The organism is Flavobacterium sp. LHD-85, assembly GCF_030929595.1.
Lineage (GTDB): Bacteria > Bacteroidota > Bacteroidia > Flavobacteriales > Flavobacteriaceae > Flavobacterium.
Genome location: NZ_JAVFVR010000010.1, coordinates 57,672 through 264,519 on the forward strand (window position 1 = coordinate 57,672; position 206,848 = coordinate 264,519).

A 206,848-nucleotide genomic window follows, 5' to 3' on the forward strand; every position below is an offset into this window, starting at 1 on the left:
GCAAAAAAAGAGATATAGAAGAAAGCGTTCTTATAGAACATATTGAAAAAGCAAGAACCAGTTCTGCCAATCAGTCTTTTGATTATAAAAGCTGGTCAGCAGATATGATTGCAGATTATATAACTAAAACTCATCATAGATATGTTACAGAAAAATCCCCTGTAATATTAGAGTATTTAAATAAATTATGCGGTGTTCACGGTGCGATTCATCCTGAGCTTCACGAAATTCATACTATTTTTTCAAAAACGTATTTAGATCTGACGGCTCATATGAAAAGAGAAGAGTTGGTTGTTTTTCCTTTTATTAAAAAAATGAAAGCCGCACACAGTAAAGGTACAGAACTGAAAACACCGCCTTTTTTATCTATCGAAACACCAATATTAACTTTAAAAGATGATCATATCACAGAAGGACAGCGCTTTAAGAGAATTGCAGCTTTAACCAACAATTACACTCCGCCTGTTGACTCATGCAACACTTATAAAGTAGCTTTTCTGATGCTGGAAGAGTTTGACAAGGATTTAAAAAAGCATATTCACTTGGAAAACAACATTCTGTTTCCAAAAGCAATTGAACTTGAAAAAACATTTGAAAAAGTGTCTTAAATAAAATCAAAACCATGGAAAAATATGTAATCAAACGCAACGGAGATTATAAGCCTTTTGAAGCTTATAAGATTCAGGATGCCATTCAGAAAGCCTTTCAAAGTGTCAGTCAGCCTGTAGACAAGAGAATATTTAAAACTGTCCTTTCTGGTCTTGAGGTAAAGTATTCTTGGCCTGTAGAGGAAATTCAAGACATTATAGAAAGAGTGCTTTTTGAGAATGGATATTTCCAAACAATGCGTTCGTTTATAATTTATCGCCATACGAGAAAATTACAGCGAGAACATATTAATGGTTTAAACGATGACACTACTTATATAGACAGTACACAAACTGTTGAAGAATATATCAACCAATCAGATTGGCGAATTAATGCTAATGCAAATATTTCGTACTCAAACGCGGGACTAGTCAGCAATACCGCGGGAAAAGTAATTGCCAATTATTGGTTGGATAAAATATACAATAAAGAAGAAGGTTCTGCTCATAGGAATGGCGACATACACATCCATGATTTGGATTGTCTTACCGGATACTGCGCTGGTTGGAGCTTGCGTGTGCTGTTAAATGAAGGTTTTAACGGCGTGCGCGGCCGTGTCGAGAGCAGACCTCCTTCTCATTTTAGAGAAGCATTGGGGCAAATGGCTAATTTCTTGGGAATTCTGCAAAGCGAATGGGCAGGCGCTCAAGCTTTCAGTTCTTTTGATACGTATTTGGCTCCTTATGTTTTCAAAGACCAACTTTCTTATGAAGAAGTTTTAAAAGGAATTAGAAGTTTTGTTTACAATCTAAATGTGCCTGCACGCTGGGGACAATCGCCTTTTACTAATATTACCTTGGATTGGAATGTACCAGAAGATCTAAAAGAACAGATTCCGACCCGAAATGACGAACATTTATTTTTGAAGGTTACTGACGAAAATCTGATTTCGGAAGCTAAAAATAGAGGCGTTTCAAAATTGATAGATTTAAAATATGCTGACTTTCAAAAAGAAATGAATCTTATCAATAAAGCCTATTACACCATTATGACCGAAGGCGATGCAAACGGACAGCCGTTTACATTCCCTATTCCAACGGTAAACATCACTGAAGATTTTGATTGGAATGGCGAAAATGTGGATTTGCTTTTTGAAAACACAGCTAAAATTGGTTCGTCTTATTTCCAGAATTTTATTGGAAGCCAATATCTGTTGGATGATAATGGAAACCGAATCGAAAATCCAGATGCTTACAAACCAAATGCGGTACGCAGTATGTGCTGCCGTTTACAGCTAGATTTAAGAGAACTGCTAAAACGAGGAAATGGTCTTTTTGGAAGTGCCGAAATGACTGGAAGCATTGGCGTGGTAACCATTAACATGGCGCGCCTCGGATATTTGCATAAAGGAAACATCATTACTTTATTTGAACACTTAGATGAATTGCTTCAAATAGCAAAATCAACTTTAGAAAAGAAAAGAATCTTCATCCAGCAAATGTACGACCGCGGACTTTATCCGTACACACAGCGCTATTTGAAACATTTTAGAAATCATTTTTCTACCATTGGCGTAAACGGAATGAACGAAATGGTTGTGAATTTTTCTGAAGGAAAACAAAACATAACGAATCCCTCAGGAATTCATTTTGCAACAGAAATTTTAGATCATATTCGACTGCGAATGAAAGAATTTCAAGAAGAAACAGGAAATCTTTATAATCTAGAAGCAACTCCGGCAGAAGGAACAACGTATCGTTTTGCAAAAGAAGATAAAAAACGTTTTCCAGAGATTTTACAAGCAGGACAAAACGAGAATATATACTATACAAATAGTTCACAAATTCCGGTCGATCATACCGACGATCCTTTTGAAGCTTTATTGCTTCAAGACGAACTGCAATGCAAATATACTGGCGGTACAGTTTTACATCTTTATATGAGAGAAAAAATTAGCAGTCCAGAAGCCTGTAAAAACTTCGTAAAAAAAGTTTTAACCAATTTTAAACTGCCTTATATAACCGTAACACCAATTTTCAGCATTTGCCCTATTCATGGCTACTTAAATGGAGAACATGAATACTGTCCAAAATGCGACGAAATTTTACTCAATAAAAACAATCAAAAACACTTGGCTTATGAAAACGAAAACGCGTAAAATTCTAGAAGAGAACAAATCCCAAAGAAGCAAATGTTTGGTTTACACACGTGTAATGGGATATCACAGACCTGTAGAAAGTTTTAATATTGGAAAAAAAGGTGAACACCAACAGCGTACACATTTCGAAGAAACCATTATCTATTAAAGGAATATTTAGCCTCACGCCTTTTACTTTATTAGATTATCCGCATAAAACAGCCTGCATTGTGTGGTTTGCGGGCTGTAACATGCGGTGTTTATACTGTTACAATCCAGATATTGTTTTAGGAAAAGGAAAAATAGATTTTGAGTCTGTTCTTACTTTCCTTAAAACCCGAAAAGGACTATTAGATGGCGTAGTATTAAGCGGTGGCGAATGTACTTTGTACAAAAAAATAACTGATTTTATAAAAGAAATCAAAACAATGGGATTTGCGGTGAAAATAGATACCAACGGCTCCAACCCTAAAATATTAAATAGCCTGATTTGTGATCAATTAATTGATTATGTCGCGTTAGATTACAAAAGTCTTCCTCATACCTTTAAAAAACTAACGCAATCAGGCTTATTTTCTGAATTTGAAGAAAGTTTACAACTTTTGATTCAATCGAATATTCCGTTTGAAGTTCGCACCACTTTTCATTCTTCTTTAATTACAGAAAATAATTTTGTGAATATGATAAAATATCTTGAATCTAAGCATTTTGAAGGAAACTATTATGTGCAACACTTTATGAATAATGTGCCAACACTTTCGAAGCTAGACGATTCGAATAAAGAAATGCAACTTAAAAACTTCTCTACTCCAAAAATAAAAGTTATTTTTAGAGATTGACAACTCAAAATGAACACGTTATGACTTTGCATCATTTTGTATTAATACTTCATCTTTTGGCTGCCACAATCTGGGTTGGCGGTCATTTGCTTTTGGCTATTTGTTACCTTCCGACAGCGTTGAAGAAAAAAGATCCGCAGATTATTTTAAACTTCGAAAAGAAGTATGAAAAACTCGGCATGTCTTCTCTCGCTTTACTCATTATAACCGGAATCTGGATGGCATATGATTTTGGTGTCACTGCAGAAACCTGGTTTCATTTTTCTACCGGATTTGAAAAGGTAGTTTCAATAAAACTAATTTTGCTTTTCTGCACTTTCTTTTGTGCGGTTTGTGCACAATTTTTCATTATTCCAAAACTTAAACCTAATAATATCAACAAAATGACTGTCATTATATTAACTGTTACTTCAATTGGTATTGCAATGCTAATTTTGGGGTCGACACTGCGTTATGGCGGAATTTAATTAACTCAACTAACTGATTTTTAATGCAAACGCAATCTCATAAAAAAATGAGATTGCGTTTTAATTTTATAGCCTAATCAATTAAGACATCATACCCACAAGTATTGGCCCAAAAGCAGTCAACAATATATTAGCTAATGCGTAAGGAATAGTGTATCCTAAAACTGGAAATTTACTGCCAGATGCATCTTGAACAGCTTTTAATCCGATTGTTGAGGTACCCGCACCTGTTTGTGCGCCAAGTAAGATGAGAGGGTTTATTTTTAATACATATCTTCCAAAGTACAGTCCGATAATATGCGGAATTAAGGCAACAGCCACACCTGCAAGCAAAATACCAAAACCAGTTTCTTTAAGACCTGAGATAAAACTTGGGCCAGCAGCTAGACCAACAAGTCCGATAAACGCTGCAAGACCAACATTGTCAAATATCCACAAGGCGGGTTCTGGAATTCTGCCAAAAACTGGAGTCCTCGAATGCAACCATCCAAAAATTAGTCCCATAACCAACGCGCCCCCGCTTGTTGTTAATGTTACCGAAACTCCAAATAAAGTTACCGAAAGCAAACCTAAAAGTCCACCAAGGACAATACCCAGACCAACAAAAATAATATCTGTCTCTGGACTTAAACGATCCAGATAACCAATTTCTTTTGCCGCTTCTTCTAGTTTTGCAGGTCTACCTGAAAGATTCAAAATATCACCTCTATTTAAAACCGTCTTCGATTCAAGCGGTATCTCGTGATTTTCTCTGGTTATTTTATTTAGCATTAATCCGTGATAAAAACTGCTTTTTCGAAGAGACTTTACTGTTATCCCATCAATTGCTTTATTGGTGATTGTAACATCTAAATGTGCTAACGGAAAATTCAACAATTCTTCATCCAAAACTTCTGGTCCAATAGAAAAGAGACTGTCCAAGATGATTCCGTGCTGTGCCATAATAACCATTACATCATCTTTATGAATTATAGTATCGGGTTTTGGATCTAGCAATTGATCTTTATGGCGTATCCTCTGAATGACAATGTTTTTGTTAGAAATTAATTTTTCAAAATCACTTATACTGATTCCAATCCATTTCTCATTGGTTATTCTATATGCCCGAATAATCCATCTCTGATAAGCGCTTTTCATTCCTGGACCATATTCAGTTTCGCCTGAAATTGTTTCAGCCAATTTATCGCTTTCTTTAACCAAATCAATTCCAAGCAATTTTGGAGCAATTCCAGTCAGAAAAAAAACAAAAGATGCCGCTCCTACCAAATAAGTTACAGAATAGGCTACCGGAATATTATTGATTAATCTAACTTTTTCTGCTTCAGCAAGATTTAAGTGACTAATTGCATCTGAAGCTGTACCAATTACAGTTGATTCAGAAAACGCCCCAGCTAATAATCCAGCCGCCGTTCCTATATCATAACCTAAAAAAGTTGAAACAGAATATGCTACTAATAGACACGATAAACAAATTACCAAAGTGAGCAATAGTTGAGGAAATGCATTCTTTTTAAATCCTTGAAAAAATTGAGGCCCGACTTTATATCCTGTAGAAAACAGAAAAAAATCGAAGAAAATAGTTTTTACAATACCAGGAATTTTAATGTCCAACTGGCCAATTAGCACTCCAGCAAATAAAGTTCCAAGTACTACACCAATTTTAAATGTACCTATTTTAATGCGTCCGATTAAAAACCCAAGAGCCAAGCATAAAAAAAGTGCCAATTCAGGATGTGCTCTAAGTATAGTTGTAACCATATTACTTTTTTTATATAAATTTAAACAAAAAAAGCAATCAACATACTATATTTCAATTATTTACAAACAATTAATTATAATCACATTATAGTAAACAGAAAAGTAATAGTGATAGAATTAAATCTAAATGGTTAATTTTGATAGTGAGCTAATTTGGAATAAACATAAGATACAAACCATTTCTAGCATGAGAAACTCAAACGATTATTCTACAAAACCTTTGTTACACAGACAGAAATGAACTTTCAAACCATAATACCAGATAAATCTATTTCGCTTTTTGTGAAAAATATTTGGGTATTTGAAAACGAAGGGAACGACACCACAACGAGTTTGCCATTTTTTGCAGATGGTTTTCCTGGTTTAATGTTCCATCAGTCCGAAAATGGATTGACGGTGAAACCGCACGATAAAAAAATGCCAGAAATTTTTGTTTACGGACAAACCATTAATCCAATTGTGCTAGAACTTTCAGGATCTTACTTTATTCTCGTTTTTCAGCTATATCCCTTTGTGCTGCAAACCTTCTTTGGCATTCTTCCACAAAGCATAAATGACAATTGCTATTATTTAGATAATGCAGAAAACAAAATTACGGCGCTTAACCTACAATTGATTTCTTGTAAAACTGTAAACGAAAAAATTGATGTTATTACCAATCTGCTTTTGCATTATTTTGAAACCAAAAAACAAAATCTCGACCTAGAAATACGTCAGGCAATTGCAGAAATTATAGATACAAAAGGACAAGAACCTATTCGGGACATTGCTGAGAAGCAAAAAATCAATCTGCGGACTTTTGAACGAAGATTTTTAAAAGAAACAGGGCTTTCGCCCAAACAGTTCGCAAAAATTATGCAATTTCAAGCTTCACTGGAACAATTATCCATAAAAAATTATACAAAATTGACTGACATAGTTTACGAAAATGGCTTTGCAGACCAATCGCATTTCATTAAAGTATTTAAAGCATTTACAGGCAAAACACCAAAAAAATTCAAAAAATAGCGATACTGTCGTTTTTATTCTATTTTCTAAAAAGTACCTGTTGCAACTTTGTACTATTAACTTAAAAATGATATAAAATGAAAATTATAATTTTTGGAGCAACAGGAACAGTAGGTCAAGAACTCGTAAAACAGGCAATAGCAAAAGGCTACCAAGTTACAGCCTTTGTTCGCAATCCTGAAAAAGTGCAACAAGCAGGCAATACCAATTTAACACTTTACAAAGGAGACGTATTGAATGCCAGCGAAGTAAAAGACGCATTGAAAAATCAAGATGCGGTCTTGTGTGCCCTTGGTGATGGAAGAACAGGAACAATAAGGGCTGCGGGAACCAAAACGATCATTGAAGCAATGGAAAATACTGGAATAAAAAGATTGATTTGCCAAACTACATTAGGAATGGGCGAAAGCTACGCAAACTTAAATTTTGTTTGGAAACATATCATGTTTGGAATGTTGCTAAAAAAAGCTTTTGCAGATCATAAATTACAGGAGCACTATATTTTAAGTAGTGATTTGGATTACTCTATTGTAAGACCAAGTGCTTTCACAGACGGAGATATTACTAACCAATTTAAAATTGGGTTTGACGGAAATCTAAAAGGGCTCAATTTGAAAATTTCCCGAGCAGATGTTGCGAACTTTATGCTACAACAAGTTTTAGCAAAAGAGTATTTGAAAAAAGCGGTTAGCATCTCTAATTAATGGCTATGAAACTGACTGATATCATACTTATTATTACGGCAACTTTTACTGCTTTAATGGCTGGTCTTTTCTTTTCCTACTCTATTTCTGTTATGCTAGGTTTAGGAAAATTGAACGATAAAGAATTTCTTAATGCAATGCAGCACATAAATAAAGAAATTCAAAATCCAATATTTTTCACCTGCTTTTTTGGTGCTTTAATAATGCTTATTATCACCTGTTTTTCACGTTACAATCAAAGCTCATTTATATATTTGATTATGGCAATGTTGATGTATTTATTAGGTGTTTTTCTGGTAACGGTTTTTGTAAACGTTCCCTTAAACAACAAATTAGAAGTTTTCGACATTTCAAGTTCGACAGAAATAATGGCAAAGCAAATGCGAAATGTATTTGAAAAACGTTGGAATTTTTGGAACAACATAAGAACAGTTTCATCAATACTAAGTTTACTATTTGTAATTTTAGCCTGTATTCAAGAAAACAAATAAACAGAACTGCCACTAAAAACAGTAAGACTTTGTAAAAACAAAAAATACGAAAATATTTTCCAAGCATAAAAAAAGCCTGAGACTATATAATCTCAGGCTTTCTTTATTCCATTTACCTCAATGAAACAGAACTCAGCTCAATATCTTAATACATACTATTACTTCAATTTTTATCCTACAAAGGCATCTGGACAAAATTAAAGTTTTAATAGTACCATCATAAATAAAATTATAATCTCTCTATCCTAAAATAAGCAAGCTCCTCCTCGTTTCTTATCAGATTGCTTAATCGTTTAAATCCTACTTTCTGCAACACATTTTGCGATCCACTGTTCGCAAGATCAGTTATGGCTACAACTTCATTTGTCTTTGTATTTTCAAAACTATAATCAGTTAAAGCTCTACATACTTCTGTAGCAATACCTTTTCCCCAGTATTCCCTACTAAGCACATATCCTATCTCTATCTGATCTGTATTGTGCACAAAAGTACGGGCAACACACATTCCTATAAAACCATTATCCACAGGGTCAAATATCGCCCATCGGCTCAGATTTTTATTTTTATAATTTTCTAGGAGTTCGCTAAACATTTCGACATATCTATCAGGTGAAGTATCGGGAAGATATTGCGTTACTTGATTATCTTTAAAAAGATCTAAGAATGTCTGTTTTTCCTCAGGCAAAAATTCGCGGATAATTATTTTGGGGCTTTGATAGATAATATGCATTTGGTACTATTAATATAAATGAATTAAAATCTGTCTTCTAAAATTAGTAACAGAATTTTCGTTTTGTAAATATATCGAAATTTTCCAACCACAAAAAAGCATTCGCTGGTGCGAAATTTAAGTCTAATGAAAAAATTACTTACAATTTTTCAAGAACAATTGTTTTCCCTCGGCTTGACCAAGTACAGAAATTTCTAGCCATACTTTACAAGCATTCTCTTTATCTCCAGCTTCAAAATATATGGCTGCTTTATTATATAAAGCGTCTATATTTTTGGAATTAAATTTGTATGATTCTGAAAAATATGCAATAGATTCTAAATATTTTTTCTCTTCATAAGCAATTAATCCTTTATTAAAGTAATCCGATGATTTTCTTATATCTTCCATTTTCACCCCATAAATTCTTTCAAATTCTGTTAAATCCGTAGTGAAAAATATTACCGAAATTCCCCAAAATGTTTTTGTAATTTCACTTTTTAGAACAAACGGAATTTCTATTGATTCATAATCTTTAAAATCTTTTAAATTCCATTTGTCAAAAGAACCATCAATCACCTTTTTTACCAATCTTATCCTTGATGAATCCTTCTGTGTTGAAAATATAATTTCTGTCTTTATCCTTTTCTTATCAGGATAAATCTTCAAGTTTCCAACTAGCTCAAAATTTGAATAATTATTTTTAAAAGCTTTGTTTAAATCTATTTCAATTGTACCATTTGTTTTTGGTGCGAATAATTTTGAAGCAACTATACTTTTCTCATTTTTATTCTCTTCTTTGAATTTTGAAATTATTACTTCTTGTCTAACAAAATAGGATCTTTTAAGTTTATCATCTGCTAGTCCATCAATTTTCTCACATAATACTAAAGAATCTTTCGTTACTTTTTCAATTACAAATCCAGAATATTGGGATGTTTTCATAAAATTTTTAATAAATTTAAAATCCAAACAGCTCTCATTTACTTTATGAACTGGATTGGAATTGATACATAATTTTCCTTGACTGATCCTAAATTCCATGTAACCTGAATCTTCTGTAAATCCGTCAGATAGATCACTACCATCTTTCATTTCTCCTTTATACTTTATCCAGTACCCTTCTATTGCTGAAAGATGAATTTGTCCATAATTTATATTAAAAAAAAGAAAGCTTAATACAAGGAAAAGTTTTTTCATTTAAATTTTATAGATAGTTTTTCTAAAGGATAAACATACTAAATTAATTGTTCAACTAAATTGATGCATAACAAATATGTTACACCAACCATTCACTAACCAATTTCCTATACGTCTCTCCTATTGGCAAAGCATTACCGCTTTTCATTACAATCTGATTTCCATCAATGACCTTAATTTTATCTTTTGGAATAATATACGAACGGTGAATTCTAATAAACTGATTCGGAAGCTTCTCCAAAATATCTTTCATATTTTCTAAAGCCATGATTTTTTCATCATTGGTATGAATGCGAATATAATCTCTTAATCCTTCGATATATAAAATATCATTTAAAGCAATTTTATAGTGCTTTCGGTCAGCTTTTACAAATAGATAATCGTTATCTGCTTTTTCAGCAACCTGAAAAGTTTCCTGCCAGCGAATAAACTTTTCTACACTTTGATAAAAACGGTTAAATGTAATAGGCTTTAATAAATAATCAATCACATGAAACTGAAAAGCTTCAAGCGCATACTGCGGATAAGCCGACGTAATGATAAAATTATATTTCTGATTGAACATCTGCATCAATTCGATTCCTGTTAATTGAGGCATCTGGATATCAATAAAAATCAAATCAACCGATTCTGTATTTAAAACTTCAATTGCTTTAAAAACATCACTGTCTGCATACAGAACATTTAACCGTGAAATTTTAGAAGCATAATCGGCAATAAGTTTTACCGCAAAAGGTTCGTCATCTAGAATAATGCAGTTTATTTTTTTATTCATTTTAAATCTATTTCAAGTTCGGCTGTAAAATGGTTTTCTTCTTTTGTTATTTTAAATTGCTGTTTTTCTGGATAATGAATCTGCAAACGCTTTTGTAAATTATCCTGTCCAATTCCGCCCAAACTATCTTTTTTCTGCGTTCCGATTTTATTCTTCACTTTAAAAATCAATTTTTCAGAGGTGACTTTCAACTGAATTTCTATAGGCTCTGAATCTGAAACTTCTCCATGTTTTAAAGCATTTTCTACCAAAGGCGACAAAATGTATGGCGGAATTTCTTCGAACTCATTTTTAATTTCAAGATTAAAATCAACTCTAACATTGTCCTGATGTCTCAATTGTTCGAGTTCAATATACGCTTTTATATAATCAACTTCGTCTGAAAGTTTGATCTTTTCTTTCTGCGATTCGTAAGTTGTAAAACGCATAATCTGACTCAATTTATCAATTGCTACCAACGACTTATCTGATTGAAAATAAACCATTGAGTAAATATTATTTAAAGTATTAAATACAAAGTGTGGATTGATCTGCGCTTTCAAGAATTTGATCTCCGTATTCTTATTTTCTTCTAGAATAAGCTTATTGTATTCCAAAAGTCGAATCGAATAAATCACAAACCAAAGAAAGGAACTCAAAATAATACTCATACTGCTATACTGAAGATTATCAAGCATATAATTGATAAAATCAGTTGTAGTATAATTTACGCGATCAAATAAAATTTTGGTTATAACCTGCTCAATTATCCATCTTAAAAAAGTAAAAACCAAATAAGAAATAAAAGCTCCTGCTAAAAGTTTTTTCCAACTAAAAGATTTGAAAACTTGTTTCATTACAATCAGATAATGAAAATAAAAAGTAAGTATAAAAACGATAAAATAAGTCCAAATGAATAAATCGGGAACAAAAAAAGATTTTGTCCCTATCGGATTTTTTACGAAAGTAAAATATGAAATTAAAAGCCAATAAATAATATGAATTAGACATTCGAGCCTTTTGGTAATGGTTCCTTTATACATTCGGTATATTTTTAAAACAAAGATATACATTCAGTAAAAAGCATTTTAACGGGTTTGCAGATTAATTGAAGGGGTTTGTCGATAAAAGTGGTTTTTAGTTTTTAATTCGAACAGTTTTGCTCCGTAATTAAATTCAAAACCATGAACAGAATCATTTTAGTATCAGTCTTATTTCTATTTCAAATTAACGTATTCGCGCAACAATTTTCAGTAAAAGGAAAAATCATCAATCAGAATAAAACACCGCTGGAATTTGCAACGGCATCTTTATTAAAAGGAGACAAAACTTTATACCTACAAGCTTCAACTGATAGTTTAGGTAACTTTATTTTAAATCCTGAAAAAGGGAATTATAGATTAATTATAGAACAATTTGGAACCGAATTCAGTACCAAAGAAATAATCGTAAATCAAGATCTTGATTTAGGAATAATCGAGGTGAAAGAAATGGTGCAATTAGACGGAGTAACGATAAAATCAAGAAAAAAACTGGTAGAACAAAAAGTAGATCGATTGGTTTTTAATGTCGAAAATTCTGTTGTTGCAACTGGCGGAACAGCTTTGGACGCTTTAAAATCGACACCCACAGTTAGAGTTCAAAACGAAACAATTTCAATTGTTGGAAAGGGAGAAGTTTTGGTTATGATTGATGATCGTTTGAATAAAATGACACAAGAAGATTTGGTTGCATTTCTAAGATCAATTCCTGCTGATAATATTAAAAGCATTGAAGTAATTACAACGCCTCCGGCAAAATATGAGGCAGAAGGAAATAGCGGTTTAATCAATATTAAATTGAAAACTGCTAAAGCAAATTCTTGGACTGCGAATCTTGGAAGCACTTATGTGCAAAGAAGCTATGCAAGCGGAAACATAAACGGATTATTTATCTACAATTATAATAAATTGTCGCTTCAGGCTTCCATTAATAAAGGAACAGATCAATTTCGAACGACTTCTGATAACCGAATTTATTATCCAAATGAACTTTGGAAACAAGATATTGCAACTAAATCGAAAACCCATTTACTGAGCCTTGGTTTTGGTGCCGATTATAAACTGAATGAAAAATGGACTTCTGGAATAAAATATTTAGGAAGTTTTAATGATAGAAATTCAGCAAACAATCCGTTGACGACTCGTTATGCAATTTCTGGCGAGATCAATTCTTATATTTTGTCTGATGTAAATACGCAGAACAAACCTCAAATGAATTCTATAAATTGGAATAATGCTTTTACATTAAATAATGAAGGCAAAAACATAACAGTCGATTTAGATTATTTCAACTATCAAAAAGACGATTCTCGTGTGTTTTCGGGAAATGAAATGGACAATCGAAAAGAAAACATTTCTGGAACTTATTTCGCAGCAATCAATTCTAACTTAAACCAATTGAAAAATTATTCGGCAAAAATTGATGTTTCTCTTCCTTATTCTTGGGCGAATATTAGCTTTGGCGGAAAAGGATTTTATACGAATACTAAAAATAATCTAACAGTTTTTGACAACGAAACTGGAACTCCAATTCTGAACGCCAATTATTCTAATATATTCACCTACAAAGAATACAACGAGGCAATCTATTTTTCTGCAAACAAAAAATTAAGCGAAAAATGGGAAACGCAAATAGGTTTAAGAACCGAAGCTACACAAACAGAAGGCTATTCTGAAAATCTAAATCAAAACAATAAAAACAATTATATTAAATTGTTTCCGACGTTTTATGTAACGTATAATGCAAATGATAACAATTCATATTCTTTAAACTACAGCCGAAGAATCCGCAGACCCGATTTTGAATATTTAAATCCATTTGTTATAAGAACTAGTCCGTTCTATTATTCTGAAGGAAATCCGTTTTTGAAGCCTTCTATAATTGACAATTTTGAGTTTTCTTATATCAGAAATCAGAAATGGGTAAATACTATTTATTTCTCACAAGTATCTGATTTCGGACAAGAATTAGCGATTATCAATCCTGAAACCAATATCACGAAAAGTACACCAATCAATTATGCAGATACTTATCAAATTGGACTTTCGACGTATTACAATTTCAATAAATATGCTTGGTGGAACAGCTTTATGGGATTCAATTTAAACTATCAAAATGTAAAATCGAAAACCAATTTAATTGCGTCTGTAGATGGTTATAACGGTTATATTTACAGCAATAACGATTTTACAGTAAATCAATCTAAAACTCTTTTTATGGGTTTAAATTATGGTTTGCAATTGCCTGGACGCTATCAGGTTTTCAATATTTCGACTTTGAATATTTTGGATGTTTCGGTGAAATTTCTAGCTTTAAAAAAGAATCTTTCTATTACTTTAACTGGCGAAGATGTATTGAATGCACAAAAACCTTTAATTTCTTATTATTCAAACGGAATTAAAAATACTATGAAAAACTATGGCGATTCAAGAGCTTTTAGAATTGCTTTGAGTTATAAATTCGGAAACCAAAATGTGAAATCTAAGGATAGAAACTTTGGAAATGAAGAGGAAAGAAATAGAGCGAATTAAGAAATAAAAAAAGCTTTACAATTACGATTGTAGAGCTTTCATATCTATCATCCAGGTTATTCCATCATCTTCATGAAACATCGGACAAAGAATTATTTTTTTCTCTCCTTTCTCATTAATAAGGTACCAATCTGTAGTATCAATTAAATCAAGAAATTCTCTTTCTTCTATTTCAGCCATCTTATCATTAGCCTCCTCATCTCCTTCTTCAATAAGAATACTAACTTGTATAGAATGTTTAATAAAATCTGCAAGATGTTTATTTTCAGGAATCTCAGCTAAATAATCAAACTTATAAGTAATTATTCCAAAATCTCTCATATCGAAATAGGTTTTAACAATAGACCCTATATTAAGATCTCTCCAGTACAGTTCGAATTTTTTCATTTCTTAGCTTTAGATTGTAGAATTACTTCAAACAAATATAGAGAAATGACTTCCTAATTTATAATGCGTTTCAAAACATTTCGGTATGCTAAACTAAAAAAATCAATTAAAATTTGCATATATGACCAATCGGTCATATATTTGCATCGTTAAATACAATCTATCATGACAAAAGGTGAAGAAACCAGACAATTTATTATAGAAAAAGCTGCTCCTATTTTTAATACAAAAGGAATTGCAGCTACTTCTATGAGCGATATTATGGAGGCAACTAAATTGTCTAAAGGAAGTATGTATGTGCATTTTGAAAATAAAGATGTTTTGGCCTGCGCTGCTGTAGATCATAATATGAAAATATTAAGCTCAAAATTGGAAACGGCGCTTAGAGAAGAAAAAAATGCCAAAGATCAGCTTTTTGCTTATATCGAGTTTTTCAGCAATCCGATCAATCCACCAGTAATTGGCGGATGTCCTTTGTTAAACTTTGGAACAGAAGCCGATGATACGAATCCAGTTGTAAAAGAAAAAGTAAACACTGCCATCAAACGAGGACAGACACTTTTGACTTCGATTATAGAAAAAGGAATCGCAGACAAAGAATTTACTCCGGACTGGAATGCATCAGAATTTGCTACAGCACTTTTTGCTATGCTTGAAGGCGGACATTTAATGTCGCGAGTTTCTGGCAATAACGATAACATGAAAACAATAGAAAAAACGCTTAAAAAAATTATATCTGAAAAATTGATATAATTTTTTTTATCATAAAAATGACCGATTGGTCATAAATAAATTTTTAATTAATTATAAAAAACAAATACCATGTCAAAAACAATTTTAATTACAGGAGCTTCAAAAGGATTTGGAAGAGCTTGGACAGAAGCTTTTTTAGCTAAAGGATACAACGTAGCTGCAACAGCTAGAAATCTAGAAACATTAAACGATCTAAAAGAAAAGTATGCAAATAGCATTTTACCGTTAAAACTAGATGTAAACAATCGTGAAGAATCTCTCGAAGTAGTTCAGAAAGTAAAACAGCATTTTGGAGCAATTGATGTTTTGATCAACAATGCCGGTTATGCTCTTACAGGTGCAGTTGAGGAAGCTAGCGAAAAAGAAGCGAGAGAACAGTTTGAAACCAATTTCTTCGGGACATTATGGTTAACACAAGCCGTTCTGCCAATTATGAGAGAACAAAAAAGCGGTCATATTATTCAAGTTTCTTCGATTTTAGGATTGGCAACTTTACCAACAGAAATGGGACTTTACAGCGCTTCTAAATTTGCCGTTGAAGGTTTGAGTGAAACATTAGCATCTGAAGTAAAACAGTTTGGAATCAACGTTACTCTATTGGAACCAAACGGATATGAATCTAATATCTGGCATACAGGAATTAGTAGTGAAAGTATTCCTGCCTATGATAACATCAAAAAAGCTCTTGCAGAGAGAGAAAATGTATTTGGAAAAGTTGAAGCAACTGCTCCAATAGTGGTGAAATTAGTAGAAAATGAAAATCCGCCTTTACGATTGTTATTAGGAAAAGTGGCGTTTCCATTTGTTAAACAAAGCTACGATCAAAGATTAGAAAGCTGGGAAAAATGGAACGATGTTTCGGTTGAAGCGCATGGTTAATTAATTGGTGCTTTAACAAAAAAGATAATTTCAAAACAAAGTTATCATTCCGTAGAAATGTTTGGTTGGTAGAAAAAAATCAACAGTCATATTGACGTTCCGTAGGAACGTTTGATATACGCCAACATAAAAAATGATAAAAACCAAACGTTCCTACGGAACGTAAAACTAATGACAAAATCATCTGTTTCTACCAACGAAATGTTCCTACGGAACACGGCAATATATATCCAAAAACAAAAAGCGCAAATATAATTTTGCGCTTTTTACATTTTACATAAAATGTTTTTTATGCTTTAACTTTTTTCTTCTTAGACTTCTTCCCTTTCTTCCACCAAATTATAAATCCAGTAATAGGCAAAGAAGCGCCAATCAAACTTACCAAACTCCAGATTATTTTTCCTGTAAAACCAAAGAAAACTCCTGTATGCAGATCGTGATTACTTGCTTCATAAACATCTGCAGCGTTATTGTCTTTGTACAATTTGGTTCTTAGCATCTGCCCTGTTTTTCTATCAAAGAAAAGCGTATTTTGATTTCTTGCCCAATCATTTGGATATGTCATTCTTAAACGAAGTTCACCCGTTTTTCTGACAGAAAATGAAACCGAAGTTGCGCCAGGATATTTTGCATTTGCACTTTCGTAGATATTGTTATAACGAACAGGAATGGTAGTCGAATCTATTTTGGCATTAGAAACTACTTCGTCGCCTTTTCTAAGTTTGCTTCTTGTTACCAAACTAACTCCTTTTTTAACCGCATCGTATTTAAAGTACGTTCCCGAAAAAGCAATTAAAAGCAGAAAAATAGAAGCATAAAACCCTAAAACCTGATGCAGATCAAAATTGATTCTTTTAATCGAGCCGCTCCATTTTATCTTTAAAGATTGCTTAAGCTGACGTCTCTGTTTTGGAAACCACAAAATTAATCCTGTTATCAGCATAACGATAAAAATCACAACCGACCAGCCTTGTATAAATTCTCCAACTTCTCCCAATAACAAAGTTCGGTGTATTTCCAGAACTGTATTCAACCAATCTGCTCCTTGCTGATTAATTAAAGTCCCATCGTACGGATTAAAATAATACGTCTTTTTCTTTTTAGTCGAAATTTGAACTGTGGCATTAGGTTCTGTTTTGTCAATTTTTAAAGCCGTAATTTTCTGCTTAGGTTCAATGCGTTCATAATTTTCAATTATCGTTTTTAAACCTATAAATGGTTTTTCCTGAACCGGAACATGCAGATATTCTTTGTTGGCAAAATCACGTATTTCTTCTTCAAAAACATAAAGGAACCCCGTGATGCTCACTATAAAAACAATGAGGCCCGATGCTAAACCGAGCCACAAATGTATTTGTCTGATAGTATTTTTAAAACCTTTGGTCATAATTTGCTATAAAATCCAAATGTAGAAATATCATTTTAAATGACGAATTGTATTCTTAGAATTTAAACGTAATATTTCCTGTAACTCTTGTTGGATTCTGAGCCGCTAAACGATATGACCAGTATTTCTCATTCGTTAGATTATCAACTTTTAAGCCTAATCTGAATTTTGGTCTGTCGTAAAATACAGAAGCATCCAGAACAGTATAAGAAGGAATCGTGAATTTAAATGTTGAAGTATTCGTTTGATAGTACTCACTTCCATAAATTCCTCCAAAACCAAATCCAAGACCAGAAGCCGTACCTTCAGTCAATCTATAACTTGCCCAAAGATTGGCTGTTGTTGGCGAACCAGCAGTTGTAGGTCTCAAACCATTAATGCTCGGATTTGCTTTTGTGTATTCACTATCATTATACGTATAACCCGCCACAATATTTAAACCTTTAATCGGATTGGCAATCAATTCTGCCTCAAAACCTTTACTCAATTGCGTTCCGTCTTGAATCTGGAAGTTTACGTGGTCTGGATCATCACGCGTTACATTGGTTACTTTTATATCATAATAACTGAAAGTCGCACTGATTTTATTAAAGTCAAGTTTAACTCCACCTTCTAACTGATTTGCCTGATTAGGTTTGAAAGTATTTCCGTAAAAATCAGATCCACCAACATTATTGAAGCCGTTCATGTAGTTTCCGAAAACTGAAACTTTATCTTTAACCACTTGATAAACTGCTCCAAATCTAGGAGAAAATGCCGTCTGATTGTAATTTCCTGCAATAGAATCACGGCTTGGGTAATATACCCCTTTATTAATATAACGGTCGGCTCTAACACCTCCCATAACCAATAATCTATCGGTAACATTCAACACATCAGAAACATAAGCACTATATGTTCTTTCGTTGTTTGACACCATATTAGTGTAAGTTGCATTTACAAATAAAGGCTCAATTTTGTTTATCGTAAAATTATTATAAGCGTCGCCAGGTTTTCTAAAATTAAGTGCTGGCATGTTCACTATTGCATCGTTACGCGTGGCACGAAGGCTGTAAAAATCTAATCCTGCCACTACTCTATTACGCAATTTTCCTATTTTAAAATCTCCGTTAAAATTTTGCTGAATATCAGTTCCATAATAAGGATAATCCTGATTGGTAACTTGCTGTCTCAATGTTTCATTGCTTAACATTGTCAAAGCCACAACATATCCTTCAGATGAAGATCTTGTTCGCGAAACAATAGTTTGAGAAGTCCATTGGTCTGAAATTTTATATTTCAACTGTGCAAAAATATTATACTGCTGACCTGTGTAGTTTACGGTATTATTAGCAAAAGAAAGATTGTACGGAATTCCTAATTCTTCTATACTGTGAGCCGTAGCATCAGCTTTTGTGTAAGGCGTTAATCGTGTTGGCGAAGTTGCTTTTGAAGCGCTAAACTCAGCGTCAATTAATAAAGTCAATCTCTCATTTACTTCATAAGAAAAACTTGGCGCAATAAAAAAGCTTTTATTAAAACCTGCATCCTGAAAACTTCTTTCGCTATGCAATGCCGTGTTGATTCTGAAAAGAGCTGTTTTATCTTCGTTAAGTGGTGTGTTAATGTCTGCTGTTAGACGATTCAAATCCCAATCACCCGCCGAAAAAGAAACTTCTCCTTTAAAGAAATTAAATGGCTTTTTGGTTACTCTGTTAAACAATCCTCCGAAAGAAGAAATAGTACTTCCAAACAAAGTTGCCGATGGTCCTTTAATTACCTCAATGCGCTCTAAATTTGACGGATCAATTGAGTTATACGTAAAACTTCCAACACCGTTTCTAACCAATTGTGGCGTAGCAAAACCTCTAGAAATATTGGTTGTTCTTCCTTGATTTCTTACTTCGGCAATACCAGCTCCTGGAACGTTTTTAAAAGCGCTGTTATAATCTGTAATAACTTGCTCTTTCATTAACTCCTTACTTACAATAGTATAAACCTGCGGATTTTCCATGTTTTTCAGTTTCATTTTAGAAACCTCTTCACTTTCTTTTCTCGCAAATCGGTTTCCTCCAGAACTTACAATTACTTCTTCTAATTTTTGCGAAGTATAAGCCAGTTCAAAATCAAGTGTCACTTCTGTGTTGTTCTGATCAACAATAACTGACGTTGGAGAAGATTCGTAACCGTTTAATTTTATTTCAACCAAATAAGTTCCGAAAGGAATATTTTTTAATTGATAAGTACCATCAGAATCGGTTACGGTAGATTTGTTTAATTCTGAAATTCTAACGGTTGCACCTTGTAAATAATTTCCGTCTTTAACAACAGCCTTACCTGAAATTGTACCAACAGTTGATTGAGAAAAAGCCGTTTCTGAACATAAAAAAAGAATCAAAAAGGCTGTAAACACTTGACATAAAATATTGTCTTTAAGTGTTTTGAAAATTGTTTTCATATAAAATCTGTATTTTATCCTTATTTAGACTGGTTACAAATATATAAACGAGAACTGACTTCTTAGCAAAAGATTAAAAATTTCTTAAAAAATAATTAAAAAACCTTAAACTAAAATTTCTGGTAAAGACTCAATACCGGAAACAAAAGAGAATTGCTTCCATAATTCTCTGGAATGTGATATTAAAAAATGAGTTTCTGTTTGCTTTTATAGGTTAATTTTCAGTTATTTATAAGTTAATCAATACATTTCATACAAAAAGCAGGTTGCACAAGCCGTTATTCTTTTTTATTTTTATGAAATGAGATGAAACTCTAATCATCCGATTTAATGTTTTGAAAACAAGAAAAAATTAAAATGAGCAACGACAAAAAACTAAAAGCTGTCGCTTTCGGAGAAGTACTTTGGGATATTTTCGGTAATGAAAAAAAAATTGGCGGAGCACCTTTAAATGTAGCGCTTCGCATGAAAGCCCTGGGCGTTGATTCTAATATGATCAGCTGTGTAGGAAATGATCCTGACGGAGAAGCAATCATTAATGAAGTCAATAAATTAGGATTAGACACCAATACAATTCTAAAATCTGATCATTTCCCTACAGGATTGGTCAACGTTACGTTAGACGAAAGTAAATCCGCTACTTATGAAATTCTTTATCCTTCTGCTTGGGACAAAATTATTCTTAACGAAGAAGCGAGAGAATTAGTAGTAAGTTCAGATGTCTTAATCTACGGAAGCTTGGTTTGTAGAGATGAAGTTTCTAGAAATGCTTTGGAAGAATTACTCAACACGCACACTTACAAAGTTTTTGATGTCAATCTTAGAAAACCACATTACGATTACGAAATTCTAAAACACTTAATGCAATCCGCCAATTTTATCAAATTTAATGATGATGAATTAACTGAAATCAGCGCTGCTTTAAATTCTCCTTATAATACTTTAGAAGAAAACATGAATTTCATTTGTTCTTTAACCAACGCTACAGCAATTTGTGTCACAAGAGGAAAAGATGGTGCTTTACTATTATGGGATAAACATCTTTATGAAAATGAAGGCTATACCGTAAAAGTTGAAGATACTGTTGGCGCTGGAGATTCTTTCTTAGGTGCGTTGGTGACTTCACTTTTAAACGGAAAAGAACCACAAGCTGCTCTAAACTTTGCCTGCGCAACTGGAGCTTTGGTCGCTGGATCGGCTGGCGGAAATCCTAAAATTTCAATATTTGATATTGAGAATTTAATTAATAAAAATTAAAATGCATATTCGAATAAAATTTCGTTCAGAAACCCGACAGGTTTTAAAAACCTGTCGGGTTTTGCTATAAAATATGGAATATTGATCCTTATGAATTGCCTCCAGCTTTAGCTTGAGGTTAAAATTTCCCCTATAAAAAGGCTTTAGCTAAACAATACTTTTAAGCTAAAGCCATCAATAATATTCAATAAGACCTCCCGCTAAAGCTGAAGGCAATTGAAAAAAACTTTGCTTAAAAACAATCTTTTTATAGTTAAAACATCAAAATCATTCTTCAAACATGGGAACTATGTAAATTTAAAATGTAATTATTTCTTCTTAATCAATATAGGCGCAGTAACTTGTGAATTCAAATAATTTAAGGAAGAATGATGAAAAAACTACGAATTTCTCTTATCAATATTCACGGACTTTTGAAAGGTTCAGGTTTAGAAATAGGACGAGATGCCGACAACGGAGGCCAGACCAAATACATATACGAATTAGCCGAATTTTTATCGCAGCATGAAGATGTAGAACACGTTCATCTTTTTACCAGATTAATAGACGATTCCGCTCTTTCGCCAGAATACGCGGTACCTGTCGAAATTATTAATGATAAATTGGATATAAGGCGAATTCCGTTTCTGGGAAAAAAGTACAAAGCCAAAGAACAGCTTTGGGAAGGTCTTGATCTTTTTGTAAATGGTGCGATGCAGCACATTAAACAGCATAATATTTTTCCCGATTGGATACATTCCCATTATGCAGATGCCGGTTATGCGGCAGCCGAATTATCAGCTGTTTTAAATATTCCTTTTGCCCACACTGGACATTCTTTAGGATTTTATAAAAAGAAAAAACTAATAGAAAGCGGAGAAACAGAAGAAGAACTTGAGAAAAAATTCAAGTTTAAAACCAGAATTTATGCTGAAGAGCGAACCTTAGAACTCGCAGAATTTATAGTCACCTCGACCGAACAGGAAATTGAAACCTACAAAGCCTACAAAAACTTCGAACTAGGAAAATACCACGCCATTTCTCCCGGAATTGATACCCGAAAATTTGTTCCTTATTATTATCAGGAAAATGATTCTGAGAAAAACATGGAAGAAATACAACGAAAATATTGGGTTCAGGAAAGCATATCGAAATTCCTAACCAATCCGCACAAGCCTATTATTCTAGCACTTTCAAGACCTGACCGCCATAAAAACTTGAACACTTTAATCGAAGTTTACGGAAAAGACAAAGAACTGCAAAGCATTGCCAACTTGGTCATTTTTGCGGGTATTCGAAAAGACATTGCCAAAATGCCCGAATCTGAAAAGAACGTTTTAACCGATTTGCTTCTTTTAATGGACAAATATGATTTGTACGGAAAAATGGCAATTCCGAAAAAGCATGATGTAGAAAATGAAGTTTCTATTATTTATCGTTATGCGGCTGAAAAGAGAGGTGTTTTTGTGAATTTAGCTTTGCATGAGAATTTCGGTTTGACTGTAATAGAATCGGCAAGTTCAGGGCTTCCTGTTGTGGTGACTAAAAACGGTGGGCCTTCAGAAATTATTCCCGTCTGTCAAAACGGAGAATTAGTCAATCCGCAAGAAGAAAGCCAAATTAAAAAGGCACTTCGAAATATTTTAACCGATGAAAATCAATGGAAATATTATTCTAATAATGGCGCGATCAATATTCAGAAACACTATAGCTGGATTAGCCACGTAAACCATTATGTCGAACTGGTTAAAGAAAACCTTTCCCTTTCATCTGGAGCTGGAATCAAAAAACAGCATTATCCCAATATCAATATTAGCCGATTAAAAAGAAAAATCGATCATTTATTGGTTTCTGACATTGACGGAACATTGATTGAACCAAAACTAGCAAATCCGAGTTTGAAAGAACTCAAAACACATTTGATCAATCGTACCGATAAAATGGCATTTGCAATGGCTTCAGGACGCAATTTAGCTTTAGTAAAAAAAGTAATTGATGAAGAAGAATTTCCCCTACCCGACTTTATCATTTGCTCTGTCGGAACCGAAATTTATTACACCAACGGCAAAGACTATATTCTGGATAAAGGGTGGGCAAAATTCCTTTCTGGAAGGTGGAAAAGAGACGAAATTGTTAATAAACTCAAAGCCATCAAATGGATCAAACTGCAGGAAGAAGAAGCACAGAATCCGTATAAAATCTCTTATTACTATGAAAAAGAACAATACAATCATGATGAATTAATTGCGGTTTTAGGAACAGGCTGGTATAAAGTGAATATTATTCCGAGTCACGGTCAGTTTTTAGACTTTATTCCGAAAAGAGCTTCTAAAGGAAATGCGATTAAATTTTTATGCCGAAAATGGTCAATTCCGTTAAGCAATGTAATTGCTGCAGGAGATTCAGGAAATGATGTCGATATGTTTAGAGGCCCTGTTAAAGGAATTATTGTTGGAAACCGAAGCGCAGAACTGGCAGATTACGAAACAACGAAAAGTATTTATGTAGCCAAAGCTTCGGCTTCAGAAGGAATTTTGGAAGGTTTGAAATATTATAAAGTCATTAAATAAAAAGCTTTGAGCATAAAAAAAAATTAAACACATAGAAACATAGTTTTTTATTTCTTGGAAAAGATAATTGAAAGAAACTAGTTTCTAACACATAGCTCATGTCTGCTTTGTCAAAGTTCAAAACACTTTGACAAAGTTTGACACTCACAAAACTATGTTTGTTAATGCAAGTGAAACGCTTTTTTTTCTCAAACAAAAGCTATGTTTCTATGTGTTTAAAAAAATAAAAAATATACTAACAGTTTAAAATAAGTAATAAAATGTATTCAGGTTCAGGATTTAGCAATTGGGAAATTGGAGATGTTGATGTATTTATAGATGAAAAAGGAATTCATCATTTATTTCATTTAATTATTCCCAATCACGATTATATTGCGCATGCAGTATCAAAAGACGGTCTTTCGTGGAAACGCGTAAAAAATGCCTTATTTGTTGGCGATCCAGGAGAATGGGACGATGATATGTTATGGACAATGCACATTAGCAAAAAATCGGATGGCGACGGTTATGAAATGTATTATACTGGATTAAAACGTCAGGATAAAGGAATTGAACAAAAAGTAGGACGAGCAGTTTCTGCCGATTTACTCAATTGGAAAAAAGAAAATCTATATGGACTTCCTTTTAAAAGTGAAGCACCGCATTATGAAGGTCCAAACAACAATCCGCGACAATGGATTAGTTTTCGAGATCCTTTTAAATACCAATACAAAGGCGAAGATTATCTTTTAATCTGCGCCCGAAGCGCCTCTGGACCAACATACCGCAGAGGCTGTATTGGTGTTGCTAAAAGAGAAAAAGAAGGTTATGTGCTGCAAAAACCGCTTCACATTCCGTATGTTTATGATGATGTAGAATGTCCGTGTGTATTTGAAATTAAAGGAACACATTATCTTTTAGGATCGATAAGAGAAGATATTAAAATCCGTTACTGGTCTTCGCCAGAATTTAGAGGAGAATATTCTGCATTTCATAATAATGTACTCATGCCCCAAGGAAACTATGCTGCCAGAGTGATTAAAGATGGAAAACATTTCTTGGTTTACAATTTCTATTTCGCAGACGGAAACGTTAATACACATCGTGTGATTCCACCACCAAAAGAACTCGACGTCGATAAAAGCGGACGGCTTTTATTAAAAAGTTATTATTATTGGCAGAAACTCTATCAGAAAACAATTCTTCAAAAAGATTTGCCTCTACCCTTGCCGATTCTAGGAAATCCAACAGCAGAATTTGTTTTAGAAAACGAAAATAAATGGCGATTTGGATGCCGAAGCGGTTATGAAATCTACGGTTTCGAAAAACCTTCTAACGATTTTGTCTGGGAAGGAACATTGTCTGTTGAAGGAATGGGAAAAACAGGTTTTGTGATCGAATGTGATAAAGAAGGAACGGGATATTATATTTCGATTGACTTCATGAATGGTTTCGTGCAGTTTAGAGCCTGGGGATTTAATGAAAAGGATGTCAAGAATAATTTTATTTTTGAAAACATCCAAACCAATCAGTTTGAAATTAGCGAGGAAAAACAGATTTCCTTTAAGATTATCCGTTATGGAAATTACTACGAGCTTTCGATTAACGATATTGTAAAACTGACTTTACTAGATTTCAAATACAATGAAGGAAAAATCGGGATTTACGTTTGTTCTGCTGTAATTTCAATTAGTGATTCTAAAATTCACGTTATTCCAGAACCTGAAAATGAATATGCAGCTTCAGATCCTGAAAAATATGATAATGAATTACAGCCAAATTCTTTAATTTAATAAACTATTCAGCTAAAATTAAACACATAGAAATATAGAATTTCTTACGCTAAAAAGGCGTTTCACTTGTTTCAATTCGCATAGCGACTATGTGTGGAGAAACGAGTTTCTCTTTTACTTTCTTTATTAATAATTTAAAATCTATGTTTCTATGTGTTAAAAAAATATATACATCGAGTTAACACAGCTGTTTTTATTTTGAAAGATTAAACTTAAATTGGCATTTCAAACTCATAATTTTAAAAAATGCCACAAAATCCGTCGTCAGAAGATGTAAAAAGAATTTTCGAAAAGTATTTTACTGCCGATATGAATATCTGGAAAGGCTTTTCGGAGAAAATTAAAGTCCGTGAATTTGAGAAGTCAGAAATTATAAAAGATTATCATGGTGTGGAGAAATACCTTAATATCATCATTAAAGGATCGGCAGGATTATTTGTTTGGGACGGCAAAAGAGACATTTGCATTAATTTATTGTATGAAAATAGTTTTATAAGCGATTATATGTCTTTCTTAAATCAGCAGCCATCGGTTATTAAAACTGAAGCTTTAGAAGATATAGTGCTTTGGTCTATTTCTCATCAAGATTTGAATGAATTATATCAAAGATCGGAAACAGGCTTGCGAATTGGAAAAGCCATTTCTGAAATGCTTTATGTACGCAAACAACAAGAACAAATTAATCTTTTGACACTTTCTCCTCAAGAACGTTATTTGAAACTTATAGAAGGCCGTCCGGAAATTTTTCAGAGAACGCCTTTAAAAATCATCGCTTCTTATCTCGGATTAACAGCAGAAAGTCTAAGCCGAATTCGAAAAAGAGTTATGGAAAAATGATTTCTTACCCAAAGTCAATTTTATTTTAATTTATGCGCCATAAGTTTGCTTCACTAAACCAAACAAATTTAAAACGATGAAAAATAAAATCAACTTTGGAGCCATTATAGTTTTTTACGTAGTCGCAGTAATCTGCAGATATGCAGCTGTAAAAACCAATTTATTATCTGTAATAGAAAATCCGTATTTAGTGATTTTACTGCGCGGTGCTGGTCCTGCTTTAGGAGCTTTGGCTGCAATAAAAATATTCTCACTTCATAATCCAATGTCTTTAAAAGGAATATACAAAAATGCAATTGTTCCATTTGCTGTTTATTGGATTCTTCCCGCTATTTTAATCGCCGGAGTTTATTACGCTACAATTGGTAAATTCCCTATTTTATTAATGTTTACAGTTCTGGCTTACGGACTTTTGGAAGAAATTGGATGGCGAGGTTTTTTACAGGAACAGCTAAAATCACTTCCTAAATTTACCTCTATAGTAATTATTTCAGTTCTTTGGTTTGCTTGGCATTTAAACTTAGAAATGACTCCAAGCAACATGATTTTTCTCGGAATTATTTTCTTCGGAACTTGGGGAATTGGAAAAGTATATACTTCTACAGGTTCATTATTAGCAGTTGCAGGAGTGCATTCGCTAAACAATTTCTTCCGCGATGGCTTGCATCAGACGGAACTAACTTTAATCGCGATTTTACTATTAATATGGGTTGGTTTTATTATTCTTTACAACAAAAAATTTAAAACTGTTGCAAATCCAGCTTAACCAATAAGTTTTAAATAGTTTATATAAAACAGCATAAGTCTTAACTGATTTATGCTGTTTTATTTTTTAAACACATAGAAACATGGTTTTAGATTGTGCATAAAGGCGTTTCACTTGCATTAATACATATAGCTGTACGACTTGAATCTAAGTGTTAGAAGCTAGTTTCTATATGTTAAAATTAAATATTCTCTATCTTAATTTAATCGTTCTGTCGTTTCCATTCTTAAACAATGCTCGCTTCCTAAATAAAGCGGATTCCCATGTTTCTCTGACCAAAATCCGTCTAAAACATCTTTTGTGATGCATCTGTAAACTGCAACTCCCTTGTAAATTTTATGGTCATCTCCTTTATAACTAAAATTGATTACTAAAATATTATCCTTGAAGAAACCTGTACCTTTTTGTTTTGAACTATTGATAACCCAATCTGCTTTTATTCGGTTGTTTTTATCCAAAGTTAGAGTCAAAACACCTTTGTATGTTATTTCATTGCTTTCGTCCTGATTGCTTCCCGAAACCGAAAAAGTGCCTACTAGATCTTGTATTGTCATTTATAAATGCTGCTATTTTTTGGCAAAAGTAAAAATTATCTTTTAAATCGATTTTGTCCTGTTTTTTAAAGCCAAAAGTCATTTTAACTTTTTAAAAGAAAGGTTGAAATTTTGTTAATTTCTTATCAAATTAAGTAAGGTTCGTGTAAGATTTATGACTAAATTGGTAGTATGAGAACAAATCCTGATGTACTTATTATTGGAGGCGGTCTTGCTGGTTTAGCAAGCGCTTTACACCTATCCAAAAAAGGATTAAAGGTTGTTCTTATCGAAAAAAATACGTTTCCAAAACATAAAGTCTGTGGCGAATATATTTCAAATGAAATTCTACCATATTTATTATGGCTTGATGTAGATGTTGCCAAACTCCACCCCACCAATATTTCAAATTTTGAATTTACAGCACAAAACGGAAAAACAGCTAAAACAAAACTTCCGTTAGGCGGTTTCGGAATCAGCCGTTATGAATTGGATTATTTTCTATTTCAAAAAGCAGTAGAAAAAGGCTGTACAATTCTAACAGAAACGGTTACACACATTTCTTTTCAAAATGACATTTTTACGGTAAACACTTCTGGACAGATTTTTACTGCAAAAATAGTTCTGGGCGCTTATGGCAAAAGATCAAATATAGATCAGATTTTGTCAAGAGATTTTATTTCTAAGAAATCGCCGTGGCTAGCCGTAAAAGGACATTATAATGGAAATTTTGACGAAAGTCTTGTTGCTTTGTACAACTTTCAAGGCGGTTATTGCGGAGTTTCAAAAGTCGAAAATGACGTTATAAATATTTGCTATTTAGCCGATTTTGAAACTTTTAAAAAATATAAAAACATTGAAGAGTATCAGAAATCAGTGCTTTATAAAAACAAAAAACTGAAAGCTATTTTTGAAAACAGCACTTCCTTATTTGAAAAACCTTTAACCATAAGCCAGATTTCATTCGATAAAAAAGAGCCTGTAGAAAACCATATTTTAATGATTGGCGATACTGCTGGATTAATTCACCCAATGTGTGGCAACGGTATGGCAATGGCCATTCATAGCGCCAAAATTGCTTCAGAATTGGTATTGGATTTTTATTTGGGTAAGATAGAATCAAGAAGCGAATTGGAGAAAAAGTACATTCAGGAATGGAAAAAGCATTTTAGCAAAAGATTATTCTTTGGACGAATATTAGCCAAAGCGCTGACATACAAAAATTTCACACATGCAGTGACCACTATTGCAGCTTCGATTCCGTCATTACTTTCCTTTATTGTAAAACAAACGCATGGCCGTCCGATAACAGTTGAATAAATGAGCGTAAACACTAAATATAGAACAGAAGAAATTGAAATCATGGACGATTTTTCGCTAGAAGGCGAAGAATTGATTGGTGCTTTAGATCAAATTGCTTCTATTAATCAATTGCTTGGCGGTAATAAACTGACGCTTCATGGCATAGAAGAACTTTTAAAAAAGACTGATATTTCAAAAACAATAATAATCGCAGACATAGGTTGCGGAAATGGCGATATGTTGAGAATGCTTGCGAAATATGGACAAAAGCGCAATCTCAATTTTAAACTAATTGGTATTGATGCCAATGCATTTACAATTAGTTATGCCGAAACATTGTCTAAAGATATTCCGAACATTGAATATCTCTGCATGGATATTTTTAGCGAAGAATTTAGCCAACTAAAATATGACATCGTTTTATGCACACTTACACTGCATCATTTTTCAACAAACCAAATTGCAGAAGTAATGGATGTTCTAAATAAAAATGCTTCAATAGGTATTGTAGTAAACGATCTGCATCGCAGCAAAGTTGCTTACAGATTATTTGAACTGATTGGCTTTGTTTTCAACCTCAATAACATGTCGCGCAATGATGGATTAATTTCTATTTTAAAAGGATTCAAAAAGAACGAACTGGAGCATTTATCCAAAAAATTAAATTTAAAAAACTATTCCATAAACTGGAAATGGGCTTTTCGCTACCAGTGGATAATTACTAAAATATGAGTGTCAAAATAATCACAGCTGTCAAACAGCTTCCGCAATATTCCAGAACAACAGAAGAAATTCTTCCACTTGTCGATGTATGGCTTGAAGGTCAGGAAGAACGTTTTGTCAAAAAAGTAAAAAAGATATTTGAAGGAGCTTCTGTAGACAAACGCTATTCTATCATGGAACCTTCGGAGGTTTTTACCGCTACTTCATTTGAAGAAAAAAATGATATTTATAGCCGTGAAATGATTATTCTAGGGCATCAGGTTTTAGAAAAAGCATTAGAAAAAACGGGCTGGGATCCGCAGAGTTTAGATTATATTATTACGGTAAGCTGTACCGGAATTATGATTCCTTCGCTTGACGCTTATCTGATTAATAAAATGAAATTAAGACAAGATATTGTTCGTCTTCCTGTAACCGAAATGGGCTGTGCGGCTGGAATATCTGGAATTATTTATGCAAAGAATTTCCTGAAATCAAATCCGGGTAAACGTGCTGCAGTAATTGCAGTAGAGTCGCCAACAGCAACTTTTCAGCTGAATGATTTCTCAATGCCCAATATTGTCAGCGCTGCTATTTTTGGAGATGGCGCTGCGTGCTGTTTGTTATCATCAAAAGAGGAAGATTCGGGTCCTGAAATTCTAGATGAACAAATGTATCATTTTTATGATGCCGAACATATGATGGGCTTCAAACTCACTAACGGCGGACTGCAAATGGTTCTCGACATTGAAGTTCCAGACACGATTGCTTCTCATTTTGAAGATATTATTCATCCTTTTTTAAAGCAGAATAATCTAGAAATAAAAGATATTGACCACATGATATTTCATCCGGGTGGAAAAAAAATTGTTACAACTGTTGAATCGCTTTTCGCTGGATTGGAAAAAAATATTGATGATACCAAAGAAATCCTCAGAGAATATGGCAATATGTCGAGCGCAACGGTTTTGTATGTTTTAGAAAACATTATGAACCGAAATCCGAAAAAAGGAGAAAAAGGTTTAATGCTAAGTTTTGGCCCAGGATTTTCGGCACAAAGAGTTTTATTGCAATGGTAATTTGAAAGCTTATGGAATTAACTAATATTATAAAACAGCTACCGTACAGCGAACCTTTTTTGTTTGTTGATGAATTGCTTCATGCTGATGAAAACGGTGTGACAGGAACATATACATTTCGAGAGAATCTTGACTTTTACAGAGGACATTTTAAAAACAACCCTGTAACTCCTGGCGTAATTCTAACTGAAACGATGGCTCAAATTGGAATGGTTTGTTTGGGAATATTCCTTTTAGGAAATGAACTAGGCGAAAATACAGTAATCGCTTTTACTTCTGCTGATATAGAGTTTTTAAAACCGGTTTATCCAAATGAAAAAGTAACGGTGACATCGGAGAAATTGTTCTTTCGTTTTGGAAAATTAAAATGCAATGCAGTAATGAAAAACGAAGCTGGACAAGAAGTTTGTAGAGGCGTTCTGGCTGGAATGATAACAAAAAGATTATGAAAAAGCGAGTGGTTATAACTGGTCTTGGAGTGGCTGCACCAAATGGTGTTGGAATTCCAGCGTTTACTCATGCACTGCAAAACGGCATTTCGGGTATTCGGCATGATGCACAGCTCGAAGAATTGCAGTTTTCTTGTCAGATTGCAGGTCAGCCTCAAATCTCTGACGAATTGAAAGCGCAATATTTTACAGAACTCGAACTTCGCGGGCTCAATAGTACAGGGATTTTATATGGCATTATTGCGGGTATGGAAGCATGGAATAATGCTGGATTGCCAATAAATGAAAATCCAGATTGGGACAGCGGAGCTATTTTTGGAGCTGGAACTTCTGGAATTGATAAATTTCGCGAAAGCATTTATAAAATTGATGAACTGCAAGTCCGAAAATTGGGAAGCACTGTTGTCGCACAAACCATGAACAGCGGTGTGAGCGCCTATCTTGGGGGTAAAATCGGATTGGGAAATCAGGTTACCACCAATTCTTCGGCTTGTACAACAGGCGCTGAGGCTATTTTAATGGCTTACGACCGAATACAATCTGGACAAGCAAAACGAATATTGGCGGGAAGCACCTCGGACAGTGGCCCCTATATTTGGGGAGGATTTGATGCGTTGCGTGTCTGCTCATCCAAATTTAATGACAAACCCGAAGAAGGTTCAAGACCTATGAGCGCTTCGGCAGCAGGATTTGTGCCCGGAAGCGGTGCAGGTGCTTTTGTTATAGAAGACTTGGAAACTGCTTTGGAACGTAATGCTACTATTTATGCCGAAATATTAGGCGGAAATGTCAATTCTGGCGGACAAAGAGACGGCGGAACTATGACGGCTCCCAACAGTACAGCTGTACAAAGATGCATTAAAACAGCTATCCAAAATGCAGGAATCAATCCAAATGAAATTGATGCCATAAATGGACATTTGACGGCTACAACCAAAGACAGTCTTGAAATTGAAAACTGGACAAAAGCATTGGGTCGAAACGGTGCTGATTTTCCATATATTAATTCTTTAAAAAGCCTTACGGGGCATTGCTTAAGCGCTTCTGGAAGTGTTGAAAGTATTGCTGCAGTATTACAGCTTCATGAAGATTTTTTATTTGGAAATCTAAACTGTTCTGACCTTCATCCTGAAATTGCTGCATTAATTGATCCTTCAAAAGTGCTTTTCAAAACTATTAAAACGAATCCTAAAATAATTGCAAAAGCCAGTTTTGGTTTTGGCGATGTAAATGCATGTATTTTATTTAAAAAATTTAAAAACTAAAATGGACAGAACTGAACTTATCGAAAAATTAAAAGTGATTATAAAGCCTTTTGCAACTAACACAGAAGCATTTGACAATCTAACAGAAGAAACTGATTTTATTAAGGATCTTAATATAAACTCAGCCAATCTGGTTGATATCGTTTTGGACATTGAAGAAAATTTCGATATTGTTATCGACAACTCCGACATGGAACGCATGCTTGACGTAAAGACCGCAGTTGAAATTATTGAAACCAAACTTGCCGAAAAATGATTGGCAATGATGTTATAGATCTTGTGCAGTCACGCATAGAAAGCCGTTGGCAGCGCACAGGTTTTATAGACAAATTGTTTACAATAGAGGAGCAAAGGTTTATCAACGATTATGATAAACCTGAAACAATGGTATGGCTTTTATGGAGCATGAAAGAAGCGGCCTATAAAATTTATAATCGTCAGACCAAAATACGGGAATTCAGCCCGAAAAAGCTTTGTTGCTTTTTAGATTCTATAAACTCTCATTTAATATCAGGTAAAGTAATTTGCAATGAAAATGTGTATTATACTCAAAGTACATTTTCATTAGAAAACATTCATACAATTGCTGTAGATAATTTAGAAAACATCAAAAATATAATTGAAGTTGAAAACAAAGAAATTATAAAAGACGAAAATGGAATTCCCTATTTAAAAATTAACAATATGCTTCAAGATGTCTCAATCAGTCATCATGGAAGGTTTGAAAAATGGGTCACTCTCAGAAAATGATTTTATAGGTTCAATATGCCATTTTTGCTCCGCTTTTTTGTTTATTAACAGATTTAAAAAAGAATCAATCACTAAGAAAATTCTTTATATTTGGATTAAAATATTCTGCATTCTATTTTTTTAGCAATCTAAAATCTATGAAGATACTTTTTACTAAACTGGTATTGCTTTTATTATTCTTAACCTTATTTTCTTGCGAAAATAAGAAACCTAAACCAGTGATAAAACCTCCATATCAAGCAGGTGTAATTTTATCTTTTGATGATGCTTATGTTGACGAATGGTCTGAAGCAGATCGAGCATTGCGAAAGTATTCTTGGAAAGGCACTTTTAATGTCTGCCGAATAGATTCTATTGGAGCTCCAGAAATTAAAACATTGTTAGAAATGCAAAAATATGGTCATGAGATAGCTGGACATGGTTATCATCATTACAATGCGGTTAAGTTTACCAAGCAGTTTAGCGTCAAAGAATACTTAAAACAAGAAATAGATCCTATGATTGTTTCTATGAAGAAAAAGGGATTCAACGTTACTTCTTTTGCATATCCTTACGGTGAAAGATCAGATTCTCTGGATCAAGCTTTATCGCCTTTATTCAAAATTATAAGAGGACGAGCATTTGGAGGCGAAATTCCAGAGAAACAAGACAGTTATTTTGATAATTCTAAAATTGTATTTGCTTTTGATATTGATAATAGCCATATCCATTTTAGTATTCCCTATTTGCTTGAATTATTAGATTATGCTAAAAAGAACAATAAAATTCTAATTCTATGCGGTCATAAACCTGTTAAGGATATAACTGAAAATTATCAAACCAAAATAGAAACGTTAGAATTTATCTGCAAATACATGAAACTGAACGATCTTAAATTTTATCGCCTTTCAGATTTAGATAATCTGCTTCCTCCTCAGCTTTAATCCATAAAATATAAAATATAAATAATGAAGATACATCTTGTCTTTATGCTCGCTGCCGTAATGGTTTGTCAAGCTCAAGTAAAAAATCCTGTAATCAAAGCTTCTTCAAAAATCTGCTATATAAAAGAAGACAACGAAGAAAAAACAAAATGGTATTTAGATCCAAAAGCTAAACTAGATTTGTATGTTACCAACAAAAGTCCAAAAGAGAAAATCATTGCCTTTTATACTAATAAAGATTCTATCTCAATAAAATTAAAACCTGGAAAAAAGTTTGATTTTACAGTGCTCTTAAATAATACTGATAGCTGTTTTACACGCGTTGAATGTCCGTCTTTAAAAAACTTTTCGAAACTCAAACCTGAAATGCACGATACAATTCCATTTGTGCTTTCAGATTATAACAATATCATTTTTAAAGTAAAGATGGACGATAAAGAAACTCTAGACCTAAAATTTGATTCGGGAACTAGTGATTTTCTTTTAACAAATGAAATACTCAATCAGCTAAAATTAAACAGTTTAAAAGGGCATAGTTTTAAACTTGGAAATCAAATATGGAACGATCAAGAGATTTTTCCTGTAGAATTATCGGGACAAGGAACTGTGGGCCGTTTTGGATGGAATTTATTTGATGGAACAATAGTAGAAATCGATTATGATAAAAAACTTTTTATAATTCATTCTAAATTATCAAAACGAAACAAAGAGTACACGAAACTTGATATGGAATTTGTTCGTACTCTATTTTGTGTTCAAGGACAGCTTCAAATAAACAATACAGCTTATAAAGGGCGTTTTCTTTTTGATAATGGCTATCAGCGTACTGCAATGCTAGATCAGCAAATCATGCAGGAACAGCAATATCCGAAGGAAAGTTTACCTGTTATCAAAAAAGTAATTTTAAAAAATGGTCAAGGAGAAGAAATCCCTGTGCTGACGGTAAAAAACGAAAAATTCTATTTAGGAAATTTATGTTTGAATGATGTGCCTGTACAATTGCTAGCAACAGGCAATCCAGCCCAATTCAAAACCCATATTCTTGGCAACGAAGTTTTAAAAAGATTTAATACGATATTGGATTTTCAGGAAAACAAAGTTTACTTAAAACCAAATTCATTATGGAATGAACCTTACACCGAAGGATCATAAAAAATAATTGGTACAGAAAAACTAAAAGGATCCAATTTAAACCGACACTTTAAATTGGATTCTTTTTTTGTATTTTTAATCATTCATAAGTTTTTCTATTACTGATTTAAAATGCTAAAAGAAAAAACAATCCGAATTTTATTCTTGGTAATCTGTATTATCTCTTCTCTTCCGATTTGCTACGGACAGTATAAGATTTCGGGTTATATTGATGCAGAACAAAAAAACAAAACCGTCTATTTGAGTCTGCTGAAATATGATGAAGAAACTATGATTACCGAAAATCAGATTCTTTTTTCTACTCAGACAAATAATGATGGATATTTTGAATTTAAAGGACAGCTATTATCAGAAAAAGATAAACTTTACCGCATACATTCCAATATTAATACAATAAAAGGGTTGCAATTGGTAAGTGATAACGAGAAGAGCAATTATTACAATTTTATATTTTCTAATCGAGATACGATCTACTTTCAAAAATCTGGAAACAATTGGTTTAGCGAATCAAAAAACAGTAATTCAGCAGATATAGAATGGCGAAAATTAAAATCTTTTGAAGAGCAGTTAGAGAAAAATAATGCTCAAATAAAAAACAAAGAAGCACAACAGCAAGCTGTAAATGATTTTGCCGAAAAAGTAAAATCCTATAGCGAGAAAAGCATTAAACATTCTCTGCTGAAGCTTTTAGCTTTTTCAGATATCAAAAAAAATGACTTTAATATAAAAACTGACTTTGAGAAAGATGAAGCGTTTTACGATGGTGTTTCTAATTCGCTGAAAAGCTACTACGGTGAAACGTCTTATTACCTCCAGTATCAAGATGAAATTTCAAAAATTTCAAATGTTATATTACAGCAAAAATATGCATTTCAGAAAAAGCTGAATTATGCTTTAGTTATATTAGTTTTCATTTTGATTCTTGTTTCTGTTTTTCAATTTAGAAAATTAAAGGCTCTTAAACCTCAAAAAATAATACAAGAAATCTCAAACCTGACCTTGACCAATCAGGAAGAGAAAATCACCAAACTGATTTTAGAAGACAAATCGAACAAAGAAATTGCTAATGAGCTTTTTATTTCGCTGAGTACAGTAAAAACCCATATTCGAAATCTTTATGCTAAGTTGGATGTCACAAACCGTCATGAATTGGTTGCTAAATTGAAAAATCATCCTTGGGATTAGTCCCAATCTCAGCCTCTTCGTAACTAATTTTCCAAATTCAGCGATCTAATTTTGTTTCCGAAATCTTAAATCAATCGGAAATGGAAAAGAATCTTCTATTGTTAATCTTCTTTACAATCTTGCAATTTGCTTCAGCGCAAGAAACAGAAAAGGCTGCTAAAAACAGACAAAATATTCAAGAAAAGCTATTGGAAGCAAAAGTACTTTTAGAAAACGACAACGGAAAACTTTGGGGAAAGCCAATCTGGAACGACAGCATTATCGTAATAGACTTTGACAATTCAATCTATAGTTTGGTAAAATTACCGAATAGCAAAACGGATAATGGCGTTTTATATTCTAAAATCATGGAACCTAATTCGCTAGTTTTTGTTAATACCACTCAGAAATATGACGGGAAAGAATATGCTACAGTTCTCAATAATTATCTGGACGATAAAGGTGCCACTATCATTCATGAATTATTTCATTTACTTCAAATGAAATCCAGAAAATTTAATGGAAATCCGATTGAATATCTCGATAAAACCAACGCCCGTATTTTATTGCGATTAGAATATCAGGCATTAAAAAATGCTTTAAAAGCTGTTATCGAAAAGAAGAAAACTGAAGAGATTAAAAACTATTTGAAAGACGCTATTCTTTTTCGTAAAGAAAGACAAAAGCAATATGCAAAATATCTTAATGATGAACTTGAAATAGAAACCTTAGAAGGTTTAGCTAATTACACAGGTTTTGTCTTGTCTTCTTATGATAACAAATACGAAAAGGCGATAGAAGAAATTAACCAACGAGAAGAAGCGAAAACCTACACGAGGCCTTTTCCTTATGCTACTGGTCCAGCCTACGGATTGCTATTTGATTATTTAAATATCGCTTGGAGAAAAAGTTTAGATAATACTTATAATTTTACTGATATTTATGAAGTTATGATATTAAAATCAAAATTAACTATCACTAAAAAGCAACTACAATTAGCCAAATCCAGAAATAATTTTATCGAAATAAACAAACAAGAAATTGCTCGGGAAGAAGAACAAAAAAAGCTAATTTCTTATTACACTAAATTGCTAATCAATAAACCAATCCTAAAAGTCGCACTTACCGATATTGACCATTACGGACGCACTTTTAATATGAATGGAACGCTAACTTTAAATGATAAAGGAATCGTGTATTCTAGTATTAAAGGGCGTGATAAATCGGGAAATAACTTTGGAAATTTTGCCACAATCGAAGGGAAAAATCAATTGGGAAAAGCTGGTATTTTAAGTTATGATAAAGATGGCAAAACTTATTTTGTTTTTCCAATACCGTCTAAAATTGAAGGTCAAAAAATTACAAGCGAATTTTACGAAATAGAACTAAATCCTGATTGGAAAATTGTAAAACAAAATGACGGAAATATGGAAATTGTAAAAGAATCTAAAAGTTAATGTACAACTTCTTCAAAAACCAAAATAGATTATGTCAACGGATATTCTTTCTGCCCGAAATATTGTTTATCTGTAAAACCCCAGCGGGGTGAAATATTTATAGAAATACAATAAGGTAAATAAAAAAGCTCCCTAGGAGCGACATATTTTTCTGCAACCTAAAATATGTCGCTCCTATGGAGCTTTATACTGTAAACATTTATCTTTTTCTATAAATATTTCGCTTCTCCGAAGCTTACCAAAAAGAGCTATCTTTTTGAGACTACCTATCTTTTACAATAAAGTTTCCTGATCGTCAGGATTAAAACTGCCTTCGTCAGGATATTTTATACTTCCTTTTAATTCTTCTACACGTTTTGGATCAAACTTAGGTAGCTGTAATTCACCATTCTTTTTCCAATTTTTAACAGTTTTAGCAACTGCTTCCGCTTTTTCATTAGAAACCGGAGTATCCCTAGTCATATAAAGTGTCTGTGAAGGATAAGCCAAAGAAGTTCCGCTACTTTCGATAATGTCAAGCATTCGCAGTAAAAGATCTTCTTGAACCTCTTGTGACGTTTCAAAATTTATGGCTTCTATATAAGCGGTAATCTCAACTTTTAATGCATCGGCAGTAATACCTGTAAAACGAACTATTGGTGGAGTATTTATAACCGAAGGATGCGCAAGCAGCAAAGATTTTAATTCCACTAAAAGATAACGCATCTGATCTGGAGTTGTTTCCATTCTAAAACCAAAAATCGGATTGAATATAAAACGGTCGCGATGTGCATAATTTTCTATTTTACTAGCCGATAGCTGACCATTCGGAATTGTTACAATTGTACGGGCTGGTGTGCGAAGTGTGGTAGAGCGCATTCCGATTGCTTCTACGGTTCCTTTTATATCATCAACTCGACAATAATCTCCAACACGCAATGGCTGATCTGCAATAAGACTTACACTTCCCACAAAATTTTCTATCGTTTTTTGCGCTCCAAGAGCCAAGGCAATCCCCCCAATTCCCAGTGCGGCAAGTCCTGCAGTAACATCAACACCAATAATTCCCAATAATGCAATGATTCCAATAACAACAATCGCGGCTTTCATTGTGCGACTCAAAAACAAAACCGCAGATACTGCAGAAGCACGTCCTCGATTGTTCATTCTGCTTCGAGTATACATACTCACAAAATCGGTCATTCTCCAAAGCAGGATCAAAAAAGCTACAATTCCGATCGTGATTATGATTATGCTAAATCGCTGACGAACTATTATTGAAATTCCCATTCGCTGCGTAAAAGCCACGAATAAAATCACCGTTAGATACATCTGAACTGGCAACGTAAAAGCATCTATAATTGCAGTTCCTTTTTCAGTATCTGCTTTCTTCCACACTTTTTGAATTAGAAAAATGAGTACAAAAATAAGAAGCCTAGACAATAAATAAGTAACAACTGCCATTACCACCACTACTCCCCAGTGGCCAATTGGAACATTTCCTAATTTTCTATCTTTTAGAAATTTAGGCAATACCCTATCTAAAAAAGTTTTTTCTCCGCTAATATCTGCTCCACGAATTGCTTCTACTGTTTCTGCCGAAAAAAGCCATAATGCCGGTTCGCTGTCATCGGATTGATTCTCTAAATAAAGCTGTATGTCTATTTTATCTGTCGATATATTTCCAACCAAATCTATACCAGTTGTCAGATTATCATCTAAGCGTCCTAATTCTTTATTACTTAAAATAGAAGATGGCGAAAAATTACCTCCCTGATCCAAAAGTTTCTGAAAAGTCTTTGCTATTTCTATTCTTTCGGCTGTTTTACGATAGGAACGTTTGCTCAGAACAAGGTACTGACTGGCACGCAGATAATTCTGATCGCCTAGTGCTTTGATGAATCCGTTGACTGTTCCTTGAGGCGTTCTTCTTCCTAGCGAATCATCTGGAATCTTAACTGGCTCTTCTGTTGTCTTTGCAGCACCTAAAAGCTGTGCTTCGGCTGTATTGGTGTTGACTAGAAAAGTCAAACTCAACAAGAAAAAAAACAATATCCGTTTTGTACCTGAAACCATACTCTATCTGCTTTAGTAATGACTATTAAAAATACTAAATATTGAAGAAAAACAGCAAGGTTTCCGTAAGAAAAAACAGAATCTTACCATTCTTTAAATTTCTTCACAAAAACCTTTATTAGATTTCTCAAGAGCAATTCTTGAACTTGTAACAAACTCAATCAATCCCAATGCATTTAGTTCTTTGGTTAAAACCTCAATTTCATTGTCTGTTCCCGTAGCTTGCAATATCGTATACTCTTTGTGAATTTCTGAAATTTTAAGATCATTTTCCCTAAGCATTAATTCCATATCCATAAATAGAGCAGTCGGAATTTTAAATAAAGCGGTTTGTCTAAAAACAATCTCTTCATTCAAATGATAATAACATTTATAAACCTCAATAATTTTCTCTATCTGTGCCGCTAAATTTACGACAGTATCTAAAGTTTCATTTACTACAATCGTGTGTCGGTACATTTTATCTATCTCGCAAATAGACATATTAAGACTTAAAACGACTATCTGTTTTCTTATAAACATAGAGCTTAGTCTAGTGATTAATCTTAATTGATCTTCTGAATAAATGGTAAGAGTAAATTCGTTTTTCATTGTTTGATTTTTATTTGTGCTTCTTTTAAATAGGTTGCTGAGAAATAAAAAGGCCTTTCACATTTGACTGAGAAAGGCTTTTATGCATAGACAATAGAATCCTGACTCGTCATGTGATACGAATAATGATAATTGAAATAATAATGCTATTTTGAATTGATTTTTTCATAATTGGTCTAAACAAAAAAACCTCCCGTAAAAGGGAGGTTTTCTAAATTGTATATTTTACTTATTTATATAACACCCCTTCACTATTATCGAATGATAATTGTGATAATAATTAAAGCGATGTTAATACTATTTTTCATTTGCATAATTTGATGTCGCAAATATAAAGCTATTTTTTAATCTGTTACTATATATTTTTAAGGTATTAAAACAGCTCTTCCTTTTATTTTTCCTTGTCTCATTCTTTCATAAACTTCGTTGGCATCATCAAGTTTATGTTTTTCAATTTCGATATGGATTTTCTTTTGTCTTGCCAAACCAACCACTTCCATCAATTCTGTTCTTGACCCCCAATACGGATTGGTCATGCTCACCCCAAAAGGTAATCCATTCATGCTATATTGATAATGTCCTCCACCAAGACCAACAATAGTAAGATCTCCATCAAGGCTCACTACTTTTGTTCCTAAATCTATTGTAGAAGTTGATCCAACAAAATCTAGAACTACTTTTGCTTTTTTGATTCCTGTAATTTTCTGAATTTGTTCTGCAACATCGGCATCTTTAGAATTAATTGCATAAGCTGCTCCCAATTCTTTTGCAAAAGCCAATTTATCTTCTGTCACATCGCAGGCAATAATTTCTGCTCCGCTTATTTCTCTTAATATCTGTAGCGCCACATGTCCTAGTCCGCCAACCCCAATTACTACAACATATTCGTCAGCCATTAATTTAGGAAGCGAACGTTTAATCGCAGAATATGGTGTAAGGGCAGCATCTGTCAATGGAGCTGCAATAACAGGATCTAAGTCAAATATAGGAACTAAAAGCCTAGAAGATGGCACCAGCATATATTCGGACATTCCGCCGTCTAATCCTAACCCACCGCCATATGCTTGTTCAGATTGATGATCACAATAATTTTCTTTTGACTGCTGGCAAGGTTTGCAATGTCCGCATCCCCAAGGACCGTATACAAGAACTGCGTCTCCTTTTTTATAACCTTCTACATTTTCTCCTATTTCTTCGATCCATCCAGCATTTTCATGTCCTAATGTAAAAACGGTTCCTACTACGGTGCCCTCGTCTATAATATGCAGATCTGAGTGGCAGACACCTGCGCCGCCAATCTTTAATAACACTTCATCACCTTTAGGAACAGGCTTTTCTATATCATTAACTACACGGACATCTTTGTGTCCAAAAAAACGTACTGCTTTCATAAAATAAACTTTTAGATTACTATTCTACTAATTTACAACTTGTATCTTTTATAAGTTTTAACACACAAGTTAAGTTTATCCTAATTTATTGCTAAAACAGGCTTTTCTTTTAGAAAACGGTTATGATTTGGAGCAAGCAAAAAATAAAAAAATATGATTTATTGATATAAAAAAAGAGAACCGAAGCTCTCTTTTACATTTATATTTTGTGGACTTATTATTTAATAATAAACAGATAATAAAATTTTAGAATTTGTACTTTCTATATATTTTGAAAGTCTACCTAAAAATTCTTGATTAACCATTGGACAGCCATGGCTGTTGATGATATAGTACTCTTTTTCATCAGATGGAACCTCTTTGTAAGAATGCAATACAATGGCACGTTTCATAGCGTTATTATTCGATTGGTCTAATCCAGCAAGTCTAAAAGCTTTTCCGAATATGCCTTTGTATGGTTTCTCTACCGAATATCTGCCTAGTGAAGTGCAGTTAGATTCTGGAGCATTACTAAACTGTAAAATATCTCCTTTTATCCCGGTTTCAGAACCTTTTCCATGTGCTACTAAACCCTGATCAAGAATTTGATTATTTTCTAGATCATAAACAAAAAAACGATTTCTTCCTGATTTAATTTTCATATCTACAAGAAAAGCAATTTTGTTGCTGTACTTGTGATTTGACGCAGTAAAAGCCTTAATCTCATTTACATGCTCGGTGAGTCTTGCAAATTCGACTTCGTCTAAAATTTCATCTTCGTCTCTCATACTTAATGAGGTAAACGAACTTAAGGAAAAAAGCAGTGCCAATAAAAATACTCTCATATCCGGCAAATGTTAAGTTAATAGTTATGACTTGGGGTCATTGATAATTTTATGTTGCAAAATTATACACAAATGTTATACAATTCCCATATCATAAGTTAAAGATATTATAAATATCTGAAAACAGCAATATTATCTGTTAATATTCGATTAAAATACCTGATTTAATGTTGAAATGCTACATCTAGTGTTAATATTATCCGTTTTTGGCTACGGACTTTTTTTGCCTCATCAATAAATCAAAAAAATAATTTCTGCCAAGTGAAACTTCACTTGACAAAAATTATTAGAAACATAAACGCAATTAGTACTATAATATTTTATCTGTTGCTTTTTTTTTAATTAAGCCACTTTTTTAATGTATCCATAATCAATTTCTGGTCTTCCGCAGAAAAATGTTTGACTCTAGTAGAATGGCTTCCTTGCGGAAGTACCATTTTTAGAGCATCAACGCTAGGTTTAGGCGTTGGAGAACATGAGAACCAAGTGTCGTAACCTCCATAGATATACAAAATTTTATCTCCTTTATTCTCAACATATTTACGCACTTTCTTAATGTATTTTGGATTATATTTTATCACAACATCTTTAGGCGCAAATCGCGCGTTAGAACTGCTTTTTACAATAGTTAACAAATCGGCAACCGGTTCAAGATCAAAACCATAATACCCTAACTCGCTTAAATGCTGATAATAAGAAGGCAGATAGACAAATGACATTTTATCATTGTAAGTTCCTACTCCAACAATTTTATTCAAATAATCGAAAAGCTCTTTTGCAGAGGCGTTTACTGGCGGAATTTCATCGCATTTTCCTCCCCATTGCCAAAACGAAAAAGGAAATTCTAAAACAGCATATTCCAACGCTTCCGCGAAAGGAACTTCTGTAAATTGCATCTTTTTCTCAGCTGAATATTCTTTAAAAACCTCTAAAACAGCTTCTCTATTTTGTAAAACAGCTCTTTGAAAAGCCGTTATTTTGGCTCTGCATTCTTCCGTTCCAACTGTTCTGGTGTGAGTTATAGTTCTTGGATCTTCGCAAGTATTAATTAGCGGCGCAACATAAGGCATTGCCACATCAACATCATTTGGATAAATTGATTTATAAATTAAGGATGTTTCTCCTCCTTTGCTGATTCCTGTTGAAATCCATTTTCCTGAGTATATTTTTTTCAGTTTAGTTACAATGTTATGATAATCTTCAATAGCCTGATCATTCGTCAGGTATTCCCATTGAATCTGATTTGGTCTTGATTTTCCGTAAAAACGATATTCAACAGCAACCTGATTGGCTTGTAACAAACTGCTCACTTCACTCTTAATATTCTCGGTATTATAGCCGTGAGTTTCAATTACAGTTGGTCTGTCATAACCTAAATGCGAAAGATAAATATAATGCTGAAAAGTCCCTTTTTCTGGGTGTTTATGATCCAGAGGTTCATCTAAAATAAGCTGGTACGATTCGGTATAGTTTTCTAAATTATCAATTCGCGTTATGATAGCTTTTGGGAATAATTCAGTCAGTTTTTGCTGTAGATTTGCTGAAGATTCCTGTGCAGAAACTGCAAAAATGTTTAGGAAAAGAAAGAACAGCGTAATAATAAAGGATTTTCGATTCATTTTTAATCTTGTTATTTTAAAATTTTAAAAGTAAGTGCAATATCCAGCAGAAACTGATATTATATTACCCTTAAAATGTAATATTTTATCTAGTTTACATTAACATAGGACAAAATAAAAATAATCCTTTAATTTTATTGAAAAATTGAACTTTGCGTAAGTTTAGTAAATCATTAAACATTAAATAATAACTTAAAAAATAAAAAAATGGCAATTGGAGTTGGCGGATCAACTATAGATATTGAACTAGAAAAAATACAAAACATGACGCTTGGTGTTATACCAATCGGACTTCCTGAGTATAAACAGCGCATAAAAAAAGCGGTTACTTTAATGAAAGAACAAAATTGCAAAGCGCTTTATGTTAATGCCGGAACTAATCTGTATTATTTTACTGGAACAAAATGGAATCCGTCTGAGCGTATGGTTGGCGCCCTAATTTTTGAAGATGAAACAGTTGAATATATTGTTCCAAAATTTGAAGAAGGAACTTTTAAAACTTTCATGAAAATTGAAGGAAACCTAAATTTCTGGGAAGAACACGAGAGTCCTTCTGAATTATTTGGCAATATTCTAAAAAGTAAAAATATCACTGATGGCAATATTGCCTTGGATGAATCGGCTGCTTTTTTTCTAATTGATGCAATCTCAAAAGCGAATTCAAGCTTTAGTTTTGTAAATGCTCAACCGATAACAGCAGGTTGCAGAATGCATAAGTCAGCAAATGAAATTGCTATTATTCAAAAAGCGAAAGATATTACTATGGTGGTTCAAAAAGCAGCTGCCAGTATATTATATCCAGGAATTCCGGTAAGTTCAGTTGTAGATTTCATTCATAAAGCACATATTAAGGCTGGTATTGCATCTGGTTCTTATTTCTGCATTGTTCTTTTCGGAGAAGATTCGCAATATCCGCATGGAGTTACTGCTCCTCAAAGTTTAGTTGATAATGATGTAGTTTTGATTGATACAGGATGTCGTTTAGAGGGCTATTTGTCTGATATCACTAGAACTTATGTATACGGAACTCCAAATGACGAGCATAGAAAAATATGGAATCTTGAAAAAGCCACTCAAAAAGCAGCTTTTGATGCTGCTCAAATTGGAGCAACATGTGGTTCTGTAGATGATGCCGCTCGTAAAGTTTTGGCACAAGCAGGTTTAAGCGGAGATTACGAAATTCCAGGATTGCCACACCGAGTGGGTCATGGTACAGGTTTAGACATTCACGAATATCCTTATTTAGTACGAGGCAATCAAACCATTTTAAAAGAAGGAATGGTAGTTAGCAATGAGCCTATGATCTGTATGCCGGGACAATTTGGTATTCGTCACGAAGATCATTTTTATATGACGGCTGAAGGTCCAAAATGGTTTACAGAACCAATGCAGAGTATTGATAATCCGTTTGGATTATAAGCATAAAATAATTTTGATTCAATATTTTCAAAAGAGCTATCTATTTAAGATGGCTCTTTTTTTATTAGATATATGTCGCCCCTCTGGAGCTTTTGATCTTTGGAAATTGTATTTTCTCTATAAATATTTTGCTTCTCCGAAGATTTTGAACATCTGGTGATTCTCTTTGTGTTCCAATGGTTGAAACCATTGGTTATGTTTAAATTTAAATTTGATTTTTATTAAATATCCACTCCAATAAAGTTTTTTCTAATATTTTAAATGCTTCGGAGAAGCAAAATATTTATAGAAAAAATACAATTTCCAAAGATAAAAAAGCCCCAGCGGGGCGAAATATTAAATTATTAATAAACAGAAAAAAATAGGGCTATCTCAAAAAGACAGCCCTTTTCATTTTTAACTAAATTAACTTATTACTCAACCAATAATTTTTTCTTTTCTACAAACTTACCATCTGTAGCCACAACAATATAAACTCCTTTATTTAAATATTTAAGAGAATAAACACTTGTATTATGAACCACATCTACCAAATGGCCTGTGCTGTTGTAAATTGATACTTTAACTTTATTGATATCAATATTTTCAAAAGTAAAGTTTACAATATCTGAAGCTGGGTTTGGATACATTGTAAATGCTTTTGCCGTATTTGTATTTATGCCTGGCAAACCAGCACTTCCAGATTGTAGATCAATTGTATGAGAAGCACTCCAATCACTAAAAGCTTCACCATTTTTTGCTTTCACTCTAAATTCATATACCGTTTGAGTTCCTTGTTTCGGAATCCATAAATAATATGTTGTAGAAGTTCCTGCAGATGTCCATCCAGAAGAAGTATTCAATTGCACTTCATAAGATGCCGCATCTGCTGATGTTGCCCAAGAAGCATAAAATCCTGATGAATATACACCTGCATTTCCAAGATTAGCTGGAATTGTTAAAGTTGCTGGATTTGGCGGAACAGAAGCTCCTGCTTGAACCGTGTAATCTTCTATTTCACCATCTCCTAGATTTCCGCAAGTTGAAGACGGATTGGCATTATACTTCATCACAACTCTCATTCTAGTTGTTCCTGTAAATGTTGCAGGCGTAAAACTTGTCGTTACGGCACCATTAGATGAAATATTATTAATTACTTTCTCTGATGCTTCAAACTGATTGTTTTTATTGTAGTCAATCCATACTCCCCAATATTCTGTGTAGGCAGAACCACTGAAACCTGGAGTTAAAGTAACGCTTGTATTTGCATTCGGATTCAAAGTAATCACTTTTGAAGTATAATCTGCATAACCGTTTGTTTCTTTTCCTGATGCATTTACAAAACTTCCTACTGCCACAGAACTTATATATTCATAACCGTTTGTTCCTTGCGCACTGCACAATGGAGCAGCAGGAATTGTCACAGTAGCCACATTTGAATAAGCAGAATAATCAGCACCTGATTTTGCTCTAGCTCTATATTTATAAGTGCTGTCGGCAATTAAACCTGTATTGGTATAAGTAGCTACAGTACTAGCTAGTGTCGCAATTTCAGCATAAACATCATCTGAACCCGCTCTTTCAATAATTACATTTGTAGCATTTGTACCATTATTAGTCCAGTTAAGAACTGCTTCTAAATTGGTTACAGCAGCCGTCAAATTTGTTGGAGCCAATACCGTATTTGTTGTTTGTACTCCTGCTAAAATTGGCTCATTTGGTTTGGTGTTATAAGCATAATCCAACACAGTATACCCTACTCCGCCAGCTTCAACTTTTACATGCATCCATCCGTAGCAAACACGCCCTCTGCTTGTATATTCAAAACCAACATATCCAGTTTTATTATCCCAATTTGTATAAGTAGCTGTTCTCAAATCTAATTGATTCGGATATGCTCCAGGTGCAGCAAAATTACTAGAAGCTCCAATAGAAGTACCTTGTGATAAGAATGATATATTTCTTGTTCCCGCTTCAGAAACCAGTCTTTTTCCGTAAGTTTCTATTTTTAAAGCTGCGGCCGCATATTGCCATGCTCCATACTCCGTATTGTCTCCAATACCCATATCAAAATACTGCCAAGTCGATGCTGCATTAGCTGTATAATCTGGATTGTTTACATAAAACACCCCGTAAGGCGCATCAAATTTTAAATTGATTGTTTTAGTAGCGGTATCCAAAGTCGCTATTCCGCCTGTAATTGCAGCATCTTTAAACGTAACTGTAATAACAGCATCGTTTGTTGTATTGTGTGCAGTTGCTTTTCCTGTAAAAGAAAGTACAGTTTTAGAATTGCTTTCAAGAGTTAAAACTGCAGTTAAACCAGCTGGTACACCTGTAATTGTATAGTCGGTTCCTGCTGTAAAAGTGCCAGTGCTTTTTGTAAATGTGCCATTATTGGTACTCAAAGCAATTGTCGCCGTTGAAGTTACACTTCCATCATTTACTTCAGCTTCATACAATGTTTCTGGTGATAAAGTTGTTGCCGTTTTATCGGTCATTCCTGTGTAAATTGGAGTGTTCGGTTTTGTATTATAAGCATACTCCAAAATTGTATAACCGTCACCATCGGCGTTTACTTTTACTTTAAACCATCCATAACAGGTAAGACCATCCATTAAATAATCAAATCCTACGTAACCTGTTTTTCCATCCCAAGCTGTGTAACTCGCTGTTCTTAAATCTAACTGATTTGGATATGCACCTGGAGCTGTCATATTGCTTGTTGGCCCAACTGCTGTGTTTGCATTCAATAATGAAATATTTCTAGTACCCGTTTCGCAAACTAACCTCTTCGCGTAAGTTTCAATTTTTAAAGCATTTGCCGCATAACGCCAGCCTCCAAATGCACGATCGTCTCCTTTTGCGATTTCAAAATACTTCCATGTCAATGCTGATGAAACCGTTACATCTGGCATATCTACAAAGAAGGTTCCGTATGGATCTGAAAATTTAAAATTAAAGTATAAAGAAGTACAAGATAAATCAGTTGTTCCTCCTGTAAAAGCGGCTGGTAAAAAACTAATTCCGCCTGATGCATTGTTGCTTAATGAATGATTTGTTGCTTTTCCTGTTAATGTAACCGTAATTTGATTGTTAGAATTTACAGTAAGCACAGGAGTAATTCCTGCTGGAAAAGTATGAGTAAAATGAGTTCCTGCTGCCAAAGTTCCAGAAGAAACCGCAAAAGTTTTGGTTCCGTTTAGTTTGATTATTGATGAAGTATCAAAAGAACCGTCATTTATAATAGCTTCTTTAAATGCTACAGCCGATGCAGTAAGCGTGCTTCCTGTAGCATTAACACCTGTATCAATTAAGTTTTGTGCCTGCCAAAGCGATTTTCTCGCAGGATGTTCCAAAGCGGCTAACATTCTGTCAATCTGACCTTGTGTATACATTTTGTAACAGCCTTGCGCTCCATTATATCCCATGTAGTTTTCGAAATTTACTTTATCTCCACTACAGTTTGTTCCTGGAGTACAGCCTAAAGTATGCTTTGCGTCTTCTGCTGGAGTATCAGCAACTTCATCAGTTCCTGTACATCCACCTTCAAAAGTATGAATCAGATTTAGAAAGTGACCAAATTCGTGAGTAAGCGTTGCTGAGAATTCTTTACTATAGGAGTTATCATATAAATAAGCTCCGTTGAAAACAACACGAGCAGTATTGTTTGTCGTCATATCTGAACTTGGATACCAAGCAACTCCTGAATTATTTGTAGCGCCGTCATTATACAAATCGTTCTGAATATAGACATTCATGTATTTAGTATTATCCCAAGCGTCGGCAGCGATCTGGTCATCGTAGCCTCCACCGTTTCCATAGCCATTTTTCGTTGGATGAAAAATAACTCCCGTAGTACAACCGCCGTTAGGATCTTTTTTGGCGAGTTTAAATTCAATATTGAGCGTTCCGCGTCGAGCTTGAAAAAAAGATTCAACTGTTTGATAATCTGCATTACGCCCATTAAAATCATCATTAAGCTGAGCCAAATGATTAACAATCTTTTCGTACGTCACTGTTTTTCCGCCTTGTACATCTCCATAAATATGAAATACTACTGGAATTGTGTAACTAGTAACTGCAGCCGTTTTTGCTGTGGAAGATTTACGCTGTGCTGCAAAATTTTTACTGAAAACATCAAAGTTCTTTTTCTCTTGAAGTGCATGAGGGTTATTCCGGTACACTTTTTCATTTTCTTCGCTTGTCCGACAAGGCAAACCTTGTGCGCTAACTTTCATTATACTGAAAAGCAGAAAGCAGATTAGTAATTTTAATTTCATTTGTTTAGGTTTTTAATTAGTAATTGATCAAAGTTACCGCGGAAGCTTCTATCTTTCTGATAGTATTTTATTCAGAAATAATACATAATTATCATATTTTTAACCTTAAAAAAACATATAATTAAAAAATAATCAAAATAAAATATCAAAAACAAATCCATTCAATTTAACTAAAAAAACATCTGCCATCCCTTACAAATACTATAAAACAAAAAAAACCAGCACTTAAAAGTGCTGGTCTCAAAAACAAATTAAACTAACTCAAAATTAAAATTTGTCCCAAAAAATCTTCGTTGTCATTAAATCTCCGCCAATTGCTGTTGAAGCAGCTTCATAATTAGCTGTATTCAGCGTTTTATCAGATGTGGAATAAATATTTCTAACAGGAACTTTACCATCAGCTTCTTGAACCGCTGTTGGAGGCGCCATCAAAATTGGATAATCTAATCTTCTGTATTCTGTCCATGCTTCAAAACCACGATTGTAGTACGCGATCCAAAGCTGGTACGCAATTTTTTGTTTATCGGTTCCTACTGCAGTAGCAAAAGCAACATCAGGGCGTGCTAAGTAAGTCTGAATATCTGCGTTTGCAACTCCCCAAAATTTCATGCTTGCTTCTATTCCTTTTGTATAATACGCAGCCGCGTCGGCACCAACATTAAAACCTCGGCTTGCCGCTTCTGCCAATAAAAAGCAAGTTTCGGTATAATCGAATATAACTCCTGGATTTGTTTTTTCTCTCAATCTTTCGCCAGTACTTGTATAATTGGCGTAAGTAACCTGTTGTGCGTAAGGCGCTCCTTTATATTCACCATTTATTTTTGATTCCGGATCGAAGAAAAAATCGCGTCTCGGATCTTCTTTTCCGTTTAACTCATTAACAAAAATTTCCGCAATGTTGATTTGATTCTCACTTACTAAACTATTGTATAGCGGATTCATATCTACATTTGAAGAAAAATACTGAAACAATGCCGTATCTGCTTCTTTATTCATAACTCCTGAATTAAAAGCACTTTCTACCATAGCTTTTGCTTTCACAGCATCAACATCTGCAAGATGCAATCCCATTTTCAGTTTTACGCTATTGGCTAAAGTTTTCCATTTTGCCACATTTCCATGAAAAATTAAATCAGCATTTCCAAAACTTCCATTTTCATCATTCAAAGCTGCAATGGCAACATCTAGACGAGCAGCCAAATCAAAATAGATGGTTTTAGCATCATCATATTTAGGAAGCGGGAATTTTTTAATATCCAAAGCTTCAGAATAGGCTACATTCCCAAATAAATCAACTAGAGTTTGATAAGCCATTATAATCTGAACTTCTAAAATAGCAAGCTGATTTTTCTTCACAGCTTCCTCAACAGGCCCTAGTACTTTTGTATTTTGAATCTCTTTTTGTGCATTAGTCAAATCTTGCAATACATCTCTGTACAATGTTACAGCATGTGAACTTCCTAAGTTTCTTTTTGCTTGATTATAATTGGCCTCATCTGTATAAGTTGCCGTTGACCAATGCTGTGCATAGGCTCTGAAATTATTTGAATTTACTGAAGCATTTGTTAGAAAGTAAGCATAATTCACCTGCGCATTGGTCATCAATGCGCTTGGTAGGGCAGTTTCATAAGCTTTTTCATTTTTGTTCATGTCATCTAAGTTATCACATGACACCACTGCACATAAAACAGCTCCTGCAAAAAATATTGTTTTTATAATTCTCATGTCTTTATTTTTTTAGAATTGAACTTTCATGGTAAAACTGTACTCTTTTGTTGTTGGCAATACTCCAGTTTGAAAGCCCTGTAAATTACCCGAAGACGCTCCTGCTTCAGGATCTGCATAAGGCAGGTTTTTATGAATAATCCATAAATTGCTTCCGTTTACCGCAAAGACCATGTTGCTGATAAACGTGTTTTCTATAAATCTTTTTGGCAGTTTATAGCTCAATCCAACTTCACGCAGTTTTACATATGATGCATCATAAACATATTCCTGCTGAGGCATAGCATTGTAAAAAAAGTATCCGTCTGTTCCAGTTACACTTGCTGTTACATCATTTGGTGTACCATCTTGTTTTACACCATCTAACAATATTCCACCACCATCTGCAACTGGCTCACGCTGAGGAACTCCATTGTGATTTTTACTCACTGTACTTTCGTAAATTCCTGTCGCATGTCCGTATTGCTGATCTAGAGAATACACATCTCCGCCTTTTTTAACATCAATCAAGAAATTGAAAGAAATGTTTTTATATGTCAAAACGTTATTAAATCCACCAATCCAATCTGGAGCTACGTTACCAATTACAGTTCCTGCGGTTTGCAAGTATCTTCCGTTTGAACGAATTACTTTTTCTCCGTTTAAATAAGTATATCCCGAACCCACTAACTGCCCTACTGGCTTACCTACTTCTGCCACATAATTTACTCCTTGGAATGATCCTAATGAAATCTGACTTGCTCCTCCTAAAGAGATTACTTCATTTTTATTGGTTGACCAGTTCACTGTAGCTTGCCATGAAAAATCTTTTGTTTTTATTGGAGTTGCATTTACAGTTACCTCAAATCCTTTGTTCTGAACATCTCCAGCATTGATCCATGCTCTTGTATATCCCGTCTGTGTTGGAGTTTCTATAGAAAGAATCTGATTTGTTGTATTGGTTTTGTAGTAAGAGAAATCAACTCCCAATCTGTTTTTGAAAAACTTAAGTTCAAGACCAGCCTCTACTCCTTTTGTCAACTCACTTTTCAAATCAGAATTACTTTTATCATTGTCCGTAGAAAAGCGAACTCCACCAGGTCCAAAGTTGAAATTTTTAGGATAAAGTGTAGACGTTACCGCAAATGGCGCATCGTTTCCTGTTTCAGCATAATTAAGACGCAGTTTTCCAAATGACAGCCAATCAGCTTTTATATGATTGCTAAAAATATAAGTCCCCGTAATTGATGGATACGAATAGGTATTATTATCTTTTGGCAAAGTAGATGATTGATCTACTCTATAAGTTCCTTCAAGGAAATAGGTGTCAAGAAAATTAAAACTCGCCATTCCGTAAACACTATTTGTACCTAGAGTTATTTGTTGTTCTTCCGGGCTTGTAATGCCATCAATTGAATTAGTCAAAGCATAAATTCCCGGAACAACCAATCCTCCATTTGTTAATGCATAAATAGAATTGTTAACCGAACGTCTTGAGTTTCCTCCCAACATACCATTAAAACTGATTCCATCAGTAATAGCCGTTTTAAAATTCAACACTAAATCCAAATTGATTTCACGGAAGTTTTTATCAAATCTAGAATATTGACCAAGACCATTTGGCGTTCTTTTAGAACCCACAGCAATACGTTCTTCCTGTAATTGATGATAAAAATCTACAGCACCACGCCCCATAATGTCAAACCAATTGGTAACTTCTGTTTTCACCACTACATTACCAAAGAAACGATCTCTTTTTAATGAGTTGTAATTATTATAGCGCTGGAAATATGGGTTATCATGAAACTGTACTCTTAAATCGGTTGGACCGTACACATTCCAAGTGGTATTTTTACCTGTTAATTCGTAAGCATCTTTTAAATCTTGAAAATCGGCATTAGTTGTATACCATTGTCTAACACTGCTTAAATAGTTATTTCCACCATCTCCATAACCTGTTTCATTCATTCCAATGGCATCAGATGTCAAATAGTTTGCCGATGTAGAAATTCTTGTTTTTGGTGTAACTTTATAACTTCCAGAAAAGTTGAAATTATCTTTTCTGTTATTGCTATTAGGAAGGATTGCTTGCTGCTGATTGTAATTGGTATAACCAAATCTAAAATCTCCCTGATCATTTGCAGCTGAAAAAGAGATGCTATTAATATACGTTAAACTGTTTTGATAAAAACTGTTAGGATCATTTTTTACAGCTGTATATGGAGTTGCCTTACCGTAAGTTGGCAATTCTGGATAAAACGAATTCCAGTTATAAACTAACAATGAAGGATCAAATTTTGGCCCCCAAGCCGCATCGTCAGTAGCTGTATAAGGATGAACTCCACTTCCTAAATCAACTGTACCATAAAAATCACCATATCCTCCGCCGTATTGTTTTTGATACTCTGGCAAAGTCTTTTTGTCTACTACTCCAATATTAACTCCTGAACTAAAATCAAATCCTAATCCGCCTTTAGTTTTGCTTCCTTTTTTTAGCGTCACGATAATAACCCCGTTTGAAGCTCTTGATCCGTACAATGCTGTAGCCGCCGCGCCTTTTAAAACGTTCATGGTTTCAATATCGTCCGGATTAATATCAGAAGCGGCATTTCCGTAATCGTAACCGCCTTTGTTTCCTCCAGATTTTTGATCTGCTGTATTGGTATTGTCATTATTCAATATAATTCCATCAACAACCCATAATGCCTGATTATTTCCCGTTAACGAACTAGTACCACGAATTACAACATTGGTAGAACCTCCAATATTATTATTTCTTCTAATTTCTACACCGGCAATTTTTCCTGAAATATTATTCGAAACGTTACCTGTATTTATCTTTGTAAGCTGATCTCCATTTATTTCTTGTGTTGCATAACCAAGAGATTTTTTCTCTCTTTTAAGTCCCAATGCTGTAACTACGATTTCTTGCAATTGTGTAGATCCTGCGGTCATTTTTACGTTTATGCTGTTGCCGCGTGCTGGAATTTCTTTAGTCTGCATTCCAATAAAGCTAAACACAAGAACCGCATTTGCATCAGCTTTTATTGAATATTTCCCATCAAAATCAGTCTGAGAACCTGTTTGAGTTCCTTTTACCAGTATCCCAACACCTGGCAACGGAACCCCATTCTCATCTGAAACAATTCCTGACACCACCCGATCTTGGGCAAAAGTCAGTTTAGTCAACAGTACAAAAAAGAGCACTGCAATTTTTCTAAAATTAATCTTCAATTTCATAAAATGGTTTTATAATTAATGTGGCAAATATTTTGCTTTTTAGATAATTTTTCTGATAATATATTACCGAAAAACCTGCTTATATTACCCTATAAATGTCAATTTCGCAATTACACATTTACTATATTACCATTTAGAAAAAAAATTAAAAATCAAACACTTAACTTAAAACCAAAAGAAATGAATACATAAAAAAAGGAGAACTTCAATTAGATGAAATTCTCCTTTTTTTTATAATATGTAGTTTTTTTATTTTGCTCCTGGCGGGCAATTTTTTTCAATAAATCTGATAAAAGTATCTGTCAGATGTTTTTCTGTTCCTTCTCCTTCATCAATGCTATGAGAACGATTTGGGTAAATCATTAAATCAAACATTTTATCGTATTTGATCAATTCATTAATTAAAACTTCTGCATTTTTATAATGCACGTTATCATCGCCCGTTCCGTGAATATACAGCAAATTTCCTTTCAGATTTTTAGCATGCGTTACAGGAGAAGCTTTAATATAAGCTGCCTGATTTTCGTCTGGCAATCCCATATAGCGTTCTGTATAAATATTATCATAGAAATGCTGATCTGTTACTGCTGCAATTGCAATTCCTGTTTTATAGATTTCTGGATACTGAAACATTAAGTTTAAAGTTACAGCTCCACCTCCGCTCCAGCCATGAATTGCTACACGGTCAGAATCGATGAAGTTCCACTTTAAAACTTCTTTGGCTGCCATTGCCTGGTCGCGCGTATTGATGATTCCGATATTTTTATATATTGATTTTCTCCATTGTGTCCCTTTCATTACCGGAGTTCCTCTATTATCCATGGCAATTCCGATATAGCCTTTTGGAATCAATTCAGCGATAAAACCATTAAAATATGGTCTGTCATTGGCCACTGAAGCCATTGGCTCTCCGTAAACAAAAAAGAAAACTGGATATTTTTTTGAAGGATCAAAGTCCAATGGTTTTGCCATTACACCATCAATCTCTACTCCATCTTCTGTTTTTACTTTAAACTTCTCCATCGAATAATTTCGTCTTGGAGCTGCAAAAACGTCTGCTTCTTTTGGATAAATCTTTTGATGACCAGACAAAGCAATCAACCTCTGATTATTATCTCTAGAAATACTAGAATTGGTATGTCTTGCATAAGCTGCATCTGTAGAAAAAACATATCTATTTGTGCCGTCAAAAATTGCTGGAGTTATTCTTTTTGTCTTTTTCGAACTTAAATTTGTTTCATACAAATAACGCTGAGTAGCATCGTCTGGACTTGCAATAAAATATATTGTTTTTGTTTTTTCATTATAGGCTTTAAAATAAGCATCAAAATTAGTTTTGGTGATTAGCTCTTTTGATTTTCCGTCAAGGCTTATTTTATAAACATGCATCCATCCGTCTGCGTCAGAACTCCATAAAAAGGCTTTTCCGTTGTCTACAAACTGGCAAGGAAAAACATCATATTCACCAGCAGAAGTATCAAACACGTCAATCCATGCTTTTGATTCTTCTTTATAAATCACTCTTGCCGCACCCGATTTCGCATTGCAATCGTACATCGTAACCTGATTCTGGTTTCGATTTAACTGAACCACCATGATAGACTCATTGCTAAGCCATTTCATTCGAACCAAATAATTATTATCCGGTTCACCAGGAATATTTAACCAATTGGTTTGAAGAGAATCAATATTTACTACTCCAATTTTTACAGAAGAAGGTTTATCTCCTGCTTTTGGATATTCTACTGGAATAATTGTCGGATACAACGAATCTGTATTATTGATCATGAAATGGAATTTGGTAGAAGTTGCATCTACTCTCCAAAAAGCAATGCTCTTTCCGTCTGCACTCCATCTAAATCCATCACGCGCAGCCAGTTCTTCTTCATAAACCCAATCAAAAGTTCCATTAATAATTTTATCTGTTCCGTCAGTTGTTAGAGGCGTAATTTTTCCAGAATTCAGATTTTCAACATAAATATTGTGTTTTGAAACATAGGCAACATTTTCATTATCGCTCGAAAATTTTGCAAACATTAAAGATGATGCATCTAAGTTTTTACCTAATTGTTTTCCCTTTCCTGTAGCCAAATCAAAATACCAATAATCGCCTCTGGTATTGTCTCTCCATACTTTCTTAGAATTTGTATAGACTAATACTTTTGTTTTTGAATCGTTCCAAACCAATTGTTCGATTTCGCCTGTAAATCCAGCAGTTGCTAATTGCGCTTTTGATAAAATAGTGTTTTGTTTGTCCAGTTTATCGACATCATAAACGACTACATTATTGTCTTGATTCACCCAAAAAGAATGAGAATTTGGTAACCAATTTAGATTGTTAATATCGATCTTCTGTGCGAAAACAGAGGTGCATATAAACAGTACCAACAACAAATATTTTCTCATCTTATCCTTTTTTATTTTTAATTAAATTTTCAATTTCGCCGATTTCAATAGGCAAGGCTTCACTCAGATTGATATTTCCATTTTCTGTTATCAAATAATCATTTTCCAAACGGCATCCTATTCCTTCTTCTCTAATGTAAATTCCAGGTTCGCAAGTAAGCACCATTCCCATTTCAAAAGGTCTTGAATACAAACCAACATCGTGAACATCAAGTCCTAAATGATGCGCAGTTCCATGCATGAAATATTTCTTGTAAGCTGGTTTTTCTAAATCTTGCGCTTTAATTTCTTCTTCTGTAATCAACCCTAACTTTACCAATTCAGCTTCAATTAACTTTGCCATTTGAAGTTCATAATCTTTTGATAAAACTCCAGGTTTTAGCAATTTTGAACCTTCTTTTAGACAATGCAAAACAGATTCATAAACCTCTTTTTGCCTCGGACTGAAAGTTCCGTTAACCGGAATACATCTTGTGGTATCTGAATTATAGTTGGCATAACAGCTTCCAAAATCTAGCAAAACCATTTCATTCTCTCTGCAAATATCATCATTGGTATTATAATGCAATGAGCATGCATTTACGCCAGATGCAACAATTGATCTAAATGCTTGTCTCGTTCCACCGTTTTTTACGGTGGCATAAAGCAATTCAGCTTCTAATTCGTATTCTTTTATATTCGGACGTATTGCGCCTAAAATTCTATGAAAACCTTCAACACTAAGCGCTGTTGCTTTTTTGATTAAATCAACCTCTTCGTTTGATTTAATTGGACGCAACTCACGCGTTATTTTTGCAGCACGTTCGTATTGATGCAATGGATATTTTTCTTTGCACCATTTAATCATTCGGTCTTGTCTGGTTTCTATTTCAGAAGTTACCCTTTTGATATGCTCATTGTGACCTAAATAGATAATGTCAGCTTCAAAAGCAAAAAGCTGTAAAGTCTTTTCAAATTCATGAAGCCATTTGATATTCTGGATTCCGGAAATAGCTGTTGCTTGTTCTTTAGTCAAAAAATTACCATCCCAAAGAAGTGTATGTTCATTTGCTTCTTTTACAAAAAGTATGGCCTTATTTTCTTCTTTAAACGCATCTGGAAAAAGCACCAAAATGCTCTCATCTTGATCTATTCCTGACAGATAAAACAAATCATTGTTTTGCGCAAACCCCATAACATCATCAGCGTTATTAGGCATTACGTCATTTGAAGTTAAAATAGCCAAACTGTTTGGCTTCATTTTTTCAGTAAATCTTTTTCGGTTTTCTATAAACAAAGAAACCGGAATCGCATTGTATCTCATATTTTATATTTGGAATCTGTCAATAGCTACAGAAGTCGGTTTGCCAGAAATAATTTCTGTTATGATTTTTCCTGTTGCCGGTGCGAGACTTAATCCCATCATGGCATGTCCTGTTGCTAAGGTCAAATTTACAACTTTTTTGTCTCTGGCAATAATGGGCATTCCAGATGGCGTACAGGGTCTAAACCCAAACCAAGTGTCTTCTGTTTTTGGCATTTCCACTTTCATATCTGGGTAGAAATCATTAATGCTGCTTATAATTCCTTGAAGCCTGTTTGCATTTATTTTATTGTCTTTGGCGTGTGTTATTTCCATAGTTCCTCCAAATCTAATATCATTTGCCATTGGAGTTACGGCCACTTTTCCTTCGCATAAAATAGATGGAATACTTGGTTTTTGGGATTTATCTTTTAAAGTAAAACTGTATCCTTTTCCTGGTAAAATAGAAATTGAGATATTTAATTTTTTAGCCAAAAAAGGACTCCAAGATCCTGATGCCAAAACCACTTCGTCAGTTCTAAAAAGCCCTTTATCGGTAACAATTTTTTCAATTTTATTTCCTTCTAAAATAAAATCTTTAACGCTGGTTTGTGAGTGGATTTCGACTTTTAAACGAGATAATTCCTCTTTGATAAAAGCCATAAATTTTTGCGGATACAAATGAGCATCACTTTTATAATGAACTCCTCCAATTACATTGGTATTGGTTCCTTTTTCTAAAAGTGCCACTTCAGATTTTGAGAGATAATCTACTTCAAGCCCTAGACGTTCTGCTTCTTTTCCTTCGTGATGCATTTCTTCTCCTACTTTATCACTTTTATAAAGCATTAAAAGCCCTTTTTCTTCATAAAAGAAAGAATTATTCTCTTTCGCAAAATCCTGATATAATTCTTTACTTAATAAAGATAGGTCACGTAAAGCAGGCATCGCATTTTCTACATGACGTAAATTGGCATGTTTATAAAACTGCATTCCCCAGTTTATTAAATCTTTGCTTAAACGAGGTTTTACATAAAATGGACTACGGCTGTCAAACATCCATTTTATTCCTTGAGCAATCATACCCGGCTGTGCCAGCGGAATAATGTGCGATGGTACAATCATACCTGCGTTTCCATACGAACAGCCATTGTTCATATCAGATTCATCAAATACGCTCACCTCGTAACCTTCCTTTGCAAGATAATAGGCAGAACATAAGCCAATAATTCCACCGCCAATAACAGCAACTTTTTTCATAAATTTTAATTCGTTAAGAGTTCTTTGAACTACTAATTATATTTTAAACCTGTTGGATTAGATTATATGTTTCATTAAGTTAAAAATCAATTGCCTTGGTCTTTGCTTAGCAATAGTTTTCTTGCATCGATTTTTAAACATAGCCCGTGGTTGAAACCACGGGTATGCAATCAAAAAACAATCTATAGGAACCCATGTTTGAAACCACGGGCTATATCTAAATACTATTTATCCTAAGCTCAAATCTGAAATCAAAAATCTCTTAACGTAAGACATTGATCTTTAGATAGTGATAATTAAAATTATAAAAGATGGTTTTAGCTTAAACAACAACCATGTTAATTTGGCTAAAGCCCATCTTATTTACAATTTCTAAAATCCCTTAGTTAAAACTAGGGACTATTTAAAAAACAATAATTTAATTTAACCAACAGCTTAATTATATTATAACCTGATTTTTAAATAACCTGAAATCCAAATGCATATGGATCGTCGCTTTCATCAATTATAATATTATTGTATCCGTACACTTTTGCCCAACCTTGAATACTTGGAACAATAGCTGGAATATCTCCAATAGAAGTTTCTTCTACCACCTTTCCAATAAACTTACTTCCAATATAACTTTCGTGAATAAACTCTTCTCCTTTTTTCAATTTCCCTTTAGCGTGCAATTGTGCCATTCTAGCCGATGTTCCAGTTCCGCATGGCGAACGATCGATTGCTTTATCGCCATAGAAAACGGCATTTCTGCCAGATGATGTTGAGTCAATAGGTGATCCTGTCCATAACATATGCGATACATCTCGAATTGTATCATTCTCTGGGTGGATGAAATAATCTGGATATTTTTCGTTAATTTTTTTACGCACTTCCTGACTATACTGAACAATTTTACTTGCTGTAAAATCTTGAACACCCGAAAAATTCTTTTGCGGATCGACAATGGCATAGTAATTTCCTCCGTAAGCCACATCAAAAACAATTTCGCCCAATTCTGGACAATCAATAGTAAGTCCTTCTGCAGCTAGATACGATTTTACGTTGGTCAGACGTACCCAATCTACTTTTTTGCCTGTTTGTTGATATTCAATGTGCACTAAACCTGCAGGCGCTTCCATTTTGATGATTCCAGGAACTTTTGGAGTAACCAAACCTTCTTCGACAGCAATTGTGATAGTTCCAATTGTTCCGTGTCCGCACATTGGAAGACAGCCGGAAGTTTCAATAAACAGAATTCCAAAATCATTATCAGGATTATTTGGCGGATACAAAATGCTTCCGCTCATCATATCGTGCCCTCTTGGTTCAAACATTAATCCTTTACGAATCCAGTCATACTCTTTTAAGAAATGCTGCCGTTTTTCGCTCATCGAATTGCCTTGTAGATTTGGTCCGCCACCGGCAACAACCCTAACTGGATTCCCGCACGTATGAGCATCTACGCAAAAAAAAGTTTTCTTTACCATTTTATATTTGAGATAGTGTTAGTTTATTATTTACTGTACGAACAATTTGCAGCGGATTCTCGTTTTGTAATTCAGCTGGCAGCAAATGATCTGGCCAATTCTGAAAACTTACTGGGCGCACCCATCTATACACTGCATCTATACCAACTGCTGTGTAACGCGAATCTGAAGATGCAGGGTAAGGTCCTCCGTGAAGCATAGAAGCACAAACTTCTACACCTGTAGGAACACCATTATAGATCAAACGACCTACGCGATTCTGCAAAGCACCAATTATCCCTTTATGAGATTCAATTTCGTTCTCCTCACTTATGATTGTTCCTGTCAGCTGTCCTTCAAGCTTAGAAATTACCTCTATTAATTCAGCTTCATTTTCACATTCAATTAAAATAGAAAATGGTCCAAAAACTTCATTGTGCAATACTGCATTTTTTAAAAATTCTTTTCCATCAACTTTTAAGACAGTTGAAGCACCGTGATTTGGTGTTGTCTCTCCTTTAAATTGCGCTATTCTTGAAACTCCATTCTGCTCTTCTATTTTTGCAATTCCGTTATTAAAATCCGCATAAATAGAAGGATGAAGCATACAGCCTGGCTGAATTTTTTCGATTGCCTGATCCAACTTTTCAGTAAAATCATTTAATTCTTCTCCTTTCAAAGCAAGCAATAACCCTGGATTAGTGCAAAATTGCCCTGCTCCTAAAGTAATAGAACCTGCATAAGCCGTTGCCCATTTTTGGCTATTTTTTTTCAAAGCATTAGGCAATAATACCACTGGATTAATACTTCCCATTTCGGCAAATACCGGAATTGGTTCTGGGCGCTGTGCAGCTAAATCACACAAAGCGCGGCCGCCATTAATGCTTCCTGTAAAACCTACTCCTTTTACTAATGGATGTTTTACCAAACTTGTTCCAAGCGTTCTTCCATCACCGATAAGGTTAGAAAAAACACCTTCTGGCATATTGCTTTTCTGAGCCGCTTTTATGATTGCCGAAGCGACCATTTCGCCCGTTCCAATATGCATCGAGTGGCTTTTTACAATAACTGGACAACCCGAAGCCAAAGCTGAAGCTGTATCTCCTCCGCTTGTAGAGAATGCAAAAGGAAAGTTACTTGATCCAAAAACCACAATTGGTCCTAGAGGCACTAACATTTTGCGTAAATCTTCTTTTGGCGCAGGCTGTCTGTCAATTATTGCAGTATCTATTGTTGCTTGCACCCAGCTTCCTTCTGTAAGCATATCGGCAAAAGCTTTCAACTGGCCGATTGTTCTTCCGCGTTCTCCTTCTGCTCTACCTCTCGGATAACCCGATTCGGTGCAATATTGAACTAAAAGATCATCTCCTAATGCTAAAATTTCATCAGCAATAGCGTTTAAAAATTTAGCTTTTTCAATACCAGAATAATTTTTATAACTCGCAAATGCTTGATTGGCTAGCGCAACCGCTTCTTCAATTTCATCTTGAGTTGCCTCTGTAAAAACCCATGGATTTTCTGTATTCAATAGCGGATTAAACGTTTTTAGTATTTTTGTACCGCCTGCTTTTAGCTGGCTTCCTATATAATTTTTTCCTGTAATCATGTTTTCTTCTTATAAATGAATTAAGAGCAATTTTAGTTTTCAACCACTGTTTTAATCTCAAGTTTCAGTCGCAGCCCCAGTAAACGCAGTAACCGAAAACCCTGACTGTAAATGGAAACTGAAAAACTGAGACTGCGACTGAAAGCTGAGAACCGAGGCTGAAAACTAAAAAAGCAAAGCCAATCTTTTAAATATGCGATTATAAATTTTTATAATCTGGCAAAGTTGGTCTTGTGCGTAATCCTTCAGCAATAATCGCTAAAACTCTTTCTCTTTCTGCTCCTTGCAATGGCAATCTTGGCGCACGAACATATTCTGAACCAATTCCTGTTGCAACCTCTGCTAATTTGATATTCTGAACCAAAAATGCATTAATATCCAATTCTAATAAAGGCAAGAACCATCTGTAGATTTTCAACGCCTCATCAAATCTTCCTGCTTTGGCCAATTTGTAAATTGCCACTGTTTCTTCAGGGAAAGCACAAACCAATCCAGAAACCCATCCATCAGAGCCCATAAATAAACTTTCTAATGCTAATGTGTCTACTCCTGATAATATTTTTAAACGATCTCCAAAACGGTTGATCATTCTAGTAACGTTAGAGATATCTCTAGTTGATTCTTTTACTGCTTGAATGTTATCGTATTTTAATAATTCTTCAAACATATCTAAAGTAACTTCAATTTTATAATCAACTGGATTGTTGTAAACCATAATAGGAAGAGAAGTGTTCTTTGCTACTTCACTATAGAAAGTAACCGTTTCAAAATCAGATGCTTTATAACGCATTGGAGGAAGCATCATTAATCCTTTTGCTCCATCTTGTTCAGCTTTATTAGCAGCCAAAATTGCATTTTTTGTAGATTGCTCTGCAATATTCATAATTACAGGCACTTTATTTTCTGTTAGCGAAACGGTATGTTTTACTAATTCTCTTTTTTCTTCTTCTAAAAGCGTACTAGCTTCACCTAAAGTGCCTCCTAGAATAATTCCTGACACTCCGGCATTTAATTGTGCCTTCATATTAACTTCAAACATATTGAAGTCTAATTTGTCATCTGCAGTAAATTTTGTAGTTACTGCGGGCATAACGCCATTCCATTGAATACTCATAATTTTAATTTTTTATTAAGGCCAAAATTATCTAGAAACAACAGAGCGCACCCTTTAAAAATTACCACAAAATGATACTATATTACCCTCTATAGTGGTAAAATCTAAAAAACAGAACATTATAGCATCATTTTTTTATTCAAATACAATATATTTGATTATAACTAACTAACCACTATATGAAAGTTTTCCCATTCAAAATTCCAAAATCCGGAGAAGATCCCCTTATATATCAAGAAGATATCGAAGTATCATTTTATGATAAATTGCATCAGCATGAAGAAATTCAAATTAGTTTTATAGAAAAAGGAGAAGGTGCCGTTTTTGCCGGTGACACTATTTCGCAATATCGTGAAGGTGATATACTGGTAATTGGAAGCAATTTGCCACATGTTTTTAGAAGCGACGTTCAGGAAAATGTAATTTCTGTAATGCGCACTTTGTTCTTTACATTCAATTCGTTCGGAAAAGATTTTTTTGAACTCCCTACTTTTAGAAATATCCATCCTACTCTAGAAAGCAGTAAAAACGGTTTCATAATTCATAATGCACCGAAAAAAGTTATCAAATATTTTAAAAAACTGAAAAAAGCAGATAGTTATACCCGTTTTATATTATTTCTAGATATTATGAAATGGCTCTCAACATCTGAAACCACTCCGCTTTCTAATTATTTATATCAAAAGAAAATAACAGACAACGAAGGAAAAAGAATGCAGATTGTGTTTGAATATGTAATGACCAATTTCCATAAAAATATCACGCTTGATGAAATTGCTTCGATTGCCAGTATGACCAAAAATGCCTTTTGCCGGTATTTTAAAGTACGGACCAACAAGTCTTTTTTTCAATTTCTAATTGAAGTACGAATTGAGAGAGCGGCAAAATTATTATCTAATAATGAAGAACTCTCTGTTTTGGAAATTGCCGAATTATGCGGTTTCAATAATATTTCCAATTTTAACCGAAAATTTAAGGAATTAAAACAGCTTTCGCCTTTACAATATAGAAAACTGAATTTATAGATTGTATGATTTCACGCAGATTTGAGCAGATTAAATTAGATTTTTTTTAATGAAATCAGCAATGCGTTTAATATATGGTGGATGTACTTTGTGTTGACGCACTACGGTGCGTCTCTACAGATTAAACTTTCTCTTATATCATAAAAAGGCTTTGATTTCATTAGAAATCAAAGCCTTTTTTGTTATTTACGAAAAATAATCATTCTTACTTGACTTCACCTTTTTCAGGCTGTAAGTCCTCTAGAATTGGAGTTTCAGTCGATTTCACACTTGTTTGAAGCTTGTCATTTTTTTGTTCAAAAATTACAATTTCGTTGCTTCCCTCGTTCAGCCAGCATCCTGGCACATATAAGGTTTGCTGTGGCCCAACACTCCAGTAACGTCCAATATTGATTCCGTTAATAAATACAATTCCTTTACCCCAATCACGCATATCTAGGAAAGTATCACCTTTTTTAGCCAAATTAAAAGTTCCCTGATAAAGAGTAGGCTGCCCCGCTTTTGCATTGTTTTTAGCCTCAGCAAGATTTGGCATTTTATCCATTGGCAAAGGATACATATTCCAGTCACCAGTTATGGTTTGCCCGTTGATGATTACAGGCGAAATTATACCTTTTGTACTATTGATGATTTTTGCTCCGTAATTAATACGCCCCATGTTTTCAACGATAATGTCTAAAGTTGCATTAAAAGGAACGTCAATCGTACATTCATAGTTTTTGTAATAACTATTCAACTCAGCAACTTTTTGTCCATTAACATAAACAATAGCATAATCACGAAGTCCCTTTAGCTCTAATTTCCCATTAATAGGCTGTTTGAATTTTTTGCTGTACCAAACATAACCGTGCCCTTGATTCAATTCTTCAAAAGTCATCGGTTTTTCATTGTTTACCGGTTTAATTTTATTCTTCAACGATTCTAAAGCAACTGTTTTCGTTAATTTGATTTCTGGTATTGCAATGACATTAATTTTTGCGGGAACATTAGGTGTATTTGCTGTTTTTAATAAATCACGAAGAGCATTATACTTTTCGGTTGCCCAGCCAGCCTCGCTAATTGGAGCGTCATAATCATAGGAAGTTAAATCAGGTTGAATATCATGATTTCCGTCATAATTTGCACCAGAAGTAAATCCGAAATTTGTTCCTCCATGAACCATATAATAGTTAAAAGAAACGCCAGCATCAAGATATTTTTTAGTTTGTTTTGCCACTTCTTCTGCACTTACTTTTGGAAAAGGTTCTGCCCAATGATCCAGCCAGCCCGGATAAAACTCAGCTACCATATAAGGCCCTTTTCCTCCATTAAATTTGTTTACTACTTCTTTTAACTTCGTAACATCGTCCTCTCCGTTAGCGGTTGGCAAAGCCCCTGGAAGTGCACCTTCAGCAAATAACCAGCTTCCGTCTGATGTAAAGAATGGTACATTAAACCCAACATCTTTTAATTGTTGAAAAACCGCAGCGCTGTATTTTTTATGTTCTTCTATCGAAATATCTTTGCGTTGTGCAACATACGAACCAAATTCGTTTTCGCCCTGAACCATGATAATTGGCCCACCATTGGTTACCAGTAAATTTTTCACCTGTCCATAAAGTGCTGTAAAATATGCTTTTGTCGCTGCCAAATACTGTTTGTTATTTCCTCTAATTACCATGTCTGGCACTTTCTGCAAAAACCAAGGATAGCCACCAAACTCCCATTCGGCACACACATACGGACCAGGGCGTAATATTACATAAAGCCCTTCTTCCTGAGCGATCTTGATATACTCAGCTACGTTTCTATTTTCGGTTTTAAAGTCCCATACTCCGGGAGCGGTTTCATGATAATTCCAAAAAACATACGTTGCAACGGCATTTAATCCCATGGCTTTCATCATTTGCAAGCGATGGCGCCAATATTCTTTTGGAATTCTAGCGTAATGCATCTCGCCACTATGAATTTGAATAGGCTTGCCGTCTAATACAAAATTGCTGTCTTTAATAGCAAATGTATGTTTTGTTTGCGCATTTGCTTTTCCGACCAGCAAAAGGAAAACAGATAAAATAAAAAGACTTTTTTTCATTTGATGATATTTAGATTATTATATTTTTTTCTTAGAAATAACACTGTTGTATTTCAATTTTCTCTTATTATTCATAAGGTCTACTTTGGTTCATTTTCGTACTTATGGAACCTCTATAAAAATTTCTCATTTACATTGGAACACCGTATAATTCAATGTCTTTGATTGCTGTTTTACTATTCTCAGGCTGCACATCCAAAATAATTACTCTCACATATTTTATGTTTTCATACTTAAAGAATAAAGGCTTGTAATCCTGACCAGAAACTTTTATTTCCTTAAATACATCAGTCCATTTTGTGCCATCTTCTGAGACTTCTAGAGAATAGGTATACCAATCGCTATCTTTTCCCCAAACAATTTTACTTCCTTGCAGCATCATTTTCTTTGCAAGATCAATTTGCATTACAACTGGTAAATCCTTTTTTGAAGACGACCACAATGTCGACGGATTTGCGTCTAAAATATTCTCCAATCCTTTGTTATCGATTTTAGTTGAAAAACTTACTTGATTTGCAACAAGTTTTATAACTGGAGGCAATGCTTCTGATTTTGTTTTATTTGAAAATGACTGCTCACTACTGGTTTCTTTCTCTTCGTCCCACTTTGCATGATCACCGTCTGGAACATATTCTCCTTGGTATTGAACCGTTCTAATAACTGTTTTGGCTGATTTAAGCCCTTGACTGGAAGCCGATATTACAATATCTCCAGCCTGATTGGTTGTTCGGATTATTCCGTATCCGATTCCGCCTTCTGTTTGTTGTGAAGCTATTTTAACGCGTGGAATATTTGCACCAATCAATCTTCCGTTTCCTAAAACTTCTACATTAACTTGATACGTTTCTAATGCATTTTTATTACTGAGAACAGTTCCGTTTTTATCACAAACTTTAATATAAAAAGGAACCATATCAGAGCCATCGGCGATTGGATTAATTCCACGATCTGCGACTTCTATTTCGAGATGATCGGCTTCACCCGGAGTTTTAATAGCATGAGAACAAACTACCTTTCCATTGATTATCCCTTCTGCCTTTAATTCACCAGTTTGATAATCATTTGTCCTAAACTTAAAATACGGGCTTCCGCCTTTGGCTGCTACAAAAGGAGCTGTTTTGGCATTCTCCTTTCTTGTCATTTCACCGACAAATACATCATTTCGATATAATCGAACCTTATCACAATTAGAAAAAACAGTAATAACCGAATCCAGATCTGGGCGATTATTGTAACTGGCGACATATACCATTGGTCCGTAAACAGGATTACGAGCATCCTGCATGGCTTTAAGCTGATAGTATCCAAATTTTTCGTAACGGTCTATATCTACCACTCCGCTAAAAGCCGTGATGCTATCGGTTCCTCTTGTGTAATCGTTGTAACTCCACAAGAAGTAACCTCCTATTCTTTTATTGGCATCAAGTCTTGCATGATCCCAGTAGGCGCCTTCTTCTTCGAGCATACTTCCGTTAAGTGCATTTTGCCTTAAATAGCACTGTGCTAAAAGTCCTTTTTCGGTATAAATCCGCGAAGCTCTAAGTCCATTTTCTTTTTCAGGATCTGCCATCCAAGTGTCTCCCCATTCACGAGTAAGTGAAGGCATTGTAAGCATAGGATCTGTACCATCTTCGTTAATTACTTTGTAACTTACATCATAGAATTTTCTCCCTTTAGCAAAGAAATCATCAGAAGTAAACATTTGATCGTTTGGCATTTCCTGATGCGCAATCTTCACTATTTCTTTTGCCCAATAATCTGGTGTAGGTGATTCGTTAAGAGAAGTTTCCCATAAAAATACCGAAGGCCTATTACGGTCTCTTCTGATCATTTCCCTAACATTTTGATGGGTACGAGCTATAAAAACAGAATCTTTATTAAAAAACTGCCAGCTCGGCTCACATTCAATAACCAGCAAACCAATCTCGTCACAAGCATCTAAAAAAGCTGGAGATTGAGGATAATGAGACGCTCTTACAGCATTAAACCCTCCTTTTTTGATTTGTAAAGCATCGCGGTACTGCATCGAATTTGATGAAGCATCTCCAATATTCTGGTAACTTTGATGGCGGTTTGCACCACGCAGATAGAGCTTTTTGCCATTGATATAAAAACCGTCTGCTTCTCCTGTCGGTGATTTAAATGAAATAGTACGGACTCCTATTTTTGTTGTCTTCACATCTATAAGCTCTTTTCCCTCATAAATTTCAGAAACGACTTGATATAAATAAGGATGATCTGGATGCCATAATTTTGGCTTTAAAACAGTAAAATTTTGCAAAAAGTCTTTTTCTCCAAAAAAAGATGCTGTAGTGCTCCCCTTTGCCACTTCGATTCCTTCTTTGTTCCTTATACTTGTTTTTAAAAGAACTGGTTTATTTTCTTTGGTCTGATTGACAACATGCGTTTTTATGGTTACTTCTGCTTTATCATTACTCACTTTTGGGTACGTAATAAAAAGCCCTCCTCCTGCAATTTTATTTGCTTCGAGCGGATCTGAGACATACAGTTTGTTTGTTACAACAAGAGTTACATTACGATAAATTCCGCCATAATAATAAAAATCCAATCCAGATTGTGGTTTTCCTGGAGGTGTCAATGGATCATTTTCACTAGAAACTCTAACGGCCAAAACGTTGTTATTATCATACTTAACCTTATTGGTTATATCGATCACAAAACCAAGGTAACCACCATAATGCGTTGTAAGTTTTTCTCCATTCAAAAACACTTCACAATTCATTTGAACACCTTCAAAGCTTAAGGTGATTCTTTTGTTTTGATTCTGTTTATCCAATTTAAAATAACGGCGATACCAGCCAATACCTTGATAAATGGCATTGCCTCCATTGTGCTTCTTTTCAAGACGCATGGTATGCGGAATACTGATCGAAGCCCAGTCTTTGTCCTGATAATTTACTGTTTCTGCTCCTTTGGCATCACCTGTAAAAAAAGCCCAGTTGGTATTTAAATTTAAAGTATTCCGAGGATTCTTAGCAGATACCGCTATTCTTTTTGATGCTGACTTCTGAGCAAATGCTCCTAAATTACTCTGCAAAAAAAAGAGGCATAATAGAACCAAATATTGATTGATTTTGAACATAATCATTTTAATTTTTAGGACTAAACAATCGTCAGCTTATAAACCTTTAAACAGTTCTTTGCTGATATAAATGTTATACTCTTTTATTTGTCCGTTTGGAGAATTTTGACGTGGAAGAAATTTCATTCCGCCAACGCTTTTAATGTTTCCTAAATCAATTACAATCTGATGAGGGAAGCTGTCTTCTGTTTCTGAATATTGAGTATGCCAATACGTGGTACTTTGCAAATCAAACACATTATCTGCCTTTCCATCTTCGCTTTCTATTTCTTCGCTGTCAGCATAAACCACTTTCCATTTGGCACGCGGAATTTCTTTTCCATTTTCGTCAAAAAGATATAACTCGGCTAAACAAGCATAAGGGCTTTTTTCCTGATATCCACTTAAAGCTTCAAAACATACATAACGTCCATTTACACTTTTAAACTTTGCTTCCTGCCATTCAATCGAAGGTTTAGCTTTACCAGTAAATGCAGGCACCTGATTTTGCAACTGCAATTTTTGATTCTCTTTTTTGTGCTTTGTTCTTACTAAAGAAGGCGCTAAAGCATCAAGTATAGGAAGTTCCATTCCTGATAGTATATTTTTTAAAGGCCCCATATAGTCTAAAACAACCACCTCGTTATTTCCTTTTTTAAGCCAAGGTCCTGGAACATACATAGATTGTGTAGGTCCAATATTCCAAAATCTGCCTAAACAATGCCCGTTTATCCAAACCAAACCTTTACCCCAAGTAGATACATTTAGAAATGTGTCCCCTGTTTCATCTACTACGAAGTTTCCTTTATGAAAGGCTGGCATTGTTGTATTTCCTGTTTCGAATTTTAAATGGTCAGGAGTTTTGTTATTGTTTAAGACAATTGGAAAAACTTTCCAGTTATACAAATCAATATTTTTTGAATCAATATCGGTTAAAAATACTTTTTCAGTAATACCTTTTCTATCATGTAATGCCCCGCCATAATTTACTCTGCCCGTTGCTTCAACCAAAATATCCAAAACGGCTCCTTTTCTTGTGGCAGGTATTTGACAGCTGTTTTCTTCTTTTCTTCGGTCAAGACTTGCTATTTTTTTTCCATCAATAAAAATCCATGCATAATCATGTATTTCTTTTATGTTTAAAGTAGCTGCTTTTCCTCCCTTCAATGTTGTTCGGTACAAAATACTTCCGAATCCCTGATTGTATTCTTCCATGTTCTGCGGAATTCTATCTTCAATAAAATCAGGCAGATTAGAAAATAAAGGGGCTATTTTTGTCGTCGCAAATTCTGGTATTTTGATGACTTTATTTCTCGCAGGAACTTCTGGCAATGTTTCTCCTTCCTGCAAATAACCTGCAAACAGTTTACGCAAGGCATAAAACTTCTCTGTATCCCATCCTGCTTCACTTATTGGAGCGTCATAATCATAGCTTGAAGTCTGAGGCAAATAAGGTGGACTGTTAGCGCCTGTCCACATTCCAAATGTAGTACCGCCATGTGCCATATATATGCTGAAAGACGCTTTATGGTCTAACATATATTTTATTTCTTTTGCTACATTGTCAACAGAACCCGTATGATGCTTAGTTCCCCAAGAGTCAAACCAACCGGGATAATATTCTCCGCACATTAAAGGACCTTTAGGACGAATTTCTCTTAATGATTTAAAAGCCGATTCAGGATTTCCTCCAAAGTTTACTACACTAAAAATATCCTCTCTCACATCATTTTTTAACTGTGAAGGCCCATCACAAGTAAAAAGCGGAACAGTAAAACCTGCCTCTTTCAAATAATCTCTTATTTTACCCAAATATTCTTTATCTGTTCCATAAGAACCATATTCGTTCTCTACCTGAGTCATTATAATATTGCCTCCGTTATTGATTTGATATGGAGCCAAAACGCGTCCGACCTCTTTTAAATAAATGCGACAGCGCTCCAAATAATAAGGATCTTGCGTACGAAGTTTAATGTCTTTCTTTTTAAGAAGCCACCACGGAAAACCACCAAAATCCCATTCTGCACAAGCATAAGGGCCTGGACGTAAAATAACGTACAATCCCTCTTGTTGTGCCAGTTTGCAAAATTCAGCAGCATCAGCCATTCCTGTCCAGTTAAATTTTCCTGGTTCTGGCTCATGCATATTCCAAAACAAATAGGCGCAAACCGTATTTAATCCCATCGCTTTTGCCATTTTTAAACGATGCACCCAATATTCTTTAGGAATTCTTGCAAAATGCATTTCACCGCATCTTACAACATATGGCTTTCCGTTAAGCATGAAATCATTTTCTCCTATTTCGAAATTGGCTGTCTGATTTACTGATAATTGACTTGCTGTTTTGTTTTGTGATGAAGCTGTTCCTACAATAAACAGCAAGGTTAAAAGTGCAATTGTGTTTTTCATTATTACATTTTTTAGACAGATCAATAATTGATTTTACCTTTTTTATGATTAAAGAACTGGTTATAATACTAAACCCCTTTCTACTAATCAATATTCTCTTACTTCCATTCCTTTTATCTCTGCACCATTTATGGTTTGGCGAAGCTGAATGCTGATGACATTTTTTTCGTTCTTTCCAAAACGAAGCCAGCATTCCGGCAAATAGAATTCGCGTTGCGGACCCGCCTCCCAATGTCTGCCAATATTATGTCCGTTCAAATACATATAGCCATTACCTGAAGCATTAATTAAAAGTTTCCATGTTTTTTCAGCATCAGCATTTTCGTTGAGTTCAAATTCTGCACGATACCACGTAACTAAATTGGTTGGATCTGCTTTAACTGGAGCTCCGTTTCCTTTCTTCAAGAGTTCTGTTGTGGTATCAAGATTATTTTTTTTCCATTTAGAAGTTTTCAATTCTGGTTTGGTAAATCCTGCTGTAATACCCCCTAAATCTTTAGCAATTTCCCATTTCAGTTCGAAGTTTATTTTAGCCGTAGAATCCGATAAACCTGCACGTCTTATACCTGCCAATTCTTCCATTGGCATATAACCATGTGCATGTCCTAAGTTTTCATAAACTACTATAATTTCGTTGTTTCCTTCTTTCAATAATCCAGACACGTCAAACTGATTATCAAACACCTCTGATCCAATACGGATAAAACAATCACGGGTTGGCCAAGATTGCGCATCGGCTTTATCCGGAGCTATTCTTTTGGCCATTTGCCCATTTACCTCCGCATTAACAATGTCACGGGTAAACATATTGAACAATAGCTTATTCTGACTAATCGCCTGTTCTCTTGTAAGTGTAATGCTTGTTTTATAATAGCTGTATCTAAAATCATTTACTCCGTTTTCTGAAAGCGAAGTTGCTGCTTTCAAAGGCTCCCATACCGCACTTTCTTTCGGATCATCTTTCTTAAATACTTTTGAAATACGAATGCTTTTCTGAGCTAAATTCTTTTTTTCAATAGTATTATTCTTTGGCCACCACTCGCCTTTCAAAGGATTTTTTCCGGGCGGAATTACCAATACTTTTGCATCAAGATCAGCTAGTTTGAAATCGACATTCAAGGCAGGAATATTTACAATTTCTTTTGAATTTGCTCCTGTCGTTTCAATTAAGACTTTCTCGCCATTCTGATTAATGTTATAAATTGGCTCGCTGCTTCTATTGATTTTTCCTGGAATAAGAGTTACTTTTCCTGATATCGGATTTTTATCATCTGTATTATGCAGGAAGACAAATTTTGTTCCATCGGCAGCCATACGCACTCCACCAAAAAGGTTTTTCGGAGCTGGTTTCCCATCTATACTCAAATCACATGGTCCGCCTTCAGATTGCATTAATTTTGTACCATATATTTTTAAGAAATCTCCAATTTCTTTTGCAACATAATATTTCGCACTTAGATCCCCATTTTCTCTAATGGGTGCATTATAATCGTATGAAGTTGTCATGCCACGGGCTCCCCATCCTTCAAAATGGGTTCCTCCAAAAAACATATAAGCATTTATTCCAGAAGCTCCACCTAATAAACTCATTAGATTGATTGCTTTGTAATGACGCGCATCTGAATAATTATCTTCGCTCAATCTTCCATTAACCAAAGAAAACCATCCACCCTGAAGTTCAGTTACAAATCCTGGTGCATTAGGCTGTTTATTTCTCAGGTCTGCCATTCTAATAGCACAACCCGGAGCTTCATTAAGACCTACGTAATAATTATCGCAATCAAAAACTTGAGAAAGTTCGGCATCTTTACTGTTGCGACATTCATTGGTCAGACAAGTGAACATCGGTACATCAATTCCGTTTTCTTTAACTGATTTGTAAAGTCCTTTTAAAAGAACTTCTTTGTTTGAGGATTCATCAGCATCGTATTCGTTTTCGATCTGTAACAGAATAATGCCTTTTTCTCCTTTTGCTTTACGCGAAATTTGTTCGTTTTCTAATGCTTTGCATACGGCACTATACCAATGCTGTGACCACTTTATATGTTCGGGATCGGCACTGCGAAGCCAAAAAGTTTCTTTTCCCGGACTGTATTTTGCCAGCCATTGCGGATAACCGCCTCCTGACCACTCAGCACAAATAAAAGGCCCCGGACGAACAATGGTATAGAAACCAAACTCTTCGTGCGCCATTTTTAACCAAGCCAGTAAATCTGTAAAATCAAGTTTAGAATAATCGTTAATATTGTCTGGCATTTCACGTTCATGCCAGTTCCAGGGCACATAAGTCTCGACAGTATTAAAACCAGCTTCTTTGATTTTTTTAAACCGATCTCTCCAAAGTTCTTTTGGGCAACGGAAATAATGGAATGCGGCACTATAGGTAAAAAATTCTTTTCCTTCAATATACATTCCTTTTCCATCATAACGAACACGATCAGGATGTGCAAATTTCTTCGGAATCACTGATGCTTCTTCTTTTTTGAATGCATTTTCATTATTGAAATGAAACCAGTTAAAATCGGCAAATCCATCCACGCCAGCGGTTGTGGTACTAAAATTAAACAAAGCAAAACGATTGGCTGTCCAGTCTAAACCAAGTCCCATTTTTAAAGTATTCCCGATAGGCTGAAATTTTTTGCCATCGGTACTGTATTCAAAAGTTGCGATATAGCTCTCATGCGTTACATTGGCTTTAAGCCAAACGGTATTTCCTGTAAATTTTACTGATGTTATGATAGTATCATTATTAACCATCACCAGATTTTTTTCTTTTCCTTTTTGTTGTACAGCTACATACGCATAAGGAACCTGAAAAATACCAAAACCAGCGGTATTTCCATCCTTTAAACCCTTCACATTCATTTCTACAGTTCCCGTTGAAAATGGTCCTTGAACTCTTTGGGTCAAAGTATTTTGGGCTTCGTAAAGTCTACTGGCTTTCAACGCCTTTAATCGCATATAACCTTTATGCTCTTTAAGTGACCATTTTTTATCATTGGGATTGTGATTCCACTGCCATTGTAATCCTAGATTTGAATTGTTGAATTCATCAGATGTAGCAGGAACTTTGATCGTAGATGTTTCATTGACAATAGGCTTTTTATGTGTTTCCACTCCTTTGCCGTTAACACCTAACATTGGCCATCCATCAACCCAGGTCACAGGTTCTAAATTTGGCGTACGGCCAATTGGCCCACGATCCTGCATAATGATAAACCACCATGATCCGTCTATTAACTGCACCATTCCGCCCTGATGCAAACCGTTTCCAGGATAAGTATGATCATCGTTAATGACTACTTTAGATTCATAAGGCCCATAAATATTATCAGATCTCAAACAAACTTGTCGGCCTTTTGTACCTCCTGTAGAACCCAAGATGTAATACTTTCCATTTACTTTATACACATGCGATCCTTCGAGATAAGGATACTCTCGATTATCGTAAATTTCTTTTTGAGGAGTTTTAACAGATAAAGCATCGGCATTTAGTTCTGTTATATACAATTTTTGCTGTCCATGCGCCACATATACTTTTCCGTTATCATCAAAAAACAAACCTGGGTCATATAAGTATTCTGGAAAAATAGTTCTAGTCCAGGAACCATTGATGTTTTTTGCTGTACATATCGAAAAATTCCCTTTTTCTTTATCCCAGTTTGGCGTACAAAACCCGACATAAAACAATCCGTTATGATGACGAATTGTCGCTGCCCATGAACCTCTCAGGTATCGGTCTCCACCTTGTAGATTGTAGCGTTGATCTTCATTGTATTTATCTACTGCATAACCTGCCATTTCCCAATTGACCAAATCTTTCGACTTCAGAATTGGACATCCGGGCACATAATGCATACTGGTAGAAACAAAATAAAATTCATCCCCAACACGAATCAAATCAGGATCGGGCCAATCACCCCACAGCAATGGGTTTTTAAAAGTCCCGTCGCCATTATCGGGTGTCCATATTGGCAATGTTGTTTGTGCTGTAAGTATTGTTGTTTTTGCAGAAAAAACGAAAAGCAACAACAGAAATACTTTTTTCATAAATGCATTTTATTAAAATTATCTATCTGATAGTTCGCCATAGCATCAACAATTCTACAATAGAACTTTTCTGCTTTTGATTTTTTAGTTCCTCTACTTTTAACAATTAAAATGTACGAGGCACAACTGCTCCGAGAAACCATAACGGCAAACTATAAAAATTAAAAAGAGGAGCCGGAGCTCCTCTCTCTCTATTTAATTCAAAACTAAAAACAAAAAAACAAAAACCTACAAAACACTAGTATCCAGCATTTTGTTTCAAATTTTTATTGATATCTATTTCATTCTGCTTAATTGGCAGAACATAATGTTTAGGATTGGTAAAAACACGTGTTGTAACCTCTTTAACGGTATTAGGTATTAATGTTAAATTACCATTTGAATGATCTACAGATCCTTCCAAAATTCCTTTTACTACGCCTGGCATCACATCTTGTGCAATTTTCCAGCGTCTTGTGTCAATAAATCTTAATCCTTCAAAAGCTAATTCTACTCTTCGCTCTCTACGGATTAACTCACGCATTTTTGACTGGTTATTATACACCGTTTTGTCCACATTAGGCATTCCAGCTCTGGTTCTAACTTTATTGATGGCATCATATACAGACTCATCAAGCTGATTCAACTCAATTTTAGCCTCAGCATAAGTCAGTAAAACCTCTGCATATCTAATAACCATTATGGCTCCACCAACATTGTCAATATCAGTACCGTAATCTGTTCCTCTATAATCGTCTAGATTAGAAATGTATTTTTTAAGATTATACCCAGTTTGCGATGTATTATCCATTACTAAATTGTAATCGTCATCACCCTGATACGGATCAAAGTAAGATCCCATATAGAAAGATCCTGGTCTAATGATACTCATGTCTAAACGTGGATCTCTTTTTTTGTAAGGTTGCAATGGATCATAGGTCGCATCTTCTTCTATTGTTTTTCCATTAATCGTTTCATAGGTATCAACAAGTGATTGCGTTGGTGCATAAGAACTCCATCCTCCTTGTGATTTAGGCGCATATACTATTGGATACCATTCAGAATTAAGATCTTTTAAAGACTGGCAATTAAGCAATGTTTCCTGATTATCATGATTCATTGGTCTAAAAAGCTCCTCGAAATTTGGAAATAAACTATATGTAAAAGGAGCTGACATTAATAATGCAGAAGTTGTGGCCGCTCCAGCATAATCACCTTGAATAAGCTGAATTCTTGCCTTTAATCCCAGTGTAGCTCCTTTGGTAATACGTCCTATATCTGCACCTGAATAATTAACTGGAAGAAAAGGTGCAATTGCATCCAGTTCTGACATAATAAATGCCACAACCTCTGCTTTTGGAGTTCTAGCAATTGTGTTTGACTCAGCAGGAGTTAATGCAGTTGTTACCAAAGGCACATCTCCATAATAATTTGTCATTTTATAGTATTGATAAGCTCTCAAAAAACGAACTTCAGATTTCATTCTGTTTTTTAATTCTTCGTTCAAAGAAGATGCAGGTGTTTTATCAACATTACTAAGAAACCAGTTGCATCGCTGAATGGTTTTATAGCTCCAATAATTAGGAAACCACTCATCTCCTGGAGTCACTAATCCAGAAGCCATTGGTTCATATCCGTCCCAGCCAAATTGATCAAAACCATTATCTGTAAAACAGTCGTCGCCAATAATAGCAGATCCAGTTTCCCAGCCAGCATAGCATCCGTTTAAAGCTGCTGTAGCATCTGCTTTTGAAGACCATAATGAAGCATCACTATAAGCATCTTTTGGAGTTCTTTCCAAAAATTCGTCCTGACAACCACCTAAACTTAAGATAGCAGCAAAAAATATAAAAAGAAGTATTTTCTTCATAACGTATTGTTTAAAAAGTCTTTAATTAAAAATTGATACTAAGTCCAATCGAGTTTGTTACAACCTGTGGATAGCTATAAATACTAGCGTTCGAACCTACTTCTGGATCTATCCAGGAATAAAAATCGGTAAACGTTAGAATATTCTGTCCGCTGTAATAAATCTTAGCATTTGCAATTCCAAGCTTTTTATTCAGACTTTCTGGAAAATTAAAAGCAACCATTAAAGATTTCAAACGTAGATAAGAAGCGTCTTTTACCCAAAAAGATGATGGTGTGCTTTCTGGATCATTTTGCTTGTACGAAGTCCAAAGTCTAGGGAAAGAAGCATCTGGATTGTCAACCGTCCAGCTGTCTAAAAATGCTGTTGTAGGTTTAGAACTTGATCCTCCAATTTGTCCAATCATAGTTGATACGTTTGCTTTTACACCAGCTGCTCCCTGAAAAAATGCTGTGACTTCAAACGCTTTGTAAGTTGCACCAATATTAAAACCGTATGTAGTTTTAGGAAAATAAGTCCCAAGATAGGTTCTGTCTGAGGCATCAATTTTACCATCCTTATTAATATCTTCGTATTTCAAATCTCCAGGAGCTGTATTTGCATTTTGTTTAGCATGATTAGCAACTTCTTCACTTGTTCTGAAGATTCCCTCGCATTTATAACCATATAATGAATTGATTGGGTATCCAACTTGCTGAAATGTTATACTTCCAGAACCAATTATTGGCCCTACTCCTTTTAAATCAGTAATTTCATTGTTGATGTATGTAAGGTTTGCCCCAACATCAAGTTTAACATCATTGATTTTTGTACTGTATCTTCCTGAAAATTCCCATCCTTTATTAGATACTGAACCTGCATTTACAATCGGAGCCTTTAAACCATATACTTCTCCAACTGGTAAAGTCATTAAGATATCATCTGTATCTTTAGTAAAATAATCAACTGTAAATGACAAACTGTTGTTTAGTACCGAAATATCTAGTCCAAAATCAGTAGCTGTAGTAGTTTCCCATTTAGCGTCGCTATTGGCACCACTATTAGGAGCAATACCAGGAGCCAAAGACTGATTGAAAGAGTAATCTTCTCCAGATTCAACAGTTGCATACGTTGGATAAGTAGTAGCTACACCATCAACCGTTGTTTGCTGATTTCCAAGCTTACCCCATGATGCTCTGAACTTTAATGAATTAATAACATCTTTCACCGGCTCAAAAAATTGCTCATTTGAAATATTCCAACCTGCTGAGAAAGAAGGAAATGACGCCCATCTATTGTCTCCTTTAAAACGGGAGGAACCATCGTATCTGTAATTTGCTTCAAACAAATAGCGATCATTATAATTGTAATTAAATCTTCCAAAATAGCCTTGTAAAGCCCAATCATTAGAATAACCTTCAGATTTCTGTCCTGTTGATGGTCCAGCGTTTATTTCTGTAAGTTCATTATTTAAAAAATCTTGTCGGTAAGCCGAAACATACTCATAAAGACTATATTCTTTAGTAGCACCACCTAGAAATGTCAAATGATGATTTTCTCCCAAGTCTAACTTATAGTCCAATAAAGCCTGTAAATTGTAATACGTGTTTTTATCCCAAACTTGGTACAATTGGTTAGGCCCTTGAGTTTTTGTTGCTGCACCAGTTGTCTGACTAAAATACTCGATTTTTTCCATGAACTGTTTTCTTTGGCTTGAAGTGCCTCGATATTGTACCGCTGGTCTGAAATGCAAATTTTTTACAAGTTCCCAATCGGCGCCAATATTTGCTGTAAGCGTATTTGCTATTGTTTTATTTTCGGAACCTGAATCTAGCCAAGCCATAGGATTTCCATCTCCAACATAACCATACTGGCCATTTGGATACTGATTAACCACTGTATTAGAGATGCGGTTAAGAAGCTTTAACATAGAACTAAAGCCAGGCGCATAAGAACTTATCGGCTCTTGCGTAGGCATATATTGATAGGCAATATTACCATTTATACTTAACTTATCACTAACTTTTGAATTGATGTTGAATCTGCTTGAAAATTTTTGATTTCTCAAACCATCCACATTACCATTCTGATCAAAATATCCTAGAGAAAAAGAATATTGTGAGTTACCATCACCGCCACTTACTCTAAGATAATGGTTGCTTTGCAGAGCTGCACGCTTGTAGAATAATTTCAGCCAATCAGTATTAGGATAATTATATGGATCGCTCCCGTCTTTTAATTTCTGAATTTTATCTGCGCTCCACGGCAAATTGTCTGCAGAAGTTCCTTCATTCAACTTTGCCTGATTAAACATTTCTGCTTGTTGCCAAGCAGGTAAATAACTTGGCAATGGACCTAAATGCTGAATTCCAGTATTGGATTCAAAATGCACCTGAACTCCTCCTTTTTTTCCTTTTTTAGTAGTAACCAAAATTACTCCGTTTGCTGCTCTTGAACCGTAAATGGCCGAAGAAGCCGCATCTTTTAAAACAGTTACATTTTCAACATCTGAAGGATTCACCTCACTCATTGACGCTATTACCCCATCAACTACAACTAAAGGATTACTATTGTTTAAAGTACCAATACCGCGTATTTTAATAGACGCACCATCTTTTCCCGGCTGACCATTGGTTGTAGTAACGGTTACTCCAGACATTGTTCCCTGAAGTCCTGTTGTTAAACTTGTAATAGGACGATCTTCAAGTGCTTTTTGGGTTACAGAAGCCTGTGCTCCCGTAAGGGTCTTTTTCTTTTGGGTTCCGTAAGCAACCTGTACTAGAACTTCTTCTAATTTTTGTTTTTGTGGAGTTAGAGTAACAGATAAAAACTCACCTGAAGCTTTTACCTCTCTGGTTTCCATACCAACATAGGAAATAACCAAAATACTATTGGATGACTGAACTGTAATAGAAAAGCTTCCATCTACATCAGTTTGCACAGAAGCTGTTCCGTCTTTCTCTTTAACATTAGCTCCAGGAATAGGCATGCCTGCATCATCAAGCACTTTTCCTTTTATTTGCTTTTGCATTATTACCGAATTAGGACTCTTTGCTTTCTCTGCATTAAGCGCAAAAGAAATTGTTTTTCCTTCAATAATCCATGTAATAGACTGATTTGCGAACGTCTGCTGTAATACTCTCTCTATTGGAGCGTTGACTACGTTTAAAGAAATTGGTTTAAGGTTCTTCAGAATCTCAACGTCATAGAAAAAAACATAATTCGTTTGATTTTTTATAACTGATAATACTTTTTTAACCGCGACATTCTTTCCAGAAAAAGTAACAGTCTGCGATGATACTGATGCCGACACTTGTAAAGTCATAGCAATAACCAGTATGGAGGTTAATTTCATAACTTTCCGGGTTTTTGATGAAAGCCAATGATTCTTTGGCTTTGGTTTTGGTAATAATTTCATACTTTCGTAATGGTTTTGGTTAATATTAAATTCTCCTTGCTTGGTTTGTTTATTTATTTCTCCATAACTGTTCCTTACATTCAGGAACAAGCCAGCAAATGCTACCAACATTAGCTGGCTTTTTTTATGAATCGTAAATAAATATTTTTAAAAAAGGATTTAGTCCTTTTATTTAATCTGGCATCACTCTCAAAATTTTACCTTCAATTTTAAAATGAACTTTATTTTTTTCTAAAATTCGCAGTACTTGCGACAAATTAAGATCTCTTTGAATTTCTCCTTCAAATGATCTTGAAGGCACACCTTTCTCATAAACTACTTCCACATCATACCAACGGCTCAATTGGCGCAAAACCTTTTGAAGATTTGCATTTTCAAAATAAAACAAACCGTTTTTCCACCCCATTACTTCATCTGTGTTTATATTTTCATTTACAGCAATTACCCCCGATTTAAGTTTTTGTGCCTGCTGTCCCGGTTTTAAAAGTATCTTTTTAGTGTTCTGAGTAATTAACACACTTCCTTCTAAAAGAGTTGTGTTTACGGTTGCCTCATCTTCGTAAGCGTTTACATTAAAATGAGTTCCTAATACATTTACTTGCATATCGTTAACCAAAACCCTAAATGGTTTTCTTTTATCTTTGGCTACTTCAAAATAGACTTCTCCAGTTATTTTTACTTTTCGCTCATTTGCAGCAAATGAAGTTGGAAAAGTAATTGATGATGAAGCATTAAGCCATACTTTTGTGCCATCTGATAATTGCAGATGATACTGGTGTGCCCTTGGCGTCGTCATTGTGTTGTAAACCACTTGCGCATTGTCATCTGCATTATATACAAGTCCGCCATTCTTTTTTGAAACTGTTGTATGGCTTTGATTTGCTAACAATCCGTTGCCAACACTGTCCAGTACTATTTTAGAACCATTGGAAAGCGTAAGTATTGCACCTGTTTTTCCTGGAGCCTTATCTTCGATCTTTTTTGATGCCAATTGTAAAGACTGTTTATTCTTATTTTGAATAAAAAAATGTATTCCATATCCAACGAAAATCAAAAGACTAGCCGCAACTGCAATTTTTCGCCAATTGAATAAACTGAAAACAGATGATTCTGAATCTTCTTCTTCCGGAGAGACATTCATTTTCTTTCTTAGCTCACTTACAAATTTATCAGTTGCTGCAGGGCTTACTGGCGGAACTTCAATAGAATCATAATTTTCTCGAAGAATGGCATCAAATTCCTCTGAATATTCAGGATTGTCAAGCATAGCAAGTAAAGCTGCTTTTCCTTCAGATGAAATTTCACCTGAGACAAACTGCTCCATGAGTACTTTAAATTGTTCTTTTTGATACATAAATACAGGTTTTTTGAAATGCCAAAACATGCCTTCAATTATAAAGACGAGGTTTGGTTGTTAAAGTGGCAATGAAAAATGAAAAAATTATGAAAAAAAATACGTGGTAAACAAAATTAACATCAATACATCGATATTATATTGTTGATGAAGATGGTTTCTAAGGAAGTTTAATGACTGTAATAAATGCCAGCGCACAGTTCTGGTTGCAATACCAAGTTCCTTACTAATATAGTCTGTATCTCTACCTTCCATTCGGCTTAACAAGAAAACAGAGCGTCTCGGTTCTTGCAAAAGTGCAGCGCCTTCGTTTATAATTTCAACCAATTCTTTGAACTCATACTGTTCATCAGGCTTAAAAAATAACTCTTGCAATTTTTCTCCTTTAAGAGAATCTGTTTCAACTAGTTTTTTTCGAATATGAGTAATAATCAGATTTCGGCTTATGATAAAAAGATAATTATCAAAGCTGTTCACTTCGGCTAATTTTTCGCGTTTATTCCAAATTTGCAGAAAGACATCTTGAGTTAATTCCTCAGCAACTGGATATGATTTCACAAAACTGAGCGCATGCTGCAATACTTTTTGCCAATATTTTTCGACAAGTTCTGTATACATCAATTCGTTTCCAGCTGCTACTTTCGATAAAATAGCAGATTCATTTAGTAAAATCAATTGTGAGTGAATTTTCGCCACTGGGTAATTACTTTTTATAAAATACACAAACTCTAAAACAGTATTTGGACAACTGTTTTTTTAAACATTTTAGCCTTCTAATAGTAGTTGTGTTTTTCTGCTTTAAAACAGCATAGTCACAATCTACCAAATTCAATTATTAACAATCAATCTCTTTATAGAAAATTATAATTCAATTTTATCTATATAAAATTTAAAATTTGATAAATATTATTATCATTTAGCGCCAAATGTATATATTAAGTTTTAATAAAAAAAAGAAAAACACAAAAAATGTGCTCGAACACATTTTTTCTTCTATCACAAACAAAAAAGCAAACTGATTTGAAAATTGCCGAATTGTCTTAATCATTTTAAATCTGCCTGAAAAATCTTAACGTAAAAATATTTCACGCAGATCTAGCAGATTTGTGCCGATTAAACTAGATTTTTAATAAATGAAATTTCGTTCCAATTTTCCGTAGAGACGCACTGCAGTGCGTCTAACGTATTGTGGATATACGTTGCGTACACGCACTGCAGTGCGTCTCTACAGATTAAAAATAAATCTGTCTACATCTGCCAAAATCACTTTAAATCTGCGTGAAAAATCTATACACAAAAATATTTCACGCAGATCTAGCAGATTTGAGCCGATTAAACTAGATTTTTAATAAATGAGATTTCGTTCCAATTTTCCGTAGAGACGCATTGTGGATATACGTTGAGTAGACTCACGGCGGTGCGTCTCTACAGATTAAAAATAAATCTGCATACATCTGCCAAAATCATTTTAAATCTGCGTGAAAAAATCTATACACAAAAATATTTCACGCAGATCTAGCAGATTTGAGCCGATTAAACTAGATTTTTAATAAATGAGATTTCGTTCCAATTTCCCGTAGAGACGCACTGCAGTGCGTCTAACGTATTGCGGATATACGTTGTGTAGACGCACTGCGGTGCGTCTCTACAGATTAAAAATAAATCTGTCTACATCTGCCAAAATCATTTTAAATCTGCGTGAAAAATCTAGACGTAAAAATATTTCACGCAGATCTAGCATATTGAGCAGATTAAATTAGATTTTTAATAAATGAAATTTCGTTCCAATTTTCCGTAGAGACGCACTGCAGTGCGTCTCTACAGATTAAAAATAAATCTGTCTACATCTGCCAGAATCATTTTAAATCTGCGTGAAAAATCTAGACGTAAAAATATTTCACGCAGATCTAGCAGATTTGAGCCGATTAAACTAGATTTTTAATAAATGAGATTTCGTTCCAATTTTCCGTAGAGACGCACTGCAGTACGTCTAACGTATTGTGGATATACGTTGCGTAGACGCACTGCGGTGCGTCTCTACAGATTAAAAATAAATCTGTATACATCTGCCAAAATCATTTTAAATCTGCGTGAAAAATCTAGACGTAAAAATATTTCACGCAGATCTAGCATATTGAGCAGATTAAATTAGATTTTTAATAAATGAAATTTCGTTCCAATTTTCCGTAGAGACGCACTGCAGTGCGTCTAACGTATTGTGGATATACGTTGCGTAGACGCACTGCGGTGCGTCTCTACAGATTAAAAATAAATCTGTCTACATCTGCCAAAATCATTTTAAATCTGCGTGAAAAAATCTATACACAAAAATATTTCGCGCAGATCTAGCAGATTTGAGCCGATTAAACTAGATTTTTAATAAATGAAATTTCGTTCCAATTTTCCGTAGAGACGCACTGCAGTGCGTCTCTACAGATTAAAAATAAATCTGTATACATCTGCCAAAATCATTTTAAATCTACGTGAAAAATCTATAAGTAACATATTTCACACAGATTTAGCAGATTAAATTAGATTTAAAAAAAAATCAGCTGTTTAATCTCGTTATCTTAAACGAGATCAAACAGCTGATTTACTTTAGAAAAAATGTTTTTTAATTGCCAGACACTGCTGTGATTTCAAGCACAACGCTTGATTCTACTTTTGAAGAAGAAACTCTTAAACCTACATTCATCAAATATTCTCCTGTAAAAGATTCTCCAGATTCTTCAAGCGTTTTTTTTGCTTCAGGCATTAAATTAATTTCTTCAACTTTATAGGTTTTATTGGCATCTAAACCTTGAAAACGAACCAAATTATACTGTGGGTCATAAAGAGGATGAAGCGTATACGAAAATAAAACTGCTTTGTCTTTTGATTCATCAACATACATTAATACGGCGCGGGTATCCTCGTAAGGAGAAACAATTCGATACATATCGCCATGCCAGATTACAGAACTTAATCTTTTATAATTTGCAACTGCATCCTGAGTATATTTTAGTTCTTTTTCTTTCAGTTCTTTTATATTAATGTCAAAACCTAATTTACCCATCATGGCAACATCTGTTTTGAATTTAATAGATTGATTCCCCCACGATGTCACGTGATTGCAAATCGAAAAAGCTGGAAAAAACTGCGAGAAGCCCCACTGAATAAATACTCTATTATAAGGATCTGTATTATCACTTGCCCAAAATTCTGTGAAATATTTTAAAAATGCATAATCTGTTCTTCCGCCGCCGCCTGCACAAAGCATCATTGGTAAATGTGGATATTTTGTTTTAATTCTTTCTAAAACTTTATATAAACCTCTCGTATATTCAATAAATAAATGCGATTGCTGGTTTTTTAAATAAGTAGAATACGCGTTGGTCATCATACGATTACAATCCCATTTAAAGAAAGCTACGCCGCCGTTTGTCTGCATAATATCGTCTACCGTTTTAAACACAAAATCCTGCACTTTAGGATTGGATAAATCTAAAACCAATTGCGTGCGATAGTAGCTTTCTGCTCTATTTGGCAATTTTAAAACCCAATCTGGGTGCTTTTCATACAATTCGCTTTTCGGGTTTACCATTTCAGGCTCAATCCAAATTCCGAATTTAACTCCTGTTTTCTCTGCCTGCTGCATTAAAAATCCTAAGCCATTTGGCAATTTTGTTTTGGTTGCCTCCCAATCTCCCAAACCAGATTTATCGCCACTTCTTGGGTACTTATTTCCAAACCATCCGTCGTCCAATAAAAACATATCAACACCTAATGTTTTAGAATCTTCAAACATTTCTGTCAATTTCTTTTCGTCGAAATTAAAAAAAGTAGTTTCCCAATTGTTCAATAAAGTTAAACGAGATTTATCACCATCTTTTACGCCATAGTTTTTTGCCCAAGAATGTAAATTCCTACTGGCCTGCCCTTTTCCTTTGTTTGAAAAAGTGTAAATGAAAGATGGCGTAGTAAAAACTTCTCCTGGCTGAAGGCTGTATTCTGAAGCAAACGGATTAATTCCAGAACTGATTCTCAGTGATTTTTTATTATCCAATTCAAAAGTAAACTTAAAATTTCCCGACCAGGCAATAGTTCCTGCCACAAGCTCTCCAGTGTTCTCTTTTGCTTTGTCATTCAATGCCAAAAAGAAGACCGGCGTCTGGTACATGTTAGTTCTTACACCCAATTTAGAATCAATTACTTTGGCGCCGCTGGTTAACTCGCTTTCCTGCATTCTAACCTCTTTTGCCCAATCGCCATGAAACTGAGTCAGCCAATATTTATCTGCATCAAAATGAAGCATAGAAGAAGCATAGTTGTACAACGTAACAGGTTTCTTCTCGCGATGCACAATCTCTGTCCATTGTTCTATTACATTTTCTTTATAAAAAGATTTATAATGAAGCGTAACTTCTACAGGATAAACTGGATCTTTCATTTTTATGCTAGTTTCAGTTGTATTGCCATCTATTTTTGTTGTCTGATGACTTACATAAACCAGCTCCAAAGCGGGATTCCCATCATTGTGTGTCATTCGGATAGCCGATTCAAATAAATTATCAGTTCCGTAAGTTGGATACGCTTGATGTCTTAAATTAAGCAACGGATTTCCGTCGTTTATAACAAATGTTCTTTCTTTTTCTTTAGAAAGCGCATTATAGGCCGAAACTTCCAATTTTGTCCCTAAATACGATTGGTAAAGCAATCCGTTTTTTGCCACTTTTAAGATTAATGCCGTATTCTCGGTTTCAATAGCAATGGGATCATTTTGTGCATTAGTCTTCCAAAAGAGAGTCGTCAGAACTAATAGAAATAGTACTTTTTTCATAAAATTTTAATTAACAATAGTGAATGTTCGTTATTGAAGATTCTAAAAAAAAGTCAATACCAATCTTTTCAGATTAGAGTTGTATTTCTTTTGAAACTCCGCTTCTCACATTTATCAATCAAACCAAGAGAAAAATATCATTTGCATAATTAAGCAAGTCAATTGCTTATATCACGCAATTCATAACAACAATAGTTTTTGAGCTCTTATAAACTATTCTTCTTATGACTAAAGGAAATTCAAAAGTAGGAAAAATATAATTGAATCCTAATTCTACACACTTGTTTCTTTTTTCGCGATTGTAAAAAAGGTGATTCTAAAAATAGACTTTTGATAATTTTTACATCACTATTTCAGTATTCTGATATTTTATTATCTAATAAATGCTTTAAAACGTAAAATCGGAACAAACATAAACAAGTTTACTCTTACATATTAGCTTAAAAACACTGACTGGTATGGTTAATAGAAGAAAAACGTTTCAAGAATCAAAAATTATTTAGCAAAAAAAAATCTGATACTATATTATCCACTTTTAAAAATCAAAATGCATGATTCTGGAATTTAAAGTCTAAATCAATTTCAAAGAAAAATGACCTATGAATATAAAATTTGAATAAAATCTTCTTTAAAAAGCCAAGAAAAACCTTATTTATTAACTATACTTCGTCAAATTTGAGTTTTATGCATATATTATCCTGTTTATTTTACATATTACTGTAAATACTACGGGTTTTTTAAACATATCATAAAAAACTGGTAGGTACTGGTATGTGTTGGTTTAGAAACATTTATACATTTGGATTTCACATTTATCTCTTTTTTCATGAACAATTTGCAAGAGCTCAAGGCATTTTGTTTCTCCAAATGAAAAAGATAAAAAACGGACCACAAGAGAATAAATTACTAACTAACAAAAACCAACAACAAAACATGATTCTATTAACCAAACAAAAACCAACAAAAGATTGGCTTTCTTCTGAAACATGGAAGATTACCAAACTAACATCGGGAGCCTTACTGGCGCTTACTTTACAAACTTCTTTTGCTGCAGAGTTAGGAGAAAATAAAATCTCCAACAAACTGACTACTAATCTGGCTCTGACAAATAGCAAAAACACATCATTTGCTGTAGAAAAACTAATAAAAGGAAAAGTAACGGGTACACAAGGCGAACCGCTTCCTGGTGTAAACATTCTGGTAAAAGGAACAAAAATTACAACTGTAACAGACTTTGACGGTAATTTTACTATCGAAGTTCCAGACTCCAACAGTATTCTTGTATTTTCTTACACCGGATTTTTAACAAAAGAAGTTCATGCAGACGATGCTGTGAGCATTCAACTTGAAGAGCAAAACCAAACCTTAAACGAAGTTGTTGTCGTAGGGTACGGAACGCAGAAAAAAGCTTCTACAACGGGAGCAATTGCTTCGATTAAAGGAGGTGTTTTGACTCAAAATGCATCTGCAAACGTATCTAACGGAATTGCCGGACGTATGTCTGGAGTAATCGCCAGTAACCGCTCTGGAAGACCAGGTGACGATAGCTCAAGCCTTTTGATTAGAGGATTCAACTCCTTTGGTGGAGGAACAAGTCCGCTTGTAGTTGTTGACGGTATTCCTGACCGTGACTTAAACAGGATTAATCCAGATGATATCGAATCTGTAACCGTTCTAAAAGATGCATCGGCGGCTATTTATGGGGTTCGTTCTGCAAATGGAGTAATTCTGGTGACCACTAAAAGAGGTAAAATCGGTGCTCCGACAATCAAAATTGACGGATCTTATGGCGTTCAGCAATTGACACGAATGAGCGAAAGAGTTAATTCTTGGGAATACATGACGTATTACAATGAACTTAATGCTCATAAGGGAACTACGCTTCCTTACACTCAGGCAGAAATTGATAAATACAAAGCCGGAAACGATCCTAACTATACCAGTACAGACTGGATGAAACAGGTCTATAGAAAAGATGCGCCACAAGCCAACCTTTCGCTTTCTGTAAATGGAGGTAATGAACAAGTAAAATATTTCTTTTCTGGCCAATATTTAAATCAGGAAAGTAATCTTAGACACAGTGACGAGAGATACAGACAGTTCAATTTGAGATCGAATATTGATGTTAACATCACTTCAAACTTTAAGGTAAACTTAGATATTGCTACTCGTAAAGAAGACAGAAACTATCCAGCAGTAAGCATTGGAAGCATTATGCACGAAACAGTTAGCATGTATCCTTTTATTCCTGCTTATTGGAAAAATGGCTCCCCATCATCGGGTATCACAAATGGTAGAAACCCAATCTTAATGTCTTCACCAGCGGCAGGTTATGATAAAGTGGTAAACTTAATTGTAAATCCAAAAATCGGATTTGAGCTGAAATTGCCAAGAATAACAGAAGGATTATCACTTAGCGGTTATGCTGCATTTGACTATAATGTGCGCAGTGAAAAAAAATTCACAAAACCTTGGGATGCTTATTCTTACGACAAAACAAACGACAGCTATAATAACGTAAAAAACAGCACTAGTATAACAAGTGTAATGCAAGAAGAACGAATTGCCAATCAAAATACGTATTTCGCAAAATTAGCCTACGATCGTAAATTCAACAAACACGCGGTAAATGCTTTTGTAGGATATGAGCAGACTACAATGGACAAAACGCAAACGTATGCTTATAGAAGAGATTTATTGAGCGATCAATTGGATCAGATTTTTACAGGAAGTACAAAAGGGCAAAACGCTACCGGTGGTGCTTATCAGGATGGTCGTGAAAGTTTCCTTGGAAGAGTCGCTTACAATTTTGATGATAAATATTTTGCAGAAGTTACTGCTCGTTACAACGGATCATTCAATTTCCCTTCTTCAACTCGTTGGGGTATGTTCCCTGCCATTAGTGCTGGTTGGAAAATATCTGAAGAACCTTTCTTCAAAAACAATATTAAAGGATTTGATTTACTAAAAATAAGAGCTTCTTGGGGAAGAATGGGTAACGACGATTTAAGAGAAACTATTAATGGAGTGGATTATCTTAACCAATATCTTTTCTTAACGAGATATCAGCTAACGACCGATCAACAGCTTTACAGCTACTTTGGATCAGACTTTACATTAAACAACAGTATTTACCTTTCTTCTACTCCGAATCCAAATATTACTTGGGAAATTCAAGACTCTAAAAACATTGGTTTTGATTTTGGATTCTTCGGAAATAAATTAACAGCAACATTTGATTATTTCAGCAATAAAAGATCTGACATCTTAGCAGCAAGAAATGCGTCTGTGCCTTTGTACACAGGACTATCGCTTCCAAAAGAGAATATTGGAAAGACTGTAAACAGAGGAACTGATTGGTCTGTAAATTATGCTGATCGTATCAATAGTTTTAAATATAGTGTTGGTTTTAATTTTACTTATGCACAAAGTGAAGTATTGTTTCGCGATGAAGCGGCAAACATTCCTGCTTGGCAAAAATCAACCGGAAGAGCTATCGATTCTTGGTTAGTATACCAAACAAACGGAATTTACCGCACTCAGGCAGAAGTTGATAGTTCGCCTCATTTTGAAGGAGCAAAACCGGGTGATCTTTGGGTAAAAGATACGGACAATGACGGAAACATTACTTCTAATGACAAAGTAAGAATTCCAGAATCTGCAACGCCAAAAATTGCTTACGGTATTCCTATGAGAGCAGAATACAAAGGTTTTTCTATCGACATGCTTTGGACTGGTCAGGCAAAAGCAAAACAAGTAATCTTGCCGCAAGCGCAAGGCGCTATTGTAGCACCTCCAAGATGGTTATACGATGACAGATACACAGCAGATAATCCAAATTCTAAATACCCTGTTGCCTTCAATGATTCTGATCCAAGAAACAATATTGAAGCGGACTTTTGGCTAAAAGATGCCTCTTTCTTTAGACTAAAATCTTTAGAGGTTTCGTATACATTACCTGAAAAAGTACTGTCTAGATTCGGAATTCTAAATACAAGATTTTATGCGGGAGGAACAAATTTGTTCTCTATCGACCACATGAAACAGTACAATTTAGATCCTGAAACAAACAATAAAACAGGTGTAATTTATCCACAAACCCGTATTTACAGAATCGGTGTAAGCATTGAATTATAACAAGGTAAAAGATCAAGACATGAAAAATTATAAAATCAATAAACTAATAAATATAAAAAAGAAAGCACTTATTGTGGCTTCTCTTTTTATTGCTGTTGCTGCTGTAACATCCTGTAGCGAAGATCCTCTAGATAAAGTTCCTTTGGATTCTTATACCGATGAAAACGTGTGGAATGACTTAAAACTTACAGAAGCTTTCGCTAATAATCTTTATACGGTATTGCCAAGCACTCAGCACAACTGGAACGATAGAACAAACCGAAGCTGGATCTTATCTACGGCCTGTGATGAAGCCTTTAATAATTTTAACGATTATGATGTGTGGAATCTTAATTCTGGAGCCATTACTCCAGACAACGCAGGAGATTTCAATACTTGGAAGCCTGCTTATGCCACAATCCAAAACTGTAATATCTTTTTATCCCGAATTGACAACGTGCCTGGAGACGACGCTTGGAGAAACAGATTAAAAGGCGAAGTGCTTTTCTTAAGAGCTTATGCTTATTTCAAATTAATTAGCGATTACGGTGGAGTTCCTCTTGTTACTAAGCCTTTTGAGTTAAATAGCGATTTTAAAGTAGACCGCAGTTCTTACGATCAATGTGTTGATTTTATTGTTGGAGAATTAGACAAAGCTGCCGAATTGCTTCCTTTAACACCTAAAGATCTCGGAAGAGTTACAAAAGGTGCTGCACTTGCAATAAAATCTAGAACATTGCTTTATGCTGCAAGTCCGCAATGGAATCCTTCTAATGATTTGACAAAATGGAAAAAAGCATCAGACGCTGCAAAAGCGGTTATGGATTTAAATATGTATTCGCTTTATGATAAAAAATACGAAGATCTTTTTACTACCAACAATTCTGAAGTTATCTTCTCTCGTTTATCAAGTAAAGACCCGCAATGGAGCGCTTTCAACGGTGTAGAAATGTTTAACTCTCCAAGCGGTTTTCACGGATGGGCAAATTTTGCGCCAAGCCAAAGCCATATTGATGCTTACGGAACTGCTGACGGAAAAGACATTACAGACCCAACATCTGGCTATGATCCTCAAAAACCTTATGTAAATAGAGATCCTCGTTTTTACAAAAATATCGTGTATGACGGACGTGCTTACGGAAAACCTGAATTCTTCCAAGATCGTTACGATGCAGGAAGTTCAAACAAAGCCGAGTTCTACGAAGGTGGTTTAGATTCTCCACAAGGATGGGATACTTGGAACGCTAGTAAAACTCGTTATACTTTCCGTAAATATTGCGATACAACATACAATTATAACAATGAAACGCAGACTAATAAAGCTTGGATTATTTCTCGTTTAGGAGAAATCTATTTGAACTATGCTGAATCAGAATTTAAACTGGGACATGAAGGAACTGCGATTCAATATCTAAATTTATTAAGACAGCGTGCAGGAATTACAAATCCTTTGACAGGTTTAACTGGAACAGCTTTAGAGAATAAAATTCGCAACGAAAGACAAGTTGAATTATGTCTTGAAGGATTCCGTTACTATGATGTACGCCGTTGGAAAATAGCCGAAGAAACTGAAAATAAACCTTTAATGGGTGTAATTATTACCAAAAATAATGATGGTTCAAAAACTTACACCTATTCGAAAGTTCAAGAAAGGATTTTTAAACCACAGCATTATCTGCTCCCTATTCCGAGAGATGAAATAAACAGAACAGGTTTACCCCAAAACCCTGGTTATAACTAATTATAACCAATTAAGCAAACCCATCTAGGGGGATGGGTTTGCTTTTAAAATGTATCTAGACCAAAATCCAAATCGAAAATAGCTTTATGAAAAATCACTTTTTAGTTTTACTGGCCAATTGCTGTTTCTTTTTGAATGCCTTTAGTCAAGAAAGCGTTACCTTCAAATCTTCAGATGCTGCACTTCAGCTTGCTTTTGAGCGTGCCAAAAGTATGGCATTGATTTATAAAGGAGATTCAAATGATCCTGTTGGACCATGGTATGAAGCGGCTCTGCCTTCACGATCTGCATTTTGTATGCGAGATGTATCGCATCAAAGCATTGGTGCAGAAATCCTTGGACTAAGTAAGGAAAATAAAAATATGCTTTCGCTATTTGCTAAAAATATTTCAGAAAGTAAAGATTGGTGCTCTTTTTGGGAAATCAATAAATATGGAAAACCAGCTCCCGAAGATTACAAAAACGACAAAGAATTCTGGTACAATCTTAATAGCAATTTTGATGTCATATTTGCCTGCTGGAGATTGTATTTATGGACTGGCGATGAAGGTTATATCAAAAATCCCGAGTTTGAGAATTTCTTCGAAAAATCATCAACAGCATATATCGAACGATGGGTTTTACAAGCTGATTCTCTACTGACAAGACCAGAATTTGTAAACTCTCCTGCTCCATTCAATATAAAAGACGATTTTCATAAATGTCGCGGACTGGCTTCTTATTCTGAAGGTATTCCAGGTCTAAAAATGGGAGTCGATCTTGTTGCTGCAATTTATCGTGGTCTGCTTACCTATTCTTCTATTTTAAAAGAAAAAGGGCAATTTGAACAATCAGCTTTCTTTGAGAAGAAAGCAGTACAATACCAAGAGCAGATAGAACAAATCTGGTGGGATCAAAATGCATCGGCCTATAATGTAATTTATACCGCAGATGGCAAATTCAGCAAAGATTTTGGCGAACTATTTTTATTGTGGTTTGACGCTTTGAAGGATGCAGACAGAACCGAAAAAACAATTAAGCATATTCTTTCTGCAAAAAGCAATGTAGAAAATGCCTCTTATCTTCCTTTTCTATTATATAAATATGGCTATGAAGATAAAGCATACGAATACATTTTACACTTAACAGCCCCTGAAACCAAAAGAAGAGAATATCCAGAAGTTTCATATGGCGTAATTGAAGGCATCGTACACGGTTATATGGGAATAGAACCAGATGCATCAAAAAAAACAATAACAACAGTAAATCGAGGAAAAAAAGATAGCATTTCTGAGGTCGACAATTTACCCGTGTTGCATACAACACTAGCTGTACAACACAAAAACCAAACAACAACACTACACAACAAAGGCGAAAATTTTATAGAATGGAAAGCTATGTTTACTGGAAATTACAATTCTATTTTTATAAATGATAAAAAAGCTGCCGTAATTCATGAAAAGGACAACAAGGGAAATCCCTACACTGCTATTACAATTCGTGTGAATCCTGGACAAAAAATAACGGCAGCCTCTCGCTAAAACAACTCGTCCAATGTACTACTAATACAATGGACACAATTTAAAATTAAAACACTATGAAGATATCTTCTAGAAAAAAACTTAAACCCATTTTATTTGTCCTTACTGCTTTATGCTTTATTGCAAATACAGCATTTTCGCAAGAAAATCAACGTTGGCAAATTAATACCAACGGTTCGATTTCTTGGCAAATAAACAGTACAATTCCGCATGATGATCATATCGAAATGAGCGGTAAAAGAATCTCTTGCGTTCTGAGATATGGTGTCGCGGCAGATGGTTCATTTCATGCTACACGCAGTTTAGTTTGGCCAATGCTGAGAACTATTCCGAATAATACCCATGCGAGTTTAACGCGTCAGTTTGCGCAGGATGCTTTTGATCTTGTTACTGTAAATTACAAACCGATTTCAGCAGAAAAAACAGTTTCATTGACTCTTAACGGAACATTATTGGTTAAAAGCAAGACAGACAAACTTGAACTTACAAGACAATTTTTTCCTTCTACAGCTTTATCCGTTTATAATGAAATCTATACCATTAAAAACAGTTCTGATAAAAATTGTATTGTAGAAATTCCAAAATCGAATGCGGTATACACTACAGATCCAGCAAAAGGAACTGAAGGCAGTTACACGATACATGCCGATCTTATTAATAACGGAAGTTTTAATCTGAAACCAAATGAAACGGTTAGCTTTTCTGTTATCTATTCAGGCGTTAAAGCAAACGAAACAGTTCCTACTGTAAATGCTGAAGAAGAAAAAACTAAACGCCTAGAATTGATTAGCGAAATATGGAGCAAATTGACTTTGGAAACACCAGATCAGGTTTTAAATACCGAATTCGCTTTCGCGAAAATCAGAGCGACAGAAAGTATTTTTGAAACCAAAGGAGGTCCAATGCACGGTCCTGGTGGAGAATCGTATTACGCTGCCATTTGGGCAAACGATCAGGCGGAATATATTGGTCCCTTTTTTCCTTACTTAGGATATGAATACGGAAATCAGGCTTCATTAAATGCTTATCTCCAGTTTGCCAAATTTATGAACAAAGATTACAAACCTATTCCGAGTTCTATAGTTGCTGAAGGAACTGATATTTGGGCAGGCGCAGGAGATCGCGGAGATGGCGCTATGATTGCTTACGGAGCTGCTCGTTACGCGCTCTCGAGAGGAAATACAGACGAAGCAAAACAATTGTGGCCATTAATTGAATGGTGCTTAGAATATTGCCGCAGAAAAATAAATGCTGACGGCGTAGTGGCTTCTGATTCTGATGAGCTAGAAGGACGCCTTCCTGCAGGAAAAGCCAATTTAAATACTTCTTCTTTATATTATGATGCATTAAATTCTGCTGTTTACCTAGGCAAAGTTTTAGGAAAAAATGACGCACAGTTGAAAGCATATAAAGCCGAAGCTGAAAAATTAAGAACGGCTATTGAAAAGTATTTTGGAGCTAAAGTTGAAGGCTTTGAAACCTACAAATATTATAAAGAAAATGATGTTTTAAGAGCTTGGATCTGTACGCCGCTAACAATGGGCATTTACGATCGAAAAGACGGAACTATTGATGCTTTATTTTCTCCTAGATTATGGACTAAAGATGGTCTTGCCAGTGTTGCTGGAGATAAAATATTCTGGGATCGTTCTACTTTGTATGCTTTAAGAGGAGTTCTTGCTGCTGGCGAAACAGATAAAGCGCTTGATTTCTTGCATTACTATTCTAACCGACGTTTACTGGGTGATCACGTTCCTTATCCTGTAGAAGCGTATCCAGAAGGCGATCAACGTCATCTTTCGGCTGAAAGCGGTTTGTATTGCCGAATTTTTACAGAAGGGTTATTTGGTATTCGTCCTACAGGCTTACACAGTTTCGATTTTACGCCAAGACTTCCTAAATCTTGGTCAACTATGAAGCTAAAGCGCATTCATGCTTTTGAACGTGATTTTGATATTACAGTTGAAAGAGCTGGCAAAAATCTAAAGTTAAAAATAACTGATGGTAAAAAACTTTTAATCAATAAGGTCATAAAAGATGGCAATACGATAAATATTAAGTTATAATTTTTTTTTTGAATTATTGTTTTTGAAACAAGCCTCCGAAATATGCCTTGGAGGTTTGTTTGTTTTTTTTTCGAGTAGTTTTTTTTCGCAGATTTAAACCAATAGGATCTGCTAAATCTTCTAAATCTGCGAGAGAAAAAAATATAAATAAAATGCCTTCCGCAGATCTTGCAGATTAAGCAGATTATTTTATACATACAGTATATCTGTAGAGACGCACCGCAGTGCGTCTACGCTCAGTATATCAGCAATAGGAAAATCTTTGAGGACAAACATGCGTGAGACGCACTGCAGTGCGCCTCTACAGGGTATTAGGACGATAATACAACCCATTTTTATTTCAAAGCCTTATATAATATCTCAACAGGATGCAATGCTTTTCGCCCAGTTCCATCAGCAATTTGATGTCTACAGCTCGTTCCTGATGCAGAAATTAAAGTAACTGTTTCTTCTTTTCTAATTGTCGGAAATAAAACCAATTCTCCAATTTTCATAGAAATATCATAATGTTCTTTTTCATAACCAAACGAACCTGCCATACCACAACACCCACTTGGAATATTTAAAACAGTATAATTCTTTGGCAATGAAAGTATCTTCTTAAGCGGCACTAAAGACGATAAACTTTTTTGAAAACAATGGCCATGCATACGTACTCTTTCTGTCTGTTCTGTAAAACTATCCGATGTAATGCGTCCAGTTTCTAATTCTTGAGCAAGAAATTCTTCTATCAAGAAAGTTCTTTTCGCTGCTATTTTCGCTTTTGCTTTCAAATCCCCACGACATAAATCGGGGTATTCATCACGAAATGAAAGTATTGCCGAAGGTTCAATTCCGATTAAAATGCCATCATTTGGAATTTCAGTTTCAAAATCCCTAATATTCTGTTCAGCAATTTCTCGCGCTTCTTTCAACATTCCTTTTGAGAGATACGTTCTTCCGCTTATTCCAATTTCCGGAACCAGAACTTTATAGCCTAATTTATTTAAAAGTTTGACAGCCGTCTGTCCTATTTCGACATCATAATAATTCAGAAACTCGTCATTATACAAATACACCTTTCCGTTTGCAAAATTTCCTGTTTGACTATAGTTTTTTATCCATTTTTCAAAAGTAATTTTATGCATTAAAGGCAATTGTCTTTCTACCGCAAAACCAGTGCTTTTCTTAATCCAATTTCCGAGAATTCCTTTTGTAGACACATTATATAGCCACGGAACTGAAGCAAACAACTGGTTCACCTTTGGCGTATTTCCGATCAATTTAGATCGAAATTTTACTCCATTTTTATCATGGTACTGCTGTAATGTTTCGGCTTTCAGTTTTGCCATATCTACGTTTGAAGGGCATTCTGACTTACAGCCTTTACAGCTTAAACATAAATCTAAAACCTCCAACAGATTTTCATCATCAAACCTATTTGCTTTTGCTGAATTCGTAATGGTTTCTCTCAGCATATTGGCACGCGCTCGAGTGGTATGTTTTTCATCTCGAGTTGCCATATAACTTGGACACATTGTACCGCCACTTTTCTCTGTTTTTCTACAATCGCCAGATCCGTTGCACATTTCTGCTGCGCGAAGGATTCCGTTATGTTCCGAAAAATCAAAATAAGTTTCAGGCATTGGTGTCTCCTGCCCTGCTGTATATCGCAGACTTGTATCCATAGGAGGCGTATTCACGATTTTCCCCGGATTAAAAACACCCCACGGATCCCAAGCTTTTTTTATTTGAACAAATAATTCATAAATTTCATCTCCCAACATTAGCGGAATAAACTCTCCGCGAAGCCTTCCATCGCCATGTTCTCCACTCAACGAACCTTTGTATTTTTTAACCAAATGGGCAATATCGGTTGCAATAGTTCTAAAAAGTGCAGTTCCTTCTTTGGTTTTTAAATCTATAATCGGACGAAGATGCAATTCACCCGTAGCTGCATGTGCATAATGCACACAGTTTAGATTTCTCTCTTTTAAGATTGCATTAAAATCTTCAATAAAATCAGGCAAATCATTTACATCGACCGCTGTGTCTTCAATTACGGCAACTGCTTTGGCATCACCCGGAATATTAGACAATAATCCCAATCCTGCTTTTCTTAATGCCCAGACTTTATTGGTGTCTTCGCCATAAACAATCGGGAAATGATATCCAAGATTTTTAGAACGCATCAAAGCTTCCATTTCTCTGGCAATGCTGTCAATTTCTTCTTGTGAATCTCTTAAAAATTCGACTGCCAAAATAGCCTGCGGATCGCCTTTCACAAAAAAACGATTCTTGCTTTGTTCTATATTTTCTTTGGTGCATTCCAGAATATAATGGTCAATCAGCTCCACACTATCTGGATTAAATTTCAATGCTTCAATGTTGGCTTTTAAAGATTCGTGAATGCTTTCAAAATGAACGCAAACCAAAGCAGAATAGGGTTTTAAAGCATCAACCAGATTTAATTTTATAGCTGTAGAAAAAAATAGTGTTCCTTCAGATCCTGCAATTAGTTTACAGAAATTGAACTTTTCATCAGCATCATTAAACGGACTGCTGTCTGCCAGTAAATCTAGCGCATATCCTGTATTTCTTCTCGGAATTGATTTCTTAGGAAAATTGGCTTCAAATAAATTTCGGTTATATTCAGACGATAATATCTCTTTAGCTTGCAGATAAATTGCTTGTTCCAGTTCGCTTACAACATTAATTCCGTTACATTTATCTTCAAATTCGGCATTAGTCAAAGAACCAAAAACAACTTCATTTCCATCTGCCAGAAAACCTTTTATTTCGAGTACATGTTCGCGGGTTGATCCATAAACAACAGATCTTGCTCCACAGGCATTATTTCCTACCATTCCGCCAATCATACAGCGATTGCTGGTAGAAGTTTCTGGTCCAAAAAAAAGTTTATATGGTTTTAAATGAAGATTCAGTTCATCACGAATAACTCCTGGTTCTACCCAAACTGATTTTTCTTCCTGATTTACCGAAATAATTTTGGTAAACTCTTGCGAAATATCAACCACAATTCCGTTTCCAACCACTTGTCCAGCCAGCGAAGTTCCAGCGGCACGAGGAATTATACTGCTATTGTTTTCTTTTGCAAAAGCAATAATTTTCTGGATATCTTCTTTCGATTTCGGAACAGCTACTGCCAAAGGCATTTCTTTGTAAGCACTTGCATCTGTTGCGTAAAGCAGACGCATGGTATGATCGTAAAATAATTTGCCCTCTAATTCCTTTTCTAAACCTGCAAGTTTAGCAGAAATCTTTGGAAGGATATTATTATTCATTTTTAATTATTATTTAATAGTGTTTTAACACATAGAAACATAGATTTTATCTTTAAAAAAGGTAATAAAAAAGAAACTCGTTTCTTAACACATAGCTATGTGCATTCATGTTAAGTGAAACGTCTTTCTCACAAAATAAAAATCTATGTTTCTATGTGTTAAAAAAAATCTATAATTCGCTTAATGCAATGTCTAATAACTCAACCATTTCATCAGCATTTTGTTTATTAAATGGCATTGGCGGTTTTATTTTTAAAACATTATGGAGAGGCCCATCAGTACTTAATAGATAACCTTTGGCTTTCAGTTTTTCGACTACAATATCTATTTCAGGAATAGCTGGTTCCATGGTAGTTCTATCTTTTACCATTTCTGCTCCAATAAATAATCCATGTCCTCGAACATCACTGATAATAGGATATTTAGCCATTAGACCTTTTAGTCCGTTCATCAAATAATTTCCAGTTTCTAGAGCATGCTGTTGCATTTCTTCCTCCTGAATTACCTCTAAAACAGCCAATCCTGTAGCCATAGAAACAGGATTACCGCCAAAAGTATTGAAGTATTCCAAGCCATTATTAAAAGCTTCTGCAATCTCTTCGGTTACAATTACAGCTGCAAGCGGATGCCCGTTTCCAATTGGTTTTCCTAAGACAACAATATCTGGCACTACATTTTGCAATTCGAAGCCCCAGAAATGATCTCCAATTCTTCCAAAACCAACCTGAACTTCATCTGCAATACAAACTCCTCCTGCTGCACGAACGTAGTCGTAAACTGTTTTTAAATAATTTTCTGGCAACGGAATCTGACCTCCAACTCCCAATAAAGTTTCACAGATGAAAACTGCTGGCGCTTTATCTTCTTTCTTTAAGTTTTCGATAATTCGCTGTACATCTTCAGCATATTTTTCTCCTGCTGCTGCATCTCCATATTTATAAGGACCACGATACAAATCTGGATTAATAGCTTTATGTATCCACGGCATTTGGCCAGAACCTCCTTTGCTGTCAAATTTATACGGACTCATTTCCATTGCTACGGTCGAAGTTCCGTGATAAGCATGATCCAATACAATAATATCTTTCTGTTTGGTAAAATGACGGCTCATACGAATAGCCAAATCATTGGCCTCGCTTCCAGAGTTTACAAAATAGCAAACACTTAGTTTTTCGGGTAAAGTTGCTGTTAGTTTTTCTGCATAATCGGTTATGGCATCATTTAAATATCTTGTATTTGTATTTAAAGTCGCTATTTGATGCTGCATTTTTCTTACTACAACTGGATGGCAATGTCCAACATGCGAAGGATTATTTACACAATCAACAAAAGTTCTTCCTTTGTCATCGTATAAATATTGCAAAGCTCCTTTTACGATTTTAAGTTTGTCTTTGTAGCCAATGCTTAAATTTCTTCCTATTTTTTGTTTTCTAACTTCAAGAAGCTCTGAGTAATCATTAGTATTGATTACTCCGTCAAAACCGCATGCTTTTCTAAATGCATCTTGTGCTTTTATAGGGTTTATTTTTATCAGTTTGTACAACAAATCCCAAGCTGGTTTTTCGGTTACAAAATGATGTTCGTTGTTACTATCAAGCGATGCGTTATAAGCAGATTGTGTCACACTGATGCAAAGTCTTCCTGCAATGAGATAATACAATAGATCTAATTCCTGTTCTGTAAGCGCATACGAATTATGATATCCTTCAACAATTTTTGCTGCTACAGCCAACGGATCTTCTACATCAAGCATCGCATACACACAGGCAATAGCCAAATTGTTGATTAAAGCCGTATATACCATGTCGCCAAAATCAATCAAACCGCTAATACGATTGTCTTTTACCAAAACATTATAATCGTTGGCGTCATTATGAATATAGGCATGTCTTAGTCGGTGCAATTTTGGCAATACTTCGGTATCAAACTGCAATAAAAAATAACCCGCTATACGTCTTCTTTCGTGATTTAGAATATACTTTAGGTTATCTCCTGCTTCACTCGCACGGCTAATATCCCAAGTATAATTGCGATGCATTGCTGGATGAGAAAAATTCTCAAGCTCAGCGTCCATATTGCCTAAAAATGAACCTAAACTGTAATGCAGTTCGCTATTCTTATTTTTTTCGTCTACCCAAAAAATGCCTTCTAAAAAGTTTAGAATTCTAATATAATAGATTTGAGAATCTGTTACAATCTGAGTCAGTTCTTCTCCTTTTCTATTCAGGCAGAAATGCTGAAAACAATCAGAAATATCACTTTTGGCAAGATGTCTCATGATGGCAGCCTGCGCTTCTAAAAATGGAAAGGAATGGCTCTCATTTGATACTTTTAGAATGTACTTTTCATTTTTATCATCAGATAAAAGAAAATTCAATTCATCATATCCATTTAATGCCTTTACGGTTACATTTAATCCGTAATGTTCTTTTACTAAATCCTGAATAACTGTTTCTGAAAAAGTCATTGTATTCAATTAAATTGTTTTTTCTTTTTTTTTTAGCCACGAATTACACGAATTTGCACTAATTTCTTTTCGCTTTCCTGCAAGGTCTTTTTTCAGACCTTGTAGGTATTTTAAAGGATTCTACGATATTTTCGCGTCATACTTAAATACCTACAAGGTTTTAAAAACCTTGCAGGAAGATTTGCTATTCGTGGCAAACTTTTATCTCCAAATAACAGCTTGAGCTGGTTCTAATGGATTTTTTCCCACTAATATTTTACTTCCTGCAGGAATTGGCAGATTTACCGTTTCATTGGTATAATTTACACCAACATAAAAACCATCGCGCCATTCTACATAAACGCCTTTTGGCAAATCTTGAATAACAACTTTTGCACGTTCATAAACGGTTCTTACTATTTGTCTTTCCAGATTTCCATCTTTACTTTCAGCACCGATATAGGTAACTGTTCCTTTTCCAAGTTTTCTGGTAATCGCAGCCGCTTTGCCTTTGTAAAACTGATCTGCATACGAAGCCAAAACTTCAGTTCCTTGTTTCGGATTTAAAACATCTGCCCAAACGTTCCATTTATAGGTATTATTTCCTGCAGTTATTGTTCCGTTTACATCTTCAACCAGCATATCAAAAAACTCAACGTCTGCTCCGATTAAAGGTACGATTGGTCCGCTCCAGTTAGCTTCGAAGAAATGACCATTTTTATCTTTCTGTCCTGTACGGCACGAAAGAATTAAATTTCCGCCGTTTTCAACATATTTCGTCCATTTGTCTACCAGTTTCTGGTCAACCAATTGATACGCTGGCGCAACGATAAATGGATAAGCAGAAAAATCGCTTTCTTCTGTAATAAAATCCATTGGTGCACCAGTTGATTTTACTGCTGAAGTATACGTATTTCTATGTCTCCAAGTACTCCAAAATTCAGTTTGTTTTTGGTTTTCTAAATCCCATAGATTCTCGTGGCTCCATAAAAATCCTGTTTTTCTCTTCGCTATTTCTTGCGGAATAACTGCTTTTGGGTTGTATTCTTTACGAAGCAATTTCATGTCTTCAATAGATTGTACAAACTCTTTTCCTCCCGTGGTTAAAGTTACTCCGTCTGTACCCACAATTCCATCATGATACATCTCGCTGCTTCCAAGCGGATGTCTGTATCTGTACGTACAAGTAAAAGAACAGCCACCGCCAAAAGCCTGAGAAATCCACATGTGAACTGTTCCTGGTAATAACTGCGGATTTATGCTTGCCCAGTTTACTTGTCCCGGCTGCATTTCCATTACTCCCGTAATGCCATTTATAGATCTGTAATAATCATTGGCTTCCGAAATTTTGTTTGGATGTCCCATTCTGAAATTTTGTCCCCCTAATTGATTTCTTCCGCTTACAGGATACATGGTATAGGTTGCAAAATCCATTTTATCAGTTCTTCTTGGATCTGCGCCGTAAACCACATTGGTGTAATTTGTCGTAATCCATTGTTTTGGATCGATATGCTTTCTGAGTATTTCAGCTTGTAAATTCAAATATTCTGCTTGAGAATCTGCTGTGTATCGTTTAAAATCTAAAATAGCATGCGGACTCAATTTATCTTCAAAGTAAATCTCTGCATTTGGAATCGCAATCTGTTCAAAATTATTGTATCTAATGCTCCAGAAACTAGCCACCCACTCCGCATTTAATTTTTCGATTGTTCCATATTTTACTTTAAGCCATTTCTGAAATCCTTTTTGTGCTGATGGACTAAAATCGTCTGGCGCTCCTGGTTCGTTATCAACCTGCCAGCCAATAACGTTTTTATTATTGCCGTATCTTTTTCCAAGTTCAGTAACAATTTTAGCAACAAATTCTCTGTATTTTTCATTAGACACAGACTGGTTGGCTCTGTTACCGTGTTCTCTTCTTCGTCCGCTTGCATCTACCAGATAGATTTCAGGATACTTTTCTCCCATCCACGCTGGTGGAGTTGGCGTTGGCGTACACATGATTACTTTCAAACCTTGTTTTTCGGCAATTGCCAGTGCGTCATCCAGCCATTTAAAATCATACTTTCCTTCTTCAGGTTCCATAAAAGTCCACGCGAATTCAGCAAAGTGCGTAAACTCAAAACCTAATTTTTTAATATTTTTTAAATCGCGCTCCCATTGTTCTCTTGGCCATTGCTCTGGATAATAATATACTCCAATCTGCATTAAATCTGGTTTGGAGAAAAATCGCTGCGGATCTTTATTCTCTGTAGTTGTACTTTTCTTGCTTTGGGCAAAAACAGGCATTGAATGGCAGCCTGCAATAAGCAATCCTGCCGTTATTATTCTTGTGAAAGATATATTGTGGTTAAACATAGTTAGTTATTGTTTTTTATTAAGTTAAATTAAACACAAAGAGACATAGTTTTCATTTCTAAAAAAGATAGATGAAAGAAACTAGTTTCTAACACATAGCTATGTTTACTTTGGAAAAGTGAAACGTCTTTTAACGTTCCTATTACAATTCTACCGATCTATGTTCCTATGTGTTTAAATCAAGGCTTTTTTCTATTTATCCTCTAAAAGTAGCATTAAATAATGTGAAGCCGACCAGCTGAAGTTAAATGCTTCTAATCCTTTTCCGGTTACGGGCTGATAGTTTTCTCTTATGGTAGTACCTTTATCCAAAGCACCTTCTGCATTATGCATCAGTTTATGCGCCAGTTCATTTGCTTCTTTTGCATACCCGTATTTTTCTAATCCGTTGATGCCAAAATAACTTTGGTCAAGCCAAATAGGTCCTCTCCAATATCCGCCTTCTGGTTTAAACTTTGGATGATTGGCAGCCAATGTTGGCAAAGGAACAAAAGTGTTCAGACTAGCTGGATCAATCATATTGTTTTTTGCTGATTTAGCTTGTTCTGCAGTAGCTACTTCTGCCCAAATCGGACAATATCCTTCGCATCCCATTGCTTTTATCAATGTCTTGCCGTCAATTGTCGTGTCATAAAACCAGCCTGTCGCTTCATCCCAAAATTGCTTTTGAATTTTCACTTTTAATGCATCACTTTCGTCTTTCCATTTTTTTGCTTCATCAGTTAATTTTAAAACAGTTGCCATTTTATTTAGAAAGTTTTTCTCAGCAAATAAAAATGAATTTAAATCAACGCTTTCCTGATCTAACGAATACGCTTTCTCTCCATTTTTAAGGATTTTACTATCATCAAAACGTACGGCATTGTCCATCCCGCTTTCCCATTTTGCTGCAATCACAGTTCCATCAGTTGAGCCAAATTCGCATAATCCGTCTTGGTCGTGATCTCGTTCTTTGTACCACCAGTTATGATATAATTTAAGCTTTGGGTAAAACTCTTTTATGAAATTGACATCTTTCGTTTTTTCATAAATCTTCCAAATTGCCCAAGCTGCAAGCGGTGCTTTTGTATTTCTATAATTGTTTTCTTCAAGAAGATTATTTCTGTAAATGCAATCCGGAATAAAACCATTTGGATCCTGATAATCGAACAAAGCGCGCATTTGATTTTTAGCTAATTCGGTATCATAATTAGCCACTGCAACAGCATGTTTCCAACTGTCCCAAGCCCAAAAACCGTGAAACCACTCATAATTATAACTCGGAAAAAGACCTCCATGTTTTAATCCTTCCGCTGCGATTCTTGTATTGTTTTGTAAAGTAAGAACCAATTTTGCAGTAAAATCTGAATAGATCTGGTCTTTGTAAATGTCTTTCTTTTTGGCAATTAATTGTGCCAATTGATTCTCTTTTTCTTTTTGTGTGTTGTTTAACAGTGTAGTAAATACCATTTTTTGTATTGTTTCATTTTCTGTTTTCCAAGAATATTGTGGAAAAATAAAACTCTGAGAAACTATAATTTCTTTGGTTTCGTTTGGTTTTAAAACCAGTTTTTCTGTCTGTGCTCTGTATCCTTGTTTGGTAATTTCAAATTCAGGATTCGATTTTAGAAACTGAATATATCCTACAGCAGTGCTTTTTGTAGAAACAATTTTTAAAGTGTTTTTCTCATTAGACAATTGTAAATCATCTAAAAAAAGAGACGCATTATAAGAAGGAAAAATAGTGATTGATTTTGTGCTTTTGTTTGTAATACTTGTTTTTTGCAAAGCCGAATGGCCTGATAAAAACACCAATTGCTGTTTTACTTCTAATTTGTCATTTTTAAACTGCTGTTCTAAATTGCTGTTGAAACTGTTTTGAGCAACCAATGAACTTTTCCAGTTGATTACTTCCTGTTTGTTTTCATCTTTTAGTTCAAGCGAAACAAATGATGGACTTAACCAAACTCCATTTTGTTCCGTCATCAAAAAAGGTCCTGAAAATCCTGCTTGAACATTTGAACCTTCTAAAAATCCAAATGCAAACCAAGCTCCTTTATCAGAGAACGCCAATGGTTTTCTGTCGGTTGCGTTTGCCGGATTTCCTTTATAATTGATGCTGTTTTTAGCAGATTCTAAGTTTGGAAAGCTTTTTTGAGACCAACCTGATTGTATTAGAAAGAGGGATGAAAGAATAAAAAGTATTTTCTTTTTGCTCATGTTGTGTCGTTTTTTGTGTTGTGTTGTTATATAGCTATAGGTCAGCCCATTTTACTGAGAAGACCAATATATTTAGATAAAAAGAATAGCCAAGAAATATAGGCTATTCTTTTTAAATATTTAAATCATTTTGAGAATTAATTCGTTTGTAATTCAGTCAATGGAATTGGATAAAAGTTATTCTTAGCAGCATCAAAACCAGTACGTCCAACAGCATCAAGCGCTTCTTTGGTTTTACCCCAACGGCGCAAATCGTAAAAACGGAAATTTTCAAGAGGAAACTCTAAAATTCTTTCGTGCTCAATTTGTGCTTTTACCTGATCTGCAGTTGTCCCAGTCATTGCCGGCATATCTGCTCTAGCACGAACTTTGTTGATGTACGGAATAGCTTCTCCAGGTCGACCTAATTCATTTAAAGCTTCAGCTTGCATTAGCAATACATTTGAATAACGCATTAAAGGAATATTGATTGCTGTAAATTCCTGATCCATTTTTTCCTGTGTGCTTGGAATAAATTTGCGATATACTGGTTTGTCTGTATCTCCAAATTTATCGTCGTATGTTGTTCCTAATACTAATGGATTGTCAGCATCATTAAAGTAAGGATCTTTGAAGAAAATTGTACTGTAAAGACGTGAATCATAGTTTCCTGTGGTTGCAATTTTTCCTTCTTTCTTAAACTCATTTACCAACATTGCACTCGGAAGAATTTCATCCCATCCGCCAAGTTCAGCAGCTGCCATCCAGTAATGAAGTGCATTACGATAAAAAGCGCCATTTGCTGTAGTTTCTGAGAATTGAAGTTCGAAGATAGATTCTCTAGTGTTTTTGGTAGTTCCGTCAAACATAGAAACATAATCTTTAACCAAGTCGTATCCTTGCACTTTATTAAACGCTGTAAGTGCTTCGTTTAAATAGGTTTGTTTTTGAGCTGTTTCTTCATAAGCTCTTGTCAAATACGCAAATCCTAAATAACTATTGGCAGCACCGCTAGTTGCACGTCCTGTTTTATCTGAAGATTGTTTTGCAGGCAAAATGTCAGCTACAGCTTTAAATTCGCTAATAATAAAATCCCAAACTTCTGCACGGCTTGACAATGGAATGTTTAGATCGCTTTCTTTTGTAACATATTTATTTCTAATGAAAATTTGATTCCAGTTCAGTATCAATTTCATGTGATAATAAGCACGCAAAAAACGAGCTTCTGCTTCAATTTGCTTACGATCTTCATCGGTGATTTTTGCAGCTGGCACTTGTGGCAGTTTATCAATAACTTGGTTGGCATTACTAATTCCTCTGTAGTTAATTCTCCAATAAGTAGTAAACTGGCTATTTCCGTTTGTATAAGTAAATGTAGAAAGTTCTACCCAATTTTGATAGTTTAGGGCATCACTTCCTAATTCGTTTATATCTTCACGATAAGCCTCTACAGGCCATTTTACTTCGGCAAAAGCCCATTCATCTACAGCGCATTCTAATTGGGAATAAGTCGCTGCCAAAGCAGATTCGGCATCAGCTTTACTTCTCCAAAAATTCTCTGATGTAAGTTCATCAGGAGATTGTTGATCCAAATAGTCATCACAGCTAGCTAGAGTGAATAAACCAATAGAGGATAATATTAAAAATATCTTTTTCATGATAATGTCTTATTAAATAGAATTAAAATATAAACTGAACACCCGAAACAAATGATCTCGTAAATGGATAAACAAAGCGGTCAACGCCTGTATCAATTACTTTGCTTCTTGAGAATTCAGGATCGATACCCGAATAATTTGTAATGGTAAACAAGTTTTCGGCACTTACATAAAATCTAATTTTATCGATTTTTGCTTTACCTAACATACTACTCGGAATAGTATATCCAAATTGCAATTGGCGCATTCTAATAAAATCTCCGCTTTCAAGAAAACGATCTGATTCACGGCTGTTTCCGTTAGGGTCTTGCAATACCGCACGCGGTATGTTACTGTGATTTTCTGGTGTCCATGAATTTAATGTTGAAGCCAGCATATTGGTACCAGAATTCATAGATTCGTAAAAATATCTATTCCCGTTATATAATTTATTACCCCATCCGCTTCCAATCAAAGTAGAAAAGTCAAACCCTTTGTAGCTTGCTCCCAAACTTAAATTCACTTCAAGCTTTGGCAATCCAGTTCCTGCATAAGCTTTATCATTTTCATCAATAGCACCGTCTCCGTTTAAGTCTTTAAAGCGAATATCTCCTGGTTGAGCATTTGGCTGCAGTAAAACACCATCTTTGTTATGTGCAGCAACTTCTTCTGCTGATTGGAAAATACCGTCTGTTTTGTATAAATAGAACCCGCTAATTGGACTACCTACACGAGCTTGAGTTGGAAAATGTTCGTCTCCAAACTTTAATCCTTCTCCATAAATAGTTTGTCCGTCATTTGCTAGTTCCTCTACTCTATTTTTAAGTGTAGTTAGGTTCAACCCAGCATTGTATTTGAATTCATTAATGTTATCGCTATAATTCACTTCAAATTCAAATCCGCTGTTGCTGATTTTTCCAACATTCAATACAGGATCATCAATTCCGGCAGAAGGAGCCAGTTTTTTTGTAATCAATAAATTGTCTGTTACATTATGATAGTAGTTCATCGAACCACTAATTTTTCCTTTTAAAAGCGTATAATCTATACCAATATTTTTAGAATCTGTAGTTTCCCATTGCAGATTTCTATTCTCTAAGGCAGTTGCAATACTTCCTGGCCAAGGATTGCTCCCTATTCCTTGCACATATCCATTTCCTAACGAATTGCCAGTTTTAATCAAAGTGTTGGCAGAGTAATATCCTAAAGCGGCTTCGTTACCCAATTGCCCCCAACTTGCACGCAATTTTAAAGTAGAAAGAATCATATCTTTCGGAAAGAAATCTTCTTGCTCAATTTTCCATCCTAAAGCAATAGATGGGAATGTTCCCCAACGGCTGTCTTGTCCAAACTTAGATGAACCATCTTTTCTAACTGTCACTTGCAGTAAGTAACGATCATTATAAGAATAGTTTAACCTGCTGAAGAAAGAAACTCTGTTGTATTTAAATTTTGAACCATCTGCAGAGTAAGTTCCTCCTTTTCCTGCTCCAATTGTTTCAAAACCTGGATCAAGGAATCCTGATGGACGGTCAATTGAAACTAGTTGTCCGTTTTCTACAGTATAATCTGTTGTTTTACCTTCAGCGCTAACTTGATTCCAGTTTGATGCCTGACTATTGAAAGTATTACCAAGCATTAACCCAAATACATGTTTCCCGAAAGTTTTATCTATTGTAATAATATTATCCAATATATCTTCGGTCCAAGTAGTTCTCAATTCTGTCTGCATTGGATAAAGATGTACTTCTTTTGGATTTGCAATGTATGGCGGAAAATGAGCCGTTTGCTGGTTATTTTTTACACGGTAAGAATAAGCCAATTTATATTTTAACCATGGTGCAATATTTGCTGTTGCCGCAATATTTGCTGTCAAATCTTGACCGACATCGTTACTTTTTCTAAAATGTTCTTCAGCAACAGGATTTGTTCCTGCTGGCAAACCATTTTTATCTGCCAATCCGTAGCCATATTCCTGCGTTTCATCATAAACAGGAACTAGGGGAGCCATTGTGTAAACTTCTTTTAACTGAAAATTAGGCAATGCATTTTGTGATCCTATATAGGCCATTTTTCCGTCGAAATCAAAAATAGATTTTTTGAAACTAACTCTAGCACTAGCTGTTTGCTGCCCAAAGTCATTATCAATTACAATACCTTTTTGTTTTACGTAATTACCATATAAAGCAAACTTAAAATCACCTTGCCTTCCCTGAATTCCTAAACCATAATTTTGAGTAAATCCAGAACGGAACACTTCGTCTTGCCAATCTGTATTGACAGTAGATGGCTCTGTTATGTATGCAGGAAGCGGTTTTGGAGAAGTTGCATATTTATTGTATTCGTCATACATTCTTTTATGAACAGTACGATATCCGTCAGCATCTAACATATCTAATGTTTTTGATGGATTTGTAACACTTAAAAAAGAACTAAAATCTACTTTTACACCTTCTTTCTTACCATTTTTAGTAGTTACAATAATAACACCATTTGCCGCAACAGAGCCGTAAATTGCAGCCGCTGCACCATCTTTAAGAACCTCCATCGATTCTATATTTGTTGGGTTTATGGTATTAATAGATCCCTGAAAACCGTCAATGATATATAGTGGTTCTGTTGCTCCAAAGGTATTTACTCCACGTATTTTTACACTTACAGATGCACCAGCAACACCACCGCTTTTTTGCACGTTAACCCCTGCAACCAAACCTTGAAGCGCTTCAGCTGGGTTTGTTGTCGCTCTGGTTTCGAGACTTTCTTTTTTAACAGTAGAAATGGCTCCCGTTACGTTGCTTTTTTTCTGCGAACCGTAACCAATAATAACCACTTCATTCAGTTTATTGGTTTCTTCTTCCATGGCCACGTTAAGCTGCGTACGATTATTTATCTGTTCGCTTTTTGCAGTAAATCCCATGTAAGAAAAAACGATAACTGGATTTGTCAAATCTGACGGATATTCTAAAGTATAATTTCCGTCGAAATCTGTTGATGCATTAAACTTTGAATCTTTGATAGAAACACTTACGCCTGGCAGCGGATTATTTTTATCATCGGTAACTTTTCCTGAAACATTTTTTTGGGTCTGCGCAAAAATCATGCTTGGCAACCACAGGCATAACAGTAAAGGAATAAAACTTATCCTCCTAACTAGTCTTGTTTTCATTTTAGGTTTGGTTTTTGTTAATAATTAGTATTCTTCTTTTAGTTTTGATTTTAGTTTTTTTTGATTTATAAATACATAATTGGTCTGATGATGTGCAAAACATCACCAGACAAAATGTGGTATTAATTGTTGGGTAGACTTTTTAAATCAAGCTTTAAATTTCTTTAGCTTATAAGTCAAATTTTATTCCTTGCGCTAATGGCAAATTTGTAGTATAGTTGATCGTATTGGTTTGTCTTCTCATGTAAATTTTCCAGGCATCCGATCCAGATTCTCGTCCGCCACCGGTTTCTTTTTCTCCACCAAAAGCACCTCCAATTTCGGCACCAGAAGTTCCAATGTTTACATTTGCAATTCCGCAGTCAGAGCCTGTAACTGATAAAAATAGTTCAGCCTCCCTTAAATTATTTGTCATAATTGCAGAAGACAGTCCTTGCGCTACATTATTCTGCATTTCGATAGCATTTTCAACCGTTCCTGAATATTTTAAAAGATACAAAACAGGTGCAAAAGTTTCATGCTGCACTATTTCAAAAGAATTGTGAGCCTCTGCAATTGCAGGTTTTACATAACAGCCACTTTCATATCCATCACCTGAAAGTACACCGCCATCAACCAAAATTTTGCCTCCTTGCTCTACAACTTTTTTTAAAGCATCATTATACAATTCAACTGCCTGCTTGTCTATAAGAGGGCCAACATGATTATTTTCATCTAGTGGGTTCCCGATCCGCAATTGTTTATATGCTGCAACCAAAGCATCTTTTACTTTGTCATAAATACTTTCGTGAATAATCAAGCGTCGTGTAGAAGTGCATCTTTGTCCGGCAGTACCAACTGCGCCAAAAACAGCGCCTATGATTGTCATTTTCAAATCTGCATCTGGCGTTACAATAATTGCATTATTGCCTCCTAGTTCTAACAATGATTTCCCTAAACGTCCTGCAACTACCTGCGCAACTATTTTACCCATTCGAGTAGAACCAGTAGCAGAAATTAAAGGAATACGTTTATCATTGGTTAACAATTCTCCTATTTTGTAATCACCGTTAATTAAACAAGAAATTCCTTCAGGCAAATTATTCTCTTTTATCACTTCGGCCATTATATTTTGACATGCCACTGCACAAAGAGGTGTTTTTTCAGATGGTTTCCAAACGCAAACATCTCCACAAATCCATGCCAAAGCTGCGTTCCAAGCCCAAACCGCTACCGGAAAATTAAATGCCGAAATAATGCCAACAATTCCCAAAGGATGATACTGCTCGTACATACGGTGCCCAGGTCTTTCAGAATGCATCGTTAATCCATGCAACTGACGTGAAAGTCCAACAGCAAAATCACAGATATCGATCATTTCCTGAACCTCACCGTAACCTTCTTGCAATGATTTACCCATTTCGTACGAAACCAGTTTTCCTAATGCTTTCTTGTTTTTACGTAATTTTTCTCCAAACTGGCGTACAATTTCGCCACGCTGTGGAGCAGGCATCAATCTGAATTCTCTAAAAGCAGCATGAGCTGAAGCCATCACTTTTTCATAATCTGCTTCTGTTGCGGTTTTTACTTTACCAATTTGCTTCCCATCAACAGGAGAATAGCTTTCTAAAATTTCTCCGCTAGAAAAATTATTCTGTCCAGTAGAAGTTCCGTCATTGATTTCCTTTATATTTAATTCTTTTAAAGCTTCTTGTATTGTAAATTCTAATTCTTCAATTACCATCATGAATTTTTTAATCTTGTTTATGTCAAGGCGTATTTTTGGTTAAAACTGACTTCCTATAAAGTCTTTTGCAACTTTACATCCGTGCTTTCAAAAATCTTATCTGCCGATGATGCTACAAAACCTTGGTATAATTCGCCATTTGCCATTGGATAACGAAGAGCAAATTCATAATAACAAGATGGCACTTTTAGTGTTCCTTCTTTAAATTCTAAATTATACAAATCTGCTAATGTGCTAGACTGTTCTAATAATTGTTCTGGATTTCCTTTAATTTTCCCGCCAGATGCATTAAGTTCCCATCCGTTAGCTTCCAAAAAGTTATTTAATTCTTCTAATGTCTGAAAGCCTTTTAAAGCATTCGTATTTATAGTGAAATGATTTGCTCTAAAACCATAAACGTACATCCATGCCGCATATTCAGATTCTTCTAGCAAAGATTTGTAAACGGCTTGTGAATTTCCGTTCCAAATTGCTCCGTTCAAAACCAAGTTTGGATCATTGAATGCGTTCTGATCACAGTTGTCTAAAAGTTGCTTAACTGTTGTCTGCAATTGGTCAGAACATTTTTCCAATTCCAATTCAGAAATAAAAATTCTTGGGGCATCTTTATCAAGAGCATTTTCATAATGCTTTGCATATAATTTTTTACTTTCAAAATTATATTCCCCTTTTGCCTGATAACCAACATTTAAAAAAGCTTTTTCTAATACATCGATATTGACACGTTTATCATTAAAAGTACGAATTGCAATATGGTCATTTTTTATTTCTTCGCCTTTTTCCTCTAGTAGTTCATGTATTTTTAAAGCAGATGGGGTAATATCTATATATTGCTCCCAAAGTTTTGTAAGTAGTTGATTTTTATCCATCTTTAAGTTTGTTAAAATAGTGTTAGTATGACACAAACATATACATAAAGATGTTATTATAACAGTTATTAGATTCGATTATTAATAATTAGACATTTTCAACAGATTTTTATGTAATTTTGACACTTAAAAAACTAGTTTTACAATTAGAATTGTCAAAATTATAGAATACATAAATCAACATTGTTAATGGCAAAGCTTAATAAGAACGAAAATACTGATTATTTGGACCGAGAAATCATCCAGAAACTCAGTGAAAATGGAAGAATCGCATTTTCTGATTTGGCTAAAGAATTAAATATTTCTAATTCGCTGGTGCATCTAAGAGTTAAAAAATTGCAAGAGGCAGGAGTAATTAATAGTTTTTCTGTAAAACTAAATCCAAAAGAACTTGGCTTTGAAACTATTACCTATACAGGAATTGTTACTAAAGAGGCTCATTTTTCGTACTCAATCGCAGAAAAACTAAAGGAAATACCAGAAGTAATAGAATGTCATTGGGTTTCTGGAAAGTATGCTTTGTTTATAAAAATAGTAGCCGCAAATAATGAAGAGCTTCGTAAAATTTTATACGAACAAGTGCATCAGATTGAAGGCGTAGGAAGCACCGATTCATTTTTCTCTTTTGGTTCTGCTTTTGAGAAAAATCTTCCTATTTAAAATATTTGATATTCCAACCGGTCTACCCAAAATATAAAAAGTGGTACATTTTGATGATACAGTAAAATGATACATTTGAACCAAAATCATTAAAGCATATCAAAATAAATGAACACTCAAATTAGACACGACTGGAAAAAAGAAGAAATTCAAGCAATCTACGATCAGCCACTTTTAGAATTGGTTTATCAGGCTGCTACTGTACATAGAGAGTTTCATAAACCTTCAGAAATACAGGTTAGCACATTACTTTCTATAAAAACAGGTGGCTGTCCAGAAGATTGTTCTTACTGCGGACAAGCAGCACGTTATCATACCGATATCAAAGTGCAAGCGCTTCTTCCGACAGAAAAAGTACTAGAACATGCGCAAAAAGCAAAAGACGGTGGTTCTTCTCGTTTTTGTATGGCTGCCGCTTGGCGCGAAGTTCGAGATAACAAAGATTTTGATCGTGTTATTGAAATGGTAAAAGGCGTAAATGATCTTGGTTTGGAAGTATGCTGCACATTGGGAATGCTTACAGAAGAGCAAGCCATTCGTCTTCAGGAAGCAGGTTTGTATGCTTATAACCACAATTTGGATACTTCTGAAAGCTATTATGATGAAATAATCAGCACACGTAAATTTGATCAACGTCTTGACACTATCAATAACGTCAGAAAAGCTGGAATCACGGTTTGTTCGGGCGGAATTATTGGTCTTGGAGAATCTAATGCAGATAGAGTTTCTATGCTGTTAACCTTAGCAACAATGCCTGTTCATCCTGAATCTGTTCCTGTAAATGCCTTGGCAAGAGTAAAAGGAACGCCTTTAGAAAACAATCCGAAAGTGCCTATTTGGGATATGGTTCGAATGATAGCTACAGCGCGTATTGTTATGCCTGCTTCTATTGTTCGTTTAAGTGCGGGACGCATTGAAATGACCGAAGAAGAACAAGCTTGGTGTTTTATGGCTGGTGCCAATTCTATTTTTACAGGAGAACGCGAAACTTTATTAGTAACACCAAACCCTGGGTTATCTGAAGACATGCAAATGTTTCAAAATCTTGGACTTAAACCTTTGGTAAAAGAAAACAAAAGTGCTTGTTCGATAGTCTAAAACAAATTTTTATCACCCTTTATAGCCCGTAAAACTGTACAATTTTGAAAGCTTTCAAAATTGTACAGTTTTTTTTGATAAAGAACTTTTCTTTTGCTGCGCAAATGTCTCTGATTTTGCGCCACCTCATCTTCATCTTAAAAAACGTAAACTTCTAAAAAGTCTCCGACTTTAAAACTAAGTCTAATGCAAGTTATATAATTTTATTGATTCCTATGTTTTAAGAAGTAATCGTAAAAAGTCGGAGACTTTTATAACGTTTACAATTACTATAACAAAAAAAATTGCGCAAAGTCAGAGACATTTGCGCAGCTTTTCATAAGGAACTCTTCGGAGAGCGGGTTAGAATTTCAAAATCTCATATCGCTAACTTTGAAACACTACCCACTACCAACATTCACCATCTGATACATTAGCTACCATCTCTAATTTTAACTACAACCTAGTTTTTATTTTTTAACCCAAAAAAATCAGGAAATATAATTAGAAGAAATATATAAGTAATTATTAAAAAAGCGCTGATTAAAAAATAATTTAATCCTAAATTTTCCCTGCCTTTTTTATATAACTCTAAAAGGATTTGATGTTTATTGTTAAAAACTAAGATGAAATAATTTGTTAGAAAAAAGAATAAAAAACCACAAACTATACTTAAATATCTATTTTTCAAATAGAATTCATGAAAAATATTAATATCAACATTGAACAATGTTATTAATATGAAACAAATTAAAAAATAATTTAAAACATTAATGGCTGTTAATACAATTAGAGACAGTATAATTGAAATATAACCTTCATTATTTTGTGCTTTACTTATTTTCATAAATAAGCTAATCCAAATTTTATAATACATTCTTAATCATTTTATTTTTTTATTTTTTTTTTTAATCTTGTGACATAGAATATAATCCCCCGCTCCGCAAAGTGTTCTTCACTAGCGCTGCGCAAATGTCTCCGACTTTGCGCTTTTTTATGCAACAGTCCATTAAACCGTTCACTTCTAAAAGTCTCCGACTTTATTCAAAAGTACTAATAAAGATTATCACGAAAAACAGATTTTAAATTCAAAACATCTACAATTGGGTTATCTGCTTTTTCTATATTTAACAATCCTTGATCATTAATATAATTGCTTGCACTAGAATAAATATATTCTGATGCACGATTCACATAACCTGCTCTTACAGGATTTAAATGTATATAATCCAGTTTAGACCACATAAATTTATTGCTGTAAATTTCTTCCGCGTGATTTCCGTACTGCCAAAATTGATAAACTTTGTTTCTAGTATGTTTTTCTGCAGCAAGTTTAAATCTTTCCAGCATCCACTCTCTTCTGCTTTCTGGACTATTTTGTATTTTGTCTAGGATAGTTTTTGCTGTAAACTTTTTAAAATCTCTTATTAAATCCGAAAGCTTTCCGTCTTCCGACTGCACAATCATATGAACGTGATTACTCATTATGACATAACCATACAAAATCATTCCTTTGTTTTTAATGCAGTAATCTAAACATTCAATTATAACATCCCTATAACTCTGACGTGTAAAAACATCAATCCAGTCTACAATTGTCGGTGTGATAAAATGCGGCAGTTTTTGATCTCTAATTACATAACCTTCTTTCATTTTTTTCTTTTCGGACAAAAATATAGGATTTAACTTATTATTTAATATAAAGTAAAAAGAAAAAAATCAGGAGACTTTTAGCGGGTTTTTGTTTTTTTAGAAATAAAAAAATTGCGCAAAGTCAGAGACATTTGCGCAGCTTTTCATAAGGAACTCTTCAGAGAGCTGGGGGGACATTTGCGCAGCTTTTCATAAGGAACTCTTCGGAGAGCGGGGGGTTTTTATTTTGATTAATAATTTTAAAGTACTTTTTATAGTTAAAGCTATATTTATTTCATACTCGTTACCATTGTCTATATTTCAATATTAAAAAATATTCCAAGTAAAATAGACAGAATAAAATATAATATAAAAATTAAGACTACCAGTGATGCAGTTTTTTCTTTAGAAATTTTATAATTAAATTTCTTAAAAAGAAATACAAGCACTACATACAATAATATTAAGACTAATACTTCAATTAAATAAGGATAAATATATTCTTTTAAAAATTCCATAATTATTTTTTTAATTTTAAAACAAACTTTTAATTGACTTCCACAGACCTTGCCAACTTGTAGGTCCAACACTGTATCTTGAACCTCCAGCTTGACCCGCTGGAGTTTTCATCTCTTTCATCATTGCGCCATTTTGAATATGTTGAACTCCATAAATTATCGCATATTGATTATTTTTCCCAATAGTGTTTTTTAATGCATCACCTGCCACACCTGTCAATCCTCCAATACTTGTATAAGACCCTAATACACCAACAGCATCTTTTTGCTTACTACTTAAACTACCAAAAATAGAATTTAGTCCTGCAAAATTACCTAAAATAGATGTACCTGCCTTAGTTGCTTTTGTTGTATAATCAGCTGTTTTATTAATCTTATCAACATTATATATACCATCACTTGATTTATTATAATTTGACACAGCGTTAGTCCATTGACCTAATGCAGAAGACGCATCTCCTGATTTAGCATCTCTTGTAGTTGCTTTTCCTGCATTTACAGAAACATTTCCATCACCGTCTTTACTAATACTTCCCGAAGATTGTGTTACCGTAGATCCTTTTGAAACATTCCCATCAGCATCGACAGTGTTCGTAATTGACGATGTAGAATAACTCACATTAACACTACCATCATCACCATAAGTAGTGGTTGTATTCGTAGTTGTCTGTGTTATATGAGTTACGTTACTTTTATCTACATATGAAGATATAACGGAAACTTTATCTTTGATTGGATCTCTTGTGTCTGCACCATCTGGGTCAGTCCAAAAAACAGGGTTATTGTCAAAGGCTGTATATGGAGATTGACTATGATGACTAACAGGATCAACCTGTAACATTCTACCCAATGTAGGGTCATATTGTCTTAAGCCAAAATCGTATACCCCAAGCCCCAGCTCATCTTGGAGCTCCTTGTCTTGAAACTTATACTTATTCACTGTCGGCAGATAATCATTATATCCTTTGTGCTTCAATCCAAAAGGATAATAATTATTCTCTTCAATAATTTCAAGAACCTGCGTTGTCGGGTTTTTAGCGTAGCTTACTCGAACGTTTCCTAAATGGTCTTTGTACTGGAAAACATACGAAAGCGCTCCTGCCGTATTCTTTACATATCCTTCTGCCGTTGGGAAAAACTCCAGAACATTGTCTTTGTACTGGTAACCACCTAAATAATTAGTTACAGCAGTAACAGTGCCTTCGTTAACTTGTTTTTCTAGTTTTTGTCCAGACGCATTGTAAAAGTATTCAATACTTCCCGTTGTTCCAAATGTTATTTTCTTTGGCAGGTTTAAATGATTGTAAGTGATGCTGGTAATATTTTTGTTTTTATCGGTAATCATATTTCCGTTATCATCATAACTGTAATCATCACCAGTTTTACTTACATCATTAAATCCGCTGCTGTTATTAGAATTATCTTCAACTTTAGACAATTGGTTTGAATTTGTTGGATAAGTATAAAACAAATCGTCTATATCAAGATTACCCACTTGAGGGTCATAATCTCCTTTACGGCTTAGCGTCTTAATATTTCCGTTTTTGTCGTAAGACAGATTCTCGTCATAGGCACTTGTAGTCAAACCGTTCTTTTCATAAACGGCATTTGTAAGGCGGTTTAAATTATCATATTTATAGCCGTAGGCTCTTTCGTTTAAGTCTGAAGCCGTTTTCCAAAATGTTTCTGAGATGTTTCCATTATAAAGCGCTTTTACATCTGAAATATCAGTCTGTGTGGTTTCATAATTGATCTTGAAAGCAAATAAATCTACTGGATCTGTATCCTGCTGCAGATTGCCTGTTTTATTAATCTCTTTGAGCCAGCCTCTAATATTATACTGGTAATCTACTTTCTGAAGCGGGTTTCCAACGCTATTCCCAGTTTTCTTACTTACAAGCTGTCCTAAAGCATCGTAGGTATTGTCAGCCAGTAGTTCTACTGTTCCGCCGTTTACTTGATGTGTATGAGTTAATAGTCGATCCTGAGACGAATACGTAAACTCCTCTCTTACCACAATCTCTGGATTGCCAGAAGTTCTCTTGTGTTTTGTTACTGTATAGAGTGTTTTTCCAGTAAAATCTAGCTTGCTTTCACTAGAAGTGTAGCCTCCCAGATAATTCTGAAGATACTGTTTTACCGGTTTTGCCTTATCATCATAAAATATTGTACTAGTTTCACCTGCTGTTGAAGAGGCTGTAGTCACAGCTCTTATCCAGCTTCCAGAAGCCATACCTTTTACATTTTCTAAAATAGGTTGCCCTTCTACTGAAGTCGGAAGCGCTTGTGCGTTTGGAAATGCATAATCGTCATAATAATTAACTGTTAAAAGCTTAAAGCTTGTCGGTGCTATAACATTGCTATAATATGCTTCGATTCCGTCAATTGTTCCTGAAGTCTGCTTTGTTTCAAATAAAACCGTCGCTACATTTTGTGCATCCTGCAGAGATTTTCGTGTCGCTGCATTTGAAGTCTGGCTGCTCCATCCTGTATATACTGGCCTATTAAAAGCATCATATTTTGTTATAATCCATCCTAAGGCACTCTCATCTTTAAAAGGAGAATATGCAGGTCCGGTAGCAACTGGCCTGTCTAATTTGTCATAAACGATAAACTCCCATTGCTTGCCTGGAAGTTTTTTCTCTACCAGACGATTTTTACTGTCGTATTTGTATTGGTAGCACAAGCCGTTTAAAACATTGAAATCTATAGTGCCTTCTACTTTTGGAGGAATTACATACGTTAGGTTTCCGTAAACATCATATACATAGTAAGTATCGTGCTTGTCTCCTGCGTTGTAGGTTCGCTTTAATACAATCTGCCCTTCTTTATTTTTAAACTCAACGGTAGAACCCGCCCCCTCAGCAGGACTGGCCGATGTGTTTTCATCATAGGTAATATTTTTAAACAATTGGTTCTCTTGGTAATAATGTCCTTCATCTAAAAGAGAAATATCATAGAGCCCAGATCCAGCAGCCCAAGTAGTTGAAGCTTTATACAGTTTTACTTCGTTTTCTGTATTGCTCTGATATTCCATTTTTATTTCATGACCGTTGCCCATTGCCCATGAGTTTCCTGGGCTCGCCTGTTTTAAGACTCTATTTAGCGGAGAAGGTTCCAGTTCTTTGTTTGAATACGGATTGGAAGTATTATCATATTTCTCTGTATTATAAAAAGTACCAGTATTATCCTTCGCATTAGTTTCAAATGCCATATTTGTTGAAGATGCCTCATATGGCAGATAATCCTCAACCTGTCTGCCAAGTCCATCATAGCCAATATGAGTGATAATATCTTTCCCAAATGAAGATTGTCTGTTGGCAATTTTTTGAACAGGTCTTCCTAACCCATCAAAATAAGTTATACTGGTTTGAGCCTGCTGTAAAGATGGAGATTCTATCGCAGTTAAAGTTCGTTCTTTATAAGTTTTATTAATAATATAATTATAATCTGATGGTGCCACTATATTAGAGCAGTCAGGGCTGCTACCAGAAATTTGAGGACAATTATCTGTACCGTTTCGCACATAATTACCACTTGGCGCTGAGCATTGTTGAATAAAATTAGAGGGATCTCCTAAACCATCTGAATCATTGTCAGCATACCATTTTGTGTTAGGGTTTAAGCTTGCATCTGCATCATTACAATCACTGCCGTCAGTTACATATCCTGCAGGCTTAACACTATAATAAACACTTACTGAAGCATTTCCAAAAGAGTCACCATCTGCATCCTGATAGAAAGTCTGCGGAGCTATATTAGTTATGTTTCCAGTCGAATCATTAAAATCGGCATTATTATTTACATAACCTGAAGGTTTAACACTGTAATAGACACTAACATTTGGATTACCGAATCCATCGCCATCTGCATCCTGATAAAAATATTGTGGAGCTATATTAGTTATGTTTCCAGTCGAATCATTAAAATCGGCATTATTATTTACATAACCTGAAGGTTTAACACTGTAATAGACACTAACATTTGGATTACCAAACCCATCACCATCTGCATCTTGATAAAAATATTGTGGAGCAATATTGGTTATGTTTATGGTACTGTCATCATAATCGTCAGCCTGTCTGACATAACCATTAGGCTGTGAACAGGCGTTTACTGTAACTCCTGCATTTCCATAACCGTCTCCATCCGCATCTCTATACCATACAGTATTGGGATTTACAGACACATCACTATCATTACAATCGGAATTATTAGACACATAGTTTTCCGGCTTGTAGCTATAATAAACAGAAATAGCTGGATTACCGTAACCATCACCGTCTAAATCTTGATAAAAGTATTGTGGTGCAACATTGACAATATTTGGTGTGCTGTCATCAAAATCACCAGCCTGTCTAATATAACCGTTTGGCTGAGTACAGCTCGCAGTTGTAATTCCGCCATTTCCATATCCATCAGCATCATTATCTCGATACCAGACAGTATCCGGATTTACAGATACATCATTATCATTACAATCAAATCTATTGGCTATATTATAAACATATCCTCCAGGCTGCAAACAAGATGTTACCGTAGCGTTATAATTTCCATATCCATCTCCGTCAGCATCGCGATACCATACACGATTTGGATTAATCTCTGCGTACATGTCATTACAATCCAAATTATTAGTTACATATCCCGCTGGCATGTAACTGTAATAAATGGCAACGCCTGGATCACCATATCCATCTCCATCAGCATCACGATAAAAATATTGCGGCAGAATATTGGTAATATTTGGATTAGAATCGTCAAAATCCGATGTATTAAGTACATAACCTGTAGGAGCATAACAACTTATTGTAGTCAACGCAGCAATTCCATATCCATCACCATCGGCATCACGATACCAAATTGTGTTAGGATTGATATCATCACGGTAATCATTACAATCCAAATTATTAGTAACATAACCCGCTGGACTTACACTATAATACACTGTCGTCGCTGGATCACCATAACCGTCATGATCTTTATCCTGAGAATAGTATTGTGGCTGAATATTGGTAATATTGCCTGTACTATCGTCATAATCTGCAAAATTAAGAACATAACCAGGAGGGCCAACACATTTTTGTATACTAATCAAGTCATTACCATAACCATCGCCATCTGCATCCTGATACCACCTAGTGTTTGGATTAATCCATCCTGCAGAATCGTTACAATCTGAGCTATTGCCTACATAACCAGAAGGCATGTAACTATAATACACTGCAGCTGATGGATTGCCAAAACTGTCTCCATCGGCATCCTGATAAAAATATTGCGGTGCAACATTAGTGATATTGCCTGTAGAATCATTATAATCAGATGCATTCCGAACATAACCGGTTGGTTGGACACATTGGGTTAGTATTACATTAGCATCTCCATACCCGTCAAAATCTGCATCTCTGTACCATATTGTATTAGGGTTGATAGTTGCATCATTATCATTACAGTCCGTATTATTTGTAATGTAATATATGCTCGGTCTTACACTATACAGACGTCCCTGAGTACTACCAAATGAATCGCGGTCCTGATCGAGATAATACATAACTGGAGGGATATTCGTGATATAAGCATCATTATCGTTCAAATCAGAATTATTAGCCACATAGCCTTCTGGCTGGTTAACACTTTTAATAGGCTGGTATTCTAGTCCCTTTTCACCGTATCCATCTCCATCAAAATCCATATACCAATATGTTGCAATCCCTCCTCCTCCAGATCCTGCCATAGTAGTCATGCCAGATTTTGCATCTTGTCCAAAGCAAAAGTTTACGAGCACAAATAAAATAGTAGAAAATATTATTTTTTTCATGAATATTTATTTTTTGTAATTATATATATTCTCGGAAAGTAAATTACCATCCTTATCTTTAACAAATTTTAGTCTCATCTCATCATCATATTCATAATATGAAGTCATCCCTTTTACGTCAGTAATACTTGTTACACCAATTAAAGGATCATAAGTATAGGTTGATACAAAAGCATTTGGCAATGAAACTTTAAGGTCATTCAGATCTTTTCTTAATAATTGTTCTTTACAATTCTCTGACCTGCAGTTATCATTATCTGCATCCGAACGTGCTTGAAGGTTGGCTATAGTTTGTGGAGAAATAGCTGAATATGCAATATTTTCAATCTTTGCAATTGGTTGTGTTTTATTATATCCCCAAATAATAGATACTGGAGCTCCTCCGTCTGGAGTGTATTGCAAAACATTACCTTTTTCATCATAAAGGTCATATATGACCTTTATGTCAAGATTTAAATCTATTTCTGATGAACCTTTATTAGCATAAACAGTTTTGGGAAGAAGTAAATTATTTGTAGAAACACTCTTATCATAATTTGTCAATTGCTCAGTTATTTTAGTACCGCCTTTAAGCACTTGTGTATTCAAAGGAATTCCAATCATGTTGGCTGCCTTCAATTCATTTATAAAAGGTCTGCCTGAGACTTGGGCATCTTGTGCATAAAAATATTTGGTTTCCATAGTTTCTCCAATTGAATTTGTTGTCGTTTGAGAAGAAAGCTGAAGATGCAGAGGATTATTATAATTGAAATTTGTTATACTAACAACCTTTCCTGTCAAATTGTTTGATGAATTATAAAAATAACTGGTTTTTTCAGATGCCTTTTGGTAGTACCATAAGAGAGGTACACTAAATCCAACGGGTTCAATACTTTGTAAAACCTCTATACCTCCATCAAGAAAGTAAGGGCAAAGTGGGGTAAAAGGGTCTGAAGGGTTTTCACGAATATTTGTTGTTGAATTGCGAAACATCTTAAAACCAACATAAAAAGAAGTATTAGAAGCATCTTCAAAATATGTGTTTTTTTCTTCTTCAACTATATAATTAGCTATTCCAATTGTTTTGTATACTTTTTTTGAGAGAACCTTTCCTCTTTTCCATGTTGTAGAAATTTGCACCGCAGGACTGCCCAGAGGAATTTCATCTCCTCCTATAGTAAATTCATATTGCGTATAACCATTATTGCTTTGGTTTTTGGTGTCAATCTGTTTTTCTTTTACATATCTATAAACAACAGAATTACCTTCTATGCCAAACCTTGAATTTGAAGATATACTATAGGTACGCTGATAATTTAGTCCCGGTGCGCATAGTGCCCCTTCAACCTCACATGTATAGTAATTATAATTACTAAAACTCTTTGTTGAAAATGTAGAGGTCATTTCATTGATAAGTTTCCCACTAGTGTGAGTTGCATTTGTTAGGTCGGAATAATCATATTCTTTTTTTAAGATTAACGAATTATCGCTATCATAATTTTCAATATTTTTAATTCTTAATCCTGCACCTAAAACATTTTTAGGAGTAAGATCTTTGTTTACATATTTAAGCTGTAGATTATTAATACTGTAGTACTGTCCATACACTTCAACTTCAATTGTGCCAGAATTTGGCAAGAAAAGCGATTCATTATATGCCTGCCCTACCAATCTTCCTGAATCATAAACTATATTTGACCCCGAAATTACTCTCACTCTTGCATAATGATATTTGAGTAAAGTAGGATTATCGCCTTGTGGCTTAACTAGCGTAAATGTCAGAAGCGCCGAAGCATCAACTGCTGTATAAGGAATCGAAACATAATTAACGCAATCTGCTGGATCTGTATTCAGACAGATTGTGCCATCATCAGGACCTGGCCCTTCTTTTACCGGTACTGTACCTCCTGTACCTTGTATTACACTGCTATTTACAATTACAGGAACATATTGGTTTAAAACATCAGGTCCATAAAATTGATTGTTCTCATAATTAAATCTGGTCCAGCCTTTTGTGCGATAGTGTATTTCTTTTAAAATTCCTGCTTGTATATACAATGTGCTAACAGAACGATCTGCTTTACCCACTTCAGTTGGATAAGGTGCAGAAAGATAGTGTTTTGGAATTAGGTCCTGATTATTAGTCAATCCGTTATTATAACCATAATAATCCTGTCCTTTTGATATTTTGCTAGGTACTGAAACGGTCGAATAAACAAATTCCGATTCATTACTTCCAAATAGATTCAATACACGATCCAGTTTTAATCTTTTATCATTGTATGTACTGCCTCCCGCGTTGAAATAAGAATATTCAAATGTATATCCTTTTAAATTTTCAAATCCTTCAGGTGTCATCTGCTGAATTTCAATTTTACTTAAATAGCTATTTGCATCTCCATTAAATAGATCTTGTCTGCCAAGATTCTTTGTAAACAAAATTCTGGATTTGCCCTCATTAAAACTGATTTCTTTTATTTTTTTTAAGAATGTTTCCGTATTGCTCTTTTCGTCAACTACTGCACCTATCTGGCTTGTATTAATTGGAGTAGTACATGTCGAACCATACGTAGTTTTATTTGTTATGTCAACTTTTTGAGAAAAACTTTTATCATTTAAAACACCATCGCTTTGATAAACAAAACTTATTTTATTATTTGACGGTGTTTTAATTTCATCAACATACCAAGCGCTAATGTAGTAATCGCTATGAGTCATAGCTCTTACAGAGTTTTCAGTTGTATTAAGAGTGTAAATATTACCCTGCTTATCCGTTATTTTAAACTTTAAATTTGATCTATCTGGTCCAACAAGCTCTACTTTAAAAGCATCAGGCGGAACTGTAACAACCTCATTATTTACAAAATTCTTAATGTAAAAACTTCCATTTACAGTTGGTGATGAAAAAACATACATATCCTTAACCCTTGACTTATCAAGGTCTGGAGAAATCGAAGCAATTGCTTCATGCTTATAAGGATGAAGTTTAAAATAATTAATAATACCGTCATCATCTGGGATTTCGTCAACATAGGCATTATTCTCATCAATATCATCTCTTGGACTCAATACTACCTGTGCACCAACATTTAGATTCCAACCTAGACCAACCCAAGTAGATTCTTGAGTAACTTTTATTCCAGAAGCATGATAATCCAAACTAATTGGCATTTTAAAATCTCTCGTATCAATAGTGTATAAGGGGATGGAAATGCCTGGAACACCAGTAGACATATCAACGGGATATTCACCATATTTTAAAAAGGCTGCCGCTTCTGGAGATTTTGGAACGAAATCTGGAGTTGGAGAACTATTTTCAGTTTGTGCATTGAGTTTTAAAGAGAAAATAATCAGTAGCATGAAATATGATGCTAAATTAAGTCTTTCTGCTTTTTTGTTAGGTTTTAAATGCTTCATTTTTATTTACCCGTTATTCTTTTAATTACTTTAACCGATTCGGTTTTAACATCAGTTTTAATAACAATAATGTAGACCCCTTCTGCATACCTGCTTAAGTCTACTGGAACTGTTCTACTTGAGATTGCAAAACTCTGCAATGTGCGTCCTAAGATATCAACCACACTTGCTGTTCCTTGTTTATAATCATAGCCGATAATGACATTTGTATATGTTGACACCGGATTAGGAATAGCTTCTATACTTGCTTTGATTTTTTCTACTTTTGCTTTATCCTTTAACTTAACAACCCAAAAATCATTAGATCCAATATTAGAATTTTTATCTTTTGAAGAACCTGAATTTGAAGTCCCAGCCATAAGGTATCCGCCGTCTCTGGTTTCAATCAGTTTACGAAGGATGTCTTCGCCACCGCTTCCGACGCTTTTATTCCATACTTCATCACCTTCTCCACTGATTTTTAAAGCTATGTAATCGTTTATGCCGTCTTTTTCTTTGGCAACCATTCCGACTGCTTTCGATACTAAACTCCCTCCTCCCGATTTAGGACGTGAGTTGCGTGCATGTCCTCCAATTAAGTAAGTGTTATCATCATTTTCAACTAATGAGGTTAAAATATCAACTTTACCAAAATCAAAAGTCTTACTCCATACTACTCCTCCTTCTTTATCCAATTTAAGAACCCAGTAATCTGTTCCATTGGCAACAATTCCACCTTCCGTTGTCAATGCATTTGAGCTATTTGAGTTTCCCCCAAGAATATATCCTTCATCTTTGGTCTGATGAATTACATAAGGTTGGTCATCACCATCTCCGCCATAAGTTTTCTGCCACTGAATTACTCCTGTATCATTTATTTTCAAAACCCAATAATCGCCAACACCTTTATTTGTTTCTGTTTTATCACCCGAAACAGGAGAATTAGAATATCCTGCAAGAATATAACCATCATCCAAAGTCTGTTCCATACTTCTTAAAACATCAGAATATTGGCCTCCATAAGTTTTTTGCCATTGTAAAACACCTTCCTTGTCTAATTTGACAACCCAGTAATCCATGCTTCCTCTGCACTTTTCAGATTTAGAATATATATCTACCGCAAAAGAGGTTTCGTCTAGTTTTGAAGTTGAAATCGAATTTGGGCTTGAACTTGAAGATCCTCCAAGAATGTAACCGCCGTCTCTTGTCTGAAAAGCACATAGCAATTCATCCTGGCTATTTCCACCTATAGTTCGCTGCCATTGTTCGTTTCCTGCTGCATTTAGTTTTACGACCCAGAAATCTGCAAGGCCTTTACAGTGGTCTTTTTTCTGAAAGCCCTTTGAAGAACTAGAAGTTCCGGCAAGAATAAATCCTCCGTCTCTAGTGTTTTTAATGCTTTGAAGAAAATCAAAGCCAGAGCCTCCAATACTTTTTTGCCAATCCAACTCTCCATTTTCTTTCATCTTCCAGACCCAAAAATCTAAGTCTCCATGATTATCATCATCCTTATTGCCAGTTTTATTTGAAAGCGAACTTCCAGCTAAAATGAAACCATAATCAGCTGTTGGTTGAGCATCAAAAAGATAATCAGCATGTGTGCCTCCATATGACTTTTCCCAAAGAATATCTTGAGAATAAGCAATAAAAGGCAATGAAAAAAGTAGCAGTAGGTAAAGTATCCGCATATGCATTTTTTTTATAAATTTGAGGTTGTTACTATAATGCGGGCGAAAATAATTCAATAAAATAACTTTTTATTACGTCTTTCCGTAAAGATTTAACCTTTGTTTAATTTTTAACAGTTTAACAATAGTAAAAAAAACTCTTTCTTTATATCTATCAGTTACAAATACAAATATAAAGCATTGAAATACAATATCTTAAACAAAACAAAGAGATAGATAGTTTCATAAAAATTTATACAAAAAAAATATAAATTCTTCAACATTTTTTCTAGTTTTAAATTGAAAGATGAAATTGCAATTCTATTTCAAATCTTTATTGGTAATTTTACGAAGAAGAAAGAAAGAAAGAAAGAAAGAAAGAAAGAAAGAAGCCAAAAACATGTATAAAAAAGCCCTTCAACCATTAATAGATAATTCTACAGTAATTCTAATTATGGGTACTATGGCGGGTGAACAATCTATTGCCAAGCAAGAATATTATGCAAACCGAGGAAACCTTTTCTGGAAAATTCTGTTTGCTATTTTTGAAGAAGAATTTAGCACTTCTTATGAAGATCGGAAAGCACTGGTCAAAAAATATAACATTGGTCTTTGGAATGTTTTACAAAGCTGTAAAAGAGAAGGAAGCAGCGATGCTTCTATTACGGAAGAAACAATAAACGATTTTGAAAGTCTGCATGAACAGTTTCCAAATATCAAATATGTCTTTTTTGAAAGCAAAGCCGCAGCAAAATATTTTCAGAAACATACTTTGCCACAAGAAGGAATAACATATATGACTCTTCCCTCTACAAGCGGACTAAATGCGGGTTTATCAACGGCAGAAAAAAAGATGCAATGGAAAGCCGTATCACAAATAGCACTTTCAAAAAAAATACAAAAGTAATTATCTATTTCTCATAATGTAAAAAAGTATTTCTTCTTCTAATTCTCTCGACAGATTTTCAAATTTCATTCTGCGTCGGAAATTTTTTTCACTTCTACCTTTATAAAGTTCTGTTTTAGCTGTACTTATACAATACGCATCACAAATAACTTTAAATTTTTCGTCGAGTATGTACAATTCTTTCATCGAGTCAAAGTATGCTGCAAACTTCACATTATACAATTCGTCAGGAATAGCGGCCATAGGTTTAGGTGTATTTAAATTAATACTATAATTTACCTTAAAGGTTCATAATACAAATACTTAATTTTAAGCACTTAGAGTTTCAATTCGATCTTATCTCTACACATATCAAAAGACGGTGTCGATAAGGTTATTTAAAATTAAAATGAAAAACTTTAATCTTTTTGTTTGAACCACTTGAAATGGTTTCAGTTTATAATCTGAAACCAGAAATTATAAAATGAACCCTGAGCCGTTAAAATGAAACATGCCTAATTTTAGATGTTTTTACATCATATATGCAAATCTGTACCTCATCATTGTTGGTTAGCATTTTGCAGTAAGCAGCACATTGCTATCCGATAATAAATAAGGAGATGTTTTAACCTTATTTACAAACTTGCATTATAATTCAGATATGTCAACAATGCTTCAACTGATTTTTGAAAGCCCTTTTTATGATTTTTTTGAAACTTTAAGTCTTAAAATTGTTAATTAACACAATAAATATAAAAACACGTAATACTACTTATAGTAATATTCCTATATATTAAATAAATTTACATCCCTTTTAATTACAAGCCACAATCATCAAAATATCTTTAATTCTGTTTTTAATGATGGTGCCAAAAATGAGTTTGTTAATTGATTAAAATTCTATCGAATGCCAAAAACAGTTTTATAAGAAGAAAAAATGTTATTATTTATTTTTCATTTCATATGTGCTACTAGAAAATAGTACTGCATACAAAAGCAATAAACTACCCCAAAAATGCTCGAAAAAAAATCTATAGTAATTGGATGTGACGATATCGCCATACTGACTATGATATTAAGTGCAATATCAATAGTGTCGGATTATACATTTTCGACAGTTTCAGTTTCACGAGGAGTCGATTTAAAAAACACCATAAACTCTTTAAATCCCGATCTGGTGATTTTAGGATTCAAACAAAACAAGCTTGTTTTAAACGATACTAATTTCAGTTCTGATAAAAGAGATATTCCAATCTTATATCTGACTCAAAATTATGAATGCGAATCTTTATGCTGGTCAAAACAAAACATTGTTTTCACTTATCCCTATAATCAGATTCAGAATACCGATTTTTTAATCTATAGAATACGCTCTATTTTTCTCTTGAAAAAAACAGAATCACAAAATATGCCTGTCTCATCATTTGCTGAAGCGGCAATTCAGAAAAATGATTCTGATAAACTGAGCCATTATGTAATGGAATTGGATCAAAAGGTTGAAGTTCTCTTAAAAATAAAAGAACGTATTTCTTATCTCTACCCCAATGTTGATGACGCAACGAGAATTGAACTAATGTCTATTGTAAATTCTATTAAAACCGTTGCAAACGATAATAAACTTTGGGATGATTTTAAAATCTATTTTGAACAGTCAAATCCAAATTTTCTTCTGGCTCTTGCCAAAAAACATCCTTCTTTAAGTTCTAGAGATTTAAAATACTGCTGCTACATTAAAATGAATATGAGTAACAATGATATTACCAATCTTCTTGGCATCAATCAAGATAGTGTTCGAACTCATAAATATCGTTTAAAAAAGAAACTTACGCTTAAAAAAGAAGATGATATCATTTCATACTTAAGAACGGTTTCTTAAAATATCTTTCTTCATTTTCCCTTTCAAAAATTTGTATGCTTTCTTTTACCTCAGCATTACAAAAAACAATCTCATACTTTCATTTTTCTTTTCCATTCTCTTTTTTATTTCTGCAAATCTTATACTTATTCTGAAAATATTTCGACAACTATAACCATAATTTTTAGGGCTTTAAACAGCCATCTGCAACAAAGTATAGACAAAAAAAACTTTGTCTACATTTTGTCTATAAAAAACAGACAATCTCTTCTGGTTTTGTCTACAAAAAGTGCATTGCAAATTTTTCGTACAAATCTAATTCTCAGCTACTTTTACAAGTACCAATAGCTAATTTTCTAGTTATGGCACTTCATTAATTCAAAGAGTTAAATGCAATGATCAATCAGGCACTTCAATTTACGAATAAATTACTGGGACAGTTTTTAAAAAACCGTTTTGGTCTGACCGAAGACAAAACCGTCTTGAATTATCTCATTGAACCAAGCGGAACTTTGCCAAAAGCAAATCAGAACAAAGTGGTTTTGTCTCTTATAAATATTGAAAAAGAAACCAATCAGCCGTTTTATATTAGAAACCAGAAGTTAGAAAGCGGTAATTATTCGAATTTTAATCCAACGGAAAGATATAATATAGACTTGCTCATAAGCAGCAATTTTGAGGATTACACCGAATCTTTAAAATTTTTGGATGCCATAATTGTCTTCTTTCAGATCAACAATTATATAGATGCTTCATCCTCCTCTTCTATTCCAGATGGTTTGAGCAGATTAGAATTCGAATACGAAAAGATCTCTTACCATCAGATGCATAGTTTGTGGACGGCAATGGCCGCAAAATATCAGCCTTCGATTATCTATAAAATGAAACTGATAAAAGTTCAGGCGCACGAAACTATGGAAATCATACCGTCTGTAAAAAACACCAGTAATAACATTGTCAAATGATACAGAGTAATTACATAAAGATTTTTAGCATTGCCGCCTATCATACTTTTTTTGATAACGGCAAATGCAATTGTCTCCACTTTATACCGAATCATAAGACTGACAAAACATTAAAAAAATTCGGATTCAGAATGAATTCCGCTTCAAACGGATTCGATTTATATTCTAACACAAAAGCTTCGCTATCAGAATTATTAGATTATATTTCCAAAACTTCACAGCAAGATTATTTTGAGTTTGATATCAAATGCAGTAATCCAAATTTTATTCTCTTTACCACATTACCAATCAATTGGATTGGGGCTATTACATATTCGAGTCAAGATCCTAAAAACTTAAACAATAACGGTAAAATACTATTGAACCAAACTTTAGAAAACAAACCGGTTTCTTCTCATTTTGGCCATTTAAAAATTTATTTCGAAGATATACTAACCGCCAATTCTCCACTTTTTGAAATAAACTTTACTGCAAGAGCCACGCAATGGCAATATTATTTTATCAATAAAAATGCTGTACAGCTCAATAATCCTTCAATTACCAAAAAAGAAAACATACAATTTGACGGCCCTCAAAATGTGACGATTCAAACTGGAGAATCGGCATTATTGTTTACTTCCAATAAAACCTATATCACGCTTAGCGAAAAACCTAAATACAAATTTAATTTGGTAAGCAGTTCAGCATCTGCAAATCAGAATAATACAAAGCCCAAAGTAATTATAAAAGGACTTCCGTGTCCAGATGTGTCCCGAGTAGGAATTATCGAAAATAGCGACCAAAATGAAGTCGCATCACCAATGTATATCTATTTATAAAAAACTATTAAAAATGAACACTAAAAACTAAAATCAATGAATTTATCTACCATTCAAACTCCTGGTGTTTACATTCAAGAATTAAATGCTTTTCCTAATTCAGTTGTTGGAGTTGCTACGGCTATACCAGCATTTATAGGGTACACACCACAGGCCGCATACGAAGGAAAATCGTATACGAATGTGCCAGTAAAAATCACATCTTTTGCTGATTTTCAGGCTTTTTTCTGTTTGCCGGATCCACCTGCGCCAGCAAGTCCATCTAAGCAATACAGTCCTGAATACTATCTGGTCGCAGAAAAGAGTCAGCCCCTAAAGGGAGACTACATGCTAATTGCGGGAACGTATTATTCAATTGTTCCAGATCCTAACACGGTTTATTATTTATACAATAGCGTAAGGCTGTTCTATGAAAATGGCGGTGGAGATGCTTATATTGTTTCTGTTGGTTCTTATGGCCCTCAATCGCAAAAAGCAGGAACTCCTGGCATTCCGGTTGTAAATCCAAATGTACAGCTGAATGATTTGACAAAAGGTCTTTCTCTATTGTTAAATGAGCAGGAACCAACCATGTACATTTGTCCCGAAGCTACTTTGTTAAGCGTAGAAAACAATGGAACTCTAATGCAGTCCATGCTTCTTCAAGCTACACAAATGCAAACTGCAATGTGCTTGTTTGACATTATTGGCGGTGACGCTCCAGATCCTATTTTGTATACGGAGGATATTACCAATTTTAGAATGAATACAGGTTCTATGGGGTTAAACTACGGAATGGCGTATTATCCTTTTGTAGGAACTACCATAATGCAAACTTCTGACATTGATTATACTAATTTGTTTGGAGGAGATTTGAAACAGCTAGAAGCAGTTCTTAATCCGCCAAGTGCTCCTAACCCAGCCGCTGCATCAATTATTGCCAATATTCAAAGTCCATCAAGCACTTTGACTGTAACACAAAATCATAATGCATTGCTTATTGCCAGTCAAACTTACTCTCTGATGATTAAGCATATTTTGGCCGATGCCAATATTCTTCCGCCAAGTGGAGGTATGGCAGGAGTTATTACGACTGTAGATAATGCTGTTGGTCCATGGGAAGCTCCTGCAAACACTTCTTTTGTTGGCGTATCATCATTACCCATTTCTCTTTCTGAAAGCCAGCAAGCCAATTTAAACGTTGATGCCGTTTCTGGTAAATCGATTAACGCCATTAGAACATTTAATGGTCTAGGCATTTTAATCTGGGGATCAAGAACGCTAGACGGAAACAGCCAAGATTGGAGATATATTCCGGTGAGAAGAACCATGATCTTCTTAGAGCAATCTTGTAAACTGGCAGCTCAGGCTTATGTATTCCAGCCTAATGATAAAAACACTTGGGAAGCTGTAATCTCTATGATCAGCAGTTTTCTTAGTTCGATCTGGAAACAAGGAGGTTTACAGGGAGCTAGTGCTTCTGAAGCCTTTTCTGTAGCCTGCGGATTAGGTTCGACAATGACTGCAGATGACCTATTAAATGGTTTTATGAATGTAACTGTAAAAGTCGCGGTAGTTCACCCTGCCGAATTTATCGTTCTGACATTTCAACAGCAAATGGCGACTTCTAGTTAACAGAATAAAGACTCTTATAAATCACGCAATTTTTAATTTAAAAATAAAATATTATGCCAACAGATGACGGAAGCGTACAAGGCGCAACGTGGCCCATGCCAAAGTTTAGATTCGAAGTAGATCTTGGAACAGAATTGACAAAAGTAGCTTTTCAGGAAGTTACAGGAATGGATGTCGAAAATCAAATTATAGAATATCGCAAAAGTAACAGTCCTCTTTTTTCTGTAGAAAAAATGCCTGGCATTACCAAATATGGAAACGTAACGATGAAACGTGGAATTTTTGTAAACGATAATACTTTTTGGGATTGGCATCAGCAAGTCGTAATGAATACGATTAAAAGAAGAACGGTTCTTATAAAGTTATTAGACGAAAAAGGTGGTGTTACCATGCAATGGACTTTAAACAATGCGTGGCCAACCAAAATTACCAGCACCGATTTAAAATCTGACGGTAACGAGGTTGCAGTAGATACTATAGAAATTGCACACGAACAACTGATCATTAAAAATGGCGGTAAGTAATGATTATCCTGTAAGCTTTTATTTTACACTCTCTTTTGCGGGTGTAGATGCGGCTTTCAAAGAGGTATCAGGAATTTCTAAAGAACTAAGCGTAGAAGAAATTGTTTGCGGAGGCGAAAATAGATTTAAATATCGCCTCCCAACCATTTCTAACAGTCAGAACTTAGTGCTTAAAAGAGCTATGGTACCTGCAGGATCTCAGTTGGTTAATTGGTGCGCCAACTGCATCGATCAAGGATTATCAAACCCAATACAGCCCAAAAATGTGATCTTGAAATTGCTCAATGCCTCTGGTGTGGTTTGCATGCAATGGACTTTTAACAATGCTTATCCAGTAAAATATTCTGTTTCTGACTTAAACTCTCAGGAAAGCAACATTGCAATAGAATCTATTGAACTGGCTTACACCTATTTTGACATTTCTAAGGATACCAAATTTAATAAACTTTTTACGTAGACCCTTATGCCAATCGAAATTAGAGAACTCATTATCAAAACGGAAATAGTAACAACGAATGCAAAAAATTCGGCTCTGACTAAAGAAAGAGAATTATCCATTTTAAGAAAACAGCTGCTGGAAGAATGTAAAAGATTAATTGCAGAGAAAAATCAGGAGAATAGTTATAAACGGTAAGCTACAGATTTAAGGATTAAAAACAATAAATCTGCGAAATCTGCTTAAATCCATTTTAAAATCTGCGTGAAATAATTAGCCACAAACTAAGATGATTTAAAAAAATCCGCGGAATCTACGGAATCTGCGAAAGAAACTATTTCACGGACAAACTTCATAGGTTAAAAAAATTAAACTTAAAATAATAAACAAATGGCAAGTTTAGAATTAATGAAAATTACGGGATATACAGACGAAGAATTTCAAAACAAATTCTCCGGAAACCCGTATGCCTTCATGATTAATCCTGACAATATCAAAATACAGAAAAGCATCGAATATAACGAGCAGCAAGCACCCGCAACAAGTTCGGCTTCGCAAAAGTACAAAAGCACGCCAAGCGACAAACTGAGTTTTGAAATGGTGATAGACTGTACCGGAATAATAGATGCCAAACGTACTGATATGGCCAAAGAAATAACAGCATTAGAAACGATTATTTACACCTATAATGGTAAAATACACCGTCCTAATTTTGTAAAAGTACAATGGGGACAGAACATCACATTCAACGGAGTTCTCGATTCTATTGATATTTCTTATACGCTGTTTAAACCAGACGGAAGTCCGCTGAGAGCTAAGCTATCGTTGTCCTTCAGCCGTTACATTTCTCCAAAAACAGTAACTAGAACAGATGCTCCAGAATCTCCGGATCTTACCCACATTGTAAGCGTTTCTGAAGGAATGTCTTTACCGCAGCTGTGCCAGAAAGTATGGAACGATGATTCATATTACATACAGGTTGCAGAGTATAACAAGCTTAACAAATTCAGAAACCTAAATGGTATCGACAAATTGATTTTCCCTCCTATAAACCCTTCAAATTAATGAGTGCTTCAACTGAAATAAAAAGTGGCGGAATCGCAACATTTGTCGTAAAAGTCAACGGTTCACCCATAGCCGACGAACTAAGTGTGCTTTCTGTTCATATAGAAAAAAAGGTAAACCGAATTGCTTCCGCAAAAATTACCATTCTAGACGGAGAACCCAATACAGGTCAGTTTGACGCCAGTTCTTCTGCTATTTTTGTTCCAGGTGTAGCAGTCAGCATTGAAGCAGGATACGATAACACCAATACGGTTATTTTCTCTGGTTTAATTATGAGCCAGACCATTCGCGTTGATAATCTTGTCGGATCGGCTCTAGAAGTTGAATGTCGCGACAATGCTATAAAAATGATTGTAGGCAGAAAAAGCCTTACTTACTCCAAACAAAAAGACAGTGATATTATGTCGTCCCTTATAGGAAACTATTCGGGATTAAGTGCAGATGTTACGGCTACAAGCACAACTTGGCCAGAACAAGTGCAATATTATGTTACAGATTGGGACTATCTTTTGGCTCTTGCTGAAGCAAATGGACTAATAGTAACGACTTTAAACGGAAAAATTTCTGTATTTCCTCCTGATAAAACTACCTCACCGGTACTTACGGTAACATATGGCGATACGCTTCTTGAATTTAATGCAAAACTAAATGCCCTTACGCAGTTAGGAAATGTAGCTGCAAATAGTTGGGATTTTAAAACCCAAGCCGTTGTAACAGGAAATGCAGCGCCAAATGTGAGCGGATCAGGAAACTTAACCACAAAAAAACTATCCGAGGTTGTTGGGCTTTCTACCTATCAATTGCAGACTTCTGCTCCGTTAGAAAATGCAGATTTAACCAATTGGTCAAAAGCACAGGTTATTAAAAGTGAATATTCTAAAATAATGGGAGAAGCCAAATTTCAAGGCACAAATTTAGTCGATCCCGGAAAATATATGACCTTCGCTGGTCTTGGAGATCGTTTTAATGGCGATTATTTAATTGCAGGAGTTGTACACGATTTGTCGCAAGGAAACTGGATTTCTGAAGTCTCGCTTGGACTTTCTCCTTTTTGGTTTACCGAAGAACCAGATGTTATGGCACCGCCAGCTTCTGGTCTTGTTCCTGGAGCAAAAGGACTCTTTAACGCAACTGTAAAACAGATGTACGAAGATCCCGATTCTCAATATAGAGTTTTAGTCGATGTTCCGTTGTTGGATCCTAAAGGCGAAGGAATCTGGGCACGAATTACCAATTTTTATTCGACAAGCGGAGCCGGAGCTTTCTTTATGCCCGAAGTTGGAGACGAAGTCATTTTAGGTTTTATAAATGAAGATCCACGTTATCCCATAATTCTTGGAAGCGTCTATAGCAGCACCAGCATAAAACCTTTTGCGGGATTAGATCCAAACCAGAAAAATTCAGTAAAAGCCATTGTTTCCAAATCTGGAATCTCAGTGCAATTTGATGATGAAAACAAAGTATGGACTGTTGCTACACCCAATAAAAATACCATCATCATAAGCGATAAAGACAAGAAAATTACGATTCAGGACGAAAATAACAACAGTATTATAATGTCTAGCAGCGGTATTGATTTATCAAGTCAGAAAGATATCAATATCTCAGCAAATCAAAACGTAACCATCAAAGGAAATCAAGGTGTCAATATACAGTCAAGTGGCGGAGACGTTGCTCTAAAAGGCCTTAACATCAAAGAAAATGCAGATATGCAATACACCGCTCAAGGCGGACAAATGGCGCAAGTGTCTGGAGGAATGCAATTGACATTGAAAGGTGCGATGGTTATGATAAACTAATTATGAGTTATGAGTTATGAATTGCGAATAGTTAATCATTTACAATTTAAACTTTGACAAAGCTATACAGCATCGATTAAACAAATAAACAATTAACCGATTAAACAAAAAAAACTATGCCACCAGCAGCAAGACTTACAGACTTTCACCAATGTCCAATGGTTACTCCAGGAGTACCGCCAGTCCCTCATGTGGGCGGACCTATTGTAGGAGCCGGAGCGCCAACTGTTATAATAGGAGGATTACCAGCAGCCAAAGTTGGCGATACGCTAGTTTGTGTAGGGCCTCCAGATTCTATTATAAAAGGATCTGCGACAGTTATGATTTGCGGTATGCCAGCTGCAAGAATAGGAGATACAACCGCTCATGGAGGTTCAATTATGCTTGGAGCATTTAATGTGATGATCGGTGGATAATATAGCTCATAATGACACTGCCTTTTTAGGTTCGGGATGGGCGTTTCCTGTGTCTTTCTCTGCAGATAATTATATGTTGAATTTATCTGCCAATGAAACCAATATTAACGAATCTATCAATGTTATTCTAAACACTCACAAAGGTGAACGCACTCTTGAATCTGAATTTGGTTCAGGAATACAGCAGTTTATGTTTAGAAAAATTGACAGTACGCTTAAAGGCGAAATTATCGAAGCTATCAAGTTTGCCTTATTGCGTTACGAACCAAGAATATTGGTGCAGGATGTAAAAGTCGCATCAACCGATATTGCAAACGGAACAATAGAAATATTGATTAGTTACATCTATTCCAAAACCAATACAAGACACAACTATGTGTTCCCATTTTATGTAAAAGAAGGAACAAACTTAGACAAGAAAAAATGATTCTAATTGATCAAAATAGCGCTATAAATTCTCTCAACGAAGCACTCGTTCCGAATCCGTATTTAGTAGACGGAAGAACCGAGCAAGACTGGCTGCACTTTTTGGCAGAATTTAGCAAATTGATCAATTTCTATAATGACAGCAATACCATTCATGGCAACTGGAGTCCGTTTTTGCTAAAAGATCCCGTTTTCCTGATGGCTTCGATTTCAAAAACAAACTATAAAAAACTACATGCTGATTATAAAAATAGCTGTACCGAAATTCAAAGATTAGTCCAAAAAGAAAACGGCGGCATTCCGCATTCAAATGCTTTAAACAATCTTTTTGACCGCATTACAGCCATCTATAAAATTATAGAGCGCTGGACACATTATATGCTAAGAAATAACGAAATCTACGATCTTAAGACTTACATTTTACAAGAAGTAAAAACAAAATTAAGTGTTGATTTTTGGGCGATTCAATCTTTTAGAGAATATTTATGCAAATTATCTGTAGATGGTTTGTCTATTGCCTCAGCGCCTTTGCAAAATTTTAATTCTTTTGACAAAAGCGTCTGGTTCATCAATAAAGATAAAACTCCCTTTTGGCAGGTTTTCGGATTTGAAACAGAACATTACGTTTTACAGGAAACAAGTTCAATAACAGCATTCAGTCTGGATATTCTAACCAAAATTGGCGATAAACTATTTCAGTTTTTAGAAACCATAATTCATCATTCGGCAAAAGAATTCAAGAAATTAAACCTTAAAAAAGGGCATTTTCCAGACACTGTTCTATTGCGCTCTTTTGTAAATATTTTAAAAGTGCAGCAAGATCGTATGAATGGCCTTTCTGAGAAACATCTTGATTTTTATTATAAAGATATTCTAAAACAAACTAGACTCCCTGCAGTTGCCGATCACACCTTTTTGTGTGCCACACTCACAAAGCCAACAGCTGTTTTTACTTTACCAGCTGGAACTTTGTTTAATGCGGGCGTCGATGCGCAAAAGAATCCTATTCTGTTTTCTTCACAAAAAAATGTAAACCTAAATCCTGCTGCAATTGCAAGCGTGCACAAACTTTCTTATCAAGATAAAAATAATGCCTCTTATAATTTGCAGACTGTTGTTAAACCAACCGAAATTCAATTAGATGCAGAAAACAAAGCCATCAGTTGGGAAACTTTTGGTTCAGATGATCTTTCTCTAAATCCTTCTCTAATCGGAATTGGATTTGCTTCGCCAATGTTATTATTGCGCGAAGGGGAAAGAACTATAAACCTGACATTGGAATTTGATTCTTCCATAGATTTAAAAATCCTGCAAGAAGCCAATTACTTTTTGAGCACACAAAAAGAATGGCTAAAATTGGATTTGGCTTCCACAGATTTTACAGCAGACGCTACAAAACAAAATACTGTTTTTACCATAAAGATAAATCTTGACCCAACTGTGGCTGCGATCGAACCTTTTTTAGTTAATCCTGACGGACTAAAAAGCGATTGGCCGATGATGAAGATTTTGTTTCAGAATGTTCCAAATCCGCAGGAGCCTCCTAAAATTACTTCGATAACTATTGCTTTAAAAGTAACAGGTATTAAAACCTTTCAATTATATAATGATTTTGGGGAATTAAATACTAAAAACCCCTTCACTCCTTTTGGGCCAATTCCGTTAGTAAATGCCAATTTTATTATCGGAAACAATGAAATATTGAGTAAACCTCTAGACAGTTTTATTGTAGAAATAGATTGGGATAAAAGACCAGCCAATTTTGAATTGTATTACAAACAATACAATGATTATCTAAATCCACCGAATAAAGATGATAAATCAACGCTTCTAAAAAAAATTAAAATGTTACATCCAACAAAGCCATCTACTCTAATTCTACCCGAATTTAGAAATGCTAGCTTTATGGTATGCTTTGATATCATGCAAGACAAATCATGGGACGGTCTTAAAATGACAAAGATAGAAAGCAGTGACGTTGATAAGGTTTTCATTCCAATCAATGAAGTTCCACAATCCGTTTATTTATTCGATTCTGAACCTGAAGATGCTAATTATAATGTTTTAAGCACATCTAGCAGCTGTTACCTATATTGCAAACCAAGTGCTAGTTTGAGTACCATCGCGACACCAACAGCTGCTAAAATCTTGAAACCCGATCCAAACATTCAAAAAGAAGGTTTAAAGTTTACTGAAGAAAGTTCATCGGGATTTATAAAAATGACTTTATCAAGTCCAGAATACGGTTTTGGTTCAGAATTGTATGCCAATGTTGTGGCTAGTATTGCTCTACAAAACGGCAATAAACTTGCAATGGCAAAAGACAAGGAAGTAAAAGATTTTATTGCTGCCGCCAATGTACCATTTGCGCCAAAAATACAAACCTTTTCTGCCATTTATAATGCTAGCGTAACCTATAAACTTGATGGCACAGCTGGCGATTATCCGTTGCAGTATTTTATTTATGCTCCTTTTTCAAACTATACTGTATTTGATAGTGCTACAGCAGATAAAACCGAAACCAATTTATTCAGTACAGAAATCATTGGGAGTTCTGAGAATGATGCTGTAAAAGGCTTTCCGCTTTATCCTTCTTTTAATTATAACGGCGCCTTATTTATCGAACTAGATAATCTGATTTGCGATAGTACTTTGAACTTCTATTTTGAATTGGCTAGAAATTCGACTGCGCTTACCAATCAGAATAGCATTTCGTATTACTATTTAAGCGATTCTGGTTGGAAAAACATTCAGCCATTGTCTGATCAAACCAGCCAGTTTAGATGTTCTGGAATTATAGAAATTCCTATTCCGGCAGATTGCAATAATAACAATACCATAATGCCCGGAAACAAAAACTGGATTTCTATCGCCGCTATTGGAAATCTTGCTTCGTTTTCTAAAACCACTTTTATGCAAACCAATGGATTTAGCGTGCAAAGAACAGGAACTTCATTTTTGACCGATACACAAAGTCCGCAAATTGATGCAAACGTGATCACTAAACCAGAAATCAAGATTCCGGAAATAGGCACAATCCTTCAGCCTTTTGCTTCATTTGGAGGAAAAGCTGCTGAAGACAAAACCAATAGAAACAAAAGAGTAAGCAATAGCATTAAAACCAAAAACAGAGCCAGTACACAAACCGATTATTATACACTGATTGCCGAAAAATTTGATACTGTATACTATTCAAAAGTAGTTACTAAAAAAAGTGACAATAGCACAAATGTTTATTTAGTAAAAAAAATAGCGTCAGATAACGATTCCAACGCTTTTATTCCTTTGGTAACAAATGCACTCGAAATTCAGGTAAAACAATATTTAAGCGCCAATTCGTCGCCATTTATAAACCTGAACGTTTCCAATTTTAATCTAGAATATGTCACCATTAATATTTCAATTATAGTCGATCCAAACTATCAAAAGACATTGGTTAACAAAAATGTAAATCTCGCATTAAAGAAATATTTATCGCCGTGGATTTCCAATTGCCCTTCTGAAATAGAAATTGGCAAACCGCTTATTGATGCCAAAGTGAGCACATTTGTTCAAAATATTCAGGGAGTTCTTACTGTCGAAAATGTTTCCTTTTCAAGCTATTACATCAATCCCATTACAGGAGCGCAAACAGCTTTAAAAAGCGAAAAAAAAACTTTAATGCCTTACGGGCAGGCAACCCTTTTAGTTTCTGCCCCTAATCATAACATTTCATATCTGACATAATGGATACCAATAATCAAATAACAAAAACACAGCTTCCGCCGCATCAGGATTTTAATTTCCTGAAAGACGAAGCTATTGATTATATCCAAAATCATATTGGCACCGAATGGACCAACTTTAATCCAAGCGATCCCGGAATGACGATACTGGATCAGGTTTGTTATGCCCTTACAGAATTAGGTTATTGTACCGATTTTTCTATTCCCGATATTTTGACCGATTCTACAGGAAAAATGGAAATGGAAAATCAGTTTTACCTTCCGTATAAAATCTTGACAACTTCGCCTTATACCATTGATGATTACATAAAATATATCATTGATGGTATCGAAGAAGTTTACAATGCCGAAATAGTGACTTACAATGATAATCTTCTGCCCTTTAGCAGAGTTTATCAAGTATATCTGTATATAAATCCTGATATTACCGATAGCATTCAACGCGATACTATTTGTAAATCAACATTTTATTACCTTAATCAAAGCCGAAATATTAGTGAGCTTTTTAATATGCCAATTGAGCTTCAGCCACAGAATTGCTTGATTGGCGGAAAAATTGAAATTGAAAAAGATGCAGACGAACAAGCTGTTTTATTAGAACTGCAAGGCAAACTTCGCACTTATATTTTTCCAAAAATAGCTCAGGTAAATTACGATACTCTAGAAGAAAACGGATATAATGCTGCAGAAATATATGATGGTCCTTATCTTAAAAATGGCTGGATTCTAAATGAATCTATATTAGATAAAAAAGATACTCTCAAAACTATTGAATTAATTCCTGTAATTGAGTCTGTAGCTGGCATTATTTCAGTTTCAGGACTTCAGCTTTATCAGAATAATAATCAAGTTCAAACATTGCAATCAACTCTGAACCAAATAATATTTATAGATATTTTGGCTTCTTACGGAGAAAAAAAACTACAGCTAATCTGCAACGGAAAAGAAGTGCAAACAGATGCTTTAAGTCCATTGCAAATTAATCTCACCAAATATCAGGAAACAGCGATAAGTTTGAATAACAAACCTGCTATAAAATTGCCTAAAAGCAGTTTCAGAGACATTAACAGCTATTATTCAATCCAAAATACATTTCCACAGCAATATGGCATTGGCGACGATAAAATTGAAGATGATTCTGCACCTATACAAGTGGCACAATCACGTCAGCTAAAAGGCTATTTAACCTTATTTGATCAGGTTCTAGCCAATCAGTTTTCGCAATTGGCCAATGTTTCAAAACTATTTTCTTTTACCAATTCTGTATGCGGTTCGCCTTCAGACCAAGATGCTTTTTATGCGCTAAAAGATAAGTACGAGAAAAAACATTTAGAATATCCTGTTCCGTACAAAATGTTTTCTCCAAGCTATTTTTATCAATCGCTATACAATGTTCCCCATATCAAGCCTTTATTAAAAAACAATAATGTCTTTGAATACACTTATGGCGAAGAAAATAAAAAAGAACTGAAAGAAAAAAGCTGGCTAGAATATCAGCAGGATCCTTACAATGCTTACATCTTTGGAATGATGAAAATCATGGAGGAAGAAGATGTCAATTTTGAACGAAGAAATTCAATACTAGATCATCTGCTTGCCAGACATGGCGAATCGCCTAAAGTTATCGATGCCCTAATTGATGGAACGATATATACGGGAAATAAGAAAAAAGATCAGATCATTTTGAAGAGCTTGTATCTGCAAAACCTCGATTTATTAACCTATAACAGAATAAAAGCCTACAATTTTCTGACTGCTTCAAAAATAGCCCAGAGTAATAATCTCACTATTAAAAATGATCATTACGATCGCATAAATGAAAACATGTCAGATTTTATTTTTAAATCAGAACATCTTAATAAAAAAGAAAAATTAAGCAAAACTGATTGCAGCAATTTTTCGGGTTTTGAGTTAAAACTGAATTTACTTTTCGGTTTAAAAAATATATACAACAATTTTATTACGACTCAATTTGACACTTCCCAGAGTTCTATTGAAGACCAATTGAACGCCAATAAAACAATACAAAAAGTATATTGGTTTAAAGAAAACAGAAAAGGAAGCATCTTTATTGAAACCTCTATTCTGCTAAGTCAACTGAAATATAATTTCGAAATAATAAAGCAAAGTGATAGTTTAAGTTATAATATTCAAAATATTAATTTTCAATCAATAAGTAACATAAATTACATTTTAAATAATGCCGATCAAACTGTTTTGGATGCTCAGTTTCAAAGTGGTTATTTAGAATTTGCTACCGAGAAATATCTTTTGGTTTCTGGCGATTCGCAAACGGTAACGACTCCAGATTATACAAAAAGTAAATTATCCGATTACGCATTTCGTATTACAGTTTCTTCTGGAAACGGAATCATTACAATCAATGACGAACTTTTTAAGAAAAATGCAATCTTACTATTTCCTGATTTTATTCCAGAATTACAAACTCCAGAATTCAAAAAACGCTTAAAACTATTTCTTTCGATATGCCTTCCGACAAGCATAAAATGCGAATGCCTGTTTGTAAGTGTTCAAGAACTAGAAACTCTGATTCCTAGTTACAGTAATTGGCATGACAGCTTGCGTTTTAAGAACACTCAAGATTTATTGAATAAACAGGAAAATAATTTAGAAACGGCAAATCCTGAGATTTCTTCAGTGAATTTGATCAATAGTTTAACCTCAATTTTAGGAACGAAAAATGGAAGAAATAAATAGCCATATTGTATCGAGTCTAAAGTGGGACACAACTTTTGACCAGAAAAAAGAAAGTTACAGACTTCAGGAACGTTTGAGTGTCTGGAGCAAAATTAATTTGCCTAGAGAAGTCGCGACTATTTTTAATGAATTATGCCCGCAGGAACAAAGCTGGAGAATTGAGTCATTGGTACTTGATCTTGGTACTTGCGATTATGGCGATCTCGAATTTGATCTGAGCCGAAAAATACGCAATTTATTACGAGAGAAAATTGCCGAATTAATTCTGTATCAAAACAGTCAAAAACAAAACGGAATTGCGGTTTACAATAAAGAAAAATCAATTCTGGAAAATTTGATGGTCTTTTTATTAGAAGGATATCTCCCATGGAATTACCAAAACAAACAAGGTTCTGTAAACCAAATTATGGCAGAATTGCTTCAAAATAATCTAAGTGATGTTATTGCGATTATCAAGGAAACTGGAATGACGCACGAAGAGGTTAGAAAACGAATTGCTTGGCAGTTTGACGATAAGAATATAACCAAAATAATAGCAGCGCTTGAACCAAATAATAGTAGTTCTATTATTGAGTTTAGCTCAATAATGGTCAATATTCAAGTTAAAGAAACCATTATCCAGACTAGCACAATAAGTTTCAAAAAGAATCTTTGGTTCTTTATTCTTAACTTTTTATTGCTGGAACGCGGCACTCTGTTTAATAAGCTCGCTTTCATGAAAAGCAGTATTCTGCAAATGGCAAATCATTATAATATTGCTTACGCAGAACTTATTGTCCTAATCGAAAACACGATTGTAAAACTCTCTGATAAAACTTCTCAGAACAACAATTTTATTGCTTGTCTAAAAATACTGACTCAGGAATACGAAACTCAAAAAATTGAAAATCATTTACCTGATTTTAAGATAAATTACTGGAATTTACTTGAACAATTACTTAAATATAAAAACAGTCGAAAATTTAAAACCGAAAAAGACAATCTCAACGAGTTGATTGTAGCATTGAGCACTGAAAACAAGACAAAATTTAATGCGCTCATTCAGCCTATTTTTAAAGACGAAAACCTGCTTGCTTCTCTACTTCAGGATTTAAACGAAGCTTCAATAAAAGTGCTTTTTTCAAGATTGGACTCTACTCCATCTCTCCTTCAAATGGAATCGATACTATATTTGAATAAGCTGAGCCAGACTTTTAAACTCAAAACAAACAGTAAGGCTTTGTGGAAAATTGGAATGCTTTTTCTAATCAAAAATAAAAATGTTGACAATCGTGCGTTTCTGCTTTTCTGCATTAAAGAATTAGGCAGAAAAAACAATCTGAGCCACGAACATTTATTGGCGATGTTTACCAATGCTAAAATTCCTGCGACGGTTAAAAACAATAATTCAGCAACAATTTACACTAATCTCAATGCGATTTACTGCAAAGAAATAAATCGAAATAACTCTAATTATCCAGCCGTTCATTTTAAAAATCTGGTTGCGAAACTAGAACTAGAACTGCAAAAAAACAGCGCCAAAAGTGTCTTTTTCATTGATTTGCAAAGATCGCTAACGAGAACCATTTTGCTGCATCCGAAAATGGCTTTTGAGGTAATGCTTTCGTACGGAAATAAAGAAGTTTTAAAGAAAATACTTTCGCTGGTTCTTAACCGAGAAATACTGCAGTTATTGGTAAAAACTGCTAATTATAAAAAAACAAAGTTGGTACAAACCATTCAGGTTGTCTATGAAATCCTGAACGAAAAGGATAAATATGATTTCCCTGAAGAATTAATGACTGATAATTTATTGTTACTCGGAATGCAGGAAATATTGTTTCATCCCGAACATAACTCTTCTTTGTTTCTGGAAACTATTATTGTGGAGTTATCCAAGAAAGTAACCGATACAAGACGCAACGATTATTTTCAGTTTATAGCAAAACTGATTCAGTCCAAACGAATCAAATCTTTTGGAGTTGCTATCAAAAAGACATTTTTAAACCAATTAAAAAATACAAGTTCAATTGATCCTGTTGCGTTTGCATTATTAATTCAGAACACGTCACAGCAAGATCAACAGGAATTGGCTCAATTGCTAACAGTCAATTTTAATGATTCGGGATTTGTATTACTGCGAAAACAAGACAGAAAAGAAAGCGAAAATCTATTGCATTATTTCCTGACTAATGCGGTTGCTATAAAAAAGAACTGGATTCAGAAAACAACGGCTGTTATTAGCAATAGCATAAAATCGGTTTCAAAAAATAAAATTACTTGGGAATTAAACGAGCTTTTTTGGAACGTAATTTTAAAATATTCAGCTTATAAAGGCAATGAAATCTTATTTGAAAAACTGCTTCAGAAAGAGCTGAAATCGTACTTGAAAAGGACTATTTCAAAAGAAAAAATACAGCTGCAAAACGAAACAAAAACTTTCGAATCTACAAATTCTGCTGCAGAATTAGAACATTTTTTTGAAAGCGAAATGATTTCTGATTATGCAGTTTCTAACGGAATTTCAGAGTCTGTTAATTCAGACCTACTTTTTGAAATTCAGGAATTATCAGAAAAAGAAAAATACAGATTGATTTTTAATATAATTATCGAACGCCAGATTCCTTCTGTTTTCGGCATTTCTAAAAGCATAGAAATCAAAGATATTCTGAATGTCTTTATGGTAAAAGAGCCTCAGATTTTCTTCAGGGTTATGAAAAAAGAATTTATTCCCGAGGCGCAAATGGATTGGCTTTGCCGTACTATCAGCTTTCATAATTTGTGCAATGCCGTAAGCCAATTGGATAAAAACAGAGAATCATATTTGAGAATTCTAGAAAAATTCAATCATGTATTGGGAGCTGTAACCATCAAAGGTTTGGCTTCAAAAGAAATGCAGCATCTCTTGCTTCGAAAACTTTTAAAGGCTGTTGTCAATGATAATTGGAGGCTTATTGCAATTGATAAAATATGGAATGAATTGATCTGGGAAGTAGTGACAAAAAAAGGAATTTCTAAGAAAAACTTTCTAGCAGACATGGAAAAATATATCTATCAGTTTCCGCCTGCTTTACAGCTTGGTTTCAAAGAAATTCTAAGAACAGAAAAACAAACTGCACCAATTTTAAAACAAACCGAAATACTATCGAAAATGGAACTAATTAAAATTAAAGAAAAACCAAAAACTAGCCTCAAGCAAGGCGTTGCGGTTAGAAACGCAGGAATTGTGCTCTTAAACGATTATATCGCAATGCTGTTTGCCCGATTGAATCTAACCTCTGAAAATAAATTTATAAGCAACGAACATCAGGTTAGAGCCGTGCAGTATTTGCAGTACGTCATTACGGGAATGCAGGAAACCGAAGAGGTTTATCTGCCTTTGAATAAAGTTTTGTGCGGTCTGCCATTGACAGACACTGTACCTGATTTCATAGAAATATCTGATCAGGAAAAACAATTAATAAACGGTTTAATACAAGCAGCAATTTCGTACTGGCCAGATATAGGAGATTGCTCTATAGATGGTTTTCGGGGAAACTGGCTTGTTCGTGACGGAATTCTGGTAGAACTGGAAGACAAATGGGAACTTACAGTAGACAAAAGAGCTTATGATATATTGATTAATAGATCTCCTTTTGCCTTTTCGATTATAAAATACCATTGGATGGACAAGCCTTTGCATGTCATTTGGCCTTATTAAGAAAATATTGTCCTTAAATTCTTAAACACATAGAAACATAGATTTTATACATAAAAAAGAGTACAAAAGGAAACAAGTTTCTTAAACATAGTTCTAGCTATGTGCATTTAAATAAGTGAAACGCCTTTTTAAGAGAGTAAAACCTATGTTTCTATGTGTTAAAGAATAAAAAACCATTGAATACGATCTTGAAATATAAATTAATCAACTAAAAAAACTATTATGAACAGTTACAATGAAAATCTGCATTCTAGTGTATTGTCATCATTAGAAAGTCAGGCGATGACCAAAAAACAATTGAGTTCACAATTGAGCAATTCAATGTTTACTCTTTATTATGCCGAAGGAGCTGAAATTGTTGCGCAGGAAAAACTAGATGCAACAACCAAAATGTACCAAGAACAGCAACATATAAACAATGTAGTTGTTAAGAATAAGAACATGGCAGACAACTTGTTATTATCTGCAAATCAGCAGAAAACGTATGTAACACAAGCCGTTACCAATATGGCGGTTTGTGCATCTAACATTCAGATTGCGTCAAATTCTATTGTGCGTTTGGCAAGTGATATCGGAAGCATTTATAGCATTATCAATGCCGCAGATTATGGAACTCAAATATACCAGCAGGCTCTTGAGGCTTATAATCTGATTAACAAAACAGCTTATATTGCCGAGCAGAATTCGCAATATGCCATGGAAGCTACTGCATCTATTTCTGAAGTTTCAACCTCAACAGTTGCCGACGGTGCGAAATTAACCAATACTTCTGTCAACAATTTACTGCAAGTGACAACTGCAGATTTGACAGCTACAACTGCAGTATTAACGGTAGATAACGATACCAAAGCCAAAGCAAGTATTGCTACAAGAGCTGCTGAAGGCGCTATAAAATGCAGCGAAGTAGAATATGATGCTTCTAAAAAAGCATATGACTACAACAATGCATTATTCAACCAAAGTTTGGCTGTAGAAGTGCCAAAACAGTTTGATCCTACAGCAGGTACTTTTAGCGTTTCATTTGATGCTTATAGAAGTCCTTTTTCGCCAGAAGACAGAGATCCAGGAACGCAAAACAAAGGGTTGGCAAATCCTGTTTTAAGCTATAATATCATTATGGTAAAAGACAGCAGGAAATCTTTTTTTAGCGCTTCTACAGCAGAACTATTAGTGGGCAGTTCATCTCAATCCAAAAGCATTCCTGCTTCTCAGAATCCAGATGCTAAAGGAAAGTATAAATCGACTATCGCTTATAAAGAAGTTAGAGATTCTGATAATGATCCGCTAGTGCTTGGCGAAAATTATGTTGCTTTTCTTTTAATCATCTTTACAGAAAACTACAAAAAAGAAATCAATACGTTTGATGAATATCTGTCTGCACCTTCTGAGACGTTTGCGCTAACTTATACTTTAAAAAACGCTAAGAATATTACTAATTCTGGAAATGCTTCTGAAGATTTGTCTGGAATCATTTTTACTGTTGATAAAGAAGAAGTCTTAAAATCAAATGAAATTGATTATAGATGTTTCTTTTTGCCTTATCCTGATGACATCGCTACAAATGAAGATCTGAAAAACCTTGAATATGATATTGATACACAGGAGTTAGAAGAAGAAATTAAAGTTGTAGACGCAGAAATCAAATTTCTTGAAGAAGAGATTGTTACACTAAACAATTCTGCAGGTCAAACAGAAGGAGCTAAAAAAGACAAAGAAACAGATCAAGACAAACAAAAAAATCTTAGTTTAAAAAGTGCTTTGGCTGACGCTAAAGAGAAACTACGCATTGCAAAAAGTCAATTAACTGATTTGAATGCTAAACTGAAAAACGTTAAAGACAATTCTCCTAAACCGGTTAAAAACAGCAAAGCTTTCTTCTTCAATTTAAATTTAGCAGAAAACATTCCAGCTGGCAACTTTACGAGTGCTAGTCACCACAAAGCAGCTTCTGGCCAAGAATTTAGCGTACATATTGGCAGTACAACTACCGATAATTTTGGAAACCCGCTGGTTGAAGAAAAAAGTTATATTCCTGTTGTCTTGTCGTTTTACAATGGCAGTGAAAATTCTAAAGCGAAATACACCAACAGTCTTTCAGATTGGCAAAACACAACGCCAATATCTTACTCTACAAAAAAGAATTCGAAATCATCAACTCTTTAACACCTCAACTATATGGAAACTATATTATCAACACGTCCTAATTTGCAGAGATACGGAATTACAGAAAAGAAAAAAGCCGAACTAGATTTTATTAAAAATCAAGTGGTTGATGCGACTGCAATTGTTCAGCAGCAGCAAACCATTGTAAACTCGCTGAATGAGAAAGCAACCAAATATCAAGGCTATTTATTGGTTTCAGAAAGCAATCGTTCTCATGCTTTAAGCAATAAAAACTTATTAGATCAGGTTGTTCAAAATGCTCAAGGTTTAGCTCTTAATTCAGAAGATGCCTTTTCAAAAACGTCAACTGCAACTCAGGATTCAAAAAGAGTGAGCGTTTGGATAAGCGATTTGATTAGTAAATTGATTTATTCTGTAGAAATAATCAATAAACTGTCTAATCTTGTTATTCGTAAAAAAGCCCTTAATCCGCTAATTTCTGATGATTTAATTACCAGAATTAATACTGCTGGCACAGACGCCAACAATGCGGTTGCTCTGACACTCGTAGCTTTAAAATCTACATTGGCTGCAGAAGCTTCTGTTCTTGAATCTGAAGAAGCAATCACTCTAGAATCGAAACAAGCAAGTAAATTGTATTTTACCTTAACAGGTCAGAAATCTTTAAATCAGCCAGTACCAGTACCAAATGATTCAGATTTTTCGATTAGAGGATTAATATACCATGCTTATAAAAATGCTCAGGTTGCTTACGAAAAAGCCAATACGGCAAATGACGAAACAGGAAGACAATTAAGCATTGCAACTGCCAATTTAAGCAAAGCGCAAATCAAGCTTCAATCACTTCAATCTAGTTTAGCCGCAGCCACTGCAGCCGCTTATGCTTCTTAAGACAAATTAAAATGTCCACTGTCTGCATATGCATTCAGTGGACTTTAATCCTAATTTTTTAAGGTTATGGATCATACTAATAAGAATTTCTACAGACAGTTTTATCTAAAAACAGGAGGATTTTTGCCAACAAAACCGTTGAATAAAAGTCTTTTCCCTGGTGATTATTTCCAGATTAAAAATGGCGAAATCATTCTTCTGGGAAACATTTATCGCAATGGCATTATATCACATCACGATGCTGATATTAGCAGTGTAATTGCCTTAAATGATGCCAATTGGAATTTTAGCGATGGCATTTCAAAACCTTATTCTGGACGCTCGCTCGCACATGGTTCTATTGAAGGCGATTTTGAATTCAGCAAGCTGATTTTGGCTTTTGCCCATAAAGGAAGCTTCATTTTTAAAGCCGAAGAGCCCGAATCTGTAAAAATTAATAATTGGAACGAAATCCAGCATCAGCTCATTATAAAATTAACGCAGACCTTATATTCCTTCAGAGAACTCTACGTAGTAACCGAAAGTGCTACGGCCAAAAACACTACTCTGGCCACAGCTGGCGAACCAAATGCAGAACTGGAACTGGCTTGTGAAGCAGAAAACTTTGGTTTGACAGATATATTTGGACATCATAAAACCAAAACAATCCAGTCAAAAGATATTGAATATTACCATAGAGAAACCAAAAGAAAGCCCGCTTATTTTAAAGCTAAAAAATTAGTCGTTCAAGACGAAAAACTATCCTATTTCATTAGTGATTTTATCACCAGAGAAAACAATACAAGCGCTTGGACAGATTCTTTTTTTGATTCGAATTTTCATAATGATATTGATTATAACACTCAGATGCTTATGCAAAACGCACAGGGGTTTTATCTGGATATGTTACAATCCAATGAGTTAAATCCTAATACAGCTTTATTATACTTTAAATGGGCTGATGCTAATCTGGACGATGTAGAAAAACTATTTGGGGCTTATGGAAACTAATTCCAATATCATGGTTTTGTATAATGAAATGGATTGGCTGCAGAAGGTAATCGATCAGGTTATCTGCAGTTATCTGCTTCAAGAAGGCCATGAAAACCGATGGCAGGATATTCCGTTGCCCGAAGCTGATGACGATACCGAAGACAGTATTTACTACAAAAAAATAGCTGAATGGAACTTGAATCTTTACGAACGGCTATGTCTAGCTTTAATTCTAGCGCCACAAATTAAACCTGAAATTCTTGATATTTTCTTTAGCAAAAATGCTATGTACGATCGTGGTTTTACTGAATTTGGAGGTGTTGTCAATAAAAATCACAGCGGTTTTTTACCGACAGGTCAAACGCTCTCTTTTTTGATTACGGCTGTCAATCCTGAATTAAGAATTGAATTGCTTCATATTCTAAACACATCAAATATTCTTGCCAAAGAACAGGTTATGGTTCTAGAAAGTACCGAATCTAATGTTCCTATTCTGAATCAGATTCTATCGATTAACGAGCGCTGGCTAAACTTTTTCATAACGGGCACTCTGCCAAAACTTGAACATAGCGTTTCGTTTCCAGCTCAGCAAATTTCGACCAATTTAAACTGGGACGATTTGGTTCTCGAAGAACATGTTATGAATCAGGTCATGGAGATTAATGCTTGGCTTAATCATGGTGAAACCCTTATGAAAGAATGGGGTCTTGAAAATAAAATAAAACCCGGATATCGAACCCTTTTTTATGGACCTCCCGGAACTGGAAAAACGCTTACAGCAACATTGTTGGGAAAAAGCACCAATCGAGAAGTCTATAGGGTTGATCTTTCTATGATTGTTTCAAAATATATCGGAGAAACAGAAAAAAATCTGTCTAAAATATTTGATGTTGCGCAACACAAAGATTGGATTTTATTTTTTGATGAAGCCGATGCGCTTTTCGGAAAAAGAACCAATGCTTCTTCTTCAAACGATCGGCACGCTAATCAGCAAACGGGATATTTACTGCAAAGAATTGAAGATTTCCCAGGAGTGGTTATTCTCGCATCCAATTTAAAAGAAAATATGGATGAAGCTTTCTCAAGAAGGTTTCAATCGATGATTCATTTTACAATGCCAACTGCCGAAGAAAGAATGCTATTGTGGGAGAAAGCTTTTTCAGGAAAATGTCAGCTAGATCCTAATATTGATATCGAAAATATTGCCGAAAATTATGAATTGGCTGGCGGTGCCATTATCAACATTTTGAGGTTTTGCGCTTTGGTTGCCATTCAGAAGAATGAAACTATAGTGAGTAAACAAGATTTATTGGAAGGCATTAGACGTGAATTTAAAAAAGAGAACAAAACACTCATGGTTACTCAAATGAATTGACGCATTATGAAAAAGAACGAAAACATAAAAAAAGTTGCCGTTGCTGCGCCTCAATTGCATCGCCTTAAAGTGACGCTTAAAATTGGAAACTGGAAAAAATATTTCGATTCCAATTATGTTAATACCATCATTGCAATGGCTTTGAATGATTTCGACGACAAGATCTTTTTTTTCATAAACGGATATCTTATTACGAGCCAAAATCTTTATTTGGTTGTACAAACTACTGAAAAAAGTGTAGATGAAATGGTGAGTAAAATTGAGACTAAGATTATTCATTTACTAAAAAACAATCCTCAAAAACTAAAAGAAAACCGTGGTGAAATTTCTTTTATTGCTGATGAAGAGAGTCTTTTTTATGCTGCGCGTAAACCTTTATTTAAAATATATCCTTTAGAAAATGATCATCTGATAAAACTCATTACAGGAAGAAAAGTAAAACTCCCCTATTTTGATAAAAACCTTGAGAATTTAAAAACTATGGTTCACAATCATCCTTTTTGTTCGGCGATCCATTATTTAGGTGGCATTGGTCCTGTAAAAGTCACATCGTATAAAGATCAAATAGACTCGGAAGAATAAGCAGTTATATAATTCAAAAAAAAAGAAGAAAATGACGCAACAACACAAAAAGATATCCGAAAATATAACCTCTATTGCTGCGGCGAATGCTACTCACAACAGTAACACGACTCAGTTAAAAGATAATCGGGAATACTCTGTCGTACAGAAAAAACTGCAAGAGAACACATTATCAGATAAGAGGGTTACACAGTTAAATGGAAAAAAGAATCAAAAGAAAAGAAAAAGACAAGATTCAGAAAGTGACGACGATGGTAGTGGCGATTATGTTCCGCCACAAGCTAAAAAACAAAAAAGATTTCATATACCAAATGACACAAGAGATCATGTTATAGAGAATACTGCCCATCAACGTGCCAATGTAAATAGCAATTTTGACGCAATTTATACCTGTCCTGGCTGCAGACGTCCACTCGCCTTTACAAGAAAGGGAAGCCATAAGTTGGAGCTAACCAAATTTGCTTATACAAGTAAAGGAGGAAATAAACACGAGCAACGTGCTTTAACATTAGATCACTATCCTACTTGGGCACAACGTGAACGTGATTTGAAATCTAAAGGTGCAAGTGATGCAGAATTAAAAGAAGACCACAATGATCCGGATCGTTTAAGAGCTTTTTGCAAAGTATGCAATGAAAGCCATAAATATGAGAAAAAGAAAAAAGTCGATTATGATAGTGAGGATGACGAATCTGGATACCACACACCAGATGACGAACCTGAAAATAAAGGTTTTTATAAAGATTTTCGCTACGATCCTGATCCGGGTACTGGTGGCGCAGGTATAACAACTTAGAAAATGATACAGCAATACAAAAAAATACTAGAAGATAAAACGCTTGAAACTGCTTCAAAAACAAGCAGCAGTTCCAATGCTATACAGTTAAAAAATAATCGGGAATATTCTGTTGTACAACAAAAACTTGCTGAAAATTCAACAGCAATCACCTCTTCATTTACTCCTATTCAAAGAAAAACAAACAACACTGGTCTGCCCGATAATCTAAAATCTGGAATAGAAAATCTTTCCGGTCATTCTATGGATGATGTGAAAGTGCATTATAACTCAGATAAACCTGCGCAGCTCAATGCGCATGCTTATGCCCAAGGAACAGATATTCACATCGCCTCGGGGCAAGAAAAACATTTACCTCACGAAGCTTGGCACGTAGTACAGCAGAAGCAAGGACGAGTAAAACCTACTTTACAGATGAAAGGCAAAGTGAATGTCAACGATGATAAAGGTTTGGAAAAGGAAGCTGATGTTATGGGATCAAAAGCGCTTCAAAAATCAAATATTAATACTAAAACGACTAACCTGAAAAGTAAATTAACTCCTACTGTTTCATCTGTTGTTCAACCTGTTTGGGATAATGATATAGCAGATGATGAGTTAAAAAGATCAAAAAACCTTCCAGCTTCTCAAATCGTTCCAGAAAATATTCGATTGCAAGATGAAGCACAAAACTTGGATCAAGGTCAAAGTATGCGTGAATCTCAAAAATTTAGTGCAACTGGATATGAATTTGAATTCGCACAATTATCACCGGAGGCTAAAGAAACTGAGTTTGGAAAAAAATCTCACATGCATCTTGCTACTGGCCCAAAATTTCCTCTGTATCCTGGAATTCCATTTATGGTTGAAACCGATATGGGAGCTGTTATTGAATTAGCCATGCCTCCTTTGTTGATTCCACGTAATCCTAAATCAAAACAAATCAATAAACAATGGGTAACCACAGTAATGCTTAAACTTGAAAGAGGGCTAAAAGCACTAGCGCGTAATAGTGCTCAAGACTTGAAATCAATTCTAAAATCTGTTCAAACTTTTTTTGGATTAAGACAAGCTTTTGTTATCAATCAAGATGTTGAAGTAACTAGACTTGGAGCACGAAAAGCTAAATATGGACATATGCAAAAAAACAGCCGTATAAAAGGCAAATACACAACCGCTCAAGCAAATATTGTGACCACACTAGAAGAAGCTATAAAAATGGCTTATAATAAGGAAGATCTTCCTGCTGAAATAGCAGAAGTTAAAACCCTACTTGATGCTAAACTTAAAGCCATTGACGGCGAAGATCCAAAAAACTATGGAATTTTTGTAGCTCAAAAATTAAGCGAAATTCCATATATGTTTATGGATACACTACATGCAAAATCACTAACGGAACAGGCTTCTGACGAAGAAAACAAGCCTACTTTTGATTTATTAAAACAACTTGCCGGTCACGATACAAACAAATTAGAAAAAAATAAAATACACATACGAAACGAAGGAGATGGTCCCGATGTTACAAGGTACACCGCTCGATCGGTTGTTAGTAGAGTAAAAGGTCGCGGTTTTGGGTGGATCAAATCAACGTTAGGCCAACAAGTTAAATTATTTTCACCTAAATTGATAGAAGCCACAGATCAGTTATTGTCAGACAAAGATCCATTACTTGCTGCTCTACAAAAAACAACGGCATACAATGCAATTGAAAAATACTCAAACCTTGAAGGAGGAGAAAACCTAATTACCGAATTTAAAGAATTTGTGAAATCAGCTGTAGCTAATATGAGAAATTTATTATCAAAGAAAACTAGCCCTGAAGACGAACAAGTCATAAAAAACAATACAAGAGAACAGATCGCAAATCCTGATGAACGTCATTTAATATCATCCGCTAGACCAGATACTGTAATTTATCTTAATGACCAAGGTGCTGCCTATCAACAAAACGAAGCAAATGATGCTGTACTAGTAGAGATTCGTCATGCATCAAAAGCATTTAAAATAAAATATAGTGATCGCACTACCAATAAAGCATCCAAAAAAGACCTACATATTGCAACCCGTGCTAAAAAAGAATTAGAACATTACAACGACAAAAACTGGAAAAAAGCCTATAAGGAAGCTAACCCTCAAACAAATACTAACAAACGGATTAATATTGAAAAGGAAATTTTTGAACTGTTAAGCAATAGACATATAAACGCAGCATATCAAAACGTTATACACAAATTAAAAATTAGCGAACCTAAAACAGATATTTTTTGGAAAAAATGGTTCGAAAAAACTAATCTCTCTTGGGAAAGTGAAGAAAGTGAAGAACCTGTTAAAGACTTAAGACAGGATTGGTATAATAAATCTAAACGTAGCCGTACTGGAAAACAAAAAGCACAAAATAGAAAAGAGAGAAAAAAGTTAAGAGAGAAAAGAATAACTGATCGTGGCAATAAACCAAAAAAGGAAAGCTCTGCTAAATTAATGAAGTCATACAAAAATGGGGAATATTAATTCGAATACATAATATGATTTTTAATATATCTTATAGCTAAAGCAAAGAGCTAGTAATAAAAAACTAAAAAATGGTATTGAATGGTTTAGATGAAATTAAACAGAAAAATTCTAATTATTAAAAGAGTTAGTGAACAAATCTTAATTACAAATTTTCTAAATATTAACCTTTAAAAACTACAAAAATGAGCGACATTTCTAGAATTCCAAATGCTTCGGCATTATTTCCTATGCGAGGAAGTGCTTATGTACCAGCGCCATCAGATGATGCGTTAAATCCTCCGGAAAAGTATTTTGACACCGATTTTACCAATTCTACCTTTCCTCTTCTATGGGGAAAAGAAAATGGCGGTCGTGGCGATCTTTCTAATTTTGCCAATGATCTTAGAGTGAATTTTTTACATCTATACGATTGGAATATACCTCCATTTCCTGGTCAGGAACCAGGGCCATATAAGAGATCGCATATGTCTTTTTTAAATGAATGTGCAGCCAATAACATTAAGGTTTTTGTCCCTATTTCTAATTATTTTTTGAAAAAATTAAACAAGGGAGAAGAAGATGTGATTCCTGATATTAAAGCAATGGTAACTGAAATTTATGATGCTGGAACTACTCCTCATCAAGCTGCAGGAATATGGGGAATTGGAAATGAATTTGATCTGGCAGGAGAATTTTCTGTTACTGATGTTGCCAAGATGATTCAGATTCTTGTCAATATTGAAACCAGTATGGGAATCCCTGCATCAAATTTACTGCCAATTACCTCGCCAGTTTCATTTGCAGACCCGACAAATAAAGATATACCTGGAATTATTGCTATCCAAAATCTTCGTGCTGCGCTTCAAGCCATAGGCTTAGAGAATGTTTGGAACACCCGATTCATTGCCTCTACAAATCCACAGAATATTGGTGCTTACATTAAGAACTATATAGATAATACATTTCCATCCTATTTTCCTAATACTCCTTTTTTCTTCGCAGAAATGGGCACTCCTATTAAACAGGATCCAGGCTGGCCTGTAAAAACAGAACAAAATCAGGCAGAATGGGTTCTTTCTCAAATACAAAATTCACATCCGCGAGGCAACTTTTTAGGCGCTTGTGTATTTCAATTTCTGAATCAAACGACCCTTAAAGAAGGATCTGAGTCTACTTTTGGAATGACAAAACCCTCGGGTTCTTTTACAACTGGCACTATTCCAAATAACTATACACCTAGCGGTGGAAAATCTTATAGAGTAGATAATTTAACACACAAACCAATGTATCAGAGTGTAAAAACGGGGTTTTCGGCGTTTTAAAATATTATTAAAATGTTACAATTTAGAATAAATCAGTGAGCAGTTTTCAACTTAATAAGGCAAAACTGCTCAACGATTTAAAACTTCAATACAGTGTTTCACGCATGCTTAATCAATTTCAGTAATAAAGTTTTTTTGCTTGACCAAAAAAATTGATTTATCTACATACAGTTTGTACTTTTGCCCCATGAGCAATAATTTTACAAATGAATACTTTGGTATAGGAATACAAAATGGTAAAACACCAGAAAACTTAGGTGTTTTGTGGCGATCGGCTCAAAACTTAGGCGCTACTTTTATATTTACCATAGGAAACCGATATGCCAAGCAAGCCTGTGATACACACGATGCAGTAAAAGCAATTCCGTATTTTCATTACGATACTTTTGAAGCTTTTTTTGAAAATTTACCAAAAGGAGCAAGATTAGTTGGTGTCGAATTATCTGAAAAAGCTGCTGATCTCGAAACCTTCGAACACCCAAGACGCTGTATTTACATATTGGGTGCAGAAGATCATGGATTATCTAAAAAAGTAATGGAAAAATGCCATCACTTGGTAAAATTTAAATCAGAAAAAAGTTTGAATGTAGCTGTGGCAGGAACTATTGTTATGTATGACAGAAATTTGTCTAAACCACGTTCGTAAAATAAAAGGTTTAAAATATTGAAAGGCTTACAAATAAAATATCCATTTTAAACGCTATGCCATTTATCATTGCGATATTTAAATTTGATTATTTTTAAAATAATAAACTAAACCTTATTAGTACATTTTTTTAAGTAAAAGCGACCCAGACACAAAACTGTTGTTGCCAGAACATACTCCTGAAGCTTTAATAGTTATTCGTTTTCCTTCACCTAGAAATGAACTAGAAGTTGCAAAATTAACAGGCCTTCCACTGCTATCTTTAACAATATTTCCATCAATAGCCACTTCTATAAAATTTTGCTTGCATCCGAGAGATTCAGAATTTACTGAAAACTGAAATTCTTGAGCTACTTTTAAATCAGCAACTAAAAATTCTTTATTGAGCTCGGGCTTCGCTGCCCATGTAGATGTAATGGCTTCGACGGCTGGACTCTGAATGATTTCCCATACTCCAACCGATACCATACTTACACCGTTTTGTCTTAATTCAACCCGTTTACCTTCTACAACAACTCCTCCACCCTCCATAAATTTTCTTGGCAGTTCAATTCCATCAACTATTATAGTATAGTCATCAAATAAATTATCAGCACTCAATGTTCCGTTGATTATTCTATAAATACGGTTAGAAGCTGTGGAATTACATAAAATTGTCGTCTTATTTGGATTTACCGTACTCCATACTCCTTTGTAAAGATTTATGGGTGTTGAACTCTGAGCACAAAGATTAATTGTATAAAACAAAATCAGCAAAAAGATATTTTTTTTCATTTAAACAAATTTTGATTGAAGTATAAATCAGTTAAAAGGAAATCCTGCAGTAAGAACAATAGAAGTTCTTTCCCATCTGTCTTTTTCAGAATTACGATTATTTGACCAATCTTTGGTTTGAACTTGCAATCCTACAATAGCTTCTATAGGAGCTCCTTTTGCTGTAACATATAAACCTAAAGCTGGGTTAAAAGAGGGTTTGTAATTTTCATCAAAGGCATAAGTCATATGTAAATTTGAAAAAAATCTTTTACTGATAATATATTTTCCAAAATCAAAATTTAATCTTGCAAACATCTGATTTCTCTCTATTTCATCTGTAAGATAAACTGTAGATGTCTCTGAAACCGTTCGAATTGAAGTGCCACTAGTTATAGTTTGCTCGCTTGTTATGATTTCCATTTCATCAAGAATATCTGTATTATCTTTTAAACCAAAAGACCCTGAAATTCCAGCTGTAAATGCACCTAAAAAATTAAATATCGTATTTTCATATTTAACATTTTGGAGATTCAATCCATAATTGAGTCGGAACCCCAAATTTGTCTGCTCATAAATTTGATCATCAAATGGTTTGGATGCGTCAAATATATTGTTTCTTGAATACAGACCTTCAAAACCTAAAAAGTGGTATACGAAATTAACATCTTTAACATCGTCTCTTCCTCCATAATCGGTCGCATCAAATATTAAATTCCCTCCTAATTTACCGCTAAATTGAAACTCACCACCTTTAAATAAATTAGAAGTACCCTCTTTTGCGTTAGCAGACAAGGTTATGGTCCAATATTTTCCTTTTTGGACATTTGTAAATTCTTTTGGACTAAAAGAAAAACCTATCGACTCCTTTTCTGCATTTATTAATAATGTATTGGCTGTAAAGATTTGAAAAGATGTTTCTCCTTCTCCATCTTGAATTACGCTAAACTGAGCATGTCCATAAAACGTAATTAATAAATTCACGATAACAAATAGTTGTTTTTTCATAGTAAAAATGTTAGTCGATATTTTTCAAAGGTTTAGTTCTTATAGAAACATTTCGTTTTGTATCTCCTGTTTCACCTTCCCATTTGAGAAAAGCTTTTTCTCCATCTAGAGTAATAATTTTTAACTCAGCTTCCCATTCAGTTCCTGTTACTCCAAAAACTTTTAAGGTGTATTCGAACGGATTTTCAATTAGCAGTTCAAATTCATCATTTTCCCATTCTTTTCTTTTTGAATCAGATTTCAAGATAATTGTAGATTCCTCCTGCTCTGGATAGAAAAAAACATTTGCAAGAGTTCCTTTAGAGATTAACTTAAAGTGAAATTTTACTTTTTTCATTTTTATGGTTTTTAGGTTAGTTATTAAGGGTTTAATATTATTTTTTTTCTTCTGAAGTTATTACCCCAGTTTTAATATCTGTCGTAATATGAGTATTTATTTGGGCAGACCCTTCTTCTATATTACTAGTATCATTATCACTTGCTCTTAACATTCTTATGAAATATAATCTTGTCCATAAGTATCCGAATAGAAAACCTAAACATGCGTAATAGAGAATAATTAAAACAATTAAGGCATCATTATCAAGCTTTGTGCTCATTCTGATGAATATGGCTGTCTTTTTAAGAAGAGGGATGATTTCATGAAGTTGAGTAAGTCCAAGTCCAAGAATTATTTTAGTTAGCCAATCACTAACTTGAAGCAAATTATCATTACCAATATAACGTGATTTTGATTTTTCAGATTCAGCAATTATCGCAGGTCTTGGAATACCAAAAAGAAAACCAATCATACTTGTAAAAGCAAAAGCAGCACCCGCAATAAAAAGTAATGTAGAACATATTGAAAATACTTGCGCTCCTCTTCCTTTAGCTAACCCATTGGAACAACCTCCACAAACAAATAATATAATACCAGCAATCCCGATAATGACTAAAAAAATAATAAATCTAAACGCTTTATTTTCTTTTTCATCTTCTAAATTTTGCTTCCGTGAATTTGTTCTGCTATTACTTTTTAAAAGTTCCCACATATATTTCTAATTTTTAAAAACAGTTTGTTTTTTATAATAAAAGAATAGTTTACGATTAAAACCTTCCCCTTGTTCTACAGCTATTCTTATACTTCTTTTATTCTTTATCTTATTTATTGCTGCGCAAATAGTAGGAACGAATAACTCACCAGGCACTATTTTAACCATCTCTGACAACCATTGACCACTATTAGAAACCAAATTGTTGCTTGTTGGCAAATTTTCTTTCTGAGACTTATCTGCTAGAAAATGTTTTATGTCATTATGTTTCTCCTCAGGAAATGAAGCATCTCCCGTATAAAAAATCCAATATTCATTTTTGACAGGCTCTACCAGAATAGCCGAATCTGGATTATGAATAACCTTGTTTAAAATAAATCCTACCTTAACAGGGTCTGAAGTGAATATCGCTGAAGTATATTCACTCAATAAATTTGAAGCTGTTTCTTTCATATTCTAAGTGTTAGTTATTAAATCTTACCATTTTTTATAAGAAGAGTTCTTAATTTGGACAAGCACATTGCTGCTCTTTACCAAAAAAAGAACAAATACTGAAACTAATAGGCTGACTTGCCGTCACATAAAAACAACCAAATAATTGCCAGCCTCCAGGCTTTAAAGTAAAAGGAACATGATCATAAACTGTATGCCCTTCATAAAGCCAGCTTTTCGTTACGCAACCAGAAATTTCTTTGGAAGAATGTGTATTTGTGAGCCTATAATAACTATATCCCTGTACCACACATGAAAATTGATCTGCGAAATAATTATCCGCACGTAGAAAATTTGTAGAAGAATCAGATATTAGATCAGCCTTGATCTTTATAAGTTTTAATGCCGTGTTGCCTTTTGAATCAATTGTACCTTTATCAAAAAACTCTCTTGCTTTAGTTTTTTCATTTAATTGAACTCTGGCGCTTGAATCAACTTCGTTTTTATAAAGATGTTCCTGCTCTTCCGTTTTTTCGATGCCATGTTTTTCGTCTTTCTGATTACACCCAAAAAAAAGAATAATCAGCATTGCTGTAGTAATCTTCAATTTCATATTATGTTAGTTTAGTTATTTAGTTCTTTTGCTAAACAAGCTCAAAGAATTACATAGCTAAAGTACATTGGGAACGAAGTATGGTCTCGGGGAGATTTCCGGTCAGGAAGGGGGAAAATTCCTGTTTTTGAATTATAGCGAAATTAGCTGTAGACGAACCGCTTCTAAAGCCATACCAACACGGCTTTTCACATTTAATTTAACAAAGATAGCTTCGCGGTAGCCATCAATTGTTTTTTCTGACAGGCACATTTTTGAAGCAATTTCTTTATAAGTCATATCGCTGCAGGCATGATGCAAGAATAACTGTTCGTTTGTTGTTAATTTTAATTCTTTTTCATCATGGCACAGTAATCGTCTCAGATTCTTATTAACAGTATCACTATTATAATAACCATTGCTATTGATTTCTGTTAATGCTTTATCCAATTCGTTTGGATGAATGTCTTTCAAAAGGTACGAACAGCATCCAGCCTTTATCATTTTTATAATCGTGCGGTCATCATCTTTCATAGAAAGGGCGACTAGTTTTACATCTGGGTATTTTTTTGATAATAAAAGCGCCGTTTCCTCTCCATTCATAACAGGCATATTTACATCAATAAGTATAATGTGAGGAAATTGCAATGTGACTTCTAGCTGATTGAAGAGATCTTTCCCGTTCAATGCTTCCATAATCACTTTTTTTCCAGAAAACCCATCAATGAGTGTTGCTAATGATCTCAAAAAAAGTTGCTGATCATCTGCAAGCGCAATAAAGATATTCTGGTTATGAGTTTCCATTGATTTTATATTATCAATTTTAATATTGTTCCTTGTCCTGAATTTTCAATCGATAGATGTCCGCCAAGCAAATTCATTCGGTCACGCATACTAGTAATACCTTGCCCATTGTGCTCATTTTTATATGAAATCCCGACACCATTATCCTGTATTATCATGCTAAATTGATTTGAATAATCTACTGAAATCATTATTGATGTAGCACTTGCATGTTTTAGAATATTATTCAAACCTTCTTTGGCTATCCTATACAAGGTAAAAGCTGTTTTAGGTTCAAGGCTTGAATTACCAGTAACATTAAGTGATATAGAATGTGTTCCTATATTTTTAATTAAAGTGAGATCATCATTCAATGCATTTTCAAGATTGAAGCTATGAAGATTTTCACTATAAAGATGATTTGAAATATTACGGAGATCAACAATAGCTTTTGTTACAAGCTCAACTGTTTCATTAAGTTTTCCGCCAGACTCATCTTTTATCTTTTCAAGTAAATGAAGATTAAGTTTAATGATCGACAATGTTTGACCGACTCCATCATGAATTTCTTGCGAAATTTCATGAAAGGCATTCTTGCGTTTTTCTTCGGCAAGAAGAATACTGTTTTCTGCCAGTTTTTTAAATGCAGAATTCTTTCCTGTTTCAAATACATATGACACAAAAAACACAATTAGAATTAATCCAACTAAACAATTTATAGCTAGTGAATTTTTCCAACTTAAATCATAATGTAATGGAAACGAATAACCTAATTTGTCTGAAATTCCAAAATATAATGCAATAACTGTATTAATCAAAAGCCAAATTACTCCTGTTTTTCTTCCATTCATTAACAAGGCAACTACTGGTGATGTTGCGAGCCAAGGCAAAACTGGAGAGATTAGTCCGCCAGAAAAATAAATGGAAATAAAAACGGCTGATACCCCTATAAAGACATAAAAGTTGATAATAAATAAAAGTGGTAAATTCTTTTTTACAGCAAAAAGTAATAACAAATGCAGTATTGCAGCAGTAATTAAACTAAGCGTTCCTTCGTTCATTTTAATAGTTACCGTAATGAATGCATAATCAAGGTCAAACAAAAAGGTAATCAAGATTATGTTTACTACAAGCTTATACTTAAGTAGTACTTCCGGCAATTCTTGCTTCTCTAAGGGAATAAAATATAATGTTAGTTTTTTTAGCATCTCTATTTATTTTTTAAACAAATAAATAATATAGTTTAGCAATTTTACCCACCATATTTCATGAGACTTCCAGGATAATCCTTTTTTATACCTTCTTTTATCGAGGTATTTTGAAAAAAGCAACCATTTAGGTTCATGAATATCCCATATTTCACAATACTTAGCTTTACTTCCGCTAACATCTATAATATTGTTTGTAGCTCTGCGTGCGGCCTCATTAGCTCCTTCCATAGTAGCCAAATCAGTAAATGATCTAACATAATCTGAAGCCAAGAAAAGATTAGAAATTGAGGTACGAGAATCATTGCGTATTGACCAAGTATTAATTTCGTTAACCAGCAATGGTTCTTCATTTTCATGCACTGAATTCTTGCCATATGGGGCCGGCATATTCATAATAGTATTAGATTTTCTCTTTTCACTATTAAAAAGATCTTCACTAAATATTATTGAATCATCAATAAAAGCCATAAACATGTTTTCATCTGCTAGTATAACCTCTGGCGTATTAAAAGAGATTTTAAGCTGATGCCAAACTTCGAGAATCACTTCCCATCTTGTACAATTATGTGCAGGTTTATCAACTAGGACTCCTTTTCTTTCCCAATTACTTACATCTACAGATATTATTCCTTTAACATAGCCATCACCATAATCAGAAAGATTCACATTCCAAAATTGTGCTTGTGAGATTGCCGTTAACGACCAAGGACTATCTGATAAAATTATATGTCCATCCACAATTTTCACATCCTCTCTTAAATAAAACTGTATTCCGTTCATCCAAACAACAGATTTTTTAAGTGTATCGGTAAATTTTAAATTTGGATCTAATTCTAATAAATGTTGCCTATTCAAAATTGGCGCCGCTCTTTCAACTGGGACTGCACATATAAAATAGTCTGCTTCATGAGTGGATACCAAACCATCTTTTTTGATTTTAACAGACGTTATTTTTCTTTCTTTAACCTCAAAATCTACTGCTTCACAAGCAAAGTTAAAATCAACATTTTTTAATTTTAAGTAATCTAGCCAAGGTGTAAGCCATTTCTCGTTTGTTGGGCCCGACAAAATCCTATCGGTATGCCTTGTTGGATCAACCATGTTGAACATTAATTGCACTAAAATATCTCCATTGGTTTTAGTGTTGCAGGTTTCAGCTTTTGCTGCAACTAAAGTTCTAGTAAGGCCGTCTACAAATACAGTTCTGTAAGCTTCGCTATGTACTGCTGCTTCGGTAAATTCCCACCATCCTGTACGTTCATATTCATTAAATCGTCTATCCTTACAGCTTGTCAGTAACTGCCATAATTTTAGAACTATTAAGTTTTTTTCTTCCTTGCTTAATCCGGTATCAAAAATTTTGATTTTTTCAAGTAAATCTTTAAGTCCTTTGATAGAACGTGGTAGATGGCTTGGCAAAACAATAGGAATCGTATTCGCTCTTGCCATCATCATATTTGGACAGTCAACTAAATTATCTGCAACACACTTTTCGTTTAAATCTCCCTTAAAAGGTATGCGCTTCATTGTATCAATGATATGCTTATAAAAACCAGGAAAAAAACGAAAACCATGTTCGCCTGGTAATTCTTTACTTGGAGATGTTGCTGTTCCCTTTATCGGAATACTTCTGGCTTTTCCACCACATAGTGTTTCTTGGCGCTCAAATACAGTTACTTTAAATCCGCGCTCAACAAGTTCATGAGCGGCACTCATTCCTGCAACTCCACCGCCAATAATAATTACGTGTTTTTCATTTTCGTTCATTTGGGGCGTTTTCTATGATTTTAGGCATGAATCACCAAAAATCATTATTCAAGTAAATGTATTTCAATAAAATAAGATACAGCCACGTAAAAACACCTGATTATAATGCCTCAAATGATTCAAAAGAACTAGCAAGAACTTTTTACACAATACTGTAACTCTAAGAACAGCACCTTCTAAACTTCATTGCCAATAAAACATCTTATTCTTATTTTTTTAATACTTTTTTTACATAAAATATTTTTTACCGCTAAAAAAGTCATTAAAATACATTCTCAGGACATTATTGCACCCAAAAACGTATTTTATTTCTCCTTCCAAAAATCATTATTAGTCAATTTTGCACACGAAATTACTGAAGACCTCCACATAAAACAATGTCATAAGTAATTTCCAAAACTAACTATTCAATTAACCAAATTACCAACCGAAATGACAAATTTTAACAGGATTAAAATGGGTCCTAACGGTGTGTCTGGATTTAGTTTGAAAACAAAATTGATGCTATTCTGTGTCTTGTTTTCATTATCCCAAATCCACGGATACGCTCTTAGTTCCAAAGGCGTGGCAAAATCGCAAAATGTACAACAGCAAAAAAGCATTACCGGACAGGTCAATGATGAAAATGGTATGCCGCTCCCAGGTGTGACCATTTTGGAAAAAGGAAGTAAAAATGCTGCCTTAACAGATTTTGATGGAAAATTTTCTTTAAAAGTAGAAAATGAAAACGCCGTATTGGTATTCTCTTTTATGGGTTATACCAATACTGAACTTTCCGTAAAAGGAAAAACTACCGTAAATGTAAAAATGCAAAGAGCAACAGCTTCGTTAGAAGAAGTCGTGGTTGTTGGATACGGTAAAATGAAGAAAAAGGATTTAACAGGAGCAATTGCTCAGGTTTCTCCTGATAGATTAGTAAATCAAAATCCGCAGACCGTTCAGGATATCTTAAGGGGTACTCCTGGTGTACGAGTAGGTTATGATCCTTCTGCAAAAGGAGGCGGGAAAATACAAATTCGCGGGCAGACTTCAGTCTATACGGCCAGTACAAATAAGGATGAAAAAAGTGGGCCTCACAATGCACCGCTTATTATTCTTGACGGAATGCAATTTTATGGTGAGCTTTCAGAAATTAACCCTGACGATATTGCACAACTTGACATTTTAAAAGATGCTTCGGCCTCATCTGTTTACGGTTCGAGAGCGGCTGCAGGAGTTATTCTTATCTCAACCAAAAAGGGTAAAACAGGCAAACCTATGGTAAGTTTTACCACAAACACAACCATTAGCAACAAGAGCGCTTATCGTAGTGTGTATTCTCCAGAAGGATATTTAAAATACCGCGAAGATTGGGAAACTGCTCAAACTTATGGCGTTAACCCTGCTACAGGAAATTATGAAGCCTTTATAGCAGGAACAGTAGCAAATGGCAGACCTGGCTATTTTTCAAATCCAAACGATTTGGCTAAATGGGGCATTACAGAAGCGCAATGGCTAGCGTATCAGCCTGCTGCTCAAACAACAGGAAAAAGCAGTAAAGAAGTATGGGGAAATCGTTTAGGATTAAATTTCGATCCTTCGCTGATGGCAAATTTCCTAGCCAACAAAACACATGACTGGAGTAACAGCTCGTTTAGAACAGGAATTAATCATGATAATAATTTGAGCATTTCTGGAGCTAGCGATAGAGTAAATTATTATATGTCTTTTGGCTATTTAACTTCAGAGGGAGCAATTGTAGGAAATGATTATAAATCTGCTCGTTCTAACATGAAAGTTGATGCAAAAGTTACAGATTGGCTTGACCTTGGACTAAACGTTAATTTCCAAGATCGATCAGACGGAGATGTTACTCCTTCTTTAGACACGCGTTCTGGGTTTAATAATATGATGAGAACCAGTCCGTTTGGAACTTTTATAGATGCAAATGGAAACTATGAAAGACAGCCGATGGGGAAAAATGTTTCTGGACAGAATTATAACTATTACTACGAGCGCCAATTTATTGAAAAAGAGACAGGATATACCACATTGAATACTATTTTCAATGCTAAAGTAAGTCTGCCAGCAGGCATTACTTATACATTTAATATTGCTCCTCGTTACCAATTTTTTCACGACCGTTATTTCAGATCTACTCAGAATCCAAACTGGCCTGCAGCTACTACAGGGGTAAACAGAAATAATTCGACAAGATTTGATTATAACTTGAATAACACCATAACTTGGGATTATACAATTGCTCAAAAACATCACATTATTGCCACTTTTGTTCAGGAAGCGGAAGAACGCCGTTATTGGTCAGATGAGACAGATGCATATAATATTCAGCCTTCAGATGCTTTAGGATTTCACTATGTGAATACGGCAACAATGGCAAATAGTGCTATTAGATCAAACGACACGCATGAAACAGCTGATGCATTAATGGCTAGACTTTTCTACTCGTTTGATAATCGTTATATGCTTACAGCTACTATACGCCGTGACGGGTACTCTGCATTTGGAGCTTCAAATCCTTATGCTGTTTTCCCATCCTTTGGAGTTGCATGGAACTTTAAAAATGAGAAATGGTTTAATTGGGAAGCGATGAGCACCGGTAAACTACGTTTGTCTTGGGGGCAAAATGGAAATAGAACTCTTGTAGATCCGTACGTTTCTTTAGCAAACTTGGTAAATACAGGAACAATGGGGTATCTAGACGCGTCAGGAAAAGCGCTTGAAATAAAATATTTATCTCTTGATCGTATGGCAAATCCTAATTTGGAATGGGAAAAAACAACATCAACAAACATTGGTCTTGATTTAGGTTTCTTGCATGATCGTATTACTGCTACTATTGACGCCTACAAATCATCTACCCATGACATGATTATGAGCCAATCTTTACCTGGTTTTACAGGGTTTTCAACAATTGCCACTAACCTTGGGGAGGTGCAAAATCAAGGTATAGAATTAAGCCTTAACACTCTTAACATGAAAAGGCCAAATTTTGAATGGCGCACTTCATTCGGAATCTCTTATAACGAGAATAAGATTGTGTCATTGTATGGCAATATGGTAGATATTAAGGATGCAAGCGGTAATGTTGTTGGAAAAAAAGAAGGAGATGACTCAGCTAATGGATGGTTTATAGGAAGACCAATTACTCAAATCTGGGATTATAAAGTAACCGGAATTTGGCAGAAAGAGGAATGGAAAGAGGCTCAAAAATACGGACAGCGTCCTGGAGATCCAAAAGTAGCGAACAGCTATACAGCAGATGATGTAGATGCAGTAGATGCAGATGGAAATCCTTATAAAAAAGCCGTTTATAATGAAAAAGACAAACAGTTTTTAGGAAATTCAAATCCTCCAGTGCAATGGATGCTACGTAACGATTTCAAAATTTATAAAAATTGGGATTTAGGCATTAGTATGTATGCAAATATGGGAGGCAAATCTCTTGATTCCAATTATATGAACACCTTCAACGATTCTAGTTTGTATAAATTCAACTTTAATCCATATCTGAATCCGTATTGGACACTTGACAACCCAACAAATGAATGGGCACGTCTTGATGCAAAGGGACCTGCAGGAACTCCAGTTGCACCAGGAAGATTGTATGATAGAAGTTTTATTCGTCTAGACAATATCTCGTTAGCTTATACCCTTCCTAGAGATCTTATGGATAAAGTGCATATTAAAAGTATAAAAATCTACGCTTCAGTTCAGAATGTTGCAACATGGGCTGCTTCTAAAGAATGGAAATATTATGGAGATCCAGAAACAGGCGGACTGGCTACGAGACAGTTTAATTTAGGTTTTAATTTCCAACTTTAAAATTACTCAACAATGAAAAAATATATAAAAAATAGCATTTCAAGACTAGTGCCTTTTGTAGCATTGGCAATGCTTTCTAGTTCTTGTTCAAAAGATTTTCTCGAAGCAGATCCGCTTTCATTTTACGAACCCGAAACTACGTTTTCTACAGAAGCAGGATTACAAGCAACTTTAGCACTTTGTGATAAACAATTGCGCAATAACTATATTCACTTTGGCTATTCTGGTGTTAGCGTGCCAATTGGTACAGAGTATCTTTTCTCTGATATGGCACAATATGGAAAAACAGATACAGGAAGTAATATCGCTGATTATGCCAACACTATTGTTCCTACTGGAGATTATAGAAGAGATGCAGGTGGAGAACATATTTATCTTGGATTTCTTTGGACTGAAGCCTATACAGGTATTAAGAATGCAAATACTGTGTTAACCTATATTGACAAAATAACAACTTTATCAGAAGAAGTTAAACGTAAATATATCGGGCAAGCTTATTTTCATCGAGCATACCGTTATCTTAACTTAGTATACCAATTTGGAGACATTCCTTTGATTACTAAAATTTTAGAAGTTCCTAAACAGAGTTATTATTCTACTAAAAAAGAAGCCATCATCGAAATGATTACGGCCGATATGGAGAAAGCTGTTGAATGGGTGCCAGAACAAGCCAAAATTGGATATATTGGAATGATTAGTAAAGGCGCTTGCCGTCAATTACTGATTAAATGTTATTTAGCATCTGGCAAATTTGCTGAAGCTGAAGCGCAAGCCAATATTCTGATTAATCAATCTGGTTATGCTTTGGTACAAGGAAATTTAGGAATTTTTGATCCAGGAGGAAATCCAACTGCATGGCCAATTACAAGAAATGTAATCTGGGATTTGCACAGACCAGAAAACAAAGTCATTGGTTCTAATACTGAGGCTATCTTGGTAGCGCCAAATGGAGGCGCACAATCCTTTTTAGCATTTTCATCTATGAGAATTTTTGGTCCAAACTGGAACGATGCCAACTTAATTACTCCTGACGGTAAAACAGCAGCGCCTCGTTTCCCATTGACTGATAAAACAAATTATAATGCAAAGTATGATTATCAAAGAGCGATCGGGCGCGGTATTGGTACAATCAGTGGTTCTTATTATTCACAGCATCCTATGTGGGTGGTAAATGGTGTTGAGGATAAAGTAGATCTTAGACATAACAGTACTGTTGGTAACTGGGTGAACATGGAAAATTTGAAATATGCTTCTGGTGCTGGCGGAAGTGCAACATGGGCTGGTCAAAATTTCAGAATGAAAGATGCAGCGGGTAAATTGTTAGCACAAGATTCTATTCGTGACTGGTTTGATTTCCCTCACTACAAAATCTTTTATCATGATGTTGTGGCTGAAGCCAATCCAGCAGCAAATGACTTTCAAGGTGCTACTGCAGGAGCAAGCGCACATATGTATATTTATCGTTTAGCAGAAACTTATTTATTGCGTGCTGAAGCTCGTTTTTATCAAGGCAATGTTTCTGGAGCAGCTCAAGATGTGAATGTAGTAAGAACACGAGCAAAAGCTTCACAAATGTATACCGCAGTGACTATAGGTGATATTTGTGCAGAGAGAGGTAGAGAACTTTACATGGAAGAATGGAGAAACGTAGAATTGAAACGTATTTCGCACTGTCTGGCTCTAAGCGGAAAAGCAGATGAATGGGGAAATACCTATAATAAAGACACTTGGGATAAACAATCAGGAAAAGATGCAACTGGCGGGAGTTACTGGTGGCAACGTATTGTTCATTATACATTGTACAACAAATATCCAGCTGGTATTTCTCTTAAACCAGGTGTAAAGTTTTATTCTATGGACAAACGCAATAATTACTGGCCAATTCCTTATAGACTTGCAATAGAACCTAATATTAAAGGTCAGCTAAGTCAGAATTTTGGCTATGATGGTTATGACGCAGGAGTAAAAGTTTGGGATAAATGGCAAGATGCTGTTGATGATGAAAGTAAAATTTAAATTTTCATTTAAATACATCTTAAAAACAAAAAACCGAGTTAAAGTGTATTTAACTCGGTTTTTTTTATGGAATCTAAAATAAAATCATTCCCTTAAATTTATTTGTCGATAATTGACGCGAGCTTAGAAAAATTAAGAAAGAGCGAAAGTAAAACTTCCGCTCTTTCTTTCAACTAACTTAAACTAAACTTACTATAAAAGAGATTAATAGCCAGGATTCTGATAAGCCGCTTTTTCTTCGGGCGTCATTTGCATACCATCAAGCTGGCTTGTCGGTATTGGGCGTAGATAATTCTCAGGCGTAATTGTTCTTGTAAAGACTTTAACACTATGGTCTTTCCAATCATTTGGATTAGTGGCTCCTGCAATTGAAAATGAATTTCCATATTCAGTCCATTTTTGTGTGCGCACTAGATCATACCATCTGTAACCTTCTCCAAAATATTCTCTGGAACGTTCAGCCAAAATATAATCAATATCTATAACTAAAGGAGTTGCTGCCGTCATTGCCGCACTGTTGTCCTGCGTTTTCGCTTTGTTTCCATTATTATCAAAAGTCCACTTTCCAGCACGAGCACGAATCACATTAATTAAATCTCGCGCTGTTTTTCCTCCTTGCACAGATGCTCCTTTAACAGCAGCTTCAGCAGCCACAAAATAGAGCTCTGAGAATTTGGCTATTGGAAAAGGGCGTGTGCTACTTCCGTTAGGAGACCCTAAACCTGTTCCGTTATCTGTACGGTAAGGACCTAATTTCCAGTTTCCAGGATAACATATTCTAGAAATTACCCTTGGTTCAATTACAAAATCTGCTCTTCCTGGCAAAACTCCTGCCCCAATCGAACTATTAAACACCGAATTCGAATAATCAATTCCTGGAGTATCATCATTTAAAAACGTCAGAACTGCGTCTCCATTTGCTATAGGAAGATAATTTGCATTGTATAATACTGGAGAGGTAATTCCTGCTTTTGCCCAGTTGCCACGGTAAACTGTGGTAAAGGTGCCATCATAACGCGAATCATTTGTTTTATCGGCAAATGTCTTTTTAAATACTTCTATAGGTGGCGCTAACATAGTCCAAGGTCTTCCTAAATGCTGTTCTGCCTCACGTTGCACAGAACTTACAGATGCCCAGTTACTCTTGCTTGAAGAACTTCGTACCCCAGTATAGTTAAACTGACCGAACCATCCGGCAAAATAATCGGTGCTAAAACCTCCTCCACTATAGCTAAGATCACCACCGTTGTAAAGAGAACTTGTCTCAGTGTGATCTGCATATAAGAGCATCTCTTTATTACGGTCATTTTTACCTACGCTTACTTCATAAAAAGAAGGAAGCAATCCAAAAGGCCCTGGATTATTAATTGCTTCTACTGCAACATCATAAGCTTGCTGATAATACCAAGCAGCGTCATGTCCGTCTAAATCTTTACGGTCGCTTAGCGGGTAAGTCGGAATATTATTTGGGTTTTCAAGCCACCACGCAAATGTCAAGTAAGCTTTTGCAAGATAAAAGCGTGCTGCCGTTTTAGTAAGACCTCCTGTTACACGCCCCGAAACAGGCAAATCTTCAACTGCCTTTTTTAAATCTGGAAATATCGCTTTACTATAAACTTCAGGAACTGTATTACGCACAGAAGTTCTTACTGTAGAAGAATTAAACCTTAATTCTCCCGCCCCTAAATCCAAAGGCACACCGCCAAAAGTCTGTACCAATAAGAAATAATCAAAAGCTCTAAAAAATCTCGCTTCAGCAATCAATGCAGGAGAAATGGTTCCAATTTTAGAAGCATTTTCAATTACACCGCTTGCTGTGTTGATATTTGGAAAAGTATTTCCCCATACAATACCCGTATTACTAGTTTGAGCGTTAATAACTCCAACGCCAGAAAAATCAAGATTCTTAACATTTCCATCTGAATTCTGCCCCCAAGTTGACTCATCAGTTGCGATCTGTCCTGTATTTAAAAAATAACCACTTCCGTACATGTATCTTAAATGTCCATACATAGAAGTTATTCCTCCCATTACGCCTTCCTGAGTAGAAAAATAGTCTGGGGTAAAAATAGCCCTCGGATTTTCTTCTAAAATATTATCGGAACATCCTGCCAGAAAAATTGAAGCAAGTGCCGTTATAATGCATTTTTTTACTTTAATATGTTTCATTTCTGTCTGTTTAAAAAATTATATTAAGTCCCAAAATCAGATTGCGCGACTGAGGTGTATTATACCCTACCGTTAATAAACGGCTTAAATTTCCTGAATAGGCAACTGCCATATTTGATGCGTCATTTGCATAAGAGTTAGTCTCAGGATCCAGTCCAGATACTTTGTGATATGGAGAATAAATAACCCATGGATTCTGAATCGTACAATATAGTTTCAGCTTTTCCATACCTGCACTTTTAATCCACTGCTTATTCAAACTGTATCCAAGAGTAATGGTTTTTAGCTTCACAAATGAACCATCAAAATAGCCCGAAGTCGAACCATACTTAGGATTGTTACTTTCTGTAGGCCCTCCTGGTTTTGGAAATTGGGCATCTGTATTCTCTGGCGTCCAGTAATCCACATCAATTTGTCCGCGACGACCATCATTAATATTTAAATATCCATTAGAACCATAAAGCGTACTATTTAAAATACCTCCGCTTTGGAAAAGACCAACTAGGCTAATATCAAAATTTTTATAGGCTACTCTAGTGTTAAAACCACCTTGAAAATCAGGATCGGCATTTAAAACTTGTCTGTCTTGTGCCCCAATCAATCTTGTAGGAGTTCCATTAGCATTATAATCTCCAGTATAGGCAACCCTTATCATACCCGCTTGGCCTGCAGGACCTTCGTATTGTTTTGCTTCAGCATCAGTTTGCCATATTCCAACTTTTTTATAATCATATATAACATTAAGAGGCTTTCCAACAAACCACCAGTTATTCTGATCTTCTGTCATGCCTGAAGCCAGAGATACCAGTTTGTTTTTATTGCTGTAGATATTAACACCTGCATCCCAAGTCCATCCATTATAATTATCCAGAATTACACCATTAAGGCTAAGTTCCCAACCTTTGTTTTCAGTTGATCCCACATTTCCGACATACGAACTAACTCCTGAAGTTACAGGAAGATTAACACTCAATAGAAGATCTTTTGTATCAGTTGTATAATATTCAGCTGTTCCTGATAAGCGATTATTAAAAAGAGAAAAATCCAATCCAACGTTAGTCGTTATAGAATATTCCCATCCTAAATTAGGATTTGGAAGAGTCGAAACATAATACCCTGTTGCATTGCTTGCTCCAAAATTATAAGGTCTTGTGCTTAAATATCCTAAAGTTGCATAAGGGGCTACCGACTGATTTGAGGTCTGTCCGTATCCTCCTCTAAGTTTTAATGAATTTACCCACTTTACATTCTTCATAAAAGACTCTTTGCTAATATTCCATCCTGCAGAAAATGCTGGATAAGTATGCCACTGATTAGAAGGTGCAAGACGAGATGATGCATCTGAACGTACTGTAGCACTGATCATGTATCGATCTGCATAAGAATACATTACACGACCCATATAAGAAATCAAACCGCTTTGAGTATAGGCTTGATTGCCATTGTTTATTGTAATATCATCATTATCTCCTGTTGAGGTTTGTCCCAAATTAAAATACTGGAAACTATCTCCTGCGATATTTCTTCTCGAAATTAAAGAACTATTATAAGTATCCTGTGCTGATGAATACATCGCTAAAGCATTAATCTTATGCTTTTCAGCAAATGTACGATCATAGGTAAGCAGTGTTTCAACGGTCCAGCTTGTAGACTGCGAATTTCCTATTGAAGCCACATTTGGATTATCCGGATTAGCATTAAAAACCCCAATACCGGTATAAGTGCCTGAATTACTTGTTCTATAATTTCCTCCTAAATTAACACGAGCTTTTAATCCGTCAACTGCTGGTATCTTAAGTTCGCCATAAATCGAATTATAAGAACCAAAAGCCTTATTGGTATCTGCCCATTTATCGCCCAGATTTCTCATGCTTTCTCTTGTATATACCCAGTTTTCGTCTTGAGGCATTTTTACTGTTCTTTTTAGCGATCCATCTTCATTATAAGGATTTGCAATAGGCGACATGCTTAAAACTCCATACATACCCAAGCTAGCACCATCAGTTATACTGTAATTATTATTAGAAGAAAAACCTATTTTGAAAATACCAATTTCTTGATCCAAAGCCGCACGAATAGAATATCTATTGTACTCAGATCCTGGAATTACAGCCTGATCTTTATAATAATTAACGCCAACATTATAATTTCCATTTTCTGTACCTCCTGTAACTGCAATATCATGATTGGTCACGATTCCGGTTCTGTAAAACAGATCTTGCCAGTCGGTATTTACATCATCGGCTTCATCGATTCCGTTAACCAGATTCTTTCCTGCCAGCTTACGGAATTCAACATATTTTGGCCCTTCCATCATTGGATATTTTACAGCAGTCTTATATCCAGTGTAAGTACTATAAGCAATCGAAGTTCGCTGTCCTTTACTTCCTCTGTTACTTGTTACCAAAATAACCCCATTTGCACCTCGAGATCCATAAATTGCTGTCGCTGATGCATCTTTTAAAATATCGACACTTTTAATATCTTCAGGGCTTATATCTGCTAGCGTACCCGAAAACGGAATACCGTCAAGCACTACCAAAGGATCATTGCCAGCAGTTAGCGATCGCGTTCCGCGAATACGAATCTGCATAGCAGCACCCGGTTTGGTAGAAGTCTGTGTGATCTGCACACCAGGAAGACGTCCTTGCATAGACTGAGTAATATTGGCAGAAGGAACTTCTCGTATTTCGCTTCCCTTAATTGAAGCAACAGATCCTGTTACAGCTTCTTTACGCTGGGCTCCATACCCAATCACCACTACTTCTTTTAAATTATTAGAATCTTCCTCTAGCTTTACATTAATTTTTTTCTGTCCATTAACTCCTACTTCACGGCTTGTAAAACCTAAAAAGCTAAAAACAAGCACTCCATTAGAAGGCACATCAATAGAATAAGTACCATCAAAACCGGTACTAACACCAGTCTTTGTTCCTTTTACATTTACGTTCGCACCAGGAATTGGTCCTTTATCATCTGAGACTGTTCCGGTGACCGTTGTCTGTGCATTCGACTGAATCGAAAAGACAAACATTAAGATCAAAAAACCAAAGCAATTGAGAAGCTTTGATTGACTTGCAACAAAAAAGTTAGTCATAAAAATTGATTTAAATTAAAATATGGTTATGGTTTAGTTAGCATATCAAACCTATTATCTAAACAAAAAATAAATAAGTTTAGAAACAAATATATATCTTTTTTATAAAAAACAATCGGTTGTGTAATTATTTTTTTATTTATTACTCAAAAAACGAACACAAAAAAAACATTATACATATTTAAAGTCTGAATTATATAGAAATAAATCAATTTACAGCTGCGGAATCTTTTGCAAAACGAGCAAAGATTGTTGTAGAATTATAGAAAAAGTAAAAAAGCAGGTACTCTACTTAGAGGATCTAAAACTAACAATAAACACAAAAAATGCAGAAAAAATAAGCTATAAGCTTGAATATACTACAATTACATTTAAAATCTCAAAAAAAAAGATTCTATAAAAGCAATCTAAAAACAATCGGTTGCCTCATTATCGTAATTTAAAAATATTTTTGTGTTACAAGATAATGACTCAGCAGAAAATCGAAATGTGAATACCGTACAGCAAATGTTTTAAAATCTTAAATATCCATGAAAACAGGTATTGTATCTTGTGTGCTACAATTGTAAATTTGTTTTTACAACATAAAAGACAAATTAATGATTGCAAGATATTCGGCTCATCTGTTAGAAAGAATTATTTACAGGATACAAGCTACAGATAACATTTGTCGTTTAAAATTGAATCTATGATCCTTGCAACCTTCCTTATCCAAACCCAATTAATCTAAAAAAAGAAGAAAGAAAAATGCCTACTATGTAAAACTTCACATCAACAAATGTTAAATATTAAGTAAACTCCCGTAAACTCTAATCATTTTGCTTATATTTGTAATAGGTGATTCAAGAAACAAACTTTAAAATGTCTTATGGTGGCTGATGAAATTCTTCAGATATCATTCAAAAAAGTAAAATTTTAATCCTCGTTTCAGAAGCCTAAAAAAAATGTAATACCAAATAGCCCCAAGACTATGAAAAAAATTACTCTAATGATCTGCCTGTTGTTTGCCGCAAGCGTAAACGCACAACAAGAAAAAGGAATTATCGGATATGCGAACTGGCTAGACAACTGGACAGAATTTAAACCGCAAAAAGCTGATTCTAAAGAAGCTAACCAAATACTTGCAGGAAATATTACCGAGAACACAAAACTGATGAAAAAAAACGTGTACATTCTGCAAGGAAATGTATATGTAACTAATAATGCCGTTCTGACTATTGATCCAGGTACGGTAATCATCGGAGATGCCGCAAGCAAAGGAACCCTTATTATTTCTAGAGGAGCCAAAATCATTGCAGAAGGTCAAGAAACCGATCCTATTATATTTACTTCAAATGCCAGCATGAAAAAAGCAGGTGACTGGGGAGGATTGGTAATCCTTGGTGATGCACCTATAAACAAATTTGGTGGTGCAGGCTCATACAATATGGATCTAGACCCTAGCCTTACTGTATACGGAGGAAACAATGTAGCAAGCAGTTCGGGTGTTTTAAAATTTGTAAGAATCGAATTTGCTGGCCGAAAAGTAAAAGGAGCAGATAGTTTTAACGGACTTACTGTTGCAGGTGCCGGAAACAAAACCGTATTGGAAAACATTATGGTGAGCTACTCTGGTGGCGATTCTTTTGCCTTTTATGGCGGAGATATTAATGCTTCTCAGTTGGTTTCGTATAAATCAATTAATGACGATTTTAAAATCACACAAGGAGCACAATGCCGTTTGTTCAATTCATTAGCCGTTAGATCATCGTACTTATCCAGTAACAAAGACGGTTCAAGATGCTTAGAAGTAAAAGCTTATGAAAAGAAAGGTGAAACAGACTTTACTAGAAAATCTACTTTTGTTTCGGCTTCTAATCTTACCATGTTGAATGATAGCGAAAATATTAAAGCTGATATACAAGCAGGATTAGTAAAAGAAGCAATTTATGTGGCTGACAATACCTCTTTAGAATTAAAAAGAAGTGTTGTTTCAGGATTTAATCCAGCCGTTTTATTAGATAGCCAGACTGCAATAAATTCAGACAACTTAAAGAAAATCAAATTTGAAGAAATGTTTTTTAACCAATGCACCGGTAACATTTTTACAGAAAACAACAAAGACAACTCTGATTTAGAAAACTGGTACGGTAACAGCATTTTCTCAAATGTATATTCACAAACTGACAATAAAGAAACTTTTGTGGACATCTACAATACTAGAAGACCTGACTACAGATTACAGCTAGGAAAAATTACAGCATCAAGCGGCAAGTAATTTTTTTTATATCGCAAACAAAAAAGGAAACATCTCAAAAGCTGTTTCCTTTTTTTGTACACTTTTCTTTCTAAAAGCATATATCACAATAAAAAAAGCTTGAGAAACATCTCAAGCTTTTTTTAAGTTATTTATCTCGCAATCATTATTTGCTGAAATCGTAGCTAAGAGAAGCACCAAGTCCAAATTGAAATGTTGACGCATAATCAGTAACTGCCACTGGCCCCCAATAGTAATCCCAGTAATAATCATATCCAACAGCTGCCGACATTGACTGAAGATAAGCATGAAGATTGATTGATAAAGGCGAATTGGTCTTTACCTTTACACCACCTTTAATTTCCCATGCAAAGTAAGTTCCGTTACCACTTTTTGGAGTTTCAAGAATAGCAACCCCTAAACCTGCACCTAGAAACGGAAGCGCCTTTTGAGAGCTTGATCCGAAATAATACGTATAATCTGCTAATATGTAATTAATAGCACCTTTGTCGTCTCCTGCATTAACTTGAGTTCCAGGAGGAATAGGGTTACCATTATTTGGTATAGTAGTCTTTGTATATAACGGCATACTTGTATCTAGTCTATTGTATTTTAATTCTATAGAAGCATTGTCCATTATAAAATATTCCAAACCTAGACCGTACTCAAAACCGTCTTCTACTTTTCCGTAAGAAGAATCAAAATCTACCCTGTCTGAAAAGGTATATCCTCCGTATAAATTAAGCAAAAATGATTGAGCACTTTGTGCCGACATCGCCAGCGAAAAGAAAAAAACGACAACTAATAAATGATACTTTTTCATAATTTTTAATTTTAATTTACAATTAATGATTTTTTTGCATGGTGGCTACAGTTGGGAGTTTATTTGACGTAGCACTTGTTTAACTTTTATGATTAGTTTAACTGTCTCAAAGTTATCTCACAAAAACATCTTACCATAAAAAAACAAGATCAATCATGTTGCAAATTATAAAATGAAACCATTTTATCGAGTAGTCTCTTTAGTTTAACCCTATACAATCTTAAGAACGTCTTATAGCTATATCATAAGATTCAGCTCTTATAACAACACATTTAGACAAATTCAAAACATTTATAGTAAAAACTGAAACACGGTTTTCGTAGTCCCATTTAATTTCGCTTTAAAGATATTCACCCAAACCGAATATCAATAAACCGATTACACTATGAAGAAAACCTTTAACCTATTTCTGGCATTTACATTTACCGCATTAAGTTCTTCTGCAAAACCTATTCAAGAAGATCCATCGCCACTTTGGTTTACAAAAACGACCGAAGTAATTCATTTTCAATTAAACAAAGCCGCACAAACTTACCAACCAGGGAAAAATCCGCGATCTGTTAATCCAGACGGAACTGTTCGTCTTGCAGGAATAACCGACTGGACAACGGGTTTCTTTCCTGGAAGTCTTTGGTACGGATATGAACTTACAGGTGACAAAACAATGGCAGAAGAAGCTAAGAAATTTACCCTTGCCTTAGACTCCATCAGAAACATCAAGAACACACACGACGTAGGTTTTATGCTGTATTGCTCTTACGGAAATGCCTATAGAATTACAGGAGACAAAACATATCTACCTGCTTTGGCTGATGGAGCTGCAAATCTTTATGCACGTTTTAGCCCAGTAGTAGGCACTATCCGTTCTTGGGATTTTCCTTGGTTGCATTATCCCGTGATTATAGACAATATGATGAATTTGGAGTATTTATATTGGAGCGCCAATCAGTTCGACAAACCTGAATATGCAAAAGCAGCCAATACACATGCTTTAACTACTATTAAAAATCATTTTAGAAAAGATTACAGCTCTTATCATTTAGTAGATTACGACCCAAAAATGGGTAAGGTCTTACACAAAGGAACTCATCAGGGTGTTACGCATGAATCTTCATGGGCTCGCGGACAAGCTTGGGGATTGTATGGTTATACGATGTGTTACGCAAATAGCAAAAATCCTAAGTTTTTGCAACAAGCAGAAAACATTGCATCATTTATTATGAATCATCCAAGAATGCCAAAAGACAAAGTCCCTGTTTGGGATTTTGATGTGCATAATGCTTTAGACACGGCAGAACTTGCGCCCCGCGATGCTTCGGCTGCTGCTGTTATTGCTTCTGCCCTTTTAGATTTAAGCACTCAGGTAAAAGATGGAAAAAAATATATTGACTATGCCGAAGAAATACTAAAATCTTTATCATCTGATGCTTATCTGGCTAAACCTGGAGAGAATCATTTCTTTTTATTAAAACATAGCGTGGGCGCTTTTCTGTATAACTCAGAAATTGATACACCGCTAGATTACGCCGATTATTATTATTTGGAAGCATTGAAGAGATATGCTGCAATTAAAAAAATTGAAATCTAAATTAGATGAAAATGCGTCTTTTTATAAAAACTTTCGTCTTCCTCTTTATTTTACTTTTAATGCAAAAAACTTTTGCACAAGAAGTTAAGATAACCAAATCTAGCTTTAATGCTATAAACCTTGATTATAAAGGACTTGAAAAAGTAAAAAAACTGGTTTCTTCATCCAAATATGAAGAAGCAGCAAACCGACTATTAGATTATTATCGAAATCGCACCGATGTTCAGCATTTGAATTTTAATGCAGCTGATTTAGAAAAATTAAAAGGAAAAAAGGTTAACAACAACACCTTAGAACTTGCCAATAATATTCTAATACACAAATTTAAACCGCATAAAGGCTATCCAGCTTATAATTACGGACAAGATATTAATTGGCAATATCGTCCTGTACAAGATCAATTACTGTCTACTTTTTTACACAGAACTGCTTTCTGGGAATCATTAGGTATTGTTTATAATAGTTCTGGAGATGAAAAATATGCTAAAGAATGGGTTCTCGAAGTACGAGATTGGATTAAAAAAAACAAACAAGGCACCTATTCTGACGAAAAAGATTTTGCATGGAAAGCTTTTGTGGTGTCTTTCAGGCTTAATCATTGGTCTTCGTATTTCAATATGTTTTTGAATTCGCAAAACTTCACTCCTGCTTTTTTAATGGAATTTTTAAATTCTTATAATGAACAGGCAGAATATATATCCAATAATTATACAGATGTTGGAAACCATAGATTGTACGAAGCCCTGCATATGATGTACGCAGGAAGCTTTTTCCCTGAAATGAAGAGTGCTGCTGCTTGGCGCAAAAGCGGAATTACAGTTTTAAATGAAGAAATTCAAAAACAAATATTACCTGACGGAGTTCAATTTGAACTTTCTCCTTCCTATCATATCGGAACCATTAAAATATTTTTAGATGCTTTACAGATTGCTCAATTAAACGGAATAGAAACTGAATTTCCTGAAAGCTATAGTAATCTAGTCGAAAAAATGGTGCTTGCTGTGGGCAAATATTCGTTTCCAGATTATACTTTTCCGTTGTATGGAAACTCTTTTTTAACAACGAAAAGTGCTATGCTAAAGAATTATCAGATCTGGGAGAAAGCTTTTCCAAAAAATGAAATTATTAAGTATTATGCATCAAACTTTAAATTAGGGAAAAAGCCTGACTATTTATCAAGCAGTCTTCCATATGCTGGTTTTTATGCTTTTAGAAATGGCTTGGATACCACTGCAACTGTAATGCAGATTAAAGCTGGACCTCCAGCTGAGTTTCATTCTCATCCTGACAATGGCAATTTTGCTCTTTGGGTAAAAGGTCGAAATTTCACTCCGGATTCAGGTAGTTTTGTTTATGCAAATGTAGGCAATCAAGAAAATTCTAAAAGAGATTGGTATAGATCTACCAAAGCACACCAAACTTTAACACTTGATAATCAAAACATAACAAACGATGCTAAACTATTAGAATGGCAACCTGATGGAAACACTCAGATTTTGTCTTACAGTAATCCGAGTTATACAGATTTAAACCATGAAAGAACTTTTCTTTTTATCGATAACACTTTCTTTCTAATAATTGATCGAGCAATTGGAGCCGCAACTGGCAATCTAGGAATTCATTATAATTTTAAAGAAGATAGCAAAGCTTCAAGTAATTCCTCAGACAATAGCATTACAACTCATTATGAAGATGGAAATAATTTATTGATACAAGTAGTTAATAAAGGAAAAATTGCTTTAAAAGATGAATCTAGTTTTGTTTCGTATGAATATCAAAAAGAAACACCTAGACCTGCTTTTGCTTTTGAAAAAATAAAAAACAATCAGCAGACACAAGGCTTTATTACCTTATTACTTCCATTCGATGGTCAAAAAGCTCCAACAGTAAAAATTACAGAAAACCCCGAGCATAATATTTCTCAGGGAAAAATTGATCTAAATATTACTATCAATGGAAAAAAAAGGCATATAAAGAAAAACCTTGTTCATTAGATCTAATCTGACGAAAAAATCAATCAAAACTATAGTTTTATTTGAGCTTTTTCCAAAATTAAAAACAATACAAAGCTATCTTTGATATGATAATATCAACTGGATAGCTTTTTAATTATAACAACAAATTATCTAACTCACTTAATTAAAAACCTAAATGAAGAATTTAAAGAAAACAGCCATCTTGTGCTTTCTCGTTCTGTCTTGGTTCTTGGGCAATGCACAAGAAAAACCAATAAAAAAAGAAAGCTTTGACATTATCAATCTAAACTACAAAGGCTTAGAAAAGGTAAACAGTCTTTTTAACACTGCCAAATACGATGAAGCAGCACGAGAACTGCTAACGTATTATCGCAACAGAAAAACCGTTAAACATCCTGATTTTAATGCGGGAGACGAAAATAGATTTCGAGGAAAAGAAATTGGTAAGGCAAATCAGGAAAAAGCAGATAATGCTCTGGAACATAAATTTCAACCTCAAAAAGGGTATGGCTTTTATGATTACGGAAAAGATATTAACTGGGAATACTGGCCTGTAAAAGACAATGAAGTCCGCTGGCAATTGCACCGCGTTACATGGTGGCTGCCAATGGGAATGGCGTATCGCAGTTCTGGAGATGAAAAATATGCTAAAGAATGGATTTCACAGTTTCGCGATTGGGAGAAAAAGAATTACTTAGGAAGTTCTAAAGAAAATGATTCTTTTGCATGGCGTCCATTGGAGGTGTCAGATCGTGTGCAAAGTCTGCCTCCTACATTCAATTTATTTGTAAATTCTCCGAACTTCACTCCTGCTTTTTTAATGGAATTTTTAAATTCTTATAACAAACAAGCCGCTTATATTCCGGAACATTATAGCAAAGAAGGCAATCATTTGCTGTTTGAAGCACAACGTATTTTGGGAGCGGGAGCATTTTTTCCTGAACTGAAGCAAGCTGATTCATGGCGCAAAAGCGGTATCGAAATCCTAAACCGCGAAATAAAACTGCAAGTGCTTCCAGATGGCATACAATGGGAACTTTCTCCTATTTATCATGTTGCGTGCATCGATATTTTTCTGAAAGCTTATAATTCGGCTAAAATGGCTGGCGTAGAAAAAGAATTTCCAGATACTTATTCGAAAACCATCGAAAAAATGATTTTAGCTTCGGCAAGTATGATGTTTCCTAATTACAACAATCCGATGTTTGGTGATTCTTGGCTGGTTGAAAAAGAAAGCCGATTAAAACAGTATAAAAGCTGGTCTAAAGTGTTTCCCGAAAATGCACAAATCAAATATTTTGCAACCGACGGCGCAGAAGGAAAAAGTCCTGATTATTTATCGAATGCCTTACCAAACGGCGGATTCTATACTTTTAGAAACGGATGGAACGACCAATCGACTGTAATGATTGTAAAAGCGGGACCTCCAGCAGAATTTCATGCTCAACCAGATAACGGAACTTTTGAACTTTGGATTAAGGGAAGAAATTTTACACCAGACACAGGCTGCTACATTTATAGCGGAGACGAAGAAGTTACCAAAAAGAGAAACTGGTTTCGTCAGACTAAAGTCCACAGCACTTTGACAATAGACGATCAGAATATGGTGATTACCAAAGCAGAACAAAACAAGTGGCAGACAGCCAAAAACCTAGATATTTTAACGTATACCAATCCAAGTTATACCGACTTGAATCATCAGCGCAGTATTTTGTTTATTGATAATAAATACTTCCTAATAATCGATAAAGCGATAGGAAAAGCAACTGGTAAATTGGGCGTTCACTTTCAGTTAAAAGAAGATAGCAAACCGGTTTTTGATAAAGCAAACAACAAAGTGTATACAGCTTATGAAGACGGAAACAATCTTTTAATTCAATCTTTAAATGCAGATAAACTTGCTTTAAATGAAGAAACTGGAAAAGTTTCTTATGCTTACGCGAAAGAAGTTTCTAGACCTGCATTTGTTTTTGAAAAAACGAAAAATGATGTAAAAACAGAATCATTTATAAGTATTGTTTATCCTTTTGCAGACAAAGCTCCAGATATTAAAATCCAGCCTAACAAAGACAATGATTTTGAGAAAGGAATCATTAGTCTAAACATTGTAATTGATGGCAAAAAAAGTGAGATTAAAACTCGACTTAACTAAACATTACAATTGCTCTTCTAAAAAACGTCTAAAATTAATTTTAGACGTTTTTTTTATAACCATTCCGTAGGAATGTCTGGTCGGTAGAATTAAAAATGAATCATAGTTATACGTTCCGTAGGAACGTTTGATTAATCACCAGACATTTTTATTACCAAAAAAAGGTGTCCCTACAGGACACTGTACTCAACGCCATTTTTTTTTCTACCAACCAGATATTCCTGCGGAATATTAAATATCCTTATGAATATAGAATTTGTTTTTTATACCCCTCAAATCTTTATAAAAACATTTTTTCTACTCTTTGTCATTTTACTATTTTCAATTAATAAGGTTAATCTGAAACTCTTCTTTCTAAACAAATCTTCGAGTCGAATTTGAATTTGTAAAGATAATTTTACGTAACATTTTACTTCATTTCGCTTAACTTATAATTTTTACGCAAACGATTTAGAGATTACTCGTAATTACTAGCTTTGCATCAAAAATTAATTTAGCAAAACATCACCAAATTCAAATTAAACCCTGATTTTTAAGGACTTTAAACAACGTATTAATCAAATTCAATAGCATTTTGGACGCATTCAAAACTGTCATGGAAGCCCGATTTCTATATTTGTTTCAATTAAAAATCAAAAAACATGACTAATCCAAAAAAAATGACCAGGCTTTTACAAAATTTATATTTATTGCCTAAACGTAAAATTCCCCTGCCCCTTTTCGCAAGTTAATTTATTGTTATAATTTTCTCCACAGCGTCAATCCAAAAAATACAATGTGGTGAATTAGTAAACAAGATCAAAACCAACTTAAATAATATCAACAGGAATTCTACTTACTATCTAATTCCTCTTTAAAGAAAAATTATGAAAAGGATTATATTTTTATTCTTACTGCTAACCACCTGTAAGATGATGTATGGGCAAAACAAAATTACCGTAACTGGTAAAGTAACCGATGCCCAAAATCTGCCAATGCCTGGAGCAACAGTTTCTGAAAAAGGGACTCAAAATGCTACTGTAACTTCAATGGATGGAGATTATCAAATTAAAGTAAAACCAAATGCAGTACTTGTGTTTTCTTTTATCGGAACAAAATCTAAAGAAGAGCATGTTAAAAACAGAACAGAGATTAATACCAAACTAATTGATGATACTAACAATCTTGATGAAGTTGTGGTTGTTGGATATGGAACAAAGACAAGAAAAGATCTTACCGGAGCTATTTCTTCTGTAAAAGGTCAGGAATTGGCCAAAGTTCCTGTACAGAACGTAGCCCAGGCATTGCAAGGTCGTATTGCGGGTATGCAGGTAACCATGTCTGACGGAACCCCAGGTGCTGAGCCTTCGTTAAAAATTAGAGGAGGAACTTCTATTACCCAAAGCAACGAACCTTTGTATGTTGTTGACGGAGTAGCTCAAACGGGCGGATTAGGCTTTTTAGATCCAATGGACATCGAATCTATCGATGTTTTAAAAGATGCCGCGTCGACTTCTATTTATGGCGCGCAAGGCGCAAACGGAGTTGTATTGGTAACAACTAAAAAAGCAAAAGGCGGGAAACTTACTATAAGCTACGATACTTATGGCGGTATAAAAACGATTGCCAAAGAACTTCAGGTAATGAATCCTTACGACTACACTAAACTAATATACGAATCTGCGACAGATGATGCGAGAATGCAGAAATTTGTAGGCGCTTATGGAACTTATGATGAGTTAGAAGGTTTGTATAAAAACAGAAAGGGAATTAACTGGCAAGATGAAGTTTTTGGAAATGCTGTTGTAAATCAGTACCATAAAATCAGTATTAGCGGAGGCGAAAACGATACTAGATACAATGCATTTTATTCTGTAAATGATGACGAAGGAATTATGCTTGGAACGGGTTCTGTAAAAAACATTGTGAAATTAAACGTGATTAACAATATCAGTAAAAAATTCTCTGTAAATGCGATTGTAAACTATTCAAATCAAAAAATCACTGGACTTTCTACTTCAGAAGGCGGAAATGCGAGATTGAGCATGCTGCAGAATTTATTGCAATACAGACCAACAATTGGAAAAACAGGATCTGACGAAGATTTAAAAACTTTATTGGTAGATCCTTTAGACAATCAGGATTCGCCAACATTCCAAAGTCCACTTATTACAATTGACAGTCAAAAAAGAGAAGCTATAAATAGGTCAATCAATATGAGTTTACAATTGCAATATAATATTACACCAAACTTAGTTTACCGCGGATTAATCAGTTATACTGACAACAGCAATAAAAGCAAGTATTTTAATGATTCCAAAGGTATTCAAGCTATTAGAGCTGGTGGCGCTAATGGTGGCGTAACGCATAATATTGGAACTCGTTTAAACTACAACAACGTTTTAACGTACAGCAATATTTTTAACAAAAAACATAAATTTGATGCTACTCTTGGACAAGAATACATCTACAATTATACGGAAGGCGTTACTGCAACCGCATCTGCTTTCCCTAATGTAAACTTAAGTTGGGATAAATTACAGCTTGGAACCATTGCCGGAATCCCGACAACTTTTGCAGAAGATGATAAATTGCTTTCTTTCTTCGGAAAAGCCAATTATGCCTTTAAAAACAGGTACTTATTCGCAGCTAGTTTAAGAGCCGATGGATCTTCAAAATTTGGAACTGAAAACCAATGGGGATATTTCCCTTCTACTTCAGTTGCTTGGAGAGTTATTGAAGAGAATTTCATGCAAAAACTTCCTGTGTTTTCAGACTTAAAACTTCGTTTAAGCTATGGTGAAGCAGGAAATAACAGAATTGCAAATTATGCTGCTTTAGGAATTTTTAACTCTGGTTCTTATCCGTTAAACAACCTAACTAATATTACTGCTTTTCAAAACAACCTTCCTAATCCGTTCTTAAAATGGGAAGCTACCAAATCGACTAATATTGGTCTTGACTTAGGTTTTTTCAAACAAAGAATTTCTTTAACGACTGAACTGTATGAGAATAAATCAAAAGATCTTCTTTACAACACTCGTGTTCCTGCAAGTTCTGGTTTCAAAAAGCAATTTCAAAATATTGGAGCAACTTCCAACCGTGGTTTAGAATTTACGCTTAATACGATAAATATTAAAAACGATAATTTTATCTGGAATACCACTTTCAATATTGCTTTTAATAAAACAAAAGTGTTGGCATTAAGTGAAGGCGAAACTTCATTAATTACAAACAGTTACACAGACAAAAACGACTATATTCTGAAAGTCGGACAGCCAGTTGGAACCATGTACGGATATGTAAATGATGGTTTGTATCAAGTAAGCGATTTTGATTATAACCCAACTACAAAAGTGTATACTTTAAAATCGGGCGTTGCAAGCGATAATATTGTTGTACAGCCAGGGTTTATCAAATTTAAAGACATAAATGGTCCTGACGGAAAACCTGATGGCGTAATAAACGATTTGGACAGAACGATTATTGGAAATGCAAATCCAAAATATACTGGTGGTCTTAACAATACGTTCAGCTACAAAGGAATTGATTTGAGTGTTTTCCTTGATTTTACAGTGGGTAACGATATTTACAATGCTAACGTTTTAAACAACTCTAGGCTTAACCTAGACAACTTAAACACTTTTGCAATCTACGCTGATCGATGGACTACGATTAATGACGCTGGACAGCGCGTTACCGATCCTGATGAATTAACAGCTTTAAACGTGGGCAAAAAGTATCCAGCTTTTAATGGTAATGCTACTGGACGTTTGTATAGCGATATTATCGAAGATGGTTCTTTCTTAAGAATTAATAACATCAGTTTAGGTTATACATTGCCTAAAGACTGGCTGAAAAAATCTAAAATCTCAAATTTAAGAATCTATTTTACGGCTTATAACTTATATGTATTTACCAAATATTCTGGTTATGATCCTGAGGTAAATGTTCTTAACAATGCCATTACCAGAGGAGTAGATTTTAGTGCTTATCCTAGAAGTAAATCCTTTGTTACAGGATTAAATATTTCATTATAATTTAAAGTTTAAAAGATGAAACACAACATATTTTCACGCAAAGCAATGGTTATAGCAGGTGTAGCCTGTCTCCTATTGCCTCTTAATTCCTGTGACAAAGATTTAGACGTTACGCCTTATTCTTACTTTACCACAGCCAACTTTTTTTCTGATGTAAACGAAGCCAATATGGCAACGTTGGGAGTTTACGAAGCGATGTCATCAATGGACAGTTACGGATGGAACATTTCGTTAATTTTTGATGCTGATACCGATATTGAACAAATGTCGGGAATTGGTGCCGACGACTGGCGAACCATTGCACATTATCAGGGCATTTCTCAAACCAATACTTTCTATTTGGCTTGGAGTAAATTGTACGAAGGAATTGACAGAGCTAATGTGGTTATAGAAAGGATTCCGCAAATGGAATTGTATACCAACGGAACAGAAACTCAAAAACAGCAATTAAACCGTTTTCTTGGCGAAGCTAAATTCCTTCGCGGATTTTACTATTCAGAATTGGTACGTTTATGGGGAGATGTACCATTTAAAACAAAAAGTTCACAATCGGGAGATAAACTAAGCGGTGCCTTAGTTGATCGCCAGGAAATATACACACAGGTTATAAAAGACATGCAGGAAGCTGCTTTGCTTCTGCCAGAACAGATGCCAACAGACGAACGCATCAATAAATGGGGCGCAAAATCTATGCTGGCAAGAGTGGCTTTATTTGCTGGAGGATATTCATTAGGCGCAGACGGAATTATAAAGCGACCTACAAACTATAAAGATTATTATAAAATTGCGCAGAAGGAAATCAATGATGTAATGGCGCAAAATCCATACAAATTGAATCCCTCTTATTCTAAAGTATTTAAAAACCAATGCCAGCATGTTTTAGAACCAACCGAAAATATTTTCCAAGTCGCCTTCTATAATCCATCAGGAAATATAGGAAATGCTTCATGGATTAGTAATTTTAATGGTCCAACAACGGCAAGCGGCGTATATCCGTCAAATATTGCTAGATGTTTGGTTCCGAAACCTTTTTACAACAGTTATAACGTCGCAGACCAAAGAAGAGATTTCTCAATTGCCACTTATCAGATTAATAATCTGGGGAATAAAATTCCGCTTTTGACTACCAATCAGGACGAAAGATGGACCGTTTCAAAATGGAACAGAGAATTTATGACCAATACAACTGCAGAAAGAGTCTACACACACATCAATTGGGTAATTATGCGTTATTCTGATCTGCTTTTAATGCGTGCAGAAGTAGAAAATGAATTAAACGAAGGTCCAAATGCACTTGCCTACGAAGCTATAAACCAAGTTCGAAAAAGAGCTTTTGGAGGTGATATACAAGGAAGCCAAATTGCAATTGATTTAAAAACAAAAGGAACTGGATATACAAATGCTGCAAATGTTGTAATTCAAATTACTGGAGGCGGTGGTACAGATGCTGCTGCAGCAGTAATTAACCTTGCCAGCGGAGGCGTAAATACTATTGGAATGCTTCGCTCTGGAGATGGCTACACTTCTGTTCCAACAGTAACCATAACCAGTACAGACGGAAAAGGTTCTGGAGCAACAGCAACAGCAAGATTGCTAACTAAACCGACAACAGCACAAATAAACCTACCGGCAGGACTCGATAAAACAGCCTTTTTGAAAGCCTTACAGCAAGAAAGAGCTTGGGAACTTTCTTTTGAAGGAATGCGCAGAGCCGATTTGATCAGATGGGGAATTTTAGCAGATAAACTGGCTGAAACAAGTGCAGCAGTAAAACAAATACGTCCAACCTACTTTTATCCTTCTATTACCAATTTTGTTACTGGAAAACACGAATTATATCCTTTTCCACAAAATGAAACGGATGTCAATAAAAGTATCACACGCCAAAATCCGAAATACTAAGTGCTTACTATCTATTTTAGAAACCATTCATGTTTAATGTTAGTGCAGAACTTCGGTTCTGCATTAACTGTTATTTGAGAAAGCAGATTTTAGACTAAAAACCGTTGTTTTTAACGAAATCTAATAGCATTTTGAACAAATTCAAAACGATGAATAAACAATGATTGGTATTTTCGTTTTTAGATTCAAAGCATAAAATAAAAGAATCCACTAGTAAAATAGAGATGAAATTTCAAAAAAACATATTCGTTTTGTGCCTTCTAGGAATTTTAAATATTCCATTACTAAACCATGCACAAAATGCTAGCCGCCCGAACATTTTAATCATTATGACCGATCAGCAAACCGCTGATGCAATGAGCAATGCAGGAAACTCAAACCTGCATACGCCTGCGATGGATAAACTGGCTCAAAATGGAGTTCGTTTTACCAAAGCCTATTGTGCACAACCCTTGTGTTCGCCATCACGTTCTGCCATTATGAGCGGTAAAATGCCTTATGAGACTGGTTTTATTGGAAATGCACCAGAAAAAGACGGACAATGGCCAGATGATTTATTAATGATGGGGAAAATTTTCCAAAACGGAGGATATAAAACAGGTTATGTTGGAAAATGGCATCTTCCCGTTCCTACTTCCAAAAAAAGTCAGCATGGTTTTGAATATATAGAAAATACCAATTTTCAGGATTACAACGATGCTGCAACGCCTTCTTTCTGTGCAAGATTTATTAAAGAAAATAAAAACACGCCTTTTTTACTTGTAGCCTCTTTTTTAAATCCGCATGACATTTGCGAATGGGCACGCGGAGAAGATCTTAAAATGGATGTTTTAGAAAATGCTCCATCTCCAGACCAATGTCCACCACTTCCTGCCAATTGGAAAATTCCAGAATACGAACCCAAAATAGTACGCGAACAGCAAAAAGTAAGCTTTAGAACTTATCCATCAGTAAACTGGACACCAGATCAATGGCGTCAATATCGTTGGGCATACAATAGACTGATTGAAAAAGTAGACAATTATATCGAAATGGTTTTGGCTTCGCTAAAAAAATACGGCATCGAAAAAAATACAATCATTGTCTTTACTGCTGATCATGGTGACGGTTATGCAGGACACAGCTGGAATCAGAAACAGATTTTATACGAAGAATCGGCTAAAATTCCGTTTATTATTTCAAAAATTAGAGAATGGAAACCAAGTACAGACGAAATGTTGGTTTGCAACGGAACAGACATTATTCCAACAATCTGTGGCTTTACTGGAGTTTCAAAACCTTCTTATTTAAAAGGAATCGATTTAAGCAAAAAAATAGCAAATCCAGATTTAATACTTCGCGATACTCTAGTTATAGAAACCGATTTTGCCGATAACGAAGAACTTTTAGGAATTAGCGGACGTGCCGTAATTACTCAAAATTACAAATACATTGTTTACAATAAAGGCGATCTAAAAGAACAACTATTCAATCTAACCACAGATCCAGGCGAAATTACAAATCTAGCCGTAAACAAAACGTATGAAAAAGAACTGCTTAATATGCGCCGTTATCTAAAAGAATGGTGTAAAAAGAATGGCGATTCGTTTCAGTCTGGACTATAAATCATTCAACACCAAACAAATGATCAATAAAAAAACATATATCGTAGCGTTACTTTTGGCAACCTTCCCTGTTTTCAGTCAGAAACAGCAGGCTGTCATAAAGTTAACCGCCGAAAAACTTCACTCGAGAGTACGCGAATGGCCTTATCCAGTTAATGGTATTACAGTTCCAACAAATGCTCCTGCCCTTCTTTGGCCGGGAACAAACGGAAAAGAAATGGTGAAACCCATGGAAAGTGGCAGTGAAGTTAAAGAAGATCCAAACATTGGCAACGTACGATATAAAGTTATGCTTGCCAGCGATAAAAATTTTACCAAAAATGTAATTGCTAGCGCCGAACAGCGTTGGGCAGTTTATCCTTTGCATCAGGCGCTACAAGCCGGAAAATGGTATTGGAAATATGCTTATGCCCTAAAAAACAGCAATCAATGGACATGGTCTCCCACTTACGATTTTGTAATTGATGCCAAATATGCAAACGAAAAAGTTTCTCCGCCAGTAAGTGAAGTTTTAAAACGAAATGAAGGTGCACATCCGCTTTTATGGAATATGCATACCATTGGTGAGGATTTTTACAAAAACAATCTTGATAATCCTGAAGCTAAAAAGTTCATCGCTTTCGCGGAAAAGTTAATGCTGGCTCCTCTTCCAACTGAGAAACCACAGCGCGTTATTGATACAACGGGAAAAAATCCTTTAGAGAAAAAGATTATTATCGAACGAATGTACCATGGTTTTGGCGATGCTGTTGGAACTCCTGTTCGCAATTTATGCATTGCCTATCAGCTTACTAAAGACGAGCGTTTTATTTTGGATGCGAAACGCAGAGCTATAAACATTGCCAACATGAATCCTGACGGACTAGCAACAGGCGATGACTTTACAGGCGGTGCCGTACTCGAAGCTTTAGGATGGTTTTATGATGCAGGTTATGAATTCTTATCTCCACAGGAAAAAGAACTTTTTAAAAACATCATTAAACTTAGAGCCAAAAGAGTTTACGATCATTTGCCAAATCGTTTTGAATTGCACGTTAGCGACAATCACGTTTGGCAGATTACCATGCGAAACCTTGCAATTGCAACAGTTGCGGTTATAAATGATGTGCCTGAAGCAAAAGAATGGCTTACGTATTTGTATGAAGTTTGGTCGGCGCGTTTCCCGGTTTTAGGCACTACAGATGGTGGCTGGCACGAAGGAAACGGCTATTTTAGAGTCAACTTTAAATCGATTATTTATCTGTCTCAAATGTTTGGCGATTTTAGCGGAGTCGATTATTTTAAACTGCCTTGGATGCAGAATCTGCCTTACTATATGCTTTATACACATCCTAACAAATCGGCAAGTACTGCTATTGGTGACATGTGGGAGAATATTCCGTACATTACAAAAGGCGAAGCTTGGTTTGCAGATGCGCTTACTTATAAAATTGACAATCTGTATTTGAACTGGTACGTTGACGGTATAAAAAGAGATTATTCGAAGTATTATCATGGTACAGACGACTATCTTCTTTTCCGCCTTTTAAATTATAAACCAAACCGAAATTTACCTGCTTCCTCGCCTTCTGTTTTACTAAAAACACGCAAATTTGGAGATGTCGGTGTTGTCGCGATGCACGAAGATTTAGCTAATGCCGATAAAACGTTAAGCAGTTATTTGTTCAGCAGTCCGTTTGGTTCTTCTGGGCATGGGCATGCTTCGCAAAATGCTTTTACCATCAATTATAAAGGAAAAGTAATCTTTGGAGGAACGGGTTATTATAGTAATTTCAGTGACAAACACAATCTTCTCGATTATCGATCAACAAAAGCATACAATACCATTTTAGCCGACAGTTTAAATCAAAAAATTGGTGAAGAAGGTTACGGATGGATTCCGAGAGCGATTGCTGGAAAACGCATTCAGTATGCTCTAGGAGATGCCAGCAATGCGTATGGCGAAATTAAAAGTGAATTTTGGCTGAATAGATTTGAACAAATCAAAGTAGTTCCGAGCAAAGAAAACGGTTACGGAGAATCTGGCGTAACATTGTACAGAAGACATATGCTACAATTAGAAGGCGGATATATTGTTTTATATGATGAATTGGAAGCGAAAACTCCAGTAAAATGGACAACTCAGTTTCATTGTCCTTATTACACAATTGAAAGCCAGAATTCCGAAAATTCAAATCAACAGCAATTTGCAGTTAAAACCGATTTAGGAAGTGTTACGGCTAATGTTTATGCTGAAAGTCCGTTAAAAATGGCTGTGCATAATCAGTTTTTCGAAGCTGCTGTAAACTGGAATAAAGTAACCAATGATGAAGGTGAAATTAAAGAGTTTAAAGATCAATGGCACGCAGGGATTACCTCTCAGCCAAAACAAAAATTTAGATTCTTAACTATCATCCAAATTAGAGGTGGGAAAACAGAAGTCATTAAAACACTATCCAACAAAGATGGATTTACAGCTTTACAAGTTGGAGAATGGAATATCAAAGCGCAATTAAACGGAGAAAAACCTGCGGCATTGCAAGTTTCAGCAAACGCAGTAAAATCGATGTTTAGTTATGGAAATCTGCCTATTCAATTTGAAGGAAAAAAGTATACGCCAAACATCGATGGAAGTTCTTTGTTGCTTGAAATTGATCATGCTAAAGTAATCCGACAAGAGACGATAGATGAATTGCCAGATGTGGCTAAATATGACAAAAATTAAAAAATGGTAAGACGCCTTCTTTTTCTTTAATTTAGAGCAATTGTTTCACTCTCCTGCAAGGTTTTTAAAACCTTGTAGGTATTTTAAGAAATCGAAAAGAAGCATCAAAAAAGAAAAAATTATAGCACTAGTAATACCTACAAGGTTTTAAAAACCTTGCAGGAAAAAACAAGAATCATTTTAATAAACATGAGAAAAAAGATTGCCATAACAGTTCTTTTGTTCATCGTATTTTTTATAATAAAAGTTCACGGACAAGTGCAAGACCGCTATTTCCGAACCATTTCGGTTGATAAAGGCTTGTCGCAAAGTTCTGTTTTTGCCATTCAACAGGATACCTTGGGTTTTATCTGGATTGGAACGCAAGACGGATTAAATCGTTATGATAGTAAAGGTTTTAAAGTGTATCGCCCAATAAAAGACGTTAAAAACAGTCTGCAATCGTATTACATTCGAAGTTTGTTTACCGATCATAAAGGACAATTATGGGTTGGCGGGAATCAGGGCATTAGTGTTTACAATTACAATACGGATAGTTTTATCAATTATCCGCTTCCGCGAAATATTGGCGAATGGTACATTTCTGCTATTACAGAAGATAGTCAGCATAGAATCTGGGTTTCTTCTATTGCAGGAGATGTTTTTGTGCTTTCTCCAAATGAAAAGAATTTTGTTCCGATAAAGTTTAATGCTTCTTCGCATGAAATCAAAAAAATCGCATACATCGGCATTTGGCAAAAACAGATTTTATTAGGAACAGATGTTGGTCTTTTTCAACTGAATTCACAATCTCACCAGCTTTCAAAAATAAATCTGACTTCAAAAAAACCTTATATCAATGATGTTTTTATTGAGGGTAAAAAATTATGGGTGGCTACAGAAGGCGAAGGTGTAATTGAATATAATGCTCAAAACAAAACCCTTACTTCTCTACTTCATCATGCAGGAAACAATAGCATTGCCGATAATAACATTAGATGCATTAACAAAGACACCGAAGGAAATTTATGGTTTGGAACGTTTAAAGGTTTGAGCATTTATAACCTTAAAAACAACGCATTCAGCAATTATTCACACCAAATTTCACAGCCTTATACGATCAGCCAGAATTCGGTTCGCTGTATTTTTAGAGATAAACAAAACGGAATCTGGTTAGGAACTTATTATGGTGGTTTGAACTATTATCATAAAAACGATATCAAGTTTAATCTTTTAAGCCAAAATTCAGGAAAACCATCTTTAAACGATGAAGTTATTGGCGTTATCAAACAAGATGCTAAAGGCAATTTCTGGATTGGCAGCAACGATAAAGGACTGAATTACTGGAACAAAAATGGCAATACCATCAGTTATTATTCTAATAGCGAAAACAATCCGAACAGTTTAAGTTCGAACAATATTAAAGCCATTGAATTTGACAATAACGGAAATGTTTTAGTGGGAACGCATAACGGCGGATTGAATATTTTGAATCCGAATACAGGTTTGGTGCAGCGCTTTCGCCACGACGAAAACAATCCGAACAGTATTGCGGGCAATTTGGTTTATAGTTTACTGAAAGATTCTAAAGGCAGAATTTGGGTCGGAACACGATCAGGATTGGATCAGTTTCATCCCGAAACCAAAACATTTACCCATATTCATTTGGATAAAGCAGGAAAAAGACCCGTTTCTGACGATATTACTTTTCTTTTTGAAGACAGCAAAAAACGAATCTGGATTGGCACCACAAACGGTGTAACACTTTTTTATCCTGAAACACAATTATTTGGCACTATTGGCCACGGAAAATTAAGCGATGACATTGTAAACTGCATTACCGAAGATGAAAAACACCGAATCTGGATTGGAACGCGAGAAGGTTTACGATTGTATGATGAAACGCAGGAATCTTTCATCAGTTTTAAAGCAAGAAAAGATTTCTTTAAAGAAACGATTTACGGCATAATTCCAGACGATAATAACTTATGGATTTCTACCAACACGGGATTAATCAAGTTCAATCCAGACAAAGGTTCTGTGCAGACTTTTGACGAAAGTGACGGTTTACAGAATAAGCAATTTAACGATTATGCATTCTGCAAAGCAACGGATGGAATGCTGCTTTTTGGAGGTATAAAAGGCATTTCGTATTTCTATCCGTCGATGATCAAACAGAGTCCGCTTCCTTTAAAACTAAGTTTTACGACTTTAGAAGTTTTAAATAAAACGGTTGCCGTAGACGACGAAACCGATATTTTGGAACAGCATATTGATCAAGTTAAAGAATTGGAAATTGGACCAGAATACAAGCAATTCAGCATCTTTTTTAATACGTTCAATTACATTTCTTCCAACAGAACTTACTATTTCTATAAACTCGAAGGTGTAGATAAAGACTGGCAAAGAACAGACGAATTGAAGGTAAGCTACAGCAATTTATCTGCGGGAAAATACAATTTTCAGATAAAAGCTGTTGGTCCAAATGGTGAAATGAGTGCTGTTAGAAGTTTGCAAATTGTAATACTTCCGCCTTGGTACAAAACAATCTGGTTTTCTTTGTTACTTCTTGCTATTATTGGTACAGCGGTATATATTGGCTTTAAAATCATTAAAGAAAGAATTCAAGCCGAGCAGCAGTTAAAACTGGAAAGAATTGAGAAGGAAAGAGTGAGCTATATCAACCAGATTAAAATGGACTTTTTTACAAATGTTTCTCACGAACTCAGAACGCCTTTAACGTTGATTTTAGCTCCTTTGGAAGAATTATTAAAAATGCCTTTTGCTGATAAAATCACCAAAAAGAAACACGAACTTATGTTTATTAATGCCAAAAGGCTTTACAATTTAGTCGATCAGCTTTTTGAGTTTAGAAAAACAGAAATGGGAACGCGTCCTTTAAAAGTGGGTAAAAGCGACATTGTTCGTTTTACACAGGAAATTTTCGAATCGTTTAAACCGCTTTCAGAAAAAAACAACATTCATTATACTTTCCACTCAGCCGAACCGCAGCTTGTGTTTCTTTTTGATAAAGATGCAATGGAGAAAATTTTGTTCAATCTTTTGTCTAATGCTTTTAAATACACCAAAGAAGGACAAAGTATTCATGTGGAATTATTGAAAAAAAATGATTCGGTACAAATAAAAGTCGCTGACACGGGAGTCGGAATTAGTGCGGAGAATTTATCTAAAGTCTTTGATCGTTTTTATCAAGTAAACAACCGAGAAATGAATTTGGGCTCTGGTGTTGGTCTGGCTTTTACAAAACGTTTGGTCGAATTGCATCATGGTGAAATTAGCGCCGAAAGTGCCGAAGAGCAAGGAAGCACTTTTACAGTTGCCATTCCTATTTTGGATCAGGTTTACAAAAACGATCAGCAAATAGAAGAATCATTATACGATTTGTCTATTGTTACTGATAATGAACTGAATAATGAAAATGAGATTGAGGAAGAAAATGAAATAATAGACAGCAACCAGCCTATTAAATTACTGATTGTAGATGATAACAAGGAAATTCTCGATTATCTGCAGGATTATTTTAGCAAAACTTACGATGTAACGGTGGCACATAACGGACAAATGGCATTAGATTTATTAGAAGTCAATCCTTTCGATTTAATTATTAGCGATGTAATGATGCCCGAATTGGATGGGCTTCATTTTTGCAAACGTGTAAAACAAAACATTAATACATCGCATATTCCGTTGATGCTTTTAACAGCGCGAAATGAAACCAGCCAGCAGATAAAAGGTCTTGAAATGGGTGCTGATGATTATATTACAAAACCATTTTCTACTCCATTATTAGCTGCAAAAATCACCAATTTATTACGTTCCCGTAAACGATTAAAAGAATATTATTCTGTTGGAAAAGAAATGGTTCCCGAGAATATTGCATTCAATACTTTAGATGAAGAATTTTTAAAAGAAGCAATTAGAATTGTCGAAGATCATTTGGCAGATTCTGAATTTACTGTAGATCATTTCAGCCGTGAAATCGGAATGAGCCGTTCGAATCTTTATATCAAATTAAAAGCAATTACAGGCGAATCGGCAATGGATTTTATAAAAAGAATCCGTTTTAAAAAAGCTGTTGAATTAATGCAGAGTAAACGATATACAATTGCTCAAATAACCTACATGTGCGGTTTTAATTCGCCCTCTTATTTCTCGACTGCTTTTAAACAGCATTATGGCTGTATGCCAAGCGAATATTTGGCACGATTAGAAAATACAAAAGAATAACATACAACAACACAACGAAACCTTAATGCAAACATTTCATCAATTGATCCTAAGAACCTAAAAACGGTTTAAGCCAACTTTCTAAAACTCGAAAAATTATATCCGAAAAAGCACTTTTACAAGTCGGACAGCCCAATCTATGCCTTAACTGAACTTATTCATTCAAAAAATCTTCAAAATAAATCTCATGAAATTTTTACACTTTATCTTACTGTTTTGTGCATTACCTTCTGCACTTATAGCTCAAAACAAGACTGGCATTACCATTACAAACAATTCTGCCCTAGACAGAAAAGAAACGGTTACAGCCATAAGATGGAAAGATATTCTTGTCTCCTATCCGCAGATTGATACTGCCGATTTTGTGGTTATTAACAGTAAAACGCAAAAACAGATTCCGTTTCAATTGGAACACAAAGGACAATCTGCAATTCAGAATTTACTAGTTCAAATAGATCTTAAAGCGAAAAGTTCGCTACAGCTTTTCATTCAGAAAGGAAAACCTGAAAAATTTACACCAAAAACTTTTGCTCGATTTGTGCCTGAAAGATTGGACGATTTTGCTTGGGAAAATGATAAAATCGCTTTTCGTGCTTACGGGAAAGCTCTGGAAAAAACAGAAGGCGATGCTTACGGTTTTGATGTTTGGGTAAAAAATACTTCTAAACTGGTTCTTAATGACCGTTACAAACGCAACGATTATCATATCGATCATGGTGATGGACTTGATTACTATCATGTTGGGCATACTTTAGGCGCAGGAAATATGGCTCCTTTTGTAAAAGATACGATTCGTTATTCTGGAAATTATCATCAATGGAAAATATTGGATAATGGGCCGCTTCGCACGACTTTTCAATTGATTTATGACAGCTGGAATGCTGGCGGAATAAAAGTGAAGGCTACAAAAACCATTTCTATAGATGCTGGTTCACAGCTTAATAAAATTGAAAACAATTACACTTTTGACGATAAAAACCCTTTGCCTGTTGTGGTTGGGATTATAAGACGTGATAAGCAAGGTATAATGGACTTAAATGAACAACAGGGAATTATGAGTTATTGGGAACCCACTTTTGAAAAAGAAGGAACTACCGCTGTCGGTGCAATATTGAGCACTCCTGCCCAAAAAATGTGGGTAGATAAAGAACAGCTGCTAGCCCTAACTTCGGTAAGAAATAACGAACCTATTGTTTATTATTCAGGCGCTGCTTGGGACAAAGCGGGGCAAATAACCAATTCTAAACAATGGCAGGATTATTTGGATCATTTCAATCAGGAACTTCAAAATCCTTTGATTGTGAATGTGAAAGAAGCATCAAAAACAAAAAAATAATTAAGAATACTATTAACCAAAAAACAAAAAAATGTCAATTAACTTATTTGATTTAACAGGGAAAACAGCGCTAATTACAGGAGGAGTTCACGGATTAGGAATGGCAATGGCTAAAGGTCTTGGACATGCAGGTGCAAAAATTGTAGTAAATGATCATTCTTCGCAAGAGGCTGTAGACAGCGCAATTGCAGAATATAAAGCGGAAGGAATTGATGCTTATGGCTATTTATTTGATGTAACCGACGAAAATGCCGTAATTGCCGCAATCAGCAAAATTGAGGCTGAAGTTGGGCCTATCGATATTTTGATCAATAATGCCGGAATTATTAAAAGAACTCCAATTATCGAAATGGAAGTTGCGGATTTTGAAGCGGTAATAAAAGTAGATTTAACGGGTCCTTTTATTGTTTCTAAAAATGTGGTTAAAGGAATGATCAATCGCGGTGGCGGAAAAATCATTAATATGTGTTCTATGATGAGCGAACTAGGAAGAGATTCTGTAAGTGCGTATGCATCGGCAAAAGGTGGCTTGAAAATGCTGACTAAAAACATGGCTACAGAATGGGCTAAATTCAACATTCAGACTAATGGAATTGGTCCTGGTTATTTTGCAACAAGCCAAACAGCGCCAATTCGAGTAAATGGTCACCCTTTTAATGAATTTATTATGGGAAGAACTCCTGCTGGACGTTGGGGAAATCCAGAAGATTTGCAAGGAGCTGCTATATTTTTAAGTTCAAAAGCCAGTGATTTTGTAAACGGTCACGTAGTTTATGTAGATGGCGGAATTCTAGCTACAATTGGAAAACCATCAAACGAATAATACTTCTATAACTAGCGCATTAATCTCTTCAAATTAATGCGCTATCTTCTAATAGCAATTTGCTGAATTCTAAAATAAGCTCTAGAGTCTTCTTTTTACAACTATAAATGCTTCTGATTCTATTAAAAGCTCATCAATAGGCATTAATTTCATTAAAACATCTAAATTAGCTTTAAGAAACTAATATAAAACTTCTAAAACTAAAATCACTATAGTTATTATTATGGCGTTTCCCGCCACGGCGGGCCGTGCTGTCCGCTGTATCTTTTGCGGGCAGGGCGATAGGGGAAAAAAGAAGTTCTGCATATCCCGCAAAAGGATGCCGCTCCCATCACTAACGCATCAGCCAATAAGAAGGCATCAGGGCTATAGCATCGCAGAAGCCTTCCGGATATTCAAAATTCCCAAAAACAAAAAACCCCGTTTCGTTAGAAACGGGGTTTTCAAAAGAAAGGCGACGACATACTCTCCCACAATAATGCAGTACCATCTGCGCAGGCGGGCTTAACTTCT

Annotated in this window: 129 protein-coding genes (1 of these 129 running past the window's edge); 72 read left to right on the forward strand and 57 right to left on the reverse strand. The window is 34.8% G+C overall.

Annotated elements, in window-relative coordinates; genetic code table 11:
- The 5 genes in view from ric to RB618_RS16745 are tightly spaced (at most 20 nt apart) and all read left to right on the forward strand, a layout consistent with a single transcriptional unit that may run on beyond the window.
- Nucleotides 1–608, forward strand: partial view of an iron-sulfur cluster repair di-iron protein gene (gene ric, locus RB618_RS16725; protein ID WP_308069779.1) — the 3' portion only. Its footprint begins 124 nt before the window's first position; the window shows 608 of its 732 coding nt (coding positions 125–732); its start codon lies beyond the left edge, outside the window; it ends in the stop codon at nt 606–608.
- A gap of 14 nt (nt 609–622) precedes the next feature.
- Nucleotides 623–2,746: a ribonucleoside triphosphate reductase gene (locus RB618_RS16730; protein ID WP_308069780.1), complete on the forward strand. Its 2,124-nt coding sequence runs from the start codon at nt 623–625 to the stop codon at nt 2,744–2,746.
- Entirely contained in the window at nt 2,727–2,894 is a 168-nt protein-coding gene (gene nrdD / locus RB618_RS16735; protein WP_198858071.1) for an anaerobic ribonucleoside-triphosphate reductase, read from the forward strand. Before RB618_RS16730 ends, nrdD begins: the two co-directional genes overlap by 20 nt.
- Nucleotides 2,848–3,564, forward strand: a complete 717-nt coding sequence (locus RB618_RS16740) for an anaerobic ribonucleoside-triphosphate reductase activating protein (RefSeq protein WP_308069781.1) — start codon at nt 2,848–2,850, stop codon at nt 3,562–3,564. Before nrdD ends, RB618_RS16740 begins: the two co-directional genes overlap by 47 nt.
- 20 nt (nt 3,565–3,584) lie before the next feature.
- Nucleotides 3,585–4,031, forward strand: coding sequence for a CopD family protein (locus RB618_RS16745; RefSeq protein ID WP_308069782.1), 447 nt, complete (start codon nt 3,585–3,587; stop codon nt 4,029–4,031).
- A gap of 81 nt (nt 4,032–4,112) precedes the next feature.
- Here RB618_RS16745 and aspT read toward each other — a convergent pair whose 3' ends face one another.
- The gene (gene aspT / locus RB618_RS16750) at nt 4,113–5,789 is read right to left on the reverse strand and encodes an aspartate-alanine antiporter (RefSeq protein WP_308069783.1); all 1,677 of its coding nucleotides are present in this window, start codon (nt 5,787–5,789) and stop codon (nt 4,113–4,115) included.
- 237 nt (nt 5,790–6,026) lie between these two features.
- Here aspT and RB618_RS16755 point away from each other — a divergent pair, with 237 nt between their 5' ends.
- From RB618_RS16755 to RB618_RS16765, 3 genes are all read left to right on the forward strand, one after another.
- Nucleotides 6,027–6,797 (forward strand): AraC family transcriptional regulator, encoded by a 771-nt coding sequence (locus RB618_RS16755; protein WP_308069784.1) that lies wholly within the window; start codon nt 6,027–6,029, stop codon nt 6,795–6,797.
- Between the two features lie 77 nt (nt 6,798–6,874).
- Complete coding sequence (locus RB618_RS16760; protein WP_308069785.1) at nt 6,875–7,501, forward strand: SDR family oxidoreductase; 627 nt, start codon at nt 6,875–6,877, stop codon at nt 7,499–7,501.
- 5 nt (nt 7,502–7,506) lie between these two features.
- Nucleotides 7,507–7,992, forward strand: a complete 486-nt coding sequence (locus RB618_RS16765) for an anthrone oxygenase family protein (RefSeq protein ID WP_308069786.1) — start codon at nt 7,507–7,509, stop codon at nt 7,990–7,992.
- Nucleotides 7,993–8,221: 229 nt separating this feature from the next.
- On the opposite strand, the gene RB618_RS16770 is transcribed toward RB618_RS16765, so the two are convergent.
- The 4 genes from RB618_RS16770 to RB618_RS16785 form a co-directional block, all read right to left on the reverse strand.
- Nucleotides 8,222–8,722: a GNAT family N-acetyltransferase gene (locus RB618_RS16770; protein WP_308069787.1), complete on the reverse strand. Its 501-nt coding sequence runs from the start codon at nt 8,720–8,722 to the stop codon at nt 8,222–8,224.
- Between the two features lie 135 nt (nt 8,723–8,857).
- Complete coding sequence (locus RB618_RS16775) at nt 8,858–9,901, reverse strand: hypothetical protein (RefSeq protein ID WP_308069788.1); 1,044 nt, start codon at nt 9,899–9,901, stop codon at nt 8,858–8,860.
- 79 nt (nt 9,902–9,980) lie between these two features.
- Nucleotides 9,981–10,676 (reverse strand): LytTR family DNA-binding domain-containing protein, encoded by a 696-nt coding sequence (locus tag RB618_RS16780; protein ID WP_308069789.1) that lies wholly within the window; start codon nt 10,674–10,676, stop codon nt 9,981–9,983.
- On the reverse strand, nt 10,673–11,698 hold the full coding sequence (locus RB618_RS16785; protein ID WP_308069790.1) for a histidine kinase: 1,026 nt from the start codon (nt 11,696–11,698) through the stop codon (nt 10,673–10,675). The genes RB618_RS16780 and RB618_RS16785 overlap by 4 nt, the downstream gene beginning before the upstream one ends.
- 141 nt (nt 11,699–11,839) lie before the next feature.
- Here RB618_RS16785 and RB618_RS16790 point away from each other — a divergent pair, with 141 nt between their 5' ends.
- Nucleotides 11,840–14,227, forward strand: a complete 2,388-nt coding sequence (locus RB618_RS16790; RefSeq protein WP_308069791.1) for an outer membrane beta-barrel family protein — start codon at nt 11,840–11,842, stop codon at nt 14,225–14,227.
- Nucleotides 14,228–14,248: 21 nt separating this feature from the next.
- Here the strand turns inward: RB618_RS16790 and RB618_RS16795 are convergent, their stop codons facing one another.
- Complete coding sequence (locus tag RB618_RS16795) at nt 14,249–14,614, reverse strand: hypothetical protein (protein WP_308069792.1); 366 nt, start codon at nt 14,612–14,614, stop codon at nt 14,249–14,251.
- 165 nt (nt 14,615–14,779) lie between these two features.
- Between RB618_RS16795 and RB618_RS16800 the strand changes: the two genes are divergently transcribed.
- Together RB618_RS16800 and RB618_RS16805 are read left to right on the forward strand one after the other, a co-directional pair.
- Nucleotides 14,780–15,367, forward strand: a complete 588-nt coding sequence (locus RB618_RS16800; protein WP_308069793.1) for a TetR/AcrR family transcriptional regulator — start codon at nt 14,780–14,782, stop codon at nt 15,365–15,367.
- Nucleotides 15,368–15,436: 69 nt separating this feature from the next.
- Nucleotides 15,437–16,246: an SDR family NAD(P)-dependent oxidoreductase gene (locus RB618_RS16805; protein WP_308069794.1), complete on the forward strand. Its 810-nt coding sequence runs from the start codon at nt 15,437–15,439 to the stop codon at nt 16,244–16,246.
- 289 nt (nt 16,247–16,535) lie between these two features.
- On the opposite strand, the gene RB618_RS16810 is transcribed toward RB618_RS16805, so the two are convergent.
- Both RB618_RS16810 and RB618_RS16815 read right to left on the reverse strand, forming a co-directional pair.
- On the reverse strand, nt 16,536–17,633 hold the full coding sequence (locus RB618_RS16810) for a PepSY-associated TM helix domain-containing protein (protein WP_308069795.1): 1,098 nt from the start codon (nt 17,631–17,633) through the stop codon (nt 16,536–16,538).
- A gap of 55 nt (nt 17,634–17,688) precedes the next feature.
- On the reverse strand, nt 17,689–20,070 hold the full coding sequence (locus tag RB618_RS16815; protein WP_308069796.1) for a TonB-dependent receptor: 2,382 nt from the start codon (nt 20,068–20,070) through the stop codon (nt 17,689–17,691).
- Between the two features lie 357 nt (nt 20,071–20,427).
- On the opposite strand from RB618_RS16815, the gene RB618_RS16820 reads away from it, so the two are divergent.
- The 5 genes from RB618_RS16820 to RB618_RS16840 all read left to right on the forward strand — a co-directional run bounded on the left by RB618_RS16820 (nt 20,428) and on the right by RB618_RS16840 (nt 27,251).
- Nucleotides 20,428–21,327, forward strand: a complete 900-nt coding sequence (locus tag RB618_RS16820; protein ID WP_308069797.1) for a carbohydrate kinase — start codon at nt 20,428–20,430, stop codon at nt 21,325–21,327.
- Between the two features lie 368 nt (nt 21,328–21,695).
- The gene (locus tag RB618_RS16825; RefSeq protein ID WP_308069798.1) at nt 21,696–23,876 is read left to right on the forward strand and encodes an HAD-IIB family hydrolase; all 2,181 of its coding nucleotides are present in this window, start codon (nt 21,696–21,698) and stop codon (nt 23,874–23,876) included.
- 260 nt (nt 23,877–24,136) lie between these two features.
- On the forward strand, nt 24,137–25,648 hold the full coding sequence (locus RB618_RS16830; protein WP_308069799.1) for a glycosyl hydrolase family 32: 1,512 nt from the start codon (nt 24,137–24,139) through the stop codon (nt 25,646–25,648).
- A 246-nt stretch (nt 25,649–25,894) separates the two neighbouring features.
- Nucleotides 25,895–26,485 (forward strand): cyclic nucleotide-binding domain-containing protein, encoded by a 591-nt coding sequence (locus RB618_RS16835; RefSeq protein ID WP_308069800.1) that lies wholly within the window; start codon nt 25,895–25,897, stop codon nt 26,483–26,485.
- Between the two features lie 76 nt (nt 26,486–26,561).
- On the forward strand, nt 26,562–27,251 hold the full coding sequence (locus RB618_RS16840; RefSeq protein WP_308069801.1) for a CPBP family intramembrane glutamic endopeptidase: 690 nt from the start codon (nt 26,562–26,564) through the stop codon (nt 27,249–27,251).
- 197 nt (nt 27,252–27,448) lie between these two features.
- Here RB618_RS16840 and RB618_RS16845 read toward each other — a convergent pair whose 3' ends face one another.
- The gene (locus tag RB618_RS16845) at nt 27,449–27,805 is read right to left on the reverse strand and encodes a hypothetical protein (protein WP_308069802.1); all 357 of its coding nucleotides are present in this window, start codon (nt 27,803–27,805) and stop codon (nt 27,449–27,451) included.
- Nucleotides 27,806–27,976: 171 nt separating this feature from the next.
- On the opposite strand from RB618_RS16845, the gene RB618_RS16850 reads away from it, so the two are divergent.
- The 11 genes from RB618_RS16850 (at nt 27,977) to RB618_RS16900 (ending at nt 38,027) form a co-directional block, all read left to right on the forward strand.
- Complete coding sequence (locus RB618_RS16850) at nt 27,977–29,104, forward strand: NAD(P)/FAD-dependent oxidoreductase (RefSeq protein WP_308069803.1); 1,128 nt, start codon at nt 27,977–27,979, stop codon at nt 29,102–29,104.
- Nucleotides 29,105–29,818: a methyltransferase domain-containing protein gene (locus RB618_RS16855; protein ID WP_308069804.1), complete on the forward strand. Its 714-nt coding sequence runs from the start codon at nt 29,105–29,107 to the stop codon at nt 29,816–29,818. It begins immediately after the preceding gene.
- Nucleotides 29,815–30,867 (forward strand): type III polyketide synthase, encoded by a 1,053-nt coding sequence (locus RB618_RS16860; protein WP_308069805.1) that lies wholly within the window; start codon nt 29,815–29,817, stop codon nt 30,865–30,867. Before RB618_RS16855 ends, RB618_RS16860 begins: the two co-directional genes overlap by 4 nt.
- Before the next feature lie 11 nt (nt 30,868–30,878).
- Entirely contained in the window at nt 30,879–31,316 is a 438-nt protein-coding gene (locus RB618_RS16865) for a 3-hydroxyacyl-ACP dehydratase FabZ family protein (RefSeq protein WP_308069806.1), read from the forward strand.
- Entirely contained in the window at nt 31,313–32,581 is a 1,269-nt protein-coding gene (locus RB618_RS16870; protein ID WP_308069807.1) for a beta-ketoacyl-[acyl-carrier-protein] synthase family protein, read from the forward strand. Before RB618_RS16865 ends, RB618_RS16870 begins: the two co-directional genes overlap by 4 nt.
- Nucleotide 32,582: 1 nt before the next feature.
- The gene (locus RB618_RS16875) at nt 32,583–32,837 is read left to right on the forward strand and encodes an acyl carrier protein (protein ID WP_308069808.1); all 255 of its coding nucleotides are present in this window, start codon (nt 32,583–32,585) and stop codon (nt 32,835–32,837) included.
- Nucleotides 32,834–33,331 (forward strand): 4'-phosphopantetheinyl transferase superfamily protein, encoded by a 498-nt coding sequence (locus RB618_RS16880; RefSeq protein ID WP_308069809.1) that lies wholly within the window; start codon nt 32,834–32,836, stop codon nt 33,329–33,331. The genes RB618_RS16875 and RB618_RS16880 overlap by 4 nt, the downstream gene beginning before the upstream one ends.
- A 137-nt stretch (nt 33,332–33,468) precedes the next feature.
- Nucleotides 33,469–34,254, forward strand: coding sequence for a polysaccharide deacetylase family protein (locus RB618_RS16885; RefSeq protein ID WP_308069810.1), 786 nt, complete (start codon nt 33,469–33,471; stop codon nt 34,252–34,254).
- A 24-nt stretch (nt 34,255–34,278) separates the two neighbouring features.
- On the forward strand, nt 34,279–35,406 hold the full coding sequence (locus tag RB618_RS16890; RefSeq protein ID WP_308069811.1) for a hypothetical protein: 1,128 nt from the start codon (nt 34,279–34,281) through the stop codon (nt 35,404–35,406).
- 111 nt (nt 35,407–35,517) lie between these two features.
- Nucleotides 35,518–36,591 carry a response regulator transcription factor gene (locus RB618_RS16895; RefSeq protein WP_308069812.1) on the forward strand — a complete coding sequence of 358 codons (1,074 nt, stop codon included), beginning with the start codon at nt 35,518–35,520 and terminating at the stop codon, nt 36,589–36,591.
- 80 nt (nt 36,592–36,671) lie between these two features.
- Nucleotides 36,672–38,027 carry a hypothetical protein gene (locus RB618_RS16900; protein WP_308069813.1) on the forward strand — a complete coding sequence of 452 codons (1,356 nt, stop codon included), beginning with the start codon at nt 36,672–36,674 and terminating at the stop codon, nt 38,025–38,027.
- Between the two features lie 273 nt (nt 38,028–38,300).
- Here the strand turns inward: RB618_RS16900 and RB618_RS16905 are convergent, their stop codons facing one another.
- The 5 genes from RB618_RS16905 to RB618_RS16925 form a co-directional block, all read right to left on the reverse strand.
- Nucleotides 38,301–40,082: a mechanosensitive ion channel family protein gene (locus RB618_RS16905; protein ID WP_308069814.1), complete on the reverse strand. Its 1,782-nt coding sequence runs from the start codon at nt 40,080–40,082 to the stop codon at nt 38,301–38,303.
- Between the two features lie 93 nt (nt 40,083–40,175).
- Nucleotides 40,176–40,673: an acetolactate synthase small subunit gene (locus RB618_RS16910; RefSeq protein ID WP_308069815.1), complete on the reverse strand. Its 498-nt coding sequence runs from the start codon at nt 40,671–40,673 to the stop codon at nt 40,176–40,178.
- A 365-nt stretch (nt 40,674–41,038) separates the two neighbouring features.
- A complete protein-coding gene (locus RB618_RS16915; RefSeq protein WP_308069816.1) occupies nt 41,039–42,064 on the reverse strand; it encodes an NAD(P)-dependent alcohol dehydrogenase in 1,026 nt (341 codons plus the stop codon).
- A 221-nt stretch (nt 42,065–42,285) separates the two neighbouring features.
- Nucleotides 42,286–42,888: a murein L,D-transpeptidase catalytic domain-containing protein gene (locus RB618_RS16920; RefSeq protein ID WP_308069817.1), complete on the reverse strand. Its 603-nt coding sequence runs from the start codon at nt 42,886–42,888 to the stop codon at nt 42,286–42,288.
- 338 nt (nt 42,889–43,226) lie between these two features.
- Nucleotides 43,227–44,507 (reverse strand): S28 family serine protease, encoded by a 1,281-nt coding sequence (locus RB618_RS16925; protein WP_308069818.1) that lies wholly within the window; start codon nt 44,505–44,507, stop codon nt 43,227–43,229.
- Between the two features lie 207 nt (nt 44,508–44,714).
- On the opposite strand from RB618_RS16925, the gene RB618_RS16930 reads away from it, so the two are divergent.
- Nucleotides 44,715–45,926 carry a Xaa-Pro peptidase family protein gene (locus RB618_RS16930; protein ID WP_308069819.1) on the forward strand — a complete coding sequence of 404 codons (1,212 nt, stop codon included), beginning with the start codon at nt 44,715–44,717 and terminating at the stop codon, nt 45,924–45,926.
- Between the two features lie 413 nt (nt 45,927–46,339).
- On the opposite strand, the gene RB618_RS16935 is transcribed toward RB618_RS16930, so the two are convergent.
- The 9 genes from RB618_RS16935 to RB618_RS16975 form a co-directional block, all read right to left on the reverse strand.
- A complete protein-coding gene (locus RB618_RS16935; RefSeq protein WP_308069820.1) occupies nt 46,340–50,188 on the reverse strand; it encodes a M43 family zinc metalloprotease in 3,849 nt (1,282 codons plus the stop codon).
- Nucleotides 50,189–50,455: 267 nt separating this feature from the next.
- Nucleotides 50,456–51,913, reverse strand: coding sequence for a SusD/RagB family nutrient-binding outer membrane lipoprotein (locus tag RB618_RS16940; RefSeq protein ID WP_308069821.1), 1,458 nt, complete (start codon nt 51,911–51,913; stop codon nt 50,456–50,458).
- Nucleotides 51,914–51,925: 12 nt separating this feature from the next.
- Nucleotides 51,926–55,132 (reverse strand): SusC/RagA family TonB-linked outer membrane protein, encoded by a 3,207-nt coding sequence (locus tag RB618_RS16945; RefSeq protein WP_308069822.1) that lies wholly within the window; start codon nt 55,130–55,132, stop codon nt 51,926–51,928.
- Between the two features lie 249 nt (nt 55,133–55,381).
- On the reverse strand, nt 55,382–57,538 hold the full coding sequence (locus RB618_RS16950; RefSeq protein WP_308069823.1) for a DPP IV N-terminal domain-containing protein: 2,157 nt from the start codon (nt 57,536–57,538) through the stop codon (nt 55,382–55,384).
- Nucleotide 57,539: 1 nt separating this feature from the next.
- The gene (locus RB618_RS16955; protein ID WP_308069824.1) at nt 57,540–58,841 is read right to left on the reverse strand and encodes a Xaa-Pro aminopeptidase; all 1,302 of its coding nucleotides are present in this window, start codon (nt 58,839–58,841) and stop codon (nt 57,540–57,542) included.
- 3 nt (nt 58,842–58,844) lie between these two features.
- Nucleotides 58,845–60,080 (reverse strand): FAD-dependent oxidoreductase, encoded by a 1,236-nt coding sequence (locus RB618_RS16960; RefSeq protein WP_308069825.1) that lies wholly within the window; start codon nt 60,078–60,080, stop codon nt 58,845–58,847.
- A gap of 458 nt (nt 60,081–60,538) precedes the next feature.
- Nucleotides 60,539–61,549, reverse strand: coding sequence for a 4-hydroxyproline epimerase (locus RB618_RS16965; protein ID WP_308069826.1), 1,011 nt, complete (start codon nt 61,547–61,549; stop codon nt 60,539–60,541).
- A gap of 1 nt (nt 61,550) precedes the next feature.
- Nucleotides 61,551–63,134 carry an aldehyde dehydrogenase (NADP(+)) gene (locus RB618_RS16970; RefSeq protein ID WP_308069827.1) on the reverse strand — a complete coding sequence of 528 codons (1,584 nt, stop codon included), beginning with the start codon at nt 63,132–63,134 and terminating at the stop codon, nt 61,551–61,553.
- Nucleotides 63,135–63,333: 199 nt separating this feature from the next.
- Entirely contained in the window at nt 63,334–64,248 is a 915-nt protein-coding gene (locus RB618_RS16975; protein ID WP_111364674.1) for a dihydrodipicolinate synthase family protein, read from the reverse strand.
- A gap of 179 nt (nt 64,249–64,427) precedes the next feature.
- Between RB618_RS16975 and RB618_RS16980 the strand changes: the two genes are divergently transcribed.
- A complete protein-coding gene (locus RB618_RS16980) occupies nt 64,428–65,273 on the forward strand; it encodes an AraC family transcriptional regulator (RefSeq protein ID WP_308069828.1) in 846 nt (281 codons plus the stop codon).
- A 205-nt stretch (nt 65,274–65,478) separates the two neighbouring features.
- On the opposite strand, the gene RB618_RS16985 is transcribed toward RB618_RS16980, so the two are convergent.
- From RB618_RS16985 to RB618_RS17025, 9 genes are all read right to left on the reverse strand, one after another.
- Nucleotides 65,479–67,344, reverse strand: a complete 1,866-nt coding sequence (locus RB618_RS16985) for a beta-galactosidase (RefSeq protein ID WP_308069829.1) — start codon at nt 67,342–67,344, stop codon at nt 65,479–65,481.
- Between the two features lie 130 nt (nt 67,345–67,474).
- On the reverse strand, nt 67,475–70,447 hold the full coding sequence (locus RB618_RS16990) for a glycoside hydrolase family 2 TIM barrel-domain containing protein (protein ID WP_308069830.1): 2,973 nt from the start codon (nt 70,445–70,447) through the stop codon (nt 67,475–67,477).
- A gap of 36 nt (nt 70,448–70,483) precedes the next feature.
- Nucleotides 70,484–72,835, reverse strand: coding sequence for a beta-galactosidase (locus RB618_RS16995; protein WP_308069831.1), 2,352 nt, complete (start codon nt 72,833–72,835; stop codon nt 70,484–70,486).
- 87 nt (nt 72,836–72,922) lie between these two features.
- Nucleotides 72,923–76,885, reverse strand: coding sequence for a beta-galactosidase (locus RB618_RS17000; protein ID WP_308069832.1), 3,963 nt, complete (start codon nt 76,883–76,885; stop codon nt 72,923–72,925).
- 238 nt (nt 76,886–77,123) lie between these two features.
- Nucleotides 77,124–78,734: a RagB/SusD family nutrient uptake outer membrane protein gene (locus tag RB618_RS17005; RefSeq protein ID WP_308069833.1), complete on the reverse strand. Its 1,611-nt coding sequence runs from the start codon at nt 78,732–78,734 to the stop codon at nt 77,124–77,126.
- Between the two features lie 25 nt (nt 78,735–78,759).
- On the reverse strand, nt 78,760–82,068 hold the full coding sequence (locus tag RB618_RS17010) for a TonB-dependent receptor (RefSeq protein ID WP_308069834.1): 3,309 nt from the start codon (nt 82,066–82,068) through the stop codon (nt 78,760–78,762).
- A gap of 235 nt (nt 82,069–82,303) precedes the next feature.
- Nucleotides 82,304–83,485: a FecR domain-containing protein gene (locus RB618_RS17015; RefSeq protein ID WP_308069835.1), complete on the reverse strand. Its 1,182-nt coding sequence runs from the start codon at nt 83,483–83,485 to the stop codon at nt 82,304–82,306.
- Nucleotides 83,486–83,572: 87 nt separating this feature from the next.
- On the reverse strand, nt 83,573–84,181 hold the full coding sequence (locus RB618_RS17020; RefSeq protein WP_308069836.1) for a sigma-70 family RNA polymerase sigma factor: 609 nt from the start codon (nt 84,179–84,181) through the stop codon (nt 83,573–83,575).
- A 1,918-nt stretch (nt 84,182–86,099) separates the two neighbouring features.
- Nucleotides 86,100–88,304 carry an alpha-galactosidase gene (locus RB618_RS17025; protein ID WP_308069837.1) on the reverse strand — a complete coding sequence of 735 codons (2,205 nt, stop codon included), beginning with the start codon at nt 88,302–88,304 and terminating at the stop codon, nt 86,100–86,102.
- 867 nt (nt 88,305–89,171) lie between these two features.
- Here RB618_RS17025 and RB618_RS17030 point away from each other — a divergent pair.
- The 4 genes from RB618_RS17030 to RB618_RS17045 all read left to right on the forward strand — a co-directional run bounded on the left by RB618_RS17030 (nt 89,172) and on the right by RB618_RS17045 (nt 97,747).
- Complete coding sequence (locus RB618_RS17030) at nt 89,172–92,441, forward strand: TonB-dependent receptor (protein ID WP_308069838.1); 3,270 nt, start codon at nt 89,172–89,174, stop codon at nt 92,439–92,441.
- Between the two features lie 19 nt (nt 92,442–92,460).
- Nucleotides 92,461–94,161: a RagB/SusD family nutrient uptake outer membrane protein gene (locus RB618_RS17035; RefSeq protein WP_308069839.1), complete on the forward strand. Its 1,701-nt coding sequence runs from the start codon at nt 92,461–92,463 to the stop codon at nt 94,159–94,161.
- A gap of 86 nt (nt 94,162–94,247) precedes the next feature.
- Nucleotides 94,248–95,681: a hypothetical protein gene (locus RB618_RS17040; protein WP_308069840.1), complete on the forward strand. Its 1,434-nt coding sequence runs from the start codon at nt 94,248–94,250 to the stop codon at nt 95,679–95,681.
- Nucleotides 95,682–95,737: 56 nt separating this feature from the next.
- On the forward strand, nt 95,738–97,747 hold the full coding sequence (locus RB618_RS17045; RefSeq protein ID WP_308069841.1) for a hypothetical protein: 2,010 nt from the start codon (nt 95,738–95,740) through the stop codon (nt 97,745–97,747).
- Between the two features lie 335 nt (nt 97,748–98,082).
- On the opposite strand, the gene RB618_RS17050 is transcribed toward RB618_RS17045, so the two are convergent.
- The 8 genes from RB618_RS17050 to RB618_RS17085 all read right to left on the reverse strand — a co-directional run bounded on the left by RB618_RS17050 (nt 98,083) and on the right by RB618_RS17085 (nt 115,411).
- On the reverse strand, nt 98,083–101,031 hold the full coding sequence (locus RB618_RS17050) for an FAD-linked oxidase C-terminal domain-containing protein (protein WP_308069842.1): 2,949 nt from the start codon (nt 101,029–101,031) through the stop codon (nt 98,083–98,085).
- Between the two features lie 169 nt (nt 101,032–101,200).
- Nucleotides 101,201–103,498 (reverse strand): aminotransferase class III-fold pyridoxal phosphate-dependent enzyme, encoded by a 2,298-nt coding sequence (locus tag RB618_RS17055; protein WP_308069843.1) that lies wholly within the window; start codon nt 103,496–103,498, stop codon nt 101,201–101,203.
- A 201-nt stretch (nt 103,499–103,699) separates the two neighbouring features.
- Complete coding sequence (locus RB618_RS17060; RefSeq protein WP_308069844.1) at nt 103,700–105,835, reverse strand: beta-galactosidase; 2,136 nt, start codon at nt 105,833–105,835, stop codon at nt 103,700–103,702.
- A 192-nt stretch (nt 105,836–106,027) separates the two neighbouring features.
- Complete coding sequence (locus RB618_RS17065) at nt 106,028–108,034, reverse strand: trehalase family glycosidase (protein ID WP_308069845.1); 2,007 nt, start codon at nt 108,032–108,034, stop codon at nt 106,028–106,030.
- Between the two features lie 137 nt (nt 108,035–108,171).
- A complete protein-coding gene (locus RB618_RS17070; protein ID WP_308069846.1) occupies nt 108,172–109,671 on the reverse strand; it encodes a RagB/SusD family nutrient uptake outer membrane protein in 1,500 nt (499 codons plus the stop codon).
- Nucleotides 109,672–109,693: 22 nt separating this feature from the next.
- Nucleotides 109,694–112,816 (reverse strand): TonB-dependent receptor, encoded by a 3,123-nt coding sequence (locus tag RB618_RS17075; protein WP_308069847.1) that lies wholly within the window; start codon nt 112,814–112,816, stop codon nt 109,694–109,696.
- 169 nt (nt 112,817–112,985) lie between these two features.
- Nucleotides 112,986–114,539 (reverse strand): aldehyde dehydrogenase family protein, encoded by a 1,554-nt coding sequence (locus RB618_RS17080; RefSeq protein WP_308069902.1) that lies wholly within the window; start codon nt 114,537–114,539, stop codon nt 112,986–112,988.
- Between the two features lie 56 nt (nt 114,540–114,595).
- Entirely contained in the window at nt 114,596–115,411 is an 816-nt protein-coding gene (locus tag RB618_RS17085) for a DUF1338 domain-containing protein (protein WP_308069848.1), read from the reverse strand.
- Between the two features lie 189 nt (nt 115,412–115,600).
- Here RB618_RS17085 and RB618_RS17090 point away from each other — a divergent pair, with 189 nt between their 5' ends.
- Both RB618_RS17090 and bioB read left to right on the forward strand, forming a co-directional pair.
- Nucleotides 115,601–116,071 carry an Lrp/AsnC ligand binding domain-containing protein gene (locus tag RB618_RS17090; protein WP_308069849.1) on the forward strand — a complete coding sequence of 157 codons (471 nt, stop codon included), beginning with the start codon at nt 115,601–115,603 and terminating at the stop codon, nt 116,069–116,071.
- 108 nt (nt 116,072–116,179) lie between these two features.
- Nucleotides 116,180–117,169 (forward strand): biotin synthase BioB, encoded by a 990-nt coding sequence (bioB, locus tag RB618_RS17095; RefSeq protein WP_308069850.1) that lies wholly within the window; start codon nt 116,180–116,182, stop codon nt 117,167–117,169.
- Nucleotides 117,170–118,201: 1,032 nt separating this feature from the next.
- Here bioB and RB618_RS17100 read toward each other — a convergent pair.
- The 4 genes from RB618_RS17100 to RB618_RS17115 all read right to left on the reverse strand — a co-directional run bounded on the left by RB618_RS17100 (nt 118,202) and on the right by RB618_RS17115 (nt 130,179).
- Entirely contained in the window at nt 118,202–118,801 is a 600-nt protein-coding gene (locus RB618_RS17100; protein ID WP_308069851.1) for a transposase, read from the reverse strand.
- Nucleotides 118,802–119,314: 513 nt separating this feature from the next.
- Complete coding sequence (locus RB618_RS17105) at nt 119,315–125,116, reverse strand: DUF6443 domain-containing protein (protein ID WP_308069852.1); 5,802 nt, start codon at nt 125,114–125,116, stop codon at nt 119,315–119,317.
- A 6-nt stretch (nt 125,117–125,122) separates the two neighbouring features.
- Nucleotides 125,123–128,512: a hypothetical protein gene (locus RB618_RS17110; protein ID WP_308069853.1), complete on the reverse strand. Its 3,390-nt coding sequence runs from the start codon at nt 128,510–128,512 to the stop codon at nt 125,123–125,125.
- A gap of 2 nt (nt 128,513–128,514) precedes the next feature.
- The gene (locus RB618_RS17115) at nt 128,515–130,179 is read right to left on the reverse strand and encodes a T9SS type A sorting domain-containing protein (protein ID WP_308069854.1); all 1,665 of its coding nucleotides are present in this window, start codon (nt 130,177–130,179) and stop codon (nt 128,515–128,517) included.
- A gap of 286 nt (nt 130,180–130,465) precedes the next feature.
- On the opposite strand from RB618_RS17115, the gene RB618_RS17120 reads away from it, so the two are divergent.
- Nucleotides 130,466–131,065: a DNA-deoxyinosine glycosylase gene (locus tag RB618_RS17120; RefSeq protein WP_308069855.1), complete on the forward strand. Its 600-nt coding sequence runs from the start codon at nt 130,466–130,468 to the stop codon at nt 131,063–131,065.
- On the opposite strand, the gene RB618_RS17125 is transcribed toward RB618_RS17120, so the two are convergent.
- Entirely contained in the window at nt 131,066–131,308 is a 243-nt protein-coding gene (locus tag RB618_RS17125) for a hypothetical protein (protein WP_308069856.1), read from the reverse strand.
- A gap of 751 nt (nt 131,309–132,059) precedes the next feature.
- Between RB618_RS17125 and RB618_RS17130 the strand changes: the two genes are divergently transcribed.
- From RB618_RS17130 to RB618_RS17240, 23 genes are all read left to right on the forward strand, one after another.
- Nucleotides 132,060–132,920, forward strand: coding sequence for a LuxR C-terminal-related transcriptional regulator (locus tag RB618_RS17130; protein WP_308069857.1), 861 nt, complete (start codon nt 132,060–132,062; stop codon nt 132,918–132,920).
- Between the two features lie 374 nt (nt 132,921–133,294).
- Nucleotides 133,295–133,864, forward strand: coding sequence for a Pvc16 family protein (locus RB618_RS17135; RefSeq protein WP_111364641.1), 570 nt, complete (start codon nt 133,295–133,297; stop codon nt 133,862–133,864).
- A gap of 131 nt (nt 133,865–133,995) precedes the next feature.
- Complete coding sequence (locus RB618_RS17140; protein ID WP_308069858.1) at nt 133,996–134,682, forward strand: hypothetical protein; 687 nt, start codon at nt 133,996–133,998, stop codon at nt 134,680–134,682.
- A 36-nt stretch (nt 134,683–134,718) separates the two neighbouring features.
- Nucleotides 134,719–136,296, forward strand: a complete 1,578-nt coding sequence (locus RB618_RS17145; RefSeq protein ID WP_308069859.1) for a phage tail sheath C-terminal domain-containing protein — start codon at nt 134,719–134,721, stop codon at nt 136,294–136,296.
- Nucleotides 136,297–136,349: 53 nt separating this feature from the next.
- Nucleotides 136,350–136,820 carry a phage tail protein gene (locus RB618_RS17150; protein ID WP_111364636.1) on the forward strand — a complete coding sequence of 157 codons (471 nt, stop codon included), beginning with the start codon at nt 136,350–136,352 and terminating at the stop codon, nt 136,818–136,820.
- Nucleotides 136,807–137,277: a phage tail protein gene (locus RB618_RS17155; RefSeq protein WP_308069860.1), complete on the forward strand. Its 471-nt coding sequence runs from the start codon at nt 136,807–136,809 to the stop codon at nt 137,275–137,277. The genes RB618_RS17150 and RB618_RS17155 overlap by 14 nt, the downstream gene beginning before the upstream one ends.
- A gap of 6 nt (nt 137,278–137,283) precedes the next feature.
- Nucleotides 137,284–137,454: a DUF5908 family protein gene (locus RB618_RS17160; RefSeq protein WP_157957661.1), complete on the forward strand. Its 171-nt coding sequence runs from the start codon at nt 137,284–137,286 to the stop codon at nt 137,452–137,454.
- 192 nt (nt 137,455–137,646) lie between these two features.
- The gene (locus tag RB618_RS17165) at nt 137,647–138,321 is read left to right on the forward strand and encodes a hypothetical protein (RefSeq protein ID WP_308069861.1); all 675 of its coding nucleotides are present in this window, start codon (nt 137,647–137,649) and stop codon (nt 138,319–138,321) included.
- The gene (gene vgrG, locus RB618_RS17170; RefSeq protein ID WP_308069862.1) at nt 138,321–140,120 is read left to right on the forward strand and encodes a type VI secretion system tip protein VgrG; all 1,800 of its coding nucleotides are present in this window, start codon (nt 138,321–138,323) and stop codon (nt 140,118–140,120) included. The genes RB618_RS17165 and vgrG overlap by 1 nt, the downstream gene beginning before the upstream one ends.
- Nucleotides 140,121–140,236: 116 nt before the next feature.
- Nucleotides 140,237–140,536: a PAAR domain-containing protein gene (locus RB618_RS17175; RefSeq protein ID WP_308069863.1), complete on the forward strand. Its 300-nt coding sequence runs from the start codon at nt 140,237–140,239 to the stop codon at nt 140,534–140,536.
- Entirely contained in the window at nt 140,529–140,963 is a 435-nt protein-coding gene (locus RB618_RS17180) for a GPW/gp25 family protein (RefSeq protein WP_308069864.1), read from the forward strand. Before RB618_RS17175 ends, RB618_RS17180 begins: the two co-directional genes overlap by 8 nt.
- A complete protein-coding gene (locus tag RB618_RS17185; RefSeq protein ID WP_308069865.1) occupies nt 140,960–144,688 on the forward strand; it encodes a baseplate J/gp47 family protein in 3,729 nt (1,242 codons plus the stop codon). The genes RB618_RS17180 and RB618_RS17185 overlap by 4 nt, the downstream gene beginning before the upstream one ends.
- Nucleotides 144,688–147,405, forward strand: a complete 2,718-nt coding sequence (locus RB618_RS17190; protein WP_308069866.1) for a hypothetical protein — start codon at nt 144,688–144,690, stop codon at nt 147,403–147,405. Before RB618_RS17185 ends, RB618_RS17190 begins: the two co-directional genes overlap by 1 nt.
- Nucleotides 147,389–151,084, forward strand: coding sequence for a contractile injection system tape measure protein (locus RB618_RS17195; RefSeq protein ID WP_308069867.1), 3,696 nt, complete (start codon nt 147,389–147,391; stop codon nt 151,082–151,084). The genes RB618_RS17190 and RB618_RS17195 overlap by 17 nt, the downstream gene beginning before the upstream one ends.
- 222 nt (nt 151,085–151,306) lie before the next feature.
- On the forward strand, nt 151,307–153,247 hold the full coding sequence (locus RB618_RS17200) for a hypothetical protein (protein WP_308069868.1): 1,941 nt from the start codon (nt 151,307–151,309) through the stop codon (nt 153,245–153,247).
- Nucleotides 153,248–153,259: 12 nt separating this feature from the next.
- Complete coding sequence (locus tag RB618_RS17205) at nt 153,260–154,099, forward strand: hypothetical protein (RefSeq protein ID WP_308069869.1); 840 nt, start codon at nt 153,260–153,262, stop codon at nt 154,097–154,099.
- A gap of 66 nt (nt 154,100–154,165) precedes the next feature.
- A complete protein-coding gene (locus tag RB618_RS17210) occupies nt 154,166–155,089 on the forward strand; it encodes a hypothetical protein (protein ID WP_308069870.1) in 924 nt (307 codons plus the stop codon).
- On the forward strand, nt 155,079–156,446 hold the full coding sequence (locus tag RB618_RS17215) for an ATP-binding protein (protein ID WP_308069871.1): 1,368 nt from the start codon (nt 155,079–155,081) through the stop codon (nt 156,444–156,446). Before RB618_RS17210 ends, RB618_RS17215 begins: the two co-directional genes overlap by 11 nt.
- Before the next feature lie 6 nt (nt 156,447–156,452).
- Nucleotides 156,453–157,028 (forward strand): hypothetical protein, encoded by a 576-nt coding sequence (locus RB618_RS17220; protein ID WP_308069872.1) that lies wholly within the window; start codon nt 156,453–156,455, stop codon nt 157,026–157,028.
- A 31-nt stretch (nt 157,029–157,059) separates the two neighbouring features.
- A complete protein-coding gene (locus tag RB618_RS17225) occupies nt 157,060–157,824 on the forward strand; it encodes a GH-E family nuclease (protein ID WP_308069873.1) in 765 nt (254 codons plus the stop codon).
- A gap of 3 nt (nt 157,825–157,827) precedes the next feature.
- A complete protein-coding gene (locus tag RB618_RS17230; RefSeq protein WP_308069874.1) occupies nt 157,828–160,311 on the forward strand; it encodes a DUF4157 domain-containing protein in 2,484 nt (827 codons plus the stop codon).
- A 185-nt stretch (nt 160,312–160,496) separates the two neighbouring features.
- Nucleotides 160,497–161,615, forward strand: a complete 1,119-nt coding sequence (locus RB618_RS17235; protein WP_308069875.1) for a hypothetical protein — start codon at nt 160,497–160,499, stop codon at nt 161,613–161,615.
- 187 nt (nt 161,616–161,802) lie between these two features.
- Nucleotides 161,803–162,261 (forward strand): RNA methyltransferase, encoded by a 459-nt coding sequence (locus RB618_RS17240; protein ID WP_308069876.1) that lies wholly within the window; start codon nt 161,803–161,805, stop codon nt 162,259–162,261.
- A gap of 117 nt (nt 162,262–162,378) precedes the next feature.
- Here RB618_RS17240 and RB618_RS17245 read toward each other — a convergent pair whose 3' ends face one another.
- The 9 genes from RB618_RS17245 to RB618_RS17285 form a co-directional block, all read right to left on the reverse strand.
- Entirely contained in the window at nt 162,379–163,035 is a 657-nt protein-coding gene (locus RB618_RS17245) for a hypothetical protein (RefSeq protein ID WP_308069877.1), read from the reverse strand.
- A 27-nt stretch (nt 163,036–163,062) separates the two neighbouring features.
- Nucleotides 163,063–164,022 (reverse strand): hypothetical protein, encoded by a 960-nt coding sequence (locus RB618_RS17250; protein WP_308069878.1) that lies wholly within the window; start codon nt 164,020–164,022, stop codon nt 163,063–163,065.
- 10 nt (nt 164,023–164,032) lie between these two features.
- The gene (locus RB618_RS17255) at nt 164,033–164,359 is read right to left on the reverse strand and encodes a hypothetical protein (RefSeq protein ID WP_308069879.1); all 327 of its coding nucleotides are present in this window, start codon (nt 164,357–164,359) and stop codon (nt 164,033–164,035) included.
- 37 nt (nt 164,360–164,396) lie between these two features.
- The gene (locus RB618_RS17260) at nt 164,397–165,053 is read right to left on the reverse strand and encodes a hypothetical protein (RefSeq protein ID WP_308069880.1); all 657 of its coding nucleotides are present in this window, start codon (nt 165,051–165,053) and stop codon (nt 164,397–164,399) included.
- A 6-nt stretch (nt 165,054–165,059) separates the two neighbouring features.
- Nucleotides 165,060–165,506 (reverse strand): hypothetical protein, encoded by a 447-nt coding sequence (locus RB618_RS17265; RefSeq protein WP_308069881.1) that lies wholly within the window; start codon nt 165,504–165,506, stop codon nt 165,060–165,062.
- Nucleotides 165,507–165,555: 49 nt separating this feature from the next.
- The gene (locus tag RB618_RS17270) at nt 165,556–166,098 is read right to left on the reverse strand and encodes a hypothetical protein (protein WP_308069882.1); all 543 of its coding nucleotides are present in this window, start codon (nt 166,096–166,098) and stop codon (nt 165,556–165,558) included.
- Nucleotides 166,099–166,230: 132 nt separating this feature from the next.
- Nucleotides 166,231–166,881: a response regulator transcription factor gene (locus RB618_RS17275; protein WP_308069883.1), complete on the reverse strand. Its 651-nt coding sequence runs from the start codon at nt 166,879–166,881 to the stop codon at nt 166,231–166,233.
- Nucleotides 166,882–166,886: 5 nt separating this feature from the next.
- Complete coding sequence (locus RB618_RS17280) at nt 166,887–168,068, reverse strand: histidine kinase (protein WP_308069884.1); 1,182 nt, start codon at nt 168,066–168,068, stop codon at nt 166,887–166,889.
- 6 nt (nt 168,069–168,074) lie between these two features.
- Nucleotides 168,075–169,838: an FAD-dependent oxidoreductase gene (locus RB618_RS17285; RefSeq protein WP_308069885.1), complete on the reverse strand. Its 1,764-nt coding sequence runs from the start codon at nt 169,836–169,838 to the stop codon at nt 168,075–168,077.
- A gap of 432 nt (nt 169,839–170,270) precedes the next feature.
- Between RB618_RS17285 and RB618_RS17290 the strand changes: the two genes are divergently transcribed.
- Nucleotides 170,271–173,663, forward strand: a complete 3,393-nt coding sequence (locus RB618_RS17290) for a SusC/RagA family TonB-linked outer membrane protein (RefSeq protein WP_308069886.1) — start codon at nt 170,271–170,273, stop codon at nt 173,661–173,663.
- A 12-nt stretch (nt 173,664–173,675) separates the two neighbouring features.
- Nucleotides 173,676–175,679: a RagB/SusD family nutrient uptake outer membrane protein gene (locus tag RB618_RS17295; RefSeq protein WP_308069887.1), complete on the forward strand. Its 2,004-nt coding sequence runs from the start codon at nt 173,676–173,678 to the stop codon at nt 175,677–175,679.
- Nucleotides 175,680–175,883: 204 nt separating this feature from the next.
- Here RB618_RS17295 and RB618_RS17300 read toward each other — a convergent pair whose 3' ends face one another.
- Both RB618_RS17300 and RB618_RS17305 read right to left on the reverse strand, forming a co-directional pair.
- Complete coding sequence (locus tag RB618_RS17300; protein WP_308069888.1) at nt 175,884–177,848, reverse strand: RagB/SusD family nutrient uptake outer membrane protein; 1,965 nt, start codon at nt 177,846–177,848, stop codon at nt 175,884–175,886.
- Nucleotides 177,849–177,858: 10 nt separating this feature from the next.
- Nucleotides 177,859–180,945, reverse strand: a complete 3,087-nt coding sequence (locus tag RB618_RS17305; protein ID WP_308069889.1) for a TonB-dependent receptor — start codon at nt 180,943–180,945, stop codon at nt 177,859–177,861.
- A 970-nt stretch (nt 180,946–181,915) separates the two neighbouring features.
- Between RB618_RS17305 and RB618_RS17310 the strand changes: the two genes are divergently transcribed.
- Entirely contained in the window at nt 181,916–183,202 is a 1,287-nt protein-coding gene (locus RB618_RS17310) for a hypothetical protein (RefSeq protein ID WP_308069890.1), read from the forward strand.
- Nucleotides 183,203–183,347: 145 nt separating this feature from the next.
- Here the strand turns inward: RB618_RS17310 and RB618_RS17315 are convergent, their stop codons facing one another.
- Complete coding sequence (locus RB618_RS17315) at nt 183,348–184,004, reverse strand: outer membrane beta-barrel protein (protein ID WP_308069891.1); 657 nt, start codon at nt 184,002–184,004, stop codon at nt 183,348–183,350.
- A gap of 385 nt (nt 184,005–184,389) precedes the next feature.
- On the opposite strand from RB618_RS17315, the gene RB618_RS17320 reads away from it, so the two are divergent.
- The 10 genes from RB618_RS17320 (at nt 184,390) to RB618_RS17365 (ending at nt 206,335) form a co-directional block, all read left to right on the forward strand.
- A complete protein-coding gene (locus RB618_RS17320) occupies nt 184,390–185,592 on the forward strand; it encodes a glycoside hydrolase family 88 protein (protein ID WP_308069892.1) in 1,203 nt (400 codons plus the stop codon).
- A gap of 11 nt (nt 185,593–185,603) precedes the next feature.
- Nucleotides 185,604–187,586, forward strand: coding sequence for a heparin-sulfate lyase HepC (hepC, locus tag RB618_RS17325; protein WP_374121137.1), 1,983 nt, complete (start codon nt 185,604–185,606; stop codon nt 187,584–187,586).
- Between the two features lie 157 nt (nt 187,587–187,743).
- Nucleotides 187,744–189,720, forward strand: coding sequence for a heparin-sulfate lyase HepC (hepC, locus tag RB618_RS17330; protein WP_308069894.1), 1,977 nt, complete (start codon nt 187,744–187,746; stop codon nt 189,718–189,720).
- Between the two features lie 866 nt (nt 189,721–190,586).
- Nucleotides 190,587–193,739, forward strand: a complete 3,153-nt coding sequence (locus RB618_RS17335) for a TonB-dependent receptor (protein WP_308069895.1) — start codon at nt 190,587–190,589, stop codon at nt 193,737–193,739.
- Between the two features lie 15 nt (nt 193,740–193,754).
- On the forward strand, nt 193,755–195,641 hold the full coding sequence (locus tag RB618_RS17340; protein WP_308069896.1) for a RagB/SusD family nutrient uptake outer membrane protein: 1,887 nt from the start codon (nt 193,755–193,757) through the stop codon (nt 195,639–195,641).
- 224 nt (nt 195,642–195,865) lie between these two features.
- The gene (locus tag RB618_RS17345) at nt 195,866–197,245 is read left to right on the forward strand and encodes a sulfatase-like hydrolase/transferase (RefSeq protein WP_308069897.1); all 1,380 of its coding nucleotides are present in this window, start codon (nt 195,866–195,868) and stop codon (nt 197,243–197,245) included.
- Entirely contained in the window at nt 197,217–199,949 is a 2,733-nt protein-coding gene (locus RB618_RS17350; protein ID WP_308069898.1) for a DUF4962 domain-containing protein, read from the forward strand. The genes RB618_RS17345 and RB618_RS17350 overlap by 29 nt, the downstream gene beginning before the upstream one ends.
- 189 nt (nt 199,950–200,138) lie before the next feature.
- Nucleotides 200,139–204,176: a two-component regulator propeller domain-containing protein gene (locus RB618_RS17355; protein ID WP_308069899.1), complete on the forward strand. Its 4,038-nt coding sequence runs from the start codon at nt 200,139–200,141 to the stop codon at nt 204,174–204,176.
- A 187-nt stretch (nt 204,177–204,363) separates the two neighbouring features.
- Entirely contained in the window at nt 204,364–205,512 is a 1,149-nt protein-coding gene (locus RB618_RS17360) for a DUF4861 family protein (protein WP_308069900.1), read from the forward strand.
- 31 nt (nt 205,513–205,543) lie between these two features.
- A complete protein-coding gene (locus tag RB618_RS17365) occupies nt 205,544–206,335 on the forward strand; it encodes a gluconate 5-dehydrogenase (RefSeq protein WP_308069901.1) in 792 nt (263 codons plus the stop codon).
- The last annotated feature ends 513 nt before the right edge of the window (nt 206,336–206,848 follow it).

Bases quoted from the DNA above. Each gene is read 5' to 3' on its own strand.
- RB618_RS16940 (WP_308069821.1), bottom strand. From the start codon at position 51,913: ATGAGAATTATAAAAACAATATTTTTTGCAGGAGCTGTTTTATGTGCA.
- RB618_RS16870 (WP_308069807.1), top strand. From the start codon at position 31,313: ATGAAAAAGCGAGTGGTTATAACTGGTCTTGGAGTGGCTGCACCAAAT.
- RB618_RS16920 (WP_308069817.1), bottom strand. From the start codon at position 42,888: ATGAGAGTATTTTTATTGGCACTGCTTTTTTCCTTAAGTTCGTTTACC.
- RB618_RS16760 (WP_308069785.1), top strand. From the start codon at position 6,875: ATGAAAATTATAATTTTTGGAGCAACAGGAACAGTAGGTCAAGAACTC.
- RB618_RS17195 (WP_308069867.1), top strand. From the start codon at position 147,389: ATGGAAGAAATAAATAGCCATATTGTATCGAGTCTAAAGTGGGACACA.
- RB618_RS16785 (WP_308069790.1), bottom strand. From the start codon at position 11,698: ATGTATAAAGGAACCATTACCAAAAGGCTCGAATGTCTAATTCATATT.
- RB618_RS16800 (WP_308069793.1), top strand. From the start codon at position 14,780: ATGACAAAAGGTGAAGAAACCAGACAATTTATTATAGAAAAAGCTGCT.
- RB618_RS17295 (WP_308069887.1), top strand. From the start codon at position 173,676: ATGAAAAAATATATAAAAAATAGCATTTCAAGACTAGTGCCTTTTGTA.
- RB618_RS16835 (WP_308069800.1), top strand. From the start codon at position 25,895: ATGCCACAAAATCCGTCGTCAGAAGATGTAAAAAGAATTTTCGAAAAG.
- RB618_RS17345 (WP_308069897.1), top strand. From the start codon at position 195,866: ATGAAATTTCAAAAAAACATATTCGTTTTGTGCCTTCTAGGAATTTTA.
- RB618_RS16975 (WP_111364674.1), bottom strand. From the start codon at position 64,248: ATGAGTATTCAATGGAATGGCGTTATGCCCGCAGTAACTACAAAATTT.
- RB618_RS17015 (WP_308069835.1), bottom strand. From the start codon at position 83,485: ATGTATCAAAAAGAACAATTTAAAGTACTCATGGAGCAGTTTGTCTCA.
- RB618_RS17320 (WP_308069892.1), top strand. From the start codon at position 184,390: ATGAAGAAAACCTTTAACCTATTTCTGGCATTTACATTTACCGCATTA.
- RB618_RS17100 (WP_308069851.1), bottom strand. From the start codon at position 118,801: ATGAAAGAAGGTTATGTAATTAGAGATCAAAAACTGCCGCATTTTATC.
- RB618_RS17185 (WP_308069865.1), top strand. From the start codon at position 140,960: ATGATTCTAATTGATCAAAATAGCGCTATAAATTCTCTCAACGAAGCA.
- RB618_RS16765 (WP_308069786.1), top strand. From the start codon at position 7,507: ATGAAACTGACTGATATCATACTTATTATTACGGCAACTTTTACTGCT.
- RB618_RS17050 (WP_308069842.1), bottom strand. From the start codon at position 101,031: ATGAATAATAATATCCTTCCAAAGATTTCTGCTAAACTTGCAGGTTTA.
- RB618_RS17065 (WP_308069845.1), bottom strand. From the start codon at position 108,034: ATGAGCAAAAAGAAAATACTTTTTATTCTTTCATCCCTCTTTCTAATA.
- RB618_RS17285 (WP_308069885.1), bottom strand. From the start codon at position 169,838: ATGAACGAAAATGAAAAACACGTAATTATTATTGGCGGTGGAGTTGCA.
- RB618_RS16865 (WP_308069806.1), top strand. From the start codon at position 30,879: ATGGAATTAACTAATATTATAAAACAGCTACCGTACAGCGAACCTTTT.
- RB618_RS17110 (WP_308069853.1), bottom strand. From the start codon at position 128,512: ATGAAGCATTTAAAACCTAACAAAAAAGCAGAAAGACTTAATTTAGCA.
- RB618_RS17290 (WP_308069886.1), top strand. From the start codon at position 170,271: ATGACAAATTTTAACAGGATTAAAATGGGTCCTAACGGTGTGTCTGGA.
- RB618_RS17220 (WP_308069872.1), top strand. From the start codon at position 156,453: ATGAAAAAGAACGAAAACATAAAAAAAGTTGCCGTTGCTGCGCCTCAA.
- RB618_RS17160 (WP_157957661.1), top strand. From the start codon at position 137,284: ATGCCAATCGAAATTAGAGAACTCATTATCAAAACGGAAATAGTAACA.
- RB618_RS16775 (WP_308069788.1), bottom strand. From the start codon at position 9,901: ATGAAAAAACTTTTCCTTGTATTAAGCTTTCTTTTTTTTAATATAAAT.
- RB618_RS17235 (WP_308069875.1), top strand. From the start codon at position 160,497: ATGAGCGACATTTCTAGAATTCCAAATGCTTCGGCATTATTTCCTATG.
- bioB (WP_308069850.1), top strand. From the start codon at position 116,180: ATGAACACTCAAATTAGACACGACTGGAAAAAAGAAGAAATTCAAGCA.
- RB618_RS17215 (WP_308069871.1), top strand. From the start codon at position 155,079: ATGGAAACTAATTCCAATATCATGGTTTTGTATAATGAAATGGATTGG.
- vgrG (WP_308069862.1), top strand. From the start codon at position 138,321: ATGAGTGCTTCAACTGAAATAAAAAGTGGCGGAATCGCAACATTTGTC.
- RB618_RS16910 (WP_308069815.1), bottom strand. From the start codon at position 40,673: ATGAAAAACGAATTTACTCTTACCATTTATTCAGAAGATCAATTAAGA.
- RB618_RS17255 (WP_308069879.1), bottom strand. From the start codon at position 164,359: ATGAAAAAAGTAAAATTTCACTTTAAGTTAATCTCTAAAGGAACTCTT.
- RB618_RS16995 (WP_308069831.1), bottom strand. From the start codon at position 72,835: ATGAAAAACACAATTGCACTTTTAACCTTGCTGTTTATTGTAGGAACA.
- RB618_RS17350 (WP_308069898.1), top strand. From the start codon at position 197,217: ATGGCGATTCGTTTCAGTCTGGACTATAAATCATTCAACACCAAACAA.
- RB618_RS16955 (WP_308069824.1), bottom strand. From the start codon at position 58,841: ATGAGATACAATGCGATTCCGGTTTCTTTGTTTATAGAAAACCGAAAA.
- RB618_RS17005 (WP_308069833.1), bottom strand. From the start codon at position 78,734: ATGAAGAAAATACTTCTTTTTATATTTTTTGCTGCTATCTTAAGTTTA.
- RB618_RS17305 (WP_308069889.1), bottom strand. From the start codon at position 180,945: ATGACTAACTTTTTTGTTGCAAGTCAATCAAAGCTTCTCAATTGCTTT.
- RB618_RS16985 (WP_308069829.1), bottom strand. From the start codon at position 67,344: ATGAAAAAAAGTCTTTTTATTTTATCTGTTTTCCTTTTGCTGGTCGGA.
- RB618_RS17080 (WP_308069902.1), bottom strand. From the start codon at position 114,539: ATGGTAATTGAAGAATTAGAATTTACAATACAAGAAGCTTTAAAAGAA.
- RB618_RS17155 (WP_308069860.1), top strand. From the start codon at position 136,807: ATGGCGGTAAGTAATGATTATCCTGTAAGCTTTTATTTTACACTCTCT.
- RB618_RS16970 (WP_308069827.1), bottom strand. From the start codon at position 63,134: ATGATTACAGGAAAAAATTATATAGGAAGCCAGCTAAAAGCAGGCGGT.
- RB618_RS16805 (WP_308069794.1), top strand. From the start codon at position 15,437: ATGTCAAAAACAATTTTAATTACAGGAGCTTCAAAAGGATTTGGAAGA.
- RB618_RS17265 (WP_308069881.1), bottom strand. From the start codon at position 165,506: ATGAAAGAAACAGCTTCAAATTTATTGAGTGAATATACTTCAGCGATA.
- RB618_RS16850 (WP_308069803.1), top strand. From the start codon at position 27,977: ATGAGAACAAATCCTGATGTACTTATTATTGGAGGCGGTCTTGCTGGT.
- RB618_RS17125 (WP_308069856.1), bottom strand. From the start codon at position 131,308: ATGGCCGCTATTCCTGACGAATTGTATAATGTGAAGTTTGCAGCATAC.
- RB618_RS17260 (WP_308069880.1), bottom strand. From the start codon at position 165,053: ATGTGGGAACTTTTAAAAAGTAATAGCAGAACAAATTCACGGAAGCAA.
- RB618_RS17130 (WP_308069857.1), top strand. From the start codon at position 132,060: ATGCTCGAAAAAAAATCTATAGTAATTGGATGTGACGATATCGCCATA.
- RB618_RS17240 (WP_308069876.1), top strand. From the start codon at position 161,803: ATGAGCAATAATTTTACAAATGAATACTTTGGTATAGGAATACAAAAT.
- RB618_RS16780 (WP_308069789.1), bottom strand. From the start codon at position 10,676: ATGAATAAAAAAATAAACTGCATTATTCTAGATGACGAACCTTTTGCG.
- RB618_RS17045 (WP_308069841.1), top strand. From the start codon at position 95,738: ATGAAGATATCTTCTAGAAAAAAACTTAAACCCATTTTATTTGTCCTT.
- RB618_RS17340 (WP_308069896.1), top strand. From the start codon at position 193,755: ATGAAACACAACATATTTTCACGCAAAGCAATGGTTATAGCAGGTGTA.
- RB618_RS17300 (WP_308069888.1), bottom strand. From the start codon at position 177,848: ATGAAACATATTAAAGTAAAAAAATGCATTATAACGGCACTTGCTTCA.
- RB618_RS16915 (WP_308069816.1), bottom strand. From the start codon at position 42,064: ATGAAAGCAGTACGTTTTTTTGGACACAAAGATGTCCGTGTAGTTAAT.
- RB618_RS16810 (WP_308069795.1), bottom strand. From the start codon at position 17,633: ATGACCAAAGGTTTTAAAAATACTATCAGACAAATACATTTGTGGCTC.
- RB618_RS17060 (WP_308069844.1), bottom strand. From the start codon at position 105,835: ATGTTTAACCACAATATATCTTTCACAAGAATAATAACGGCAGGATTG.
- RB618_RS16965 (WP_308069826.1), bottom strand. From the start codon at position 61,549: ATGGTAAAGAAAACTTTTTTTTGCGTAGATGCTCATACGTGCGGGAAT.
- RB618_RS17115 (WP_308069854.1), bottom strand. From the start codon at position 130,179: ATGCGGATACTTTACCTACTGCTACTTTTTTCATTGCCTTTTATTGCT.
- RB618_RS16855 (WP_308069804.1), top strand. From the start codon at position 29,105: ATGAGCGTAAACACTAAATATAGAACAGAAGAAATTGAAATCATGGAC.
- RB618_RS17075 (WP_308069847.1), bottom strand. From the start codon at position 112,816: ATGAAAACAAGACTAGTTAGGAGGATAAGTTTTATTCCTTTACTGTTA.
- RB618_RS16875 (WP_308069808.1), top strand. From the start codon at position 32,583: ATGGACAGAACTGAACTTATCGAAAAATTAAAAGTGATTATAAAGCCT.
- RB618_RS16815 (WP_308069796.1), bottom strand. From the start codon at position 20,070: ATGAAAACAATTTTCAAAACACTTAAAGACAATATTTTATGTCAAGTG.
- RB618_RS16930 (WP_308069819.1), top strand. From the start codon at position 44,715: ATGGCAATTGGAGTTGGCGGATCAACTATAGATATTGAACTAGAAAAA.
- RB618_RS16935 (WP_308069820.1), bottom strand. From the start codon at position 50,188: ATGAAATTAAAATTACTAATCTGCTTTCTGCTTTTCAGTATAATGAAA.
- RB618_RS16795 (WP_308069792.1), bottom strand. From the start codon at position 14,614: ATGAAAAAATTCGAACTGTACTGGAGAGATCTTAATATAGGGTCTATT.
- RB618_RS17145 (WP_308069859.1), top strand. From the start codon at position 134,719: ATGAATTTATCTACCATTCAAACTCCTGGTGTTTACATTCAAGAATTA.
- RB618_RS16745 (WP_308069782.1), top strand. From the start codon at position 3,585: ATGACTTTGCATCATTTTGTATTAATACTTCATCTTTTGGCTGCCACA.
- RB618_RS16890 (WP_308069811.1), top strand. From the start codon at position 34,279: ATGAAGATACATCTTGTCTTTATGCTCGCTGCCGTAATGGTTTGTCAA.
- RB618_RS16960 (WP_308069825.1), bottom strand. From the start codon at position 60,080: ATGAAAAAAGTTGCTGTTATTGGCGGTGGAATTATTGGCTTATGTTCT.
- RB618_RS17200 (WP_308069868.1), top strand. From the start codon at position 151,307: ATGAACAGTTACAATGAAAATCTGCATTCTAGTGTATTGTCATCATTA.
- hepC (WP_308069894.1), top strand. From the start codon at position 187,744: ATGAAGAATTTAAAGAAAACAGCCATCTTGTGCTTTCTCGTTCTGTCT.
- hepC (WP_374121137.1), top strand. From the start codon at position 185,604: ATGCGTCTTTTTATAAAAACTTTCGTCTTCCTCTTTATTTTACTTTTA.
- RB618_RS17150 (WP_111364636.1), top strand. From the start codon at position 136,350: ATGCCAACAGATGACGGAAGCGTACAAGGCGCAACGTGGCCCATGCCA.
- RB618_RS16945 (WP_308069822.1), bottom strand. From the start codon at position 55,132: ATGAAATTGAAGATTAATTTTAGAAAAATTGCAGTGCTCTTTTTTGTA.
- RB618_RS16880 (WP_308069809.1), top strand. From the start codon at position 32,834: ATGATTGGCAATGATGTTATAGATCTTGTGCAGTCACGCATAGAAAGC.
- RB618_RS17070 (WP_308069846.1), bottom strand. From the start codon at position 109,671: ATGAAAAAGATATTTTTAATATTATCCTCTATTGGTTTATTCACTCTA.
- RB618_RS17360 (WP_308069900.1), top strand. From the start codon at position 204,364: ATGAAATTTTTACACTTTATCTTACTGTTTTGTGCATTACCTTCTGCA.
- RB618_RS17225 (WP_308069873.1), top strand. From the start codon at position 157,060: ATGACGCAACAACACAAAAAGATATCCGAAAATATAACCTCTATTGCT.
- RB618_RS16900 (WP_308069813.1), top strand. From the start codon at position 36,672: ATGGAAAAGAATCTTCTATTGTTAATCTTCTTTACAATCTTGCAATTT.
- RB618_RS17250 (WP_308069878.1), bottom strand. From the start codon at position 164,022: ATGAAAAAACAACTATTTGTTATCGTGAATTTATTAATTACGTTTTAT.
- aspT (WP_308069783.1), bottom strand. From the start codon at position 5,789: ATGGTTACAACTATACTTAGAGCACATCCTGAATTGGCACTTTTTTTA.
- RB618_RS16980 (WP_308069828.1), top strand. From the start codon at position 64,428: ATGAAAGTTTTCCCATTCAAAATTCCAAAATCCGGAGAAGATCCCCTT.
- RB618_RS17315 (WP_308069891.1), bottom strand. From the start codon at position 184,004: ATGAAAAAGTATCATTTATTAGTTGTCGTTTTTTTCTTTTCGCTGGCG.
- RB618_RS16730 (WP_308069780.1), top strand. From the start codon at position 623: ATGGAAAAATATGTAATCAAACGCAACGGAGATTATAAGCCTTTTGAA.
- RB618_RS17280 (WP_308069884.1), bottom strand. From the start codon at position 168,068: ATGCTAAAAAAACTAACATTATATTTTATTCCCTTAGAGAAGCAAGAA.
- RB618_RS17355 (WP_308069899.1), top strand. From the start codon at position 200,139: ATGAGAAAAAAGATTGCCATAACAGTTCTTTTGTTCATCGTATTTTTT.
- RB618_RS17035 (WP_308069839.1), top strand. From the start codon at position 92,461: ATGAAAAATTATAAAATCAATAAACTAATAAATATAAAAAAGAAAGCA.
- RB618_RS16840 (WP_308069801.1), top strand. From the start codon at position 26,562: ATGAAAAATAAAATCAACTTTGGAGCCATTATAGTTTTTTACGTAGTC.
- RB618_RS17165 (WP_308069861.1), top strand. From the start codon at position 137,647: ATGGCAAGTTTAGAATTAATGAAAATTACGGGATATACAGACGAAGAA.
- RB618_RS16845 (WP_308069802.1), bottom strand. From the start codon at position 27,805: ATGACAATACAAGATCTAGTAGGCACTTTTTCGGTTTCGGGAAGCAAT.
- RB618_RS17335 (WP_308069895.1), top strand. From the start codon at position 190,587: ATGAAAAGGATTATATTTTTATTCTTACTGCTAACCACCTGTAAGATG.
- RB618_RS17175 (WP_308069863.1), top strand. From the start codon at position 140,237: ATGCCACCAGCAGCAAGACTTACAGACTTTCACCAATGTCCAATGGTT.
- RB618_RS16990 (WP_308069830.1), bottom strand. From the start codon at position 70,447: ATGTTCAAAATCAATCAATATTTGGTTCTATTATGCCTCTTTTTTTTG.
- RB618_RS17310 (WP_308069890.1), top strand. From the start codon at position 181,916: ATGAAAAAAATTACTCTAATGATCTGCCTGTTGTTTGCCGCAAGCGTA.
- nrdD (WP_198858071.1), top strand. From the start codon at position 2,727: ATGAAAACGAAAACGCGTAAAATTCTAGAAGAGAACAAATCCCAAAGA.
- RB618_RS16770 (WP_308069787.1), bottom strand. From the start codon at position 8,722: ATGCATATTATCTATCAAAGCCCCAAAATAATTATCCGCGAATTTTTG.
- RB618_RS16860 (WP_308069805.1), top strand. From the start codon at position 29,815: ATGAGTGTCAAAATAATCACAGCTGTCAAACAGCTTCCGCAATATTCC.
- RB618_RS17140 (WP_308069858.1), top strand. From the start codon at position 133,996: ATGAATTCCGCTTCAAACGGATTCGATTTATATTCTAACACAAAAGCT.
- RB618_RS17010 (WP_308069834.1), bottom strand. From the start codon at position 82,068: ATGAAATTAACCTCCATACTGGTTATTGCTATGACTTTACAAGTGTCG.
- RB618_RS16790 (WP_308069791.1), top strand. From the start codon at position 11,840: ATGAACAGAATCATTTTAGTATCAGTCTTATTTCTATTTCAAATTAAC.
- RB618_RS17135 (WP_111364641.1), top strand. From the start codon at position 133,295: ATGATCAATCAGGCACTTCAATTTACGAATAAATTACTGGGACAGTTT.
- RB618_RS16820 (WP_308069797.1), top strand. From the start codon at position 20,428: ATGAGCAACGACAAAAAACTAAAAGCTGTCGCTTTCGGAGAAGTACTT.
- RB618_RS17210 (WP_308069870.1), top strand. From the start codon at position 154,166: ATGGATCATACTAATAAGAATTTCTACAGACAGTTTTATCTAAAAACA.
- RB618_RS16825 (WP_308069798.1), top strand. From the start codon at position 21,696: ATGATGAAAAAACTACGAATTTCTCTTATCAATATTCACGGACTTTTG.
- RB618_RS17000 (WP_308069832.1), bottom strand. From the start codon at position 76,885: ATGAAAAAAGTATTTCTGTTGTTGCTTTTCGTTTTTTCTGCAAAAACA.
- RB618_RS17230 (WP_308069874.1), top strand. From the start codon at position 157,828: ATGATACAGCAATACAAAAAAATACTAGAAGATAAAACGCTTGAAACT.
- RB618_RS16905 (WP_308069814.1), bottom strand. From the start codon at position 40,082: ATGGTTTCAGGTACAAAACGGATATTGTTTTTTTTCTTGTTGAGTTTG.
- RB618_RS17245 (WP_308069877.1), bottom strand. From the start codon at position 163,035: ATGAAAAAAAATATCTTTTTGCTGATTTTGTTTTATACAATTAATCTT.
- RB618_RS17025 (WP_308069837.1), bottom strand. From the start codon at position 88,304: ATGAAAAAAGTACTATTTCTATTAGTTCTGACGACTCTCTTTTGGAAG.
- RB618_RS17120 (WP_308069855.1), top strand. From the start codon at position 130,466: ATGAAATTGCAATTCTATTTCAAATCTTTATTGGTAATTTTACGAAGA.
- RB618_RS16950 (WP_308069823.1), bottom strand. From the start codon at position 57,538: ATGAGAAAATATTTGTTGTTGGTACTGTTTATATGCACCTCTGTTTTC.
- RB618_RS17030 (WP_308069838.1), top strand. From the start codon at position 89,172: ATGAAAAAGATAAAAAACGGACCACAAGAGAATAAATTACTAACTAAC.
- RB618_RS16830 (WP_308069799.1), top strand. From the start codon at position 24,137: ATGTATTCAGGTTCAGGATTTAGCAATTGGGAAATTGGAGATGTTGAT.
- RB618_RS16895 (WP_308069812.1), top strand. From the start codon at position 35,518: ATGCTAAAAGAAAAAACAATCCGAATTTTATTCTTGGTAATCTGTATT.
- RB618_RS17105 (WP_308069852.1), bottom strand. From the start codon at position 125,116: ATGAAAAAAATAATATTTTCTACTATTTTATTTGTGCTCGTAAACTTT.
- RB618_RS16755 (WP_308069784.1), top strand. From the start codon at position 6,027: ATGAACTTTCAAACCATAATACCAGATAAATCTATTTCGCTTTTTGTG.
- RB618_RS17190 (WP_308069866.1), top strand. From the start codon at position 144,688: ATGGATACCAATAATCAAATAACAAAAACACAGCTTCCGCCGCATCAG.
- RB618_RS17055 (WP_308069843.1), bottom strand. From the start codon at position 103,498: ATGACTTTTTCAGAAACAGTTATTCAGGATTTAGTAAAAGAACATTAC.
- RB618_RS16885 (WP_308069810.1), top strand. From the start codon at position 33,469: ATGAAGATACTTTTTACTAAACTGGTATTGCTTTTATTATTCTTAACC.
- RB618_RS17365 (WP_308069901.1), top strand. From the start codon at position 205,544: ATGTCAATTAACTTATTTGATTTAACAGGGAAAACAGCGCTAATTACA.
- RB618_RS17270 (WP_308069882.1), bottom strand. From the start codon at position 166,098: ATGAAATTGAAGATTACTACAGCAATGCTGATTATTCTTTTTTTTGGG.
- RB618_RS17275 (WP_308069883.1), bottom strand. From the start codon at position 166,881: ATGGAAACTCATAACCAGAATATCTTTATTGCGCTTGCAGATGATCAG.
- RB618_RS17090 (WP_308069849.1), top strand. From the start codon at position 115,601: ATGGCAAAGCTTAATAAGAACGAAAATACTGATTATTTGGACCGAGAA.
- RB618_RS17085 (WP_308069848.1), bottom strand. From the start codon at position 115,411: ATGGATAAAAATCAACTACTTACAAAACTTTGGGAGCAATATATAGAT.
- RB618_RS17040 (WP_308069840.1), top strand. From the start codon at position 94,248: ATGAAAAATCACTTTTTAGTTTTACTGGCCAATTGCTGTTTCTTTTTG.
- RB618_RS16925 (WP_308069818.1), bottom strand. From the start codon at position 44,507: ATGAATCGAAAATCCTTTATTATTACGCTGTTCTTTCTTTTCCTAAAC.
- RB618_RS17205 (WP_308069869.1), top strand. From the start codon at position 153,260: ATGGAAACTATATTATCAACACGTCCTAATTTGCAGAGATACGGAATT.